Here is a 228,394-nt window from a genome sequence, read left to right as displayed (position 1 = left end):
TGTCTGATTGGTTTGATTTTTATATAAATTCGACTTTTAGAGCGTGTGATTCATTAAGATAAATTGTATGGAGGTAGGGGGATGTCAAAATTTAGAAGTGATATTAATGGATTGAGGGCCTGGGCTGTAGCGTCCGTTATTCTTTATCATTTTGGTATCTGGGGTTTTTCGGGGGGGTTTGTTGGTGTTGATGTTTTTTTTGTTATTTCCGGTTTTTTGATGACTGGGATAATTTTTGAAAAAACAATTAATAATAATTTTTCGCTATTCGATTTTTATATTTCTCGGTGTATTCGTATAATTCCAGCTTTGCTGGTAGTGTGTTTGGTATTAATTGCTTGCGGATTCTTTTTTCTGCCTCCCTCTGAATTTCTCCAGCTTGGACGGCATATTTCGGGTGCGTTAGGGTTTTTTTCTAATTTCCTTTTCTATAAAGAAGTTAGCTACTTCGATGTTTCTTCTCATGATAAATGGCTTTTGCATACGTGGTCACTGTCGGTGGAGTGGCAGTTTTATCTTTTGCTTCCTTTGGGGTTAATGCTGCTGTGGAAGCTCAAGCCAAAAAAGAAATATATTGTTTGGGGATTTTTTGTATCCTTTATGATTTCTTTATTTTTATCATCTCTGATTTCAATAAAAAATCCAAGTGGTGCCTTTTATCTCCTTCCAACTCGAATGTGGGAGATGTTGGCTGGAGGATTGGTATATTTTTCTAGTCATCAAAAAAATGCATTTCAGAAAAATGGAAGAATTATTGAAATTTTTGGCTTTGGGTTGATTATTTTTTCTATTGGATATTTTTCGGTAGAATCAATTTGGCCTAGCTGGCGAGCATTGCTGCCCGTTCTTGGTGCGGTCTGTGTATTAAGTTCTATGCAATTTGATTCATTGTTGACTGCCTCGCGGATTGCTCAATGGTTAGGCAGTCGCTCTTATTCTTTATATTTGTGGCACTGGCCAATTGTTGTTTTGCTGGGTTATTTGAATAAGCAGCATGATTTAATTTATATTGGCTGTGCGTTATTGTTTACTGGCCTTTTGGGGCATCTTTCATTTACTTTTGTTGAGGGTCCGGCTGGATCGTATTTGAGAAAAATTAGTTCATATCGGAAATTTTTCGCTTTGGTAATTCCTGTTGGCTTGTCTATTTCGTTGGCTGTATTTGTGACGGTCAACGAGGGCTTGCCAAATCGCATGAGTGATGCGTATGAAAAATTGACCAAGGATATAACCATGCCCCTTGTGAGCAATGGCTGGTGTTTTTATAGCGTTGACACCATAAAAGCATTGCCGATAGGCGATGCTGGACTTAAATGCTCGATTGGGGATAAGGCATCCAAGATAAAAGGCTTACTTTTTGGGGATTCATTTGCTGGCCAAAATGAACCATTTTGGAATAAAATTGGAATAAATGAGAGTCGTAGGATTGATTCAGTTACTACAAACTGGTGCTATCCTAGTTTGGGTGATGATTTCACTGGGCCGATTGCTAGTCGTGCATATGCCCAATGTAAAATAAATAGAAATTATCTTTTTGAAAATGTCGAAAGATATGATTTCGTTGTTCTCGCTGGATCTTGGTCTGATGTCGTTTTGCAAAATAAGATAAAAAACTTTGAGGCTGCGTTGTCTGAGGTTTCCTCTAGGACAAAGATGGTTTTTATAATGCCATCGCCTGTAAGTTATGATGCAAATATCGGGCTGGCTTATGAGCGAAGTTTGATTCGCGGTGTGAATTTCGATTTACTGCATTACACTAGAAATAGTGATGTTCAAACAAAAAATGCAAATGAAATTATTAAGTCCCTGTCGAAGAATTATAAAAATGTTTTTTATATTGATAGGGATTATATTTTTCCTGAAGCAGGGGTTTTCCCAGGCTCGGCAGGGGGCGAGGTCCCATTTAGTTTTGATGGAAAGCATATTAGTACTTTGGGGGCAGAGTCGGCTGCAGTATTTTTTGAAAAATCTGAATATTATAAATTATTCAAAAATAATATTCACGGCAATGAAAATCCCTCGCTTGTTAATTGACTTTGATGTATGAAGATTGCAATTTCTATTTTCGGCATCCCGCGTGGGGCAGGTCTTACATTCTCACCTTTTGTTGAGAAAATAATAGAACCTGCCCGAGCTCTTGGCGAGGTCAGACTTTTTGGGCACTTTTTTAATGTCGGGCAGGTCGTCAATGCACGATCTGGTGAAGGTGGTGCCCTGGGCAAAGAGAACTACGACCTCTACCGTGATTTCAATTTGATAATTGAGGAGCCAGAGCAATGCTTAGCCAAATATGACTTGGAAGCCATTAAGGGCTTTGGTGATTACTATGGCGATGCATTTAAATCTGTAGGAAATTTATTACATCAGTTGCATTCACTTAAAACTGTTACGAATAGTGTGGAGCAATACCAACCAGACGTAGTGATTTATGCGCGGCCAGACTTGCTCTATCACGACAAAATACCCTCGTGGGTGATTCAGAATGCGGGCGCACATGCAGGTCGTTGTTTCTTGCCCCACTGGCAATGGTGGGGCGGCTATAACGATCGATTTGCAGTGTGTGGAAGCAATGCCTATCTGCACTACGGCAACCGTATCGACAATATTTTGAATTACTGCCGCAGCGCGAACCATCCACTCCATGCCGAGCGGTTGTTAAGGCAAACCTTACGGTCCAACGGCGTGGCGTTGCGGCAGTTGGACGTGCGTGCCAGCCGTGTTCGCATCGGTGATATTGTCAAAGAAGAGAGCTTTGACGCCCGCAGCACGATAGGGCCGCGCCGGTTGCTACCAGAAATGTGGTTGAGCAGTTGCTTGGCGCGGATGCATTTTTGATGCGTACCTGACGGAGCGGGCTAATTGAGCAACGAAGAGGTCAGTGGTTGAATCCACGTCTGCGTTTGTGGCGAATAAATGCCGAAGTCTGAGGCCAACTCCCAATATGTCCAGTTGATGCCATAAGACTCGGCTGTGTCTCTCGCCAAGCGCGTGTATGTAGCCCTGGATGCCATGTCGCCTATCTTGTACGAGCCAAATTCGCCCAGGTGCAGCGGCACCCCTTTATCTGCATTCCACTTGGCGGCCTGCGCAAAGACATCCTGCATGGTCTTTGTTTGCTGGGGCGTGCAGCATGTCGTGCCCGCTGGGAATTGCGGCATCCAAGACAAACCCTGGTGGGTGAAGGGATAGGGGTCGTATGTATGTATGGCAACAATCAAATTGGGATCGGCGGGCAGGCTGAGGTTGACGAGCTGCTTTGGATGGTTCCAGGAGATGGGCCCGATCAACACGGCCCTGGTGGGGTTGGTGACCCGCACGGTTGCCAGCAGCTTGGCAGACAAGGTATTCCAAGCGTCGCTGCTCAACTTGCCATGGGGCTCATTCAGTAGCTCAAACAAAAGCTTGGGCGAGCGGTCCTTGTACCGCTGGGCCAGTTGGGTCCAGATATTGATGAGCCGTGTCTCTAGCACCGTGGGGTCTACCGCAAACTCGTTGGGCGCGAGCGCATCGCCAAAGATTTGGTTGTAATGGTGCAGGTCCAGAATCACATACATACCTTTGGCCAAGATGGCATCAATGGCTGTGTCTACCCGTGCGGCAAAAACTGGGTCTAGTGTGGCGCTCGCATCCGCACTTGCATGGTTGGTCCAACGTACTGGCAGCCGTATGGTTTTGAATTGCTGTGCCGCCAAGTCAATATATGCTGGCTCTAGCTTTACACCCCAATCGCCTTCACGTGGCGCCTCCAGCATGTTGCCCATGTTGATGCCGCGCCCCAGGGATTTGGCGATAGTGCAAGTGGCAGCAGAAACAGCGCTGCAACTTTGCTCTGCCGCTGGTGTAGCCAAGGGCAAAACACCCAGTAGCAAAGGGAGCAGCAAGGATTTGATGGAGCTTGTTTGTTTAGTCATGGTATTGCGACGATGAGACCGCCCTCTGTTGTATCATGAGTTTATGCTGCGTTGCAGCAAAAAACAAATAATTAAATTCATTGTGAATTGACCCAGGGGCTATGGTTTTTGCCGATCCCTCTTTTTTGTAAATCAAGGTTACATACGTAATGAGTCTTGCCAAACAGGGCGTAAAAGCCGTTAAATGGAGCGCGATTGCAACCCTTGCGCGCTTTGTAATGCAGTTTGCGGCCCAGGTTTTATTGGCCCGTATATTGGGGCCTGAAAACTACGGTATTTTTGGCATGGGCATGGTTGTATTAACCTTGACCAATGTTTTTTCAAATTTTGGCTTTGGCTGGAGCCTGCTGCATCGCAAAACAGTCACACAGGAAGATGTGCGCTTTGCCTTTACTTGGCAAATGATTGTAGGTAGCGCGGCCACATTGGGGCTTTTTCTGCTGGCGCCTATGCTGGCTAGCTTTTTCCACGAACCCCGTGTTGAGCCTGTTATCCGTTGGCTAGCATTGGCTTGTGTGATCAGCGCCGTATCCTCCCCAGCTGGGAATCTGATGCACCGTGACTTGAATTTCAAGGCAGCGGGGTTGATACAAATTGGAGGCTATGTCGCTGGTTACCTGCTGGTTGGCATACCCCTTGCGTTGCTGGGTTATGGCGTGGATGCACTTGTAGCAGCCTGGCTCGTGCAGGTTTCGTTCATAGCCATCGGTAGTTTTTGGGCTCACCCGCACTCGATCAAGCCGTTATTCCATTACGAAGGTGCTTCTACCGCAATGAAGACTGGCGGAACCGTTTTTATCACCAACATCATCAATTGGTGCCTTAGCAGCATGGACCGCTTCTTATTGAGCAAGTTTTCCAATGCGCACGCAGTTGGCGTTTATTCTGTGGGCTATAACCTGGCCACGATGCCTTCTACCCTGCTCATGGGTTCTCTGCAACCAGCGTTTACCGCTGCCAGTTCCAAAATGCAGGATGATCCTGGTCGCATGCGTGCGGCTTATATGCAAATATTCGCCACAGTGTGGGTGCTGATACTGCCGATATTTGTTTTTCTATCAGTCATTTCTTTTGACTTGGTAAAGTTTCTATATGGAAGTAAATGGTTGGATACGGGCTGGGTTTTGGCTTTGCTTTTTCTAAGCGTCCCCGCCTTTGTTTGCCTTGGGCTCTCTACTCCGGTACTGTGGAGTGCCGGACGTAAGCAGCACGAGTCCTTACTCCAATTGCCCGTGCTTGCTGTTGGAGCTGTGGGCTTCTATTACTCTATGCCTTTTGGAATAAACGCTTTTGCCTGCGTAGCTGTAGCGCTAATTTTAATAAGAACACTCGTGGTGTGTGGGGCAGTATTCTTTTTTCTTGAAATAAATTTTGCCAATGCGGGCCCTCACCTTTTTCGTGGTGTAAGTCTTAGTTTAGTTGTAGCCATCGTAGCCTTGTCGGGGGTGAAGTCTGTAGGTGATTTTGGATTCCCTATTATAAATCTAATGGTAAGTGGCGGGTTGGTTTTAATTGTTTTTGTTATTGCTATTTTTAATGGAAATAAAATTCTAGGAAATGAAGTTATTCAGATGTTGATTAGATTTTTCCCTGCGTTGAAAAAAATATATTTTTAATTGTGTAAAAAATGTTTAATCATAACTTTTTTGGCAGGCAATGTTTAATTTAATTTTGTATTCTGTTTTGTCTCTTCTGGCTTTTGGAGGGGCGGTAGGGCTTGCTGTTGCTGTGGTCGCATCATTGAATGCCGTTACCCGATATTCGAGAGATGGATTTGTTCATTTTTTCTTTTACTCTATTTTGTTAAAGCAAATGTCGAGTGTTTTGTTTTCGAATCGAACCGTCTCGCTAGATGCCTCCCTGAATAGTATCGAATCTCTAAGCTTGTCTCAGATATGGTTTAATAAATTTTTGAGTTTGTGTATGGTTATCGTTGCGTTGGAGCGAATATTATTTTGGTTTTTTCGTGAAAAAAGAAAATATGGCAAATCAGTTTCTTTTTTAGCAGCTATTTTTATTTTCTATTGGATTTCTAATGTTTTCTCTCCTGCGCTATTTGGTGCGCATGGGAATATTTCGAATGAATATATATATCCGCTTTTGTTCGGTCTGGCTGCAATTTTTGTTAGCTATGATGGAAGCTTGAGGGCTATAGATGTTTTTAGAAATTTGGCTTGTGGTTTTTTGCTGCTTGGATACATTTTTATATTTATCCGCCCAGGGCTTGTAATGGATGTGAATTATACGCAGGGATATATTCCTGGATTGCCTCGATTGGCTGGGTTGGCGCCACATGCAAACTCTTTAGGGATACTGGCTCAGTTGTTTTTAATGTGCCTTTGGGTACGGCCATTTAGCAAAATTTCCATCAATAGGATGGCTTGGCTGTTAGGAATAGGAACAATATTTTTGGCCCAATCTAAGACCGTGTGGCTATCTTTCCTGGTGTGCGTGATTTATATGTTTTTGGTAAATAATTGGTATCGATTAAGAAATATATTCAAGGTTAACGGGAATTCATTTTCGGCAGTTTCGCTTGTTGTGGGGGCTGTTGTTCTTCTCTTATCCGTCGGAATGATTTCATTGTTTGGAGGGGCCGCAGAAAGGCTTGATAATTTTTTTAGTAGTGCCGAAGGAGCCCAGATTACTTCATTCACAGGTAGAGATCGAATTTGGACGATAGCCTTTGGTGAGTGGCGTAATAGTCCATTTTTTGGATATGGTCCAACTTTGTTTGATGCTGAATATCAGAGTTCGGTCGGAATCGATGGTACTCCACATGCGCACAATCAGTTTGTCGATACCCTTGCGCGTGCGGGTGGGGTTGGTGAATTTGGTTTGATTGTTTATTTTTTATTTCTATTATTCTTGTCAATAAAATTCTCGAAAAAAAGTGGAGGTTTAACTTTTGCACTTTTTATTGCGTTGTCATTTCGCTCGGTGAGCGAAGTGCCATTAATGATTACTACTTTGAATTTTGAATTTGTTGGACACGTATTGCTGTTAATTGTGTTGGGTGGAGTCGTTAAAATTGTTCGAAATAATGATTGAAAATAATAACATGCGCAAAAATCTTCAGTTAAATAGAATTGAGGAAGTCGATGTTGCCAAAGGAATTGCTATTTTTTTGGTTGTGGTTGGTCATGTTGTTGCTAGGGAGATGCCTGTTGGGAATGATTGGTATGCATATTTAAAGGCTGCAATATATTCTTTTCACATGGCTTTTTTTATGTTTCTTAGTGGTGTTGTTTTTTTCTTGAAATTTAAAAATTCTATTTCTATTTTTGATGATGTTTTAATATTGAAGGGTAGGTTTTTTAGATTAATGCCTGCTTATTTATTATTTGCATTCATAGTTTTTTGCGGTAAGTTCATTTTTGAGAAATTTGTCCATGTAGACAATCCAGTTTCTGGTTTTGGTGATTTGTTGAATATTTTATTTTTCCCGATGTTGAGCGTTTCCTCTTTTCTTTGGTATGTCTATGCTCTTTTTGTGATTACTGCTGTCGTTGTTTTTAGTTTGAGACTTTTAAATGGTCGTATTGATATTCTTCTTTTGATTTCGTTTGCGGCGGTGTTTTTTCCGTATATTCAATTTCTTGGTGTTGGTCAAATAACAAAGTATCTGTTTTTCTTTGTTTTGGGGGGGGCTGTTCTTTCTCGATGGGCGGTGTTTTTTTCCTTTGTGGATAGATTTTCAGTGCTTTTTTTGTTGTCTTTTTTGATTTTTTTGGGGGGTGGTTTTTATGCTAATGGTGGATGGTTTTTTTCATCGTTGATTTCAATTCCTGCATTAATGGGATTATGTCGATTTTTGAGATTTGGACGTGATTTTTTCCTCCTGTTGGGTAGAATGAGTTTTTCCATATACCTTATGAATACGATGGCTATGGGATTCGTTAAAGCCGTAATGTTTAAGTTTTTGAGCTGGAATGGCCTGGGATTTTTTTTGTTTTTTCCTGTGTTGTTGTGCGCTGGGGTCTTTTTGCCAATATTAATTAAGAATATATTTTTTTCTAGGGTGGTGTGGTTGAATAGAATTACTTCATGAGGCGGGGGTGGGTTTTGGCTGGTGTTGTTATTTAGGGTGTGATTTTGATTGAATTTAGCATTATTGTTCCGCTTTATAATAAGTCTTCTTATATTGAATATACATTGCAATCAGTATTGGCCCAGACTTGGGCGAACTTTGATTTGTTAGTCGTTGATGACGGTTCCAGCGACTGCGGTCCTCAGATCGTCGAGAAACTGGCACAAAATGATCCGCGTATCCGTTTGGTGCGTCAGTCCAATTCAGGGGTTTCGGCTGCGAGGAACCGGGGTATTGCGGAGGCAAGAGGCGAATGGGTGGCGTTTCTAGATGCTGATGATTGGTGGCACCCCGGGTATTTGGAGGCGCAGCAACGTGCCATTGAGGCCCACCCGCAAGTGGACATGGTGGCGACTATGCTGCGCAAAATTCCTGACGCTGCAGATTGGACTCCTTGGCCGTGGCCTGAAATGTCTCCGCAGCCTGCCACGGATCTCATAGAAGATTTACCCGCCCGCTGGATGCAGGGTATACCGTTTTTTACCTCGTCGGTTGCAGTGCGCAGAACGCGCTTGGTCCAGATGCAGCCTTGCTTTAAGGTGGGCGAGTCGCATGGGGAGGATCTGGACCTGTGGTTCCGTGTGGCCGAGGGTTCGGCTATTGCCCATTCTCATAGCGTGCTGGTTGCCTACCGTACGGCGGCGGTGGGGAGCCTGACCAGCCGGCATGCAGCATTGGTATTAGCTCCATTCTTGCTAAGGATGCAGGATCGGGCGCACTCGGGGCTAATGCCAGCCGATAAGCAGTGGTCAGCATTGCATTTTGTGGCTCAGCAAAAGGTGACTTTTGCCCGGCAGGCGTTGGTGATGGGGCGTCGGCTGGAAGGGCTGCGTTGGTTGTGGCGTGCGCGGCATGCGATGCGGTCTAAGCGCTGGCTGATGTCGCTTGCGATGGTTGTTGCGTTGCCTGGGGTAGTGGTGCAGCGCTGGGAGCGTTGGCGCAATGCGCGTACAGCTACCGATTAGTGTTTACAAGGGTCAAATGAATGGCTTTTTTTGAAGATTTACGCGTAGCACAAGAGGGTGTTTTGTCTCTTGGCTTTTGGGCTTTGCAGGTTTACAGGCTTGGGCATTTGCGTTACAGGTTTCAATCCAAGCTGGTGCGTTATCCACTGGCAATATTGCATGTGGTGCTGTCCAAGCTGGCGGAAATGCTATGTGGTGTGACGATCGGGGTGTCCGCCAAAATTGGGCGTAGGCTGGTGATTGAACATTCTGGAGCTATCGTGGTGCATGGCAATGCATTTATTGGTGACGACTGCGTTATCAGGCAGGGAGTGACGATCGGTAATAAGCGGATGGACCAGCCCTTTGACGCGCCGCGTATTGGGCACCGGGTGAACATTGGCGCGGGAGCGAAGATCTTGGGCGCAGTGCAGGTAGGGGACGATGCTGATATTGGCGCTAATGCGGTGGTGATTTGCGACGTGCCTGCTGGCGCGCTTGCGGTGGGTGTGCCGGCCAAAATTATTTTGCGAACCAAAGACCATGCAAACTCTTGAGTTTCCTGATGCGCCCTGCAGGGTGAGTATCGTTATCAAAGCTTTGAATGAAGAGAAGCGCATTGTCGTCGCCGTCGAGAGTGCACTGGCGGCGGTCCAGGTGGTGGGGGGCGAGGTGGTGCTGGCGGATTCTTGTTCAACAGATGACACGGTGGCACTGGCGTCGGCATACCCTATCCGCGTGGTGCAATTGGTGCATGCGCAGGAGCGATGCTGCGGCGTGGGGCCGCAACTGGGCTTTCAGCATTCGCTAGGCGAGTTTGTCTACATTCTGGACGGCGACATGGAAATGCTGCCTGGATTTTTACCCAAAGCTTTGGAGTACATGCAGGCGCACCCGGATGTGGCAGGCGTAGGTGGGCAGGTGGTAGAGATGAACACCACTAGCCTGGAATACGTGGCCCGGGTGGAGCGCGGCCTGGGGCATATGCAGTCCGGTGAGGTGGACCGCTTGGACATGGGTGGGCTGTACCGCCGAGCCGCAGTGCAGCAGGCAGGCTATTTTTCCAACCGTAATCTACACAGTTACGAGGAGTTTGACCTAGCAGTGCGTTTGCGTGCCAACGGATGGAAGCTGCAGCGCATTGCTATCGATGCAGTGCGACACCATGGGCATGATGCGCCGCCATACCAACTATTGGTGCGCCGCTGGCGCAGCAGATACATCTGCGGCCTGGGCGAAATGCTACGTGCAGCATGGGGGCAACCGCACCTGGCCTTGGTGCTGAAGGGAATGCGGGAGCTGCGCCTGTACGGGGCTGTGCTGGCGTGGTGGCTGGTGCTGCTATCAATATTGTTGCTGTCTGCGCAGTGGCCACGGGCGCTAGCGGCCTTTTTTATTGTTCTCGCCACGCCGTTTGCGTTGATGGCATGGCGTAAACGCAGCTTATCCAAGGCTTTGTTTTCTGTGGTGTCGTGGTGCTTTAACGCTGCAGGTTTGCTGCGGGGCCTGTTGGCGCCGCAGCGGGAAGCCCGTGCAGTAGTGGATAGCGTGTTGGTCAAAAATATTTAGTAACCCTTATTCTTTATGCAAGCCCATTTCAACTTTCTGCGCCGCAAGCTTATTTTTCGGGTCAGAAACAAGCTCCACACTATTACCTCGCTGCGAGATACACCTAAAACAGCCAATGTGCTGCTGGTCACGGTTCGGCATGAGTTGGCGGAAACGCAGTTGTACCCATTCCACTTCTACCGTTCAACTTTGCGACAGAAGTATGGAGTGCGCTGCACGCAGGTGCATGTGGACGCGCTGGTGGGCGCGGATGCAGATAGGCTGCATGCCGGTGCAAAGCATGCGCATATCAAGCGTATATTTTTCCAACCTGCATTTGAAATGCCGCCGCAACTGGTGGTGCAGGCTTTGGAGCGTTTGGCTGCGGCATATCCTATGGCCAAAATTGCTTTTATGGACTGGTATGCCCCATTGCATATAAGACCTGCAGCCTATGTGGATCCTTATATTGATGTTTATATAAAAAAGCAAACCTATGCGGATTTCGCAAACTACAGTGTGCCTACGCTAGGTGATACTAATTTAAATGATTACTACGCGCGTCGGCATAATTTGCCGGATGCGCAGCAGCAGTTTATACCTCCTGCAGGAATAGAGAACAAAATACGTTTGGGAAGCAACTTCGGCTTGTCACCTTTGATTGTTGATTTGTTTCTAGGAAAGCCGCCACAGGTAGATTCTCGTGATATTGATGTACATGCCCGTATTGCCGTTAAAGGAGTCCCCTGGTATCAGGTGATGCGGCAAGAGGCGAAAGATGCAGTAAAAAAACTATCGGCAAATGGTGCGATACATATCGTGTCAGAAGGGCGCGTGCGTAGGCATAAGTTCTTTGAAGAGATGATGAAGAGCAAAATTTGCTTTAGCCCATTTGGATATGGTGAAATTTGCTGGCGTGATTATGAGGCATATGCCACCGGCGCTTTGTTGCTTAAGCCCGATATGGCGCATTTGCAGGTATTGCCAAATGTGTTTGTACCCAATGAAACCTATGTGCCGCTGCAATGGGATTTGAGTGATTTTGAAGAGAAGGTGGAAGAATTTCTCAAAAATAAAGAAGAGCGAACAAGAATTACTAAGCAAGCGTTTGAAGCTATGCGTAGCTGGATCGCAAGTGAAGAGTATGTCGCTGAAATTGCGGCACTATGCTAATGCCCTCTAAAGGACGGCGCCTTGAGGCGTTGCAGGTACTTCGGGCTATCGCTGCTGGTATGGTTGTGTATGTGCATGCGCTAGCAACATATAAAGCCAAGGTGGATGTATTTGATGCAGTGTTAGTGAACTACGGGTTTGGAGAGTTGGGCGTAAAGCTTTTTTTCTGTATTAGTGGTTTCATCATATTTTCTTCAAGTCAATCTTTAATTCATGGGCCGAAGTCGGTATGGTATTTTCTTCGGCGTAGGGTCATTCGAATTGCGCCGATGTATTGGTGCGCTACGTTAGTTTACGCAGTTAAGCTGGCTTTCCAGGGGGCCACCCCCGGCTTAGATGCGATGTTGTATTCGGTCTTCTTTATTCCTTTTGCTGATAGTGAGGGCTTAATGCGGCCCGTATTAGGTGCGGGGTGGACGCTGAACTACGAGATGTTTTTTTACATTATTCTTGGTGCTGCACTTTTTTTATCTGGTTTTTGGCGTTTGATATTGGTGAGCTTGGTTATGTTGGCTCTGACCGGGGCCCGGCATGTAGGGGTTGTCTCTGAAAGTTCTGACTTTGCACAGAACGCGCTGTTTTTAATGTCAGATACGTATTTGCTATTTTTTGTTATCGGCGCGTGGGTTGGGCCGCTGAGTCGCCAAAATTGGGTTGCGACGTTTCCAAGATATTCCTGGCAGAAAACCTGTTTTTTTGTGATGTGCGTCTTGGCAATGCTGGTGTTCGTAAGTTTAAGGTATTCCATGCCAGTTGGTGTTCTGCTGGCATTGGAGCTGTTTGTTTGCGGTTTTTGTGTTTTTCTGTGCGTCACTGCACGGGATGGAAAAAATGCCGATACAGCGCAATGGTTTGAGAAAAAGCTGGTATGGGCAGGAGATGGCTCATTCAGCACTTACTTGACACATGGATTTGTAATGGGACCGGCTGCTCGAATTTTTAGCTTGCTGTCGGTTCATATTTCTCCGGTCATATTTGCACTCACTATGGTGTTGGTGTGCAGCGTAGTTGGAATGATTTTATTTAGATATTTTGAAAATCCTGTTCTAAGCATCATGAATGCCAAGTGGGGGAGGTCGCATTCAATATGATGGAAAAGGCAATATTTATTGCCTGTCCTTGGAGCGTCAATGACGGCGGCACGTTCAAGGTGGGCAACTATTTGATTCAGTGTCAGCATGCTGTGGTCAAAGGTAGCGCCGAAGAGCATGTTGCTCTTTGTGCGCTGGATACGCGCGGCGACGGTAGCCCTCTAGCTTGGATGGGGATGCTGATGCTGGCGCGAATAGCGAAAAAACCGTATTTCAGGGCAGTTAAAGGGCGTGCACGTGAATATGGCCGAGCGCTTGAGCTTGTTCCGTAACGCGGTTGTTGTAGTGTTTTCGCGTGCGATGGGTTTACGGGTTGTCTTGCACTTGCATGCGGCCCAGTTGCATCATTTTTATAAAGACTTACCGGCGCCACTGCGTTGGACGTTCTCACGGGCCGACAAAGTGGTGGTGTTGGGTAGCTCTGCACCGAGATTGGTGGTGAAAGAGTTGTTGGTGCCCAAGGAGCGTGTCTGCATCGGGATCAACGACGCATCGCAGGAGCCGATGCAGCGCGCTCCGCAGCAGGAAGCTGGAAGGACTATGCGTTTGCTGTTCTTGGCGAGTTTAAGTGAGCGCCAGGTGGGTCAGACTTAGTTCACGCGCTGGGTATGAGCGCGGTAGCGAACGCGCTCCCTTGGGGTGCATCTTTGCGGCCAAGGGTGATATGAAGGGTTATCAGGCTGAAGCCGATGTAATTGGCGTAGGCCATATCGTGTAGTTTGTCGGCTGGGCTGGTTAGCTAGGAAGAAGCTGGGGCACTAATGGCTGGTCCGCCTATTGCAATACAGCCTAGGCAATGTGAAAGGAATATAGAAAATGCAAAAAGTTTTGCACATCGTAAATGGTGAGTTTTATGCTGGTGCTGAGCGAGTGCAAGACTTGTTGGCGTTGTGCTTGCCCGAGTTCGGTTACGAGTGTGCCTTCGTCTGCCTGAAGGATGGCGTTTTTGCGAAACACAGGAGTTCGACCAACCGCTTGGAAGTAATTCCTATGCGTTCGCGTTTTGATTTATCTATTGTTAAACGGATCGCTGATATGGCACGGTCTGGCGGTTACAGAGTCATTCATACTCACACCCCCCGAAGTGCACTTATTGGTCGTCTCGTCGCTCGCAAACTGGGCTTACCTCTGGTGCACCATGTGCACAGCCCAACACAGCGTGATACTGAAAGCCGTTTTCGCAATTTCGCGAATTCTTTTCTAGAAAACTACCTGGTGCTACCCAGTGCCAGCCAGTTGGTGGCCGTGTCTTCTAGCCTCAAAGGTTATCTCTTGAAGCATCGTGTGGCAGAGACGCGAATCACCGTCGTGCCGAATGGGGTTCCGATTGTTCGTGCCGCTCCTGCATGGCAGCCGCCAGAGGCCGAATGGACCATCGGCACAGTGGCACTATTTCGGCCACGCAAGGGCATCGAAGTTCTTTTGAGGTCGATGCGAGAACTGCTAGATCTGGGGCTGAATGTGCGGCTGAAGGCAGTGGGAACTTTTGAAACTGCTGTCTATGAGCAAGCTATCAAAGGTTTGACCCGTCAATTGGGCCTTGTTGACAAAGTGGAGTGGACGGGGTTTAGCAACAATGTGCACCGTGAAATGGAGAGCATGCACGTGTTTGTGTTGCCCAGCTTGTTCGGTGAGGGGCTGCCAATGGTGGTAATTGAGGCCATGTCGGTGGGCGTTCCGGTCGTTGCATCGCGAGTGGAGGGCATACCAGAGGTAATTGGCGTGCAGGGTGCCGGTGTGGTGGTGGAGCCAGACGATGTGGCAAGCCTTACGCACGGTATTCAAGCTTTGGTGTCGGGTGAAATCTCTGCAAGGTCTATGGCGATGGCAGCACATGCTCGACAAGCTGCCTACTATTCGGATCATGCCATGGCCAAAGCGGTTGCTGGAGTTTATCAGCGTGTTGTTAAGGCCCAGATATGAGTGAGTATTTAAGTGGAAAAAGACCGGCGCAAACTGCGTTGGTCAATATTCAGTACCTGCGGGGGATCGCGGCCATGATGGTGGTGTGGGTACACGCCCGGGAGCAGTTTCACGCGTTGAAGTTGTTGTTTCCTTCTGGAGTTGGCGGCAACGGGGTTGACCTTTTTTTCGTCATTAGTGGCTTCATAATGGTTTACACCACGTATGGAAAGCCTCTAACTCCCTCAGCGTTCATCCAACGGCGGTTCGCGCGTGTTGTACCTCTGTATTGGTTGGCCACTATCGGTATTCTGGTGGTCGGGCTCGTTGCACCCGGCATCCTGAAAAGTACAGTTATCTATATGCCCCATGTGCTGGCGAGCTTTGCATTCTGGCCAATGTCTTCGCCTAAATTCCCAGACGAAATGTGGCCTTTATTGATACCGGGCTGGACCTTAAATTATGAAATGGCCTTTTATCTTCTTTTCGGGTTGACACTTTTTGTGCCCCAAGCGTGGCGCCTATTGTTGCTGTGTTCCACTTTGATATTCTCTGTTGTATTCGGTTTTCTATTTAATTTTTTTGGAGTATTAGGCTTTTATACGGATGCAATTGTGCTAACTTTTGGGGCTGGCGCATTGCTGGGGTATTTTAATTGTCTTGGGCGAATTCCAAAAAATAGGCTCTTGGGTTGGATATTAATAGCGATTGGAGTCGCGTTATGGTGGGGTTTGCAGTCGGTGCAAACGGGGCATCGAGTAATCGGTGCAGGTATTCCTGCTGTCATAGTTGTCGCTGGCGCCTGTGCTTTGCCTAGTATCAAGGGGGTATGGATACATTGGTTGCATAAACTTGGCGATGCATCTTATTCTATTTATATTGGCCACGTATTTTTATTGGCGGCAATGAGGTTTGGCTGGATGTACATTATTTATCCTGTGAATTCCGTGCTTGATGGATATTTGTTTATGATAAGTGCGATGTTGTTTTGCAGTGTGGGTGGTATTGGTATCTATAATTTTATAGAAAAGCCACTTAACACATGGATTTTGAATAATTTGATGTTCGGGCGCTCTGGGTTAGCTAAAAGTGCTCAGCAAGACGCTTGATATTGCCAAAGGGTTTTGTTGCATAAATCCGCCCGTCTGAGCGGATAAGCTCTCAGGATGGATGAAGAGATGAAGAGATGAAGAGACCGGATAGTGCCTAACGACGAACTGGTTGGTGTGCAAAGCGGCATTGAAGGCCAGAGGGTCATCGACCGTCTGGCTGGCCCTCCCGCGTCAGAATAATTGTCGCCTCCATAAATCCAGGAACCCGGGGGGCGATGAAGAAAGACAGTGCCGCGATACGGACAAGCATTTGAAGACAAGGCTGTAGCGAGGTTGCTGCTGCCATAGAGCGCCGCGCTGGAAGTGGTGGCGCGAGAAGTGGGCAATAGAGCGTGGACCCTGGATCGCTGGCGCGAGAATGCGAAGTCCAAGCCCATCCGAGGGCAGTCTTGGACTTCGGGCGCCCGGCTTGAGGCTGTCATCAGCACCGAGGCGATGAGCGAGGCAGGAAAGAGTGCGTGGTGCTTCGAGGACGGCGTGTACTCGGCCGAGCTGGACCAATGGCGGATGGGTTGCACCGCACCGAGGACGCACGAGCCAGCCCGCAGGCCACACGATCCGACCGTAAACGCATCAAGGATGCTTGAAGGCGACCTGCTGCCCAAGGCGCGAGCGCTGGCGGAGATAGCGGCCCTCTTGGTGCTGTCAAAAAAAGTCGCGGCGATCTTCGACAACGGCGAGGGCGAACGATCGGCCTCGAAGATCGCCAAGCACTGGCCCGAGACATAGCTGCCGCACACGCGCCGGACCTTTTAGCGTCAGGTGGTCCAGTTGCATATTTGTGTCGCGCTGCTGAATTGGTTTACGCAGCTGTGCTGCTCGATGACGGTCTCCGTAGCATGACTGCGTTTGGGGTCAAGGATGTTGCGCTTGAAGCGTGGGGGTGGGCACAAAGCCGATTAATTCTACTAATGGAATCTCTTGTGAGTACCGGACTAATAAGATTGAAATCAGGTTGATGAGCCGCTTTTGGAGGTAATATATTTTTTATGTGTTTTTAGGGCATGCGCGCGCAGTATGAATAAGGGATTTCCAAGCACATAGCGTTTGAAAAGCCTTCTGGGCTCAAGCGCGAGACGATACAACCACTCAATCCCGATTTGGCGCATCCAACGTGGGGCCCGGCTAACCCTATTCCCTAAAAAGTCGATAATTGCTCCGCCACATACAATTATGCAGTTGCCAATTATGTGCTTGCGCAATTCGGCTGCAACTTCCTCCTGCTTGGGCATTCCCATGCCCAAGACGATGAGCCTGGGCTGGTGTGATTGTGCGAGCTCAATGTAATTTTCGATGGATAGAAATCCATTGGCAGTTTGTAGTTCGCTAAGAGGGGCGATGCTTGCGTGCACGGTGGACCTGCATTGCGCAAGGTAGGGCTCTTCCGTTCCATATAAGGCAATAGGCTGTCCATTAAAGCAGCGAATAATTTGCGGAATAAGGTCTGTTCCATTCAGATTAAGGCCAGGCTGCAAGCCCATCATTTTGAACAGAGTTGCCATGCCGCTCCCATCCCGAAGCAAAGTGTCTGCGCTGGTGAGTGCTCTATAAAACTGTTCAGAGGTTGCTGCTGAATTCATGGCGTGGGCATTCACAAACGCCAGCACGTGTGGTGAAACCGCCGTGTTGAGTTGTTGCAGATATTCTTGCAACTGAGCAGGCGTCTGCATGCGGGTTATCTTTTCCAGCAGTGTGTGCCAGCGTGTTTGCCAAGTGTGGGGTGCCATGAAATTAGAAGTATGAGGGACAGGCAATGCAAGTTCTGAATTTTTACGTCCATAGGTGGCTAAGCCTGGAACATGTTGATGTCCTAATTTCAATGCCTTTATGGGAGCTTCCATCTCAAAATAGATGGAAATCTATTTGACTGAAGTAGAGCGTTTCCAACGATTGCATTGAATTTTTTATTTTTTGCATCTTTTTTGAAGATGGTTTGCCCAATCAGTATTTTGTAATTCACGATTGAAATAACGTGTCCTTACTCGTGCTGATTGGGCATAACTTCAGGTTTAGACGTCGTTCAATATTGAGCCAACGACAGTAACCCCGCTGTCCTGTAGGCGGCGGGTCAGTAACGTGGTTTGCGGAAGCAAGCTTTGATTTTTGCGGGCGAGCATCACTGCGGCCCCAGCGCGCGCCGCAATTAATTCGGCATCTGCAAAGGCGCTCCCTGCAGGGGTGTCTACGATAATTACGTCAAATTTTTGAGCTGCTATCTGAAGCAAATAGTCAAAAGTGTTTCTGCCCAAAAGCTCCTGAGGATTGGGAGGCACGGCGCCCGACGGCAGTACGGTCAGGCCGGGTAGGCTAGGGACTGGCAATGCTGCATCCAGCTCAGCGCGACCAGCAAGCACGCCTGACAGGCCAGCATTCTTGCCCAGCTTAAATAGCTTTTGTTGACGTCCTGTTCGCAGATCGGCATCTATCAGAAGGGTGCGTTCACCTTGCTGGGCAAACACAATTGCCAGGTTGGCTGCAATGAAGCTGCGACCTTCACCGACTCCTGGACTCACCACCGTCAAAACTTTGTGGTTGTTATCGGTGTTAAACCATCGCAACATCAGTTGGCTGCGAACGGCTCGCAGGTTTTCTCCCACTCCACTGAATGGCTTGTAGGCGGCTACCAATTCGTTGCTAAGGCTAGTGTCGCGGTCCGACAAATAGGTGTAGTCAAACTGCTGTGAAAGAGCGAAGTCGACATCGTCTTTGGTGAGCAGATTGAGCGCGATGGCAGCATCGCCAAATTTGGTGTTGTCACTGAGTTGGCGCTGAACTATGCGCACAGCATCTTCTAGTGTGAGCCGACCTGTCGAAACCAGAATGTCTCCTATAGAGCGGGCTTTACTGGTTGACGGCACAGAGGCTGGCAAGTTAATGGTATTCATACCTTGGCTCCTTTTTCAGGAGCATTTTGTTTGAACATGATTGCGGCAGAGCTGATTGCACCGAGTACTGGTAAACCTAGCGCCTCCAACATATCTTCGGTGGAGCGCACGCGACGGTTGGCTAGTTCAAGGATCAGTGCCATGCCTATACCTAGCAGAGTGCCCAAAAAGATAGAAACCAGCACATTCACCATGACCTTGGGTTTGGATGGCGTTGCAGGCGGCGTGGCCTGGTTTAATACGGAGATATTGGTTTGGTTGCTTTGGCTTTCAATATTCGTTTGGGAGGCGCGTTGACTCACCAACTCAAATGCATGTTGGGCAGATTCAATATCACGGCGCAGCACATTCAGCTCATCACGTTGCTTGTTCAGCATGAGCACCCGAGATTTTTGAGCAGCTAGGGCGCCTTGCAGTTGTTGTTCCCGTTGCTTGCTAACTTGAAATGTTGTCTCAATAGAACTGGTGATTTTGCGAGTTTCGGCTTCGAGCTGCCCTCGCAGAGTGGCCAGCTCGGCCTCTGTCCGTTGGGTTTGTGGGTGATTCTTGCCGAGGTTGATATTGCTTTCTTGCAGCTTGGCATCAAGTCGAGCAATGTCTGCCTTCAGGTTGCTTATGACGGGACTTTGCATTACTTCTGCAACTGTGTCTGCTTTGGCATTACCCCGCTTGCTTTGGCTGTCGGTGGTTTGGCCTTGCACACTTGTAAGTTGGCTGGAGGTCTCGTTCAGCTTGGCCATTTCAAAGTCGAGGCGCTCGTCTGCGGAAGTAATACCATTTTTCTGCTGGTACTCTGAAAGAGCTTTTTGTGCTTGTTCGAGTTTGTCACGCGCAGTCTTTGTTTGCTCTTCAAAAAAGGCGGCATATTGCCTGGCAGGTGCCACGCGCAGATCCAGATTCACATCCATATAGGCCTGTGCGAACGCATTGGCTGCAGCAGCCACAAAGTTTGGGTCAGTGCCGGTGTAGTTGATGTTTATAACGTTGCTTTCGCGTGATGGTTTTACGTCTAGCTTTTGTTGAAGCTTTGCTGTTAGCCAGTCAGTTAATTGCCCTTTCCCTTGTGTGGCTGTTTGCCACTGTTCACGCACAGCCGCACTTTCTTCCATGTGCAAAAGTTTTACGGCACTTTTGGCGACGCGGTCGCTGTTGATGATGTCAACCTGCGTAGCCATATACCCGGGCGCAACCATGCCTTGCAGTACAACACCGCTTACCGGGTCGGGGGATTTCACATCCACCACCATTGCTGCGGTTGCCGTGTACTGCTTAGGTAGCACCAAGCTGACTGCCGTGACGGCGGCAACGGTGACTAGCAGTACGGCTAAGGCTACCTTGTAACGGGCTCGGAGAATGAGTAGGAATTGCTGGATAGTCATGCTGGAGTGTTCCGATTAAAACAAGCTCTCTTTAACGTAAATCACGTCATCTGCTTGAAGTTTGTCAGTAAGTTTAGGTTCCAGCTGCTGAACGCTGCCGTCTGCTGCTTTTCTATCCAGTCGCAAACGCTTTTCTGTGCCTCTCGCAGTTATGCCACCACCGAGAGCCAGCCCCTGCATAACTGTCATGTTTCTGTCTATGCGGTAAGCACCTGGATGCTGGGCTTCACCGTAGATGTAGAACACAGGTGCGCGATGCACATAGATGCTGTCGCCGCCCTGCAAAACGACATCGTTTTGCGCTCTATCCGTTAGAAAAATAGATGGAATGTCGACCTGCTGGCGAAATGGTTTGCCATTGCGCAGACCCGTAACGATGGCGACGTCGTCACCTATAGGTGTAGCTCCACCTGCCATTGCCAGCATGTCACTGAGTCGGGTGTTGGCAGTTTCCAGTGGGAAGCGCCCTGGCCGCGTGACTTGTCCTAGAACGGCTACTTGGTTGCCACGTATTTGCAAAAGCACAATATTGACTTGAGGATTTTTAATAAACCCCCCCTTCTGTAGCGAGTCTGCAATCTTTTTTTCTGCAGTTGCTATGGGCAAGCCACCAAGTTCCACTAAGCCGATTAATGGATAGTTGACTACTCCATTTTCTGAAACTCGTGTTTCTACTGTGAGATCTGGGTTTTGAAATACTTGAATGCGTATGGAGTCTCCTGCCCCCAAAGGATAATCTGGTTGTACTTGGGCTTGCGCACCAAGACTGGCTGTGACGGTGACTGTAGTCAGTATTTTGAGTGTCAGGTTAAGTAAATACTTAAACATAAATGAGAGCCTATTTATTGGTTGCGCGGTTTTGCTAGTAACTATATTGAGCAGAGAAGGTGGCCATATTGCTGTCAAAATCTAAGTTGGTTTGATTCGATGTTCTTTTGGAGTTCTTTAATGATGTACTTAAAGTCAATGATTGGTACGGCTGCCAATCAAGTGAGACGCTCATGTCTTTTAGCGTATCACTGCGTTGATCGGAAACCACACCCGATGGATTGCCTAGGTAGTCGCGAAAAGCTATTTCGTATTTGACGCCAACTGAAACTTTGGCAGTGGGCTGCCACACTGGGCCGAAAGATAGTCGGTCAGTTTTGGCATAGTTTGATGTGTCTGTTTGATAGCTTGTTAGCTCGCGGGTCCAGCCTGCAGTAAGGGCAGATTTTCCAGATATGGCCCAATTGAGGTTGGCACTTGTATTGATGCCGCTGTAGTTTCTCTGAGAGTAATGAGGATGGGCTCTACTGATATAGGCGGCAGTTAAATTGACGGTACTCTTACCTGTTAGGACCCAACGCAGTTTGAGTTCGTTGTCCTGCTGATGAAATGTATCGTCCAGCAAAGCGGCTTGTTGTAAAGCTCTGTCGGTATATTTACCGTCAGTCTTCCTATATGTGTATGTCAGACTGGTATCAGAAGGCCATACATATCGCAAACCTGCTTCTACATACGTGTTATCCGTGTTGCCTTCGGCTGCGGTGGGCAATACATTGACTTGTTTGATGGACATTAATGTCCCAATTACACGCCATGGGCCGCTAACTCCGTATTCGCCGTCTGCACGGACTATGGTATCTGTACGTTCATTTCGTACATTCAGGGTGGAGTTATCTGCGAAATCGTTGAGACTTTGCATGTGCTTGTAGAGCAAGTTGCCTTGCAACTCAGGGCTGGCGCTCCAGTGCCACGCTGCTTTTGCGTTGTGCGCTACAAAACTGAGGTAGCTGTTATTTTTATATTGGGAATCGACGAGGCTTGCGTCAAGGGTAACTTGCTGAAGGCTGTATGCCTTGTTGAAGTTGAGCCCTAGGGTAGTGAGTCCAATCACCTCAGACGTGTTAGATCTGCTGGGCAGCGTACTTGCGGGTAGTCGGAATAGATTGCTGTCTGTTTGCAGTGCGTAGCTTGCGTTCAGCTTGAATGCGTCGTCACCTTCGGCCCAAGCGACGGGTAGGCTGGAAAAAAGCAAGCAGACAGCTGCGAGACCCGATCTGTAGTTTGGAAACATGCGTGTTGCTGGTGGTTGCTTCAGGAGAGGGGCCGCTGCGTCGGAACTAGGCACAGATCACGCGCCTTCGAGGGCAACGTAACCTTGGTGCAGGGCTGGCAGTTGTTCACTAGCGGGCTTTCCTTGAGGAGCAGGTGGCAGAACAAAGGGTTTAACCTGATTGCGCGCAATTATGCATTTTCCGAAGGGTGTAAAAGCAACTAACAGGCCATCCTTTGCGGTTCAATTTTTATTTGTACGTGCATTCAATGCGAGACGCCGTGATAAAAGTGGATATGCATTGCTCCGATTGTTTCAATTTGAAACAGTCAATCTCGCCTTTGTATATATCTGCAATCGATACGCGAAATACGGTCAGTAATTGAAATTCTCGTGCAATATTTTGGCCGCCTTGCACGAGCGGGTAATTTGCGATTGCTTTACCAGCTGATGTTGAAGCCTATGCAGTCACGCTCTTAACGGATGGACTTTGGTTCTGGCTGTTTTTCGCTGCAGCAAGTCGTTAATTTTGAGCTACGGGAGCTGTTTTTATTGCGGTGCAGCAAAATTTTTCACAAACCTACACTCAGTTGCCAGTTGCCAGTTGCCAGTTGCCGTTTGGAGATTCTTGAGGGACGGTACTTGTGTGAGACCTCGGTCGTGGGTAAACATACCGGTTTTTTCGTTCCTTGGGGTTTTACAACACCGCGTACCGCCCAGGCCGGTGGTTCACCCAGATAAACAGGTTCATGACCACCGCTGCCAGTACCGAGTAGGCCACGCGGGCGGGTTCTATGGCGGTGAGGGCTAGCAGGACGATGGCGCAATCTATGCCCATTTGCACCTTGCCGGCGCGCCAGCCGTAGGTTTTTTGCAGGTACAGGGTGACGATGGTGGCGCCGCCCAGGCTGGCACGATGGCGGGCCAGGAACAGGCAGCCGGAACCAAGCAGCAAGCCGCCCAGCACTGCGGCGTAGGCCGGATGCAGCCTGTCGATCGCGAACAGGCTGGGCGACCATTCCACCATGGCCGACAGCAGGCTGATGGCGATGAAGGTCTTGAAGGTAAATTCGCGGCCCATGCGCGTCCAGGCAAACCAGTAGAACGGCAGGTTGATCAGAAAGAACAGCTTGCCCAAGGTGACGCCAGTGGCATAGTGCAGCAAAAAGGCCGCGCCGGCTGTGCCGCCGGTGAGCAGCCCGACCTGGGCAAACAATATCAATGCCAGCGACACAAACAGGGTGCCGGTGAAGATGGCTTGCGCATCTTCAAACGGCGTGTGGATGTGAACCGGTAGGACAGGGGTGTTCATGCCCTTACCCTCAGCAGGATCTGTGCCGCGCATGCCTTCGCGGGATTCAGGCGTAGTCCGCCACCGGCACGCAGCTGCAGAACAGGTTGCGGTCACCAAAGACGTTGTCCACCCGGCCCACAGGTGGCCAGTATTTGGCCTGCTTAAGGCTGGCCAGCGGGAAGGCGCCGGTTTCACGCGCGTAAGGACGGTCCCACTCGGCGGCCAGCAGGCTGGCGGCGGTGTGGGGGGCGTGCACCAAGGGGTTGTTGTCACGCGGCCAGGTGCCGGCTTCGACCTGGCGGATTTCCTCGCGGATGGCGACCATGGCGAAGATGAAGCGGTCCAGCTCGGCCAAGGTTTCGCTTTCGGTCGGCTCCACCATCAGCGTGCCGGGCACGGGGAAGCTGAGCGTGGGGGCGTGGAAGCCGTAGTCGGCCAGGCGTTTGGCTACGTCTTCGGCGGTGATGCCGCAGCTGTCCTTGATGGGGCGCAGGTCCAGGATGCATTCGTGCGCCACGTGACCGTTGGCGCTGGCGTACAGGGTGGGGTAGTGCGCTTGCAGCTTGGTGCTGACGTAGTTGGCTGCCAGGATGGCGGCCTCGGTAGCGTGCTGCAGGCCTTCGGCGCCCATCATGCGGCAGTACATCCAGCTGATCGGCAGCACGGATGCATTGCCCAAGGGTGCTGCGCTGATGGCGCCGATGCCATGGTTGTTGTCGCCCGCCGTGGCGTGGCCTGGTAGATAAGGAATCAGGTCCTCGACCACGCAAACCGGGCCGACGCCGGGGCCGCCACCGCCGTGTGGGATGCAGAAGGTCTTGTGCAAATTGAGGTGGCTGACGTCGCCGCCGAATTCACCGGGTGCGGCCACGCCGACCAGGGCGTTCATATTCGCGCCATCCACATAGACGCGGCCGCCATGGCTGTGCACCAGGGCGCAGAGTTCCTTGACCTGGGTCTCGAACACGCCGTGGGTGCTGGGGTAGGTGATCATCACTGCCGCCAGGTGGCTGCTGTGCTGCTCGCACTTGGCCTGCAGGTCGGCCATGTCCACGTTGCCATTCGCATCGCATGCGGTGACGACCACGGTCAGGCCGGCCATCTGGGCGCTGGCGGGGTTGGTGCCGTGGGCGCTGGACGGGATCAGGCAGATATTGCGCTGGCTTTGGCCGTGCGCATCGAAATAGGCCTTGATGGCCAGCAGGCCGGCGTATTCGCCCTGGCTACCGGCATTTGGTTGCAGGCTGATGCCCGCATAGCCGGTGGCCTGGCTGAGCCAGGCGCAGAGCTGGCTGTTCAGCTCGGCATAACCCAGGCGCTGCTCTGGCGGGGCAAAGGGGTGGATGTTGGCGAACTCGGGCCAGGTCACGGGCATCATTTCGCTGGTCGCGTTGAGCTTCATGGTGCAGCTGCCCAGGGGGATCATGCTGCGGTCCAGGGCCAGGTCCTTGTCGCTGAGTGCGCGGATGTAGCGCAGCATGCCGGTTTCACTGTGGTGGGTGTTGAACACCGGGTGCGTCAGGAAGGCGCTGCTGCGGCGCAGTGCTGCGGGGATCATCACTTCCACGCTGTTTTCCAGCTCGCTCAGGCGCGGCATGGGTTCGCCGGGCTTGACGAAGAAGGACCACAGCATTTCGATGTCGCCACGGGTGGTGGTTTCGTCCAGCGAGATGCCCAAATGGGTTTTCAAGCGAAAACGCAGGTTGGCGCAGGATTGCTGTGCGCGGGTAGCTATTAAATTAGTAGCATCACCGGTTTTGACGGTGATGGAGTCAAACGCGTATTCGTTGGTCACCGCATAGCCCATTTGCTCCAGGCCGCGCGCCAGGATGGCGGTCAAGCGGGCCACGCGCTCGGCGATGCGGGTCAGGCCCTGTGGGCCGTGGTAGACGGCGTACATGCTGGCCAGCACGGCGGGCAGCACCTGCGCGGTGCAGATGTTGGAAGTGGCTTTTTCGCGGCGGATGTGTTGCTCACGGGTTTGCAGCGCCAGGCGGTAGGCCGGGTTGCCGTGCGCGTCCACACTCACACCCACCAGGCGGCCGGGTAGCGAGCGTTTGAAAGCATCGCGGCAAGCCATGTAGGCGGCGTGGGGGCCGCCGTTGCCCATGGCCACGCCGAAGCGCTGGGTGCTGCCGATGACGATGTCGGCGTCCCACTCGCCGGGGGGCACCAGCAGGGTCAGGGCCAGCAGGTCGGCCGCTACGCAGACGGCTGCGCCGCTGGCATGGGCCACGCCCACCAGGGGCCGCAGGTCGTGCACCATGCCGTTGGTGGCGGGGTACTGGGCCAGCACGCCGAAGAAGTCACCGCTGGCCATCAACTGGGGCAGGGTGATGACGGCGGTGCTGATCTTGACTTCGATACCCAGCGGCTTGGCGCGGGTCTGGATGACTTCAATGGTTTGTGGATGGCAGTCGCCCGCCACGATGAACACATTGCTCTTGCTTTTGGCGCTGCGCTTGGCCAGGGTCATGGCTTCGGCTGCGGCAGTGGCTTCGTCCAGCATGGATGCATTGGCAATCGGCATGCCGGTCAGGTCGCAGACCATGGTCTGGAAGTTGACCAGCGCCTCCATGCGGCCTTGCGAAATCTCGGCCTGGTAGGGCGTGTAGGCGGTGTACCAGGCGGGGTTCTCCAGGATGTTGCGCTGGATCACACCCGGCGTGTGGGTGCCGTAGTAGCCCTGGCCGATGAAGCTTTTGAAGACTTGGTTCTTGGCGGCAATCGCCTTCAGCTCGGCCAGCGCTGCTGCCTCGGTCACGGGCGCGGGCAGGTCCATAGGCGCGCTGCGCGCGATGGAACGCGGCACGATGCCGTCAATCAGGTCCCGGCGCGAACTGGAGCCAATCACTTCCAGCATCAGGGTTTCATCGGCAGCGTCGATGCCGATGTGGCGGGCGATGAATTCGCTGGCGTTTTCTAGTTCGTGCAGGGAGGTCGTCATGGGGTATCCGGGGGTATCGGTGAGGTAACTACGCAGATGCGTACTTTGCGCGTTCGTCCTGGGCCTGGCGGGTATGGCTAGCAGCCCTTCGACAGGCTCAGGGCGAACGGCGGGGGTTAGGCGTTTTGACTAAAGGCGTTGTAGGCGGTTTCGTCCAGCAGGGCGGCGACTTGGGATGCGTCCGACAGCTTGACCTTGAAGAACCAGCCGGCGCCGAGTGGGTCGGTGTTGGCCAGGGCGGGGTCGGCGCGCAGGGCTTCGTTGACCTCGGTGATCTCGCCAGAGACGGGCATGTACACATCGGCAGCGGCCTTCACGGACTCGACCACGCCGGCCACGTCTTTTTGCGCGAAGCTGGTGCCGACGGCGGGCAGGTCGACGAACACTACGTCACCCAATGCGTCTTGCGCGTGGTGCGTGATGCCGACGGTGGCGGTGTCGCCCTCGATGTTCAGCCATTCGTGGTCTTCGGTGTACTTGATGCTCATGGGGGTGCTCCTGTCAATGGTTGAATTAACCGCGGAAATAGCGGTTGGGTGTGAAAGGCATGGTGACGACTTCCATCGGCACGATTTTGCCTCGCACGATGGCGTGGATACGGGTGCCGATGGCGGCAAATTCGGGCGCTACATAGGCCATCGCAATCGGCTTGTCCACCGTGGGGCCGAGCAGGCCGCTGGTGACTTCGCCAATCGCGTTGCCGGCGGTGTCCTGCAAGGCGGTGTGTTCGCGCACCGGAATGCGTTCCAGGGCGACAAGGCCTACACGTTTCTTGGCTGTGGCGCCCGGAGTACCTGCGAGCTGCGCTAGTATTTTGCTAGCGCCTGGGAAGCCGCCTTCACGCGCACCACCCGCGCGACGCACTTTTTGCAAGGCCCAGTTCAGGCCGGCTTCGACGGGGGTGGTGCTGGTGTCCAGGTCGTTGCCATACAGGCACAGGCCGGCTTCCAGGCGCAGCGAGTTGCGTGCGCCCAGGCCTATGGGTTGGACCTCGGGCTGGGCCAGCAGGGCGCGGGCCAAAGCCTCGGCCTGGTCTTGGTGTACAGAAATTTCAAAGCCGTCTTCGCCGGTGTAGCCGCTGCGGGTCAGGAAGCAGGGGATGCCGGCTACCTCGAAGCTGCCGCCGGTCATGAACACCAGCTTTTCCACACCGGGTGCCAGGCGCGACAGTGCGTCGACGGCCTTGGGGCCCTGCAGCGCCAGCAGCGCCATTTCCGGCATGGGGATGACTTCGCAGCGCTGGCCGATTTGGGCCTGGATGTGGGCGATGTCGCCCACTTTGCAGGCGCCGTTGACGATGACGAAGATGTCGGCCTCGCGCTTGAAGAACATCAGGTCGTCGATGATGCCTCCGTCTTCGTTGAGCAGCAGGCCGTAGCGCTGCTTGCCCACGGGCAGGTCGATCACGTCCACCGGCACCAGGGTTTCAAAGGCCGCAGCGGCGTCAGGCCCGACCAGGCGTAACTGGCCCATGTGAGATACGTCGAACAGGCCGGCGGCGTTACGCGTGTGGTGGTGCTCGGCCATCAAACCGGCGGGGTATTGCACCGGCATGCTGTAGCCGGCGAAGGGCACCATGCGGGCGCCTAGCTCCAGATGCAGGGCGTTGAGAGGGGTCAGCAACAGGTCGGACATGGCGGTTCTTTCGGGGGCACATTGGAATCACGACTCCTAAAAACGTAAACACGTTCTCAGAATCATGTGTGGCCCCCGCTGTCCGCTTTACCTGAGCGATTCGCCGGGTAGGCCTTGCGGTGGTGCAGGCCGACTGCGGGTTGCGCCTTCGGTGAGCCCGCTCGGGGCGGGCTTCTCTCCAGGGGGAGACGCTTGTAAAAGCGTTTGTCAGTCCTTTTGCCTGAGCGTTCAGGCCCACGTAGCGGGGCCCTGCGCCTTCGGCGGTTTTCGGTTGAAAACTCTCTCCTGACGGGCAGGATTCTACCGAAGCCCAAGCCGTCGTCGGCATAATTCCGTGGATTAAGGGGGCACGATGCAACTGGCAGACATAGACCGAGAACTGGAAACCGCCAAGGCCAAGGGGGCCGTGCGGGACATCGTGATACCGCCATGCCCCCAGCTCTTACTGGAGCTGCAGGACGAAGTGCGGGGCGGCGACCCCGACCCCGCCGTGATCGCCCGCATTGCCAGCCAGGACGTGGCCATGGCGGCGGCACTGATACGTTATTCCAACAGCCCCTTGTTTGCCCGCTCCCGCCCGGCCCGCACCGTGGGCGAGGCGATTGCCATGCTGGGGGTGAAGCAGACCGTGGGCGTGCTGACAGGGTTTTTTACCAGGCATGCGATCCGCGTCAATGCGGACTTGCTGGAGCACTTCTGGGAAACCTCTACCCGCCGTTCCCTGGCCATGGCCTACATTGCCCGCCACTTGTACGGTGTGGATGTGGAGGTGGCGCAAACCTGCGGCCTGTTTTGCCACGTGGGCATACCGGTGATGCTGCAGGGCGTGAAGGGCTATGCTGGCACGTTGGCCGAGGCCCTGGCCCGGCAAGACCGCAGCTTTACCCAGACCGAGAATGCAGCCCACAAGACCGACCACGCCGTGGTGGGCGCGCTGGTGGCCAAGACCTGGAAGCTCCCGCCCCTGGTGACGGCCGCCGTGCGGCTGCACCATGACTTCACCATCCTGCCATCTGCCAGCATCCCTGCCGAGGTGCGTTATCTGGTGGCGATGCTCCTGGTGGCGGAACACCTGGTGGCTTTGCACGAGGGCACCCGCGAGTCGGACGAATGGGCTCGTTTTGGCCCGGCCTGTATGGAGCACCTGCATATCGACCAGGCAGAGCTGCAGCACTGGGCGGACGATCTGCACCCGGTGTTTGAGAACCTGGCCTAGTTTGCTATCAAGTTAATAGCTTCTGGCGCAGGTAATGCCTGCGCCAGCGGCCTGTTTGACTTAAATTTCGGAGCGCAGCATCCAGTCGGTTTGGCCGGGCCGGCCGGGCAGGTGCAGGCGGGCGGTGGTAGCCGGTGTTTGGGCCAGCAACTGGCCCCGGCGGTAGACCTGCAGGCGGGTGGCGCGCAGGCGAATCGCCTCGATCGGGTCTTGCGCCTGCAGCAGCACAAAGTCGGCGTTGCAGCCGGCCTCCAGGCCATAGCCTTCCAATTGCAGAATCTTCGCCGGGTTGGCTGTGACGGCCTGGAAGCACTGTCGCATGGCGGCCTGGCTGGTCATCTGCGCGACGTGCAGGCCCATGCTGGCGACTTCCAGCATGTCGCCGCTGCCCAGGCTGTACCAAGGGTCCATGGCGCAGTCCTGGCCGAAGGCTACGGTCAGGCCCTGGGCCAGCATCTCGGGCACACGGGTCATGCCACGGCGTTTGGGGTAGGTGTCGTGCCGGCCTTGCAGGGTGATGTTGATCAGCGGGTTGCTGATGACGTTCATCTGCGCCTCGGCCATCAGCGGCAGCAGCTTGCTCACGTAGTAGTTGTCCATGCTGTGCATGGAGGTCAGGTGCGAGCCGGTGACGCGGCCGTGCAGGCCCAGGCGGTTGGTCTCGAAGGTCAGGGTTTCGATGTGGCGCGACAGCGGGTCGTCTGACTCGTCGCAGTGCATGTCCACCAGCTTGCCTTGCTCGGCAGCCAGCTCGCACAGCAGCTTCACGCTCAATGCGCCATCGGCCATGGTGCGCTCGAAGTGGGGGATTCCGCCGACCACGTCCACGCCCATCTGCAGCGCGCGTTTGAGCTTGTCCATGCCGTTCGGGTCGCGCAGCACACCGTCTTGCGGGAAGGCCACCAGTTGCAGGTCCAGGTAGGGAGCGACGCGGCGTTTCACCTCCAGCAGGGCTTCCACGGCCAGCAGGCGCGGGTCGCAGATGTCCACATGGCTGCGGATGGCCAGCAGGCCGTGGCCCACGGCCCAGTCGCAGTAGGCCATGGCGCGGTCCACCAATGCCTCTTGTGTGAGGTGGGGTTTGAGCTCGCCCCACAGGGCGATGCCCTCCAGCAGCGTGCCGCTCTGGTTGACGCGGGGTTGGCCGTAGCTCAGGGTGGCGTCCATGTGGAAATGCGCGTCCACAAACGGCGGGCTGACCAACAAGCCCTGGGCGTCCACGGTCTGGTGCGCGGGGGCTTGCAGCCCAGGGCTGACTTCCACAATCTTGCCGCCCTGTACCGCGATGGACATGCCGCTGCGGCCGTCGGGCAGGGTGGCGTGGGTGACGAGTAAATCCAGCATGCACATTCCTTTCAAAACACGGGCCATGCAGCTTTCACGCCAAGGCGGGCGCAGTGGACTGCATGGAAGTTCAAGCTGGATGCTATCAAATTAGAAGCTGGTGGCGCAGGTCTAGTCTGCGCTGGAGGCCAATAATTTATCCAAGGCCTGGATAGGAAGCGGGCGGCTGAACAGATAGCCCTGGTAGGCCGCGCAGCCGTGCAGCGCCAGGAAGTCGCGCTGGGCCGTGGTTTCGACCCCCTCGGCAATCACCGCCAGGCCCAGGCTTTGGCCCAGGGCGATGATGGTGCGCACGATGGATGCGTCGTTCACGTCTTCGGCAATGTCGCGCACGAAGGACTGGTCGATCTTCAGCTGGCCCAGCGGCAGGCGCTTGAGATAGGACAGCGACGAATAGCCGGTGCCGAAGTCGTCCAGCGAAAAGCCCAGGCCCAGGGCCTGCAGTGCGGTCATCTTGGCAATCGTCAGGTCCAGGTCGTTGACCAGCAGGCTTTCGGTGAGCTCCAGCTTGAGCAGGCGGGCATCTACGCCACTGGCCAGCACGGTCTGGATGGTCTGCTCCACGAAATCGGGATGGTGGAATTGCCGCGCACTGACGTTGACGGCCATGCTGATGTGCGCGGTATGCGCCTGACCATGCCATCTTTTGAGATGCTGGCAGGCGCTGCGGAGCACCCATTGGCCCAGCGGGATGATGATGCCGGTGTCTTCCGCGACAGGGATGAATTCAGCGGGCGAGATCAGGCCGCGCTGCGGGTGCAGCCAGCGCAACAGGGCTTCCACGCCGATGATCTGGCCCTCGGCATTGAACTGGGGTTGGTAGTGCAGCAAGTATTCCTGTTGCGCCAGGGCCTGGCGCATTTCCAGCTCCAGTTGCGCCCGGGCGTTGACGATGGCCTGCATGCTCGGGTTGAAGAAGCGGATGGCGTTGCGCCCGGCGGTCTTGGCCTGGTACATGGCCAGGTCGACCTGCTTGAGGAGTTCGCCCGTGCCCAGGCTTTCCTGGCCGAAGGGCGCTACGCCTATGCTGGAGGTGGTGTTGTGTTCCACGCCGCCCAGCACATAGGGTACGGCCAGGGCGGCCAACATTTTCTCGCCCATGCTGCGGGCGATCAGGGCGGCTTCGGCGCTGTTGTCGCTCAGGTCTTCCAGCATCACCACAAACTCGTCGCCGCCGAAGCGCGATACCGTATCGACCCCGCGTACGCAGCCGCTCAGGCGGGCGGCCACCTGTTGCAGCAGCAGGTCGCCGCTTTCGTGGCCCAGGGTGTCGTTGAGGGTTTTGAAGTTGTCCAGATCGATGAACAGCAGTGCCCCGTAGTGGCCGTGGCGCGCGCTGCCGGTCAATGCCTGCTGCAGCCGGTCCATCAGCAGCAGGCGGTTGGGCAGCTGGGTGAGCTGGTCGTAGAAGGCCAGTTGCTGGATTTCTCGCTCGGCGGCTTTGCGCTGAGTGATGTCGGTGTTGATGGACAGTACCGAGCGGGGCAGGCCTAGTTCGTCGTGCACCAGAGTCCGGTGCGATTCCACGGCCACCATCCGGCCGTCCTTGCGCAGGTGCTGCACCTCGCCTTGCCAAGTGCCAGTCTGCATCAGCTGGTGCATGCCTTGCGCGAATGCGGTGTGGTCAACGAAGATGCGTTTGTACATGGGCTGGCCCATTGCCTCTTCGGCGGTCCAGCCGGTCAGGCGCTCGGCGCCGTGGTTCCAGAAGATCACGTTGCCGGCCAGGTCGTATTGCACGATCGCGTCCTGGGCTTTGTCGAGCAGGGCAGCCTGGTCGCGGAGTTGGGCGTCGGCCTTCAGCCTTTGCATTTCGGCTGCCACCCGAGCGGCAAAGATCTGCAGCGTGGACTGTATGAAGGCGTAGTCCACGAGCGGCGCGCAGTAGAGCACGAAGATCTGTCCAATCGGCTGGCCATGGGCATCTTCCAGCCGCTGGCCCACATAGGCCTGGGCGCCCATCTGGGCCAGCTCTTGGGCCTGTGGGAAGCGGATGGTGACGTCGTGTGTCTCCGCCCAGTGGTTGTTGCGGAACAGGTTTTCGCACGGTGTACCCAGGATGGCGTAGTCAAAGTCGTCCAGGCGCTGGCCGTTCAGTACGGCAGCCAGGGTGCGGCCGCGTGGTGGTTCGCCCGGCAGCAGGCGGGTCACAAAGGCAGCTTGCGCGCCCAGTGCTTCACACATATGGCGCGCCATTTCGACGAAGAACTCCAGCCCGGAGCTGGCCGACACGGCCGCCGCGACCGTGAGCACGGCGTTTTGCAGCCGGCGCTGCTCGGTCTGCGCCCGCAGATTACCAATGCCAAACGCCAGGTCGTTGGCCAGTTCCTGCAGCAGCTGTAGCTCTTCCTGGCTGACGTGCAGGGCCTCTTTGGTGCACAGAACCAGCACGCCGAAGGTGCGTTGCAGGTCCCTCAGTGGCAGGCACACCAGGCCGCGGATGCCACTGGCCAGGATGGTGCTGTGGCTCGGGGCCAGAGCTGGGTCGATGTCGCCGTGGTCGCTAATGATGACGGCTTGGCCGCTGCGGATAGTGCGCCCGGCTGGGCCTTTGCCCCGTGGGTCGTCGGCTGCCCAGGAGATTTGGGATACCTCTGTGTTTGGTGACACCGTGCCTGCGTAGGCCACGCGCTCCAGCGACTTGGCTGCATCATCGAGCGCGAAGCCAACCCAGGCGCCCAGGTAGCCGCCGATATCCACCGTGATGCGGCAGATGTCCGCCAGCAGCGCTGCTTCGGAGCTGGCGCGTATCAGTGCTTCGTTGCAGGTGCTTAGCATCTGCTGTGCCCGGCTGACCTGGGCCAGTTCGCGCTCGGCACGCAGGCGCTGGGTGATGTCGGTGCCCATGACCAGGCGGGCGGGGGCGCCGTTGAAGATGATGCTGTTGGTGATGACCTCTACATCGATGGTCTTGCCATTCTTGGTACGGTGCTGGTGCAGCAGGCGCAAGCGGCTTTGTTCACGCAGGTGCTCGCGCACCAGGCCTTGCCCTCGCTCGACATCGTTGGCCCAGAGTTCGCTAAGGTGCATGCTCAGTAGCTCCTGGCGGCTGTAGCCATAGTTCTCAACCATGGCCTGGTTGACCGCCAGTAAGTGCATGTCCTGGCCCACCACCCACATGGGCTGGGGGTTGCTGTCGAACAGCATGCGGTACTGGTTTTCCGAGGTGCGCAGCTGTTCGGACAGGCGGTGGCGCTGCAGCGTGGCGCCCAGCGTTTCCACCAGGATCTGCAAATTGGCGACATCGCGCGGGGTAAACGCCTGGGGTTGCCGCCAGGCGATCTTGAAAACGCCAGCTACCGCGCCCTGTACCAGAAGGGGCAAGATGACCAGCGAGCGCACGTTCATGCTACGAGTGGCTTCGCGGTCCACGCGTGGGTCGGTTTCGGTGTCGGTGCTGGACTGTGTGGTGCCTGTGCGTGCGGCCAGGGCGGCCAGGCTGTTGCCGTTCAACGACCACTGGCTGGATGGCGCCCGACCATGGTGGGCGGCGGTGTGCAGCAGTTCGCCGTCCAGCAAGTCAATCGAGCTGCCGTCTGCCGTGGTCAGCCCGCAGGCCCGCCGGGTAATGGTTTGCATGGCTCTAGGCAGGTCGTGGCCCAGCCCGGCAATCTGCTGCTGGATGTCCAGGATCTCGGCGCGGGTTTGCACATCGCGCCGCGACTCTTGTTGCGCGCGCAGGCTACCTATGCCGAAGGCCAGGTCGTTGGCCAGCTCTTCCAGCAGCTGGATTTCGTCGTGGCTGGCGTCAATGGTTTCGTGCGCATACAGCAGTAGTACGCCAAATGTGCGTGTGCCATCGCGCAGCGGCAGGCAGACCACGCCGCGCACGCCCGCAGCCTGCAGTAGGTGGCCCCAGGGGCGAAGGCCCGCCGTGTCCGCTACGTCATGCAGGATGGTGGTTTTGCCGCTGCGCACCGTGTGACCCGCAGCGCCCATGCCTTCGGGTACGGCGTCCGACCACGATGGTCTGTACTGTGGTGGGTAGGCCGGTGTGACGCCCGCAAATGCCACGCGCTCTATGGTCTTGGCCTCGTCGGTGCAGGTAAAGCCTACCCAGGCGCCCCAATAGCCGCCGATGTCCACGGTGATGCGGCAAATTTCTTGCAACAAGCTGTCTTCCAGCGTGGCCCGGATCAGGGCCATATTGCAGCTGCTGAGCATCTGGTGGGCGCGGTGCAGGCGGGCCCATTCGCGCTCGGCATGTGCGCGCTGGGTGATGTCCAGCACCAGCCAGTGGTGGGCCGCCACGCCTTGGAACTGCAGGGCGTCGGCGGTGATTTCCACCTCTATCAGCGTGCCGTCGCGGTGGTGGTGGCGGCAGGTGACTGCGGCTTGGCCGGGCTGGGGCGCCCGGTTGCGTATCTGTGCCATGTCGCCATCGGGTGGCTGCGGCCACAAATCCCACACCTGCATTGTCAGGAATTTCGCTTCACCATAGCCGTAGTGCCGCAGCATGGCCGGGTTTGCGGCCAGCACCCGTCCCGAGTCGGCGGCCAGTATGCACATGGCGCGCCGGCTGCGCTGGAACAGCTGCCAAAGTTGGGCATCGGTAGCGCCAGAAGGTTCGGGCGGCTTGGTTGTCATGCGCAGCCCACGCGGTATAGACGGGGCGCACAGCACCACTCCCGGGTCATTGCGGAGGGCGTGGCAGTTTGTGCAACAGCTGTTTTAGGAGGCATCCACACTCCAGGTTCGAGAAGCGTTGGCCCGCTGTGGGGTGTAACGCGAACACCGGCCCACAGCATCGTACCCACCATTGCCGGTTTTTCAACTAGGGCAATGCGCGCATAGCAAGATGCACGGTTCAGGCGTATCGTGCACCTGGCGCAGGGATTTGCGGGCGGGCTGTGAAAGCATGCGAGCAAGGCCGGATTGCAGCCCAGAGAGGCGCGAAAAGCAGTTTCGGCTGCTCGCTGCGGCGACAATAAGCATACATTTCGTTTTTCTGATTTACTTACTTTATGACCGAAACAACTTCTTCCGCTATTTCTGTTTTATTGGTGGATGACAGTCGTGTGTCGCGCATGATGATCCGCACGTTGCTGCAGGCCAAGCGCCCGGGTTGGACCCTCGTGGAGGCCTCCAATGGCGCCGAGGCGCTGGCTTTGGCCGCCGCACAGCCTTTCCAGTTCTGCACCATGGACATCAATATGCCGGGCATGTTGGGCACCGACGCCGCCGAGTTGCTGTTGCGTGATTTCCCTGGCATGCGGCTGGCGCTGTTCTCCGCCAACATCCAGGAAACCCAGCGCACCCGCGCGGCCGAGCTGGGCGCGAAGTTTGTCGCCAAGCCGGTGAGTGAGAAAAGCATTACCGAGGCCCTGGCGTTTTTCGAGGCCGCACCATGATTGCCCTGAGCGAGCTGCAGCTGGATGCGCTCACCGAGGTGTTCAACGTGGGTGCCGGCAAGGCCGCCGCCAGTCTGAGTGAAATCGTGGGCGACCAGGTCTTGCTGGCCGTGCCCCGTATCAGCTTCTACCACCACTCCGAGGTGACTGCCGATGTGCTGTCGCTGGACGGCGCGCGCCAGGGGGCGGTGCGGCAGAGTTTTGGCGGGCCTTTCAGCCTGGATGCCACGCTGCTGTTCCGCGAAGAGCGGGTGCTGGAGATCGTGCAGGAGATGCTGGGCACGCAGGTCAGCGTGGAAGAGATGGTGGACTTCGAGCAGGAGGCCATGTGCGAGCTGGGCAACATCATCTTGAATGCCTGCCTGTCGGCTATCTCCGACATGCTGAACGTGGCGCTGGAGGGTACCCTGCCTGAATACTCGGTGGACGCGACCGATGTGTTGCTCGGCAAAATCCTATCGGACCCCGACCAGCCGGTGGTGTTGGTGCTGCATATCAATTTGACCATTGAAAAACGCCAGACCCATGGCAACTTGGTGTTTTTGCTGAGCTCGGGCTCTCTGGAGGGCTTGGTGGCCGCGCTGGATAAGTTGATCGCTGGAATTTGAGCCATGCACCCTGCTATGGATGGCACGGCGTTACCGTGGAAGCCGATGTTGGACGCCTTGGGCACAGGCGTGATTTTGCTGAATGCGCGCGGAGAAGTGGTCTACTGGAACGCCTGGATGGCCCGCTACAGCGGCCTGGCGGCCGAGGGGGTGCTGGGCCGTGATCTGGAAAGCATTTTCCCAGGCGGTTTGTCCGGCCCGTTTCTCGGTGCTGTGAAGCGGCTATTGGCCTACAGGCTGCCCGTGGTTTTGTCGAATGTGCTACACCGTGCGCCTTTGCCCTTGTTCCATAAGCTGGACGCCTCCGAGCTGGAACCGCCACAGCGCATGCCCCAGGCGCTGACCCTGGTATCGGTGGGTGACGTGCACAGCGGTAGTTTTTGCCTGATCCAGGTCACCGACACCAGCATGTTCGTCAAACGGGAACGGGTGCTGCAGTCCCAGTCAGAGCGCCTGTCGCTGGAGGCCGTGACCGACGGCCTGACCGGCGTCTACAACCGCAAATATTTTGACCAGTGCTTGTCGGCCGAGTTGCGCCGGCACCAGCGCAGCAAAACCGTGCTGTCGCTGCTGATGCTGGACGTGGACTATTTCAAGAATTACAACGACAGCTATGGTCACCCCGCCGGGGACCGCGTGCTCAAGGCCCTGGTGTCGTCGGTCAAGTCCCAGCTGCTGCGCCCGAACGACGTGCTGGCACGCTATGGGGGTGAGGAGTTTGTCGTCATTCTGCCGTCGGTAGACCAGGCTGGGGCCATGCTGCTGGCGGCCAAGGTGCGTGCGGCGGTTGCAGCGCTGGACATTGCACACGCGGATTCGCAGGTCGCCAGCCACGTGACCGTCAGCGTGGGCGCTACGACCTCGGTGGCCGGTCACTGTGACATGTCGGCCCTGGTCGAGGCGGCGGACCAGGCCCTATATGCCGCCAAGTCTGCCGGTCGCAACACGGTGCACTGGCAGCCATGCCAGGGGCCAATGCCCGCCTAGCGGATGTTTTTTGCTATTGATTAAATAGCTGCTAGCGCAGGTATTTCTTGCACTACAGGCCTATTTCGTGCCGAAGATGCGGTCGCCCGCATCACCCAGACCGGGCAGGATGTAGCCGTGGTCGCTGAGCTGGCGGTCGATAGCGGCGGTGTAGATGTCCACATCCGGGTGGGCGGCTTGCAGCGCGGCTACGCCCTCGGGGCAGGTCAGCAGGCAGACGAACTTGATGGACTTTGGGTTCAGCTCCTTCAGGCGCTCCACGGCTGCGATGGCCGAGTTGCCGGTGGCCAGCATAGGGTCCACGATGACGATGTCGCGCTCGTGCATCTCGCTGGGCATCTTGAAGTAGTACTCCACCGCCGTCAGCGTCTTCGGGTCGCGGTACAGGCCGACGTGGCCCACGCGCGCGCCCGGCACCACGCTCAGCATGCCTTCCAGAATGCCGTTGCCGGCGCGCAGGATGGACACGAACACCAGCTTCTTGCCGTCGATGACCTTGGCGGTCATTTTCTCCAGCGGGGTTTCGATCTCGATGTCCTGCATCGCCATGTCGCGCGTGACCTCGTAGGCCATCAGGCTGGAGAGTTCGTTCAGCAGGCGGCGGAAGGTGTTGGTGCTGGCGTCCTTGCGGCGCATCAGCGTCAGCTTGTGTTGCACCAGGGGGTGGTTGATCAGGTGTACGGTGCTCATAGGGTTCTTTGTCTAAGGTTAAAAAACGGTGCCATCGCTGGCGATGTTGAGTGGGGGCGTGCCGCCGCGCAGGCGCTGAGCCAGCACGCGGCCGGCCGCCCAGGTGCCGCCTTCTAGCACGCAGGCCAGGGGCATTTGCTCGGCCGTCAGGCCCAGCTCTGCGCGCACCAATGGTGCCAGCTCGTCCAGCAGGGCCACGGTCAGCGCGCGCCATTCGACGATGCATTCATCGCCTGCGGTATGCGTCTGGCTGGCCAGGGCGGGGTCTTTCCAGCCCAGCACGCCGCCGTCCAGCAGCAGGCCGCCGTTGCGGTATTCGGGCAGGCCGGTCAGGGCGTCCAGGCCGGTGACGGTTATGTCGGCCCATTCCAGCGGCTCCAGCAGGGAGTAGCTGAGCCACTGCGACAGCTTGTGGAATGGCATCCAGCCGGCGCTCGCGCCCTCGCCGGGCACGGCGCTGTGGCGCCAGCAGTCGCCCAGCGCAATCTCGCTGCCATCGTCAATTTTGATAGCATTCTGCGCAGGCCAGATGGGCGATAGCGTGGTTAAAAGTGCTACCAGAATGGCGTGGGCCGAGACGGTGGGTGTGTCGGTATTCACGGGCACCAGGTAGTCGAACAGGCGGCCCGGGCGGCACAGGCCACCGGCACCACCAAACACCTCGGGCTGGGCCGCAATCACCGTGCCCAGGCGGCGTAGCAACGCGGCGCGGCCTTCCAGCCCGACCAGCGGGTTTTCCACCCCGACCTGGAAGGCATCGCCCAGCTGGCGCGCGGTAATGCCCTGCAGGCCATCGGCGTCGGCCTGGCAGGGCTGCATGGGTTTGCTGGAAAACAGGCCCTTGGTAAACGCGTTGTAGCTGGCCACGCCCAGGCCTTCAGAGCGGCTATAGGTTTTGCCGGTGCGCGGGTCGTTGTAGTGCCAGTCGGCTCCGGCACCGGCATCCAGCAGCACACTGACGATGGCCAGGTCGATTTGCGAGCGGGCGCGCTTGGCGACCGATACTTTGCCCAGCTCTTCGTTGAGCAGGTCCACGCGCTTCACGCCACCGGCCTCGAAATGGCGCCAGCGGCTGTGGTACGGGATGTCCAGCGTGGGGTAGCGCTCACGCGTGACCTGGGCCACCAGGGCAGCGGTGGGTTGCAGGGCGGCATCTGCCACGGTGAAGTAGGCGGAGTTGCCGGCACGGGCCCGCGCCAGCAGGCCCTGGGCCCGTTCGCGTACCGCTTGTGTAGAGCGCAACAGGGCGCTAGCGCTTGCAGCGTCTGCGCGGGCAGCTATCAAATCCATAGTCATTCAGTGAGTCCACGGCCTTTGGCCTTTTTCAGTTCTTCGGCGTCCGGCACAGCGCCGGGGGTGAAGTAACCGGCCGCCATTTTCGCGTCCATTTCGACCTGGGCGTCGGCAGGGATCATGTGTTCGGGAATATTGATGCGTTTCACCACCTCGATGCCGGCGCGGGTGATGGCGTCGTATTTCATATTGCTCATGGACACCAGGCGGTGAATCTTGCGTATGCCCAGCCAGTTCAGCACGTCGGGCATGAGTTCCTGGAAGCGCATGTCCTGTACGCCGGCCACGCATTCGGTGCGGTTGAAGTACTGGTCGGCCGTGTCGCCGCCCACCTGGCGCTTGCGTGCGTTGTAGACCAGGAATTTGGTGACCTCGCCCAGGGCCCGGCCTTCCTTGCGGAAGTACGACACCAGGCCCACGCCGCCGCGCTGTGCGCCCTGTATGCATTCCTCGATGGCGTGCGTCAGGTAGGGGCGGCAGGTGCAGATGTCGGAGCCGAACACGTCCGAGCCATTGCATTCGTCGTGCACGCGGGCGGTGAGCTCGACCTCGGGGTTGGCCAGGTCGCGCGGGTTGCCGAAGATGTAGGCAGTCAGCCCGCCGATGGGCGGCAGAAACACCTCCAGATCGCTGCGCGTCACCAGCTCGGGGTACATGCCGCCGGTTTCCTCGAACAGCACGCGGCGCAACTCGGCCTCGGTGCAGTTGAAGCGCTTGGCCACTTCGGGCAGGTACCACACTGGCTCCACCGCGACCTTGGTGACCATGGCGGCGCCGCTGGCGGTGAGGAATTTGCCGTCGGCCTGCAGGCGACCGGACTGCAGCGCCTCGATCACCTCCGGCAGGATCACATGCGCCTGGGTCACCGCGATGGTGGGGCGGATGTCGTAGCCCGCCTCCAGCTCGGCTGCAAATTCGGTGGCAATGGTGGCACCCCAGGGGTCCATGGCGACGATGCGACCCGGCTCGCTCCACTGCGGGTAGGGGCCGATCACGTCGGTCGGCATGGTGTTGGTCAGGTCCGCCTTGTGTTTGGGTGACAGGCCGCCGGAGGCCACGGCCAGCGCGCGGTAGATGCTGTAGCTGCCGCTGTGCGTGCCGATCACATTGCGGTGGCTGCGCTTGGTGGTGGTGCCGACCACCGGGCCGCGCTCGGCGGCGGTGGCTGCGGCCCAGCGTATCGGCAGGGCGCCGTAGCCGCTGGCGTGCGAGGTCAGGCGGATGTGGCTGGGGCCCGCCAGCGCAGCGGGAGTGGCGGGAGTGGCTGGGGTGGGGGAACCGGTGGCTACGTCAGCAGGCATGGAACGTCCTCAAAAAATCCAATGTAGCGATGGGCTGGCCTTCTGGCAAGCAGGTTACATGCTATGCATTTTGTGTGCCGCAGGCCGGGTTTTCAGGCCGCTGGCCATGCTGGGGCGCGCAGCAGTGGGTGGTCTTGCAGGGCCTCGGCGATGAAGTCCACAAACACCCGCACCGACCCAGGCAGGTGCCGGCGGTCGCGGAAGCAGACGAAGTATTCCAGCGGCTCGGGGTCGGCCTGCACCGTGCCGCCGGCATCCAGCTGCAGCGGCTCCAGCAGGCCGGCGGCGATCAAGGGGTTGGCGATAAAGCTGCCGAGCCGGGTAATGCCGGCGCCGGCCACGGCCAGGCTGGCCAGGGTGTCGATGTCGTTGCAGACCGCAGCGGTCTGGATGCTGGGTGCGAAGGTGCTTCCGTCGCGCATGAAGGGCCATTGCATCAGCCGTCCATCCAGCGGCATGCGGAAGGCCAGGCAGGGGTGGTTGGCCAGGTCTTCGGGCGTGTTGGGGCGCCCATGCTGCTGCAGGTAGGCGGGTGCGGCGCAGAACACCATGGGCGCGGTGGCAATGCGCCGTGCCACCAGGCCGGGCTCCAGCACCTGGCGGAAGCGGATGCTGGCGTCCACGTCCTCCTTCAGGTGGTCCACGTTGCGGTCCACCATCAGCATCTCCAGGTGCACCTGCGGGTAGCGGGCCATGAAGGCCGGCATTAGCGGTGCCACTACGTGCCGGCCAAAGGCGACCGAGCAGGACAGCTTGAGCCGGCCCTGCACGGCATCTTGCAGCGCCAACAGTTCGGACTGGGCGTGGGCCAAGCCGTCGAGCAGGGGGCTGACCTGGGCGAAGTAGACCTCGCCCGCCGCCGTCAGCGCCTGCGAGCGGGTGGTGCGCGTCAACAGCCGCGTGCCGAGTTCTTTCTCCAGCCGGGCCAAATTCTGGCTGGCTGCGGCGGCAGTAATGCCCAGCTGGCGGGCTGCTGCGGCGATGCTGCCGCCTTCCACCGCTTTGACGAAGGTTTCTATGCCGCGCAGGTTGGACATGGGTGGGCTTTGTAATGACTGTATTAATTCATAAGTTTAGCTTGGTAGTGTCCATGCCTGCAGGGTTCTAGTCTGCGCGGCGCTAGCGCCTTAAAGTCCAGCCACTTCAATAACTTATGCGTGATACAGCCGTATGTCCAAGTCTCCACCCTCCGTTGCCCGCAGTTCCTGGAAACTGCCCAAGCCCCTTATGCCTTATGTGTTTGCCTTTTACATGGCCGCCATCATGGCGCTGCTGATGTGCGCGGTAATCGTCGCCGCCAACAGCGGCATAGGCCCCCGCTACCTGGCCCAGGTGCTGGAGGCCTATACGCTGGCCATGCCGCTGGCCTTTGTCTGCGTGATTATTGTGCGCCCGCTGGTGGCCCGCCTGGTGCACCATACCGTGCAGACCTGAGTCTGTGTGCTATGGAATAAATAGCTGCTTGCGCAGGTAATTCATGCGCTGCAGGCCAATTTCTTATAAATCTACAGCAGGGTGTATTTAGCGTTTGCCGCCGAAGATGCCGCCCAACACGCCGCGCAAAATCTCCTGGCCCACCTTGGTGCCCATGGTGCGTACGGCGGACTTCATCATGGTCTGCGCCAGGCCGTCATGCCGGCCGCCGCGCGGGCCGGTGCTGCCAAACAGGATGTCGTTCAACCCGCCCATCACGCCGCCCAATGCGCTGTTGCCCGTTGCCGCTGGTGCGGCCTGGCCGGGCAGGGGAAGGCTGCCGCTAGGGGCGCTGCTGGGGGAGGCGGGCGCAGAGGCATTCGCCGCCGTGGTTTCGGTGCGCCCTTTGAGCTTTTCGTAGGCCGATTCGCGGTCGACCAGTTTCTCGTAGACGCCGGCCACCAGCGAGCCCTGCAGCAGCGACTGGCGCTGGTCGGTGCTGATCGGGCCGAGCTGGCTGCCGGGTGGCAGCACAAACACGCGCTCGGTGATGCTGGGCCGGCCTTTTTCGTCCAGCAGGCTGACGAGGGCCTCGCCCACGGCCAGCTCGGTGATGGCCGCTTCGATGTCCAGGCCGGGCTTTTGGCGCATGGTCTGGGCCGTGGCCTTGACGGCCTTCTGGTCGCGCGGGGTGAAGGCGCGCAGCGCGTGCTGCACGCGGTTGCCCAGTTGGGCCAGCACCGAGTCAGGGATGTCCAGCGGGTTTTGCGTCACAAAGTACACGCCCACGCCCTTGGAGCGCACTAGGCGCACCACCAGCTCGATGCGTTCCACCAGGGCCTTGGGCGCTTCGTTGAACAGCAAGTGGGCTTCGTCAAAGAAGAACACCAGCTTCGGGATTTCGGGGTCGCCGATTTCGGGCAGCTGCTCGAACAGCTCGGACAGCATCCACAGCAGAAAGGTGGCATACAGGCGCGGCGAATTCATTAGCTTGTCGGCGGCCAGGATGTTGACCACGCCCTGGCCATCCACTGTTTGCATGAAATCGCTGATGTTCAGCATGGGCTCGCCAAAGAACTTGTCGCCGCCCTGGGATTCGATCTGCAGCAGGCCGCGCTGGATGGCGCCCACGCTGGCGGCGGACACATTGCCGTACTGGGTGGTGAATTCGCTGCTGTTATCGCCCACGTACTGCAGCATGGCACGCAGGTCTTTCAGGTCGAGCAGCAGCAGGCCGTGGTCGTCGGCGATCTTGAACACCATGTTCAGCACGCCACCCTGGGTGTCGTTCAGGTTCAGCATGCGGCCCAGCAGCAGCGGGCCCATGTCGGACACGGTGGCGCGTACCGGGTGGCCTTGTTCGCCAAACACGTCCCACAGCGTGGCGGGGCAGGCCAGCGATTCCGGCTGGTCTAGATCGCGTTCCTTCAGAATGCCTGCCAGCTTGTCGCCGATGCGGCCCGCCTGGCTGATACCGGTCAGGTCGCCCTTGACGTCGGCCATGAATACCGGCACGCCGATCTTGGAGAAGTTTTCGGCCAGGGTTTGCAGGGTAACGGTCTTGCCGGTGCCAGTGGCGCCGGTGATCAGTCCGTGGCGATTCGCAAGGGCAGGCAGCAGCTCGCAGGTGGTGGTGGCGTTTTTGGCAAGAAGAATAGCGTCGGCCATGGGGGTGCGTCCTGGACAGGAATGTGGGCGGTGGGAAAGTAAAATCGCGCCAGTAGATTAAATCAAACTAGAAGGACTTTACGTGGCTGGTCACAGTAAATGGGCGAATATTCAGCACCGCAAAGGTCGCCAGGATGAGAAACGCGGCAAGATCTGGACGCGCGTGATCCGTGAAATCATGGTGGCAGCCCGTTTGGGCGGTGGCGACCTGAGCATCAACCCGCGCCTGCGTCTGGCGGTGGAAAAAGCCAAGGCCGCCAACCTGGCTGCGGACACCGTCAAGCGCAACATCGAAAAAGCCACTGGCACGCTGGAAGGCGTGAGCTACGAGGAAATCCGCTACGAAGGCTACGGCATCGGCGGCGCCGCCATCATCGTAGACACCATGACCGACAACCGTGTGCGTACCGTGGCCGAAGTGCGCCACGCATTCAGCAAGCATGGCGGTAACATGGGCACCGAAGGCTCGGTGTCGTTCCAGTTCAAGCATTGCGGGCAATTTGTGTTTGCCCCAGGCACGGACGAAGACAAGGTGATGGAAGTCGCGCTGGAAGCCGGCGCCGAAGACGTGATCACCGACGAAGACGGCGCCATCGAAGTGCTGACCGCATTCCCTGATTTTGAAAAAGTCAAGTTGGCTCTGGACGCGGCCGGGCTCAAACCCGATGTGGCCGAAGTCACCATGCGGGCCGAAAACACCATAGAACTGGATGGCGAAGACGCCGAAAAAATGCAAAAACTACTGGATGTGCTCGAAGACCTGGACGATGTCCAAGAAGTCTTTCACAACGCTGCCCTATGAAAGTTCTCGTAATTGGCGGCGGTGGCCGTGAACATGCGCTGGCCTGGAAGCTCAATGGCTGCGAACGCGTGTCGCAGGTGTTTGTGGCGCCGGGCAATGGCGGTACTGCGCTGGACAGCCAACTGATCAACGTGCCCATTAACGACGTGCAGGCCTTGCGCAAGTGGGCGCAGACCGAGGGCGTGGCCCTGACCGTGGTCGGCCCTGAAGGCCCGCTGGCGGCGGGTGTGGTGGACGAGTTCCGCGCCCACGGCATGCGCATCTTTGGCCCGACCAAGGCCGCAGCGCAGCTGGAAAGCTCCAAGGCCTTCTCCAAGGCTTTCATGCAGCGCCATGCGATCCCCACGGCCGAGTTCGAAACCTTCTCCGACCCCGTGGCAGCCCACGCCTATGTAGACAAGATGGGCGCGCCCATCGTGGTCAAGGCCGATGGCCTGGCCGCCGGCAAGGGCGTGGTCGTGGCGCAAACACTGGCTGAGGCCCATGAGGCGGTGGACTTCATGCTGGTGGACAACACCCTGGGCGTGAGCCACAACGAGGGTGGCGCGCGGGTGGTGATCGAAGAGTTCCTGGTCGGCGAAGAGGCTAGCTTCATCGTCATGTGCGATGGCAAGAATGTGCTGCCACTGGCCACCAGTCAGGACCACAAGCGCCTGCTGGACGGCGATGAAGGCCCGAACACCGGCGGCATGGGCGCGTATTCGCCCGCGCCAGTGGTAACCGCCGATGTGCACGCCCGTGCCATGCGCGAAATCATCTTGCCCACCATCAAGGGCATGGAAAAAGATGGCATCACCTTCACCGGCTTTTTGTACGCTGGCCTGATGATCGATGCCAAGGGCAAACCAAAGACGCTGGAGTTCAATTGCCGCCTGGGCGACCCTGAAACCCAGCCGCTGATGATGCGCCTGAAGTCCGATTTGTTCGAAGTGCTGTGGGCCGCGACCGAACCCGGCCCGCACGGCAAGCTGGACCAGATCAGCCTGGACTGGGACCGCCGCATTGCGCTGGGCGTGGTGCTGGCCGCACATGGCTACCCGCTGAATCCACGCAAGGGCGACGCCATCACTGGCCTGCCCAAGAACAGCGACGACACCGTGGTGTTCCACGCGGGCACCACCAAGCAGGGCGATGTGGTGTCCACCTCGGGCGGCCGCGTGTTGTGTGTGACTGTGCTGGCCGACAACGTCAAGCTGGCGCAGCAGCAGGCGTATGAAGCCACGCGTGGCATCCACTTTGACGGCATGCAATACCGCCGGGACATCGGCCACCGCGCCGCACGCACTTGAGCTCCGGCCCGGACCTGGCCGTCGCCATGCGCGACTATCTGCTGGGCTTGCAGTCCAGCATCACCCGCCGCATGGCCGAGCTGGACGGCGGCAGCTTTCTGTCCGATGCGTGGGAGAAGCCGGCTGGCGAAACGTTGCAGGGCCGGGGCATCACCCAGATCCTGGAAAACGGCGCCGTGCTGGAGCGCGCAGGTTGTGGCTTCTCGCATGTGCGTGGCCCCAAGTTGCCGCCCTCCGCCACGCAGCACCGGCCGCAACTGGCCGGCGCGCCTTTCGAGGCCATGGGCGTGTCCCTGGTGTTCCACCCGCGCAACCCCTATGCACCCACCGTGCACATGAATGTGCGCATGATCGTGGCCTCGCCCGCCGATGCGGCCCCGGTGTGCTGGTTTGGTGGCGGTATGGACCTGACGCCTATCTACGGTTTTGAAGAAGACGCAGTGCACTTCCACCGCAGCTGCCAGGCGGCTCTGGCGCCCTTTGGTGAGGACAAATATCCGCGCTTTAAAAAGTGGTGCGACGAGTATTTTTACCTCAAGCACCGGCAAGAGGCACGCGGCATCGGCGGCGTGTTTTTTGACGATTTTTCCGAGCTGGGGCAAGACCAGAGTATGGCGATGACGCAGGCGGTGGGTTCGGCGTTTCTGGATGCCTATGTGCCCATCTTGCAGCGCCGCAAGGACACGCCCTATGGCGAGCGCGAGCGGGCCTTTCAGCTGTACCGGCGCGGCCGCTACGTTGAGTTCAACCTGGTGTGGGACCGCGGCACGCATTTCGGCCTGCAGTCGGGCGGGCGCACCGAGTCCATTCTGTTGTCCATGCCGCCGCTGGCCAGCTGGTCCTACCAGCACCAGCCGGAAGAGGGCTCTGCCGAAGACGCCTTGGCCCGCCAGTTTCTGCCACCGCGAGACTGGGTGTGAGCGCTGCTTTGCGAAGGATAGGTGTGTTTGGCGGTGCGTTCGATCCGCCGCACAATATGCATCTGGCGCTGGCGCGTGCGGCGTTGCAGCAGTTGCAGCTGGATGCCTTGTATGTGTTTCCCACCGGCCACGCCTGGCACAAGTCGCGCACGCTGAGTCCGGCCGTGCACCGGCTGGCCATGGCCCAATTGGCCTTTGGCGACATCCCCAAGGTGGTGGTGGACCCGCGTGAAATTCAGCGTGAAGGGCCCACCTACACCATAGACACTCTGAACGAATTGCGTGCCGAGCAACCCCAGACAGAGCTGTTCCTGCTTATGGGCGAAGACCAGGCTGCGCGCCTGCCCAGTTGGCATGGTTGGCGGGATATTGTCCAGGCTGCTATAATTTCGGTAGCTTTGCGCGCAGACAGCACAAGCGCAAGCAGTCCATTTACGCCTGAATCTGTACCTGAGCTTGTCACCGAAAGTCTGCCGCACGGGCGCTTTCAGGCACTGCACCTGCCGCCCATGGCGCTGAGTGCCACCGACATTCGACACCGCGTAGCAACATCTCAGGGGATAGCCCATCTGGTCCCCGAAGGCGTGGCGCGCTATATTGACCAACACCATCTCTACCAAGCAAATCGATGACCACCTCTGCCCAATCGGAAACTGTCGCCAAAAAAGACACCCAAAAACTCCAACGCGCCATCGTCGATGGTCTGGAGGATGTCAAAGCGGTAGACATTGTGGTGTTTGACACCGAAGGTTTGTCCGCGCTGTTTGAGCGCGTGATCATCGCCTCAGGTACCTCGAACCGCCAGACCAAGGCCCTGGCCTCCAGCGTGCGCGATGCCGTGCGCGATGCAGGCTTTGCCAAGCCGCGCACCGAAGGCGAGGCCAATGGCGAATGGATCATTGTCGATTGCGGCCGCGCCGTGGTGCACATCATGCAACCCGCGATCCGCCAGTACTACCACCTGGAAGAGCTGTGGGGCGAAAAGCCGGTGCGCCTGAAGCTGGGCTCGGCCAAGCCGCTGCCCAAGGCCGAAGAAGTTAAGGCCCCGGTCAAAGCCCCAGCCAAGAAGACGCCAGCCAAAAAGCTGTCCCCCGCAGCTGCCAAACGCGCCAGCAAGATCGCCGCACGCGAACATGCCGAAAGCCTGCTGGCGCCCGAGCGTCCAGTGCTGGATGCTCCTAAAAAAGCAGCAAAGAAAACGGTGGCAGCACCTGCAGCCGCAAAGGCCGTGCCAGCGAAAAAGGCCGTAGCCGCCAAGGCACCGGCTAAAACTGCAGCCAAGACAGCGGCCAAAACGTCGGCGAAGACGCCGGCCAAGACGGCCGTGAAAACGGCAGTTAAGACCATCGTCATCAAGGCGCCGATCGAAACCGTGAAGAAGGCCGCTGCCGCCAAGCGCGCTGCGCCCAAGACCCCCAAGGCCCCGGCCAAACGGGCTCCTGGCCGCAAGTAAATGAAGCTGGTGATTGTGGCCGTAGGCCAGCGCATGCCCGACTGGGCACAAACCGCCTACGACGACTACGCCAAACGCTTCCCGCCTGAGCTCAAGCTGGAGCTCAAGGCGGTCAAGACCGAGCCCCGGGGCTCCAAGACCCTGGAGACGATTTATGCGGCCGAGCGTGAGCGCATAGAAGCAGCCATCATGTCCAGCATCGGGCGCAATGCCCGCATTGTTGCCCTGGATGAACGTGGCACCACACTGACGACTTTGGCATTGGCGGGTAAGCTCAAGACTTGGCAGCTGGAAAGTGATGACGTGGCGCTGGTGATTGGCGGCCCAGACGGGCTGGACCCGGCGTTTCGCCAGGCGGCGCATGAGCGCATCCGGCTGTCGGATTTGACCCTGCCCCATGCATTTGCGCGGGTGCTGCTGGTAGAACAGCTCTACCGGGCCTGGTCAGTCAACGCAAACCACCCCTATCACCGCGAATAAATACGATGCTGAAATGGTTTGAAAGCCTGGTGCACCCCTACCCGGATGACACCCCCCAGCCGCCACCGAGCGGCTTTTTTCATTTTGTCTGGGTGTGCAGCAAGGGTGCACGCAAATACATCCTGGCCATGACCTTGCTCACGGCCTGTGTGGGGGTGTTCGAGGCCCTGCTGTTCGCCATGATGGGGCGCGTGGTGGACTGGCTGGGCTCGGTGCCGCCGGCCTTGCTGTGGACCCAGGAGCGTACGCATCTCCTGCTGCTGTGCGGGCTGCTGTTGGGGAGTCCGCTATTGATTGCATTGCAGACGCTGTTCAAGCATCAGACCCTGGCGGCCAACTTCCCAATGATGCTGCGCTGGAAGTTCCACCGCCTGATGCTGGGCCAGAGCATGGGCTTTTACCAGGACGAGTTTGCAGGGCGCGTGGCCACCAAGGTGATGCAGACCGCGTTGGCGGTGCGCGATGTGTGCATGATCCTGGGCGATATTCTGGTGTTCGTGACCATCTACTTCGTCACCATGGTGGCGGTGGTGGGGAGCTTTGACGCCTGGCTTCTGCTTCCATTCTTGGGCTGGGTGGTGTTGTACGCGGTGGCGATTCGTTACTTTGTGCCGCGCCTGTCGGGTGTGGCCAAAAAGCAGGCCGATGCGCGTTCGCTGATGACTGGTCGCATTACCGACGCCTACACCAATATCGCTACCGTCAAGCTGTTCTCTCATGCGGGGCGTGAGGCTGGCTATGCGCGTTCGGCGATGCAGGATTTTCTGCAGACTGTGCACCGCCAGATGCGTTTGGTCAGCGGCTTTGAGGTTGTGAACCACGTGCTGGGCATGCTGCTGATTCTGGCAACCGCCGGGGTGGCGCTGTGGCTTTGGACGCAGGGCCAGGTCGGCGTGGGTGCAGTGGCCGCGGCCACGGCCATGTCGCTGCGCCTGAACGGCATTTCGCACTGGGTAATGTGGGAGATGGCGTCCTTGTTTGAGCATGTGGGTACGGTGCAGGACGGCTTGAATACCTTGTCGCGCGTGCAGGCCGTGCAGGACGCTCCCCAGGCCCAGCCGCTGCGTGTTACCAAGGGCGAGGTGCGGTTTGAAAACGTGGACTTTGCCTACGGAGACAAGAGCCCCGGCGCACGCAAGGTGATAGACCATATGTCGCTGCACATCCGCCCCGGCGAGAAGATCGGCCTGGTGGGCCGCTCTGGTGCGGGCAAGTCCACCATCGTCAACTTGTTGTTGCGTTTCTACGACCTGGAGCACGGCCGTATTCTGGTGGATGGCCAGGACATATCGCAGGTGACCCAGGAAAGCCTGCGCGCGCAGATCGGCATGGTGACGCAGGACACATCGCTGCTGCACCGCTCGGTGCGCGACAACATTCTGTACGGACGCCCGGACGCGACCGATGAGCCCATGGAGGCGGCGGCGCGCCGTGCCGAGGCTTTTGATTTCATCCACACCTTGAGCGACCCGAGCGGCCGCAAGGGCTTTGATGCCCATGTGGGCGAGCGCGGCGTGAAGCTGTCCGGTGGCCAGCGCCAGCGGATTGCGATCGCACGGGTGATGCTGAAGGATGCGCCGATTCTGCTGCTTGATGAGGCAACCAGTGCCCTGGATTCCGAGGTTGAGGCGGCCATCCAGTCCAGCCTGTACCGTCTGATGGAGGGCAAGACCGTGGTCGCGATTGCCCACCGCTTGTCCACCATTGCGGCCATGGATCGCCTGGTGGTGCTGGATAAGGGGCGCATCGTGGAAGTCGGTGACCACCGCAGTCTGCTGGAGGCAGGTGGCCTGTACGCGAGACTGTGGGCGCACCAGAGCGGTGGCTTCCTGGGCGAGGACGACGAGGATGGTGTGCCCACATCTGACGTTGGCGAGCCTCGGTCGGTCGTGCCTGCGCAGTAGTTGCAGGGTGGCATGATTCAGAAATTTCGAATCATTCCAACAAATTGAGTGAACTTTTCGCCACGAACGGTTCCTAAAATGAACTTTACATTTTAAGAACCGGGCGCTTGAACCGCTCGGGTTTCACCACGATGCCCGTTTCTTCCGTACCCATTGCCAAGGCCAAGCAGGCCTCTACCTACACCGGCGTGGCAATTGCCCTGCATTGGATTCTGGCTCTAGCCTTGGCGGGCATTTTTGTCGTTGGCACCTATATGGTGGGCCTGCCTTTCTCACCCGCGCGGCTCAAGCTGTACAACTGGCACAAGTGGGCCGGCATCACGATTTTGACCTTGTCCGCCCTGCGACTGTTGTGGCGCGCCACGCACCGCCCCCCGGCCTTGCCCGAAGCCATGGTCCGCGGCATGCCCACATGGCAGCAGTGGGCGCACCACGCTACGCACGGCCTGATGTATGCGCTGTTTTTTGCGGTGCCGCTGCTGGGCTGGGCCTATAGCTCGGCTACTGGTTTCCAGATCGTGGTCTTCGGGCAGATTCCGTTGCCGGACTTGGTACCCGCCAGTAAGGAGTTGGCCGAGTTCCTGAAGCCTCTGCACCGTTTGTCGGCATGGGCGCTGTGTGCCTTGGTGGTGGTGCACGTAGCCGCCGCGCTGAAGCACCAGTTTGTGGACCGTGATGGCCTGATTTCCCGCATGTGGCCTGGCAAATCCTGATCTATCTTGATCTATCCGTCTGAGCATCGCTTTTTCTCATTTCGAAAGGTATCCATGTCCCGTCTCCTGAATTTGTCGCTTGCTGCCCTGGCCTTGGGCTCCAGCCTGGGGGCTTATGCCGACCAGAAGCTGCTGCCTGCCGGAAGCGAAATCGTGTTCGTCAGCAAGCAGATGGGTGTGCCAGTCGAGGGCCGCTTCAAGAAATTTGACGGACAGGTCAGCTTCGACCCGGCCAAGCTGGATGCCAGCAAGATCAGCTTTACCGTGGACATGGCCAGCGCCACCTTGGGCGTGCCAGAGACCGATGCCGAGCTGCCCAAGCCGACCTGGTTCAACCTGGGCAAGTTTCCCCAGGCCAGCTTTGTCTCCAGTGGCGTCAAGGCGCTGGGCGGCGGCAAGTACGACGTTGCCGGCAAGCTGACCATCAAGGGCCAGGCCCGTGATGTCGTGGTGCCGGTGACCATGGTACAGACGGGTGCCAACACCGTGGCATCGGGCGTGCTGCCGATCAAGCGTCTGACCTTCAAGATTGGCGAAGGCGAGTGGGCCGATACCTCTATGGTGGCCGACGACGTACAAGTCAAATTCAAATTCAATCTGACGGGTGTTGGCAAGCTCTAGACCCGGCTTTTTCCCTGTTTCCTGTTTCCCTAAACCACTCTTGAAAGAGAACCCATGCGCCACACCTTGCTCGCTCTTGCCGCTATCGCCACCTTGTCTGCCGGGGCAGCCCAGGCTGAGTCCGCAACTTATGCGATTGACCCAAGCCACACTTATGTGACCTTTGAAATCGGCCACATGGGCACCTCGACCAACCGCGGTCGTTTCGACAAGAAAGAAGGCTCTGTCCAGCTCGACGTGGCTGGCAAGTCCGGCAAGGTGGATCTGACCATCGACGCTGCTTCGCTCTCTACCGGCTCGGCTGCATTCAACAAGCATCTGCAAAGCGCTGACTTCTTCAACGTGGAGCAATTCCCTACGATCAAGTTCAGCGCCGACAAGTTCGTCTTCACGGGCGACAAGGTGTCGGAAGTGGTGGGCAGCCTGACGCTGCTGGGCAAGACCAACCCTGTGACGCTGAAGGCCAGCAACTTCAACTGCTACCAAAACCCCATGCTCAAGCGTGAAGTGTGCGGTGGCGACTTCGACACCACCATCCAGCGCAGCCAATGGGGCATGACCTGGGGCGCCAACTACGGCTTCCCTGACGCCGTGCACCTGATCGTCCAAGTGGAAGCCGTGAAGCAGTAATTCACAGCACTCCCATGAACAGCCCGCCCGTCAACGAGATGGGCGGGCTGTTCTTTTTGGGGCAGGCCTGCCGTGATAATCGTGCCATGACCGATTTCATCTATCTTGCCTCGCAAAGCCCTCGCCGCAGCCAGCTGTTGGACCAACTGGGGGTACGCCATGAGCTGCTGCTGCCCGATCCGGACGAGGACAGCGAGGGACTTGAGGTTGCTATGAAAAACGAAGCGCCTGCCGCATATGTTCAGCGCGTGACAGGCCTAAAGCTTGATGCAGCCGTGGCTCGGTTGAAGCGCCGTGGCCTGCCTGTGGCGCCCATCCTGTGCTCGGACACCACGGTGGCGCTGGGCCGCAACATTCTGGGTAAGCCGGTCGATGCCCAGGATGCGGCGCGTATGTTGTCCGCTTTGGCCGGCACCAGGCACCGTGTGCTGACAGCGGTGGCGGTGCAGCAGCGCCGCAAGCGGGGGCAGGCCCTGAGCGCATCGCACGTCGATTTTGCCCCCATGTCTACGGCCCAGATCAAGGCCTATGTGGCCTCAGGTGAGCCCATGGGCAAGGCGGGGGCCTATGCGGTGCAGGGGCGGGCGGCAGGGTTTATCTCGCATATCCGTGGCAGCTATTCAGGCATCATGGGCCTGCCCATGTTCGAGACGGCCGAGTTGCTGCGCTCCCTGGGTTTCAAACTTTGACCAATCTGCCTATGCAACAAGACATTCTCATCAATTGGTCACCGCAGGAAACCCGTGTCGCGGTGGTGGAGCACGGCTCTGTGCAAGAGTTGCATGTGGAGCGCACGCTGGAGCGCGGCATGGTGGGCAATGTCTATCTGGGCAAGGTGGTGCGGGTGCTGCCCGGCATGCAGTCCACCTTTATCGATATCGGGCTGGAACGTGCGGCTTTCCTGCACGTGGCCGATCTGGCCAATGGTTTCGTGGGCCACAAGTCGGCCGAGCTGGATGCCAATGGTGTGGCCAAGCCGGCGGCGTCCGTGGTGCCTATCGAGCGCCAGGTGTTTGAAGGCCAGGCCTTGATGGTGCAGGTCATCAAGGACCCCATCGGTACCAAGGGTGCGCGCCTGTCGGCACAGATCAGCATTGCCGGGCGCCTGCTGGTGTTTCTGCCGCAGGACGACCATGTTGGTGTGTCGCAAAAGATCCCTCTGGCCCAGCGCGAAGATTTGCGCAAGCGCCTGCAGGCGCTGGTGGGTGATGCGTCCACGGGTGGCGGTGGTGGCTTCATTCTGCGTACCAATGGCGAAGACGCCACGGATGAAGAGCTAGCCGACGACATTGCCTACTTGCGCAAGACCTGGGCGCGTATCAAAAGTGCGTCCGTACGCTTGCCCCCCACGTCTTTGCTGCACCAGGACCTGAATCTGTTGCAGCGCGTGCTGCGTGATTTGGTGTGTGAGCAGACCCAGACGATTCGCCTGGACTCGCGCGAGCAGTTCGAGATGCTGCAGGCTTTTGGCAAGGAATTCATGCCGGCCGCAGTGGAGAAGCTGCAGCACTACAAGGGCGAGCGGCCGATTTTTGACCTGTTCTCCATCGACGAGGAAATCGCCAAGGCCCTGGGCCGGCGTGTGGAGCTGAAGTCGGGCGGTTACCTGATCGTGGACCAGACCGAGGCGTTGACCACGGTGGACGTGAATACCGGCGCGTTTGTGGGTGCGCGCAATTTCGACGATACGATCTTCAAGACCAATCTGGAAGCCACGCAGGCGATCGCCAGGCAATTGCGCCTGCGTAATCTGGGCGGCATAGTGATCGTGGACTTCATCGACATGGCGCGTGAAGAGCACCGTGATGCAGTGCTGGCCGAGTTTCGCAAGCAGCTGGCGCGTGACCGCGTGAAGACCACGGCCGGTAGCTTTTCGGCGCTGGGTTTGGTGGAAATGACACGCAAACGCACCCGTGAATCGCTGGCGCACATGTTGTGCGAACCCTGCGCCGTGTGCAGCGGCAAGGGCAGCGTGAAGACGGCGCGCAGCGTGACCTACGACATCCTGCGTGAAATTCTGCGCGAGGCGCGCCAGTTCAACCCGCGCGAGTTCCGCGTGGTGGCCTCGCCCAAAGTCATAGAGTTGTTTCTGGATGAAGAAAGCCAGCACCTGGCCGGCCTGAGCGACTTCATCGGCAAACCCATTTCCTTGCAAAGCGAGGCCGCTATGGGGCAGGAACAGTACGACATCGTCCTTTTGTAGACCCATGCCCAGCCAACGCACAGCTAACCAGCAGCCCATCCCCATCCTGATGTACCACCAGATCGACACGGCGCCGCCCAAGGGCGCGCCGTTTCGCAGCCTGGTGGTGTCACCGCAAAGCTTTGCACGCCAGATGGCGCTGCTGAAGCTGCTGGGTTACCAGGGCTTGTCCATGCAGGCTCTGCAGCCGTATCTGGCCGGCAGCAAGACCGGCCGGGTGGTGGGCATCACTTTTGACGACGGGTATTTGAACAATCTGCACTACGCCTTACCTGTGCTGCAGCGCTACGGCTTTTCGTCCACCTGCTATGTGGTCAGCCAGCGCCTGGGCCAGACCAATGCCTGGGACGCCGAGATCGGCATCGCCCAGACGCCGCTGATGGACATGGCGCAGCTGCGGGCCTGGGTTGCGGGCGGGCAGGACGTAGGTGCCCATACCCGCCACCATGTACGCATGCCCCAGCAAGATGCCGCCACCAGCCGCAGCGAGGTCATGCTCTGCAAATCGGAGCTGGAAGACGGCCTGGGTGTCACGGTCAACCACTTCTGCTATCCCTACGGGGAATACACGGCCGAGCATACGGAGCTGGTACATGAGGCTGGTTTTTGCACGGCTACCACCACCCAGCGCAGCCGTTGCCTGGCGGGCGAAGACATGCTGCAGCTGCCGCGCGCCCCGGTGGCACGCTCTACCAGCCTGCTAAATCTGTGGATGAAGCTGGGTACGGCCTACGAAGACCGCCGCCGCGCATGAGTATCCCCACCAAAGCCCAGCGTTTGGCGGATGCACGTTTGCGCATCGCTGTGTTCAATCGTATTTTTGAGCCTACCGGTGGTGGTGCGGAGCGCTATTCAATAGCGCTGGTGGAGCATTTGGCCCAGCAGCACGAAATCCATGTATTTGCCCAGGCAGTGGGGCACGTTATTCCTGGCGTGACTTTCCACCTCGTTCCCACGCTATTCAAGAAGCCGCGTTGGTTGAACCAGCTGTGGTATGCCACCGCGACTTGGTGGCTGACACGCCGGAATTTTGATGTTGTTCATTCTCATGAAAACACGTGGCATGGACAGCTGCAAACCTTGCACGTGCTACCTGTTAAGTACAACCTTTTCCATGGGCATGGCAACAGTCCGCTTAGCGGACTCAGATACGGGCTGCGCTGCTTGAAAGTGCTGACCAGTCCACGCTTGTTGACATACCTTGCGTTGGAGTCCACTCGGCTGAGGTTGCGGCCAGGGCGCAAGATTGTGGTTGCTTCGCCCAGTCTTGGAGCCATCGTTGCGAAGGCTTATCCGCGTAGCGCGCACATGTTGACAGTGATCACGCCGGGGGTTGTTGTGCCGACGTTACCCTCAAATGAGGAGGCTCGGCAGGTTCAGCAGCGGACAGCCCGCAGTCAATTGGGTCTGCCTGTGGACGGATTGGGTATTTTGCTAGTAGGCAATGATTACCGTAAGAAGGGTTTAGCTACCTTGCTAAAGGCTCTAGCGCAGATGGATCTGGTGTCGCAACCGGTCTGGCTGGCTGTGGTTGGAAGTCAGGTGCAGATTCCCCTGTGGCAGGCGGAGGCGGCCGTGCTGGGTATTGGTGGGCGAGTACATTTTTTAGGCCCTTTGCACAAGGTTGACTTGGCGTACCAGGCTGTTGATGTGCTAGCGCACCCTACGCTGGAGGACACGTTTGCCATGGTTGTTCTCGAAGCCATGTCATTTGGTTTGCCGGTCGTTGTCAGTGGCGAGCGTTGGTGCGGCATCAGCAGTCTGCTGACTGCTGGTGACCAAGCCTTGGTGCTTTCCGACCCCGAAGATGTGGTCGAGCTAAAGGCTGCTTTGATGCGCTTACTGGGTGATCCGGAACTGCGCCACCAACTGGGTACTGCAGCACGTGCATTTGCCCAGTTGCATGGTTGGACAAATAAAGCGCTTGAGCAAGAGTCTTTGTACCGGAGCGCTTTGGGTTGAAACTCAGAGCACGAGCTTGAAATGCTTGCGGCTGAAGTCTAGTCCGGTAAGCGTTTCTACTTGTCGCATGAGGTGGTATTTGTTTTCTTTGGGGGTTGGCTTGTAGTCTGGATCAATATGTAACTCTTGTTCTGCACCGGTGCGTAACCAGTCTTGTGCCGCAAGTGGATGTTTCCCCCTGAAGGGTGAGAGCGCGCGTGCGTCGAATTTGCTGTAGGTGACTTTGTTCGCTGTGGTGGCCCAATATTTACTGACTTGGTCCAGTTTTTTCTGCATGTCTTCGTTGCGTCGAATCCAGCCGTAGTGGTAGATGTGTGCGTTCGCTAGCGCGGCCTTTGGATTGCGTCCCCGCTTATGGTCCGTCGTAACAAGCCAATATTGGCCGTCTGGCGCGTACGATCGGATGGTGTTGCGGATCATTCGGCATTCTCTGCGATACCAGCCGGGACTAATGGAAATCCAGTCTGGACTACCGTAGAAGTGCAGGTAGTCAAATACTAAGGCCTCGACTGCAGGGTTGGCGTGGTGGCGGTCCACACTGGCCCGAATGGCTGTCAATTCATTTTCATGCACCACCTCATCTCCTTCGAGGTAAAAAGCCCAATCGCCGGTGCATGCGTATTGCGCAATCATCTTTTGCTGCGCATAGACGAATCCGCGGTCGGCCATGCGCTCGTTCCAGATTGTCTCGATGATGCGTATTTTGGGGTCGTCAATAGCTTGCACGCGTAACAAGGTATCGTCGTCGCTGCGTCCAACCGCCACTACAAACTCATCCACCAAGGGCAATAATGAGCGAATGGATGCTTCAAACGGGAAGCCAAGCTCTACCCCGTTGCGAATAAAGGTAAAGCCGCTGATGGAGGCGCGGGTCATAGAGGATTCTCGATTTCGTTGTTTGAAGAGGCGGTGCTGGTAATACTGTGCAATCGCGCATAAGAGCTCTGATTTGCAAGCAGTTCCTGGTGGGTACCGCTCTCAACAATACTGCCTTGGTCCATTACCACGATGCGGTCCGCATGCTCAATTGTGGACATCCTGTGTGCAATAACAAGCGTAGTGCGGCCTACCATCAGCCGGGCAAGGGCGCCCTTAACTGCTTGCTCAGATTCTGTATCTAGTGCTGATGTGGCCTCATCCAGAATGAGTATCGGGGCGTCTTTGTATATTGCCCTTGCGATAGCAAGCCGCTGTCTTTGACCGCCGGATAACTGCGTTGCATTGTGACCGACTAATGTATCGATTCCTTGTGGCAATGCATTGATGTGCGAATCCAGATTGGCCGCAACCAAGGCTTCCCGCACCCGTTGGCGGTCGATTTCGGCGCCCAACGCCACATTGGCCGCAATGGTGTCGTTAAACATGACCACATCTTGGCTCACGATAGAGAACTGCCGCCGCAACGCGTCCAATCTCCATTGTTCCAAGGGAATACCATCTAAAGTGATCTGGCCGGATGTCCAATCAATGAATCTCGGCAGCAGGTTGGCAAGCGTTGTCTTACCGGAGCCCGAGCGACCGACCAGCGCAACTGTTGTGCCAGACTCGATGGTCAAATCGATGCTGTCGAGAGCGGGATGCTGGCTGTCGGGATAGCGAACCGTGACGGATTTCAGCTGTATGCGGCCCTGGACTTTGTCTATGCTTTGTGAGCCACCGACCTCATTGAATGTGTTTTCAATCAGGTCCAAGCCACGCTCTATAGCGGAAACACCTCGTGTGAGAGGTCCTGCGACTTCCGATAAATGTTTGATGGGTGCGATCAGCATCAACATGGCGGTGACGAAAGCGGCAAAGCCCCCTACGGTCGCCCCGCTACTGGCGTTTTGCCACAGGGCAATACAGATCACCGCCGAGAGCGCCACGGCTGCAAGCATTTGGGTGAGTGGCGTCATGGCGGAGCCCGCAACCACTGACTTCATTGCCAAGCGACGCAGTTCATCATTGAATTTTTCAAAACGAGATGCTTGCGCCTCCTGCGCGTTATGTAGCCGAACCATGCGTTGGGCCAGCACATTTTCTTCCACTACGTAGGCCAATTCATCGGTTGCCTTCTGGCTGGCCTTGGAGATTTTGTCCAGTCTTCGAGACAAGACTTTCATGACCCAAGCCAGCGAGGGAAACATCACTAAAACGATGAGCGTCAGTTTCCAGTTGAGATATAGGAGGTAACCTAGCAATGCGACTAAGGTCAACGCATCGCGTGAAAGCGATAGCAACGTCGCAACTATGGTTGCGGCGCCGTTTTGTACTTCATAAACTACAGTGTTAGTGAGCGCACTCGCAGATTGGTTGCGAAACAGACTTTGGTGAGCGTGCAAGAGTTTATCGAACAGTAGGCCCCGAAGTTGGCGCATACCATGGTTGGTGACATGGGCCAAGGCATACGATGCGATGAAAGAGGTTGCTCCGCGAATTCCAAACAATGACAGCAGTGCAACTGGCACCATCCACAACTGTACATTCCCTTGCTGAAAACCTTTGTCCAAAAGCAGTCGCATCAGTGCCGGTATCGCAGGCTCGGTTGCCGCACCGATAAGCGTTGCCAAGACGGCGGCAACTACAGCGGAAGAATGCCCGCTGAAGTAGGGGGTAATCCGCTTCAGCCTTTGCAATAGTGATATTTGTGCAGACATGTTGGCTTTGGGGTCTTTGGGGTCACTGATGCAACTGTGGATTAAGAGTTTGTTCAAACGGTCGGCGAGGACTACTTGCACGAAGACGGGAGTGTTTCAAGGTGCCCATGCGATATTTTCTCGCACTCTCTGCTGGACCATATAGGCTGGTATATCGTTGACCCTTGACGTTGTTGACTGTATCGCTGCCCCTATCCATTCCGAGGGCAGTCGCCATTGCGGATGGACGGTACTTTGAAACAAGGAAACTACAGGGGTGTTGGCCGCTACCGCCAAATGCATCAGGCCGCCATCTGCAGCGATGGCGAATTTGCTTTGAGATAGCAAAAAATGGCATTGGCGCAAGTTGGTTTGCCCGACCATGTTCAACATGTTGCTTGATTTCGGGCCGGATGCACAAATGGCTTCGGCGGCGGGCCTTCCGTTTGGGCTTCCCAGCAGCAGAAAATTTTTCCAGCCATCTTGTACTAGCAAGTTGACCACTTCAACCCACTGCTCGTATGTACGATACGCATCTACACCACCTAGTGCCAATGCCACTGTGCAGGGTTTTAGCAGGCTGGTGGCGTGTTCATTTGTCTCGTAGCGTATTTTCTGTTTTGCATGAAACGAAAAGGACGTTTCGTCGGTTTGAAGTCCGAAAAGGTCAACCAGTCTTTGGGTTGCAAAGCGTGCCCTATGAAATTCCGGACCAGTAAAACGTTCGTGCAACGATGTCCAACGGGATTGCGGGAGTAGTTTTGCCTTAGGTCCCAATGAACGGTTTTTGTAGCTAGGGACAATCACAAAGTCGTATGAGTTTTCGAGGGCCGCATGTTCGTTTGGTAAAACTTTGGAGAACCATGCATCGCCCTCGAATAGTTGTGCAAGTGGAGGCTCTACGAGCAAGTCTATTTCTACACCTAATTCACGAAAGATGCTTCTTGGTGCTAGGTCCATCAAGGCATCACCGATTTGTGGCACGCCAAAGTACATCCACAGCCCACGCTTGCTCTGGCGTGGAATTTTGTCAATTCGAAATTGATCTTGCTGGCTCCACCTGTACACCAATTCACGCCGGAAAGCGCGCCAGCCTAGCTTGTTTATGCCAATTTCTTCCAGGTATGCCTTGGTATTTCCGGCGACGGGGATGGAAACTGGCTGTTGAACGGAGCTAAGCCCCAACGCGCGTATGGGTGAAGGGAGGAAATTCATTGTTTCGAATGCATTCGCGACGCACAGGCTATGGCTGCCAGCATGACAAATGTCCAACCCTCCCAGTCGTTGTGTACCGATGCGTCGGTAATCGCGTTAAGGCACAGTAACAACACGCCAGCAGTTACGGAGCGTGATAGCCATGGATCCGAAATGCGTCTGCTTGTCTGGATGACCGTGACTAGGAGGCCCACTAAGAGTAGCAGGCCCGCAAGACCAAATTCCACGAGTTGAAGTAGATATTCGTTGTGAGGGTGGCGATGCCCGAGACTTGCTGCTGGGTCGTTGCTTTCTTCCAGCTTGTGTCTAAACGCACCCGCGCCATGGCCTAGTAAGGGCGCTTCCTTCCACATTTGCAAGCTAAGAGCCCAGTAGTGTAAGCGTTGCCCGGCAGACGTTTGGACGTCTCCTGTTTCAAAAAAAGTTGAGCTTTCGCTGTAGATCGTGTTGAGGCGGGTGGGAACTTGTGGGATCAGTAGATACGCTGAGGTGGCCATCGTCACTAGTGCCAGCATTCCTAGCGCGCGCTCGCGCGCTGAGGCAACATGCAAGGACAGAATGCACCCCATTGCCAGCAGTAAGCTGAACAATGCCATACGGCCGTAGATGAATAGGGAGATGTCAGCTATGCAAAGGACGCACAGCAGTGCCAGTTGCCATCGCCAACGTAGCCAGTGTAAGGCTGCATTGGCGGAGGCGACCAAAAGCACAGAAACATGGAACCCATGCACAATCTGATTGCGCCAGTACACCAAGTTTGGGGTACCCAAGCGATAAGGCTCGTAGGCTTGGTTGCGAAATTGTGTAAAGTTCCAGCCAGCAGCTTGAAGTAGGCCGCTGCCATCCATCAGAGTTGGCACCATTAAGACAAACACTCCGGCGCAATATGCTGCCAAAAACCTGCGTTGGTCATTCGATTCTTCGAATACTATGGCAAATATAGGTATGAGTAGCAGCTTGCGATAGTGTCCCAGGTCGTACATGGCCATTTCATGTGGTTGTCTGGCCAAACAAGCACTTGCGAAAATCAGTAAAAACAAGATGAGTGCAAGCTGGGCGATGGGCTCTCGCAGGCATTGCCGGGCGCGTTGTAGCAAGTTGCCACTGAAAGGGAGTGCGATAAGTACGCCAGTCAAGCCCACTCGAAAAAAAGCGTTAGACCAAGGTATACCAAAGGCACAGGCCAATCCCGCGCATCGGCTTAAGTTGCCGGCATGTTTCGTGAACGTAGGGGGCATGTATATTTTTATCTTGGACAGTGTTGCCTAGCTAGAGGCGGGCGAGCAATTATCCGTCCAATAAAATCAGGTTATGTCTTTGTCTGTCATCATCATCGCCCACAATGAATCATTCAATATTGTCGAGTGTCTCGCCAGCGTTGCTTTTGCGGACGAGTGCATAGTATTGGACGGAGGAAGTTCCGACGATACAGTCGAGCTAGCGCGCGCTGCTGGTGCGCGTGTTGTGGTGGCGTCGGACTGGCCAGGCTTCGGGGTGCAAAAAAATAGGGTGCTGGCACTTGCCACTTGTGACTGGGTGCTATCTCTGGATGCGGACGAGCGCGTTTCTTCTGTGCTTGCTCAGCAGATTCAGGCTGTCATAAGAAATGGGCCACTTTATGCTTATGAGGTGCCTCGTTTAACTCAGTTTTGCGGGCAGTGGATACGGCATTGCGGATGGACGCCTGACAGGGTGCTACGTTTGTTTTATCGTGGTTCAGCCCGGTTTAGTAACGATTTGGTGCACGAGCGCGTAGTGCTCAACCCAGGTGTCGCAGTGAAGCGTTTGACGGAACCTTTGTTGCATGACAGCTATCCTACCCCTTCGCACTACTGGCGCAAGCTGGAGTCTTACAGCCAGGCCTGGGCTAGACAGCGCCACGAGCAGGGGCAAACCACGACGATGTTACGGGCTGGCTTGTCAGGGCTTGTTGCATTTGTGCGCAGCTACTTTTTTAGAAGGGGTTTTCTAGACGGTGCAATGGGCTTTGCGGTGTGTACTATGCAGGCCCAAGCGGCGTTTGGAAAATACTTTGCTCTCTATTGTTTGAATCAAAAACACAATGAATCTAAGCCGAACTGAATCTATCAGCCGACGTTATTTGCTAGCTGTTTCGTTGTCTTTGGCGATGGTGCCTGTGTTCGCCCAGTTCCGTGTGGAAGTATCTGGCGTGGGCTTGACCCAATTACCTATCGCCATTGCCAGCTTCAAGGGCGACGACCAGTCTCCGCAAAAGATTGCAGCCATTGTGCAGGCGGATCTGGAGCGCAGCGGCCAATTTCGGGCGGTGGATGCGAGCGGAGCCAAACTGGATGAAACCACTCCGCCCGATGTGTCGGTATGGCGCCAGAAGGCTGCAGACTCCCTGGTGGCGGGCAGTGTGACCCGCTTGGCTGATGGTCGTTACGACGTGCGTGTCAGGTTGTGGGACGTGGTGCGAGGTAAGGATTTGGCGGCGGAAAACCGTACAGTTCCACAGGCAGACTTGCGTTTGGCGGCGCACCGTATTGCCGACTTGGTATATGAAAAGCTCACCGGTGATCGCGGTATTTTCTCGACTCGCATTGCCTACGTGACGCGGTCTGGTTCGCGTCACAAATTGTGGGTTGCCGACGCCGACGGTGAAAACAGTCAGTCGGCCTTGGACAGCCCTGAACCTATTATTTCTCCGGCTTGGTCGCCGAATGGTCTGCAACTGGCCTATGTGTCTTTCGAGGCACGCAAGCCGGTGATTTACGTGCATGACGTTGCCACCGGTAAGCGCCGGTTGATTGCCAATTTCAAGGGCTCGAACAGTGCGCCGGCCTGGTCTCCGGATGGCCGCTCTCTGGCTGTGACGCTTAGCAAGGATGGCGGCTCGCAGATTTATTCGATTGATGCGAACGGTGGCGAGCCTAGGCGGCTGACCCAATCCAGCGGCATTGACACCGAGCCCCGGTATTCGGCGGATGGCAAATACATCTATTTCGTTAGTGACCGTGGCGGTGCGCCGCAGATCTACCGTATGCCCAGCAGCGGGGGCAATGCTGAGCGCGTGACCTTCTCGGGCAGCTACAACATTTCGCCCAGCATCAGCCCGGATGGCCGTTGGCTGGCGTACATCTCTCGCATCAATGGTGCGTTCAAGCTGCAGGTGATGGAGCTCAGCAGTTCCACCGTCACCAGCATTACCGACACCAGCGCGGATGAAAGCCCCAGTTTTGCGCCCAACAGCCGATTGATCGTGTACGCAACCCAGCAGCAGGGGCGCGAGGCTTTGATGACCTCCACCCTGGACGGAAAAATCAAGGCGCGTCTCGCAGGCCAGGCGGGGGATATCCGTGAACCGGACTGGGCTCCATTCACGAAGCCCTGAGTGCAGTATTGACTTCATATTTAACGAGGAAATGGAAATGAAAAATTTGGTGTGGGCTCTTTCTTTGACGGCTGTGCTGGCCGGTTGCGCTTCGGGCGTCAAGCTGAACGATGTGCCTGTCGTGGACAAGAGTGGTGCCGGTGTCACGCAGGCCGGCAATACGGGCGCTCAGAGTAATGCTTCTGCTGCCGGCGCGAGCAGCGTTGCCTCTGTGGATTTGTCCAAATCGAACAACGATGCCATCGGCCCCAACGGCACCCGCATTGTGTATTTTGACTTTGACAGCTACGCCGTTTCCTCCAACGACCAGTCCGTCATTGAGTCCAATGCCCGTTATCTGAAGGCCGACAAAGCCCGCCACGCTGTGGTGGAAGGCCATACCGACGAGCGCGGCGGCCGCGAATACAACCTGGCACTGGGTCAGAAGCGCGCCGAATCCGTGCGCCGTGCGCTGGGGTTGCTGGGCGTGGCCGATACGCAGCTGGAAGCCGTGAGCTTCGGCAAGGAAAAGCCTGCGGTTATTGGCAGTGATGAAGCCGCCATGGCCAAGAACCGCCGCGCAGAGATTAGCTACCGATGACTCGCACTGCCAGACTTTCGACGGCCCCCGTGCGGCGTCTGGCCGTAGTGGCATGGGCTTGCTGCATGCTGTTTGCAGGTAGCACTCACGCCGGGGTGTTTGACGATGACGAGGCCCGCAAAGCCATTCTGGATTTGCGTCAGCGTGTGGAAGCGAACCGCCTTGGGGTCGAATCCACCAATAAGAAGTTGGCTGAAGATTTGCAGCGAGCCAACGAAGACAATGCGCAGCTGCGCCGCAGCCTGCTGGATTTGCAGAGCCAGATCGACTCGGTACGCGCTGATCTGGCTAAACAGCGTGGGCAGGATGAACAGCTGGCACGTGACGTGGCCGATGTGCAGCGCCGCATGAAGGACCAAACGCAGTCGGTGGATGAGCGCTTGCGCAAGTTCGAACCGACTAAGGTCACCGTGGACGGCAAGGAGTTCAACGCCGATCCTGCGGAAAGCCGCGACTTCGATGCCGCACTGGCCATATTCCGCAAAGGCGATTTCCCCGCCGCGCAAACCGCCTTCGTGGGCTTCAACAAGCGCTATCCGCAAAGTGGCTACGGTACCTCGGTGCTGTTCTGGCTGGGCAATGCCCAGTATGCGAACCGCGACTATAAGGAGGCTGTTGCCAACTTCCGCGCCTTGCTGGCGGCGGCACCCGACCATCCGCGCGCGCCCGAGGCTGCGTTGTCAATTGCGAACTGCCAGATGGAGCTGAAAGACGCGCGTTCGGCCCGCAAGACCCTAGAAGACCTGGTCAAGGTGTATCCCCAATCTGAAGCTGCTTCGGCGGCCAAGGACAGGCTAGCCAAGCTCAAGTAAATGGATGCTGTAGATCTGGCTCGGCGATTTGGTGGCCTGGAGCGCTTGTATGGCGTGCCAGGTGCGGCACGCATTCGTTCGGCCCACGTGATGGTGGTCGGCATTGGCGGCGTTGGCTCCTGGACCGTGGAGGCGCTTGCGCGCAGCGGGGTAGGGCGTCTGACCCTGGTGGATCTGGACCATGTGTCTGAATCCAATATCAACCGGCAAATCCATGCCTTGGAATCCACCGTTGGCCAAGCCAAGGTGCTGGCAATGCGCGACCGTATCGCCCAGATCAATCCTGACTGCACCGTACATTGCATCGAGGACTTTGTCGAACCTGAAACCTGGCTGCAATTGCTGCCCCAGGGTGTGGATGCGGTGGTGGACGCGTGTGACCAGGTCAAGGCCAAGACCCGCATGGCTGCTTGGGCACGCCAGACGCGCGCCTGCTTCATTAGCGTTGGCGCGGCAGGTGGTAAGCGCCATGCGCACAAGGTCGATATCGACGACTTGGCCTTCACCACCCATGACCCGCTGTTGGCACAACTGCGTTACCGGTTGCGCAAAGAGCACGCGGCTCCACGCGAGGGAAAGAAGATTGGGGTCACTTGTGTGTTCAGTCGTGAAGCGGTGATGCCGCCAGATGCATCCTGTGCCGTCGATGGTGACGGCAGCTTGAATTGCCACGGCTACGGGTCAGTGGTGAGCGTGACCGCAACCTTTGGCCAATGTGCTGCCGGTTGGGTTTTGGATCAATTGGCATCGACTATTGAAAAAACCGTAAAAACCACGCTATAATTTGAGGCTTCGCTACAAGGTGTAAATACCTTTAGCTGGGACGTTAGCTCAGTTGGTAGAGCAGCGGACTTTTAATCCGTTTGTCGTGGGTTCGACCCCCGCACGTCCCACCAGTATTTGTGAAAGCCCGCTATCCGAAAGGTAGCGGGCTTTTTGCATTCCACGCTGGCCGTGGAATGTTGCGCCTCAATGCGCCAGGGCCTTCAGCACATTCTCTGCGGTGGCCGGTGCTGCCAGTTGCACCACGGTGCCGTCGCCACGGGCTGTGGCAATCGCGTCCTTGAAGGCTTCAAACACGCTGATGGCCAGCATGAACGGCGGTTCGCCCACGGCTTTGCTGCCAAAGACGTTGTCTTCGAAGTTGGGTTGCTCCCATAGCGCCACTTTAAAGTGCGCCGGGATGTCGCCAGTGGCCGGTATCTTGTACGTGCTGGGCGCGTGGGTGCTCAGATAACCCTTGTCGTTCCATACCAGCTGCTCGGTGGTCAGCCAGCCCATGCCTTGCACAAAACCGCCCTCGACCTGGCCGATGTCGATGGCCGGGTTGATGCTGGTGCCTGCGTCGTACAACACATCCACCTTCAGCACCTTGCTTTCGCCGGTCAGCGTGTCGATGGCCACCTCGGTACAGGCCGCGCCGTAGGCAAAGTAGTAGAACGGGCGTCCGGTCAGCGTGGTCTTGTCGTAGTGGATCTTGGGTGTGCGGTAGAAGCCGTCGCTCCATAGTTGGATGCGGTTGGCATAGGCCTGTTGCACCACGCTGGCAAAAGGGCGGCTGCACACCGGAGTGCTGATTTCACCGCCCTTGAAGCGCACCGCGCCCGGGCCGCAGTTATCCAGCCCGGCCACAAACTGCGCCAGGTTGTCGCGCACATTGCGGGCGGCGTACTGGGCCGCACGTCCATTCAGATCGGTACCGCTGGAGGCGGCCGTGGCCGATGCATTCGGCACCTTGCTGGTATCGCTGGCGGTGGCCAGCACGTTTTCAAACGCAATGCCCAGCTCGTCGGCCACGATCTGCGCCACCTTGGTGTTCAGGCCCTGGCCCATCTCGGTGCCGCCGTGGTTTACCTGCACGCTGCCGTCGGTGTATACGTGCACCAGCGCACCGGCCTGGTTGAACAGGGTGGCGGTGAACGAGATACCGAACTTCACCGGCGTGATGCTGATACCGCGCTTGATCACCGTACTGCCCGCATTCCAGGTGGCAATCGCGGCCCGGCGTTGCTGGTAGTGGGATGTTTGCTCTATCTGCTCCAGCATGGGGTGCAGGATGTTGTCCTCCACCTTCATCTGGTAGTGGGTCGTATCGCGTGTTGGGTTGGGCGTATGCGCCGCGTCATACAGGTTGTGGCGGCGCACGGCCAGCGGGTCCAGTTGGAGCTGGCGGGCGATCTCGCTGAGGATTGTTTCGATGACGATCACACCCTGCGGCCCGCCAAAGCCACGGAAGGCGGTATGGCTCTGGGTATGGGTTTTCAGCCGGTAGGAGGCGATGTCCACATCGGCCAGAAAGTAGGCGTTGTCCACATGGAAGACGGCGCGGTCGGCCACCGGGCCGCTGAGGTCGGCGCTGAAGCCGCAGTTGGCCAGCATGGTGAGCTGCAGGCCGCAGATGAGGCCCTGGTCGTCATAGCCCACGGTGTAGTCGTAGGCAAACGGGTGGCGCTTGCCGGTGACCATGAAGTCGTCGTCCCGGTCCAGGCGCAGCTTGATGGGGCGGCCCAGCTTCTGTGCGGCCACGGCGGCCCACACGGCCAGATGCCCGGCCTGGGTCTCCTTGCCGCCAAAGCCGCCGCCCATGCGACGGCATTCGACCCGCACTGCGTGGTTGGCAATGCCCAGAGCGTGGGCCACCCAGTGCTGCACCTCGCCCGGGTGCTGGGTGCTGGAGTGCACCAGCCATTGGTTTTGTTCTTGCGGCAGCACATAGGCTACCTGGCCTTCCAGGTAGAAGTGTTCCTGGCCGCCCACTTCCAGCTGTCCGCTGAGCGTGTGCGGGGCCTGGGCCAGTGCGGCTGCGGCATCGCCCCGGCGCACAAATACCGGTGGCAGCACATAGCTTTTCGCGGCGTGGGCCTGGCGCACATCCAGCAGCGCGGGCAGGGGGCTGATATCGAGCTGGACGGCGCGTGCGGCGGCGCGCGCCTGCATGACAGAGTCGGCCACCACCAGGCCTATCACCTGGCCGATGTGGTGCACCGTGTCGATGGCGAAGATGGTTTCGTCGTGGGCGAACGCGGCCAGGATCGGGTCGCCAGGGATATCAGCGGCCAGCACTACACCCTGCACGCCGGGCATGGCTAGCGCGGCAGCCGTATCCACTTTGTGCAATGTGCCGTGGGCCACGTTAGACAGGATGGGCGCGGCGTGCAGCGTGCCGCGCACCTCGGGCAGGTCGTCCACATAATGGGCGGCACCGGCCACCTGGGCGCGGGCGCTTTCATGGGCCACGCTGCGGCCTGCGGCGGAGGGGGTTAGAGCAAGTTTTTCCGGGGCGTTCATACCAGGGCCTCCACGTCCAGGGTGGCCAGATTGATCTGGGTCTGGCCTTGGCTTTCCAGCCAGAAGCGTTGCAGCAAATTGCCCAGCACCTCGCTGCGGTAGGCGGCCGAGGCGCGCATGTCGGAGATGGGTTGGAACTCGGCGCGCAGCACGGCGGCGGCGGCCTGCACCGTGGCCTGGCTCCAGGGCTGGCCGACCAGGGCTGCCTGGGTTTTCAGTGCGCGTACCGGGGTGGCGGCCACGCCGCCCGCGCCGATGGAGGCGGTGTGCACGACACCATCTTTGAGCGTCAACTGCAGCGCCAGGCAAACGGCAGAAATGTCGTCGTCGAAGCGTTTGGAAATCTTGTAGACCTGCATCAGCTCGCCTTGCGGGCGGGGCACGTCGATCCAGGCCAGAACCTCGTCGGGCGCCATCACATTGCTGCGGTAGCCGGTGTACAGGTGCTCCAGCGGCAGGCTGCGCGTGCCGCGAAGGCTTGCCAGGCCCACGCTGGCGCCCAGGGCGATCAGCAGCGGCATGGAGTCGCCAATTGGCGAGCCATTGGCCACATTGCCGCCCAGCGTGCCCGAGTTGCGCACCGGTAGACCGGCGAAACGGCTGGCAAAGCTGTGCAGCTGCGGCCGGTCGGCCACCAGCGCGCTGAAGGCGTCTTGCAGGGTAACCGCCGCGCCGATGCGGATGCCACCGGCCTGCGGCTGGATCTGCCGCAGCTCAGCCACCTGGGTGACATCCAGCACGCTGTCGAAATGCTTGTGCATCTTGGTGACCCACAGACCCACGTCGGTGCAGCCGGCCACGACTTGGGCCTGCGGATGCGCTGCGCGGGCGGCGGTGAGCTCGGCCAGGGTGGTGGGCGACTTATAAGCAAAATCGGCCTGCAGCGCAGGTTTCGTCTGCGCAAGCAGCTCTAATTTTTGTAGCAAGGCGGGTTCGTCAATGTGGACCGGGGGCAGGCTAGCCATGTGCTGGGCCGCATCCAGAATCGGCCGGTAGCCGGTGCAGCGGCAGAGGTTGCCTGACAGTTCCTCCTGCGCCAGCTGGCGGCTGATGCCCTGGCCCCGGCATACATGGTTCTGGTACATGCCAAACAGGCTCATCACAAAGCCGGGGGTGCAAAAGCCGCACTGTGAGCCATGGCACTGCACCAAGGCCTCCTGGGCTGGATGCAGGTTGCCATTGGCTTGTGCCAGGTCTTCCACCGTCCACAAGGCCATACCGTCCACCGAGTGGGCCAGGCGGATGCAGCTGTTGATGGCACGAAAGCGCAGGTTTCCGTTCTCGGGTTCGGCCAGCACGACGGTACAGGCGCCGCAGTCGCCTTCGCCGCAGCCTTCCTTGGTGCCGATGGCGCCCAGGTCTTCGCGCAGCACCTGCAGCAGGGTGCGGTCGGGGGGCACGTGGTTCAGTGTCACGGTCTGGCCACGCCGGATGAAGCGCAGAGGGTGGGTTGTCATAAGGTGTGGTGTCCTAACGGAGCTGAAACGGGAAAAGTCAAAGTCAATGGATGCAGCATAAGTCGAACATTAGGCTCGGCCGCGCCGCTTTTCAACTGCTGAGCGGCAATACGGCAATACGGCAATACCCCTGCATTTCCTATGCCGGTGGCTGGTGGGTTGCCGCCATGTTGCCATGTGAGAAACAACGGGAAGGGCATCAGAACCTGTTCATACTTACGCACTTGCGAAGTGCAATACGTTCAGAGCCTAGTCTGGACACGCCCCACAATACATACGCCAAGATATATGACCTGCATCCGCGAGCCCCTATGAGAGACCAGACGCTTTTCGACAAGATCGACCTCCATCTCATCAGGGTCCTCCATACCGTGCTCACCGAAAGCAGTGTTTCCCGTGCCGCCATCCGCCTGGGCATGACCCAGCCTGCGGTCAGTGCCGCCTTGAAGCGCCTGCGTGATCTGGCCGATGACCCCATTTTGGTGCGCTCCGGCTCTGGCATGGTGCCCACCGACGCCGGTCTGCGCATGCTCCACCCCAGCGTCAGCATTCTGCGGGCGGCCGAAGTGCTGTTCAGCGATGTGCGTGGCTTCGAGCCCAAGACCGCCCAGAGCACCTTCCGCATTGCCGCCAGCGACTATTTGGACCCGCTATTTCTGCCCCAGCTGGTGGCGCGCCTGAAGGCCGAAGCCCCGCTGTGCACGGTGGAAATCCATAGCCTGTCGGGTCAACTCGACTACCACGCCCACTTGGCCCAGGGCGAGCTGGACGTGGTGGTGGGCAACTGGAGCAGCCCGCCGGACGACTTGCACATCGCCCGTCTGTTTGGCGACGAAGTGGTCAGCCTGGTCGGTGCCGACCACCCCGCCGTGCGCCGTGGCTGGGACCAGGCCACCTGGCTGGCTGCCGAGCATATTGCGCCCACGCCGGCGTACCCAGGGGCCAAAGGCGTCATCGACGAGCACCTGGACACCTTGGGCTTGCGGCGCAGTATTAACGCGCGCTGCGCGCATTTCGGGCTGATCCCGGCCATGGTGGCATCGAGCTTGCTGGTGCTGACCACGGGGCGCCAGTACTGCGAGCGCTATGTGGCGACGCTGCCGGTCAAAATATTGCCCTGTCCGGTGGCGTTCCCCCGCATGATGTATTACCAGCTGTGGCATGCCCGCACCCACACCTCTGCCTCGGGCAAGTGGTTGCGTGCCTTGACCAAGTCGGTGGCGGCATCGCTACGAAAAGCATAGCTACTCGTGTACGATTGCTCTGCGCTAGCGGCATTATTTTTATAAATCGAGATTCCCAAGGTATGGCCCCACCCAGACTGCAACTGACGAACATCACCAAGCGCTACCCGGCCGTGGTGGCCAATAGCGGCGTGTCGCTGGTGGTGCAACCGGGCGAGGCCCATGCCGTGCTGGGCGAGAACGGCGCGGGCAAATCCACGCTGATGAAGATCATCTACGGCTCGGTCAAGCCCGATGAAGGCACGGTGCTGTTCAATGGCCAGCCGGTGCACATCCGTAATCCGCAGGAAGCGCGGGCGCTGGGTATCAGCATGGTGTTCCAGCACTTCAGCCTGTTCGACACCCTGACCGTGGCCGAGAACGTGTGGCTGGGCCTGGACAAAAGCCTGGGCCTGGCCGAAGTCACCCAGCGCATCACCGCCAAGGCCAGCGCCTACGGCCTGGACATCGACCCCAGCCGCCCGGTGCACACCCTGAGCGTGGGCGAGATGCAGCGGGTGGAAATCATCCGTGCGCTGCTGACCAACCCGCAGCTGCTGATCCTGGACGAGCCGACTTCGGTGCTGACGCCGCAGGCGGTGGAAAAGCTGTTCGTGGTGCTCAAACAGCTGGTGTCTGAGGGCTGCAGCATTCTCTACATCAGCCACAAGCTGCATGAAATTCGTGAACTCTGCACCGCCTGCACCGTGCTGCGTGGCGGCAAGGTCACCGGTGTGTGCAACCCCACGCAGGAGAGCAACGCCTCGCTCAGCCGCCTGATGATTGGCGCCGAGCCACCCGCGCTGCAGCACCGCGATGTCAAAACCGGCCCCACCGTGCTGCGTGTGCGTGGGCTACAGCTGCCGCGTGAAGACCAGTTTGGCGTGGACCTGGAGGGCATCGACCTGGATGTGCGCGAGGGTGAGGTGGTCGGTATCGCCGGCGTCTCCGGCAACGGCCAGCGTGAGCTGCTGTACGCCTTGTCGGGTGAAGACGTGCGGGCCCGGCCCGACATGGTGCAGGTATTTGGCCGTGACGTAGGCCAGATGGGCCCCGGCCCGCGCCGCGCCATGGGCGTGCATTTTGTGCCCGAAGAACGACTTGGCCGTGGCGCCGTGCCCACCATGGGCCTGGCGCATAACCTGTTGCTGACGCGCATCGACGCGGTGGCCGGCAGCGGCTGGATCAAGCTGGGTGTGCTGCAGGCCCAGGCGCAAGCCATCATCGACCGCTTCAAGGTCAAGGCTGGTGGGCCGAATGCGGCGGCCAAGTCCTTGTCGGGCGGTAACCTGCAAAAGTTCATTGTGGGCCGTGAGATCGATGCCAAGCCCAAGCTGTTGATCGTGTCCCAGCCCACCTGGGGGGTCGACGTGGGGGCTGCGGCGCAGATCCGGGGCGAAATTTTGGCGCTGCGCGATGTTGGCTGCGCGGTGCTGGTGGTCAGCGAAGAGCTGGACGAATTGTTTGAAATATGCGATCGCCTGCACGTGGTGGCCAAGGGGCGTTTGTCGCCCTCCATCCCGCGCGCGCAGGCCACCGTGGCCCAGATTGGAGAGTGGATGAGCGGACTATGGAATACCCCGGCCGGCAGCGTGTCACACGCAGCCATGCCTGCAACGGCGGAGGCGGCCCATGTTCAAGCTTGAATCCCGGCCCCAGCCGTCCAAGTTTTGGGGCTTTGGCTCGCCCATCCTGGCACTGTTGATCACGGTGCTGATTGGGATTGCGCTATTTGTGGCGCTGGGCAAAGACCCGGTAAAAGGTTTGCAGGTGTTTTTTTGGGAACCTATCAAGACGCCATATGCGCTGGGCGAGCTGATGGTCAAGGCCACGCCGCTGCTGATCATCGCCCTGGGCCTGGCGGTCTGCTTCCGCTCTAATGTGTGGAACATCGGCGCCGAGGGCCAGTACCTTATAGGCGCTGTCTGCGCATCGGGCGTGGCCTTGATGGCCGACAATGGCAGCAGTGCCTGGATCGTGTTGCCGATTCTGCTGGCCGGCGTGCTGGGTGGCATGCTCTGGGGCGGCATTGCCGCGCTGCTGCGCGACAAGTTCAACGCCAGCGAGATTCTGGTCAGCCTGATGCTGGTCTATGTGGCCACCATGGTGCTGAGCTACATGGTCTACGGTCCCTGGAAAGACCCTATGGGCTACAACTTTCCGCAGACCAAGAATTTCGAGGCCGTGACCCAGATCCCGCGCCTGTGGAAGGGCTCGCGCGTCAGCATCGGCCTGTTGATCGCCTTGGCCGGTGTGGGCGTGCTGTGGGTGTTCCTGTTCCGTACGCGCGCTGGTTTTGCCCAGCAGGTGGGCGGGCTGGCGCCGGCGGCGGCGCGCTACGCGGGCTTTTCCTCGCGCAAGGCGCTGTGGCTGGCACTGCTGGCATCCGGTGGTGCCGCCGGCCTGGCCGGTGCGCTGGAAGTCGCCGGGCCAATTGGCCAGCTCACGCCCTATGTGCCGGCCGGCTACGGCTTTGCTGCCATCATCGTCGCCTATGTGGGGCGGCTGCACCCAGTCGGCATGGTGTTTTCATCGGTGCTGATGAGCATGTTCTATATCGGTGGCGAGCTGGCGCAGTCGCGCCTGGGCCTGCCCAAGTCCCTGACCGGCGTGTTCCAGGGCCTGCTGCTGTTCTCCTTGCTGGCCAGTGATACCTTGATTGCTTACCGCGTACGTTTCAGAAAGGCCGCGTGATGGATACGTATGCTTTGTTATTTGCGGCCACGCTGAGCGCGGGTACCGTGCTGGCCCTGGCCTCGCTGGGTCTGCTAGTCAACGAGAAGGCCGGCATCGTCAACCTGGGCGCCGAGGGCATGATGCTGTGCGCCGCCATTGCCGGCTACGCCACGGTGGTGAATACCGGCAGCGACTGGCTGGGTTTTGCCGCCGGTACCGCGGCGGGCGCGCTGTTGGCGGCGGTTTTTGGCGTGCTGGTGATCTGGCTGAATACCAACCAGTACGCCACCGGCTTGGCCCTGAGCCTGTTTGGTGCGGGCTTTTCGGCCTTTGCCGGCATCAACTATGTGCAGGCCAAGCTGCCCGAGCGCACGCAATTCTCCATCCCGGTGCTGGGCGACATTCCCCTGGTCGGGCCGGCACTGTTCCGCCAGCACCCGCTGGTGTACTTTGCAATGCTGTTGGCAGGCGGTCTGATCTGGTTTTTGTACCGCACACGCAGCGGCCTGGTGCTGCGCTCGGTCGGCGAGTCGCCCGAGTCGGCGCATGCGCTGGGCTACCCGGTGCGGCGTATCCGCCTGATGGCGGTGGTGGTGGGCGGCGCGCTGTGCGGCCTGGCGGGGGCTTATCTTTCGCTGTCGTACACGCCGCTGTGGGTGGAGGGCATGGTGGCCGGCAAGGGCTGGATCGCCCTGGCCCTGACTACTTTTGCCACCTGGCGGCCTACCCGCGTGCTGCTGGGTGCCTATCTGTTTGGTGGCGTGACCATGCTGCAGTTCCACCTGCAAAGCGTGGGCGTGGACGTGCCTAGTCAGTTGCTGAGCATGCTTCCCTACCTGGCCACCATCGTGGTGCTGGCGCTGATTTCGCGCAACCCGGCCTGGATTCGCATCAACATGCCGGCCTCGCTAGGGAAACCGTTTTATCCCGGTTCATAATCATTTTGTTACGTTCTAATTTCTCCTCGCAAACCCCCAGAAAGTGAAATCACATGACTGACCTGAAGAAACGCACTCTGATCCAACTCGCCGCCGCGTCCGCGGTGGCGGCGGCCCTGGCGGGCTGCGGCAAGAAGGAAGAGCCCGCACCTGCCCCGGCTGCTGCGCCTGCCTCGGCACCCGCTGCCGAAGCCGCACCGGCCAAGCCCGAGCCATTGAAGATTGCGTTTGCCTACGTCGGCCCGGTGGGCGACGGCGGCTGGAGCTTCGCCCACGACAACGGTCGCAAGGCGCTGGAAAAAGAACTGGGCGACAAGGTCGTCACCAGCTTCGTGGAAAGCGTGCCCGAGTCCGCTGACGCCGAGCGCGTGCTGCGCGATATGGCCAGCAATGGCAACAAGCTGGTGTTCGGCACCACCTTCGGCTACATGGAATCCATGCTCAAGGTCGCCGCCGACTTCAAGGACGTGAAGTTCGAACACGCCACCGGCTACAAGACCGCCGACAACATGTCCACCTACGACAGCCGCACCTACGAAGGCGCGTACATGGCGGGCGTGATCGCTGGCAAGATGACCAAGACCAACACCCTGGGTGTGGTGGGCTCGGTGCCAATTCCCGAAGTGATCCGCAACATCAACAGCTTCACCCTGGGCGCGCAAAGCGTGAACCCAAAGATCAAGACCAAAGTGGTCTGGGTGAATGAATGGTTCAGCCCACCGAAGGAAACCGAAGCAGCTACCTCGCTGATCAACGGCGGCGCCGACATCCTGTTCCAGAACACCGACTCTCCCGCTGTGCTGAAGACCGCCGAGAGCAAGGGCAAGCGCGCCTTCGGCTGGGATTCCGACATGACCGCCTACGGTCCCAAGGCCCACCTGGCCTCCAGCATCATCAACTGGGGTCCGTACTACATCAAGACCGCCAAGGACGCCCTGGACGGTAAGTGGGCCAGCGGCAAGAGCTGGTGGGGCGTGAAGGAAGGCGCGATTGACATCGTCTCCATCGCCGAAGACGTGCCTGCCGAAACCAAGACCAAGATCGACGAGATCAAGAAGGGCCTGACCGACGGCAGCTTCGCCATCTGGAAGGGCCCGATCGTGGACAACACCGGCAAGCAAGTGCTGGACAAGGACGCAGTCGCCGATGACGCCTTCCTGGGCGGCATCAACTTCTATGTCAAGGGCGTGGAAGGCAAGGTCCCTGGCGGGAAGTAAGCACACCCCCAGGCTACAGCGCAAGCGCTTTCCGCCAACCCCCTTGCAGGGGGCAACACCAGCAGACCGGCGTAGCCGGATCTGCGGTGTTTCTGGAAGGGGCTTTGCTTCGCTCGCCTTGGGGACGCACGTGATTCCTCTAAAAGCCGCTCTTTGGAGCGGCTTTTTTCGTTGGCGGCATAGTCTTTGCTGAATGGGTTGACCATGATCGAAAAAACGCTTTGGCATCCGGTGGCCGCGAGTGAGGCGGTGGCGCAGCAGCCGCTGGGCGCGACCCTGCTGGACCAGGCGCTGGTGCTGTGGCGCGATGCGGCGGGCGTGGTGCATGCCTGGGCCGACCAGTGCCCGCACCGGGGTGCGCGCTTCTCGCTGGGCCAGGTGCGCGATGACCGGCTGGAGTGCCCCTACCACGGCTGGCAGTTTGCGGCCTCGGGGCAGTGTGTGCGGGTGCCGGCACTGCCGGGCTATGTGCCGCCGGCGGGGCATACCGCCACCACCTATGCGGCTTGCGAACGCTATGGTTTGGTGTGGGTGCAGTTGCAGGCGCCAGCTTCGCCGCAGGAAGTCGTGCCTTTTGCTGCCGAGGGTGATGCGCGGCTGCGCAAACTGCTGTGCGGCCCGTACGACGTGGCCACCAGCGCGCCGCGCCTGGTCGAGAATTTTCTGGACATGTCGCACTTTGCCTTTGTGCACGAGGGCTGGCTGGGCACGCGCGAGGCATCGTCCATTGACGACTACCGCGTGGACAGCACGGCGCAGGGCCTGTGGGCCACGCAGTGCAAGGCCTGGCAGCCCCAGTCCAGCCTGCAGGCCACCGGCCCGGCCCAGGTGGAGTACACCTACGCGGTCGAAGCGCCTTATACGGCGGTGCTGACCAAGTTGCCCGACCCGGCGCAGATGGCGCTGCAGGACTACCGCGAGTCCATCGCCATGTTCATCTGCCCGCAGGGGCCCGAGCGCAGCCGGGTCTGGTTTAGACTGGCTTCCAATGACTGGACCAGCGCCATCGAAGCGATGCAGGCCTTCCAGCACACCATCTTTACGCAGGACCAGCCTGTGCTGGAGTCGCAGGCGCCTAAGCGCCTGCCGCTGGACTTGCGCGCCGAGCTGCACACGGCGGCGGACAAAGCCTCGTCCGCCTACCGCCGCTATTTGAAGAACCTGGGCATTACTTTTGGAGTCTGTTGATGCATACCTTTACCGTTCCCCCTATCGCCGCAGACCGTTTGCCCGCGCTGTTACGCGCCATGCCCAAGGCCGAGCTGCATATGCACATCGAAGGCTCGCTGGAGCCTGAGCTGATCTTCGCGCTGGCGCAGCGCAACCAGGTCGCCATTCCCTACGCCAGTGTGGAAGAGCTGCGCCGCGCCTACGCCTTCACCAATCTGCAGAGCTTTCTGGACATTTACTACGCCGGTGCCAGCGTGCTGCTGACCGAGCAAGACTTCTATGACATGGCGCATGCCTATCTGGCCCGCGCCGCCGCCGACAACGTGCTGCACACCGAGATGTTTTTCGACCCGCAGACCCACACCGCGCGCGGTGTGCCCATCGAGGTGGTGATCAACGGCCTGTACCGCGCCTGCCAGGACGCGCACAAGCAATGGGGGCTGAGCGCGGTGCTGATACTGTGCTTTCTGCGCCATCTCAGCGAGGCAGATGCTTTCGAGGTGCTGGAGCAGGCGCTGCCCTACCAAGACAAGTTCATCGGCGTGGGCCTGGACTCCAGCGAGCTGGGCCACCCGCCCGAGAAGTTCGCCCAGGTCTTCGCCAAGTGCCGCAGCCTGGGCTTGCGCCTGGTAGCCCACGCGGGCGAGGAGGGCCCACCTGCCTATATCTGGAGCGCGCTGGATGTACTGAAGGTCGAGCGTATCGACCACGGCGTGCAGTCCTTCCAGGACGCCCTGCTGATGCAGCGCCTGGCCAAGGACCGCATCCCACTCACCGTGTGCCCGCTGTCCAACCAGAAGCTCTGCGTGTTCCCCAACCTGGCCGACCATAACCTGGGCCGTCTGCTCGACGCGGGCCTGGTGGCCACGGTGAACTCAGACGACCCGGCCTACTTTGGCGGCTACATCAATGAGAACTTCACCCAGACCTTTGCCGCCACCGGCCTGGGTGCGCAGCAGGCCTACCAGCTGGCGGCCAATAGCTTCGAGGCCAGCTTCATCGACGCCAGCCAGAAGAAGGCCCTGACCGATCGCCTGCAAGCCTGCTTCGCCGGCTTTTAGCCTGGAGGGGAAATTTATAAGAAATAGGCCGCTCACGCAGATACTACCTGCGCAAGCAGCTACTTTTTTGATAGTGGAATAGTAGGCTGGGTTTCACATTCCTTAGCACATTCCGGGTTGTTCTTTGTCACCGTTGCTGGCTAGCAAACCTAGCTTCATAGCCAATAAACCAGCCAGGAACGCCATGGCGGGCCCACGAGACTCCACCGAAGATTCCGCAACTACCAGCCCCACGCCCGACCTCAAGCGCCGCCACTTTCTGGGCGGCATGGCCACCGCCGGCGTGGGCCTACGCTCACTGCCTGCGCGACCGACAGCATGCGTGGCTCCGGCGCCATGGAGGTCAGCGCGCTGGACAGCGCCTTGCAGAAAAAGCGTCAAAACCGTGGTCGTGATCTACGGCGAAAACCGCAGCTTCAACAACCTGTTTGCCAACTTCCCCGGTCTGGAAAAGCCTTTGTCGCCCCTGAAGCCCGCCGACTTTGCGCAGCGAGACCGCTCCGTCAAGCTGCTGCGCACCAGCCCGCAGTGGGACACCATGGTGGTTATCGTCACCGTGGACGAAAACGGCGGCTGGTGGGACCACGTGGCGCCACCCAAGGGCGACCGCTGGAGCCCGGGTACGCGCCTGCCAGCGCTGGTGATTTCGCCATTCGCCCGCCAGGGCACCGTGGACCACACCATTTACGACACCGGCTGCATACTGCGACTGAGCACCCGCGCGTTCGGCCTGGAGCAGCCGGACGGCCTGCAACAGCGCGACGCCGCCATGCGCGCTCGCGGCCAGCAGCCCATGGGCGACTGGACCGACGCCTTGCAATTCAAATATTGATGAAATGGGCAGCCAGCGCATGTGATACCTGCGCTGTATGCTATCAAAAGAGAAGCAATCAGCTGCCTTCGAACAGACCGCCTACGTTCAGGATGTCGTAGGCAATCTCGGGGTGCAGTTCCAGGCTGCGCTTGATGGCGGCCGGTATGGCCTGGCGCGTCTTGCGGCACAGGCCGGGCTGCTCGTGCACCAGGATCACGATGCCGCGCAGCGTGCGGACCTCGTTCGGGCTGCTGCTGATGCTCAGGCGTATGCCCACCTGCTGCTCCATCCGCTCTTCCATGCGCCGCAGGTCGCTTAGGCTGCTCAGGTTCTCCAGCCGCTGCACCAGGCGCTTTTCGTCCTCGCGCGTCAGGCGCAGCACGCGCAGGTCGCCGTCGGGGTTTTGCAGCAGCGCGTCGCGCCCGCAGTTGCAGGCACCGGGCGGGCATTCGGTACGGATGGGGAAGACGGGGTGCGCAACAGCCATGGTCTGCCGGGTGTGGCCAGGGTTCAGCGCCCGGCGTGCACTAGGAACAGCGTGCCAACGCGCTGGAATTCCGCATTGCCAGACTGCTGCAGCAGGGCGCCTGTCTTCTCCAGGTAGGCCTTGGTGGCGGTGAGCGGCACTTTGGCCAGCCACTCCAGGGCTTCGGCCAGGCGGCCGCGCTCGGCCAGCATGCTGGCGTAGTTGAACTGCCCACGGAAATCGCCGCCCTGCGCGCCTTCCTGGTAGCAGAAGAAGGCGGCGTCTCGGTCTTGCTCCACCACCACGCCGTCCTCGTAGTAGCGGCCGATCTTGGTCATGGACTTGGCATGGCCCTGGTCGGCGGCCTGGCGGTACAGCTGCAGAGCGGCGGCGTGGTCTTGCGGCACGCTGTGGCCTGCGGCCAGTTGGTTGGCCAGGTTGTACAGGCCCGCGTCCAGGCCCAGGCTGGAGGCTCTTTTGTACCAGGCCACGGCCGCAAACAGGTCAGGCTCGGTGCCCCAGCCGTTTTCCAGGCAGCGGCCAGCCATGTTCATGCCCATGGGGTGGCCCTGGGCGGCAGATTTCAGAAACCATTGCACGGCCTGCGCGGCGTCCTTGTCCATGCCGTAGCCGTCCAGCAGCCACTGGCCCAAGGCGGCCTGGGCCGAGGCGTGGCCCAGCGCGGCGGCAGCGCGTACCCAGGGTACGGCCTGGGCCGGTGGGCTGGCCAGCACGGCCTGCCATTGGTCCGGGGGTAGGGCGTTCAGTTCTTCCAGGCTTGTTGGCAGCGCATGGATAGAAGTCGATATCGGCATAGAGGAATACATCAAATGGCCTGAATTATGCGTAAGCTTGTCAGATATGAAAGCTTACCGCGCCGCTATTCTCCGTTTTGCCGACGACCAAACCGCCCTGTACGAGGAGGATGGCCTGCTCGTCGTGGGCCGAAATTCCCTGGGCACCTGGGTGGTGCAGGCCGTTGGCCCCTACCGTACGCTGGGCCCCAAGTACCCGGGTTTGACCGTGGAACACCTGCCTGGGCGCATCCTGGCGCCTGGTTTTGTGGACATGCATATCCACTATCCGCAGACTGACATCATCGGCGCCCCCGCCGATGGCCTGTTGCCCTGGCTGGAGAACTACACTTTTCCTGCAGAAAAACGCTTCTCGTCGCCCGCCTATGCTGCGGAGGTAGCTGCGTTTTTCATAGCGGAACTGCTGCGCAACGGGGTGACGACTGCGCTGGCGTTTGCCACTTCGCACCCCAGCTCTGTGAATGCGCTGTTCACCGAGGCGCAAAGCCACCGCATGCGCCTGATGACCGGCAAGGTGCTGCAGGACCGCAACTCACCCGACGGCGTGCGCGACGAAACCGAGCAAAGCCTGATCGACACCGAAGACCTTTTGCAGCGCTGGCACGGCGTGGACCGCCTGGGTTATGCCATCACCCCGCGCTTTGCACCCACCAGCTCGCCGGAGCAGCTGCGCGGCGCAGGCGAGCTGGCTGCGCGCTACCCAGATGTATGGGTGCAGTCGCATGTGGCCGAAAACCTGGGCGAGATCGCCTGGGTCAAGGAGCTGTTCCCGCACGCGCGCAGCTACCTGGAGGTCTACCAGGACTTCGGCTTGCTGCGCCCACGCGCCGTGTATGCGCACTGCATCCACTTCGACGCAACTGACAGGGCGCTGATGCGCGACAGCGGCACGGTGGCCGCCATCAGTCCGACCAGCAACCTGTTCCTGGGCAGTGGCTTTTTCGACTACGCCGAGGCGGACCGCGCGGGCTTCCGTTACGGCCTGGCCAGCGACGTGGGTGGCGGCACCAGCTTCAGCCCCTTCCACACCATGCGCGCTGCTTACTACGTGGGTCGAGAGGGGCAGACCAAGGCCGGCCTGTCCCTGGGCCCGCAGCAGCTCTGGTGGCAACACACGGCCGGCGCAGCTGCGGCGCTGGGTCTGGGCGGGGTGGTCGGCAATCTGGCGGTGGGCTGCGAGGCCGACTTCCTGGTGTTGAACCCGCAGGCCACGCCGCTGTTGGCGCGCAAGACATCGCGGGCGCGCAGCCTGGACGAGCTGCTGTTTGGCTGCATCATTCTGGGCGACGACCGCCTGGTGGAGCGTACGGTGATTTCGCAGGCACTGTAGATTGCTTATGTCTATATAGCTATTAAGTTGATAGCATTCAAGGGCGCTGAGCGCTACAATCGCCGTTCACCGAAAGACATCTTTATGACAATCAAAAGCGACAAATGGATTCGCCGTATGGCCGAGCAACACGGCATGATCGAACCCTTTGAGCCCGGCCAGGTTCGCGAGCGCGAAGGCGGCAAGATCATTAGCTACGGCACCAGCAGCTACGGTTACGACATCCGTTGCGCGCCCGAATTCAAGGTCTTCACCAATATCCACAGCACCGTGGTGGACCCGAAGAACTTCGACGAAAAGAGTTTTGTCGATTTCTCCGGCGACAGCTGCATCATCCCGCCCAATAGCTTCGCACTGGCCCGCACGGTCGAGTACTTCCGCATTCCGCGCAATGTGCTGACCATCTGCCTGGGTAAATCCACTTACGCGCGCTGCGGCATCATCGTGAATGTGACGCCGTTCGAACCCGAGTGGGAAGGCTATGTGACGCTGGAATTCAGCAACACCACGCCGCTGCCGGCCAAGATTTACGCTGGCGAAGGCTGCGCCCAGGTGCTGTTCTTCGAGAGCGACGAAGTCTGCGAAGTCAGCTACAAAGACCGTGGCGGCAAGTACCAAGGCCAGGTCGGAGTGACCCTGCCACGGGCCTGATTTTTGCTGGGCTGAAATAGACACATTGGAAACACAATGCCAACCAATCAGCTTTCAGTCCAATTGCATCCCGGACTGTCCGTGAGAACCCATGGAACCGGCTTTGCCGGGCCATCGGGTTCGCCCCCTGTAGGGGGGTGGCGAGAGCGACACGTAGTGCGCGAAGCCTGGGGGGGAATCTAAATGTGCCAAATGCTCGCCATGAACTGCAACAGCAGCGCCAGCATCAACTTCTCGTTCACCGGCTTCTCCGCGCGGGGCGGGCAAACTGGTGAGCATGCAGATGGCTGGGGTATCGCCTTCTACGAGCGCACCGGTTGCCGCTTGTTCATAGACGACGGCCGCGCCAGCGACTCGCCGCTGGCCGACTTTGTGCGCAGCTACCCGATCAAATCCAAGTCCGTGCTGGCGCATATCCGCAAAGCCACGCAGGGCCAGATCACTCTTTCCAACTGCCACCCGTTCCAGCGCGAATGGCTGGGGCAGCATTGGGTTTTTTGCCATAACGGCGACCTGAAGAACTTTCACCCCGGGCTGGTCGGTAATTACCTGCCCGTGGGGACCACGGATAGCGAAAAAGCTTTCTGCTGGATGCTGCAAGAGCTGCGTACGGTGTTCTCGGGCGCCTGCCCTCCCGGTTGGAAGCAGATCGCGCCGGTTTTGGCCGGTTTGTCGCGCCGTATTTCAGACCACGGCGTGTTCAATTTCCTGCTGTCTAACGGCGAGGCCATGTACGCCCATTGCTCGACCAAGCTCAGCTGGGTGTCCCGCCAGCACCCGTTCCAGACTGCCCGCCTGGTGGACTGCGATATGACGCTGGATTTGCGCGAGGTGAATAGCGAAAGCGATCGCATGGTGCTGGTTGCCACCGAACCGCTGACCACCGACGAGCCCTGGTCCAGCTTCGAGCCGGGCGAGCTCAAGGTGTTTGTCGAAGGCGCGCAAGTCTGGAGCAGCCTGCAGGAGGCGGCTGACAACACGGTCCGCCAGCTGCGCGGAGTGGCTGCGTGAGCTTGCAAGTAGCGCAGCCGCGCCATGTGTTGGATGTACGCCATTTAGGCGTGCGGTTTGAAACAAAGGAACGGGTTGTTGACGCAGTGCGCGACCTGTCTTTCCATGTCAATGCCGGTGAAACCCTGGCCATTGTGGGAGAGTCGGGTTCTGGCAAGTCGGTATCTTCGCTGGCGTTGATGCGCCTGGTGGAAAACGGCGGCGGGCGCATCGTCAGTGGCCAAATGGATTTCCACCGCCGCGACGGCTCCGTACTGGACCTGGCCCAGGCCAGCCCGGCCACCATGCGGCGCATCCGCGGCGCCGAGATGGCCATGGTGTTCCAGGAGCCCATGACCTCGCTGAACCCGGTGTTCCCGGTTGGCGAGCAAATCGCCGAGTCGATCCGCCTGCACCAGGGCATGGCCCGTGCGGCAGCCCGTGCCGAGGCCTTGCGCATGCTGGACCTGGTGCGCATCCCTGAAGCCAAGAATGTGCTGGACCGTTTCCCGCACCAGCTGTCAGGTGGCATGCGCCAGCGCGTGATGATTGCCATGGCCTTGTCGTGCAAACCCAACCTGCTGATTGCCGATGAACCCACCACGGCGCTGGACGTGACCATCCAGGCCCAGGTGCTGGCCATCATCCGCATGCTGCAGGACGAGATGCAGATGGGCGTGGTCTTCATCACCCACGATATGGGCGTGGTGGCCGAGATGGCTGACCGGGTCCTAGTCATGTACCGGGGCGATACGGTGGAGGAGGGCGACTGCGCTTCTTTGTTTGCCGCCCCGCGCCAGCCCTATACCCGCGCGTTGCTGGCTGCCGTTCCTACGCTGGGCGCCATGCGCGGCACCGATACGCCGGCCAAGTTTCCGCTGCTGGATGCCGACGCCGCTGCGGTGCAGGATCAGCCATTGCCCGATACGGTGCAGCACCAGGCACCGCCGGTGCTGCGGGTGCAGGCGTTGACCACGCGCTTCCCTGTGCGCACTGGTGTGCTGGGCCGTGTCACGCGCCAGGTCTGCGCGGTGGAGCAGGTCAGTTTCAGCCTGCAGCCGGGTGAAACCCTTGCGCTGGTGGGTGAGTCGGGCTGCGGCAAGTCCACCACCGGGCGTTCGTTGGCGCGGCTGGTGGAGTTTGATGCCGGTAGTGTGGACGTGGCCGGGCGCGCGATTGCGCCCTTACAGGGCCGTGCGCTGCAGGCCTTGCGGCGCGACGTGCAGTTTATTTTTCAGGACCCATTCGCCTCGCTGGACCCGCGACTGACCGTGGGTTTTGCCATCATGGAGCCGCTGCTGGTGCACGGCGTGGCCCAGGGTACGCAGGCCGAGCAGCGCGTGACCGAGCTGCTGGAGCGTGTGGGCCTGCCCGCCAACGCGGCCCAGCGCTATCCGCACGAGTTTTCTGGAGGGCAGCGCCAGCGCATCGCGATTGCCCGGGCCTTGGCGCTCAACCCAAAGGTGGTGATTGCCGACGAGGCTGTGTCGGCGCTGGACGTGTCGATACGCGCGCAGATCGTGAACCTGATGCTGGACCTGCAGCGCGAGTTCGGCATCGCCTTTTTGTTTATCTCGCACGACATGGCGGTGGTGGAGCGCATCAGCCACCGTGTGGCCGTGATGTACCTGGGCCAGATCGTCGAGATCGGCCCGCGCCGCGCCGTGTTTGAGAGCCCGCAGCATGCCTACACCCGCCGCCTGATGTCTGCCGTGCCGGTGGCCGATCCGGCGCGCCGGCATGGCAAGCGAGACTTACTGGTGGGAGACATCCCCAGTCCCATACGTGCGCTGGACGATTTGCCGCATGTAGAGCCTCTGCAAGAGGTTGGGCCAGGCCATTTTGTGGCGCGGCACAGTGTAGGTGGTGTGTATTGATTCGATTTTTTGGTGTCCGGCAACGGGCTTATTGAGTAACTTGGAGTTTTTGTATGAAGCATGTTTTGACCCGATTGAGCGCCGCGCTGGCGCTGTCTGCTGCCTTGGTGCCATACGCTTTCGCCGCCAAGAACGTGGTGGTCGCGGTGGACTCTACGTTTACGACATTGGACCCGTACGATGCCAATGACACTTTGTCGCAGGCCGTGGCCAAATCGTTCTACCAGGGTTTGCTGGGCTTCGACAAGAGCATGAAGATGGTGCCGGTGCTGGCAGAAAGCTATACCGCCAGCAAGGATGGTTTGAGCTACACCTTCAAGCTGAAGAAGGGCGTCAAGTTCCAAGATGGCACCGATTTCAACGCGGAAGCCGTCAAGGCCAACTTTGACCGTGTAACCAACCCTGACAACAAGCTCAAGCGCTATACGCTCTACAAGAACATCGCCAAAACCGAGGTGTTGGACCCGAACACAGTGCGTTTCACGTTGAAGGAGCCGTTCTCGCCCTTCATTAATTCGTTGGCGCACCCGTCCGCAGTGATCATTTCGCCCGCCGCCATCCAGAAATACGGCAAAGAGATTGGCCAGCACCCCGTTGGGACTGGTCCTTTCAAGTTCGTGGAGTGGAAGCAGACCGATTTCGTGAAGGGTGAAAAATTTGCCGAGTACTGGCGCAAGGGCTATCCCAAAGTGGATAGCATCACCTGGCGTCCTGTGGTGGACAACAACTCGCGCAGCGCGATCATTCAGACGGGCGAGGCGAACTTCACCTACCCTGTACCACCCGAACAGGTCGAGTTGTTGAAGGCCAAGCCCGAGCTCGAAATCACGGTTGCGCCGTCCATCGTGCACCGCTATGTATCGCTGAACACGCTGCAAAAGCCGTTTGACAACCCCAAGGTGCGTGAAGCACTGAACTACGCGATCAACAAGGAAGCGTTGGTCAAGGTCGTTTATGGCGGCTATGCCATTCCCGCCGAAGGTGTGATTCCCAAGGACGTGCAGTTTTCCACCAAACTTGGCCCCTGGCCTTACAACCCAGTGAAGGCCCGCGAACTGCTGAAAGAAGCGGGTTATCCGAATGGGTTTGAGAGCACGCTGTGGGCGGCTTTCACAGACTCGACGACGCAAAAGGCCATCCAGTTCATCCAGCAGCAGCTCCGCGTGGTGGGCGTGAATGTGCAGTTGCTGGCGTTGGAGGCGGGCCAGCGGGCGGAGCGTGTGGAGAGCGCACCTGATGCGGCAACCGCTCCGGTGCGCATGTATTACTCGGGTTGGTCCGCATCGACGGGTGAGGCGGACTGGGCGATCCGCCCCCTGTTCGCTACAGAATCCTTCCCTCCGAAATCGTTCAACACCGCGTACTACAAGAACGATGCGGTAGATGCCGGTATTGCCAAGGCCTTGGTAACCACGGACCCTGCGGTCAAGGCCCAGATCTACGCAGACGTGCAGCAGCGCATCTGGAAAGATGCGCCTTGGATCAACCTGGCTACATTGCAGCTGGTGTCTGTGCGTTCCAAGAACCTTAGCGGTTTCTATGTCATGCCAGACCGCTCTTTCAACTTTGATGAAGTTGAACTGAAGTAAGCGGCTTTTTCCGCCACGCTATGCTGAATTTCATCCTCAAACGCTTGCTGGGCCTGCTGCCAACCCTGTTGATTGTGGCGGCCCTTGTGTTCCTGTTCGTCCATCTGTTGCCGGGTGATCCGGCCCGGCTGGCGGCAGGGCCGGAGGCGGGCGAGGAAGTGGTGAAGATGATTCGCAAAGACTTGGGTCTGGACTTGCCTTTGCACCAGCAGTTTGTGCGTTTTATCGGCAATGCGGTGCAGGGCGATTTTGGTATATCGCTGCGTAGCAAGCGTCCGGTGTCTACCGAAATCGCAGATCGCTTCGCACCAACCTTCTGGCTGACCGTTGCTGCCATGGGCTGGTCGGTGCTGCTCGGGTTGGTGATTGGCGTGTTGTCGGCCGTTTGGCGTAACCGCTGGCCGGACCGGCTGGGCATGACGCTGGCTATCACCGGTATTTCGTTCCCGTCTTTTGCACTGGGCATGTTGCTGATGCAAGTGTTCTCCGTGCAGCTGGGTTGGCTGCCCACGGTGGGGGCGGATTCCTGGCGGCACTACATCCTGCCGTCGCTCACTTTGGGTGCCGGTGTGGCGGCGGTCATGGCGCGCTTTACGCGTTCGTCCTTTATCGACATCCTGAAAGAGGACTACGTCCGCACCGCCCGGGCCAAGGGGTTGAACGAGTTCGTGGTGGTGGTGAAGCACAGCCTGCGCAACGCGCTGATTCCCGTGGTCACCATGATGGGCCTGCAGTTTGGCTTTTTACTCGGTGGCTCCATCGTGGTGGAGAAGGTTTTCAACTGGCCGGGCATGGGGCGTCTGCTGGTGGATTCGGTCGAGATGCGTGACTTCCCGGTGATCCAGGCCGAGGTGCTTTTGTTCTCGTTGGAGTTCATTTTGATCAACCTGGTGGTGGACGTGCTGTACGCCGTGATCAATCCCGCGATTCGCTACAAATAATATAGCTACTTGTGATGATTCCATCTGCGCCAGAGCCCCAAAAGACCCAAGAACGGGTACGCACCCCATGGACCGAGTTCTGGCGCAAATTTAAGGGCCAACGTCTAGCCCTGGTGGCCGGGGGCTTTGTGCTGGCGCTGGTGCTGGTCGCCGTGCTGGCGCCTTGGCTGGTGCCCTATGACGCCGAGAATTATTTTGACTACGATGCCCTGAACGCTAGGCCATCGGCTGCGCACTGGTTCGGTGTAGACCCGCTGGGCCGCGATATCTTCAGCCGCATTCTGATGGGCGCGCGCATCTCCCTTGCGGCAGGCTTTATCTCGGTGGCAGTGGGTGCCATTGTTGGCACTGCGCTGGGCTTGCTGGCTGGCTACTATGAGGGCTGGTGGGACCGCATCGTGATGCGTATATCGGATGTGCTGTTTGCCTTTCCCGGTATCTTGCTTGCGATTGGCATCATCGCGATCCTGGGTGACGGGATGGTGAATGTGATCTTTGCCGTGGCGGTGTTCAGTGTGCCGGCCTTTGCGCGACTGGTGCGTGGCAATACCTTGTCTTTGAAAAATTTGACATATATCGAGGCGGTGCGCTCGATTGGCGCGTCCGATTGGACCATCATCACCCGCCACATCTTTCCAGGGACTATCTCGTCGGTGGTGGTGTACTTCACCATGCGCATTGGCACGTCCATCATCACGGCAGCCAGCCTGTCATTTTTGGGCCTGGGTGCACAGCCGCCCACACCTGAGTGGGGAGCCATGCTGAACGAGGCACGCGCCGACATGATGAGCTCGCCGCATATTGCGTTATTCCCCAGTCTGGCGATCTTTTTCACCGTGCTGGCGTTCAACCTGCTGGGCGACGGCCTACGCGACGCTTTGGACCCTAAGCTGGATACCTAAGGTGCTGGAAGCGCCTCGTATCGGTAGCTCGCTTAGTGGGCTATCAGACAGCAGTGCCGGCGTGGCCGGCGTGCAGGTCGGGCGCTGCCCCTTGGCCTAGGGCGGTGCGCCAACCTGCGTGCCCGCGCTGCTGGCCAATGGTGATGACGTGTTCAAGACCGACACCGAGCCATTGTTTCCAGGCGCACGTTTCATGGTGGCGAAAACTTCCCAGGCCATGCGAGCGGTGTGTCCTTGTCGCCCTCGGTGGCCAGCGGGGCCAATGAGGCGGCGGCGCGCTGCTGTTTGCGGCCCCCTGGGCCCAGGTCTGGCCGATCTGTTCGCGGTTTTGCCCGGGATCGAGCAGGAGGATGGTGTGATCTTGCGGTTCGCTGGTTCTAGCGCGCAGCTGGTGGTGTGTACGTTGAACAGCTTGTCGGCCGTGCTGCGCTAGGCGGGCGTGGCGAGGGGTAACTGGCGGATGCTGTCGATGGCGTTCTGCAGGTCTTGTATGGCACGCCCGCGGCTGTCTGCGTCGAGCTTTTCGAGGTCCACGGCCAGGCGCAGCCCGGGATAGCGTTGGTGCAGTGCGTCAGCTGCGCTTTGTGCTGGCGCTATGCCACGCAGCACAAAGCAGCGTATGTCATGCGAAATGCCCTTGGCTGCGATCGGCTCGCGCTCTTCGGCATCGAATTCGTCTTTTACCAGCGCATAGGTTTCGTACGACAGCATGACGTTGTCCGGCTCGCCGTTTTGCTCCAGGCGGGCGGCGAGGTTGACCTCATTGCCTATGACGGTGTAGTCCATGCGCTGTTCGCTGCCGAAGTTGCCCACGTGGCAAAAGCCGGTGTTGATGCCAATGCGCATCTGGAACGGGTGGCTATAGCCCTTGTCGCGCCAGATGTCGCGCAGCCCATGCATGCGTCGCTGCATGGCAACCGCCATGCGCACGCACTGCAAGGCGTCTTCCTGTACACCACGGGTCTCGGGGTCGCCGAAAAAGATCAGCATCGCGTCACCCACGAATTTGTCGATGGTGGCGCCATGCTCCAGCGCAATCTTCGACATTTCCGAGAAATAGCTGTTTAAAAAGTAGGTCAGGTCCTCGGGCTGCATGCCTTCAGCGGTCTTGGTGAAGTCCTTGATGTCCGAGAAAAAGATGGTCAACTTCTTGCGCACCGCCTGGATGGAGACGTCTTGCGCACCTTCAAAAATCGATTTGTAGACCTGGGGCGACAAATAGCGAGACAGCTTCTGCGACAGTGACTGCAGCATGGCTGTCCGTACGTTCAGCGCAATATGGTTGTGTACCCGAGCCAGCAGAATGGCTGGACAGATGGGCTTGGTGATGTAGTCCACTGCGCCCAGCTCAAAGCCTTTTTCTTCGGCCTCGTCATCCGACTTGGCCGTAAGAAATATCACCGGTATGTTGCGCGTGGCCGGATTGGCCTTGAGCCTGCGGCACACTTCGTAGCCGTCGATCTGGGGCATCATGATGTCCAGTAGTACCAGGTCGGGTGGCGTGGTTGAAGCGGCGATGGCCAGGCCTTTTTCACCGTGGTTCACCACCTTCACCCGGTAGCTGTCTTTTAGCAGCGCAGCCATCAAGGTGAGGTTGTCTGCAGTGTCGTCGATGACCAGCACGGTTGGCTTTTCGGTGAATCCCAATATGTTCATGAAGTGTTTTCCAAAGACCCACTGCCCGTGGGGCCGGCTGCATCAATATGGACGTGCGCGGGAATCGTACACCGCCACGGTACCATCGCCCCTTGAAACATGGAGATTCCGTATGAAATGGGAAGGCAACCGCGAATCCGATAACGTAGAAGACCGCCGCGACGCTGGCGATGGCGGTTCCGGCGGTGGCATGCTGGGTGGCCGTAGCATTGGTATTGGCACGATTGTGATTGCCTTGCTGGGAGGCTGGGTGCTGGGCGTGAATCCCTTGACTATTCTGGGCCTGCTCAGTGGCGGTGGTGCGCCGTCTGGGCAGGTGCAGCAAGTGCCGGCCCACCGTCCGCCCAAGGACGACCAGATGGCCAAGTTCGTATCCGTAGTGCTGGCCGATACCGAGGACGTTTGGACCGAGGTCTTTAGCAAGAATGGCAATCACTACATTGCGCCCAAGCTGGTGCTGTTCCGCAATGCGACGCCTACGGCCTGTGGCAAGGGGCAGACGGCCATGGGGCCGTTTTACTGCCCGGGCGACCAAAAGGTGTACATCGATCTGGCTTTCTATGAAACACTGCGCACCCGCCTGGGCGCCCCAGGGGAGTTCGCTCAGGCCTATGTGATCGCCCACGAGGTGGGTCACCACGTGCAGAACCTCCTGGGCATTAGCGAAAAGATGGACCAGGCGCGTGGAAAGGTCAGCCAGGTCCAATACAACGCCTTGAGCGTGCGGCTGGAATTGCAGGCCGACTGTTTTGCCGGCGTATGGGCCCACCACGCGCGCGATGCCCGCAAAATGCTGGAAGACGGAGATATCGAGTCGGCGATGAATGCTGCGTCCAAGATCGGTGACGACGCGTTGCAGCGCGCCAACGGGGGCGAAGTGGTGCCCGACAGCTTTACCCATGGCACCAGTGCCCAGCGCCAACGCTGGTTCAGTACGGGTTTGCAGACTGGTGCCGTGAAGTCCTGCGATACCTTCAGCGTCCGCCAGTTGTGATGTTTGGTGGCCCTTGGAATCTCCGGCGCAGGCCGGTTGGGTGTTACGCGCTATAATTTAAAGGCTTTGCATCCTGCAAGGCGCACGTTGGCTGAAATTCCATCTACCAACGCAAGTTAAACACAACGGATAAGTAAATGATCGCATCCTCTATCAAGGCCGAAGTTGTCAAGGCCAATGCACGTAGCGCAACGGACACCGGTAGCCCAGAAGTGCAAGTTGCACTGCTGACCGCTCGCATCAACGAACTGACCCCTCACTTCAAGACCCACGCCAAGGACCACCATGGTCGCCGCGGTCTGTTGCGTATGGTGAGCCGTCGCCGCAAGCTGTTGGATTACCTGAACGCCAAGGACCACGACCGTTACGTCGCTTTGATCGCTAAGCTCGGCCTGCGTAAGTAAGTCGGATACCCAATGCATAAGCGCCTGAGTTAGTTCACTAGCTCAGGCGTTTTTGTTTGTTTTCCCCCAGAGTCCAACCGCAGAGTACGCGCTGTGTCATTCCATAAAAGCCATCTAGCTGGTTGTTATGGAATGGCATCGTATAGCTGAGGTTCTCTGGCCTATCCAACCCGGGTTGGGTTGTTGTCACAAGCCGGCCTTGCAAAAGGCCGCGATCCAAGGATAGACCCTCTCGGGTTCTGTTTTTCTTTTAGGAGACCAAAGATGACCATGTTCAAAAAAGTAACTAAGACCTTCCAATGGGGCAGCCATACCGTCACCATGGAAACCGGCGAAATCGCTCGCCAATCCAGCGGCGCCGTTCTGCTGGATATGGACGGCACTGTGGTGCTGGCCACGGTGGTCGCTAAAACCGAAGGCAAGGCTGGCCAAGACTTCTTCCCGCTGACGGTGGATTACCTGGAAAAGACCTACGCTGCTGGCAAGATCCCCGGTAGCTTCTTCAAGCGCGAAGGCCGCCCCAGTGAATTCGAAACCCTGACCAGCCGCCTGATTGACCGTCCGATCCGCCCGCTGTTCCCTGAAGGTTTCTTCAACGAAGTGCATGTGGTCGTGCACACCTTGTCGCTGAATCCTGAGGTGGATGCCGATATTGCTGCTTTGATCGCTACCAGCGCGGCCTTGTCCGTCAGCGGTGTGCCATTTAGCGGCCCGATTGGTGCAGCCCGCGTGGGTTATGTCAATGGCGAATACGTGCTGAACCCGGGTCAGACGGCCCGTAAAGACTCCATCATGGATCTGGTCGTGGCGGGTACCGAAGCAGCTGTGTTGATGGTGGAATCCGAGGCCATGCAACTCAGCGAAGAAATCATGCTGGGCGCCGTGGTGTTTGGCCATGAGCAAGGCAATATTGCCATTAACGCTATCCACGAACTGGTGCGTGACGCTGGCAAGCCGGTGTGGGACTGGAAGGCTCCAGCCAAGGATGAAGTGCTGATCTCCAAGGTGGAGGCACTGGCTCAAGAGAAGCTGGCTGCGGCTTATCAAATCCGCAACAAGCAAGCCCGTACCCACGCCTGCCGCGAAGTTTATTCCTGGGTGAACAAGGGCTTGAAGGCTGAAGGCGTTGAATTCGACGCAGTGGCCGTTGAAGGTATGCTGTTCGACATCGAAGCCAAGATCGTGCGCAGCCAGATTCTGGCCGGCGAACCGCGTATCGACGGCCGCGACACGCGTACTGTGCGTGCCATTGAAATCCGTAACAGCGTGCTGCCACGCACCCATGGCTCGGCTCTGTTCACCCGTGGTGAAACCCAGGCTTTGGTCGTGACCACCTTGGGCACCGAGCGTGATGCACAGCGTATCGATGCTTTGGCTGGCGAATACGAAGACCGCTTCATGCTGCACTACAACATGCCTCCGTTCGCCACCGGCGAAACCGGTCGTGTGGGTACGCCAAAGCGCCGCGAAATTGGCCATGGCCGCTTGGCCAAGCGCGCACTGGTTGCCGTGCTGCCAAACAAGGAAGACTTCCCCTACACCATGCGCGTGGTGTCGGAAATCACCGAATCCAATGGCTCCTCGTCGATGGCATCGGTCTGCGGCGGATGCTTGTCGCTGATGGACGCCGGCGTGCCGATGAAGGCCCATGTGGCTGGTATCGCCATGGGCCTGATCAAGGATGGCAACCGTTTCGCAGTGCTGACCGACATTCTGGGTGATGAAGATCACTTGGGCGATATGGACTTCAAGGTCGCTGGTACCACCAACGGCATCACCGCGCTGCAGATGGACATCAAGATCCAAGGCATCACCAAGGAAATCATGCAGGTCGCGCTGGCGCAAGCCAAGGAAGCCCGTCTGCACATCCTGGGCAAGATGATGGACGCCATGTCCGAAGCCAAGACCGAGGTGTCTACCTTCGCGCCGCGCCTGTTCACCATGAAGATCAATCCGGAAAAAATCCGTGACGTGATCGGCAAGGGCGGTGCGGTGATTCGTGCGCTGACTGAAGAAACCGGCACCCAGATCAACATTGAAGAAGACGGCACCATCACCATCGCTTCCAGTGATCCAGCCAAGGCCGAAGAGGCCAAGCGTCGCATTGAGCAGATCACCGCCGAAGTCGAAATTGGCAAGGTTTATGAAGGCCCGATCACCAAGATCCTGGACTTCGGTGCGCTGGTCAATTTGCTGCCTGGCAAGGACGGTTTGCTGCACATCAGCCAGATCGCCCACGAGCGCGTGGAAAAGGTGTCCGACTATCTGACCGAAGGCCAAATCATCAAGGTCAAGGTTATGGAAACGGACGAAAAGGGCCGTATCAAGCTGTCCATGAAGGCTTTGCTGGACCGTCCGGCACCTGCTGCCTATAACCCAGAAGCCCAGCACTGATCTGGTGTTTGGTGGCCGCATTTCAATGCGGCCGCCTGCCAGAAGTGGGGTATTCCCTGTCTTCACTCCGTGATGAAAGCTATCGAGATCCAAGCCTATGGTTTGCCAGACGTTTTGCGTCTGGTGGATCGGCCTGTGCCCGTCCCCAAGGCGGGCGAGTTGCTGATTCGTGTGGCCGCCAGCGGCGTCAATCGACCAGATGTATTGCAGCGTACAGGCCATTACCCGGTGCCGGAAGGTGCTTCGGATATCCCGGGTCTGGAGGTTGCTGGTGTCGTGGAGGCGGGTGATGCCTTGGCTATGGCGGAGGCTGGCTTTGCAGTCGGTGATCGCGTTTGTGCGTTGGTTGCTGGTGGTGGCTATGCGGAGATGTGCGTAGCGCCCATTGCCCAGTGTCTGCCGATTCCTGCCGGATGGACTGATGCTGAAGCGGCCTCATTGCCCGAAACGTTTTTCACCGTTTGGAGCAATGTTTTCGACCGGGCGCGTTTGCAAAAAGGCGAGGTCTTGCTGGTGCAGGGCGGTAGCAGTGGTATTGGTGTTACCGCCATCCAGTTGGCCAAGGCCATGGGTGCCACGGTTGTTGTGACGGCGGGGAGTGCTGAAAAATGCGCTGCTTGTCTGGCGCTGGGGGCCGACCATGCGATCAACTACAAGACCCATGATTTCGTAGAGGAGATCCGAAGGATATTCGGCGGTGCTGGCGTGGATGTGATTCTGGACATGGTTGCTGGGGGGTATGTGGCGCGCGAAATCCAATGCTTGGCCGAGGACGGCCGTTTGGTCATTATTGCTGTCCAGGGTGGTGTTAAGAGTGAGTTGAATGCAGGGCTGGTATTGCGTAGGCGTTTGACCATTACCGGTTCGACCTTGCGTCCCCGTTCCGTGGCCTTCAAGGCGGAAATTGCAGTCGCGTTGAAGAGTCGGGTGTGGCCACTGTTGGAGACCAGGGCGATCAAGCCGGTGATTCATAAAGTTTTTGCGGCTGCTGGCGACGATGCCGGATGGACTGGTGCGACTCAGGCGCATGCCTTGATGGAATCGAACCAGCATGTAGGGAAAATCATTTTGACTTGGTAGTTTTATGAAGAAAAAACTGATTGTTGGTAACTGGAAAATGAACGGTAGCCTGGCCGCCAACCAGGCATTGTTGGATGGATTGACTGCAGGTGTGGCTTCTGCTGCTTGTGGAGTTGTAGTTTGCATTCCTGCGCCATATTGGTCTCAGGCGCAGGCTTTGCTTGCATCTAGCGCTATTCTTTTGGGAGCGCAAGATGTTTCGCGGTATGCGTCAGGGGCCTATACCGGCGAGCTGTCTCCCAACATGCTCAAGGAGTTCGGTGTGCGTTACGCGATCGTTGGTCACTCGGAGCGCCGTCAATACCATGGTGAAACCGACGAGGTGGTTGCGGCAAAAGCCCAATCTGCATTGGCCAATGGCGTCACCCCTATTGTTTGCGTGGGCGAGACCTTGGCGGAGCGCGAAGCGGGTAAAACCGAAGAAGTTGTGAGGCGCCAACTTGCGGCAGTGATCCATGCCAATGGCCATTGCATCAGTGAAATCGTGTTGGCCTATGAGCCTGTGTGGGCTATCGGTACCGGCAAGACCGCTACGCCAGAACAGGCGCAGCAAGTGCATGCCTTGTTGCGCGCCCAGCTCCGGGCGGCCAGTAGCCATGCCGATCTTATTCCCATTCTGTATGGTGGCAGCATGAATGCTGCCAACGCCGCGAATTTGCTGTCCCAGGTGGATATCGATGGTGGATTGGTGGGTGGCGCCTCGCTCAAAGTTGCCGATTTCCTGGCTATCGTTGCAGCTGCTCAATAGTCAATCAATATTAATAGCTTAGATTTAGGAGTTCCACATGAATTTTTTATTGACCCTTTTGTTGGCGGTGCAGATGTTGGCGGCTGTTGGCATGATCGGCTTGATCTTGGTTCAGCACGGCAAGGGCGCGGACATGGGAGCGGCATTTGGTAGCGGCAGTTCTGGTAGCCTCTTTGGTGCTAGCGGGAGCGCCAATTTTCTGTCCCGGACCACGGGTATTTTGGCTGCAGTGTTCTTTGTGTGTACCTTGGCTCTGGCATATTTCAATGGTGCGCGTCCCGTGAGTTCGGGTAGTGTTTTGGATCGGCCTACTGCTGGTGCCGCGGCGCCTGACATGGCTGCTTCTAGTGTTGCCGCAGGAGCGAAAAATGAGCCAGCCGTGGCTGTCGTGCCGAGCTCCGGTGCCGGTCAGATTCCGACGAAATAATCTGCGTTGAATTTACCGAGCGCGCCCTGAAATAGGGGGCGTTTCGGGTAAACTCTATTGCTGTACTGAAAGCCATAAGCCGCAAGGCTCCTCATGCCATTGGTACAGAGAAACCGCCGTCGTGGTGAAATTGGTAGACACGCTATCTTGAGGGGGTAGTGGCGAAAGCTGTGCGAGTTCGAGTCTCGCCGACGGCACCAACAAAAAAAGGCCTGTCAAGCCTTATGGGTTTGACAGGTTTTAGCGGTATAGAAATTTCAAGATGAACCTCGACCAATACCTCCCAGTCCTTTTGTTCATCTTGGTCGGAGTAGGGGTCGGTGTAGCGCCCCAGGTGCTCGGTCATATCTTTGGGCCCAATCGTCCTGATGAGGCCAAGAACTCCCCTTACGAATGCGGCTTCGAAGCCTTTGAAGATGCGCGCATGAAGTTTGACGTGCGTTACTACCTCGTGGCCATTCTTTTCATACTGTTCGATTTGGAAATTGCCTTTCTGTTTCCCTGGGCGGTAGCGCTGAAGGAAGTTGGTGTGGTTGGTTTTTGGGCCGTCATAATTTTTCTGGGCATTCTGGTCGTTGGCTTTGTCTACGAGTGGAAAAAAGGCGCCCTGGATTGGGAGTAATAAGATGATTGAAGGTGTCATGAAAGAAGGGTTCGTCACCACGTCTTATGACTCGGTGGTGAATTGGGCTAAGACGGGCTCTTTGTGGCCTATGACTTTTGGTTTGGCCTGTTGTGCTGTTGAGATGATGCATGCTGGTGCGGCGCGCTACGACATTGATCGTTTTGGTATGTTGTTCCGCCCCAGTCCGCGTCAAAGCGATTTGATGATTGTTGCTGGTACGTTGTGCAACAAGATGGCACCTGCTCTGCGCAAGGTCTATGACCAGATGCCGGAACCTCGCTGGGTGCTTTCTATGGGCTCGTGTGCGAATGGCGGCGGCTACTACCACTACAGCTACTCGGTTGTCCGTGGTTGTGATCGCATTGTGCCTGTGGACGTCTACGTTCCTGGTTGCCCCCCTACTGCTGAGGCTTTGTTGTACGGTGTGATCCAGTTGCAGCAAAAAATCCGACGCACCAACACGATTGCGAGGGCTTGAGATGACTGCATACGCTGTTCAGCCCGAGGCGCTTAAAGAAATTGTTGTCAATGTGCTCGGCGACCGGGCTCGCCAGATTTCTATTGCATTGGGTGAGGTTGAGGTGGTTGTGGCGCCGGCGGACTATGCGGCTGTTGCATTGCTGTTGCGCGATGCGCCAGGTTGCAAGTTTGAACAACTGATGGACCTGTGTGGATTGGATTACTCCTCTTTCCGTGACGGCGAGTATGACGGACCACGTTATGGGGTTGTTTTGCAACTTCTGTCTGTTAGTCTGAACCAGCGTTTGCGACTGAAGGTGTTTTGCGCTGACGATGATTTCCCTATCGTGGATTCTGTGGATGCTATCTGGAATTCAGCAAACTGGTTTGAGCGTGAAGCATTTGATCTTTTTGGCATTCTCTTTGAAGGTCATAACGATTTACGTCGGATTCTTACGGACTATGGCTTTATCGGTCACCCTTTCCGTAAAGATTTTCCAACTTCGGGGCATGTCGAAATGCGCTACGACCCGGAGCAGAAACGTGTTGTCTATCAAACGGTTTCTATCGAGCCGCGCGAAATCACACCGCGCATCATCCGAGAAGACAATTACGGTGGCTTGCATTAAGCGCAGGATAGCTCATGGCTGAAATCAAGAATTACACGCTCAATTTTGGGCCCCAACATCCTGCCGCGCACGGTGTTTTGCGTTTGGTGCTGGAGTTGGACGGCGAAGTCATACAGCGTGCAGACCCCCATATTGGTTTGTTGCACCGTGCCACCGAAAAGTTGGCCGAATCCAAGACCTTTATCCAATCTCTTCCTTACATGGATCGTCTTGACTATGTGTCAATGATGGCGAATGAGCAGGCTTACTGCCTTGCTATCGAAAAGATGATGGGTATTGATGTGCCCCTGCGCGCGCAATATATCCGTGTGATGTTTGCGGAGATCACCCGTTTGCTGAACCATCTGTTGTGGCTGGGTGCGCACGGCCTGGACTGCGGCGCGATGAACGTCCTGATCTATTGCTTCCGCGAGCGTGAAGACCTGTTTGATATGTATGAGGCTGTGAGCGGCGCGCGTATGCATGCTGCTTACTTCCGTCCAGGCGGTGTGTACCGTGATTTGCCGGACACCATGCCGCAATACAAGGCCAGTCGCATTAAAAATGCGAAAACCATGGCAAAGCTGAATGAAAATCGACAGGGTAGCCTGCTCGATTTCATTGACGATTTTTGCGCCAGATTTCCCAAGTGTGTTGATGAATACGAAACCTTGCTGACGGAAAATCGTATTTGGAAGCAGCGCACCGTGGGCATTGCGGTTGTAACTCCCGAGCGTGCTTTGAATCTCGGTTTTTCGGGTGCAATGCTGAGAGGCTCGGGTGTTGCATGGGACTTGCGTAAAAAGCAACCTTACGATGCGTATGACAAGGTTGAGTTTGATATTCCTGTCGGCAAGACGGGAGACTGCTATGACCGCTACCTGGTTCGTGTCCAAGAAATGCGCGAATCAAACCGGATCATCAAGCAATGTGTAGATTGGCTGCGAGTGAATCCTGGTCCGGTTATTACTGATAACCACAAAGTTGCTGCGCCCGCACGTGAGTCGATGAAGGCGAATATGGAGGAGTTGATCCACCATTTCAAGCTTTTCACAGAAGGTTTCCACGTACCGATGGGCGAAGCATATGCCGCCGTGGAGCACCCCAAGGGTGAGTTTGGTATTTACTTGGTTAGCGATGGTGCCAATAAGCCTTATCGGCTGAAGATCCGTGCGCCTGGTTTTGCCCATTTGGCTGCAATGGATGAGTTGTCGCGCGGACACATGATTGCCGATGCTGTTGCTGTGATCGGCACGATGGACATTGTGTTCGGCGAAATTGACAGGTGATGCAAACATGATTTCTGAAGCAACAAAATCCCGTTTCGCCCGTGAAGTGGCCAAGTTTCCGTCCGATCAAAAGCAATCCGCTGTGATGGCTTGTCTTTCTATTGTTCAGCAAGAGCTTGGCTATGTAAGCGCTGAAAGCGAGAAGGTGGTGGCGGACTATCTGGATATGCCGCAGATTGCCGTGCATGAAGTGACTACCTTCTACAACATGTACAACCAAGCGCCCATAGGCCGCTTCAAGCTCAATGTGTGCACCAATTTGCCCTGCCAGTTGCGAGGCGGTGCCATGGCATTGAAGCATCTGGAGCACAAGTTGGGTATTGCCATGAATGAAACAACGGCTGATGGCTTGTTTACTCTGCAGCAAAGTGAATGTCTGGGCGCATGTGCAGATTCTCCAGTGATGTTGGTGAACGACCGCACCATGTGCAGTTTTATGAGCAATGAGAAGTTGGATCAGTTGGTGGATGGTTTACGTGCATCGAATGCACTGCCTGCGGAGGCGAAGTAATGTCTGCTGAAAAAATCCTTTCTCAGTTCAAGGCCACGGGTGTTCAAACCTGTTTCCATGATCGGCATATTAGTCCCCAGATTTTTGCAAATCTGGATGGCAGCAATTGGCGTCTGAAAGACTACGAAGCCCGCGGTGGATACCAGGCATTGCGTAAGATTTTGGGAAAAGACGGCGGTGAAGGTCTGACCCAGGATCAGGTCATCGCGACCGTCAAAGAGTCTGCGTTACGTGGCCGTGGCGGTGCAGGTTTTCCTACGGGCTTGAAGTGGAGCTTTATGCCCCGTCAATTCCCGGGGCAGAAGTACCTAGTGTGCAACTCAGACGAGGGTGAGCCTGGGACGTGTAAAGACCGCGACATCATGCAATACAACCCGCATATCGTGATCGAAGGTATGGCGATTGCTGCTTATGCCATGGGTATCTCTGTTGGGTACAACTATATCCACGGTGAAATTTTCGGGACTTACGAGCGCTTCGAAGAGGCGCTTGAAGAGGCGCGTAGTGCGGGGCTGCTCGGTAACGATATTTTGGGAAGCAACTACTCTTTCCAACTGCATGCTTCCCATGGCTTTGGTGCCTATATCTGCGGAGAAGAAACCGCGTTGCTGGAGTCCTTGGAGGGCAAGAAGGGACAGCCACGCTTCAAGCCGCCATTCCCTGCAAGCTTTGGGTTGTACGGAAAGCCTACGACCATCAATAATACGGAGACGTTCGCGGCGGTTCCTTGGATTATCCGCAACGGCGGTCAAGCCTATCTGGAGTGTGGCAAGCCCAATAATGGCGGCACCAAGATTTACTCGGTAAGCGGTGACGTAGAGCGTCCTGGCAATTACGAAATTCCTATGGGGACGCCTTTTTCCAAGTTGTTGGAACTGGCTGGTGGTGTGCGCAAAGGCCGCACGCTCAAAGCTGTAATTCCTGGTGGATCGTCAGCGCCTGTTTTGCCTGCAGACATCATCATGCAGTGCACCATGGACTATGACTCCATTGCTAAAGCGGGTTCGATGCTAGGCTCTGGTGCCGTGATTGTGATGGACGACTCTCGCAGCATGGTGGAAAGTCTACTGCGCTTGTCTTACTTCTATTCGCATGAGTCCTGCGGCCAGTGCACTCCATGCCGGGAAGGTACGGGATGGATGTGGCGTGTGATTGACCGCATATGGCGAGGAGAGGGCAAGGCGACCGATCTGGACTTGCTGAACTCTGTGGCCGATAACATCCAAGGTCGCACCATCTGTGCGTTAGGTGATGCTGCTGCCATGCCTGTGCGGGCCATGATTAAGCATTTCCGCCCAGAGTTCGAGGCGTTGATCCAAAACAAGAATCCACAGGCTGCGGCGCACGCCTGATCAAGGGAAAGTAAATGGTAGAAATCGAGCTCGACGGCAAAAAGGTGGAAATTGTCGAAGGCAGTATGGTTATGCATGCTGCTGAAAAGGCGGGGACCTACATCCCGCATTTTTGTTACCACAAGAAGTTAAGCATTGCGGCCAACTGCCGTATGTGCTTGGTAGATGTAGAAAAGGCACCTAAGCCTATGCCTGCATGTGCTACGCCAGTCACCCAAGGCATGATTGTCCGCACGAAAAGCGAGAAGGCAATTAAGGCCCAGCAATCTGTGATGGAGTTTCTGCTAATTAACCATCCTTTGGATTGCCCGATTTGCGATCAAGGTGGTGAATGCCAGTTGCAAGATTTGGCCGTGGGTTATGGAGGCTCTTCCTCACGCTATGAGGAAGAAAAGCGCGTTGTTTTCCACAAGGATGTGGGCCCTTTGATCTCCATGGAGGAGATGAGCCGCTGCATACATTGCACACGTTGCGTGCGTTTTGGCCAAGAAGTCGCAGGTGTGATGGAGCTGGGAATGATCCATCGGGGTGAACACTCCGAGATTACGACAGTGCTGGGCGAGACCGTGGATTCAGAGTTGTCGGGCAATATGATCGATATTTGTCCTGTCGGTGCTTTGACTAGCAAGCCTTTCCGGTATAGCGCTCGTACCTGGGAGTTGTCGCGCCGCAAGTCTGTGAGTCCACATGACTCCACCGGCGCAAATCTCGTTGTGCAAGTCAAAAACAATAAGGTAATGCGTGTTGTTCCGCTGGAAAACGAAGAGGTCAACGAATGCTGGATTGCGGATCGCGATCGTTTTTCTTATGAGGCTTTGAACAGTGCCGAGCGGCTCACTACCCCCATGCTGAAGCAAGGAGGGGCGTGGAAGTCGGTAGACTGGCAAACCGCTCTCGAGTATGTAGCCAATGGTCTTCAACAGATCAAGGAGCAGCACGGCGCAGAATCGATCGGCGCATTGGTGAGCCCGCACAGTACTTTGGAAGAATTGGTTCTTGCTAGTGCGTTGGTACGTGGTTTGGGTAGTGAGAATATCGACTACCGCATGCGTAACTCCGAGTTCGCTCAAAAAGAAGGCGTGCGTTATTTGGGCATGTCGATTGCAAGTTTGAGTCAGTTGCAGCGTGTGCTGGTAGTAGGGTCGAATTTGCGCAAAGATCACCCTCTATTCGCACAACGTATTCGCCAGGCAGCACGTAAGGGTTGTGCGGTGAGTGCTATCAATTCTGATGTTGAGTTGGCTCAGCCCGATGCGTGGGCCATGCCTTTGGCTAATTCTGCGCTCGTGCCTGTTGCGCAATGGGTCCAGGCATTGGCTGATGTGGCGGTTGCTATCGCAGCGGAAAAGGGTGTTGCTGCGCCCGCGAACGGTGAGGCAACTGTTGTCGCGGTTGCTATAGCCAAGTCTCTGCTGGGTGGTGATAGAAAAGCTGTTTTGCTGGGTAATGCCGCAGCACATCACGCCAAGGCATCCAGTCTTCTCTCTCTGGCGAATTGGATTGCCGATCAGACGGGGGGCTCAGTTGGTTATTTGACAGAAGCAGCCAATACGGTGGGCGCGCAATTGGTTAATGCTCTTCCCGGTCAAGGTGGATTGAATGCCAAGGCCATGCTTGATGGTGCTTTAAAAGCAGTTCTGCTTTTGAACACGGAGCCGGAATTTGATTCTGCTGCCAATGCCAATGCCAATGCTGCCTCGGCATTCGCTAGATCTGAAATGGTGGTAACACTCAGTCCTTTCAAGGCCAATCTGGCGTTCAGCGATGTGCTCCTGCCGATTGCCCCGTTCTCTGAGACAGCAGGTACTTTCGTGAATGCCGAGGGGCGAGTTCAAGGTTTCCACGCCGTAGTGCGTCCTTTGGCCGAGACCCGTCCAGGATGGAAGGTTTTGCGTGTATTGGCGAACTTATTAAAGGTACCTGGTTTTGATTTCGAGTCGTCTCAGGATGTATTGGCTACAACTGGTTTGCATGGGGTGACCATTGTTTCTGCAGATATGCTAAGCAATAAAACCCAGGCGAACGTTGATGTGAGCTCTGCAAATGTAGCTATTCCAACCGTCGCAAGCCTCTATCAATTGGACGGTATTGTGCGTCGCGCTACATCGTTGCAGCTCACGATGGATGCTCGTCGCGCTTCCAGTGTGAATGAGGTAGCGGCATGATCGATTCGATATTCAGTTTTGGTCTGGGCCTTATTGGCGCGAGTTGGTGGACAGCTGGTGTGTGGCCTGTCATTTGGACGCTTATCAAAATCGTCGTAGTATTGCTGCCTCTTATGGGTTGCGTGGCTTACTTGACTTTGTGGGAACGTAAGGCAATTGGTTGGACCCAAATTCGTATTGGCCCCAATCGCGTTGGTCCTTTGGGCTTGCTGCAGCCGATAGCAGATGCGCTGAAGCTGCTGACCAAGGAAATCATTCTTCCTACGGTAGCGAATAAGGGCCTGTTTTTCCTGGGGCCAATCATGACCATCATGCCTGCATTGGCTGCGTGGGCGGTGATTCCATTTGGGCCTGAAGTTGCTCTCTCCAATATCAATGCAGGCTTACTATTTTTGATGGCAATTACGTCGCTGGAGGTGTACGGCGTCATTATTGCTGGCTGGGCATCCAATTCCAAGTACGCGTTTTTAGGTGCCCTGCGTGCTTCAGCGCAGATGGTGAGCTATGAGATTGCCATGGGTTTCTGTTTCGTTATTGTGTTGATGGTGTCTGGCAGCTTGAACATGACCGACATTGTGTTGGGGCAGGCTAAGGGTATGTTTGCAGATAAGGGTCTGACATTCCTCTCCTGGAATTGGTTGCCTTTGTTGCCGGTATTTGTTGTCTATTTTATTTCTGGTTTGGCGGAGACTAATCGACACCCTTTCGACGTGGTGGAGGGCGAGTCCGAAATTGTTGCTGGTCATATGGTGGAGTATTCTGGGATGAGCTTTGCCATGTTTTTCTTGGCTGAATACGCCAACATGTGGCTGGTTTCTATTCTGACCGTCATCATGTTTTTGGGTGGTTGGCTATCTCCAGTCGATGGGGTTTTGTTTAATCTTATTCCTGGCTGGATTTGGTTGGGTCTGAAGACATTTGCGGTTGTCACCATGTTCCTATGGGTCCGCGCCAGCTTCCCTCGGTTCCGATATGACCAAATCATGCGCTTGGGTTGGAAGATTTTTATACCAATTACTTTGGTTTGGTTGGTTGTGGTGGGTGCATGGATGCAAACGCCGTTAAATATCTGGAAGTAAAGAGAGTCATTCATGTCTTCTACATTGGCTGCTCCTGCCTTTTCACTGAAAGATTTCCTGTCCAGTTTTATGCTGGTGGAGCTTTTTAAAGGTTTGGCCCTTACGGGAAAGCATGCGTTTAGGCGCAAGATCACGGTGCAATTTCCAGAGGAAAAGACGCCGATATCGCCACGCTTTCGCGGGCTGCATGCCCTGCGCCGTTATGAAAATGGTGAAGAGCGTTGCATCGCCTGCAAGTTGTGTGAGGCAGTGTGTCCCGCAATGGCTATCACGATTGAGTCGGATGTACGAGCTGATGGCTCGCGCCGTACCAGTCGTTATGACATTGACTTGACCAAGTGCATTTTTTGTGGCTTTTGTGAAGAGAGCTGCCCTGTGGATTCAATCGTTGAAACCCATGTTTTTGAGTATCACGGTGAGAAGCGTGGTGATCTGTATTTCACCAAAGATATGTTGCTGGCTGTTGGTGATCGGTATGAGAAAGAAATCGCAGCCGCCCGTGCTGCCGATGCTAAATACCGTTGATATCCACTGATCGCAATCCTTTTGATCCTATAAAACAAGAATCGATCCATGGACGTTAAGACCGGCCTTTTCTACTTTTTCTCGGCGGTGCTGTTGTTCGCTGGGTTTCGCGTCATTACGTCGCGTAACCCTGTGTACGCGGCGCTTTACCTCGTATTGGCATTTTTCCAGGCTGCGGCGATTTGGATTTTGCTCAAAGCTGAGTTTCTAGCCATAGCCTTGGTGTTGGTGTATGTCGGCGCTGTGATGGTGCTGTTTCTGTTTGTCGTGATGATGTTGGACATCAATATCGATTCCATGCGTCAAGGGTTTTGGAAACATTTTCCATTTGCCGCGGCTATTGGCGCTTTGATTGCGTTGGAGATGGCTGCGGTGCTGATGGGGGGATTCCGTTTAACGGAGGAGACTCGCAATTCTGCTGCGCTAGTGCCTGCATTACCTCAGTTTTCTAACACCAAAGAGTTGGGGAAGCTGTTATATACCGAGTACTTATATCCCTTAGAAATAGCTGCGGTTATTTTGCTGGTGGCGATAGTGGCTGCTATTGCACTGACCTTGCGCCAGCGCAAGGATAGTAAGCATGCTAGCCCATCTGATCAGGTTCGAGTGAAGGCGCGTGATCGCGTAGAAATTATCAAGATGAAGGTGACGCAGCCTATTCAAGTCGAGGCGGCGGCGGCCGTTGTTGCTGGCGTGGAGAAAAAATTATGACGTTAACGCTAGGCCACTTCTTGTCGCTCGGAGCAATTTTGTTCGCCCTGTCGGTTATCGGCATCTTTCTAAATCGAAAGAACCTTATCGTTTTGTTGATGGCAATTGAGCTAATGCTTTTGGCTGTCAACATGAACTTCGTGGCTTTTTCGTACTATCTGAATGATATGCGTGGGCAGATATTTGTGTTTTTTATCCTGACGGTGGCTGCTGCTGAATCGGCTATTGGTCTGGCTATTCTGGTGCTTCTTTTCCGTAACAAGTCCAATATCAATGTGGATGAACTCAATGCGCTCAAGGGTTAATAAGAAATGACTCAAACCCTTACCGCTTCTACTCTTCTTGCAGTTCCGCTGGCCCCACTCGCTGGAGCACTTCTGGCAGGTGTTTTTGGTACCGCATTTGGTGGTAATTTAATTGGTCGCCGCACTAGCCATAGTCTGACGATTTTGGGTGTATTTGTGGCCTTCATCTTGTCGGCTATGACGCTCAAAAGCGTTATTCTGGATGGAGCCCGGTTTAGTGAAACCCTCTACACATGGATGGTGGTTGGTGGGTTACGCATGGAGGTCGGGTTTCTCGTCGATGGGTTGACGGCCATGATGATGTGTGTCGTGACTTTTGTGTCTCTCATGGTCCACATTTATACCATCGGGTACATGGAGGAGGATGAGGGCTACAACCGGTTTTTTGCCTACATCTCATTGTTCACGTTCTCTATGTTGATGTTGGTGATGAGCAATAACATGCTTCAGCTCTTCTTTGGCTGGGAAGCTGTGGGCTTGGTGTCCTATTTGTTGATTGGTTTCTGGTTCAACCGGCCGACCGCTATTTTTGCCAATATGAAGGCATTTTTGGTGAATCGTGTTGGTGACTTCGGCTTCATCCTCGGCATTGGTTTGATTGCTGCTTACGCAGGTACTTTGAATTATGCCGAGGCTTTTGGGAAGGCTGAGGAGTTGAGTAAGTTAGTGTTCCCTGGTACCGAGTGGATGCTGGTTACCGTCATCTGCATTTGCTTGTTTATTGGTGCAATGGGTAAGTCTGCTCAGTTTCCTTTGCATGTTTGGTTGCCGGACTCGATGGAAGGCCCGACCCCGATTTCCGCGCTCATTCATGCGGCGACCATGGTTACGGCTGGTATTTTCATGGTTGCTCGTATGTCTCCATTGTTCGAGTTGAGCGATACCGCGCTGAACTTCATCATGGTGATTGGCGCTATCACAGCTCTGTTTATGGGGTTCCTTGGCATCATTCAGAACGACATCAAACGAGTTGTTGCCTATTCAACGTTGTCCCAGCTTGGCTATATGACTGTCGCCCTGGGCGCTTCGGCTTATTCTGTTGCCGTCTTCCATTTGATGACCCATGCTTTCTTCAAAGCGCTGCTGTTTTTGGCGGCTGGCTCGGTCATCATGGGGGTTCACCACAATCAGGATATTCGCTGGATGGGTGGCCTGCGTCGTTACATGCCAATTACCTGGATTACCTCTTTGCTGGGCTCCTTGGCTCTAATCGGAACACCATTATTTTCCGGCTTCTACTCCAAGGACAGCATCATTGAAGCTGTGCAAGAGAGCCATTTGCCCGCAGCAGGTTTCGCTTCGTTTGCTGTGTTGGCCGGAGTGTTTGTGACTGCGTTTTATTCTTTCCGTCTCTACTTCCTGGTCTTCCACGGTAAAGAACGTTTTGACCAAAACCCAGATGCACATCATGGACACCATGATGATCACGCTGACCACCACGGTCACCATGAGGTGCATACGCCCCATGAATCTCCTTGGGTTGTGACTCTGCCCTTGGTCCTGCTGGCAATTCCCTCGGTTATTTTGGGATGGATGACGATTGATCCGATGTTGTTCGGCGATTTCTTCAAAGGCGCAATTTTTGTGGACGCGGAGCGTCATTCCGCCATGGAGGAGTTGGCCAAAGGTTTCCATGGTCCTATGGCCATGGCCGTGCACGCGCTGACTTCCTTGCCTTTCATATTGGCATTGTCTGGTGTGGTAGTCGCTTATTACATGTATATGGTGAACCCTGCTGTGCCTGCAGCTATCAAGCGTGCTTGCCAGCCAGTTTATACATTGCTTGAAAACAAGTACTACCTGGATTGGTTTAATGAAAACGTATTGGCTCGTGGTGCACGTTTGTTAGGCTCATTGCTGTGGAAGGTTGGTGACCGCGTGATCATCGATGGGGCTGTTGTCAATGGTTCCTGGAAAATTGTGGGCTGGGTATCCGGGTTGGTACGTTGGGTACAAACTGGTTTTATTTACCACTATGCCTTTGCCATGATTGCCGGTGTGTTTGTACTGATGACATATTTCGTCTGGCACGATCAGTTTATGGCTTTGGTCCGGCTCGTCAAATAAGGGAAAAGAAAAATGGGACTGTTGAGCCTAGCTATTTGGATACCTATATTCTTTGGCGTTGTACTGTTGGCCTTGGGGCGTGATGAGCATGCTAGGGCGGTGCGCTGGATTGCACTGATTGGGGCCTTGTTGAGTTTTCTAGTGACATTGCCTATCTACCAAGGTTTTCAACTTGGTACTTCGGCGATGCAGTTCGTAGAGAAGGCAAGCTGGATTGAGCGTTTTAACGTCTTCTATCACCTGGGCGTAGATGGTATTTCGGTTTGGTTTGTTATCTTGACTGCGTTTATCAACGTGGTTGTGGTTATCGCCGGATGGGAAGTTATTACCCGACGCGTCAACCAGTACATGGGCGCCTTCATGATCCTTAGCGGATTGATGATCGGCGTGTTTTGTGCTCTCGACGGGATTTTGTTCTACGTCTTTTTTGAAGCTACTCTGATTCCGATGTACTTGATCATTGGCATCTGGGGTGGTCCCAACAAGATATATGCCGCCTTCAAGTTTTTCCTCTACACCTTGCTTGGCTCGTTGCTGATGCTCGTGGCGTTGATTTTCTTGTACGTCAAATCTGGCGGCAGCTTCGACATCGCTACGTGGCACCAGCTGCCTCTGGATAGCCATACGCAGACCCTGTTGTTCTTTGCTTTTCTCGCAGCATTTGCTGTCAAGGTTCCTATGTGGCCGGTGCATACCTGGTTGCCGGATGTGCACGTGGAAGCTCCTACCGGCGGTTCTGCCGTCCTGGCTGCAATCATGTTGAAGTTGGGTGCTTACGGGTTCTTGCGGTTTTCGCTTCCGATTGCTCCGGATGCGGCCCATGAATGGGCTTGGTTGCTGATTGCTTTGTCCTTGGTCGCCGTCATTTACGTGGGCTTGGTAGCGATGGTGCAGCAGGACATGAAGAAGCTTGTTGCTTATTCGTCCGTTGCCCACATGGGTTTTGTGACTTTGGGTTTCTTCATATTTAATGACTTGGGTATTTCTGGCGCTTTGGTGCAGATGATTGCGCACGGTTTCGTGTCTGCTGCAATGTTCTTATCCATTGGCGTGCTATACGACCGCGTGCATTCTCGTGAAATCGCCAGCTATGGCGGTGTGATCAACACCATGCCCAAGTTTGCTGCGTTTGCATTGTTGTTTGCGATGGCCAATTGCGGTTTACCGGGCACGGCAGGCTTTGTTGGCGAATGGATGGTGATTTTGGGTGCTATCAAGTTCAATTTCTGGATAGGTTTTGGTGCAGCTACCGCACTGATTTTTGGTGCTGCATATACCTTGTGGATGTTTAAGCGGGTGTACTTGGGGCCCGTGGCCAATGACGATGTCAAGGAGCTTACGGATATCAATGCCCGCGAGTTTTTGATGTTGGCTCTGTTGGCGATTGCTGTTCTCGCCATGGGTCTTTATCCCAAGCCGTTTACCGATGTGATGGACGCTTCGGTTGCGGATTTGATCAAGCATGTTGCGATTTCCAAGTTGTAAGCACCACTGAATTGAGAACGATAAGATGATTGACACAATCAGTTGGATTACGGTTTATCCAGAGATAATTTTGTTGGCGATGACCTGCGTTATTGCTTTGGTAGACCTGGGTGTAAAAAGCCCCCGGAGAACCGGAACCTATATCTTGACGATGGCCACGCTGGCATTCGTTGCGTTCCTGCAGGGTTCTTACGCTAGCGGCAATACCACGCTCTACGGTTTTGGCAATATGGTGGTCAGCGACCCCATGGGGAATTGGCTGAAGTGCTTTGCGACGGTGGCCGTCATGGTGACCTTGGTGTACGGTCGTCCTTATGCTGCGGACCGCGACATGCTGCGTGGTGGCGAAATGTTCACCCTGAGTCTGTTTGCGCTGTTGGGCATGTCGGTGATGATTTCCGGCAATAACTTCTTGGTCATTTATATGGGCCTGGAGCTGTTGACCTTGTCCAGTTATGCGCTGGTGGCCTTGCGCCGCGACAACGCAACGGCTAGCGAAGCCGCCATGAAGTACTTTGTGCTGGGCGCGCTGGCATCTGGCTTCTTACTGTACGGCTTGTCCATGATGTATGGCGCTACAGGAACATTGGAAGTGGGCCAGGCATTTAAGGTGATTGCTTCCGGGCAAGTCAAGCACCAGGTGCTGGTGTTTGGTCTGGTGTTTGTGGTGGCCGGTCTGGCATTCAAGCTAGGTGTTGTGCCTTTCCACATGTGGATTCCAGACGTTTACCAGGGGGCGCCTACGGCTGTGACCTTGATGGTCGGCGGTGCGCCCAAATTGGCTGCTTTCGGTATCGTGATCCGTTTGTTGGTAGAGGGCATGCTGCCTTTGGCTATTGATTGGCAGCAGATGCTGGTGGTGTTGTCTATTGGCTCTCTGCTGGTGGGTAACTTGGCTGCTGTGGCCCAGACTAATTTGAAGCGGATGTTGGCGTATTCCACCATCTCCCAAATGGGCTTTGTATTGCTGGGTTTGTTGTCCGGCGTGGTGAATGGCGACACCTTGTCTGCTGCGAATGCCTACAGCTCGTCGATGTTCTATGTAGTGAGCTACGTGTTGACCACCTTGGCTGGCTTCGGTGTGATCTTGTTGCTGGCCCGCGAAGGCTTTGAAAGCGAAGAGATCTCTGATTTGGCCGGCTTGAACGAGCGTAGCCCTCTGTATGCCGCCGTGATGGCCATCTGCCTGTTCTCTATGGCTGGTATTCCGCCTATGGTCGGCTTCTACGCCAAGCTGTCGGTGCTGCAAGCCCTTATCGCTTCTGGCTACACCGGCTATATCGCTTTGGCTATTTTTGCTGTGATCATGTCTTTGATTGGTGCGTTCTACTACTTGCGCGTGGTGAAGGTGATGTACTTTGATGCACCCATTACCGCCAGCACGGTATCCGCGCCGCTGGACGTACGTGCTGTACTGACTCTGAATGGTGCGTTGGTTCTGTTGCTTGGCCTAGCTCCCGGCGGTTTGATGGCTTTGTGCGCACGCTCCATCGTGTTGACACTGGGCACCTAAGTAGCTTGGACGCTTCCTATGCTGGTTGGATATTGAATTGACCCAAACGGTATCTGTTTGGCTGGTATTGTTGGCCGCACTGTGTGCGGCCAACTTGCCTTTTGTGAGCCAACGGTTGTTTGGTTTTATCTCCGCGCCCCAGGGTAAATCATTAGGTGTTCGCCTAGGCGAGCTATTCCTTCTCTATGTGCTGGTGGGCGGGTTGGGCTTGTTTTTGGAGAACCATTCCGGACAAGTTGCTCCCCAGGGCTGGGAGTTCTACGCCATCACTGGTACGCTATTTTTGACCCTGGCATTTCCGGGATTTGTCTACCGCTACCTGCTCAAACACAGTCGCTGAGCCACACTGTTATGACGGCTTGTTGCCTGCCGTAGCGCGTACTTGTTCTTCTCCTTTTCTGCCGCCCCCCCCTTATGCCATCCAACGACCAGCATTTGATCGAGCACAAGACCGACAGTGAGGAGTTGCTGCGCGGGCGTTTTTTGCACGCTTTCCGCGATACGGTTCGGCTGCCGGATGGCAGCAACGCAACGCGTGAATATGTGAAGCACCCGGGCGCTGTGATGGTGATCCCCATGCTGGATGATGGGCGGTTGGTGTTGGAGCGCCAGTACCGTTATCCCTTGCACCGGGTGATGGTGGAGTTTCCGGCGGGCAAGCTGGACGCAGGCGAATCCACGTTCAACTGTGCCCAGCGCGAGCTATTGGAAGAAACCGGCTACACGGCTACTGAGTGGGCCCATGCAGGTCAGTTACACCCGGTAATTGCCTATTCCACCGAGTTCATTGACATCTGGTTTGCGCGCGGGCTGAGCCTTGGTGAGCGCAAGCTGGACGCGGGCGAGTTTCTCGATGTTTTCACGGCGAGCTTGCCTGAGCTCTTGCAATGGTGCCGCGATGGTCTGGTCACAGACGGCAAAACGCTGACCGCTGCGCTGTGGCTGCAGAATGTTGCATCGGGTGCATGGTCTTTGGACTGGCAGACTGCCGATGCGTTGGTGGCTGCTGGCTGAGTTCGTATGAAGGTTCTGGATCTTCAGTGCGCGCATCGACACAGCTTTGAAGGCTGGTTTGGCTCAGAGGACGAATTCCAGAGCCAACTTGCGCGTGGCCTCGTGGAGTGCCCTATGTGCGGCGACACCCACATAACGAAGATGCTGAGTGCGCCTCGTTTGAATCTGGGCGCAACCCAAGCTCTGACGGCTGAGCAAGCCGAGCCAGCAAAGGCTGCGGGCACCGATGTGTCTGTTCCGGCGGCCTCCGAGCCCCAAGTCGCCTGGATGAAGCTGCTGCGTCACGTGCTGGACAGCACGGAAGATGTAGGCGCCCAGTTTGCCGAAGAAGCCCGCAAAATGCACTACGGTGAGAGCGAGGCTCGCAACATTCTTGGCCAGGCCACCCCAGAGGAAACAGAGGCATTGTTGGACGAGGGCATTGACGTATTGCCCTTGCCCATCCCTGCCGGCTTCAAAGGCCGTTTGCAGTAATACCCGTGGCAGGGGCCGTTGGCCCCCGCTCCGTCATCAGGGGTACAGGCCGCGCAATTCGCGGGTGTGCAGAATGCGTTTGCATGCCACGATGAAGGTGGCGGTACGCAAGCTGACCTTGTTGTCTTGCGCCACTTGCCATACGGCAGAGAACGCCTCCTTCATGATGCGCACCAGGCGGGCGTTGATTTCGTCTTCGTCCCAGAAGAAGCTGGAGAAATCCTGCACCCATTCGAAGTAGCTCACTGTCACGCCGCCGGCGTTGGCGATCACGTCGGGCAGCACCAAAATGTTGCGTTCATGCAGGATGTCGTCCGCTTCCGGGGTGGTCGGGCCGTTGGCGCCCTCGATCACCAGGCGGGCCTGGATGCGGCCGGCATTGGCGGCCGTGATTTGCTGCTCCAGTGCGGCCGGGATCAAGATGTCGCAAGGCACTTCCCAGAACTTGTCATTGCTGATGACTTCCGCGCCTTCAAAGCCGCCTACGCTGCCGGTGGCTTGCACATACTTGAGCAGGTTAGGCACGTCCAGGCCGGCTTCGCGGTAGATGGTGCCGCCATGGTCTTGCACGGCGACCACACGGGCACCGGCTTCGGCAAACAGTTTGCCCGCCACGCCACCCACGTTACCAAAGCCCTGCACGGCTACGCGCGCGGTGGATACCTCCAAGCCGATGTGCTTGGCCGCTTCTACGCCTACGGTAAACACGCCACGGCCCGTGGCTTCACGTCGGCCCAGTGAGCCACCCAAGTCCACCGGCTTGCCGGTTACCACGCCCGTTGCAGTGGAGCCCTGGTTCATGGAATAGGTATCCATCATCCAGGCCATGATCTGCTCGTTGGTGTTTACGTCCGGCGCGGGAATATCCTTGTTCGGGCCGATGATGATGCCGATCTCGCTGGTGTAGCGGCGTGTCATGCGCTCCAGCTCGCCGCGAGACAGGGTCTTGGGGTCTACGCGGATGCCGCCCTTGGCGCCGCCGTAGGGCACGTTCACGGCCGCGTTCTTGATCGACATCCAGGCCGACAGTGCCATCACTTCGGACAAGGTCACGTCCTGGTGGAAGCGCACGCCGCCCTTGCCTGGGCCGCGCGAGGTGTTGTGCTGCACGCGGTAGCCTTCAAAATGGCGCACCGTGCCGTCGTCCATATGGATCGGCACATCTACTACCAGAATACGCTTGGGGCGCTTCAGGGTTTCAACCCAGCGCGCCAGGTTGCCCAGATAGGGCTCCACCCTGTCAACCTGCTTGAGAAAGATGCCCCACGGGCCCAGATGGTCGGCGTTCAGGTAAGAGGGCAGCGAGTGCACGGTCGGCGCCGTGGTGGACGGTACTTGCAACATGAAATTCCTTGATGGACGTTGAAGCCGCGAGCTTAGAACCGCCGAGTTGCTTTGTCTAACGCCAGGTTCTATGCATGTTATGTGTTTAATGCATAAAGAGAACAAAGCCGTTACACGGCCGTCTTGCCATCCAGTTGCAGCAGCTGCTCAGCCTGCACGCGTAGCTGGGGCAGCAGCTGGTAAATCAGTGCCAGCTGGGTGTGCACAACACGTTGGGCTGGCGGCGCGTCATCGGGTGTGCGCTGCAGCATTTCCAGCAAGGCTGGCTCGGATACGTCCGCTGGCGCCTGCCGTTGGCTATTGGCCAGGCTGCTGGCCAGTTGCTCCAGCACGCGCTGCGCGTGGTCGGCCGCCTGCGCAGTGGGCGTGTCGCCGGTGGCTTCGGCCAGGGTTTCGCGGTGCGCACCCAAGGCTGACAGGTAGTTCAGCAGCGTGTGCGACAGCAGCAGAAAGCGCAGCCCGCTATCGCCCCGGCCCTGCAGAAAGCCTGGCTCCTGGAACAGATTTGACAGGGCTGTGGACAGCGCCGCATCGGCGTTGTGCGCGTTGCGCCGGGCCAGGCGGTAGGCCAGGTCGTCGCGCTTGCCGGTCTGGTACTGGGCCATGATTTCGCGCAGATAGGCGTGGCAGGTGCTGAGCGTGCGGGCGGCCACCACGTGCATGCGCCGGCCCTGCCAATCGGGCAAGACCAGAAACACCGCCAACCCGGCAATCAGGCTACCCAGCAGAGTGTCCACCATGCGCGGCACGATCAGCTGGTAGCCGTCGCCGAGCTGGTTGAAGCTCAGCAGCACCAGCAGCGTCATGGCGGCCGTGGCCAGCATATAGCGCCGGGTACGCGTGCTGAAGAACACCACGCCAGCCGCCACTGCGAACATGGACTGCAGCAACAGGCTGGGGAACAGCCGGAACAGCGCCCAGCCCGCCACCAGGCCCAGCAGGGTGCCGGTGATGCGCTGCGCCATGCGCTTGCGGGTAGCGCCAAAGCTTTGCTGGCAGACGAACACCGTGGTCAGCAGAATCCAGTAGCCCTGCCGGGCATGCACCCAGTGCAGCAGGCCGTAGCCCACGGCCAAGGCAATGCTCAGGCGCAGCGCGTGGCGGAACAGTGGGGCGGAGGGCGTGAGCTGCAGGCGTACGCGGTCCACGGCTTCGCGCAGCGACTGGGGCGAGCGGTCCAGCAGGCTATCGTCCTGCGGCTCGGCGTTGTCTTCAGGCTGGCTGGCGCGGGCCAGCCGGGCTTGCAGCGTGCCCAGGTTTTTCGCCAGTGCGCGCAGGGGCGCCAGCAGGCGTTGCCAGGCGGCGGTGTACGCCAGTTGGTGGCCTTCCAGATGCGTCAGGGAGTCTTGCAGATCCTGCAGGGCCTGGCTGCCCGCAGAGTCTTCGCGCACGGGCTGGCGCAGCAGGATGGCCCGGGCCAGGCGGTTGCAGCTATTGCCCTGCAGCGTCAACAGGCGCTGGCAGCGGAAAAGTACGTCGCTGTGGAAGAAAGTGTCGGTCAGCTCGCTGTACGGCGAGTGCGATGAGCTGGCGCGTTCGTGCACCTCCTGGGCGATGAAATACAGCCGCAGATAGTGCTGTAGCGGCCGGCTGGGCGCAGCCTCCAGGCGGTTCAGAATGCTTTCCTTGGCCGTATTCAGCGCGTTGACCACCGTGCCATTGCGTTGCGCCAGGGCCAGGCGTTTGACCTCCTGGTTGATGCCGCGCACGGGCTCGAACAGCGAGGCCTTCAGCCGCAGATAGTCGCCCAGCACGCGGTACAGCTGTGCCAGGTTTTGCTGCACCGGCTGGTGTGGAAAGCAGGCGCACCACAGTACCGACAGCAGTCCGTACCAGGCTGCGCCGCCCACCAGCAGCATGGGTTCCAGCCAGAACGCACTGGCCGAGCCGCCGCGCTGGTCCATGCCGATGGTGGTGTAGATCGACAAAATCAGCGTGCCATAGGCAATCGCCTGGTAGCGCGGGCTGATGGCGCCCAGCATGGTCAGGCAGAAGGTGGCCAGCACCAGCGCGCATGGGAACAGCCAGGGGTGCGGGAACAGGTACTGCACGGTAAAGGCTGCAAGCGTGAAGCACAGCAGGGTGACCAGCAGGGCGTGCAGGCGGCCGCGCCAGTTGTCGTCGGTCTCGGCCAGGGCCGAAGCGATGGTGCCCAGAAAAATGGGCATCACCAGCGCCATCTCGTCCAGTTCCCAACCCACGGCCATGGTGGTGCTTAGTGCGATGAAGATGCGCAGGCTATACGGAAAGGTGTCCAGCGCCCAGAGGCGGCGCAAGAACTGGGATAGCGGGAAGAAGGGCATAGGGCTTTACACAGATTGCTATCTAAAAAATAGCTGCCGGCGCAGATAAATACTGCGCTGGAGGCATATTTTATGCAAATAAACCGTGTCGCAAATGGCGTGCCAGAGCCCGTGCGTTGGTGGCCTTAGCTCGTGAATTGCAGGGCGGCCAATCGGGCGTAGACGCCGTCGGCGGCCACCAGCTCGGCGTGCGTGCCTTGCTCCACGATGTGCCCGTGGTCCAGCACCACGATGCGGTCGGCCTGCTGTACCGTGGCCAGCCGGTGGGCGATGACCAGGGTGGTGCGGCCCCGCATGGCGGATTCCAGTGCGGCCTGCACCATGCGTTCGCTCTCGGCGTCGAGCGCGCTGGTGGCTTCGTCCAGCAGCAGCAGCGGGGCGTTTTTCAGCATGGCGCGGGCAATCGCCACGCGCTGGCGCTGGCCGCCGCTCAGGCGCACGCCGCGTTCACCCAGGAAGGTGTTGTAGCCATCTGGCAGGGCGGTGATGAAGCCGTGGGCAAAGGCCGACTCGGCAGCCGCCATCACCTCGGCATCGGTCGCATCGGGCCGGCCGTAGCGGATGTTTTCCAGCGCGCTGGTGGAGAACATCACCGCGTCCTGCGGCACGATGCCTATGTGCTGGCGCAGGTCCTGCAGGTCCATGGCCCGCGTGTCCACGCCGTTGATGCGGATGCTGCCGGCCTGCGGGTCGTAAAAGCGTAGCAGCAGTTGCAGCACCGTGCTCTTGCCTGCGCCACTGGCGCCCACCAGGGCCACGGTTTCGCCGGGTGCCACATCCAGGTTGAACTGGCTCAGCGCTGGCTGCAGTGGCCGCGATGGGTAGCGAAACTCGATTGCTTCTAAATTGATAGCGCTTCCCGCAGATGTTGTCTGCGCTGGGGTCGCATTAGGTGCGGATTGAATGGGCGACTCGGTGGCCAGCAGCTCCATCAGCCGCTCGCTGGCGCCGGCGGCGCGCAGCACATCGCCATACACCTCGCCCAGCACGGCCGTGGCGCCGGCCAGGATGATCACGTACACCACGGTCTGGCCCAAGTGGCCCGCCGTGATGCTGCCCTGCAGCACCGCCTGCGTGCCCTGGTAGAGGCCCCACAGCAAAGCGCCAGAGGTGGCGGTGATGATGAAGGCCACCAGCACCGAGCGTGCCTTGCTGCGGCCCACGGCGGTCTGGAAGGCGGCGGCGGTGGAGTCGTTGAAGCGGCGGGATTCGCGGTCTTCGGCGGTAAAGGCCTGCACCACGGGAATGGCGTTCAGCACCTCGGCGGCGATGGCGCTGCTGTCGGCCACGCGGTCCTGGCTGGCGCGCGACAGTTTGCGCACGCGGCGGCCAAACCACACGCTGGGCAGCACGATCAGCAGCAGCACGCCAAACACCTGGGTCATCACCAGCGGGTTGGTCCAGACCAGTACGCCCAAAGCACCTATGCCCATTACCGCGTTGCGCAAGCCCATGCTCAGCGACGAGCCCACCACGGTCTGGACCAGGGTGGTGTCCACCGTCAGGCGCGACAGCACCTCGCCGGTTTGCGTGGTTTCAAAAAACTGCGGGCTTTGCTTCAGCACATGGGCGTAGACCGCGTTGCGGATGTCGGCCGTGACGCGCTCGCCCAGCCAGCTCACGGTATAGAAGCGCGCCGCCGAGAACAGGCCCAGCGCTGCGGCAACCGCGAACAGCTCGAAGAAATGGTTGCGCAGCGCCATGATTTGCGCCCCCCGGTCCACGCCGCCGTCTGCACCCTGCGTCACCAGGCCCTGGTCGATCAGCGAGCGCAGCGCCAGCGGAAAAGCCAGCGTGGCGCCCGCCGCCAGGATCAGGAACACGATGGCCAGCGCGATCCGCCCGCGGTACGGCCGCAGGAACGGCAGCAGACCGGACAGGGAACGTGGAGAGCCTTTGGCGGCTTGGGAGGAGGAGGGGGTGGTTGCCATACCAGGAGTGTAGCCATAGTTGATGATGCAACAAACAAAGACTTGACATTAATTGTCTAGTCAATTAATATCGCAACATGACTGCAAACAACTCTTCAGAAACTATGAAGCCGACCGGTGCCGCCGCTTTCCCGCCGCCTGCCGACTTCTACCAGCCTGACAGCTATGTCGCCGGAGGTGACAGCGTGGGCCATCTGATGCACCGCGTGGTGACTGCCTTCACCCAAGAGATGGAGCGCCAGTTCGAGCCCAGCGGCTTGACCAATGCGCAGTGGAAGCCGCTTTTCAAGCTGGCCTATTCCAATACCGCCACAGTGGCCGAACTGGCCCGTCTGTGCACCCTGGATGCAGGCGGCATGACGCGCCTCCTGGACCGCCTGGAAGCCAAGGGCCTGTGCCGGCGCGAACGCTCCGAGCAGGACCGCCGCGTGGTCAACCTGGCGCTGACCGATGCCGGCCGCGAAGCCGTGAAGGACGTGCCAGTGGTGCTCAGCAATGTGCACAACGCCTACCTGGCCGGTTTTAGCCATGAGGAATGGCAAACCCTGAAGAGCTTTTTGCAACGCATTCTGGATAACGTCGCCGCCGTACAGGCGCAAGCAAACAACCCCGTCGGAGAAAAAGATGCCTCGTAAATCCCTTAGCCGCGTGCCACGCTTTGCGCTGGCCGCCACCTTGCTGGCGGGCCTGGCCGCATGCGCCAACTATTCCGGCATTCAACCTGGAGCGCAATTGCGCACGCCCCAGTCCCTGGGGCTGGACGCCACCGCCCAAGCGTCCACTGTGGACGCCCAATGGTGGCTCGGCTTTCAGGATGCCCAGTTGAACACCCTGATCGACCAGGCCCTGCAGACCAGCCCCAGCCTGCAGCTCGCACAGGCCCGCGTGCGCCGCGCCCAGGCCGGCACCGACGTGGCCCGCTCGGCGCTGCTGCCCAAGGTGAATGCCGGGGTGGAGGCCACGCACCAGCTCTACACCGCCAACGGCCTGTATCCCGCGCCGCTGGGCGGCAATATTTATGACGCCGGCACCGCCCAGCTCGAAGCCAGCTGGGAGCTGGACTTCTTCGGCAAGAACCGCGCTGCGCTGGACGCCGCCGTGGGCCAGGCCAAGGCCGCCCAGGCCGACGCCCAGGCCGCCCGCGTGCTGCTGGCCAGCCAGGTGGCACGCAACTACTTTCAGTTGCTGCGCCTGAACGCCCAGCTGGGCCTGGCGAACCGCACCCTGTCCCAACGCACCGAGCTGCTGAACCTGGTGCGTGATCGCGTCAGCGCCGGCCTGGACACCCGCCTGGAGCTGCGCCAAAGCGAGGGCGGCCTGCCCGAGGCGCGCCAGCAGGTTGAGGCGGTGCAAGAGCAGATCGCCCTGACGCGCAACGCCCTGGCCGCGCTGGTAGGTCAGCCAAATATAGCCCTGGCGCAGAATTTACCTGCGCTGGATGCTATTAATAACATAGCAACTGCATCGGCTGTACCGGCCGACCTGCTGGGCCGCCGCGCCGACATTACCGCCGCCCGCTGGCGCGTGGAGGCGGCCAGCTCTGACGTCGCCAGCGCCAAAGCCCAGTTCTACCCGAATATCAACCTGGTGGGCTTTGCCGGCTTCTCCAGCATTGGCCTGGACAAACTGCTGGAATCCGGCAGCCGGCAGTGGGGCATAGGCCCGGCCATCCATCTGCCTATATTCGACGCAGGCCATTTGCGTGCCGGCCTGAAGGGCAAGACGGCCGACCTGGACGCTGCGGTGGAAAGCTATAACGCCGCCCTGATCGACGCCGTGCGCGATGTGGCCGACCAGGTCGCCTCCCAGCAGTCCATCACCCGTCAGCAGGTCGAGCAGCGCGCCGCCCAGCAGGCGGCCGAGTCGGCGTATGAGATTGCCGTGCAGCGCTATGGCGCCGGCCTGGGCAACTACCTGAACGTGCTGAGCGCCGAAACCGCCGTGCTGAACCAGCGCCGCACCCAGGTAGACCTGGCCGCGCGTGCGCTGGACACCCAGGTCACCCTGGTCCGCGCACTCGGCGGTGGCTACTCAGAAGTGCAGCCAGATGCTACAAAAAACGCAGCTGCCAGCGCAGATGGCCAGTACGCCAGCGCCCCATCAGATGCAAAAAACAACGGGCTCGTCCGCTGAGCCCCGTCCCTCTTTATTCGTCCCCCATTCGTACCCCATTCGTACCTTATTGAACGCAGGTGAACACCATGACCGATTCCGCAAACACCCCCGCTGCCTCCGCAACCGCCCCAGCCGGCAATCCCCAGCGCAAGAAGGCGCTAATCACCATCGCCAGCGTGGTGGTACTGGCCGGCCTGGGCTGGGCGGCCTATGACGCATTCGTAGCCAGCCACTACGAGAACACCGACAACGCCTACGTGCAAGGCAACATCATCCAGATCACGCCCCAGGTCAGCGGCAACGTGATGACCATCATGGCCGACGACACCGACTTCGTGAAGGCTGGCCAGCCCCTGGTGCAGTTCGACCCTGCCGATGCCAAGCTGGCACTCGACCAGGCCGAAGCCAACCTGGCCCAGACCGTGCGCCAGGTACGCACCTTGTACGCAAACAACTCTGCGTTGTCGGCCCAGGTGGCCCAGCGCACCGCCGACGTGGCGCGCAGCCAGACCGACATCGCCCGTGCCCAGAGCGAGGTGGAGCGTGCCGCCGACGACCTGCGCCGTCGCCAGACCCTGAGCGGTAACGGCGCCGTGTCCAAGGAAGAACTCAGCCACGCCCAGACCCAGCTGGCCAACGCCAAGGCGGGCCTGTCTACCGTGCAGGCCAGTGTGGCCTCGGCCCAGGCCGGCGTGGCCGCTGCCCAAGAGCAACTGGCCAGCAACCAGGCCATGACCGAAGGCACCAGCGTCGAACAGCACCCGAACGTGCTGGCCGCTGCCGCCCGCGTGCGTGAGGCCTACCTGGCATCCCAGCGCGCCGCCGTGGTGGCGCCGGTGGACGGCTATGTCGCCAAGCGCACGGTGCAACTCGGCCAGCGCATCGCCGCCGGCACGCCCATGATGTCCATCATCCCGTTGAACCAGGTCTGGGTAGACGCCAACTTCAAGGAAGTGCAGCTGCGCAATATCCGTATCGGCCAACCCGTGAAGCTGACCGCCGATCTGTACGGCAAGAAGATGGAATACACCGGCAAGGTCGAAGGCCTGGGCGTGGGCACCGGTGCAGCATTTGCCCTGCTGCCGGCGCAGAACGCCACCGGCAACTGGATCAAGGTGGTGCAGCGCGTGCCGGTGCGTATCGCCCTGGACGCCAAGCAACTGGTGGACAACCCGCTGCGCGTGGGCCTGTCCATGGACGCGACCATCGACGTCACCCAGCAGGACGGCAAGATGCTGGCCGATGCACCACGCGCCGCCTCGTTGGCCACGCTGACAGCGCCTACCGATAAGGGCGCCGAGCTGGAGGTGCAGCGCGTGATCGCTGCCAACTTGGGCGGCCGTGCGGTGGTGGCTCGCAATGATGCGGCCAAGGCTTCCAAGGCGGTTGAAGCGCCTGCGGCCCTGGCAGCAGTGTCCGTTCCTGCGCAGGTTCAATAAACCGGCTGCGGCCGGTATTACGGGTCTGAAGCCATGTCCTCCAACCTCAACTATGTTCCGCCCCCGCCGCTAGAGGGCTCGGCCCGCATGTGGGGCACGATCGCCTTGTCCACCGCCACGTTCATGAACGTGCTGGACACCTCGATCGCCAATGTGTCCCTGTCTGCCATCGCCGGTGACCTGGGTGTCAGCCCCAACCAGGGCACCTGGGTGATTACCAGCTTTGCCGTGGCCAATGCCATCTCGGTGCCGTTGACCGGCTGGCTGTCGCAGCGTTTCGGCCAGGTGCGCCTATTCACGCTCAGCATCATCATGTTCGTGCTGGCCTCATGGCTGTGCGGACTGGCGCCAAACATGGGCATGCTGATCGCGTTTCGGGTGCTGCAAGGCTTTGTGGCCGGACCGATGATTCCCTTGTCGCAGGCACTGCTGCTGTCCAGCTACCCCAAGGCGCTGGCGGGCACCGCCATGGCGATGTGGGCCATGACCACCCTGGTGGCGCCGGTGATGGGGCCGCTGCTGGGCGGCTGGATCACCGACAACATCTCCTGGCCCTGGATTTTCTATATCAACATCCCGGTGGGTATCCTGGCTGCCGGTGCGGCCTGGACGCTGTACCACAAGCGCGAGTCGCAGACCAAGAAGCTGCCGATCGACGGCGTGGGTCTGGGCCTGCTGGTGGTCTGGGTGGGTGCGCTGCAGATCATGCTGGACAAGGGCAAAGAGCTGGACTGGTTCCACTCCACCGAGGTGCAGATCCTGGCGGCCGTGGCACTGGTGGGCTTCCTGTTCTTCCTGGCCTGGGAGCTGACCGACAAGCACCCGGTGACGGACCTGCGCCTTTTCGCCCGGCGTAACTTCTGGGCCGGCACGCTGGCGACATCGGTGGGTTACGGCCTGTTCTTCGGCAACGTGGTCTTGCTGCCGCTGTGGCTGCAGCAGTACATGGGCTATACCGCCACCCAGGCCGGCTTCATTCTGGCACCGGTGGGCTTGTTCGCCATCGTGCTGTCGCCCATCGTGGGCAAGAACGTGGGCAAGATGGACCCGCGCATGTTTGCCTCGTTCGCGTTCATCGTGTTTGGCTTGGTGCTGTGGATGCGCTCGAAGTTCAACGTGCAGGCCGATGAGGCTACGCTGATGGTGCCGACCCTGGTGCAGGGCGTGGCTATGGCTTTCTTCTTCATCCCATTGAGTATCTTGACGCTCAGCGGCCTGCCGCCAGACCGCATTCCTGCGGCCTCCGGCTTGACCAACTTTGTGCGTATCACGGCCGGTGCCATGGGCACGTCCCTGGTCACCACGGTATGGGAAAACCGCACGGCCTTGCACCATGCGCAGCTGGTGGAGTACATCAACCAGGGGCGGCAGGTGGCGACCGGTACCTTGTCAGGCCTGGGCAATGCTGGCCTAGACCCGCAGCAGGCTTTGGAGCAGGTCAACCGCCTGGTGGGCCAGCAGGCCGCGACGCTGGCGGCGAACGATGTGTTCTTCGCCTCGTCCATGCTGTTCCTGATGCTGATACCGCTGGTGTGGATCACCCGCCGGCCGCAGGCCATGGGTGCGGCTGCCTCGGAGGCAGCTGCCGGCGCACACTAAAAAGTCCGCCGCGCAAGTGCAAAAAAGGGGCTGGTTCCAAATGGAACCAGCCCCTTTTTTATGGGCCACTCAAGGCCCGTTGTTCGCTTAGCCTATGCGCACGGGCACGAAGATCTTGTCGCCGTCACGCAGGATCAGCAGGGCGATCGACTTGTCGGCCTTGGCCACCACGGCGCGGATCTGTTCCACGTTCTTCGCCGGCGTGCCATTGATGGCCAGCAGTACGTCACCGCTCTGCACGCCTGCGTTGGCGGCGGCACCGCCCGCGTTTTCGATCAGCAGGCCGTTTTCCACGCCGGCGGAGCGCAGCTCATCCGGTTGCAACTGGCGCAGCGCCAGACCCAGGCGGCCTTGCGATGCGGGTTCCTTGTTGCTGGCGACTTGCTCGGGCTTGTCGTTGGCGCTGCCTAGCTTGACCTCGATGGTCTGGGCCGAGCCCTTGCGCCATACGTCCAGCTGCACTTTCTCCCCCGGGGTGGACAGGCTGATAGCCGCCGGCAGGTCACCCGAGGACACGATGGTGTGGCCGTCCACCTTGCGGATCACGTCACCCGGCTCCAGTCCGGCCTTGGCGGCGGGGCCGGATTTGTCCACGCTGGAAACCAGCGCACCTTCGGGCTTGTCGAGGTGGAAGGAGTCCGCCAGCGTCTGGTTGACCTCTTGCACCGCCACGCCCAGGCGCGCATGTTCCACCTTGCCGTGGGCCACTATCTGGTCCTTGATCTTGCCGGCCAGGTCCATCGGGATGGCGAAGGACACGCCCTGGTAGCCGCCGGTGCGGCTGTAGATCTGCGAGTTGATGCCGATCACTTCACCGCGGGTGTTGAACAGCGGCCCGCCAGAGTTGCCGGGGTTTACCGCAGCATCGGTCTGGATGAAGGACACCGCGCCGTCGTCGGGCAGGGTGCGGCCCTTGGCGCTGACCACGCCGGCGGTGACGGTGTTTTCAAAGCCAAACGGCGAGCCTATGGCCAGCACCCATTCGCCCACGCGCAGGTCGCTGGTCTTGCCGATGGTGGCCACGGGCAGGTTCTTGGCGTCGATCTTCAGTACGGCCACGTCGGTCTTGGGGTCAGAGCCCAGCACCTTGGCGATGAATTCGCGCCGGTCGGTGAGCTTCACTGTGACTTCCTTGGCGTCCTGCACCACATGGGCGTTGGTCATGATGATGCCGTCGGCGCTCACGATGAAGCCCGAGCCCTGGCTATGCGTGGGGACGGCTTTCGGCGCCTGGCCACCCTGGCCTTGTTGGAAGCGGCGGAATAGCTCAAACAGCGGGTCGTTGCCGAACGGGTCCTCGCGACCCTGGCGCTGCGCGGTTTCGCCGTCGTCATTCGAGGCCTTGGCGCCGCCGACCACGCTGATGTTGACCACGGACGGGCCATTTTGGGCGGTGATCTGCGCGAAGTCGGGCAATGCCATGGGGGCGTTGCTGGCGCTGCTGACCACTGGCGGGGCCGCGTGGGCCTGGTCCATGTTGTGGACCAGTGAGCCACCGATGCCACCGATCGCACCTGCGGCGACCAGTGCCAATACCAGTTTGGTGTTGTGAAGCGATTGCGTTTTCATGGAAGCATCCTTTGGAAGAGCATTGCGATGGCTCGACTATGGGGATGCTGGCTTAGGCCAGTCTTAAACAGCCAGGGGCTGTGAACGGCTACTCAATGGCGGAATTCCTTCAGGTCCAGGCGCAGCACGTAGCGCGGCTGGCTGCCCACGTCTTCCAGGGTGATCAGTGCGTCGCAGCAGGTGGTCTGGCCGGCCCGGCCTTCATAGGCCAGGCGGCGCTGGAAGCGGGTGGCGTCGCCTTTGGACAAAAAGCCTACGCGCTGCCCGTGGACCCGCACTTCCACCGGTTTCCAGATGTCGGGGTTGTTGGCGCCGGTGTGCAGCGCAGCCAGCACCCGCGCACCTGCCGAGCCGATGGGGGTGCCGTCGGCGATGTCTTTCAGCGCGGCCTGGTGTTGGTCGCCGTCATTCAACGTGAAGCTGTACAGCCCCAGCGATGGCCATTTGTAGAGCTGCGCATCCAGCGCTTCGGCCTCCAAAGGCAGCTGCGAGGGAGACACGATCTGGTAGCCATGGTGGTGGCGTTGCGGGCGCATGGTTCGCCACAGCATGAAGGCTGCGCCAACAACAAACAGGGTGGTGAATAGCTCGCGCATCTGTGTCTCCGTGGGATAAACATTTGTAAACCTTGTGCATGTTTTTGCCGCATGTTTTTTTGTTGATATTGGGGAGGATGACGGCCACTGTCGCCTGGTTGTCGCCTGGGCGCGACGGGGCAGGGTGTTGCCAGCTGTTTGCGATACTCGGGGTATGCAGCTTCAAGACATTCTTTATTCGCAAGGTTTCGGCACGCGCCGCGTGTGCGCCGGCCTGGTACAGCAGGGCCTGGTCGAGGTCTATATGGACAACGCGGGCACCGCGCCCGTGGTGGTTACGGACTCAGCTATGGATTTTGAAGCGGAAGGCTTGCGCTTTCGGGTCCAGGGTGTGGACTGGTCGTACCACCGATTGGCCTATGTGTTGCTGTATAAGCCTGCGGGTACCGAGTGTTCGCAAAAACCCTCCACCTACCCTAGCATTTACACGCTGCTGCCGTCGCCATTGCGCTTGCGGCCGCAAAAGGGCGCGCTGCAGGGCGTACAGGCTGTGGGGCGGCTGGACCAGGATACGACCGGTTTGCTGTTGCTCAGTGACGACGGCCAGTTCATCCACCGCATGACCTCGCCAAAAAAACATGTGCCCAAGGTCTACGAGGTCACTACCAAGCACGCGCTGGACGAGAAGCAGGTGTCGCGTCTGCTGGAGGGCGTGGTGCTGGACGATGATCCCAAGCCGGTGCGTGCAGCGGCCTGTGAAGCCGTCAGCAGCCACCACCTGCGCCTGACGCTGACCGAGGGCAAGTACCACCAGGTCAAGCGTATGCTGGCGGCGGTGAGTAACCGGGTAGAGGGCCTGCACCGTTCGCAACAGGGCGGCTTTGTGCTGCCGGCAGATCTGCTGCCGGGCCAGTGGCGCTGGCTGAGCCCGGAAGACTTGGCGCTGCTGTCGGCCAAGGACCTGGCATAGTTCTCTGCGGGCTTGTTACGCCGGCGCGCAAAAGTTGCAGGCCCCGGCGGCTACACTTGGCGGTTGTCTTTTACCTGTGGTGTGCCGTGAAGTTGTTTGTCCGTTGTGTTGCCTCTTGGGGCCTTGTCTTCGCCGCCGCTGCGCCCTTGGCCGCCCAGGCCCAGTCCCAGTCCTCTCCAATCTTTGTGCTGAATTCGCTGGATGCCAGCGTCAGCGTGGTGGACCCCGCCACCTGGCTGGAGACCAAGCGGATTCCTACCGGCAAGGAACCCCACCATCTGTACCTGACGCCGGACGAAAAGTCGCTCATCATCGCCAATGCCCTGGCCGATACGCTGACCTTTGTCGATCCGAAAACGGCCGAGGTGCAGCGCGTGGTGCGCGACATACTCGACCCCTACCAGCTGCGCTTTTCGCCGGACATGAAGTGGTTTGTCACGGCCGCGAACCGGCTGAACCACATCGACATCTACCGCTGGGACGGCAAGGACATCACGCTGGCCAAGCGCATCTCCACCGGCAAAACCCCCAGCCACCTGTGGATAGACAGCAAGAGCACCACGATTTACTCCACCATGCAAGACAGCGACGAGCTGGTGGCGGTAGACCTGGCGACGCAAACCATCAAATGGCGCACGCCCACCGGGTCCATGCCGGCCGACGTGTTCGGCACCGCCGACGACAAGACCCTGCTGGTGGGCCTGACGGGCGGCGAGGGCGTGGAGGTCTATGACGTTTCCGGCAAGACCCCGGTGCGGACCAAGGTGATCACCACCGCCAAGGGCTCGCATGCCTTCCGCTCTGCGGGCGACAAACGCCATGTCTACGTCAGCAACCGCGTCAGCAACAGCATCAGCAAGATTGATCTGCAAACCCTGGAGTCGGTCGCCACCTATCCCGCGCCCGGCGGGCCGGACTGCATGGACGTCTCGGCCGACGGCAAGCTGTTGTATGTTGGTTCACGCTGGGCCCGCAAGCTTACCGTGGTGGATGTGGAATCTAAAAAAGTGGTGCGGCAAATCAATGTTGGAAGATCTCCCCATGGTGTTTGGACGCTGGACCACGCTCCCCGCTAAATTTGTTTTTGCTGCGGTATTGATAGCGGCTAGCGCAGGTTCTATCTGCGCTACAGCCGAAAAAGCTTGTGATAAATCGGTCTATCTGACCTTCGACACCGGCCACATGGGCGTGGCCCCGTTGATCGCCGATGTGCTGAACCGCCAGCAGGTCAAGGTCACTTTTTTTGGTGCCCACGAGCGCACGCAGGAAGGCGATGGCAGCCTGGGCGAGCACTGGGCACCCTGGTGGAAGGCCCGCGCCGCCGAAGGCCATGCATTCGCCTCGCACACCTTTGACCATGTGTACTGGCGCGGCGATATGGCCGGCAGCCCCGGCCAATTTCGCGTCAAGCCCTCGGCCGGGCCGGATGCCGACAAGGAATTCACCTGGACGTCAGCGCAGTATTGCGAGGAAATCCGCCGCTCCAACCAGCGCCTGCAGGCCATGACCGGCCAGGTACCGCTGCCCTTGTTTCGTGCGCCTGGCGGCAAGACTTCACCGGCCTTGCTGGCGGCCGCCAAGAGCTGTGGCTACGCCCACGTGGGCTGGGCGCCGGCCGGGTTTCTGGGCGATGAGCTGCCCAGCGAGCGCGCCAGCAACGCGCAATTGCTGGCCCAGTCGCTGCGCACTATCCGCAGCGGCGACATTCTGATGGCGCACCTGGGCATTTGGTCGCGCAAAGACCCGTGGGCGCCAGCCGTGCTGGAGCCGCTGATCGTGGGCCTGAAGGAGCGCGGGTTCTGCTTCCGCACGCTGCGTGAGCATCCCGACTACACCGCGTGGATTTCGGCCCATCCCCAATAATCTGCCCATGGATGTACTGAGTAATTTGTTTTCGGATGCGCAGCAATGGCTTTTTGAGGCCGTGGTGCAGCCCCTGGTGTTTGGCATAGGCCTGGGCGGCTTGGTGGAAGATGCATTCGATGCCACGGGCTGGCTGCTGGTCGGCCTGCTGCAGCTGGTAGTGCTGGTGGCGGTGCTGGGGCCCTTGCAGCGCTGGCGCCCGGTGGAGCCTATGCAGGATCGCGCGGCCATCCGTATCGACATGCTCTATACCCTGGTGCACCGCCTGGGGCTGTTTCGCCTGGCCTTGTTCTTCACCCTGGACCCGGTGATGGACGGAATTTTTGGCACCCTTCGGGTCGCCGGCATGGGCACCTGGCACCTGGATGCCCTGTGGCCCGGCGTGACCGATCTGCCGGTGGTCAGTTTTGCGCTGTACCTGGTGGCGTTCGACTTCTTGGGCTACTGGGTGCACCGTGGCCAGCACCAGTTTGAATGGTGGTGGGGCCTGCACTCGCTGCACCATTCACAGCGGCAAATGACCTTGTGGAGCGACAACCGCAACCATCTGCTGGACGATGTGATTGGCGACATCATCGTGGTGATGGTGGCCCAGCTGATTGGCGTGGCGCCGGGGCAGTTCATCGCCATCGTGGCCTTTACCCAGCTGAGCGAGAGCCTGCAGCACGCCAACGTGCGGCTCTGGTTTGGCCGTGTGGGCGAGCGCCTGTGGGTCAGCCCGCGCTTTCATCGCCGGCACCACAGCATAGGCATAGGCCACGAGTCGGCGGGTAAGAACACCCTGGGCGGTCACAACTTCGGCGTGCTGCTGCCCTGGTGGGACATGCTGTTCGGCACCGCGAATTTCGAGCTGCGCTACGACCCCACCGGTATCCGCGACCAGTTGGAGAGCGAGGGTGGACGCGATTACGGCCGAAGCTTCTGGCGCCAGCAGTGGCTGGGTTTGCGCCGCCTGTGGGCAAGTTTGGCGGTTACCAGGCCTTAACCGCATGCGGGTATGCTTGCCCCCATGAAGTTGCTACTTGATTCTTTCTGGCGCGCCGTAGCCTACTGCGTGCACCCCCGGGTAATTGCACTTTCGTTTTTGCCCCTTCTGTTGATGGTGGCCTTGTCACTGGGCCTGGGTTATTTTTACTGGGAACCGGCCTTGGACGCGGTGCGCGGCATGTTGGACGCGTCCGAGTGGGTGGGCCGCATGTGGGCCTGGCTGGAGACTGCAGGCGTGGGTCAGCTCAAGGTGGCGCTGGCGCCTTTGCTGGTGATCTTTGCCATTACCCCGCTGATCGTGGTGTTGTCCCTACTGGCGGTGGCCCTGATGATGACGCCGGCCCTGGTGTCTCTGGTGGCTGAGCGGCGATTTTCCCAATTGGAAAAGAAAAACGGCGGCACGCTGATTGGTGGCCTGTTCTGGGCGCTGGGTTCGGTGCTTCTGGCCGTCGTCGCCATGGTGGTTTCAATGCCTTTGTGGCTGGTGCCGCCCTTGATACTGGTGCTGCCGCCGCTGATCTGGGGTTGGCTGACTTACCGCGTCATGGCCTATGATGCACTGGCGGTACATGCCAGCAAGCAGGAGCGGCGAGAGATTTTCCGGCGTCACCGCGTCACCTTGCTGGGTATGGGGGTGCTGGCTGGCTACCTGGGCGCTGCGCCCAGCCTAGTATGGGCCTCGGGGGCTTTGTTTGCCGCCGCTTTTGTGGTGCTGGTGCCTGTGGCGATCTGGATCTACACCCTGGTGTTTGCGTTCTCCTCGCTGTGGTTTACCCACTATGTGCTGGCCGCCTTGCAGGCCTTGCGTGCCGAGGTGTCTGTGTCTGCCATGCCGGCCCGCGCCGCTGCGGGCCCGGTTGTTGATGTCGAACCCAAAACGGAATCTGTTGCCCATGAGCCTGCCAACCCCATCCTCCCAGCCCCATAAGTCGGCGCCGGTTTTCGGCTTGGTCATCGTCGGCGACGAGATCATGTCTGGCAAGCGTGCCGATAAGCATCTGCCCAAGGTCATCGAACTGCTGGGCGCGCGCGGCCTGCAACTGGGCTATGCCGAGTACGTGGGCGACGATCCTGTGCGCATCACCAGCACCTTGAGCCGCGCGTTTGCCTCGGGCGACGTGGTGTTCTCTACCGGCGGCATAGGTGCCACCCCCGACGACCATACGCGCCAGTGCGCAGCACGGGCACTGGACCTGCCACTAGCCTTGCACCCGCAAGCCGAGGTTCTGATACGTGAGCGTATGCAGGACACTGCGCGCGAACAAGGCACGCTGTACGAGCCAAACCGTCCAGATAACATCCACCGGCTGAACATGGGCGTATTTCCACAAGGCGCCCGCATCATTCCCAACCCGTACAACAAGATTCCGGGCTTTTCCGTGGAGCATGTGCACTTTGTGCCCGGCTTCCCGGTGATGGCCTGGCCTATGGTGGAATGGGTGTTGGACCAGTACTACCACCCGTGGTTCCGGCAGGAAGCCTGGGTGGAGAAATCGGTCATCGTGTATGGCAGCATGGAGGCCACGTTGACCCCGCTGATGGAAGCACTGGAGCAGCGTTTCGAGGGCGTCAAGGTGTTCAGCCTGCCCAGCGTGGACCACGCTGAACATGGTCGCCACATTGAGTTGGGCGTGAAGGGTTTGCCCAGCCTGGTAGACCTGGCCTATCCGGCCATGTTGGCGGGTCTGCACAATTTTGATGTGCAATTGGGCCCCGAATTGGTGCGTTCTTAATTGCACAAATTTGGTGCAAAAACCAAAATCCAATTTGGTGCATTGACGCGGTATTTGTTTCTCGGACGGGCCGTATTCCCGCTGAAGGCCGCCGCGGCCAAGGCAAAATACAAGGGTGGATGTGTTCACAAATGGCCTCGGCTGGTGGCATAGAAACTGCATTCCCTTCTCAGTGATTTATTTTTGCTCAACCTAACCAGGAGATTCTTGATGGCAAAGACCGTCGCAGACGTGATGAAGATGGTGAAAGAAAGCGAAGTCAAGTTTGTTGACTTCCGTTTCACCGATACCCGCGGCAAGGAACAGCACGTGACCGTGCCTGTGTCGCACTTCGACGAAGACAAGTTCACGTCGGGCCATGCTTTTGACGGCTCCTCGATCGCTGGTTGGAAGGGCATTGAAGCTTCGGACATGCAACTGATGCCCGATGCCAACACCGCCAACATCGATCCGTTCTTCGAAGAAACGACGATGATCCTGACCTGCGACGTGGTCGATCCAGCCGACGGCAAGCCGTACGAGCGCGATCCCCGTTCGCTGGCCAAGCGCGCAGAAGCCTACATGAAGGCCTCCGGCCTGGGCGACACCGCCTACTTCGGACCAGAACCCGAATTCTTCGTGTTTGACAGCGTGCGCTGGCAAAACGACATGTCCGGCTGCTACTCCAAGATCGATTCGGAAGAAGCGGCCTGGAACACCGGCAAGGAATACGAGCACGGCAATACGGGCCACCGTCCTGCAGTCAAGGGCGGCTACTTCCCCGTGCCTCCAGTTGACAGCTTCCAGGACATGCGTTCGGAAATGTGCCTGGTGCTGGAATCCCTGGGCATTCCCGTCGAAGTGCACCACCACGAAGTGGCCAACGCAGGCCAAATGGAATTGGGTACCAAGTTCAGCACGCTGATCCAGCGCGCTGACTGGGTCCAACTGCAAAAGTACGTGATCCAGAACGTGGCCCACGCCTACGGCAAGACCGCGACTTTCATGCCCAAGCCCATCGTTGGCGATAACGGTTCCGGCATGCACGTGCACCAGTCCGTGTGGAAAGACGGCAAGAACCTGTTTGCTGGCGACGGCTATGCAGGTCTGTCGGAATACGCGTTGTTCTACATCGGCGGCATCATCAAGCACGCCCGTGCACTGAACGCCATCACCAACCCTGGCACCAACAGCTACAAGCGCCTGGTTCCTGGTTATGAAGCGCCTGTGAAGCTGGCTTACTCGGCCAAGAACCGCTCGGCTTCGATCCGTATTCCTTTCGTGGCAAACCCCAAGGGTCGCCGGGTGGAAGCACGTTTCCCCGATCCACTGATGAACCCCTACCTGGGCTTCTCGGCTCTGCTGATGGCAGGTCTGGACGGCGTGGAAAACAAGATCCATCCTGGCGAAGCCGCTACGAAGGATCTGTACCATCTGCCACCCGAAGAAGACAAGCTGATCCCCACCGTCTGCCACAGCCTGGACCAAGCGCTCGAATGCCTGGACAAAGACCGTGCGTTCCTGACCAAGGGTGGCGTGTTCACCGATGCCTACATCGATGCGTACATCGACCTGAAGATGCAGGAAGTCACGCGCTTGCGCATGGCCACCCACCCGGTGGAATTCGACATGTACTACTCGCTGTAATCAGCGGTACCAGCCTGGGAACGCACGCAACGCGCAACCAGGCTTCCCATAAGGACGGCGCAAGCCGTCCTTTTTGCGTTTTGGCTTGGGAAAGCAATAGAAACAGAGTACCGTTGCGGCAACCCATTCTGATAAGGCCCAGTCGGCATATTCCATGAGCATGAAACCCTATTGGCTACTGATTTTGGCGGCTGCCTCGGCACCGCTTTTTGCGCAGGACAACGCGGTCTACCGCTGCGGCAATGAGTACACCAACTCCATCAAAGACCCCAAGGCCGCTGCAGCCCGTGGCTGCAAATTGGTAGAAGGTGGCAATGTCAGCGTGATCCAGGGCCCACGGCCAGATGCGAACCCAGCAGCCGTGCGAGCGCCTGCCGCCAACAATGGCGGTGGCGCCGAGCAGCGTGCGCGCGACAGCGACGCCCGGATGATCCTGGAGGCCGAGCTCAAAAAGGCCGAGGCCCGGCAGGCCGACTTGCTCAAAGAGTACAACCAGGGCGAGCCTGAAAAGCAGGGCGGAGAAGCCCGCAACTACCAGAAGTACATAGACCGTGTAGCCGATCTCAAGGCCGCCATTGCCCGCAACGAGAGCGATATCGCTGGGCTGAAGCGCGAGCTAGCCCGTCTTCCACCTTCTAAAACCACTCCCTGAATACCTTGAACACCCCGACCAACCCCCATATTGCGCGCTTTCAGGCGTTTGATTTGCTGGCCACGCTGGTGGCGGTGCTGCGTAGCGACGGCGCGGTGATGTTTGCCAATGCGGCGTTGGAAGACGCTCTGGGCACTTCGCGCCGCACCATCGAAGGCTCGCACTTCCCGGACTGTTTCACCGAGCCGCATATCTTGCAGAACGCATTGGAGGGTGCTGGCAGCAATGAGTTTGCGGCCCTGCGCTACGACGCGTGGCTCAAGCGCCTGAACCATGAGCCGGTGCCGGTACACGTGATCCTGGCGCAGACCGAGCGTCCGGGCGAGGTCATCATCGAGCTGCTGCCGCAGGAGCAGCAAGCCAAGCAAGACCGCGAGGAGCGTTTGATCGACCAGGCCCAGGCCAACAAGGAGCTCATCCGCAACCTGGCCCACGAGATCAAGAACCCCCTGGGCGGCATACGCGGAGCTGCGCAGTTGCTAGAGATGGAGATCGAGTCGCGCGAGCTAATCGAGTACACCCAGGTCATCATCCATGAAGCCGACCGGCTCCAAAGCCTGGTCGATAGGTTGCTGGCGCCGCACCGTCGTCCGCATGTGGTCAGCGACGTGAATATTCACGAAATCTGCGAACGCGTGCGTTCCCTGATCCTGGCTGAATTTCCGCGCGGACTGAAGATAGAGCGTGAATACGATGTGTCGATTCCGGAGTTCCGCGGCGACCGTGAACAGCTCATCCAAGCAGTGCTGAATGTGGCCCATAACGCCACCCAGGCCTTGAGCGAACGTATCGCCGAAGGGGACGCGCAGATCACTTTTCTGTCCCGAATTGCACGCCAGGTAACGTTTGGGAAACAACGTTATCGATTGGCACTGGAATTGCATGTCATCGACAACGGCCCGGGTGTACCGGAGTCGATCAAGGACCGTATTTTTTACCCGCTGGTGTCGGGGCGAGATGGTGGATCCGGGCTGGGGCTGACGTTGGCGCAAACCTTCGTCCAGCAACACCATGGCTTGATCGAATGTGACAGTGTTCCGGGCCGAACGGACTTTAAATTATTAATACCGCTGCCTTAGCAATTGAGGGGCAGCTTGACCCGAGGTGCAACCTGTTATGAAGCCGATCTGGATAGTAGACGACGACCAATCCATACGCTTCGTTCTCGAAAAAGCGCTGCTGCGTGAAGACCTGCCTACACGCAGCTTTACCAACCCGCGCGATGTATTGCTGGCGCTGGAAGAAAACGGCGAAGAGGACGGCCCCCAAATTCTGGTGAGCGACATCCGCATGCCAGGCGGCTCCGGCCTCGACCTGCTGGAAAAGGTCAAAGCCAAGCACCCTGGTCTGCCGGTCATCATCATGACCGCGTTTTCCGATCTGGACAGCGCCGTTTCGGCCTTCCAGGGCGGGGCTTTCGAATACCTGCCCAAGCCTTTTGACCTACCCAAGGCGGTGGAGCTGATCCGTCGTGCGGTGGAAGAAAGCCAGCGCGAGGAAGTGGCTGAAGAACGCATGGCAGATACCCCCGAGATGCTGGGCCAGGCGCCCGCCATGCAGGACGTGTTTCGCGCCATTGGCCGCCTCAGCCAAAGCAATGTGACGGTGATGATCACCGGTGAATCCGGCTCTGGCAAGGAGCTGGTGGCGCGTGCGCTGCACAAGCATTCTCCGCGTGCCAACGGCCCGTTTGTGGCCATCAACACTGCAGCCATCCCTAAGGATCTGCTGGAGTCTGAACTCTTTGGCCACGAGCGCGGCGCCTTCACCGGCGCCCAAACCATGCGCCGGGGTCGCTTCGAGCAAGCCGACGGAGGCACTTTGTTCCTGGACGAAATCGGCGACATGCCGTTCGACCTGCAAACCCGCTTGCTGCGCGTGCTGAGCGACGGCCATTTTTACCGTGTCGGCGGCCACAACGCCGTCAAGGCGCAGGTCCGCGTCATCGCCGCGACCCACCAGGATTTGGAGCAGCGCGTGCGCGACGGCGTGTTCCGCGAGGATTTGTTCCACCGCCTGAATGTGATCCGCCTGCGCCTGCCGGCGCTGCGCGAGCGCATTGAAGACGTGCCCATGCTGACCCGGCATTTCCTCCAGCAAAGCGCCAAGCAGTTGGGCGTGGAGCCCAAGCGCATATCCGATGCGGCCTTGGCACAGATCGGCCTGTTTCCGTTTCCCGGCAACGTCCGCCAGCTGGAGAATCTGTGCCACTGGCTAACCGTGATGGCGCCGGCCCAGGTGATTGAGCCCAAGGATTTACCGCCTGAAATCACCGGTGCGGTGGTGGCACCTTCCAGCGGTCTGGGCCATGCGCTGCCGCGCATGGTGGTGAGCACGCCGGTCGTGCATGCAGAAACCGATCTCTCGGCGCTGGACGATATTGCCGGCGTGCAGGCCATGCCGCTGGACAGCGATGCCGCCATCGTCACGTTGCCGCCGGCCAGTACGGCCCCGGTCAGCGCCTGGGAGCTGGGCCTGGAGGCCGAGGCCCAGGAGCTGCTGGCCAATGACCGCCACGACGTGTGGGACGTGCTGACGCGCCGTTTCGAGTCCAAGCTGATCCTGACCGCGCTGCACAACACCCGGGGCCGTCGCATCGAGGCGGCCCAGAAGCTGGGCATTGGCCGCAACACCATCACCCGCAAAATCCAGGAGCTGGGTTTGGAGTGAAAGAGGGCGCTAGCGTAGATAGTACCTGCGCTAGCTGCTATCTATTTTGATAATACAGACAATCCCCCGGGGCCTGTGCACCAGGGGCATTGTTCTTATGGATGACGTTTTAGTTCTCAGCCCCAGTAAACGGCACTAAAGTAGGCGCAGCCTGTGCCCCGGATATATCTCCGGGGACTGCCGATCGACCCCTGCGCTGGAGGCTGTGCATGGTTCTTCATTTGGTCCAGGGTGTTGCCTGGATCTTTGTTCTGGGTGTGCTGCAGGGGCTGCACCTGCGCGCCAGGAAGCCCCGCAGCGTGCTTCGTCAACTGGTGACCGGGCTGCTGTTTGGCGGTATCTGCGTGCTAGGCATGGTGATGCCGTCGGCCACCATGCCGGGGCTGGTGGTGGATGCGCGCTGCGTGGTGCTGGGCGCGGTGGGCCTGTTCGGCGGGCTGCTGGCTGCGCTGGTAGCCGCCGCCATACCCGTGGCTTATAGCCTATTGTCTGAACAGGCTGACAACGCCATAGGTCTGCCTTTGCTCGTCGCCAGCGCTGGCTTGGGCCTGCTTTACCGATACGCCGTGGCCCGGGGCTGGGCCCGTGTGAACGTATGGCAACTGCTGGTATTTGGTCTGCTGCAACAACTGCTGGCTTGGGGCTCCATGTGGCTGCTGCCGGCCCATCCGCCAGGGGATGCGTTGCTCGTCTTGGGGCTGGCTCTGGTTGCCGTGATGACGCCGGCCATGGTGTTCCTGGGCCTGCTGATCCAGGAAGGGCTGGCTCGCGAGGCCCGTGAACAGGCGCTGCGCGACTCCGAGAACCGCTTGCGCAGCCTGTTGATGGACATCCCCTCGGTTTCAGTCCAGGCCTATGCGGCCGATGGCACAACGCGCTACTGGAACAAGGCCTCCGAGCAGCTCTATGGCTACGCGGCCGGCGAAGTGCTGGGCCGCAACCTCACCGAGCTCATCATTCCGCCCGAAATGCGCGACGGCGTGCGCCAGGCTATGCAGCAGATGTTTGCCACCCAGCAGGCGATTCCGGCGGGTGAGCTGTCGCTGATGCGCAAGGACGGCAGCCGCGTACCCGTGTTTTCCAGCCACGCCTATGTGCAGACACCGGGCCAGCCGGCCGAGATGTTTTGCATCGATATCGACCTGTCCGACCGGGTGCGGGCCGAATCCGAGTTGCGCATCGCCGCTGTGGCTTTCGAGGCCCAGGTGGGTGTGGTGGTGACCAACGCCAAACAGGTGATACAGCGGGTGAACAAGGCCTTCACCCAGAGCATGGGCTATAGCGAGGCGGAGTGTTTGGGCCAAACCTTGGCCTTTCTGAATGCCGACGCCAGTGGCGAAGCCTATTTTGGCGGCATCCAGCAGGATTTGGCGCGCAAGGGCCAGTGGGTGGGGGAAATCTGGAGCCGGCGCCAAAACGGCGAGCGCTTTCCGCAGTGGGTCAGCATCAGCGCGGTGCTGGATGGCATAGGCGGCCTGGGGCATTACGTCGCTACTGTGGTGGACATTACCCAGCGCAAGATAGCCGAGGACAAGATTCGTCAACTGGCCTTCTTCGACCCGCTGACCAACCTGCCCAACCGTCGCCTGTTCATGGACCGCCTGCACCGCGCGCTGGCCGCCAGCGAGCGCAGCAAGCGCACCGGCGCCTTGCTCTACATCGACCTGGACAATTTCAAAACCCTGAACGACACCCGGGGCCATGAAAAAGGTGACGTGTTGCTGCAGCAAGTGGCGCAGCGGCTGGTGCATTGCGTGCGCGACAGCGACACCGTGGCCCGGCTGGGCGGCGATGAATTCCTGGTCATGCTGGAAGACCTGGAGTCCAGCTCGGAAATGGCGGCAGCTGTCGCCAAGTCTGTAGCGGAAAAAATCGTCACCGTGCTGAACCGGCCCTTCAGCCTGGGCGACCTGGACTTCAACAGCACGGCCAGCTTGGGCGTGGCTTTGTTCCACGGCCAGACCCTGCCCATGGACGAGCTGCTCAAACAGGCCGACATGGCCATGTACCAGGCCAAGGCCCAGGGCCGCAATGCATTGCGGTTTTTCGATCCGGCCATGCAGGCGGCGGTGAATGCCCGCGCCGAGCTGGAGGGCGACTTGCGCCAGGCCTTGGTGCTGGGGCAGTTTTTGCTCTTCTACCAGCCCCAGTTGGACGCGCACGGACAGGTCACCGGCGCCGAGGCTCTGCTGCGCTGGCCGCATCCGCAGCGCGGCCGGGTCTCGCCCGCCGACTTCATCCCCTTGGCGGAGGAGACCGGCCACATCCTGACCCTGGGCCGCTGGGTGTTGGAGACCGCCTGCGCACAACTGGTGGCATGGGCCCCGCATCCCCTGCTGGGTAGCCTGGTGTTGGCGGTGAACGTCAGCGCCCGGCAGTTCCGCGAGCCCGAGTTCGCCCAGGACCTGCTGGACCTGCTGAGCGCCACCGGGGCCAACCCCAAACGCCTGAAGCTGGAGCTGACGGAGAGCATGCTGGTCGATAACCTCGAAGACCTGGTGCGCAAAATGGCCATGCTGCGTGCGCGCGGCATTGGCTTTTCGCTGGACGACTTTGGTACCGGCTATTCCTCGCTGTCCTACCTCAAGCGGCTACCGCTGCACCAGCTGAAGATCGACCAGTCTTTTGTGCGCGATGTGTTGATAGACCCCAGCGACGCGGCGATTGCGCGTACTGTGGTGGCCCTGGCGCAAAACCTGGGGCTGGAGGTGATGGCCGAAGGGGTGGAGACGCTGGCCCAGAAAGACTGGCTGGCCCGCTATGGCTGCCATGCTTACCAGGGTTATCTGTTCAGCCCGGCTTTGCCGGCGCAAGACTTTGAGCGCTACGTGCAGCGCACGGCCGCCGCGCTCACTTGAACTGCTTGTGCGTTGCCGCGTGGGCGGCCCATCACGTAGCAATCCAAAAAACCTCTAGCCCGACACTGTAAGGGCGGCATTACATCTGTTGCATACCGGGCGGTGATAGCTGCACGGTCTGCAGGGCGATGGCACTATAGTCGTCCATAAGGTCGCGCGGAGGGCCACAATTTACCCAAACATGGCCTCGACAAAATAGGCGTTGGCAGCCAGCCTGGCGCCGCCGGGAGAACAACAAAAATGCTGAAACCACACCCTCCCGCGCCATCCTCCGGCACGCCATGGCGCCAACTGCTGGGTGCCGTGCTCCTGCCTTGGCTGGCTATCCTGGCGGTGGACAAGGCAGGCGCTGCCGAACCTGCATCTATCTATGCCGAGGCGGGGCAAAACTTGCGAAGTGGCACCAGCACCCGTGCAGTCACCCTGGGCTGGCGCTGGCCCATGCAAAGCAGTTTTTGGGATGGGCGCATCACCGGCGCCTGGGATGTGTATGTGAGCCAGTGGAATGCCGATGCCACGACCGGCCAGGAGCAGCATTACGCCCAGGTGGGCCTGGTGCCCATGTTCCGCTACCGCTTCGACGGCGGGCAATCGCCCTGGTTTGTGGAGGCCGGCGTGGGGCTGTCGTATCTGGACAAAACCTACTACACGCCATCTGGCCACTTCAGCACGCAGTGGAACTTCAGCGACCACCTGGGCCTGGGGCGCAACTTTGGCGACCAGCAGCGCCACAGCCTGGGTGTGTACGTGAAGCATGTGTCCAACGCCGGCCTGCGCCAGCCCAACCCGGGCGAGACCTTTGTGCAGCTGCGGTATAGCGTGGGGTTCTGATTATTTGCTATTTATTTTGTAGCTGCTGGTGCAGGCAAATAGTGCGCAAACGGTGAAGTAGTGGCGTGGCTTTGGGGTAATAGTCTGGGCGTTTCTGCAATATTTTTCCGTCCACTCCAGTGCTCAGACCATGCCCCCAGGTTCCAGCGACGCGCCCAAGCTGCGTGGCATCGTTTTCGCTTTTTCCAAGATCGGTTGACCAGCTTTGGCGGTGGCCTGGTGTTCTGGCTGGGAATGCTTTAGCGGTGGGCGGCAAGTTTTAACGTGGGCATCAGCTTGCGTTGGGAGGGGCAGTACACCCGTACGTATTTGGCATCGTAAAGCGATGTGCCCGTAGCGGGTTGCACCGGCCTGTCTGCTATATATTCAGTAGCTTCTGGCGCAGTAGATTCAAGCGCCAGAGCCATTTTTTATCCACATGCATCGCCGGGCAGTGCGCGGCGGCATAGCCCAAATTTTTGAAGGAGCACGCCATGAAGCGATCGTTGTTGGGCCTGCTGGCCACCGTAGGGGTCAGCGGTGCTGTGCTGTTGGCGTCCTGGGTGCCGGCTGCGCATTCGCAGATCCGCGCCAATCCCAGCTATGTGCCCATGGGCACTTCGGCCGCTGGTGCGGCCAGCGTGGCCTGGTTCCATGACCCGTCGTCGGGCCGGGCGATTGCCTGCCAGACTGTCGGCAGCGCCAGCGCTGGCTTGACCGGCATCCAGTGCGTGGCCGCCAAGCTGCCACTGCCAGACGCGCCTTAACGAAGCCTCAGGCCTTGCGGCCCTCGGCATGCAGGGCCAGGATGCCGTGCACCAGCGCATTCGCGGGTGTAGGCACGCCCAGCTCGGCGCCGCGCCGGGCCACATCGCCGCTGAGCCAGCGCACCTCCAGCGGGTTGCCGCGTTCCAGGTCGTGCGCCATGGAGGAGGTCATGGCCGCCGGCAGCTGGTCGCAAAAGCGCAGCCGGTCGGCCGCGAAGTCGGGTGCCAGGGGCACACCCTGCGCCAGGCCTACCGCCACCACTTCTTCCATGATCTGCTGCAGCAAGCGGCGCGATTGCGGGTGGCTGCGCACCCGGCCTATGGGTAGGCGGGTGGCGGCGGTAGTGGCCGACAAGCCCACCAGCATGACGAACTTCTCCCAGATCGACTTGCGGATATCGGCGCTGATTTCAGCCTCGATGCCGGCGCTTTGGCAGGCTTGCAGAAACGCCTCCAGCCGGGCTGAGCGGCTGCCGTCGTATTCGCCAAAAACCAGCTTTTGCAACATGCCCGTGTGCGCGATCACTCCTGGCGCGGCAATCGTGGCGGCGATGTAGCAGACCCCGCCGGCCACCGCCTGCGGGCCCAGCACGCCGCGCAAGATATCGTCCTTGACCACGCCGTTCTGGAACGAGATGACCACCGTGTGCGGCCCGACCAGCGGGCGTATGGCCTCGGCGGCGGCTTCGGTGTCCCATAGCTTCACGCCGAACAGCACCACGTCCGCCACGCCCACGCCCTGGGGCGTTTCGGTGACCTGCAGATTCTTCAGATGCAGATCACCCAGGGCGCTGCTGATCTGCAGGCCCTGGCTGCGCAGGGCGGCACCGTGGGCGCCACGGGCGATGAAATGCACGTCGCAGCCGCTGTGCGCCAGCCGCGCCCCGAAATAGCCACCCACGCCGCCCGCACCCATGATTGCTACTTTCATACCGCTCCTTTGCTGCTGCGCCCGGACCCGGAGCACAAGTGAGATCTATGTTAGGTTGAAATTGGCGCGTCCGTCGTACCTTGAACGGGTTCTCAGACCAGCCAGCGCGCCTTCGCCGAAAAGCTCACAAAGGCCACGGCGGTGGTCACCAGGATGATGCGGACGATGCGGCCTTGTAGGATGAAATTCTGCAATCCGTGCTGCGTAGCTTGCCCGCGCCCCGGGTTCGCAGATTACTATTGTTTTTATAGCTGCTTGCGCAAGTAATACCTGCGCTAGAGGACTAAAAAGCCAATTTTTCTAAACGGCCTCATCCCCACCAGCCAAAGACCAACGGCATCAGCACCGAGGACAAAATCGCCTGCATGCCCAGCGCAATGCCAGCGTAGGCACCTGCGTCGGGGTGGACTTGTAAGGCCCGGGCGGCACCTATGCCGTGCGACGCCGTGCCCAGCGCCAGGCCGCGCACGGCCCAGCTGGTGATGCCCAGCAGATTGAACAGGTACTTGCCCGACAAGGCGCCGACCAGGCCGGTCAGCACCGCAAACACGGCGGACAGTGCGGGTACGCCGCCAATGCGTTCGGCAATCCCCATGGCCACGGGGGCAGTGACCGACTTGGGCGCTAGCGAGCGCACTACGTCGTCCGGCATGCCCAGGGCCCAGGCCATGGCCACGGCACTGGCGGCCGCCGCCACGCCGCCGGCCACTACCGCCAGGGTCAGTGCCACGCCGCGTTGGCGTACCTCATGGCGGCGCAGCCACAGCGGCCAAGCCAGCGCCACTACAGCTGGGCCCAGCAGCACGTGGATGAACTGGGCGCCGGCAAAGTAGCTGGGGTAGGGCGTGTGCGTGGCGACGAGCACGCAGCCCAGCACCACCACCGACCACAGCACCGGGTTGGCCCAGGGCGCGCGGCCCATGCGTTCGTAAAACGCCTGCGCGGCCACATAGGTCAGCAGAGTGGCCGTCAGGCCAAACAGCGGCGTGGTGGCCAGGTAGACCCACAGTTGGACGAAATCAGCCATGGCTGTCTTCCTGTGCGGGCTTTTCTTGCGTGGGCTCTTCCCGCAGCAACTGGCGCAGCACCAGGGCCGTCACCGCCAGGCCGATCCATGTGGATAGCACGATCACCACCAGCAGCTGCGCACCGTATTGCGACACCAGCTGCAAATGGGTGATGACACCCACGCCCACCGGCACAAACAGCAGCGACAGATGGCCCAGCAGCAGCTCGGCCATGGCTGCGACGGGTTCGCGCACCCAGGCCCAGCCCAGGGCCGGCAGCAAAATCACCAGCCCCACCACCGGGCCCGGGAAGGGCAGGCCCAGGCCGTGGGTGATGCCCTCGCCCAGGGCTTGCACCAGCAGCAAAAAGGCCAGTCCGCGCAATGCTTGCATAGGTTTTCTCCTTCAGATGGGGCGTATGCGACCCCGGTCCGTGACGCTGCGTGTGCAGATGCTGCATCGTAGACGGGTTCTTGGGCGGGCGGCTTCAGGAGCGTTGGTAGGGGTTTTGATAGTACATAAAACGTCAAAATTTAAAGAAATTTCGCATTAAAACTGCGTGTGCTTTGCGGAATGATCAGGCCATCTGTTTAATTAGGAGACATGCTGTGGCTGACCTTTTCGACAACCCGATGGGTTTGATGGGCTTTGAGTTTGTGGAATTCGCTTCGCCCACGCCTGGCCTGCTGGAGTCGGTGTTCGAGCACATGGGCTTCACGCTGGTGGCGACCCACCGCTCCAAAGACGTGCTGCTGTACCGCCAGGGCGACATCAATTTCATCGTCAACCGCGAACCCAAGAGCGTGGCCGGCTACTTCGCAGCGGAGCATGGCCCCAGCGCCTGCGGCATGGCGTTTCGGGTGAAAGATTCGCACCATGCCTACCGCCGGGCATTGGAGCTGGGTGCGCAGCCGATTGAAATCCCCACCGGCCCCATGGAGCTGAACCTGCCCGCCATCAAGGGCATAGGCGGCGCACCGCTGTATCTGATAGACCGCTATGAAGACGGCAAGTCCATCTACGACATCGACTTCAATTTCGTCGACGGCGTGGACCGCCACCCGGTGGGCCACGGCCTGAAGTTGATCGATCATCTGACACACAACGTCTACCGTGGCCGCATGGCTTTCTGGGCTGATTTTTACGAGCGTCTGTTCAACTTCCGCGAGATCCGCTTCTTCGACATCAAGGGCGAATACACCGGCTTGACCAGCAAGGCCCTGACTGCGCCAGACGGCAAGATCCGTATCCCGCTGAATGAAGAGTCGCGCCAGGGCGGCGGGCAGATTGAAGAGTATTTGATGAAGTTCAACGGCGAAGGCATACAGCACATCGCCTTGATCTGCGACGACCTGCTGGCGGCCGTGGACAAACTGGCCTTGGCCGGCGTACCGCTGATGACCGCACCCAACGAGGTGTACTACGAGATGCTTGACAGCCGGCTGCCTGGCCACGGCCTGGATGTGGGCGCCTTGCAAACCCGGGGCATTCTGGTGGATGGCAGCACCGAGGGCGGCACGCCCCGTCTGCTCCTGCAGATCTTTTCGCAGACCCAACTGGGGCCGGTGTTTTTTGAGTTCATCCAACGCCGAGGCGACGAGGGCTTTGGTGAGGGCAACTTCAAGGCCCTGTTCGAGTCGCTAGAGCGCGACCAGATTCGCCGCGGCGCGCTGGAAACCGCCTGAGCTGGCAGGCGGAAGAGATCAGGCGCCGACGGCGTCGGCCCACGCCAGGGCCTGCAGATGGGCCCAGTTGACCTGTTTGTTTGACAGATGCAGGGCTTCGGCATTGCGCGCAAACTGCGTGTCGTCACCGTTTTCACAGGCCTCGGTCAGCGCCAGAAAGGGGGCGAAAACCCCGGTGCGGTACAGCAAGGCGTCGAGCACCGGCTGGGGCAGGGCGACCGACTCCAGCGCTTTGGCAAGCGGCATGCCCAGCATCACGTCGGCCAACGAGAAAACGCCCACCACGAAGGCGTTGTCGCATTCTTCGGGGGTCAGCATTTCGGCTGCCAGCAACTCCATCAGCCGGCCACGCACCACGGCGGTTTGGCCTACGGCGGGAGGGGCACCCCCTTCGCCACGTGATGTGGTCAGCAGCAGCGAGGCCCAGCGGTAAAGCTTCGTCATGCCCAGAATCATCACCGCGTGGCGGAAGGAGGTGACCTCACAACTCAGGCCGAAACCGGACGAGTTGATGAAGCGCAGCAGATTGAAGGACAGGGTAGGGTCGCGCTTGAGCAACACCTCAATGTCGTTGATCTCGCCTTGTTTGCGCACCAGGTTGATCAGCTGCAGTATGGTGGCCTGCGAGGGCCGCACGGTTTGCGCCGCCACCAGGGCGGGTTTGGAGAACCAGTAGCCCTGGAATAGCTTGATGCCGTAGCCGGCCAAGGTCTTGTGCTGGGCTGCGGTTTCCACCTTTTCGGCGACCAGCATGGCCTTGGTGTTCTTGTTGGCAAACTGCACGAAAGGCTCGACCATCTCGGGCTTGAGCGCCGTCATGTCCAGCTTGACGTACGACGCCAGCTGGCGCCAGGATGCGTAACCCTTGGTAAGGACCGTGTGGTTGAAGGCGAAACGAAAGCCGCGTTTGTGCAGATCCTGTAACACCAAGGCGTGGCGTTCGATGTCTTCCACCACGTTGCCGGGTACGGGCGGAACTTCCAGCACAACTTTGTCGGGGTGGACCAGCTCCAGATGACCGCCTGTCAAACTCTGCAGCGTGCAGTTGATAAAGACCAGTTTTTTGCCCACCAGGGCTTCGGTATCGGTGAACGACAGGGCGTTGACCAGCAGGGCCGCATCGGAATCTGCCGAATAGCCTTCGGCGGGCTGGGAGCGGTCAAACAGCTCGTAGCCGAAGACCACGCGGTTTTCGTCCACGATGGCTTGGCGTGCAATACGTACCCGGTTTTCCAGCGCTTCGTCTTGGGACTGCGTGAGGCTGTGGAGTTGGTCGGGAATGGTGGACATGGCAGCTGAAGAAACACTCAAAAGTAAGAAATGCGGGTGTGCGATCGATTTTAAGGAGGCTTGAGATCGAAAGGGGGCTTTGTATCAGGATGTGAGCTAGGTCGTGAGCCCGTCGGCCCAGACCATGGCCTCCATATGCGCCATGTTGATGTGGTGGTTTGTGAATTGCAAGGAATGTGCCGCTGCGTTGAAAGCGTCGTCGTCATTGTTTTCACAGGCCTTGGTCAGCGCCAGCATGGAGCCATAAATGCCACTGCCGCTGCGTAAGGCCTCGTTCACGGCCGGTGGCAGGGACAACAGGTCCAGCGCCTGTTCCATGGGGATGCCCAGCATCACATCGAGCAGCGAGAAAATGCCCACCACGAAGGCTCCATCGCACTCCTCCGGCGTCAGGGTGCCGGTGGCCAGCAGCTCCATCATCCGTCCGCGCACCACCGCAGTGGTGCCCACGGCAGCGGCAGCGCCATCGGCGCGGGCAGCAGTCAGCAACAGGGCGGCCCAGCGGAACAGCTTTTTCAGGCCCATCAACATCACCGCCTGGCGGAAGGAGGTGATCTCGTTGTTCAGGCCAAAGCTGGCGGAATTGATCAGGCGCATCAAGTTGAAGCCCAGGATGGCGTCGGCCTTCAGGACCTTCTCAATCTCGTCGGTCGTGGCCTGGTTGCGCACCAGATTGATTAGCTGCAGCACATGGGCCTGGGCGGGCGTGACGACCTTGGTCTTGATGACGTCGGGCCGGGCAAACCAGTAGCCCTGGAACAGGGTCGCGCCATAGCTGGCCATGGTGGCGAACTGGGCTTCGGTTTCAATCTTTTCGGCCACGATGGCGGCTTTGGTGCGGGTCTTTACCGCCTGTGCGATGACTTGCAGCTGCTCTGGCTTGAGCGCGCGCAGGTCCAGCTTGACGAAATCGGCCAGCGGCTGCCATCCGGCATAAACCGGTGCCAGCACCGTGTGGTTGAAGGCCAGGCGGAAACCACGTTTGCGCAACTCTTGCAGCGTGTGCTGGCGCGCCGCGATTTCATCCGGCGCATGGCCGGGTACCGGGCCGACTTCCAGCACCACCTTGTCGGGCTGTACCAAGTCCAGGTGGCCGCCGGCCAGGCTTTCGTAGGTGCAGTTGACAAAGATGGTGACCTTGCCGATGAGCGAGTCCATGCCGGTGTGGGTCATGGCGTTGAAGATCAGCGCGACATCGCTGGCGGCGTTGTGGTGCGCAGTGGAGCGGTCGAACAGTTCGTAGGCCGTCACGGCGCGCTGGGCGTCCATGATGGGCTGGCGCGCAATTGCGATGGCGCCGCTGGTATCAGGAGTAGCTGGTGCGGAAGGGGTGTCGGATGGGGGCATGTCTTGGGGGCGGGTAGATGCAGTCTCGTCCTATCGTAACTTGCTTGCGATGGACAGAGGGGAATCAGCGTACATCCAATGGATTAGATGTGCAATTACTGTAGCAACGCAGCCAGTTCGGCATCCGTAAAGCCGGCTTGCCGTCGGGCATCGGTGTTGAACGGTGGCTTGGGCTGCGGGGCGTCAAAGCGGTCTAGCAGCACGCGGTAATGGGCAACGGGGTCCAGACTGTCGCGCTCGCACAGCCATCGGTACCAGCGGTTGCCTACGGCGACATGGCCAATTTCGTCGCGCAAGATGGTGTCCAGTATTTCCACGGCCCGCCGTGCTGCGGGTGTGTTGACGCAGCGCAGCTTGGCCTGGATCAGCGGTGTGGCGTCCAGCCCGCGCGCCTCCAGCGTACGCGGCACCAGGGCCATGCGGGCCACCACATCCACCGCCGTGGCGGCGCAGACCGTCCACAGGCCGTCGTGGGCCGGGAAGTCGCCGTAGTCCCAGCGCTGCTCGCCGTCCGTCAGCTCTTGCAACAGTCCGCGCAGCAGCTGGAAGTGCAGGGCTTCCTCGCTGGCCACGCGCACCCAGTCGCGGTAGTACGCGTCGGGCATACCGTCAAAGCGCCAGGCCGCGTCCAGGGCTAGATTGATAGCGTTGAATTCGATATGCGCCACGGTGTGCAGCAAGGTGGCCAGGCCATCGGTGGTGAAGGGCGAGCGCTGGGGCTTGGTCACGCGCTCCACCAGCAGCGGGCGGCCCGGGCGCCCGGGTACCGGGGCGCTGGGGGCTTGCGCATGTTTTGCTATTGAAAGCGTAGCTGCTTGCGCTTGTAATAGCTGCGCTGCAGCCACTTTTTCCTGTGGGTCGGCGAGGCACAGAGCCTGCAGTGCGCGTTGTCGAAGTTCCATACCTACAATTATGCGTATACCCCCAGGCTCCACGCTTCGCGTTTCCGCCAACCCCTTTGCAGGGGGCGATACCTACAGCCCGGCAGAGCCGGTTCTGTGGTATCTCTGGTGTTGGAGCGTTCAGCCCATTGCCTGGGCTTGCTTCGGTGCAAGTCGTCGCCATATCTAGAAATGCAATTGTTAGGGAAACACAGTGTCTGAACTCCATAAATTCTTATTCGACGGCCTGCCCGTACGCGGTTGCATCGTGCGCCTCACCGACGCCTGGCAGGAAATCCTGCAGCGCCGTGCCTCCAACAGCAACTCGGGGCCGTATGCCCCGCCAGTGGCCGAGCTGCTGGGCGAGATGACGGCGGCCGGCGTGCTGATGCAGTCCAACATCAAGTTCAACGGCGCCGTGGTGCTGCAGATTTTTGGCGACGGCCCGGTCAAGGTGGCCGTGGTCGAGGTGCAGCCGGACCTGAGCTTGCGCACCACCGCCAGTGTGATGGGCGAGGTACCGGTGGGCGCCAGCCTGAGCCAGATGGTCAACGTCAACAACGAAGGGCGCTGCGCCATCACGCTGGACCCGAAGGACAAGTTCCCCGGCCAGCAGCCCTACCAGGGCGTGGTACCGCTGTTTGGCGACAGACATGAAAAGCTGGAAAAGCTCAGCGACGTGCTCCAGCACTACATGCTGCAAAGTGAACAGCTGGACACGCTGATGGTGCTGGCGGCCGACGAGAAAGTGGCCGCTGGCCTGCTGATCCAGCGCCTGCCGGTCAAGGGTGAGAAGAATTTGGCCGGCAGCCTGGTGAGCCAGGAGAACGAGGACGAAATCGGCCAGAGCGAGCACTACAACCGTATCGCCCATCTGGCTTCGACCTTGAAGCGCGAGGAGCTGCTGACGCTGGACGTGGACACCATTTTGCGCCGCCTGTTCTGGGAAGAGCAGGTGCTGATGTTCAGTCCGCACATGGGGCCGACAGCGCCCAAGTTTGCCTGCACCTGCAGCCGTGAGCGCGTGGGTGCGATGATCCGTAGCCTGGGCACGGACGAGGTGGAGAGCATCCTGGCCGAGAGCGGGCAGGTGGAAGTGGCTTGCGAGTTCTGCGGCAAGCAGTACCGGTTTGACCCGGTAGATGCAGCCCAGCTGTTCACCACGCCTGACGCCACGCTGCCGGGGCCGTCAGCGGTTCAGTAAGCCGCTGAACAGGCGGTGTTCGCAGACCGGGTCGCTGCATTTTTCGCAGTTCCAGGCCCAGGGCTTTTGTGCAGAAAATAGGCCGGTGGCGCAGGTTTTATCTGCGCCACCAGCTATTGAATCAATAGCATGTAAGGCGTGGGCGCTGCGCGCGATGCCCCGGCCATAGACCACCTGGTAGGCAATCCCGCCGCCCGCCAGGGCCGCACGCAGCCGGGTATCTACGGGTTCGCGCATGTGCTGGCCGTCGCGCTGCAGGCCATCGGCCACCCAGGGCAGGTCCAGCCCGGTGACCAGCGTCATGTCAAAGCCGCGTTGCAGTTCCCAAGCCAGAGGGTAAAGCGCGTCATCGCCAAACAGCAGATCACTGTAGACGGCGGTCATCAGGGGTGTGGTGTCGGCCAACAGATATTCGGTGGCGGCGGGCACTTGCGCGATGTGTGCGGCTTGTGTGCGTGCGATGTCCAGTTGTTCATCGGCGCGGGGCGTGCGTCCGGCTTGGTCGCACCAGGTGCGCAACCATTCAGGTACCAGGGCGACGTTGTGTCCGCGGGCACGTAAGCTATCTGCCAGGGCTTGGGCCAGCTGGGTTTTGCCCGTGCTTTCTGCGCCCAATAAGGCGATTTTCAACACTCTGGGGCCGCGATCAGCGGGGCATGCGCGGTGCGGTGATGTGCACGAAGATTTCGTTGGCCTTGACCATGCCCAGCTCGAAGCGGGCACGTTCTTCCACCATTTCCAGGCCTTCTTTGAGGTCGCGCACCTCGGCACTCAGCTGGTCGTTGGCCGTCTGGGCAGCCGCGTTGTGCTCGCGCAGCGACTCCAGCTTTTGCTGCAGGCGGTTTACTTCGGGCAGGCTGCCGCGTCCCAGCCAGAGCTGCGCATGCAGCATGCCCAGCAAAGCCAGCAGAATCACAGGGACGACGCGTGAGCCCATATTTGTTGCGCCTAAAACGCAGCCATGCCGGCGTGACGCCCCACCAGCCCTTTGAGCAGGGCTGGCATATGGGCGTCTAGCCGGCAGGCCAGCATTACTTCAGGTTGTAAAAGGCTTTACGGCCAGGGTAGGTGGCCACGTCGCCCAGGTCTTCTTCTATGCGCAGCAGTTGGTTGTACTTGGCCATGCGGTCGGAACGGCTCAGCGAACCGGTCTTGATCTGGCCAGCGTTGGTACCCACAGCGATGTCGGCAATGGTCGAGTCTTCGGTTTCGCCCGAGCGGTGCGAGATCACGGCGGTGTAGCCGGCGCGCTTGGCCATTTCGATGGCGGCGAAGGTTTCGGTCAGGGTGCCGATCTGGTTGATCTTGATCAGGATCGAGTTGGCGATGCCCTTGTCGATGCCTTCTTGCAGGATCTTGGTGTTGGTGACGAAGAGGTCGTCGCCCACGATCTGCACTTTCTTGCCCAGGCGGTCGGTCAGCAGTTTCCAGCCGTCCCAGTCGCCTTCGGCCATGCCGTCTTCGATGCTGATGATGGGGTACTTGTCGCACCAGGTGGCCAGCATGTCGGTCCATTGTGCGGCCGACAGCTTGATGCCGCCTTCGCCTTCCAGCACGTACTGACCGTCTTTGTAGAACTCGCTGGCAGCGCAGTCCAGGCCCAGCACAATGTCTTCACCAGCGGTGTAGCCGGCCTGGGAGATGGCTTCCAGGATCAGCTGGATCGCGGCTTCGTGGTTTTCCACGGAAGGCGCAAAGCCACCTTCATCGCCCACGGCGGTGCTGATGTGCTTGTCGTGCAGGATCTTTTTCAGCGCATGGAACACTTCGGCGCCGTAGCGCAGTGCTTCGCGGAAGCTGGGTGCGCCCACCGGGATGATCATGAACTCTTGCAGGTCCAGGCTGTTGTTGGCGTGCGCGCCGCCGTTGATGACGTTCATCATCGGCACAGGCAATTGCATGCCGCCCATGCCGCCGAAGTAGCGGTACAGGGGCAGGCCGGACTCTTCAGCCGCAGCGCGTGCCACGGCCATGGAGACGGCCAACATGGCGTTGGCGCCCAGGCGGGATTTGTTTTCGGTACCGTCCAGGTCGATCAGCGTCTTGTCCAGGAAGGCTTGTTCGGCAGCGTCCAGGCCCAGCACGGCTTCGGCGATTTCGGTGTTGATGTTTTCAACGGCCTTGAGCACGCCCTTGCCCAGGTAGCGCTTCTTGTCGCCATCGCGCAGCTCAATGGCTTCGCGCGAACCGGTGGATGCGCCGGATGGCACAGCCGCGCGGCCCATGGTGCCGGATTCCAGCAGTACATCACATTCCACGGTAGGGTTACCGCGTGAATCCAGGATTTCACGGGCGACGATGTCAACAATTGCACTCATTTTTTGTCTTCCTAGTTAAATAAAAATCGGGCGTGGCTTAGGGCGCACTAGTCTGTACAGCGGATTTTTGCACGGCTTTTGTGTTGCAGATGCGGCGAGGTGTTGAATGTTTAGGGCTTGTAACTATTCATACGTGTCGCGTAGGCCCAACGCGCGCCTTCCAAAACACCGCAGAATTGGCTTTGCCAGGCTGCCGGTGTTGCCCCCTGCAAGGGGGTTGGCGAAAAGTGCACAGCACTGGAGCCTGGGGGTGAGTCATTACACGGAAAAGCTGTTTTCCAGGTAGCCGTTTTTCTTGGTCACGCGGTCCAATGCCAGCAGCGTTTCCAGCAGGGCGCGCATATGCTTTAGCGGCACGGCGTTCGGGCCGTCGCTCATGGCCTTGCTCGGGTCCGGGTGGGTTTCCATGAACACGCCGGCTACGCCCACGGCGACAGCGGCGCGTGCCAGCACGGGCACCATTTCGCGCTGCCCGCCACTGCTGGTGCCCTGTCCGCCAGGCAACTGCACCGAGTGGGTGGCGTCGAACACCACGGGGGCGTGGGTTTCGCGCATGATGGCCAGGCTGCGCATATCGCTGACCAGGTTGTTGTAGCCAAAGCTGGCACCGCGTTCGCAGGCCATGAAGTTGTCTTCATTCAGGCCAACTTCCTTGGCTGCCGCGCGGGCCTTGTCGATCACGTTCTTCATGTCGCCGGGGGCCAGGAACTGGCCCTTCTTGATGTTCACCGGCTTGCCGCTTTGGGCGACGGCGCGGATGAAATCGGTTTGGCGGCACAGGAAGGCCGGGGTTTGCAGCACGTCAACCACGCTGGCAACCTGGGCGATCTGCGATTCGTCATGGATGTCGGTCAGCACCGGCAGTCCCAGTTCGCGCTTCACCTTGGCCAGTATTTCCAGGCCTTTGTCGATGCCCGGGCCTCGGAAGGTGTTGCCGCTGCTGCGGTTGGCCTTGTCGAAGCTGCTCTTGAAGATGAAGGGAATGCCCAGCTCGGTGGTGATTTCCTTTAGCGTGCCGGCGGTGTCCATCTGCAGCTGCTCAGACTCGATCACGCAGGGGCCTGCGATCAGGAAGAAGGGCTTGTCCAGGCCAATGTCAAATCCGCAGAGTTTCATTTGCTGGTTCCTTGGTGGTCCAGGGATGCCTTCACGAAGGCGTTGAACAGCGGGTGGCCGTTCCAGGGGGTGGACTTGAACTCGGGATGGAACTGCACGCCCACAAACCAGGGGTGGGTGCTTTGCGGCAGCTCGACCATTTCAGTCAGTTGTTCGCGTTGCGTCAAGGCCGAGATCACCAGGCCGGATTCGCGCAGGCGGTCCAGGTAGTTGACATTGGCTTCGTAACGGTGGCGGTGGCGTTCAGTCACGACATCGCCGTAGATGCTATGGGCGACCGTACCAGGCGCCACGTCAGAGCTTTGCGCTCCCAGGCGCATGGTGCCACCCAGATCGGAGTTCTCGTCACGTATCTTGATCGTGCCGTCGGCGTCTTTCCACTCGTTGATCAGCGCGATCACGGGGTGGGGCGTTTCGGGTTCGAACTCGGTGCTGTTGGCGTCAAGCAGGCCAGCCACATGGCGGGCGAATTCGATGGTAGCGACCTGCATGCCGAGGCAGATGCCCAGGTAAGGCACCTTGTGCTCACGGGCGTAACGGGCCGCGCAGATCTTGCCTTCGATGCCGCGCTTGCCGAAGCCGCCGGGCACCAGCACCGCATCGAAGCCACCCAGGCGGGACACGGTGGCCGGGGTGATGGTTTCGGAGTCGATGTAGTTGATCTTCACGCGCACATGGTTCTTCATGCCGGCGTGGCGCAGGGCTTCGTTCAGCGACTTGTAGCTGTCGCTCAGGTCCACGTATTTGCCGACCATGGCGATGTTGACTTCGCCCTTGGGGTGCTCGGTTTCATACACCAGGTCGTCCCAGCGCTTGAGGTTGGCGGGCGGGGTGTTCAGGCGTAGCTTGTCGCAGATCAGGCCGTCCAGGCCTTGTTCGTGCAGCATGCGCGGCACTTTGTAGATGGTGTCCACGTCCCACATGGAGATCACACCCCATTCGGCGACGTTGGAGAACAGCGATATCTTGGAGCGCTCTTCCTGCGGAATCGGGCGGTCGGCGCGGCACAGCAGCACGTCGGCCTGGATGCCGATTTCGCGCAGTTGCTTGGCGGTGTGCTGGGTGGGCTTGGTCTTCAACTCGCCAGCGGCCGCGATCCAGGGCAGGTAGCTCAGGTGCACGAAGGCGGTGTTGTTCGGGCCGAGCTTCAGGCTCATCTGGCGCACGGCTTCCAGGAAGGGCAGGGACTCGATGTCACCCACGGTGCCGCCAACTTCCACGATGGCCACGTCTACTGCGTCGTCTTCGCCGAAGCGGGCGCCGCGCTTGATGAATTCCTGGATTTCATTGGTGACGTGCGGGATGACCTGCACGGTCTTGCCCAGGTAGTCGCCACGGCGCTCTTTGTCGAGCACGCTTTGGTAGATCTGGCCGGTGGTGAAGTTGTTGGACTTGCGCATGCGCGTTTCAACGAAACGCTCGTAATGGCCCAAGTCGAGATCGGTTTCTGCGCCGTCGTCTGTCACAAACACTTCGCCATGTTGCAGGGGCGACATGGTGCCGGGGTCTACGTTGAGGTAGGGGTCCAGCTTGATGAGGGTGACTTTGAGGCCACGGGATTCGAGGAGGGCTGCAAGAGAGGCTGAAGCGATTCCCTTGCCGAGGGAAGACACGACACCGCCGGTGACGAAGACAAATTTGGTCATCTCAAAGTCGGGACGTAATCCCGAGGAGGTGGAAATGGTGATTATAAGGGCGTGATAAGGGTGGGTATGGGGCTGTTGTGCTCTGCTACATTGCCCGCCATGAATCCCAACACACTTCATTCGGCGGATGGCGACCTGGCCGGCAAGCACATCGTGCTGGGCCTCACCGGCGGCATCGCCTGCTACAAATCGGCAGAGCTGTGCCGGCTGCTGATCAAGCAGGGCGCCACGGTACAGGTGGTGATGACCGAGGCGGCGGAGCAATTCATGACGCCCACCACCATGCAGGCGCTCAGCGGGCGGCCGGTGTACACATCCCAGTGGGACGCGCGCGAGCCCAACACCATGCCGCACATCAACCTGAGCCGCGAGGCCGATGCCATCCTGATCGCGCCTTGCAGCGCCGACTTCATGGCGCGGCTGGTGCAGGGCCGGTCGGACGAATTGCTGAGCCTGCTGTGCCTGGCCCGGCCGATCGCCAAGGTGCCCTTGCTGATTGCCCCGGCGATGAACCGCGAAATGTGGGTGCACCCCGCCACCCAGCGCAATATGGCCCAGCTGGCCGAAGACGGCGCGCATCTGCTGGGCGTGGGCAACGGCCCGCAGGCCTGTGGCGAAACCGGCGACGGCCGCATGCTGGAGCCAGCCGAAATGCTGGAGGAGGTAGTTGCTTTCTTCGCGCCCAAACCGCTGGCCGGCCAGCGCCTGCTGGTCACGGCCGGGCCGACCTACGAGGCCATCGACCCAGTGCGTGGCATTACCAATCTGAGCAGCGGCAAGATGGGTTTTGCCATCGCCCGTGCGGCGCGCGAAGCCGGTGCCGAGGTGACCTTGGTCGCCGGACCGGTGGCTTTGGCTGCGCCGCGCGGCGTGAAACGCATCGATGTGAAATCTGCACAAAACATGCTTGCGGCGGTGGTGGAATCTGCGCAGGCAGCTACTATTTTCGTAGCAACTGCAGCGGTGGCCGACTGGCGACCGGCCCAGGCCGCCGAGCAGAAAATTAAGAAAGACGGCTCGGGCGCCACGCCCCAGCTGCAGTTTGTAGAGAACACCGACATCCTCGCCACCGTGGCCCAATCCGCCCGCGCTTTGAGCGGCGCCTTGTTCTGCGTGGGGTTCGCGGCCGAGAGCCAGGACCTGCTGGCTAACGCCCAGGCCAAACGCAAGCGCAAGGGCGTGCCCCTGCTGGTGGGCAATATCGGCCCGGCCACCTTTGGCAAGGACGACAATGCCCTGCTGTTGGTGGACGCGCACGGCGCCACCGAACTACCCCATGCTTCCAAATTGAGCTTGGCGCGCCGCCTGGTCGCCGAGATCGCTACCCGCATTTCTCCTGTACATCCCTCATGAAAATCGACGTTCGTATTCTTGACCCCCGTATGGCAGACCAGCTGCCTGCCTATGCCACCCCCGGCAGTGCCGGCCTGGACCTGCGCGCCTGCCTGGACGAGCCGCTGACCCTGGCTGCCAACGCCTGGAAGCTGGTGCCCACCGGCATTGCCATTCACCTGGCCGACCCTGGCTTTGCGGCGCTGATACTGCCGCGCTCCGGCCTGGGCCACAAGCACGGCATCGTGCTAGGCAACCTGGTGGGCTTGATAGACAGCGACTACCAGGGTCAGCTGATGGTCAGCGCCTGGAACCGCAGCACGGTGCCCTTCACCATCGACCCCATGGAGCGCCTGGCGCAGCTGGTGATCGTGCCGGTGGTGCAGGCGCAGTTCAATATCGTGGATGAATTCCCCACCGCGTCCGAGCGGGGTGAGGGCGGTTACGGTTCTACCGGCAAGGCCTGATCGGGGCTGGCCGAGAAACTTGCAATAAAGGCCGGCTCGGTAGTGAAGCCCAGCCAGCGCTGGGCGGCGGCCTGCAGCACCGCCGGGTCGCCCGTGGTGGTGAGCTGGACCCGGCCCGGGCCGGTGGTGGCCAGAGTCTGCGCGGCCTCAAGCAGGCGGCGTGTCTGCCGTGCTACCGGTTCGCCGGTGGACAAGATTTGCACCTGCGGGCCCACCAAAGCCGCCAGCTGGTCTTGCACGAACACATAGTGGGTGCAGCCCAGCACCAGGGTGTCGATCTGACCGGCCTGTGTGCCAAATTGGCCCATGGCGCTGATGTAATCTGCGCAGAGTGCTATTGTTTTTGAATTATCGGATGACGCCACGCTGCGGCTGATGGCGTCCGCCAGGCCGTCGCAGGGCTGCACGATGTACTCTGCCTGGCTCTGCAGGCTGCGCCGCAGGGCGTCGAACTTGGCGCTAGTGACGGTGCCGCGCGTGCCAATTACGCCCACGCGCTTGGTTTTACTTGCAGCCGCTGCGGGCTTCAGGCCAGGCTCCACGCCGATGATGGGCAGGTCTGGATGCTCGGCGCGCAGCAGGGCTACCGCGGCCATGGTGGCCGTGTTGCAGGCAATCACCAGGGCCTTGATGCCGTAGCGGCTGCGCAGATGCTGTGTGACCGCCCGGCTGCGGGCGATCACATAGGCGTCGCCACGCTCGCCGTACGGCGCGTGCCCCCCGTCGTCCAGGTAGACGAAGTGCTCCAGCGGCAGCTCGGCGTGCAGCGCCTGCAAGACGCTGAGGCCGCCGATGCTGCTGTCGAAGACCCCGACCGAGGCCGTGTTTAGACTCAAGCTGCAGCCACCCCGATGCCCTTGAATTCGCCGGTGGCGATCTTCTTTTGCCATTCGGCTGGGCCGGTGATGTGGGCGCTGGTGCCACCGGCGTCCACGGCCACGGTAACGGGCATGTCCACCACGTCGAATTCGTAGATGGCTTCCATGCCCATGTCGGCAAAGCCCACCACCTTGGCGGTCTTGATGGCCTTGCTCACCAGGTAGGCGGCGCCGCCCACGGCCATCAGGTAGGCGCTTTGGTGCTTCTTGATGGCTTCGATGGCGACCGGGCCGCGCTCGGCTTTGCCGATCATGGCGATCAGGCCAGTTTCGGCCAGCATCATTTCGGTGAAGCCGTCCATGCGGGTGGCGGTGGTGGGGCCGGCGGGGCCTACGGCCTCGTCACGTACAGGGTCCACCGGGCCGACGTAGTAGATGACGCGGTTGGTGAAGTCCACGGGCAGCGGCTCGCCCTTGGCCAGCATGCCCTGGATGCGCTTGTGGGCGGCGTCCCGGCCGGTCAGCATCTTGCCGGACAAAAGCAGGGTGTCGCCGGGCTTCCAGCTGGCGACTTCGGCCTTGGTCAGATTGTTCAGGTCCACCTTTTTGCTGGTTTTGTAGTCGGGCGTCCAGTTCACGTTGGGCCACAGGTCCAGCGATGGTGGGTCCAGGTAGACCGGGCCGCTGCCATCCATCACAAAGTGGGCGTGGCGGGTGGCGGCACAGTTGGGGATCATGGCCACGGGCTTGCTGGCGGCGTGGGTGGGGTACATCTTGATCTTCACGTCCAGCACGGTGGTCAGGCCACCCAGACCTTGTGCGCCAATGCCCAGGGCGTTGACCTTTTCCATCAGCTCGATGCGCAGGGCCTCGACCTTGGTCAGCTCGGCACCGGACGCCCTCTTGGCTTGCAGCTCGTACATGTCCAGGTCGTCCATCAGGCTTTCCTTGGCCATCAGCACGGCTTTTTCGGCGGTGCCGCCGATGCCTATGCCCAGCATGCCGGGCGGGCACCAGCCAGCGCCCATGGTGGGCACGGTCTTCAGCACCCAGTCGACGATGCTGTCGCCGGGGTTGAGCATGACCATCTTGCTTTTGTTTTCGCTGCCGCCGCCCTTGGCTGCGACCGTGACTTCCACGGTGTTGCCAGGCACGATCTCGGTGAAGATCACGGCGGGGGTGTTGTCCTTGGTGTTCTTGCGGTCGAAGTGGGGGTCGGCCACCACGCTGGCGCGCAGGGTGTTGTCGGGGTGGTTGTAGCCACGGCGCACGCCTTCGTTGATGGCGTCGTCCAGGCTGCCGGTGAAGCCTTCCCAGCTCACGTCCATGCCCACTTTCAGGAACACGTTGACGATGCCGGTGTCCTGGCAGATCGGGCGCTGGCCGGTGGCGCTCATCTTGCTGTTGGTCAGGATTTGCGCAATCGCGTCCTTGGCCGCCGGGCTTTGTTCGCGCTCATAGGCGCGGGCCAGATGGGCGATGTAGTCAGCGGGGTGGTAGTAGCTGATGTACTGCAGCGCGGCAGCTACGGATTCGATCAAGTCGGCTTGGCGGATGGACGTGCTCATGGTGGGGTCAGTAGTTGTGGGGAAACCCTAGGATTATCTCTGTTGCGATGGGTTAACGTTCTTGGCATCCAAGCGCGGGCTGGTACTTTGTTTTAATTTTCAGAATCGAGGGCTCATGCAAATCTTTAACCACATGAAAGTCATGACCCGGTTGAATCTGGTGTTTGGCTTGGTGCTGGCGTTACTGGCGCTGGTCATCGCGGTGGCTTGGGTGCGCCTGGGCGACCTGGGGCAGATCAACCAGCGCATGGTGGACGAGGGTTTTGTCAAAACAGCGGCGGCTGCCCGCATCAACGTGGCGACCCGGACCATTGCGCGGCGTACCGTAGAGCTGTTCTTTGCAGTGGACAAGGCGCAGGAAGACAAGACGGTGGCAGACATCGAAGGCGAAAAGAAGCAGATCGCCGATGCTTTGCAAACCCTGGCGCGGCTGGAGGGCTCGACTGAAGGCGGCGCCATGGTGGCGGCAATCGAAGCCAACCGCAAGAAGCATGCGGACTCGTTTGCCAAGCTGCTGCATTCCATTGCGGAAGAAGAGCTGCCCGATGCGCGCAAAGAATCCAAGGAGCAGACCCTGCCCACCCTGGATGCCATGCAAGCCCAGGTAGAAGCGCTGGTGGGTAAGCAGAAAGAGCAGGCCGATGCCGATGCGGCGTACGTGCTGCAGCGTATCCGCACCACCCGCAGTTTGCTATTGGGCCTGGGGCTGGCGGCCTTGCTGCTGGGCAGCGGCGCTGCGTTTGCGATGGGGCGCAGCATTGTGCGGCCGCTGAACCAGGCTGTCCTGCTTTCAGAGGCCATCGCCACAGGTGACTTCAGCCAGAAGTTTGAGGTGCAAGACGGTGGTGAGTTTGGCCGCTTGCTCGGCTCCATGGGCGATATGGAGGCCAAGCTCAGCGATCTGGTGTCGCGCATCAAGGACGCGGCGGGCTTGATTACTGTGGCCTCTCACGAGATCGCGCAGGGCAATGCCGATCTATCGCAGCGCACAGAGTCCCAGGCGTCTTCGCTGCAGAAAACATCTTCCAGCATGCAGCAGTTCACCGCTACGGTGCGTGAAAACGCGCAGCGGGCCCAGAGTGCGAACGGACTGGCGGGCAATGCGTCACAGATCGCGTTGCGCGGCGGCGCCGTGGTGGGCGAGGTGGTGGAAACCATGGACGCGATCAGCGCCAGCTCCAAGAAAATTGTGGACATCATCGGTGCGATCGAAGGCATCGCCTTCCAGACCAACATCCTGGCCCTGAATGCGGCGGTAGAAGCGGCGCGCGCGGGTGAGCAGGGGCGGGGTTTTGCGGTGGTGGCCAGTGAGGTGCGCAACCTGGCCCAGCGCAGCGCCGAAGCCGCCAAAGAGATCCGGGGGCTGATCGGCAATTCCGTCGCCCAGGTAGAAAGTGGCTCTCTGCGCGTCGGGCAGGCAGGCCGCACCATGCAGGAAATTGTGCAGGCCGTTCAGCAGGTCACCGGTGTGTTGGCTGAAATGACGGACGCGTCGGTGCAGCAAAGCGATGGTATTGAGCACGTCAACCAGGCCGTGATGGAGCTGGAGCTGGTGACGCAGCAAAACGCGTCGCTGGTCGATGAAACCGCCTCGGCGGCCACGGCCATGGCGGAGCAGGTGGACCGTTTGCAAACGGCTGTGGATGCCTTCAAGGTTTAGCCATCAGTCTTGGTGAATGCTATATAAAGAATAGCTGCAATCGTAGGTTTTGCTTGCGCTAGCGGCCTATTTTTTATAAACCGGTTGGTTCAGCCTGGGTTGTGACAGTCAAAAAACTGACACATGCGCTTCCTATGATTCCGGTTACATGTGTTGCACGCCTGCTGCTGCAACGCTGCCGAATCTCATAAACCCACGGAAGTCTCCATGTCTGAATTGAACCTTGCTTCGCGCCGCAGTGCCCTGAAATTCCTGGTCACCGCGCCCATGTTGCCCTTGGGCGCTTTCGCCACCACGTCGTTGCTGTCGGGCTGCGCCACCACGGCGCCGAGCACGGCAGGCTTTGCGTCTGCCAGCTTCACCGGCATGGCCGCACCCACGCTGGCCAACCCGGCCGCCATGGCGACCATGGCCGTGGGCTCGACCCTGAACATCACTTACAAAGACAACACCACGCAAAGCTACAAGCTGGCCTACCAGCCTTTCTTTGTGACCGGCGACATGGTGCCGGACGGCAAGGGCGGCAAGGTGCTGGCCGGTGGCTATTTCGACATCCGCAACCAGCCGATTCTGGACAAGTCGGTGGCCGGCAAGGAACGCCATTTCTACTCGGACTGCCCGGATGGCTCCTCGATGCTGAGCCTGCCCAATGCGAATGTTCCCGGCATCCAGGGCAAGGCCGTGTTTGCTGTGGTGCAGTTTGAATACACCACCCGCGACCAGGCCGGTGCCGATGCCTACGGCACGCTGCCGTCGCCCATCGCCGTGCTGACCCTGGACCAGGACCAAAAGACCGGCAAGCTCAGCCTGGTGAAGTACCACAACGTGGACACCTCCAGCGCCCACGGCCTGTGGATCACCTGCGGCGCCAGCCTGTCGCCCTGGAACACCCATTTGTCCAGCGAAGAATACGAGCCCAACGCGCCCTTCATCGACGAAGTCAAGCACTTCAAGACCTTCAGCAAGAACCTGTTTGGCGACGAAAACAAGGCCAACCCCTACCACTACGGCCACCTGCCGGAAGTGACCGTCAACCCCGACGGCACCGGCTCCATCAAAAAGCATTACTGCCTGGGCCGTATTTCGCACGAGCTGATCCAGGTCATGCCCGACAACCGCACGGCGCTGATGGGCGATGACTTCACCAACGGCGGCCTGTTCATGTTCGTGGCCGACAAGGAAAAAGACCTGTCCGCCGGCACGCTGTACGTGGCCAGCCTGGATTCCGGCTTCTCGGTGGACCCGGCCGCTGCCGGTGCCAGCGTGTACTGGATCAAGCTGGGCCATGCCACCAGCGCCGAGATCGAGCAAATGGCCAACACCCTGAAGCCCGCCGACATCATGGACGTGCGCAAGGCCGACCCCAAGGACGCCAGCTTCACCCAGGTCTTCATCGACGGCGTGGCCAACTGGGTCAAGGTCAAGCCCGGCATGGAAAAAGCCGCAGCCTTCCTGGAAACCCACCGCTACGCCGGTGTGATGGGCGGCACCATGGCCTTCACCAAGATGGAAGGCACCACCGTCAACATCAAGGACAAGGTGGCTTACTCTGCGCTGTCCTACATCCAGAACTCCATGGTCAAGGGCGGCAAGGGCTGGACGGCTGGCAGCGGCATCGCCGTCAGCAAGGCCCTGGTGGCCGGCGCCGTGGTCGAGCACAAGCTGGCCGGCGGCCAAAAAGACATCCTGGGCGCCGCCATCCAGAGCGAATGGGTGCCTACCGCCACCAAGACCCTGCTGGCCGGTGAGGACATTGCCGCCGACTCTATGGGCAACCTGGCCCACATCGACAAGATCGCCAACCCCGACAACCTGAAGTTCTCGGAAAAGCTGCGCACCCTGTTCATCGGCGAAGACACCAGCTTGCACGTCAACAACTACCTGTGGGCCTACAACGTGGACACCAAGGCGCTGAGCCGCGTGCTGTCCACCCCCGCCGGCGCTGAATCCACCGGCCTGCACGCGGTGGACGAGATCAACGGCTGGACCTATGTGATGAGCAACTTCCAGCACGCCGGCGACTGGCTGCCCCCGCTGCACGGCAAGGTGCAAGCCGTGCTGGACCCGCTGGTGCGCGCCAACTACAAGGACCGCTTCGGCGCTGCTGTGGGCTACCTGACGGCCGACCCGGTGGCTATCAAGCTGGGTTAAGCGCCCGCACAGCCCCTGTTTGTGGGGGCTTGGTTGCTATATAAATAGGAGCTTCTGGCGCAGGTGGTTACTGCGCTAGAAGCTTTTTTTATGGCTCAAATGCTGATCCCGCGTTTTCGCCAGGCAGCCGCACCCGCTCCGTGGTTATGCGGGTCATTGCTACTATTTGCGACCTTCCACACCTGCGGCATTGGCCCGCCCCGCCCCCCATGCACACCCCCACCCGTTCCGAGCGCGATACCTTCGGCCCCATAGCTGTGCCGGCCGACAAACTGTGGGGCGCGCAGACCCAGCGTTCGCTGCAGAACTTCGACATTTCGGGCGAGCAGCAGCCGCGTGAAATCATCCGCGCGCTGGCCCAGGTCAAGCGGGCCTCTGCGGTGGTGAACCACGCGCTGGGCCTGCAGGATGCGCAGAAAACCCAGGCCATCGTGGCGGCCGCCGACGAGGTGATTGCCGGCCGGCATCCGCACGAATTCCCGCTGGTGGTGTGGCAGACCGGCTCGGGCACGCAGACGAATATGAACGTCAACGAGGTGTTGGCGAACCGCGCCAGTGAGCTGCTGGGCGGCGAGCGCGGCGAGGGCCGGCTGGTGCACCCCAATGACGACGTGAACCGCAGCCAGTCCAGCAACGACGTATTCCCCACCGCCATGCACGTGGCGGCGGTGGACGCATTGACCCACAAGCTGCTGCCAGCGATTGAAAAGCTGCGCGCCACGCTGGCCCAGAAGTCCGCCGACTTTGCTGACATCGTGAAGATCGGCCGCACCCATCTGCAGGACGCCACGCCACTGACCTTGGGCCAGGAATTCTCGGGCTACGTGGCCCAGCTGGAACATGGCGCGCGCCATGTACAGGCGGCCTTGCCGCACCTGTGTGAACTGGCGCTGGGCGGCACAGCGGTGGGCACCGGGCTGAATGCGCCCAAGGGCTATGCCGAGCAGGCCGCCGCCGAGCTGGCGCGCCTGACCGGCCTGCCGTTTGTGACGGCACCCAACAAGTTCGAAGCCCTGGCCAGCTGCGACGCGCTGGTGCATGCCCATGGCGCGCTCAAAACCCTGGCTGCCAGCCTGGTGAAGATAGCCAACGATGTGCGTTGGCTCGCCAGCGGCCCGCGCAGCGGCATCGGCGAGCTGAGCATCCCGGAGAACGAACCCGGCTCCAGCATCATGCCGGGCAAGGTCAACCCCACACAGAGCGAGGCCCTGACCATGCTGGCGGCCCAGGTGTTCGGCAACGACGTGGCCATCAACTTCGGCGGTGCGTCCGGCAACTTCGAGCTGAACGTGTTTCGCCCGATGGTGGCGCACAACTTCTTGCAGAGCGTGCGCCTGTTGGCCGACGGCATGGTCAGCTTCAACGACCACTGCGCCGTGGGCATAGAGCCAAACCGCGAGCGCATCACCGCGCTGGTGAACAGCTCACTGATGCTGGTGACGGCGCTGAACACCCACATCGGCTACGACAAGGCCGCCTTCATCGCCAAAAAAGCGCACAAGGAGGGCAGCAGCCTGCGCGAGGCGGCTGTGGCGTCTGGCCATGTGACGGGCGAGCAGTTTGACCAGTGGGTGGTGCCCGGCAACATGGTGGGGCGCTGATCTGCGGTTGCGCGTGATGCTACTGAATTGATAGCCGCTTGCGCAGGTACATACTGCGCTGTAGGCCTAAAACGCTGGTGGTGTGAAGATGGGCTCAGGCGGAGACTTGCTCCGGGCGCACACCCAGCAGCTGGACGGTATGGCTTGCAATCATCCATTCCTCGTCGGTGGGAATGACCCAGGCCGCGCGGGCGCTGCCCGCAGCAGAGATGCAGGGCCCCCCAGCACCATTGGCCTGGCTATCCAGGCTGAAGCCCAGCCAGGCCAGGCCTTCGACGACGCGGCGGCGTATCTCGGCCGCGTTCTCGCCAATGCCGCCGGTGAAGACAATGCCATCCACGCCCCCCAGTGCGGCCGCCAGGGAGCCGATCTCGCGCAGGATGCGGTAGACGAACAGATCCACAGCCAGCTGCGCCCGGGGCGCATCACTGGCCAGCAGCACACGCATGTCGCTGGAAATACCCGATACGCCCAGCAGGCCCGATGCGCGGTAGAGCATGGATTCCACCTGCTCGGCGTCCATGGCCTTGGCTTGCAGCAGGTAGAGCAGCACGCCGGGGTCCACCGCGCCGCAGCGGGTGCCCATGGGCAGGCCATCCAGCGCGGTGAAGCCCATGGTGCTGTCCACGCTGCGCCCGCCTTCCAGGGCGCACAGGCTGGCGCCGTTGCCCAGGTGCAGCGCGATGACCTTGCCCTGCGCAAGTGCAGGGGCTACCTGGGGCAGGCGCGAGGCAATGTATTCATAGGACAGGCCATGGAAGCCATAGCGGCGCACGCCGGATTCGTGCAGGGCGTAGGGCAGGGCGTACATCTGCGCGACTTCGGCATGGGCGCGGTGGAATGCGGTGTCAAAGCAGGCGACTTGCGGCACGCCCGGTAGCGCGTCAAAGGCCAGGCGTATCGGCGACAGATTGTGCGGCTGGTGCAGCGGCGCCAGGGGCGACAGGGCTTGCAAATCTTCCAGCACGGCCGGCGTGACCTGCACGGGTTGCGCGTGCGTCAGGCCGCCGTGCACCACCCGGTGGCCGATACCGCGCAGCTGGATGTCCGGCACCAGATCGCGTACGAATTCGATGACGTGGTGCAGTGCGGCGTCGTGGCCCAGTGCTGCGCCAGGGTCCAGCGCGCGTTCACCCAGGATGCTGCCGCTGGGGCTTTTGGCGACGAAGTGCGGTGCCGTGCCCAGGCCTTCGACCAGGCCGCGCATCAGCAGCGTGAGCGCGTTGCCTTCATGCCATTCATAGAGCGAAAACTTCAGGCTGGAGGAGCCGGCGTTGGCTACCGCGATGAGATCGCTGTGGGTCGTGAGCGCCATGGGATGTGTGTCACTAAGGGGTGGGTGTATGGCAGTACCATGATTGGCAGCCCATGCCTGTGAGCTTCCTGTTCTTCATTTCAATTATGCCCATGCCTGATTCCTCCACTGCCACCGCTGCTGCCCCCAGTTCCCACCCCCACTACGACAGGCTGATCGCCGCTGCCCGCCAGCGGCCCCCGCTGCGGGTGGCCGTGGTGCACCCAGCCAACGATGTGTCTTTGCAGTCGGTGCTGGAATCGAGCCGCCTGGGTTTGATCACGCCGCTGCTGGTGGGGCCGCGCGCCAGGCTGGAGGCGATTGCGCAGCAGGCGCAGCTGGACCTGAGCGGCTTGCAGATGGTGGACGCACCCCATAGCCATGCAGCGGCCGACGTGGCAGTGGCCATGGCTCTGCGCGGTGAGGTGGACGCGCTGATGAAGGGCAGCCTGCATACCGACGAGTTGATGGCGGCTGTGGTCAAGCACGAAGGGGGGCTGCGCACGTCGCGTCGCATCAGCCATTGTTTTGTGATGGACGTGCCCGGCCACCCCCGGCCGCTGATCATTTCGGATGCGGCCATCAACATTGCGCCGGGTTTGGACGAGAAAGTGGACATCGTGCAAAACGCCATCGACCTGGCCCATGCGCTGCATGTGTCGCCGGTGCGCGTGGCCGTGCTGTCGGCGATGGAAACCGTCAGCTCCAAAGTGCCGTCCACCATCGATGCGGCGGCCCTGTGCAAGATGGCCGAGCGCGGCCAGATCACCGGTGCCCAGCTGGACGGCCCCCTGGCCATGGACAACGCGATTGACATGGACGCCGCGCGCATCAAGGGCATCACCTCGCCCGTGGCCGGCCAGGCCGACGTGTTGATCGTGCCCGACCTGGATGCCGGCAATATGCTGGCCAAAAGCCTGACCTTTCTCGCCGGGACCTATGCCGCAGGCATTGTGCTGGGGGCCAAGGTGCCCATCATCCTGACCAGCCGGGCGGACTCGGAGCCGGCCCGGCTGGCGTCCTGTGCGGTGGCGTCCATGCTGGTGCAGGCCGGGCGTGACGGCTTGATCAAGGCCGTGGGCTAGCCCCAGCTGCTGCACCCGCGCGGGTGCTTGTTTCTGCAGGTAACGAGGACGATTTCGACGCCGCTGTTGCGCAGCGGGATGGTGGTGTTTTGCGCCATAGGTTCGCCTTGCTGTCCAGGCGGACTTCTCCTCGATAACGGCGGTTAAGGCCTGCGATGCCATCCCATGGATGCCTATGGAAAACCATGATGCTTGGGGGTTATCGCGCCCCTGAACGCGGCATCTTCTGCGGCGCGCGTCGGCTGCGTACAGTGCCCCTTCATGTCATTGACTCGAAGCAAAGAAGGCCACGCGCCAGGCCACTCAGCCCCAGGTTTGCAAGAGTTTCAGAGGCGGCGCAGCACCCACGCGTTGTCTTCCATGACGACAAAGGCCAGCCAACCGCTGACCTGCGACCCCAACATGAGCACAAGAGCGGCTAGAGCCGGCACGTCGGACCCTGAAGAGCCCACGTTCAATCACTTCATTAAAGAGACAAGCATGCACACACAATTCAAACGGCGCGCACTTGCGGCCTCCATCGCCGCGATATCGGTTACGGGCCTGATAACGGCCTGCGGCGGCGGCAGCGCTGCGTCCACTACCGCTGGCCCCGGTGTATATGACAGCCAGCTGGCTTTCGATAAGACAAAGTACACGACGATTACGGTCACTCTCGACGGCGTGAGCACGCCGGTACGCTGGTACCGCGAAGTTTGCTATGTGGGCAAGCCCATGCAACTGGCGGCGACACAATCCGCCGGTGCGGTGGATAACCAGAGCTGCGGCTACCAGAATATGAACATTTTTGTGCGTGAGGTCGACGCGGCCAAGCAAGACAACGCCATTTTGCTCAACGTCAACAACGCCGGCTGGCTGGCCAGCTACCAGGGGGGCAAGGGCGGCTGGAACGGCACGGACCCCATCACCAACAGCAATTACGCCGGGGCCGACATCGTCAACGGCGGCACGTATGTCAGCAATAGCGACACCGACAAGAAGGGCGCGGCGCTGGCCCGTGGTTTCGTCTATATCAACATGGCCTCGCGCAGCCGTGGCGCGGTGGCCCCCGCTGGCGTCTACGACGACGGCATCTACCAGGGCAAGGCGCCAGCCGCCATCGTCGACGCCAAAGCCGCCGTGCGCTATTTGCGCCTGAATGACAGCCTCATGCCGGGCAGCGCCAGCCGCATCGTGGTGAACGGCACCAGCGGTGGTGGCGCGCAGAGCACGCAACTCGGCGCCACGGGCGACAGCGTGGACTATCTGCCCTACCTGAAGGCCGTTGGCGCGGCCGGTGTCGACACCAGCGGCAAGAGTTCGATCAGTGACAAGGTATACGCCGTCGTGGCCTACTGTCCCATCCAGGACATGGGCAGTGCCGACCTGGCTTACGAATGGATGTTCAATGTGCTGGATACACGCACGCTGGTTTCGACGGATCAGAAAGCGGGGTTGATCGTCGATGCAAGCGGTAATGAGCTTGTCCGTGCCTCGAACCCGGACCCCGCCGGCAGCACCGCTTTGATGAACAAGTTCGTGACATACCAAGCCGGCCTGGGTTTGAAAAACGACGACGGTACGGTACTGACCACCGACAACATGCTGGCCGCCCTGCAGACAGAGATCAAGAATGCAGCCAGCACTTATGTCAAGGCGGGCAAGACATTCGTTGCCTACAACGCGTACGGCAGTGCTGCAGCCAATGGTGTGGCCGGTGGAAGCGGAACGCTGTACTACAAGAACGATTTCATCAACGTGGATTCGAGCGGTACGGTTATTAACTTCAATATGTCGAACTATTTGAAGTTCGTGGCCAAGCAGTCCCGGCTCAAGGCCGTGCCGGCTTTTGACCAGGTCGGTCAAACCGCCGCACTCGCAGCTACCGCGACAGCCGACACCACGCACGCGGGCACCACCGTCTATGGCAACTACAGCGGTGGTGAATCCAATTTGTTCGGCACCGCTGCCCAGGTGTATTCCAACTTCACCGAGTACGCGTGGAACAACAACAACGGCGGGGACGCAGTTAATGCCGCGCAAAGCGATGTGGGCTTGGCGAATACCGGCTACACCTGGGCGGCCAATCCCCAGCAGGCATATCTGCTGAATCAGTACAAGATGATTAATGCGCTGGCCTATGTAGGCAAGACCGATGGCATTACGACACACTGGCGCGTCCGCGTTGGCGCGCGGGACCGCGATACGTCCTTCACCGTGGCCTACAACATCAGCCGCGCCCTGAAGGCGGACACCAAGGTCAAGGACGTCGACTTTGCCCTACATTGGGACCAGGGGCACGCCGGCAACTACGACGTGCTGAACGCCTTCACCTGGATCGACCAGCGCCTGGCCGCTGGCAACTAGGACGGGTTTTTCAGCATCGCCAAGCTACGGCGAAACGGGTGGGCCTGACTTGGCCCAACCGGGCTCAGGCCTTCACATAGCGCAGCACCATTTCGACGATGCTGTTGCGCCGCAGGGCCATGGCCTGGGGGCTGTCCAGTGTGTGCTGGAAGATCAGGGTAAAAGTGTGGTTGTTGGCCACGTTGAAAAAGCTCAGACCGCTGATGGACATGTGCAGGTCCACCGGGTCCAGGCCGCTGCGGAATACGCCTGCTGCGACGCCACGCTGGTACACGGCGGTGATGGCTTCGATGGCCGGTTCGTTGCGCTGCTGGATGGATGTGCTTTGCGCCAGGAATTCGCCGCGCTGCATGTTCTCGCTCATCACCAGGCGCACGAATGCGGGGTTGGCATAGTGGTAGTCCACGCTGAAGGCCACCAGGGTGCGCAGGGCCTGCTCGGGCTCCAGGTCTTCCAGGTGCAGCTCTGATTCGATCTGCCGGATGCGGCTGTAGGCGGCCTCCAGCACGGCGATGTACAAGCCTTCCTTGCTACCGAAGTAGTAGTAGATCATGCGCTTGCTGGTGTGCGTGGTGTCGGCGATGACGTCCACGCGGGCGCCGGCCAGGCCTTTTTCAGAGAACTCGCGGGTGGCGACCTCGATGATGTTTTCGCGCGTGCGGTCTGGGTTGTTGGTGCGCGACGTGGTGCGTGCGTCCTTGGCCTTGCTGCGCGAATGGTCGGGTTCGTTCATTCGCCCAGTATAGGAGGCAGCAGCTGCAGCAGAACGCTGTGGAAGGCCTCTGCGCGCTCGTACTGCACCCAGTGTCCGGCATGGTCTATCCACACAAATTGCTGAAACTGCGGCAGGGCTTGCAGGCTGGCTTGCAGCAGGTCTTGGTGGCCGACGTACAGCGCGTCCTCGCGGCCATAGATGGCCGACACCGGGCATGCCACGCGCAGCAGGTTTTGCTTCAGCACATCGGTGTTGGACAGCCGGCGCGCGGGCAGGCGGTCGCGCTGCACATTGGCCTTGTGCAGGGCCAGGGTATCCGCGTCTATGGCTTCGGGCTGGTGCAGCATGAGGGCGGCCAGGTTGAAGCGGTGGATGGCGTCGCGTGCGTCCTCGGTCTGCAGATGCCGCCAGCCTTTGAGCCGCACGGTGCTGCGCGGCACCAGGCCCAGGCCGACGGCGCCGACCACCACCAGGCGTGCCACCCGCGCCGGGTAGTCGGCGGCCAGAAAGCTGCCCACCATGCCGCCGAATGAAAATCCCACCACGTCTACCGGCTGCGTGCCCAGTAGCTGCTGCAGGCCAGCTTCCAGTGGCGCCGCGATCACGTCGGCATCCATGCCGCCCGGGGGCAGGGCGGAGTCGCCAAAGCCGGGCAGGTCGGGCACCCATACCTGGTGGCCCGCGTCTACCAGGGCGTCGATGTTGCGCACCCAGTGCGTCCAGCTGCCGCTGCCGCCATGCAAGAGCAGCAGCGGGCGCTGGTCGCCATTGCTGGCTCCCCATTGGTGCCAGACGGTGTGGCCGTCGCCGCAGGGCGTGAGATGTCGGGTGGCGCAGCTGCGCAGCGCGGCGATGGCGGGTGTGGGCACTGGAGTTGGGGAAGTAGAGCGTGCGCAGTATATGGGTAAGTTCTGCTATGCAAAAAGGAGCGGCTGGCGCAGATGCTATCTGCGCCAGCCGCTGTTTGGGCTCTGAACCAGAGGCCTCAGCTGCGTTGCTTCAGCCGCATGTCGTTGGGCAGCGGCGTGGAGCGGCGCAGCACGTCTTCGCTCAGCCATAGTGCGCTCTTGCGGGCGCGGGCGGCCACCATGGGCAGGGGCATGTTGACGTAGTCGTCGTTGAAGACTTCGAAGCTGTAGTCGCCCCGGTAGCCGAGCTTGTCCAGGCGCAGCACCAAGTCCACCAGTTGCTCGCTGTGCACGCCCTCGCCGGGGAACACGCGGAAGGTGCGGGCGGTGGTCATGCGCTCTTCAAAGGTGCGGGTCTCTTGCCACATGAAGTCGGCCAGCTGCACCAGGAAGATTTTGGACGGGTCCAGGTAGTCGATCTCGTCCAGCGGGGTCTTGGCGGCGAGGATGTGGTACGAGTCAATGCCTATGCCCAGGTTGGGGCAGTCGGCGCGGCAGACCACGTCCCAGGCGGTGGTGAACTCGTTGATGGTGCGGCCCCAGGATAGGCCTTCGAACGCGATGCGGATGCCGTAGGGCACGGCCAGCATGGCCAGCTTGCGCAGGTCTTTGGCGATGTGGTCCAGGTCCTGGGTGGCGTGGGCCGAGGTGGACGAGCAGGCCAGCAGCACTTTGCAGTCCAGCGCCGCGCACATCTGCAGCATGGCCTTGGCGATGTCGATCTTGTATTCGTGCAGGTGGCCGCTTAGGCCCTCAAAGTCGCGCAGCACCTGGAAGCCGGTGCCGCGCAGGCCACTGGCCTTGACCTCGGCCACGGCGGCTTCCATGCCGTCGGGGTGGCCGACGATGTCGTTGGCCTTCAGCATCACCTGGGTGAAGCCGGCATCCACCATGGCCTTGAGCTTGGCTTTCAACGGCCCGGCCAGGGTGATGGTGTCCATGCCGAAGCCTTGGATGGCGTGGGCCTTCATAGTGCTTTCTCGCTATGGACCAATTCAAACACCACGGAACCCAGATAGGTTTTGGTGATGGCGCCACGGCTCTCGGTGTGGGTGGCCTGGGTTTCGACAAATTCCACACCCAGCTTGCGCAACTCGGCCACGGCAGCCAGCACGTCGGGCACGCCCAGGCCGATGCGCTGCAGGCGTTCATTCACGTCGATCACATTCACCTCAGGCTCGATCAGCTGCAGCATGAAGCTGCTGCCTTCGGAGAGCGCGGGGCTGCGCAGCAGCTTGCCCTTGGGCATGATGCCGAAGCGTTGCTCGTCAGGGATCAGCTCCAGGCCAAACAGCGCGTTGTAGAACTCGATCCAGTCGTAGCTGCGCTCGGGGCCGATGTACTGCACCACGCCGAAGAAGTGCAGGCCGGCGGTGGCTGCAGGGTGCTGGTCCACCGAAGGAATTGGGATGAAGTCCACGTCGTAGATAGAGAACTCGTTGTAGCGGTCCACAAAGTAGATGCGGCTGCCGCCCGCGCCGTGGATGGCGGGGATGTTCAGCTCCATCACCTCGGCGTGGGTGGGCACCTCCCAGGCGCCGCGCTCCAACACATAGTGGTAGGCGGCACGGGCATCGCGCACGCGCAGCGCGATGGCCGAGATGGTGGGCGATTCGCTGCCATGGCCGGCGCCCTGGGCATCGCTGGGGTGGCCGTTGACCACGATGTTCAGCCCGCCCTGGCGGTACAGCTGAATCTCGCGCGAGCGGTGCCGCGCCACGGGCTTGAAGCCCATCATTTCCAGCACCTGGCCCAGGGCCTGGGGCTTGGGTGTGGAGTATTCGACGAACTCGATTCCGTCCAGCCCCAAGGGGTTGGCTGCATCGCTGAACGATGCCTGCAGTGGCTCGCGGCTGTCGTTGACGAGTAAGTCACTCATAGCTAGGTTGCTCCTGATTAAATAGCGGCTGGTGCAGGCGCTGCGTGCGCCCCACCCAAAAATAGTCGTTCAATGTTCGGATCGGCAAGCAATTCGGATGCCGGTTTTTGCAGCACCAGGCGGCCCGATTCCAGTGCAATCGCTTCGTCAGAGATTTTGAGAGCGCTTTTCACGTTTTGTTCCACCATCAGCACGGTGGTGCCCTGGTCGGCCAGCTTGCGCAGAAGTTTGAACACATCGCCCACCACCATGGGAGATAGGCCGATGCTGGGCTCGTCAATCAAAATCACCTTGGGGCGCAGCAGCAGGGCGCGGCCGATTTCCAGCTGCTTTTGCTCGCCACCTGATAGGGCCGAGGCCATGCTGTTCATGCGCTGCTTGACGCGGGGGAAGAACTCCAGCACCTCGGGGATGCGCGCGTGCGTCAGCTCCTTGCCGATGGTGATGCCACCCAGCTCCAGGTTCTGCCACACCGTCAGTTGGCCGAACAGATTGCGGCCCTGTGGCACAAAGGCGATGCCCTTGGCCAGCAGTTCCTTTTGCGTGGCGCCGCCGATGCTTTCGCCGTGCAGCTTGATGGTGCCCTGGCGCGGCTTGAGCAGGCCGAACAGGGTCTTCAGCACCGTGGACTTGCCGGCGCCGTTGGGGCCCAGCAGCAGGGTGATGGAGCCGGTCTTGGCCTTGAAGCTCAGGTTGTTCAGGATCATGAAGTCCTTGTACCCGGCCACCACGTCGTCAAATTCAATGCAAATATCGCTCATTTTTATGCTCCGAGGTAGGCGTCCAGCACCTGCTTGTTGCCACGGATTTCGGCCGGTGTACCGATGGCCATGACCTTGCCTTCAACCATCACCATGATGCGGTGGCACAGGTCCATCACGAAGTCCATGTTGTGCTCGATGACCACGAAGCTGCTCTTCTTGCCGCTGGCAGGATTCCGGTTCAGGTCCTTCAGCAGGGTGGAGATGCCGCCCACCAGGCTGGGGTTCACGCCGGCGCAGGGTTCGTCCAGCAGCACCAGGTCGGGCTCGCTCATAAAGGCCATGGCAATGTCCACCAGTTTTTGCTGGCCGTAGCTGAGTTCGCCCGCTTTTTTGTCGGCTACATGCGCGATGCGGAAGCGCTTGATGAGCTCGTCGGCCTTGGCGCCCAGGCCGGAGTCGCTAGGGGCGAACATGCGGCTGAACATGCTGCCGTGGTGCTCCTGGGCGGCCACGATCAGGTTGTCGCGCACGCTCATCTTGCCAAACACCTGCAGCGTCTGGAAGGTACGGCCCACGCCCTTGCGGTTCAGCTCCAGCGGGCCGCAATGGGTCACGTCTTCGCCGTTGAGTTCGATCTTGCCGGTGTCGGGTGTGATCTGGCCCAGCATGCTGTTGAACAGGGTGGTCTTGCCGGAGCCGTTCGGGCCAATCACCCCGAAGATTTCGCCCGGTTGGACTTGGAAGCTGACGCCGCCCACGGCCTGGATCGCGCCGTAGGCCTTCTTCAGGTCGGTGACTTTTAACAGGGACTGGCTCATGGTTTGGCTCCTGCGGCAGCGCGGGCAGCGCTGGCTTCTTTGGATTGTCTTTTCGCCTTCATACGGTCGGGCAGGCTCAGCAGCCCATCGGGCAGCCAGACCATCAGCAGCACCACGGCGGCGCCGAACAGCGGCAAATACCAGTCGGACACGCCGGGCACGTCACGCAGCCACTCGGGTACGACCACACCCACGGCCGCGCCGACGATGGGGCCGAGGAAGTAGCCGGGGCCACCCACCACCACCATCAGGTACATCATGATGGATGCACCTACCGCGAACGGAGCGGGCTCGATGAACTGCACCAGCGAGGCAAACAGCGCGCCGGCAATGCCTGCGTAGGCCGCGCCGATGGCAAACGACAGCAGGGTGTAGCGGCGGATGTTGATACCCAGGCTTTCCGCGCGGATCGGGTTGTCGCGCAGCGCGGTGAAGGCCTTGCCCCAGGGCGAGCGCAGCAGGCCCCACAGCAGCAGCGCCAGCACTACGGCAAAGCCCAGCACCAGGTAGTAGTAGTTCAGGTTGGCGTTGGCGAATTCGGGGCGGGCGATGTCGTTGATACCGAAGGTACCGCCGGTCAGCCATTCCTCGTTGCGCATCACCAGCCAGACAGCGGTGTTAAAGCCCAGGGTGGCAAACGCCAGGTAGATGGTCTGCACGCGCAGCGCCGGGAAGCCCAGCACCAGGCCGACAGCAAAGCACAGTGCCGCTGCCGCCGGAATGCCCAGCCACCAGCTGAAGCCGGCCTTGAGCACCAGCGCCATGGTGTAGGCGCCGATGCCAAAGAAGGCGGCGTGGCCCAGCGACTTTTGGCCGGCGTAACCCACGGTCAGGTTCAGGCCCATGGTGGCCATCACGAAGATCAGCCAGGTGGTCAGCAGGTAAATGCCGTAATTTTTAAGAAAAAGCGGTGTGGCGCACAGAAATACTGCGGCTACTGCTATGGAAATGAGAGTGGTCTTTTTCATACTTTTCTCTCTTCTTTTTTGCCCAGCAGACCTTGGGGTTTGAACAGGATCACCACCATGAAAATCACCAGCGCCACGGCGTCCTTGTAGGCCGGCGAGATATAAGCGGCGGCCAGGTTTTCGCAGACGCCCACAATCAGCCCGCCCAACAGCGCGCCGCGCGAATTGTTGAAGCCGCCGATGATGGCCGCGAAGAAGGCCTTGTTGCCCAGGCTTTCACCCATGTCGAACTTGGCCAGGTAGGTCGGCGTGATCAGCACGGCGGCTGCACAGGCCAGGATGGCGTTGATGGCGAATGTGTAGAAGATCATGCGCGGCACATTGATGCCCAGCACGCTGGCGCTCTCGGTGTTTTGCGCCACTGCCTGCATGGCGCGGCCGGTGATGGTCTTGTTCAGAAAGGCCTGGGTGCCGAACACCAGTAGCAAGGCCAGCACCAGGGTGCCGACGTCGGCCATGGTGATGGTGACGCCGGCAATGTTGAACAGCTTGTCGGCAAACAGGCTGGGGAAGGGGTGGGCTTCGGCGCTGTAGCCGGCGCGCATGCCGTTGCGCATGGCAATCGACAGGCCGATGGTGGCCACCACGATGGGCATCATGCCGAACTTGAACAGCGGGTCCACGATGCCGCGTTTGAAGGCCCAGCCGAGTACGGCGGTAGCCAATATGCAGGTGAGCAGGAAGCTGACCAGGAAGGGCGCTCCCATGTTGATGAAGGCCAGCATCATGAAGGCGGGCAGCATGACGAACTCGCCCTGGGCGAAGTTGATGGTGCCGGCGGCTTGCCATAGCAGCGTGAAGCCGAGTGCGGCCAGCGCATAGATGCCCCCGGTGGCCAGGCCACTGAAGAAGAGTTGGAGGAAGTCGGTCACGGGAGGGTCTCCTGGAGATGTTGTACGCACCCACAGCCGTGGGTGGGGCACTTTTTTTCTGCCCTCTCCCGCGCGGGAGAGGGTGGGGCAGTGTCTGACCGGGGTTTACTTCTTCGCCGCAGGGGTCTTGACGTTGACGTTGGAGGCGTTCAGCGGCGGCACGATGGCGATCACGTCCTGCTTGTTGTTCTTCACCTGGACGATGAAGCTTTCGCGGTCCAGGTCACCGTTCTTGTCGAACTCGACATTCATCAGTACGCCTGGGTATTTGTCGGTGGTGACCTTCAGGCCGTGCAGTGCAGCAGCCACGGCCTTGCGGTCCAGCTTGCCGACCTTTTCAATCGCAGCCTTCAGCACATACACGCCGCTGTAGCCCTTCATGCCGTTGTGGTCCGACACATAGCCGTAGGCCTTTTCGAACTTGGCGCTGAAGGCGCGGATCGACGGAATAGGCGCATCCACGGTCAGGCCCACGTGGGCGATGGCGCCGTTGGCGGATTCGCCGGCCAGGTCGATCACTTTTTGGCCGGTCAGGGTGGTTTCGCCGATGATGGGCTTGCTCCAGCCCTGCTTCTTCAGCTCGCGCAGGGCACGGGCGGATTCTTCTTCGTTGGTGTAGACGAACAGGGCGTCTGCGTCGGCCTGCTTGGCTTTCAGCACAGGTGCGGTGAAGTCCACCTGGCCGCTGTCGGAAGAGATTTCGGCGACGATCTTGGTGTCGGTACCGGCCAGGGCCTTCTTGATGGAGTCCAGGCCACCCTTGCCGAAGTCGTTGTTCACGAAGATCACCGCCAGGGTCTTGGCCTTGACGGTTTGGTTGATGTAGCGCGCCACCTTGGGCATAGCCGTCTCTTGCGTGAAGCTGGTGCGGAAAACGTAAGGGTTGCCTTGCTTGGTGATGGCAGCCGCTTCACCGCCGGTGAAGTTGGGCACCTCGGCACGGCGGCTTTCGGCCATGCTCACCATGATGGAGCCGGAGAACACCGGGCCGAAGATCGCGAACACATCGTTGTCGATGGCTTTTTGGGTCAAGCCCTTGGCCACGCCGGGGTTGCTTTGCGTGTCGGTGGTGATGGTTTCGAACTTCTTGCCCAGCACGCCACCGTCGGCGTTGATTTCTTTGACGGCCAGCTCCACGCCGTTCTTGAAGTTGGTGCCTGCCGTGGCGCCGCCACCGGACAGCTCAACGATATTCGCCAGCTTGATAGTTGCTTGGGCGAATGCGCCGCTAGCGCTTGCTGCGATTGCGCAGGCTGCTATGAGTTTAAGAGCAAATCGTTTTTGGAACTGGGATTGCATGCACTGTCTCCTGGAGGGGGGTTGCGGGAACGGGTTGGGCTGAAAGCTTACGGTAATTTAGCGGCGTATTTCATCCAACAACTCGCTTGGATAGATAAGTTCGCGCAAAAAATTGGCATCCTGGCGTACGTGCTGCGCTGCAGCATGGAAGCCGAAGAAGTCCAGATAGCAATGGGTTTGCTGGATCATCATTTCAAAGCCGGGTTCGGCCACCAGGCCACGGGCGCGCACGGCACGCACTGCTGGCGTGGGCTGGTTCTTCATCAGGATGTCTACCAGCGCCGCTTGCGGCTCCATGCGGGCTACGTCGAAGGGCATCGGGTCGCTGGCCTGCATGCCCAGCGGTGTAGCGTTGATGACCAGGTCGTAGCTTGCGGGGTCGTTGCTGGCCGCAGCCACCAAGGGCACGGGTGACAGGGCTGCCATGCGCTGTGCGGCACTGGCTGCGCGGCCCGGGGCGGGGTCGAAGAAAGCAATTTCTGCCGGGGCCGACGCACCGGCCAGGGCCAGCGATGCGGCAATGGCCGCCGCCGCGCCGCCCGCACCCAGCATCAGCACGCGGCGTGCCTGGTAGCGGATCTGGAAGTAGTCCAGGCTGGCTACAAAACCTTCGCCATCGAACAGGCCGCCTTCCAGGCTGCCATCGGCGTTGCGGCGCACTGCGTTGACGGCACCGGCCATCTTCGCCAGGTCGCTGCAACTGTCCAGCCAGGACAGCATGGGCGCCTTGTGCGGAATGGTGACCCACACGCCCTTGATATTCGGCGCCTTGAAGGCCGAGGCTACAAAGCTCTGCAGGTCCGCCGGCGCAATGTGTACCGGCACCAGCACCGCGTTGATGCCCAGCAGGCTGAAGATGCGGTTGAAGGTGGTGGGCGCCTGCACCTGCTGCACCGGATCGCCAACGATGAAATACACATCGGTGTGGCCGTTGATGGTCGGCATGGCGGTGCGGATATCGGCGTTGGGCATGGTCAGGTCGGCGCGGGCATGAATGGGGTGTTGATGGGGGTGGAATGTAGGGTAGCCGCCGGTGCAGCGGATTTTTTGCAAAGCTTAAATGCGCGATTAATGGACACATGGGTGCGATAATTAAACGTAACTAGGGTTAACACATGCCAACAGAAACCGACAATGCAACCCCGCTGGCCCGCCGCGACTGGATCGCCGGCCTGGACAAAGGGCTGGGCCTGATGGAGTCGTTTGACGATGCCCATCCGCGCATGACCGCCACCCAGGTCGGGCAGCGCTGCGGGCTGACGCGCACGGCGGCACGGCGCTATTTGCTAACGCTGTCGCACCTGGGCTATCTGGCAACCGATGGCAAGCTGTTTTGGCTGACGCCACGGGTGTTAAGGCTGGGGCAGAGCTATCTGGAGTCGGCCCGCCTGCCGCGCATCGTGCAGCCGTTTTTGCAGCGCATCACGGCCGGCACCATGGAGGTGGCCTACCTCAGCGTGCTGGACGGCGACGACATCGTCTACATCGCCCGCAACGGCCCCACGCGGGCCATGAACACCGGCTATGTGCTGGGTGGCCGGGTGCAGGCCGAGATCACGGCCGCCGGCATGCAGATGCTGGCCCTGCGCACGCCTGCGCAGCTGGAGGAATGGCTGGCCGGCCATGAGCTGAAGACCTACACCACCCACACCATCACCGACAAGGGCATGTTGCTAACGACCCTGGCGCAAATACGCCAGCAGGGCTGGGCCTTGTCGGAGCAGCAGTTGGAGCTGAAGTACCGGGGGGTCGCTGTGGCGCTACGCGACCGCAACGGCGATGCCGTGGGCGCCCTCAGCGTCACCATGCCCATGGGCCACGAGTCGGGCGCGGATGCCGTGGCCCGGGTGCTGCCGGTGCTGCGTGAAACTGCCCAGGCCATGCGCAACCTGATTTAATGGTTTGCTATTGAATTGGTAGCTGCTTGCGCAGAAGATATATGCGCTAGAGGCTATTTTGATGCTTGGTCCAGAACCAGGCCCAGGCGCTCCCAGCGCACGCCTTGGCTGTCCCTGGAGAACCATACCTGCCGGGCGCGGCCCAGGATGTCCTGCATGGGCACGGTTCCAAAGCTGCGCGAATCGGTGCTGGCCAGCCGGTTGTCGCCGAGTACGAAGACCTGGCCGTCGGGCACGGTGAGGTCGGCGCTGGTCTGCGGGGCGTGCGGGGCACGGTTCGGGTCGGGCTGCGAGCTTGTTTGCGTGGCTGGCGCCTGCCACTGCACCTGCCATTGGCGCGGGCCTATGGATTCGGTCACCGTCGTGCTGCCGGGCGCGGGTGGCGCGTGCCGCAGGGCCTGGCCGTTGACCCAGATCTGCTGGCCGTCGATCTGGATGTGGTCGCCGGGCAGGCCGATTACGCGCTTGATGTAGCGCACGCTGCGGTCGTTGGGGTAGGCGAACACCGCGATGTCGCCACGGTGCACTCCCTGCTGGCAGCCGGGGCAGTTGTAGCGTTTGTCGGCCCAAATGAGGTCGCCCCTGCGCACGCTGGGTTCCATGCTGCTGGAGGGGATGTAGAAGGGCTCCACCTGGTGCTGGCGCACGTACAGGCTGAGCAGGGGCAGGGCCAGCAGATCGCACAGTACGAACACCAGCGCGTACACCCCGCTTTGCTGCCAGGCCAGGGCCGGGCCACCGGGGTGGCGCTGCGCGCCGCGCCAGGCATCCCACACGCTGTAGGCCCAGACGGCCAGGGTCAGGCCCAGGCCTAGCAGCAGCGTGGGCAGCATCAGCCTGCTGGGCAGGTACAGCGCGACCAGGGCCACGCCGGGAATGCACAGCAGCGCAAACACCAGGAACAGCCAGATGCCACGGTTCAGCGCGCCGTTGTAGAGCTGGCCAAAGCCGGGCAATACCAGCGAGGCCAGCGCCGCCACCAGTGGGCGGCGTGGGGTCATGGAGATAGAGGGCATGGGGACTCCTTCAACAGGTTTACAAGGCTGCGGCACCGAGCCACAGGCCCAAGACAAAGCCGCCGGCCTGGCTCAGGCCCAGCACGCCACCACCCAGCAGTCCGGTGGCAGCCAGCAGCCAGCGCAGGCGCGACCACAGCGTGGGCTGCCTGGCTGGCGCAACAGGTATAGGCTGGCGCGGCAGTTGCCGCAGCACGCGCTGCGCAAAGTCGGGTGGTGGCTGTAGCAACTCGCGCTGCAGCAGGGTGTCCAGATCGGTATCAGTCATGGGATCGGTCAGGGGATCTGTCATGGGAATAGTCATAGGGCTTCTCCGTGTCATTGGCCAGCAAGGCGCGCAGCCGTTGTTTGGCCCGGTGCAGGCGGGTCTTGATGGCGGCCAGGCTGTCGCCTTCTATACGGGCCACATCGGCCAGGGCCAGGTCCTGCACATACACCAGGGCCAGCGCGCTGCGGTCGGCAATGGGCAGCTGGCGCAGCGCGGCCTGCAGGCGGGCGCTTTGCTGCAGCTGGTCCAGCGTGTGTTCGGGGTTGGGTTGCGTGCAGGCCACCTCGGGCAGGGCCTCGCCAGGGGTTTCATGCCGCTGCGCCGCACTCTGCAGTGCGTTGCAGGCCAGGTTGCGGGCAATCGTGAACAGCCAGGTGTTGAACTGGGCCCGATCGGGCTGGTAGCGGGGCAGCTGCGTCCAGGCGCGCAGGAAGGTTTCTTGCGCCAGGTCTTCCGCTTGTGCCTGCAGACAGCCCATGCGGCCCAGAAAGCCGAACAGCGGGCCTTGGTGCATCTCCACCAGTGCGGCAAAGGCCCGCGTATCGCCGGCGGCAATGCGTTGCAACAGTGCGGGGGTCAAGGGCGAGACTGTGGACGCGGACTACTGGACGGTGCGGGCTATGCGGTCCAGGCGGGGCTGCCAGTGGTCCAGGATATTGGCCGACACCAGGATGTGGTGGGCCTTGCCAATCAGCAGCTTGCGCGGCACGGTGCCGATGTAGCGTGAATCGGCGCTGTTATCGCGGTTGTCGCCCAGCATGAAGTACTGGTCGCGTGGCACGGCGACCGGGCCAAAATTGCGCAGCGCAGGTGTGTCGGGCAAAAGCTGCAGCGGGTGGTAGGCGCCGTTCAGGCTTTCGCTGGTGTGCAGTGGGTCGTACTGGGCTGCCATGCCGTTGATGTAGAGCACTTCATCACGCATCTCCACCACGTCGCCGGGCAGGCCGACGATGCGTTTGATCAGACGCACGCCATCGGTTGGCGAGCTGAAGGTGACTACGTCAAAGCGCTGGGGTTGGCCAGTAGGGGCCAGGCTGGTGTCGCTCAGGGGCAGCTTCACGTCGTAGGCCAGGCGGTTGACCAGGACCACGTCGCCTTCTAGCAAAGTGGGGCGCATGGAGCCCGAAGGGATGGGGTTCCAGTCGGCCATGACCGTGCGGAACAGGCCCAGGCACAGTACAAATGCCAGGAAGCCACGGTTATTTTTGAGCCAGCGTTTCATAGTTGCCTCGTTGTCGATATGGCTCTTATACCGGCCAGGCCGGAAAAGGTTACACCACCCCAAGCCGATCCGCACCACCACATCCTCGCCAGAGTCATGCAGAGAATCCCTGGCACAAACAAAAAAAGCCGCATTGCTGCGGCTTTTTGTAATGGCCGTGGGCCGATTACTTCAGGTGCTTGCCGATCAGGCCAGCCATTTCGAACATCGTGACTTCGTCCTTGCCGAACACAGCCTTGAGCTTGGCGTCGGACTTGATGTTGCGCTTGTTGGCTTCGTTTTGCAGCTTGTGCTTCTTGATGTAGACCCACAGTTGCTTGACCACTTCGGTACGTGGCAGCGGTGCTGCACCGACCACGGCAGCCAGAGCGGCGCTGGGGGTCAGGGCTTTCATGAAAGCGGCGTTGACAGCGCGCTTGGGAGCGGCTTCAGCGACCTTCTTGGCAGGCGCTGCCTTGGCGGCTACTTTGGCCGGAGCGGCTTTGGCTGCAGGTGCAGCTTTCTTTGCAGGAGCGGCGGCTTTAGCCGGGGTTTTTTTCGCAGTTGCCATGACGGACGGTCCTTCTTGGAGTTGAATATTCACCAGCGAAAAACAGCTTCTCCACCGGTAGGCCGTGATGCTACTGGAGAAAAAACGGGTTTCCTAGGCAGAACGCATATTTTTACCTCTGAAGCGCCGTGTTTTTCCGTGTAAAGCTGCCCAGCGGATGAGGTTTTCAGTGTTTGGGGGATTTTTGGCCCGCCACGAGGATAAAAACCACACCCAGCAGGATGATGCCGCAGGCCAGCCATTCCTTGGCCATGACCACCTCACCGGCCAGCACAACCCCGAGAAACAGCGCAATCAAGGGGTTCACGAATGCATAGCTGGTGGCCACGGCAGAACTGGCATGGGCCAGCAGGTACATGTAGGCGCTGAAGGCCACCAGCGAGCCGGCCAGCACCAGGTACAGCCAGGCAGCGCTGGCTTCCAGCGTGGGCGGCCACACCATGTGTTCGCCCAGCGCCAGGGACACCAGCAGCAGGGCGGCGCCGCCGCACAGCATCTGGCTGGCAAAGCCCATCGGCCCTTTGGCCAGGGGCAGGCGGGTGGTGGACAGTACCGAGCCCAGCGACCAGGTCAGCGTGGCGCCGATGATGCACAGCAGGCCCACGGGCGCCGCAGAAAAGCTGGCACCCTGTACCAGCACGCACACGCCGACCAGGCCGGTCAGCATGCCTGCCAGCTCCAGCCGCGACGGGCGCTGTCCGAACAACAGGCCCCAGCCACTGGTCATCATGGGCACGATGGCAATAAAGGTGGCGATCAGGCCTGAGCCTATGTGCACCGAGGCCTGGGCTGTCAGCCCCATGCCGCCGCCCAGCATCAAAATGCCGACCAGCACGGCGTTGCGCCATTCGGTGCGTGTGGGCCGCGCATGGCCGCGCAGGCACAGCCATGCCATCAGCAGGCCGCCTGCGGCCAGAAAGCGTGTTGCCATCTGGAAGAACGGCGGAAAGCTGGGCAAGGCCATGTGGATGGCAAGGTAGGTCGAGCCCCAGATGACATAACAGGCCAGCAGTGCGGGCAGTACGAGGCGGTTCTTGGCAGGGTTGTGGCGCGGGTTTTGCATGCCATGATGTTAGACAGTCAAACCCGGCTGTGCCATGCAATATTCTTGGTATTAACGGGTATTGGCCTCAATTTTCTTGCTGGAGCACTATGCTGACCGAAGTTTCTGAATTTGACGCTTGCGACGATCGCATCCTGGCGGAGCTGCAGCGCGACGCGCGCATCACGATGGCCGAGTTGGGGCGGCGCGTACACCTGAGCCAGCCGGCAGTGACCGAGCGGGTGCGCAAGCTGGAGACCAGTGGCGTCATCAAGGGCTATCGCGCCGAAGTGGACCTGGCCCGACTGGGCTACGGTATCCGCGCCATCATCCGCGTGGCACGGGCCGAGTACGCACGGGTGGTGAAGCTGATTGGCCAGACGCCGGAGGTGCTGAATGCCTACAACGTGACCGGTGAAGACAGCTGGGTGCTGGAGATCGCCGTCATCGACGTGCAGCACCTGGATGCGGTGGTCAGCAAGTTCTGCCTGCTGAGCACCACCTCGACCTCGATCGTGTTGAACGCCCCGCGTGAAAACGCCCAGGTGTTGCCCGCGCGGCGTGAGAACATTAAGCCTTCTGCCCAGAAAGTGAGCCCTCCATGACGACTGTGTTTGCGACCTGCGACCTGTGCGATGTGCACAAGAATGACGTCTCTGGCGCCTTCCGCGTATTGCCACCGGTGTTCCGTGACTTTGGCGGCACGCGCACCTTCAGCGGCCCGGTGTGGACCGTGCAATGCTTTGAAGACAACTCCCTGGTCAAGGCTGCGCTGGACATGCCTGGGCAAGGGCGGGTGCTGGTGGTGGATGGCGGCGGCTCCTTGCGCCGTGCCCTGCTGGGCGGCAACCTGGGGGCGGCTGCCCACCGCAATGGTTGGGCTGGCGTGGTCATTGACGGCTGCGTGCGGGATGTGGCCGAGCTGGCCGCCTTGCCGGTGGGCATTCGCGCGCTGGCGTCCATGCCCCTGCCCACCGAAAAGCGCAACCAGGGCCAGAGCAATGTGGCGGTGCACGTGCAAGGCGTGTGGGTCATGCCCGGCGACTGGCTGTACGCCGACGAGGATGGCATCGTGCTGGGAACGGCCAAGCTGGTTTAGGAGCCTTGGTCAGCTGGATTGGCAAAGCCTTTCAATTCCTCACGCATCCAGTCCACCAGCACCCGCGTCCGGGTGGGAAGCAAGCGTGCGTGTGGGTAGACCACACTCAGCGGGCGGGGGGGCGATTCGAAGCTCTCTAGCACCACCTGCAGCTGCTTCTGCGCCAGGTAGGGCGCCACCTGGTAAGACAGAAACATGCCGAAGCCCAGACCTGCCACACAGGCTTGCACCGTGGGTGCGATCTGGTTGAACTCCAGGTTGCCGCTGACGGCAATGCTGAAGGACCGGCCTTTGTCGATGAAGGGTCCCCAGCTTGGATTGTTGCCGGTGTTGCGTATGCAGTTGGACTGCAGTAGGTCCTTGGGGTGGTGGGGGCGCCCTACGCGCTCCAGGTAGCCGGGGCTGGCAACCACCACGCGGCGGATATGGCCTATGGTTTGCGCCACCAGAGAAGAGTCCTCCAAAGGGCCTATGCGTATGCCCAGGTCTATGCCTTCCTCCAGCAAATTCACCACCCGGTCGTACAGCAGCACGCTGCAGCGCATCTGCGGATAACGCAGCACAAAACGGGTGATGGCCGGGGCTACATGGAGCTGGCCAAACTGCACTGGCGCGGTGATGGTGAGGTGGCCTACGGGCTCGCTGGATTCGGCCTTCAGGGCCGCCTCGGCCTCCTGCAATGTGGCCAGTACCTGGCGACAGCTGTCCAAGTGGCGGCGGCCCTCGTCGGTCAGCGAAATACGGCGTGTGGTGCGGTTGAACAGGCGCACGCCGAGTTCGGCCTCGAACGCCGCCAGCGTGCGCACCACCGCAGGCAATGACGAGTCCATCGCCTGGGCGGCGGCGGTCAGGCTGCCCTGGTCGGCAATCTGCACAAAGGTGTGCATGGCTTTGAGTTTGTCCATGTGGGCATATTAAACCGGTATATGGAGTAGTTAAATGCGTATGTCGCCATTTATCTTGCTGAGTGGATTAAACACAATGCAGGCTTCTTTCACTTCTTCCCCATGAGGCACACCATGCAGACATCCACACCCATCCGTCCCGCCCAACCCATCAGGCTGTACCGCCACGCCATCTCGGGCCACGCCCACCGCGTGCAGCTGATGCTGTCGCTGCTGGATCTTCCATTCGATCTGGTGGATGTGGACCTGCTCGCCAAGGCACAAAAAACGCCAGAATTTTTGGCGCTGAATGCCTTTGGCCAGGTGCCTGTAATCCAGGATGGCAATGTCACTCTGGCCGACTCCAACGCCATCCTGGTGTATCTGGCGACGCGCTATGCCGCGCCTGGCGTCTGGCTGCCTACCGATGCGCTGGGGGCGGCCCAGGTGCAGCGCTGGTTGTCGATAGCCGCTGGGCAGATCGCCTTTGGCCCGGCGGTGGCGCGGCTGATCCAGCTGTTCAAGTTGCCCACCGACCCCAAAGATGCGATCCAGCGGGCGAACCAGCTGTTCCAGGTGATGGACGCGCACCTGCAGCAGTCCGACTACCTGGTTGGCAGCACGCCGACCATTGCCGATATTGCCAACTACAGCTACATCGCCCATGCACCCGAGGGCAATGTAGCGCTGGAGCCGTATCCGCATCTGCGTGCCTGGCTGGCCCGCATCGAGGCACTACCCGGCTTTGTGGCCATGGTGCGCAGCCGTATTGGGTTGGCCGCATGACTGCCACCTTCCATGCCGGTGAGCGCGCGGTGCAGCAGCGCGCCGGCGTGGCCGAGCGTATGGCCGAGATCGGGCCGCGCGTGATCCGCGACTACATGCCCGACCAGCACCGTGACTTTTTCGCCCAGCTGCCTTTTGTGGTGCTGGGCAGCGTGGACGCGCTGGGCCAGCCCTGGGCCTCGGTGCTGGCGCAGCCGCCGGGCTTCATCCGCTCGCCGGATGCCACGCTGTTGCGCTTGCAGGCCCTGCCGGATGTGGCTGACCCGCTGGCGCAAACACTGCAGCCGGGCGCGTCTATTGGCCTGCTAGGCATAGAACCGCATACCCGGCGGCGCAACCGCGCCAACGGCCGGGTGATGGCGCTGGATGGCAGTGGCTTTGGCTTGCGGATAGAGCAGAGCTTTGGCAACTGCCCCAAGTACATCCAGGCGCGTGAGCCGGTGTATGTTGCTTCGGCCACGGCCACGGCCACGGCGCCGGCAGCAGCGATTGCCAGTAGCCATCTCGACGCAGCTGCGCTGCGGCTGGTGCGTGGAGCGGACACCTTCTTCATCGCCACCGCGCACTCGCAGGCCTTGCAGCCCGAGGGCCGCGCCGATGGCGTGGACGTATCGCACCGTGGCGGCAAGCCGGGTTTTGTGCGGGTCGAGGTGGATGCCAACAGCCAGCAGTGGCTGACGGCGCCAGACTTTTTGGGTAACTTTTTTTTCAACACCCTGGGCAATCTGGCGGTGCACCCGCAGGCGGGGTTACTGTTCATCGACTACAGCACGGGCGACTTGCTGCATGTGGCGGTGCGCGCCGAGATTCTGTGGGACGGCCCGGATCTGGCCGGCTTTGCCGGCGCCCAGCGTTTGCTGCGTATGCAGGTGCTGGGTGCACTGCGACGGCCGGGTGCCTTGGCCTTGCGCTGGGGCGAGGCCCAGCTGTCGCCGGTGCTGGAGGCGACCGGCGTCTGGGCCTGAAGCACTTCAGGTGGCTGCGTATGCGCGTTGCGCCAGGGTTTTTGCCAGCGCCAGCGGAATTTCGGTGCAGCTCAGGATCAGTGGCGCTCGGCCAGGGCCTGGGCCACCTCGCCAAAACAGCGCTGCGCCATTTCGTTGGCGATATGCAGCACGCCAACCGGTTCGCCCCTGGTGGGGCGGCACGCGCATGGGGGCTCCTTGTTCAGGGCAGTGTTGCCAGCACCACGCCGAGCAGAGCCACGCCGAAGGCCAGTATTTGCACCAAGCTCAAAGTTTCGCCCAGCACCAGCACGCCGGTCAGCGCAGTGGCGATGGGCAGTAGCACGGTGTACACGCCGGCCTGCGCCGCTGGCACCACGCGCAGGCCCGTCATCCACAGCCACACCGTGCCCACGCTGGCGGCCATGGCATAGAACACCAGCAGTAGCCAAGTGCCAGGGTGGACTTCGCCAAAGTTGAAAGACGTGGCCATGTACAGGCCGGCGGGTGTCATCAGCACCAGACCCCACAGGTTGATGAGGGCGCTGATGCGCTTGGGGCCGATGCTGCCCGTGAGCTTTTTGCCGATCACTGCATACGCGGCCTCGCACAGCACGGCCCCAAACACCAGCAGATTGCCCCACAGGTGGTTTGAAGCCAAATCGGCCTCTGGCGCAGAAGATACCTGCGCAAGGTGCTCTGATTTTGATAGTGCGAGCAGGCCGATGCCGAGCACGCCGCAAGCGACTGCAGCCCACACCCGCGGGCCGATGCGTTCGCGCAGGATCAGCCAACTCAGCAGCGCGACCGTGGCCGGGATGGCTGCCAGGATCACCCCGGCTGACACAGCGCTGGACATGCTCACGCCATACAGCATGCAGATCGAGAACAGGAAGTTGCCGAGAAAGGACTCCAGAAACACCAGCCACCGTATGCGGGTGGACATGGGCCCTTCGGACGCCGGTTTTTTTAGCCACGGGAGCATGGCTATGGCCGCGATACCGAAGCGCAGCCAGGCCAACAGGAATACGGGCAGGGCGGCGACCAACGGCTTCGACATGGCGATATACACGCCCACTAGGGCCATGCCAGAGGCTAGGCAGAGGCGCGCGGTCAAAGGGCCAAGGGGGGCAGAGTTCATACAGGCGACGGAGTCTGGAGTCAGGCGCGTGGGCCCGTTTTCGTTTTTGATGGAGGGTGCAGTGTAGGGTGGGGCGCAGTGTAGACACCTTCTTAGTGGCCCCCTGCAGCTGCGCCAAAGTGGCACCGGGCAAGGTGCCAATTTGGCCTATCGTGCGGTCTTTGCATGAAGGCATTGAAATCTATGGGACTCGGAAATTTTGCATACGCCAACAACAGCAACCATTTTTTAGCCACCCAGGCGCTTGCCGCGCAGCCGTTTGCACTGGCCGGCGTGCCGTTTGACGGCGCCGTGACGAATCGCCCCGGCGCGCGCTTTGGTCCGCAGGAGATTCGCCGCGCCAGCTTGATGTTGTGTGACGGCCTCCACCCGTATTTCGGCGTGTCGCCTTTAGATTACCTGGGCGACGCGCTGGATATGCGCCTGCCCAATGCATCGCCGTTGAGCGAAGTACGTGCACATATCCAGCAACAGGCGGCGGAGCTGATGGCCCGCCACCACTGCGTGTTTTTGGGCGGCGACCATTCCGTCACGCTGGCGCTGCTGCGGGCTGCCCACGCCCAGCATGGTCCGTTGGCGCTGGTGCATTTCGACGCGCATTGCGATACCTGGGTAGACCATTTTGGCGAGCCGTCCGGCCACGGCACCTGGACCTACGAGGCATTGCAGGAAGGCCTGGTCAGCCCCGCGCATTGCGTGCAGATTGGTTTGCGCTCCAGTGGCGAGCGGGCTGCACGCGAGTATGTGCAAGACCAGGGCGGTTTGATATTCACCGCGCGCCAACTGCGTGGGTTAGACGGCGCAGGCCTGAACCCGGTGCTGGACACCATACGCCAGCGCCTGGGCGACCGGCCCTGCTACTTGACCTTGGACATTGACTGCCTGGACCCGGCATTTGCACCCGGCACCGGCACGCCCGAGCCTGCCGGCTTGACCAGCTCGCAGCTGATGACGTTTTTGGAGCAGCTTGCAGGCTTGAACATGGTGGGCATGGACTGCGTGGAGGTGGCACCCGCGTACGACCACGCCGAGCTGACCACCTTGGCGGCAGCCACCTGTGTATGGACCTATTTGAGCGGGCAGGTTGCCAAGCTGCAAGGAGCGCCGCATGCTGCGTAAATCTTTGGTGGCGTCCGACGCCCAGCTGAACCAGGGCAGCTATTACGAAGCCAGCGTCCAACGTGGTGCGCCCGACCCTGTGTTGCGCGGTGCCGAGACGGCTGATGTGGTGGTGGTGGGCGCAGGGTTTTCTGGACTGTCTGCCGCTATCGAGTTGGCGCAGCGCGGCATGCGGGTGGTGGTGCTGGAGGCCGACGTGGTTTGCGGCGGTGCCTCTGGGCGCAATGGCGGCCAGACCATCGTGGGCTTTGCCGGTGGCCAAGACGTCTTTGAAAGTCAGCTGGGTGCTAAGGATGCCCACCGTGCTTGGCAGATGTCGCTGGAGGCGATTGAGCTGGTGGACAAGCGCATTGCACAGTTCAACATCGATTGCGAGCGGGTCAACGGCTATTTGTATGTGGCCGATTCACCACGCAAGGCGCGTGCGCTGGAGGCGGAAATCCGCAGAGCCCAGTCGCAGTATGGGCTGCAGGTAGACCTTGTTGAAGGCAGCGCGGTGCAGCAGCATATCGCCAGCCCGCGCTACTGCGCGGCAGCGTATGAGCGGCTGTCCGGCCACTTGCATCCACTGAAATTCGGCCTGGGCCTGGCGGCGGCGGCGCGTGCACTGGGCGTGCGCATCTACACCGGGTCCGCAGTCACGCAGCTGGACCGTGGTGCCAAGGTGTGTGCGCATACCGCGCAGGGCCAGGTGCGGGCGGACTATGCGGTGCTGGCTGGCAACTACAAGCTGCCCGAATACGGCGCAGCAGTGGCCCCTGAGATCACACCGCGCATCATGCCGGTGGGCACCTATGTGGTGGCCACGCCGCCGCTGGGCGAGGCAATGTGCCGCCAGCTCATTCCCAGCAACGCCGCAGCATGCGACAACAATTTTGCCTTGGACTATTTCCGCTTCAGCCAGGACCACCGTTTGCTTTTTGGTGGCCGTGTGAGCTACAGCACCTCTACGCCTGCCAATCTGGCGCAGCGCATGCAGGCCCGTATTGCCAAGGTATTCCCCGAGCTACAGGGTGTGCCGTTGGACTATGTGTGGGGCGGCTTTGTAGACATCAGCATGAACAGGGCGCCAGACTTTGGCCGGCTGGGGTCGAATGTGTACTATCTGCAGGGTTTTAGTGGCCACGGCGTGGCCTTGACGGGGCTGGCTGGACAGCTGGTGGCCGAGTCGATTTCAGGCCAAGCCGAGCGCTTTGATGTGTTTGCCCGTCTGCGGCACCAGAACTTTCCTGGCGGAGCCTTGCTGCGCACGCCCACACTGGTGCTGGGCATGCTGTACCACCGTTTGCGCGACCTGCTTTAGTGGCGGGCGCGCCAAGCGTGCTTAAGCAGCTTTGCGGCCCGCCTTTTTGGCTACGGGCGTTGCCGTGGCGCTGGCCACCATGTCGGCTATACGTTTGCCGCTGGCGGCAATGTCGGCCTGTACCGTGTAGCCGTAGCCAATCACCAGACCGCGTATGTCGCGTCGGGCGAGGCAGTAGGCAGATAGCGGGCGCACGGTCAGACCGAAGCCGCCCAGCGCCTTGGCGAGCGCGGCGTCGTCCACCTGTGGCGGCAACTTGAGGCAAAGGTGCAGCCCTTGCTCGGCGCCAGTGATGCAGGCGTGTTCGCCCAGGCAGGGCGCCAGGGCTTCCAGCAGGCACTGGCGGCGTTGCGCGTGGCTTTGCTTGGCACGGCGCAAGGTGCTGGCAAAGTGCCCCATTTCAATGAATTCGGCCAGGGCCGCCTGCAGGTGCATCTGGCCTGGTCGGTTCAGGTCGTAATGGGCTTGCTTGAAGGAAGTGATCAGGGCTTTGGGCACCACCAGGTAGCCCAGCTTGAGGCCCGGGTACATCACTTTCGAAAAGCTGCCCATGTAGAGCACCCGGCCGTCCTGGTCCAAGCCCTCCAGCGAGGACAGCGGGTGGCCGGTGAAGCGAAACTCGCTGTCGTAGTCGTCTTCCAGTATCCAGGCGTCGTGCTTGCGTGCGGCGGCCAGCAGCAAATGCCGCCGTGCAAGTGACATCACGGCGCCAGTGGGGTACTGGTGTGACGGCGTAACGTAGACCAGGCGCGGCGCGTGGGCGTTGTCGGCCGCGTCGGGCGCAATGCCTTCCTGGTCCACGGAAATGGGGTGCAGCTTCAGCCCGGTGGCCATAAAGGCTTTAGCGGCGCCCCAGTAGGCGGGGTCCTCCAGCCACACGGTGTCGCCATGGTCGGCCAGCAACTGCGCGCACAACTCCAATGACTGCTGGGTTCCGCTGGTGATCAGGACCTGGCTGGGGTCCAGGATGACGCTGCGGAACATACGCAAATGGTTGGCAATGGCACGGCGCAGTGGGGCGTAGCCGCCCGAGCTGCTGTAGTCCAGCATGTCGGGGTAGGTCATCCGCCAGTATTTGTTCTGCAACCGTTGCCACAGCTGCACTGGAAAAGCGCTGAAGTCGGCAATGCCCGGAGTGAAGGGCTGCACCTCCAGTTCGCTGGCGCAGAAGGTTTCGGCCAGCGCCCGGCCACGTTTGGACAGCTGGGTGCAATGCCCAGGCTCAGTGCGCGCGGTTTGCTTGCGCGCAAGGCTGACTTTGCTCAGGTTGTCGCTAACAAAGGTTCCACTGCCCACATGGCTGACGAGATAGCCCTCTACCGTGAGCTGGTTGATAGCTGCCACCACGGTGTTGCGCGATACGTCCAGGTCTTGAGATAGCTTGCGGCTGGAGGGCAGGCGGTCGCCCGCGGTGATCTTGCCGCCCAGGATGGCCCGGCGTAGCGACTCATACAGCAGGCGGTGCAGGGGCAGCGCATCTTGGGCGCCCACTTTGTTGATTTCAGTAACGAGGAATTCGCTCAGCATGTGGACTCCGGGGCTAGAGTGGATGCAAAGTGGCACCATTGACCTTTGCAAACTGGATCTATTATTAAACCAATAGCCCGGCACAATTGTCAGCAATATGCAATTATTTATTCACATATAAGCCATGCAAAAAGCACACACCGCTTGCCTTGTATGGTTGCCAGCAGACCACCGTGGTCGCGACAGTGGCTCTGCCGATCTGCCCTATTTGATGCTCGGCGAGAAGTACGCTACAGCCTGCAAGTTTGGTGCCCATGCCCAACCCGTGATCTTCCCCCTGGTGCAAAGCAGCCAGATCGCCAGCTTGCTGGAGTGGGTGGACGGCGTGATGCTGACCGGCTCGCCCTCCAACGTGCACCCCTCGCATTTCGATGAAACCGTCTTGGACCCCAGCTTGCCATTGGATGTAGAGCGCGACAGCCTGACGCTGCCCTTGATCCAGGCCTGTATCCAGCAAGGCGTGCCTTTGTTGGGCATCTGCAGAGGCTTTCAGGAAATCAATGTGGCGCTGGGTGGCTCACTGCACCAAAAGGTGCACGGCGTGGAGGGGCTGATGGACCATACCGAGCCCGAGGAAGATCCGCTGGACCTGCAGTACGCGCCCAGGCATGCGGTGCGTTTTGCACCCGGCAGCGCCTTTGCCCAATGGGCCGGCGGAGACACTGCCATGGTGAATTCCTTGCACGGCCAGGGTATCCACAAGTTGGCACCAGGTTTGGAGCCGCTGGGCTGGGCTGACGATGGGCTGGTGGAGGCATTTGGCGTGCAAGCTGCGTCGGCTTTCGCCTATGCCGTGCAGTGGCACCCTGAGTGGAAGTTTGCCGAGAACCCGTTTTACACCGCCATATTGAATGCATTCGGTGAGGCCTGTCAGGCCCGCCATACCGCGCGCTTGGCTGGCGCGTCGAACTAAAAGAGGAGATAGATATGGACCAACGCAAAGCAATGAGTTTCAACGACCTGGAGTTGTGGCTGAACGAGCGCAGAGTCACCGAGGTGGAGTGCCTGGTACCCGACTTGACCGGGGTCGCCCGTGGCAAGATTTTGCCCCGTGAGAAGTTCACCGAAGACCGCGGCATGCGCATTCCCCAGGCCATTGTGGCCATGGGCGTGACCGGCGAATTTCCTGAGCAAGGCCCGTACTACGACGTGATTGACCCCACGGACCGGGACATGCATCTGCAACCCGACGAAGCCACGGTGCGCATCGTGCCCTGGGCCACGGACCCCACAGCGCAAGTCATCCATGACTGCTATGACCGTGATGGCAAGCTGGTGCCGTTTGCGCCGCGCAGTGTGTTGCGCCGTATTTGCGACCTGTATGCCGCCGACGGGCTGGACCCGGTGGTGGCGCCCGAGCTGGAGTTTTATCTGGTGGCCCGCAATACGGACCCAAACACCGTTTTGCGCCCACCGATTGGTCGCAGTGGCCGAGCAGAAACCTCCCGCCAGTCCTACAGCATCGATGCGGTGAACGAGTTCGATCCGCTGTTCGAAGAGATGTACGACTACTGCGAAAAGATGGAGCTCAATGTGGACACGCTGATCCACGAGGCGGGTGCTGGGCAGATGGAGATAAATTTCTTCCACGCCCACCCGCTGGGTTTGGCCGACGAGGTTTTCTTCTTCAAGCGCATGGCCCGCGAGGTAGCCTTGCGCCACGATATGTACTGCACCTTCATGGCCAAACCTATCGCCGGTGAGCCGGGCAGTGCCATGCATGTGCACCAAAGTATTCTCAACATTGCCACGGGCAAGAATATCTTCAGTAACGAAGACGGTACGCCGTCGGAGGCATTCTTTCACTACATCGGTGGCTTGCAGCGCTACATACCTGCAGCCATGGCCCTGGTGGCCCCCTATGTGAACAGCTACCGTCGCCTGTCGCGCAATACGGCCGCGCCCATCAATATTGAGTGGGGTTTCGACAACCGTACGGTGGGCATTCGCTCCCCCATTTCGACACCGGCTGCACGGCGTGTGGAAAACCGTGTGATCGGTGTGGATGCGAATCCGTATGTGGCCATGGCCATGACTCTGGCCTGCGGCTACCTGGGCATGAAGAAAAAGATCAAACCTAAGGCTGAGATGAAGGGCGACGCGTATCTGGCGCCGTATTCATTGCCCCGCAGCCTGGGCGAGGCCCTGGACTTGCTGCGCAACGAGCCAGACTTGCACGAGGTGCTGGGCAAGGATTTCATCACCGTCTACACCGAGATCAAAGACCTGGAGTTCGAAGAGTTCATGAAAGTGATTTCACCCTGGGAGCGGGAGCACCTGCTGCTGCACGTTTGAAGTACATGACCTGTACGGATGTACCTGGTTAACGCATTGATTTGATTTGGAGCTTCGCAAATGAATTCACCCCTGAACTTAATGTCCCCACCTGCCATTGTTCGCCGCGAAAGCGTACTGGATACGAAGGCTATCCAGGCATTGGATAGCGCGCACTACATGCATCCGTTTACCGACCATCAGGATCTGGCAACCCGGGGCTCACGCGTGATCACCAAGGCCGACGGCATTTATGTGTGGGACTCCGAAGGCAACAAGATACTGGACGCCATGAGCGGTCTGTGGTGCGTGAGCGCCGGCTATGGACGCACCGAGTTGGCCCAGGCTGCCTACCAGCAGATGATGGAGCTGCCGTTCTACAACAGCTTTTTTCAGACCACCAATGTCCCGGCTACCCAGCTGGCCGCAAAGTTGTCTACCCTGGCCAAGCCTGTCGGTGACCGGCGGTTTGAGCACGTGTTTTTCTCCAGCAGCGGCAGTGAGAGCAATGACACCAACGTGCGCATGGTGCGGCGCTACTGGGATCTGCTGGACCAGCCGCAGCGCAAGGTGATCATCAGCCGCAAGAATGCCTACCACGGCAGCACCATGGCGGGGGCGTCGCTGGGCGGCATGTCTGGCATGCACGCGCAAGGTGACTTGCCTATTCCGAACATCACCCACATAGAACAGCCGTACTTTTTCGAGAATGCACTGCCAGGTGAAACTGAGCAGGCATTTGGCGTGCGTGCTGCCGGCTGGCTGGAGGAGAAGATATTGGAGGTAGGGCCAGAAAAGGTGGCGGCCTTTATTGGCGAGCCGGTGCAGGGTGCCGGTGGCGTCATCATTCCGCCAGACAGCTACTGGCCTGAAATCCAGCGCATTGTCGATAAGTACGGAATTTTGTTGATCAGCGACGAGGTGATCTGCGCTTTTGGCCGTCTAGGCTACTGGTTTGCCTACGAGAAGTTTGGCTACAAACCTGACTTGGTCACTTTTGCAAAAGCGGTTACCAGCGGCTACATCCCGCTGGGCGGTGTGATGGTGGGCAACCGTGTCGCCAAGGTGCTGATTGAAAAGGGCGGCGAGTTCAACCATGGCTATACCTACAGCGGCCATCCTGTGGCCTGTGCTGTGGCGTTGGCCAATATTGCACTCATGGAACGCGAAAACCTGGTGGGCCGGGTGAGGACCGATGTTGGCCCGTATCTTGCAGAAAAGTTTAAGACTTTGGCAGGGCATCCGCTGGTCGGTGTGGCAGAAACCTGCGGCTTCACAGCTGGATTGGTTTTGGTGAAAAACAAGGCAACGCAAGAGCTGTTCGCGGAAGACCTGGGGGTAGGCATGGTTTGCCGCCGCCACTGTTTTGCCAACGGATTGATCATGCGGGCGGTCGGCGACCGGATGATCATCGCGCCCCCGCTAACCATGACCCACGCCCAGATTGACGAGATGGTGGCATTGATTACGCGGTGCTTGGACTTGACCTACGCGGAGTTGAAGGACAAAGAGCTATTGGGCTAGCGTGCGGTAGGCCTGCTGCTTTCGTTGAGGCGCTGTTACTGTTGCGTAAAGTTTCTCGTTTTCTTGCCAGTGTCATTCATCATCATGATTTGTTTCATGCTTTTACATTGTTCTTTTGTCATCAGGAGATAGATATGCAATTGGGTTTGAAAAAACGGGGGCTTAGCCGACTCATGTCTGGTCTGTTGGCGTTGGGGGCGTTGGCGGGCACTGCCGCAAACGTACAGGCAGCCGATGAAAAAGTGCTGAACATCTACAACTGGTCTGACTACATTGGCGAGGACACCATCGCCAATTTTGAAAAGGAGACCGGTATCAAGGTGCGCTACGACACCTTTGACAGCAACGAAACCCTGCACGCCAAGATGGTGGCTGGAAAGACTGGCTACGACATCGTGGTGCCTTCGTCCCACTGGGCCAAGATACAGGCCCAGGGCGGGCTGCTCACAAAGCTCGATAAGAGCAAGATCACGACCTACGCCAATCTGGATCCGTACGTCATGAAGCAGCTATCGGAAATGGATCCCGGTAACCAGTTCACCGCCCCGTGGGCCTGGGGTATCACAACGATAGGCGTCAACGAAACCAAACTCAAAGCGGCGCTCGGTAACCTGCCATGGCCGGACAATGCCTGGGACCTGCTTTTCAAGCCTGAATACGCAGCAAAGGCCAAGTCGTGCGGTGTGTCCGTGCTGGATTCTGGCGACGAATTGTTCCCTGCCGCATTGCACTATCTAGGCAAACCACCCTTCAGCAAGAACTCAGCGGACTACCAGGAAGCGGCTGAGCTGTTGAAGAAAATCCGGCCCAGCATCACGCTGTTCTCTTCTTCGGGCTATATCAATGATCTGGCTGGCGGCTCTTTGTGCCTGGTGATGGGTTGGAACGGCGACATCAGCATCGCCCAGGCCCGTGCGAATGAAGCTAAAAACGGCAACGTCATCAAGTCCCTGGTACCCAAGTCTGGCGCTGTTCTTTTCTTTGACACCATGGCTATACCAGCCGATGCACCCCATGTCGAGAATGCCTACAAATGGATCAGCTATATCTACCGCCCCGAAGTCAATGCCGGCATTGTCAACAAGGTGTTGTATGCCAACCCAGTGCCCGGCGCACTCAAGTTTGTGAAGCCTGAGGTGGCCAATAACAAGGCAGTCTTCATGGCGCAGGAAGACTTGGCCCGCATGGTGCCACCTGACGCAGTCAACAGCGATATACGTAGACTACGCACGCGCTTGTACACCTCCGTAAAAACCGGGCTGTAGGCGTGAGCGAAGACCATCGGAGCACGCCAGCTCCAATGGTTTAAAACAATAATTGACAGAGGCTTTCATATGTTGAATCCAGAGTTGGGTGCCGTTGGCGCAGCCCAAGATAAGAGTTTTTTGCGCATCGATCGCTTGACCAAGCGCTTTGATGAAGCGACTGCCGTAGACAACGTTTCGCTGGACATCGAGAAGGGCGAAATCTTTGCCTTGCTGGGTTCATCGGGTTGTGGCAAGTCCACGCTGTTACGCATGCTGGCAGGGTTTGAGACGCCTACTTCTGGGCATATCTTGTTGGCGGGCTCCGACATCGTCTCTATGCCGGCGTATGAGCGGCCTATCAACATGATGTTCCAGTCCTATGCCCTGTTTCCCCACTTGACGGTGTGGGAGAACATTGCCTTTGGCTTGAAGCGTGATGGCTTGCCCAAGAGCGAAATCAATGCGCGCGTGGATGACATGCTCACTATCGTCAAGCTCAAGCCCTACGCCAAACGCAAGCCGCACCAGCTTTCAGGTGGTCAGCAGCAGCGGGTGGCATTGGCACGCTGCCTGGCCAAGAGCCCCAAGCTGCTGCTGCTGGACGAACCCTTGGGGGCCTTGGATCGCAAGCTGCGTGAGCAAACCCAGTTTGAGCTGCACAGCATCATCAAGCGCGTGGGCGTGACTTGCGTGCTGGTCACGCACGACCAAGAAGAGGCCATGACCATGGCGGACCGCATTGCCGTGATGAGCGAGGGCCAGTTCAAGCAAGTGGGCCGGCCCAATGAAATTTATGAAACCCCCAGCTGCCGCTTCGTTGCCGACTTCATCGGTAACGTGAACTTGTTCGATGGCAAGCTGGAGATCGATGAGCCAGACCATTGCGTGGTGGGCTCCGAGCATGGCAGCTTCTATGTAAACCATGGCGTGACCGGGACGTTGGGCATGCCCGCCACTGTGGCGGTGCGGCCGGAAAAGGTCAGCCTGCAGCGCGACCCGCCTGCCGATGCGCAACACAACTGTTTGCGCGGTGAAATTGCCGATAACGGGTATTTCGGTAGCTTCTCGCTTTACCGTATGAACCTGGCTGGCGGCAAAAAGTTGCAAATCCAGATAACCCACGGGCAGCGTCACGGCGAATTGTTCCAGCGCGGCGAGACGGTGTACGCGACGTTCGCGCCAGATGCACTTGTGGTGCTGACAAGCTAAGCCAGGCGGATCCCACCATGAGCAGCCTATCCAACAACCGTTACCTGCGCGCCTTGTCGCAGGGCTGGGGCAAGCGCAGTGTGATTGGCGTGCCTTACAGCTTCTTGATACTGTTTTTCACCGTTCCATTCTTTGTGGTGTTGAAGATCAGTGTCTCTGACTCTGACGGCGTGCACTACGCGGATTTGACGAGCTATGTGGATGGGATGTTGACGCTGCGTATCAAGCTGTCGAACTATGTTTTTTTGACGACGGACTCGCTCTACGTTCAGACCTATCTTTCATCGATACGGTTTGCGCTGATCAACACCTTCTGGTGCTTGCTGGTGGGATACCCGTTTGCTTATTTCATGGTGCGCTCGCCGGTGGGCATGCGGCCTGCGTTGCTGATGCTGGTGTCGCTGCCGTTTTGGACGTCCTACTTGCTGCGGGTGTACGCCTGGAAGGGCCTTCTGGACGACCACGGTGTCTTCAACAACATACTGCTTGCCATACACGTGATCGACGAGCCGATCAAGATGATGCACACCGGTTTTTCCATGACGATCGGCATGGTCTACACCTACTTGCCGTTCATGATTCTTCCGCTGTATGCAAGCCTCGTGAAGATGGATCTGCGCTTGCTGGAAGCTGCCAAAGATCTGGGGGCAACACCCTGGAAGGCGTTCTGGCTGATCACCGTGCCTTTGTCCAAGAACGGCATCATTGCTGGCGCCATGTTGGTATTCATTCCGAGTGTGGGCGAATACGTGATCCCGGAATTGCTGGGCGGTCCCTCGACATTGATGATTGGGCGCGTCTTGTGGGACGAGTTCTTCAGCAACAACGACTGGGCTATGGCTTCTGCGGTGGCCGTGACCATGGTGGTGCTGATCCTGATTCCACTCGCAATTCTCAATAAATACCAAGCCGATTCCGGCGGTGTGAGAGGAAACTGAATATGGACTCGCGCATTGGAAGATTCTGGCTGGCCACAGGGTATGTTTTTCTGTACCTACCTATCGTCACTCTGATCGTTTTCTCGTTTAACGATTCGAAGATGGTCACCCTTTGGGGCGGCTTTACCTTCAAGTGGTACGGCGTGATCATGCACGATACCGAGGTCATTGACGGCTTCTTGCTATCGCTCAAGATCGGACTTTTGACCGCTACGGCATCGGTGGTGTTCGGCACCTTGGCAGCGTTCACCATGGTGCGTTACCGGTCGTTTTTTGGCCGCACGGCTTTCAATGCCCATATTAACGCGCCGCTGGTGGTACCAGAAGTCATCACCGGCTTGTCGCTGCTGCTGTTTTTTGTGATGTGCGAGCGCATGTTTGGAATGCCAGAGCGAGGCATCTTCACCATCTGGGTAGGCCATACCGCGATTGGCTTGTCCTACGCGGCAGTGATGATCCAGTCACGCCTGCTGGAAATGGATATGTCTTTGGAAGAAGCCGCCGTGGATCTTGGCTGCAAGCCTTTCCAGGTGTTTTACCTGATTACCTTGCCCGCGATTGCTCCGTCGCTAATGTCCGCCTGGCTGTTGACTTTCACTATCTCTCTGGACGACGTGGTGTCCACCGCCTTCTTGTCTGGACCGGGTTCGACCACCTTGCCCATCGTGATTTTGTCTCGGGCGCGTCTGGGCCTTAATCCCACTGTGAATGCGATCGCCACCATCACCGTTGCCGTGGTGTCTGTTGGCGTGCTGGCCGGTAGTTTGTGGATGAGCCGTAAAGAGCGACAACGTGCTGCAGAGCAAGCTGCGGCGTACCGGGAAGGCCTGACCGTTGCTGCCTGAGGATTGATTGTTTGATGTAACCCATGGAGATGGAGATCCGATGATGAAACTGAAACAAACCGCGTTAGCTGTATCTTTGGTTTTCCCGATATTGGCCAGCGCCCAGTCGAATGCCGATCTGCAGCGCCAAATTGATGCACTGCAAGTGCAGATTAAGCAACTCACCGAAGCATTGAAAGGCGCGGCGCCTGCTCCCGTGCAAGCTGCGCAGGTACCTACGGTAGATCCGGATGACTTCAACCGCATCAAGACCAAGGTAGAGGCCATGGAAGACCAGTCCGAAATAGCTGGTTTCAAGGGATTGCGCATCAGCGGCGGGATTGATCCCACCTATGTCTACAACCGCAACAAGCGGTCCAGCTCGTTTGGGTTCTTGAATAACTTTGGGAACGTCAATGGCAGTGGTGAGGTTTATTCGTACGACAACTCTTACTTCGGTTTGGCCTATCTCGATATCCAAAAAGAAATTGACGATGGCGGTACGCGTTTTCGGCTGACTCTCGCCCCCAGTAAATCTGCTGGATCTGGTTTTAACTTCGGCAATATTGCCCATGAAGCTTCAGCATCCATACCAATCGATGGTCCGTCAACGCGCTTGCTGGTAGGGCAAATGCCGGACGTGTCGGGTTACCAGCCGTTTTTCAACAGTTTTGTGGGCGCCAACAGCGTTACTTCTAATTTGCTGTACCCGGGATTTTCCGAGTATTTCGTAACCAAGAATCTGCTGTTTGATTTCACCGCGGCAACGGCATACACCGGCGTGGGTCTGGATTTGGCACGGGGGGCGTGGGATACCAAGCTGTTTTTGGCCAACATGAACTCGGCGCGCAATGACATAAGCGGCAATAACACTGCTTCTACCCGCAGCCCTTCGTTCATTTATAACGCCACTTATGCCAAGGAAGAGTTCTGGGGTGTGGAATTCACGGGTTATGAGGGTAAGGTCCTTAACCCCAATGCGTCTTTGACCAGCACGCCTTCTGCGACCCGCTTGGACCAGTTTGAAATCGATGGATGGTGGACACGCGGCGACATCAATACCAATCTGCAACTAACCTTGGGCCGGCAGCAGCAGGCCGCCTTCAACGGGGGGGATTCCCAGTGGTACGGCATGTCGTATGTGTTGTCCAAGAAGGTGGGTCCTGCATGGACGTTTGCAGGTCGGTTTGACTACTTGAACAACCAGAAGAATGGCGGCGGCACGTTCAATGTGTTCGGTGGTAACGATCCCGCAGGCGTCGCCACTGGCGATGTCTACAACGGTTTTGGCCCTGGCGATCCGAACGACCCCAACTACGACCCGAACAAGGGTGCGAACCGGTTTTCTGTGACGGGCGCTGCAACCTACCGGCTGACGCGTAACGTGGCTTTCCGTGGCGAGCTGCGGTTTGACCGCGCCACAACGCCTTCGTTCTACCAATGGTCTGACGGAACCTACCGTAAGAGCAACACCACGATCGGCTTGCAGACTATCGTGAACTTCTGACCTGCCCTTGGGGCGGTGTAAAGCTTTGATCCGGATTTGATCGAATACGGGAATCGCTCATGGCTTGAGAACTTTTGATTCCCGTATTTTTCAGTTCAGGAAATGAGGCTATGCAGACTTTGACCCGACCCGCCTTTGATGGCCGTGCACTTATCAACGGCCAGCGTGTGGCCTCGCGCAGCGGCGCTACCTTTACCTGCATCTCACCGGTGGATGGCGCGGTGCTGACCGAGGTGGCGCGCTGCGAGGCAGCCGACATTGACGCGGCCGTGGCGGCAGCACGCGCTGCATTCGAGGACCGCCGCTGGTCCGGCATGGCACCGGCCAAGCGCAAGAAGGTGATGACGCGCTTCGCCGACCTGGTACTGGCCAATGCCCAGGAGCTGGCACTGACCGAGACCCTGGACATGGGCAAGCCGTTGCGCTATGCCCAGGCCGTGGACGTTAACAGCGCTGCCAACTGCCTGCGCTGGTATGGCGAAGCCGTGGATAAGGTGTACGACGAAATCGCCCCCACAGCCGACACGGCGCTGGCCCTCATTACGCGTGAGCCTGTGGGCGTAGTAGGGGTCATCGTGCCCTGGAATTACCCCATGATCATGGCCGCCTGGAAGATCGCTCCGGCCTTGGCGGCTGGCAACTCGGTGGTGCTCAAGCCGAGCGAGAAGTCGCCTTTGACCGCGTTGCGCCTGGGTGACCTGGCGCTGGAAGCCGGCATACCCGCTGGCGTGTTCAACGTGGTGCCGGGCTACGGACCGGAAGCCGGCTCGCCGCTGGCCCTGCACATGGACGTGGACTGCATTGCCTTCACCGGCTCCACCGCTGTGGGCAAGAAGATCCACGTGATGGCTGGTCAAAGCAATCTGAAGCGCGCCTGGACCGAGCTGGGCGGCAAGTCCCCCAATATCGTGTTCGCCGATTGCCCCAATCTGGACCGGGCGGTGGAGGCGGCAGTGGGCAGCATCTTCTTTAACCAGGGCCAGAGCTGCAACGCACCTTCGCGCTTGTTTGTCGAAGCCAGTATCAAGGACGCCTTTCTGGAAAAGGCTCTGGCCCTGTTGCCCCAGTACATGCCCCGCAACCCGCTGGAGCCCGACACCATCATGGGTGCACTGGTGGACACCGTGCAGATGAACAATGTGCTGCGGTATATCGAGCTGGGCAAGTCCGAAGGTGCCAAGCTGCTGGCCGGTGGCGAGCAGGCCTTGGCTGAGACCGGTGGTTGCTACGTGCAGGCCACTGTGTTCGACGGCGTGCGCAACGACATGACGATTGCACGCGAAGAGATTTTCGGCCCAGTGCTGTCAGTGCTGTCTTTTTCTGACACCGCCGAAGTCGTGCGCCAGGCCAACCAGACCATCTACGGCCTTCAGGCCGGCGTGTGGACCAGTGACCTGAACAAGGCCCACGGCGTGGCACGCGCTCTGCGCGCCGGCACGGTGCATGTCAACCAGTATGACGAGGACGACATCACCGTGCCGTTTGGTGGCTTCAAGCAGAGCGGGGTGGGTCGAGACAAGTCGTTGCACGCCTTCGACAAATACACCGAATGCAAGACCACCTGGATCCGCATCGATAGCCCCGTCTGATGGCATGAGCGATACGAGCGCGACGGTGGAAGAGCTGCAGAAGTCGCTGCAGGCGCAGGGCATCCATAGCATCATGGTGCAGTTTGCCGACATCCATGGTGTAGCCAAGGGCAAGCTGGTGCCGGTGGAACATCTGCGGCAGTGGGTAGGCGTAGGGGCTGGCTTTGCAGGCCCCAGCATCTGGGGCACGGGCTTGCCGCGCCTGGGACCACGCAGCGAGTACTACGCACGCATGGGGCTGGAGCATGTACGGGCCCTGCCTTTTATGCCCGGCGTGGCCCATGCTGTGGCCGATGGTTTTGCAGGCGGCGAGCTGCTGGACACCTGCTCCCGCCAGCTGCTGAAGCGGCAGCTGGCACGTTTGCAAGAGCGTGGCTGGACGCTGTGGGTGGGCATAGAGCCCGAGTTCTTCTTGCTGCGCAAGGACGCGCACGGCACATGGTGTGTGGGCGATACGCTCGACACCCTGGACAAGCCCTCGTACGACCTGAAGGCGCTGCAACGTAACCACGCCTATCTGGACGATATGCGCCAGACCTTGGTGGCACTGGGTTTCCAGCTGGAGCAGATTGACCATGAGGACGCGACCGGGCAGTACGAGATCAATTACCGCTTCGATGACGCCCTGGCCGCTGCAGACCGCTACATGCTGTTCAAGCTGGCGGCCCATGCGGTGGCGCAAAAGCACGGCCTGCATTTCAGCTGCATGCCCAAGCCGCTGGCGCACGCACCCGGCAGCGGCCTGCACATGCACCTCAGCATCACCGATGCCCAGGGCCGGCCGGTGTTTGCCCACAGCGCCGACCCGCTGGGGCTGAGCGCCAGCGGCTACAGCTTCATCGCCGGTCTGCTACACCATGCGGACGCGCTGGCGGCCCTGTGCGCGCCCACCGTGAACAGCTACAAGCGGTTGGCGGCTAGCCATAGTGCATCGGGCACGACCTGGGCGCCGGTGTGGAAGGCCTACGGCGAAAACAACCGTACCTGCCTGGCGCGTACCGTGGCCGGGCGTATTGAGTGGCGCTTGCCAGACCCGTCCTGCAATGTGTATGCGGCCATGGCCGCAACTTTGGCGGCTGGCCTGGATGGCTTGGACCAGCAGATGCCGGCGCCCGAGCCTTGTTCTGTCGATCTGTATGCCCTACAGGCCCAACATCCAGACGCCATGCCTGCCCGTTTGCCGCGCGACCTGTGGTCGGCCTTGGCCGCGCTGGAGGCCGATACGGCGCTGCGCCACAGCCTGGGCGACGCGTTCTGCCAGCAGTTTCTGGCACTCAAAACCGCTGAATGGGACGCGTATGCCGGCCACGTCAGCACCTGGGAGCTGGAGCGCTACGCGGACGGATTCTGATCTACAGGGTTTTGAATAAAAAGAGCTTCTAGCGCAGGGAATGCCTGCGCTAGAAGCTCTTTTTTTGATAGCAAATCAGTCGGCGTTCAGGTCACGTAAAAAAGCGTCAAACACGTCCAGCAAGCGTTGTACGTCGGCTTGCGTGGTGGCCGGCGACACCAGCAGCATATTGTGGAACGGCGTCAGCAGCACGCCCCGATTCAGCATGTACAGGTGCAACAGGGCCTCCAGTGCGGGCTGGCTGGCTTGCAGCACCTCCTGTGCGTTGCGTGGCGCCGTGCTGCCGTACTGCAGTTCCATGCGCGCACCCAGTTGCGTCACGCACCAGTCGAGCTTGTGTGCCTGTATGCGTTCGCGTAGCCCCTGGGCCAGGCGGTCGGCCAGCGCCAGCATGTGGGCGTAGTTGCCAGGCGTGTGCAAGCGGGTGAGGGCGGCCTGCAATGCGGCCAAGGTCAGCGCGTTGCCGGCCAGCGTCGTGCCTATGCCACTATGGCCTTCGGGCGCGGCCTGCTTGGCCTGTCGCATGCGCTCGGCCAGTGCGTCGGTAAAACCATAAACAGCGCACGGCAGACCACCAGCCACCGCCTTGCCCATGATGAGCAGGTCGGGGGCCAGGCCGTGCACGCGGGCGTATCCGCCGCATCCGGTGGACAGGGTATGGGTTTCGTCCAACGCCAGCAGCGTGCCATAGCGCTGGCACAGGGCCTGGGCGGCAGGCCAGAAGCCTGGCTCTGGCAGCACCAGGCCGCAATTGGTCAGCGCCGGCTCGGCCAGCAGGCAAGCTACCTGCCCATCGGACAAGGCAGCTTCCAGCGCGGCCAGATCGTTGAACGGCACGATGCGGGTAAATGCCGCATGGTTGTGCACCTGGCCCAGCACCGACGGCCTGGCGACCACCTGGCCGTCTTGCAGGTCCGCCAGGGTGTCGTCCACCGCGCCGTGGTAGCAGCCCTCAAACACCAGCAGTTGCGGCCGCTGGGTGACTGCGCGGGCCCAGCGCAGCACAAAGCGGTTGGCATCGCTGGCGGTCAGGGCCATCTGCCATTGCGGCAGGCCAAAGGTGGCGGCCAGCAGGCGGCCGACTTCGGCTGTGCGGGTGGACGGCAGCATGCAGGTCAGGCCCTGTGTGGCCTGTTGGACAATAGCCTGGGCTACGGGCGTCGGACTGTGGCCAAACATGGCACCGGTATCGCCCAGGCAAAAGTCGCTGTAGGCAAGACCGTCCGCACATATCAAGTGCGCGCCCTGGGCTGACTGCATGAACAGGCAGGCCGGGCTGGGCCAGTCGCGCATCCAGTGCAAGGGCACGCCGTATAAAAAGTGCTGTGTGGCGTCCCGTCCCAGCGCCAGCGAACGCGGATGAAGGTCCAAGAAGCGCTGGCGTTCCGACGCAAACAGGGAAGGGGCGGCGAAAGAGGGGGCAGGCTGGTTGGCGGTCATGGTCTGGCATTTTCGCCGTTGGCCCAAAGAATGCATACTCGATACGCTTTGTTTCAACTTGAACTATCTTTTACTGGAAAAGCCCATGCCTTTGCGATCCTCTGTTCGATACACCCGTGGCTTGTACTTAGCCGTGTTGGGCGCTTGCGTGGCGCTGCTTCACGGCTGTGACAGCCCGCCGTCGACCATCAAAATTGGTGTAGCCCAGCCCTTGACCGGCAATTTGGCGCCGCTGGGACAGGACATGCTCAATGGGGTCACTTTGGCGGTGGAGGAGCTCAACAAGCAGGGGTTCAAGGTCAACGGCAAGCCCGTGACCTTGGAGGTGGTCGCTGTGGATGACCGCGCGGATGCCAAGACAGGCGTGGAGGTGGCCCATCAACTGGTGGATGCGGGCGTAGTGGCCGTCATTGGCGATTTGAACTCCGGCGTCAGCATCGCGGCGGCGCCCGTCTATGCCGAAAAGAGCATCGCGCAGCTGGCTATTTCCACCAACCCCAAATTTACCCAGCTGGGCCTCAACACCACCTTCAGGCTGGTCGCCAATGACACGCTGCAGGCCAAAGCCATGGGTAGCTTTGCTGCATCACAAATCAAGGGCAGCAAATACGCGCTGCTGGACGATGGCACGCCTTATGGAAAGGGGCTGGCTGCGGGCGCCGGAGCGCAGCTCAAGGTAGCTCAAAAGAACATCGTTTTGGTGCAGTCGTTTGACGATAGAACGACGGCGTTCGACGAGTTGGCCCAAAAGATGAAGGCCGGGGGCGTGGAAGTGATCGTTTCCACGCTGAACGACTTCCAGGTGCTGGCCTTATTTGAGGCACTGAAGAAAGTGGACCACACCGATGTGACCCTGCTCGGCGGCGACACCATCAAGACGACGTTGATGCGCAAGGGTGTCTCTGCTGGGCAGCGCGTATTCGCCACATCGCCAAGTTTGGATGTGGGGGAGTTTCCGGCCGGTCAGGCCTTTCTGGAAAAATACCGCGCCAAGTTCAAGATCGACCCCGCTTATGCAGGGCATTACAGCTACGACGCCACCTATGTGCTAGCTGCAGCCATGGGTCGCACGCCTTCGGCCAAGCCTGCGGCCATCGTGGAGGCGCTGCGCAAGCTGGATGGCTACGCGCCTGTGACCGGCTCCATGAAGTGGGATGCCAAGGGTGAACAACGCTATGGCGTGATTGGTGTTTACCGCGTGCGTGAAGGAGCATGGGAATCCCAGGTGCGCTCCGACGTCTGGTAGGCACGCGGCTTTCGCGCGGGTTGCGGAGCTTTACAAGCGCTATATCTTGTGCTGGGTTTTCCCTCAAAAAGGTGGAAGACGTGGGTGACGTAGCCCCTGCGCGCGCCTATCGTTCAGGGGTCGCCCAATTGGGTGAATGCTGTAACGCTTGACCCGCTGTTGCGCTCCCGTAGCTGCAGCCGGTCAGGCTGCAGATCTACTTGAGGAAAGCCCATGATGAACTGTCGCAATGCCCGCTTTAGCCTTGTCTGCATCAGCCTGCCCAAGGCCTGCGGCCGGCCTGTGTTCGTGCGGGGTGCATGTTATGAATGATGTGGTCCTGGTGCTGGCCCATGCGGCCGATACGGGTGCCGCGTCGGTTGCGGCATCCTTGCATTCCATGCTGCGCGAAGATTGCACATGCGCTTTTGTGGAGGTCTGGACCGTACGGCCCGCCATGCTCAGCCAGGCCATGTGGTCACACCATGTGGACGACCACGGCCACGCTGAAACGCAGCTCACACTGCCCGGCCGGCCCGCGTTGCTCAGCAGCCAGGTGCGCGCTGTTTTCAACCGTATCCAGCACCTGCCCATGCCCAGCTTTTTGCACGGCAGCGCCCAGGACCGAGATTACGCGGCGGCCGAGTTCCATGCCTTGATGCAAAGCTGGTTGGCATCCTTGGGTGACCGTGTGTTGCATTCACTGCGCAACCAGCCCTTGTTGTCGCCGCAGCTGCCCATGCTGCGCTGGGCCCAAGCCGCAGCCCAGTGTGGGCTACCCGTGGCGCCGCGCGACGCCGGCATGCCTGCACTGGAATGGGATGCTACCGTGCTGGTGGCGGGCGCGCAGACTACCGGCGTGCTGGCCGGCCGCTTTGGCCGGGCCTGCGTGGCTGCGAGCCAGGCCCTGGGGTTCTCTGTGCTGGAGTTCCGCTTTGTGCGCAGAAACCAGGTGTTCGCGCTGGTCGGCGTCAGCCCGTACCCGGCCCTGACGGACCTGGAAGACATAGACGCCGTGGCTGCCTGTATCTGCGATCTGGTGCACAGCCAGGCCGCTGACGAACTGGAGCGCGACGGCGTCGCATGATTCTCGTCTACGGCCAGGCGGACGACCCACCCATCAGCTGCCTGGTGCAGGCCTTACAGGCCGTAGACGCAGCCTATTTGCATCTGGACACGGCCGCGCTGGACCAGGCTTGGCTAGACATCTCGGTCGGCCCGCCAGGCGTATCGGGCGAACTGGTGGTGGCCAGGCAGGCACTGCCCCTGCAAGACATCCGTGCTGTTTTCACGCGCCCATCGCCACCCTTGCAACTGGATGGCGCCCCAGTGGCCAATGTGCATGCGCAAACCCTGCACCAGCAGCTGCTGGACTGGTTTGATATTGCCCCTGTACGGGTGGTCAGCCGACCCACTGCCGTACAAGCCAATGCTTCCAAACCACTGCAGACCCAGCGCATGGGCGAGGCGGGCTTTCTGGTGCCGGCCACCCTGGTCAGCTCCGACCCCGAGGCGGTGCGCAGCTTTCGCAACCAGCATGGCCGCGTGACGTTCAGCTCCATCAGCGACGCGGACGTGGGCATGACTGAGCTGGACGACGCTGGCCTGTTGCGCATGCACCGCCTGGCGCAACTGCCCACCCAGTTCCAGGCCTATGTGTCCGGGGTGGATATCTGCGTTCATGTGGTGGGCGAGCAGGTGTTTGCCGCCGAGGCCTACAGCGACATGGGTTGGAGCGCCACCAGCCTGCCAGCTGCCGTAGCCGCCCAGTGCGTGTGCCTGTTGCAGGCCATGGACCTACCGTTGGCCAGCATAGACCTGCGTTTGCGCCCGGATGGCACCTATGTCTGCTTTGAGGTCCACCCCATGCCCGCCTACAGCGTGTTCGAGGCGCAAAGCGGCCTGCCCCTGGCGGCCGCGCTGGCCGATTTTCTACATGCGGCCTGATACCCGGCTGGCGCAGGTAAATACTGCGCAGGGTGCTATCAAAAATATAGTTTTCGCATAGCTTTCTGGGTTGGTCGATGGCGTCTAGACCTGGATGCACCGCATGTGTGCGCGGGCACCATCTGAGTGCCGGTATAGGCCCCGATGGGCGTTTTGCCGATGTGAAGTTTTGGCTTGTGCCCGCGTGTGTACAGAGGTGGATGTACTGCGATGCGCAGCAGATTTCTCGTTGGCATCGAACTTGCGTGCTTGGTAGGCGCGGGGCGGCCACTCTGGATCGCTTCTTCAAATGACAGCTAGGGTTCCGACTGCTTGACCATCAAGCGGTGTCTGGTCCGAGAGCAGTCGGCCAGCAGCGGCCCATACCGCTGCAGGCTCCACGGCGGGACAAAAGCCCGGGAGGTTCACTTCGTTGTCGAGGTGGTCTCCCGCATTTGTTCTTCAACCTGGAGCTGTTATGTCTTTCCATTTTTCTCCGATTTCTCTTGCGTTCAAACGTTGTGCCGTCAGCGTCTGTATGGTGCTGGTCGGCCTGGGTGCGGTCAGCCTGCCCCGGCCGGCTGCCGCCGAGGTGAAGGTTGGCCTGTCTGACTGGCCGGGCTGGGTCGCCTGGTACGTTGCCGAGCAAAAAGGCTTCTTCAAGAAGCACGGTGCCGACGTCAAATTGGTCTGGTTCGCCAACTACACCGACTCCATCGGCGCGCTCTCGTCCGGGCAGCTGGATGCCAACTCCCAAACCTGGTCCGACACCCTGGGCCCACTGGCCAAAGGCCTGCCACTGAAAGCCATTCTGGTGAACGACAACTCGGCGGGTAACGACGCGCTGATGGTCGGCCCCAAGATCACATCTTTTGCCCAACTGAAAGGCAAGAAGGTGGCGCTGGAGCAGTACAGCATCTCGCACTTCGTGCTGGCTACCGCGTTGGCCAAGAACGGCATGAAGCTGGGCGACGTGAAGATCGTCAACCTCTCTGCCGGTGACGCTGCTGCCGCTTTCATCAGCGGCAAGGTCGATGCCGCCGTGCTGTGGAACCCCTGGGTGCACCAGATCGAGAGCAGCGGCAAAGGTAAGTCGCTGTTCACCTCCAAGGACATGCCCGGCCTGGTGCCCGACCTGCTGGTGGCGCAAGACAAGGCCATCCAGACCAAGCGTAAGGAGCTGGTCGGCATGATCAAGGCCTGGTTCGATACCGAGAAGTTCATCCGCGAACAGCCCGCCGAAGCCGCCAAGATCATGTCCAAGGTGGTCAGCATGTCGCCCGAGGAATACGCCGTGTTCCTGCCCGGCACCAAGTTCTTTGATGCCGCCGCCAACACCCAGGCGTTTGACGCCAAGAACGCCTTGTCGCTGTCTAACACTGCACCGACCATTGCCGCCTTTTTGACGCAGTACAAGCTGATCGACGGTAAGCCAGACGCTGCCAAGGGCATAGACGGCACGCTGGTCCAAGACGCGCTGAAGTAAGGCCCACGCCATGTGGTCAAGTCTTTGGTCTATCAGACTTGCGATCTCGCGTCGCAGTTACGGTTTGCTCGCGCTTGTCGGCCTGGTGGTTCCGCTGCTGGGCTGGGCGCTGCTGAGTGCGTTTGCCGGCGTCAGCCCGGTGTTTCTGCCGGGGCCGCAGAAGGTGGTGGCGCGCATCATCACCTGGGCCATGGAAGACGATTTGATGGGTGACGCCGCCATCAGCACCTTGCGTGTGGTCACCGGCTGGGCGCTGTCGGCGCTGCTGGCATTACCGCTGGGCCTGCTGATTGGCAGCTGGCGCGCAGTGCAGGCGCTGCTGGAGCCACTGACCGACTTCATCCGCTACATGCCGGCCGTGGCCTTCATTCCGCTGGTGATGCTGTGGGTGGGCATAGACGAGGGCGCCAAGGTGGCCATCATCTTTATCGGCACCTTCTTCCAGATGGTGCTGATGGTGGCCGAGGACGTGCGCCGTGTGCCCATGGCGCAGATTGAGGCCGCGCAGACCATGGGCGCGACCCGGCGCGAGGTGCTGGAGAAGGTGATCCTGCCGTCGGCCAAACCGGCGCTGCTGGACACCTTGCGCATCACCATGGGCTGGGCTTGGACCTATCTGGTCGTGGCCGAGCTGGTGGCCGCCAACTCGGGCCTGGGCTTTGCGATTTTGAAGGCCCAGCGCTTTTTGCAGACCGACAAGATCTTTGCCGGGATATTGTTGATTGGCTGCATCGGCCTGGCCATCGACCAGCTGTTCCGCCTGCTGCACCGCAAGGCATTTCCATGGATGCACGGACGTTAAAGCTATGAAAATTGAATGCAAAAACGTCTGGAAGTACTTCGGCCAGACGACCGCGTTGAACGACGTGAACCTGGGGATCGCCGACAACGAGTTTGTCACCCTGGTCGGTGCCTCCGGCTGCGGTAAGTCAACCTTGCTGCGGACTCTGGCCGGGCTGGAAACGCATAGCAAGGGTGACGTGCTGGTGGACGGCAAGGCCATTACCGGCCCAGGGCAGGACCGCGCCATGGTGTTTCAGCATTACAGCCTCTACCCCTGGCTGCGCGTGTCGGAAAACATCCGCTTCTGCCGGCAGTTGAGCGCCCAGACCCGCAACCGCAGCAGTGCCGATGTAGAGGCCGCTTCGGGCCGCGCCGACGCACTGCTGCAGCTGATGGGTTTGACGGCCTCGGCCAACGCATATCCAAACCAGCTCTCGGGCGGCATGCAGCAGCGCGTAGCGATTGCCCGTGCCCTCATGGGCAAGCCGCAGATCCTGCTGATGGACGAGCCCTTTGGCGCGCTGGACGCGCAGACCCGCGAGGTGATGCACGACCTGATCCTGCACGTGCACCGCCTGGAGCGCACCACCATCGTCTTCGTGACCCACGATGTGGAAGAGGCCATCTACCTCGGCCACCGCGTGGTGCTGATGGCGCCGCGCCCCGGCCGCATCGACTCGATCTATGACGTGCCCCTGCCTGCCAAGCGCGAACAGGACATGAAGCTCGCCCCCGAGTTTCTGCGCCTGAAACGCCAACTGCTGGACCGCATCCGCGAAACCTCTGGCATGAAAACCGATTTAGACCAATTGCAACGGCTTACCCAAGCAGCCGATGAGAGGACATCCGCATGAATCCCATCCCCGCCAACAAACTGCTGTGGGAGGAACACCTCCCTGGCGGCAACCACTGGTCCGGCCGGCTGCGCCGTGGCACCGCCTTGCGCCTGACCGACCTGCAAGGCGGCGCCAACGTGTCCGCGCTGTTCTATAACGCCGAGCAGCCGCTGGAACGCTACAACATGCCCGACACCCTGAAGTCGCAGCACACCGCCTTCTTGACCGCAGGCTATGTCTGCCAGTCCGACATGGGCCGCGTGCTGTGCTCCATCACGGCAGACAGCCTGGGCTGGCACGACACCTGGTGCGGCGTCAGCGACGCGGCCATGGTGCTCGCCCAGTACGGCGAAAAGCGCTACCAGCAGCACCGCAACGCCATGCACCGCAATGGCCGCGACAACCTGCTGATCGAGCTGGCCAAGTGGGGACTCGGCGCGCGCGACCTGGTGCCCAGCGTCAACTTTTTCAGCAAAGTAGTGCCCGATGCCGATGGCGCGCTGAGCCATGTGCCCGGCCACAGCGCAGCCGGCAGCTGTGTGGATCTACGCTTCGAGATGGACACCCTGGTGGTCCTCAGCAGCGCGCCGCATTCGCTGGATGCGAACCCCATTTACGCGCCCGCCGATGTGCAGCTCAGTGCCTTCCGAGCCGACCCGGTCGCTGCCGATGACGCCTGCCGCACCCAGTGCGCGCAGAACGGCCGCGCCTTCACCAATACCGAACGCTATTGCGGAGTCGCAGCATGAGCAAACTACTTGAAAGCCAACTGAACCCTGCCGACGCAGTGCTCGACCAGACCTGCCTGGCCGGCGATCCGTGGATGGCCACCGTGCGCGCGGGCCAGACCTTCCGCATCCTCGACCTGGAAGGCAACCAGGCGGTGGACACGCTGTTCTACAGCGCCGCCAACGCCGAGGAGCGCTACAGCGCAGCCGACACCATCGCCCGTAACGGCCAGCTCTACCTGGGCCTGGGCTCCAAGCTGTACTCCAGCGAGGGCCGTGTCATGCTGACCATCACCGCAGACACCTGCGGCCGCCACGACACCCTGGGCGGCGCCTGCTCCAGCGAGAGCAACACGGTCCGCTACGCGCTGGACAAGCGCCCCATGCACAGCTGCCGCGACAGCTTCATGCATGCCATCTGCAGCTGCCGTGAAGCGGGCGTGCTGGGTTTGGGCAAGCGCGACATCGCGCCCAACATCAACTTCTTTATGAACGTGCCGGTCACGCCCGAAGGCCACCTCAGCTTTGCCGACGGCATCTCCGGCGCCGGCAAGTACGTGGAACTGAAGGCCGAGATGGATGTGGTGGTACTGATCTCGAACTGCCCGCAGCTGAACAACCCCTGCAATGGCTACAACCCCACGCCTATCCGGCTGCTCATATGGGATTGATTCGCTATTGAATTCGTAGCTGCTTGCGCAGGTAATACATGCGCTAGAGGGCGATTTTCTTTAAATGATCTTGCCGCTGCACCCCTAAACACCGTTCGCCCTGAGCTTGTCGAAGGGCTTCGACGGGCTCAGCCCGAACGGAGGGAAGAGCTGGCAACCACTCCAACAGACACGGGACGACTCGTGCCTTTGCACCATCCGGCGGGACGACCCGCCCCATGAGGGACCACCCCATGTTCGATACCGTTTTGATCGCCAACCGTGGCGCCATCGCCTGCCGCGTGATCCGCAGCCTCAAAGCCTTGGGCCTGCGCTCGGTGGCCGTGTACTCCGAGGCCGATGCCGATTCGCTGCATGTGGCCATGGCCGATGCTAGCGTCTGCATCGGCCCGGCACCCGCAGCGCAGAGCTACCTGGACCCGCGGCGCATCCTGGACGCAGCGCGGGCTACCGGCGCCGGCGCCATCCACCCCGGCTACGGCTTTTTGTCGGAGAACCCGGACTTCGCCCAGGCCTGTGAAGATGCTGGCATCGCCTTCATCGGCCCCACGCCCGCGCAGATGCGCGCCTTCGGCCTGAAGCACACGGCCCGCGCGCTGGCCGAGGCCCAGGGCGTGCCCTTGCTGCCCGGCAGCGGTTTGCTGAATGACCTGGCGCAGGCGCAGACCGAGGCCGCGCGTATTGGTTACCCGGTGATGCTGAAAAGCACGGCCGGCGGCGGCGGCATCGGCATGCGGCTGATCCGCAGCGATGCCGAAATGGGCCCAGCCTTTGAAGCCGTCCAGCGCCTGGCGCAGGCCAACTTCAAGGACGCCGGCCTGTTCCTGGAAAAGTTTGTCGAACGCGCCCGCCACATCGAGGTGCAGCTGTTCGGCGATGGCAAAGGCCAGGTGGTGGCGCTGGGCGAGCGCGACTGCTCGGCCCAGCGGCGCAACCAAAAGGTGATCGAAGAAACTCCGGCACCCGGCCTGTCGGACGCCACCCGCGCCGCCCTGCAGCAAACCGCCGTGCGCCTGGCCGAAGCTGTGCATTACCGCAGCGCCGGCACGGTGGAATACGTGCTGGACGCCGACACCGGTGCCTTCTATTTTCTGGAGGTCAACACCCGCCTGCAGGTGGAGCACGGCGTGACCGAGCAGGTGACCGGCGTGGACCTGGTGGCCTGGATGCTGAAGCTGGCGCGGGGCGACAACTTCGCGCTGACCGTGCCCGTACCCACTGGCGCATCGATCCAGGTGCGGCTCTATGCAGAAGACCCGGCGCGCAACTTCCAGCCCTGCGCGGGCGGTTTGACCGAGGTGGTCTTCCCGACAGACGCGCGCATCGAAACCTGGGTCGCCACCGGCAGCGAGGTGCCACCCAACTACGACCCGATGATCGCCAAGCTGATCGTCACCGGCAGCGACCGTGCCGATGCGGTGGCCAAGCTGCAGGCTGCGCTGGCCTCCACCCGGCTGGCGGGCATAGAAACCAATTTGCGCTACCTGCGCACCGTTGCCGCCGACCCGGTGTTTGTGGATGGCTTAATGGTCACCCGCAGCCTGGCCGACCTGCACTACCAGCCGCAGGCGCTGGAGGTGCTGGACGCCGGCGTGCAGACCACCGTGCAAGACCACCCAGGCCGCGTAGGCTATTGGGCCGTGGGCGTGCCCCCCAGTGGTCCGATGGATGACCTGGCGATGCGCCTGGCGAACCGTCTGGTGGGCAACGCAGTGGATGCAGCGGCGCTGGAATGCACCCTCAGCGGCCCCAGCCTACGCTTCCATAACGACACCGTGGTCGCCGTGTGCGGCGCGGCTATGGCTGTCACTGTGGACGGCGTGGCGCTGCCGCTGTGGCAGTCGCACACGGTCAAAGCTGGCAGCGTGCTCAAGCTCGGCGCGGTGCAGGGCGCTGGCGCACGCACCTACCTGGCACTGCGTGGCGGGCTGGATGTGCCGCTGTACCTGGGCAGCCGCTCCACCTTCACGCTGGGCCAGTTCGGCGGCCATGCGGGCCGCACCCTGCGGGTGGGTGACATGCTGCACATCGGCGCAGATGCGGTCGCTGCACCGCTGGCGGTATTGCCCGCTGATGTCGTGCCTGCCTACCAAAACCATTGGGACATCGCGGTGCTCTACGGTCCACACGGCGCGCCGGATTTCTTCACCGATGGCGATGTGCAGATGTTCTTCGGCACCGACTGGCAGGTGCACTACAACTCCAGCCGCACCGGCGTGCGCCTGATCGGCCCCAAACCCGAGTGGGCGCGGCGCGACGGCGGCGAGGCCGGGCTGCACCCGTCCAACATCCACGACAACGCGTATGCGATTGGCGCCATCGACTTCACCGGCGACATGCCGGTGATCCTCGGCCCCGATGGCCCCAGCTTGGGCGGCTTTGTCTGCCCGGCAGTCGTGCTGGCCAGTGAGCGCTGGAAGATGGGCCAGCTGCGCCCCGGCGACAGCGTGCGCTTCCGGTGTGTGACGGCCGACGAGGCCCTGGCCCTGCACGCCGCGCAAGAGCGCCGCATTGCCGACCTGGCCTGGGTACCGCCCGCGATTCCGCTACGGACCGAGGCCGTGGGCTCACCCATCCTGGCCGACCGCGCGGCCCAGGGCGACCGGCCCGCGCTGGTGCTGCGCCAGGCCGGTGACCGCTATGTGCTGGTGGAGCTGGGCGACGCGGTGCTGGACATCGCGCTGCGCATGCGCGTGCACGCCTTGATGCAAGCGCTGCAGGCGCAGGGCCTGCCGGGCATCGTAGACCTGACGCCGGGCATCCGCTCGCTTCAAATACATTTTGAGCCGCTGGCGCTTGATTTACCTGCGCTGATAGCTGCGATTTTTGTAGCAGACGACGCGCTGGGCAATACCGCCGACATCGTGGTTCCCTCACGCACCGTGTACCTGCCGCTGAGCTGGGACGACAGTGCCACCCGCTTGGCGATTGAAAAGTACATGCAATCGGTGCGGCCCGACGCGCCCTGGTGCCCCAGCAATATCGAGTTCATCCGCCGCATCAACGGGCTGCAAAGCATCGAGGAAGTGCAGCGCATCGTGTTCGACGCCCGCTACCTGGTGATGGGCCTGGGCGATGTGTACCTGGGCGCGCCGGTGGCCACGCCGCTGGACCCACGCCACCGCCTGGTCACCACCAAGTACAACCCGGCCCGCACCTGGACGCCGGAGAACGCGGTGGGCATTGGCGGCGCCTACATGTGCGTTTACGGCATGGAAGGCCCGGGCGGCTACCAGTTTGTGGGCCGCACGCTGCAGATGTGGAACCGCTGGCGCGATGCGGCCAGTGGTGCGCTGGCGTTTGAGGCCGGCAAACCCTGGCTGCTACGCTTCTTCGACCAGATACGCTTCTACCCGGTGGGCGAAGAGGAGCTGCTGCAGATCCGCCGCGACTTCCCCGCCGGCCGCTACCCGCTGCGGGTGGAGGAGGGCACCTTCAGCCTGCACGACTACAGAGGCTTTCTGGCTGACAACGCCAACGACATCGCCGCCTTCCGTTCCTTGCAAGGCCAGGCATTTGAAGAAGAGCGCGAGCGCTGGCGCCTGGCCGGCCAAGCCGAATACGTGGGCGAACCGGAGGCGCTGGACGCCGCAGTTTCGCAAGATGACCTGCCCCCCGGCGCGCGCAGTGTCGCCAGTGCCGTGCCCGGCAGCGTGTGGAAGCTGCTGGTGGCCGAAGGGGACGCGGTGGTGGAGGGCCAGCCGCTGCTGGTCATCGAATCGATGAAGATGGAATTCACCGTGGCCGCGCCCTGCGCCGGCACGGTGTGGCGCATGGCCTGCCGCGAAGGCGGGGCCGTGGCGGCCGGACAAGACGTGGTGGTGATTCAAGGAGAGCAAGCATGACAACAAACCCTATTTCCCTCAGCCTGGGCGCGCTGCAGCAGGCCTACCGCAACGGCAGCCTGACACCGCTGCAGGTGGTGGAGCACGTGGTGACCGCCATTGGCGACGACCCGCACACCGCATGGATACACCGCATTGACGCCGCCAGCTTGCGTGTCCGCGCCCAAGCCCTGATGGACCGTGGCCCCGAGGGCCTGCCGCTGTGGGGCATACCGTTTGCCATCAAGGACAACATCGACCTGGCCGGCGTACCCACCACCGCCGCCTGCCCCGACTACGCCTACACACCCGAGCGCGGCGCCTTTGTGGTGCAGCGCCTGCTGGACGCGGGTGCCATCGCCATCGGCAAGACCAACCTGGACCAGTTCGCCACCGGCCTGAACGGCACGCGCTCGCCGTATGGCGCCTGCCACAACGCCTTTAACCCGGACTATGTGTCGGGCGGCTCCAGCGCCGGCTCGGCGGTCTCGGTGGCCCTGGGCCATGTGAGCTTTTCATTGGGCACAGACACCGCCGGTTCGGGCCGCGTGCCGGCCGGTTTCAACAATCTGGTGGGCTTGAAACCCAGCCTGGGCTTGCTGTCCACTAGCGGTGTGGTGCCGGCTTGCCGCTCGCTGGATGTGGTGTCCATCTTTGCGTTGACGGCGGACGACGCGCAGCAGGTCTTCGCCGTCGCCCATGGCTTTGATGCACAAGACGCCTTTTCGCGCCCGGCGCAGCCGCATGGCTTCGACTTTGGCCGCGCCGCCCACTGGCGGGTTGGCGTGCCGCGTGCCGACCAATTGCAGTTTTTCGGCGACAGCGCGTATGCCCAGTGCTATGCCGACGCCTGCGCCCACGCCCAGGCGCTGGGGGCGGAGCTGGTGGAAATCGACTTTGCCCCCTTCCAGGAAACCGCCCGCCTGCTATACGAAGGCCCCTGGGTGGCCGAGCGTTACCAGGCCATCCGCACTTTTATCGACGCGCAGCCCGAGTCCGTGTTCCCGGTCACGCGGGAGATCACGCTGGGTGGTGCCAAGCCGTTGGCCGCCGATGCCTTTGCCGCGCAGTACCGCCTGCGAGCCCTGGCGCAGCGCTGTGCCGCCGTGTGGTCCAGCATGGACTGCATGCTGTTGCCCACCTCGCCCACCATCCACAGCATCGCCACCATGCTGGCCGAGCCCATCGCCCGCAATAGCGACTTTGGCTACTACACCAACTTCGTCAACCTGCTGGACTATGCCGCCATCGCGGTGCCCATCGGCTTTCGCCCGGACGGTCTGCCCTGCGGTGTCACCTTTGTGGCGCAGGCGCACCAGGACCAGCCCTTGCTGCACCTGGCCCAGCGCTGGCAACAGGCGCTGCAGGGCAGGGCTTCAACGCTGGGCGCCACCGGTCTGGCGGCCGTGCCCTTTGAGGCCGCCAATGCAGTGCCTTCTGGCCAGGTGCGTGTGGCCGTGTGCGGCGCCCACCTGCAGGGCCAGCCATTGAACCCGCAGCTCACCAGCCGGGGCGCCCGCCTGGTGCAGCGCACCACCACCGCAGCCGTGTACCGCCTGTACGCCTTGCCCGATGGCAAACGCCCCGGCCTGGTTCGCGTGGCCGAAGGTGAAGAGGGTGGTGCGGCTATCGAGGTGGAAGTGTGGGACTTGCCTGGCGCGCAGTTTGGCAGCTTTGTCGATGGCATCCCGGCACCTCTGGGGATTGGCCGTACGTTGTTGGCAGATGGCTCGTCTGTCGCGGGCTTTATCTGCGAGCCTTCCGGTTTGGTCGGTGCACGGGACATCACGGCTTTTGGCGGCTGGCGGGCCTACAAGGCACAGGGATAAGATTTAAGTCAAACAGGCCGCTAGCGCAGATTCCACCTGCGCCAGCTGCTATTAAATTTGTATCAAGGTGTGCATCGGCGTGAGCGGCTATGCTGCAGCCATGGCATCCACCCCTGACCACCGCCGCCAGTCGCTGCGCCGCATGCAGTGGTTTGCGATTGCCTTGTTGCTGGCCTCGCTGTGCGGCTTGCTGGCCAGCCACTGGATGGGCGGGCAGGGCGGCTGGGGCTGGCTGCGGGCGTTCTGCGAGGCCTCGGCCGTAGGCGCGCTGGCCGACTGGTTTGCGGTGGTGGCGCTGTTTCGCCACCCGCTGGGGATTCCGCTGCCGCACACGGCCATCATTCCGCAGAGCAAGGAGCGCATTGCCGACAGCCTGGCCGACTTTGTGCGCGACCATTTTCTGGACCCGCAAACGCTATTGGCCAAGCTGGCGGTGTTGGACCCGGCGCAGCGCCTGGGCGAGTGGCTGCGCGACCCGGCGCGGGTCGGCTTTTGGGTGACTGAGGCGCGCGGCTGGGCGCTAGCGACCTTGAACATGTTTGACGACGAGCGCATGCAGCGCGCCACGCTGGAGCTGTTGGTAGCGCAGGCGCGGCGCTGGGATGCGGCGGCCACCGCCGGCGAGGTGCTGGGCCTGTTGACGCAGGGCGGGCGTCACCACGCACTGCTGGATGCGGGGCTGGTCAAGGTCGGTAAATACCTGGCCCAGGATGAAGTCAAGGCCACGGTGGCGCAGCTGCTGCTCAAGCATGTGCGCAAAGAGTGGCCGAAGGTGGTGGGCATGGTGGACGCGGTGGCTTCTACGTCCAAACTGGCGGACAGCATGGCCGAGAAACTCAGCGCCTCGGCGTTGGAAGAGTTGCGCGAAGTGCTGGCCCAGCCTGAACACCCTATGCGCCTGCGCTATGAAGCCTGGTTGACCGAATACATCCAACGCTTGCGCGACGAACCGGCCCTGCGCCAGGCCTGCGACGACCTGAAGGAGCGCGCGCTGACCGACCCAGTGCTGCGCAGCTTTGTGGCTACGCTGTGGACCGACATCAAGCGGCGCTTGCAAGACGATCTGGCCGACCCGCAGTCCGCCATTGGCCGCAATCTAGAGGGCGCGCTCAATACGGTGGGGGAGCGGCTGGCCAGTGACCCCAGCCTGCGCGATGCCATCAACGAGCATGTGATGTCTGCTGCGGGCGCGCTGGCGGGCAGCTTGCGCACCGGGGTCACCAGCCACATTGCGCAGACCATCAAGGCCTGGGACGACCGGCAACTGGTGCAGGAGCTGGAGCTCAGCGTAGGGCGCGACCTGCAGTTCATACGCATCAGCGGGACCCTGGTGGGCGGCTTGGCCGGCGTGGTCTTGCATGCGCTGGTGCTGTGGCTGGTGTGAAGCTGCGGCCACTGGCTGGGCTGGTGGGGCATTTCTTGGCTGTGAAACGGCCCACCAGGGCGCCGCTATTTCCCTTTGCCTTTTCCGCCCGAACCGCCCGAACTGCCGGACCCGCCTGAGCTACCCGAGCTTCCAGAGCTTCCAGAGCTTCCAGAGCTGCCTGAGCTACCTGAGCTACCAGAGCTGCCTGAGCTGCCTGAGCTACCAGAGCTACCAGAGCTACCAGAGCTACCTGAGCTACCAGAGCTACCAGAGCTACCTGAGCTACCAGAGCTACCTGAGCTACCTGAGCTGCCGCTGTTGCTGCTTTTGCTGTCATCGCCAGACTCCGACTTGCCCGAGCTTTGCGAGCTGGAGCTGCCGCTTGAGTCGTCAGAGCTAGTGCTGCTTGTGCTGCTGCTACTTTCACTCTTGCCGCTCCCAGAGTTGCGGCGCTTGGCTTCGCTGTGCCGCACCTCAATGTGCTGCACGGTGACACGGTCATTGCTATCGCGCAGGGCGGTAATGCGTACCCGCTGTTCCCGATCGCCGCTCAGTGCAGCACGCTCTGCGCCGGGCAAGGCCTGGGCCAGAGCCATGCGTCCTTGGCCAATGTCCACGCTGTCGCGCGAGGCAGATTTGACATAGCCTTCCATCACCACGCGTTCCACCGGCCCCAGGGTGTTGTGCGTAGGCTGCGTTTGGAGTGCGGTGGCAAGCAGCTCGCGCCCGTTCCAGGTACCCATGACCTGGACTTCCTGGCCTTGGCTTGCGGCACGCCATGCACGCAGCCCGTCCAGGAAGCCCAGCCTCTCCGTGTGCACGGTGGTGCCACCGATGCGGACATTGCCGTGGGCGGCAGATACGGCCAGGCCTGTGAGCATGGCTTGCGCTTGCGCAGGCACGGCCTGCAGGTGCGACATCTCGATGCTGCCGTCGCTGAGCCTGTAGCCGCTGACGCGCACCCATTGCCCCGTTTGCAGGCCCAGCAGGCTGGAGGTGGCGTCGCCGACACGTACGCTTTGCCCCAGCACCGTCAGCTCGCCTTGGGCCGGGTTGACGGACTCTACCGGGCCGATGACCAGGTGCTGCAGAGCAATCTGCCGGGCTTGCAATTCGTCTCCCTGGCCGGTTGCGGTTACCACCACCACCTGGCCTACGGACAGCGCGCTGGCCGGCGCGGGTAGGCCGTTGTCGTTGATGGGGGTGGTGGCGTCGTAATGCACCTCCATGCCGTTGACGCAGATGCTGGCAAAGCCGGTGATGACACCCACAATGCCCGTGCCGCCAATGCCGCCGTTGTCATGCAGCTCGGCGCTGTCGATACCCGTGCCACCGATGCCGGGTCTGGTGGCTACATTGCCGGTGCCGCCTATGCCCGGGCGCAGCGCGGTGTCGCCGGTGCCGCCTATTCCTGGCGCCGCAGCTGCGGGGTTGGTGGGCGAGTCGCTCTTACCACACACGTTGGAGGCAAGGGCATGCGGCGCGCTGAGCAGTGCTGCCAGCAGCGTCGCGGCAGGAAGGCGGAGCCATTTGGGTTTCATGGTGTTCCCCCCGGTATTGGGGGCGGCGCGGTATCTGCAGGAACCGGCTCGGAGTAGAAGTACACGCCAAAGGTCATGCGATGCCGTGCAGTAGCAGCGGGGGCATCTGCCTGCTCCAGGGCTAGCGCATTCTTGTTGACGGCCAGCAGGGCTTTCATGGCGACGTCTCCGCTTTGCTTGGCCAGCAGGGCGATGGAGGCTTCGCTGAGCGCGTCGTATTGCACGCTGCGCTCCAGAAACGGCGGTTTGCCACCCAACAGGTTGCTGGCGGCCGCAGCAGCATGGTCGTGCAGGTTGTGGCCAAAGTAATAGGCTTTTTCGTCAAAGCCTTCACTGGGTACAAAGGCTTCGGCATTCAGGCACACACGGTTGCTGGCGTCGATATGCACCACGCCCAGGCGTAGCCACTCGTCCAGCACCACGCGGGAGCGGATGTCGCTGTTGACCCCCGCCACCAGGCTTTCGAATGATTGCTCACCGCCTTCGCTGGCAAAGCGCGCCAAGGGAAGGGGGCTGCCGTCTTCATGCAGGTAGCGCGGCGACCCCAGCCACACGGCCACCAGCTCGGCACCCAGGGATACGACGTCGGGCACCGCATCGGAGGTTTGCTGCAATTCGGCCCGCAGGCGGCTGACGTCTTTGCGGTGCACGCCCGTCATCAGGCTGATTCGGCTGTCTGTGGGCGGCTTGTTGTCAAGGCGGAATTCGCTTGCGGCGACGTCCACAAACAAATTCTTCAACAGCTCGGCGACGTAAGGGAAGGTGATGCCTTGCGACAACATGACCCGCACAACTGGGCGTAGAACTTTGCGCAGCGCGCGGACCAGGGACGGTGGTGGCCCCGCTGGGGAGGTGGTAGAGCTATCCATGCCGTAAATGTATCGCGGTTGTGGGAAAAAATTACACAATAATCTTGCAGTGGGAAAAATTCCCGCATATAGTCGAATTGTGTGCGGGAAAAAATCACACACATTTGATCCATAAACCACTTCTAAGGAACCACACCATGAACACCCTTCGCACCGCCTTTGTGGCTACGACGGCCTCCTTGTTGCTTGCGCTGGCCAGTACTTCGGCCATTGCCCACAAGGGAGGTTCCTCTGGTTCCTCTGGCTCATCTGGTTCCTCTGGTTCTCGCGGCTCCTCCTCTTCCGGATCGTCCTCTTCCGGATCCTCCGGATCGTCCTCATCCGGCTCCTCCTCTTCCGGATCGGCCTCTTCCGGCTCTTCGTCGTCCTCCTCGGGTAGTTCTTCCGGCACCTCCTCGACGGGCTCCTCGTCGTCGCGCTCGGCTACCAGTGACGATTCAGGTGGTAGCCGTGCCGGCCGAGGCACTGACGATGCGGCAGGACATGTGCGTCAAGCGCGTGGTGCGGACGACGCGCCTGGCCATGTTCGCCATGAACGCGGGGCCGATGACACGGCATCTACCGGCACTACCACCACATCAAGCTCCGTGACGCCCTGAGCATTAGCCGCAGCCCTTCACGCGGTGGATTGATTGCGTCGGTTGGGGGGGGGGGGCGCAACTTGCAAGTCGGCGCAACACAAGCGTGTAGGTCGCTTGCCTAGTCCCCATAGATACCCAAACAGCACTAAAATACTGTATTTAAATACAGTTATTTATGTGCTGCCCCGGTGCTTCTATTTTTATAGCTTCTCGCGCTTGCCTGATGTGCGTTAGGGCGCTTGGGGCTGTGTGTACGTGGGACTACCGTAGGCGTACGGGGTGAGCCATGGCCGAGGTCCATATCCCCCTACAGTCCATCAAAGGCCGTGGCACGGCCACACACCTGGCGCACCGCTTCGCGTCGGTAGACCGGGCCGCGTTCGACGATGGCTGGGGCACCCTGGAGGGCGCTGAGCCTGCAGCGCCGTTGGCCACCCAGGTCATTTTTGAAGACGCCCGCAGTGCCATCACGCATAACGACTCGCCCGATATTTATTTTGAATACGGGCTCAACCCCTACCGTGGCTGTGAGCACGGTTGTATCTACTGTTATGCCCGTCCCACACACAGCTACCTGAATTTGTCTCCCGGGCTGGACTTTGAAACCAAGATCATCGCCAAGCGCAACCTGGCCGAAGTGCTGGCGCGTGAGCTGGCGGCAAAAAGCTACGTGCCGCGCATGATTGCCCTGGGCACGGTGACCGACGGCTACCAGCCGATTGAGCGCGAGCTGCGCCTGACGCGCAGCGCCATTGCCGTAGCCCATAGCTGCCACCACCCTTTCGCCTTGGTAACAAAAGGCAGCGGTGTGGAGCGCGACCTGGACCTATTGGCCCCCATGGCCGAGCGCAAGCTGGCCGCCGTCTACATCACCCTCACCACGCTGGACGGCGCCCTGGCCCGCACGCTGGAGCCCCGCGCCGCCGCGCCGCACCGGCGCTTGCGCACCATCCGTGCACTCGCCGAGGCGGGCGTGCCGGTGGGTGTGAGCGTGGGGCCGCAGATTCCGTTCATCAACGACGATATGGAGCAGGTGCTGGCTGCCGCCTATGAGGCGGGCGCGCGCACCGCCTTCTACACCGTGTTGCGCCTGCCCTGGGAGGTGCAGCCTTTGTTCCGTGAATGGCTGGCGCTGCACTACCCGCAGCGCGCAGATAGGGTGATGGCCCGCATCCAGGAAATGCGCGGCGGCAAGGATTACGACGCCGACTTCGCCACCCGCATGAAGGGCAGCGGCCTGTGGGCCGACTTGATACGCCAGCGCTTTCACAAAACCTGCGCCAAGCTGGGCCTGAACCGCGAGCGGGTGGAGCTGGATATTGGCCAGTTTCGGCCGGGGCTGCTGTCGGGGCAGGGGAGTTTGTTTTAGCGGGTGCTACGTTTTGTGTAGCGCTACGTGCAGACAGAAAATGGGCGTACGAAGTGTTGGGCTTGCAGTTTCTAGCTTTTTTTGGTTGAGACCTGCGCCAGGTCTTGTATTGTTTTTGGATGACGATTGGTGGGCTTGGGGCGCAAGAGCGGTGTTAACCCTGTTGCATGGTCTATATCCGCTGCGCAGTAATACGTTACACAAGCTTTATGTGCGGTTACATCTTAAATACCCGTTCCCGAGAATGGTAGACACCCATGACAGTCACATCTCCATCTAGAAATACGGGTGCCGCCGCGCGCGCACTATTGGGTGACCAGGCCTTGCTTGCTGCTGTGTGTTTGGCGGCTGCAGCCAGCATTTTTTTGGGCATACAGTTTGTGGATTCCGGTATGGCATGGGTCGCGACGGCAGTGCTGTTGGCGATTGGCTGTGGCGGGTATTACATCGCAAGCGGTACGCGCGCCAGCCGCTATGTGCTGACGTTTGTGCTGGTGTCTTTTGTTGCCCTGCATATCCAGTTGGCGCGGGGCATGCTGGAATTGCACTTTGGCGTATTCGTGGTGTTGGCCTTTTTGTTGGTGTATTTGGACTGGCGCGTGATTGTTTTCGCGGCACTTCTGTTCGCTGTGCACCACATAGTTTTTGATCGCATGCAGGCTGCCAGCTGGGGGTTTTATTGCACTACCGAGCCGAGTTTTTCACGCATCTTGCTGCACGCACTGTATGTGTTGATCCAGTCTGCGGTGGAAGTAGTGGTGGCTTTGAAAATGAGTGCTGCGGCGCGCGAGGGTGATGAACTGGGGCAGGTGGTGGATGTGGTCAACCAGCCCGACGGCATTGCACTGAACGTGGAAGCGGTGAAGGTGCGTACTACGGGTGGCAACGCGTTGAAAAGTACTCTTTCGCGTCTGGACGTGGCTGAGGCGCGTGTACGCGCCTCAGCGCACAGCATCGATGAAGCATGTGCCGATATCGCCGGCGGCAACCGTGACTTAAGCCTGCGTACTGAGCAGACGGCTGGCAATCTGCAGCGCGCCTCCGGCAGCATGGCGCATCTGACGGAGGCGCTGCGTGAATCTGCCGAAAGTGCCCGGCAAGCCAATCAGCTGGCAGCGAGCGCTAGTGCAGTTGCAGCAAAGGGGGGCGACGTGGTGGCCCAGGTGGTGCACACCATGGACGGCATTAACGAGTCCTCTGTGAAGATTTCGAACATCATCGGGGTGATCAATGGGATCGCTTTTCAAACCAATATCCTTGCGCTGAACGCTGCAGTAGAAGCCGCACGGGCTGGTGACCAGGGCCGTGGTTTTGCCGTGGTTGCTTCCGAGGTGCGGTCTCTGGCAGGGCGTTCGGCCCAGGCTGCCAAGGAGATAGAGCTTTTAATTGGTGCCAGCGTGGAACGGGTAGGTCATGGAAGCGCGCTGGTGGGCCAGGCTGGTGCCACCATGGCGGAAGTTGTGCGCAGCATCCAGGCATTGACCGATATCGTAGGCAAAATTAGTGGCGCCAGTTCGGCACAGGCCGCTGACGTGGCGCAGGTGAGTGAGATGGTGGCGCAAATGGACGAAGCCACGCAGCAGAATGCCGCCGCAGTGGAAGAGGTTGCAGCAGCAGCCAGTAGCTTGAATGCGCAATCTGAGGAACTGGTGCACGCTGTAGCCATATTCAAGGTGGCCGGCGGCGGTCTAGCCCCGACCGTCAGGGCTTTGCAGCTGGGTTGACACAAGGCGCGAATATGTCCAGCTCGTGCTGGTACAGGCTGGTTTTCACGTTCAGCAGGCCGAGCACCGAGTGGAAGTAGTTGTCGTGGGTGACGCGCTCGTCCTTGCGTTTTTGCAGGCACTCGGTGCTGACATGCGTGCGCTTCTCGTAGGCGGGCGACAGCCAGGTCACCCAGGGCACGTGCTTTTGCAGGTCGGGGGCGATGTCGTAGGGTAGGCCGTGCAGGTAGATGTTGTTTTCACCCAGCGACTCGCCGTGGTCAGCGACGTAGACCATGGCGGTGGTGTTGGTGGATTCCTTGGTCTTCAGCCACTGGATGGCGGTGGCCAGCACGTGGTCGGTGTACAGAATGGTGTTGTCGTAGGAGTTGACCAGCTGCGCCTGGCTGCATTCTTGTAGATTGTTGCTGGTGCATTCCGGCTGGAATTTTTTAAAGGCCGCAGGCACACGCTTGAAGTAGGCGGGGCCGTGGCTGCCCATCTGGTGCAGCACGATGACCACGCCCTTGGCGCGGCGCTCGGCGGGCAGTTCGTCGATGCGGGCCTGGGCCTTGCGCAACATGATTTCGTCAAAGCATTCGCCGCCCACGCACAGCTCCGGGTCGGTCAGCTGGGTGGTGTCTGTGTTGGGGACGCGGTCGCACACGCCTTTGCAGCCGGACTGGTTGTCTATCCACACCACGCCCAGGCCGCTGCGCTGCAGTATGTCCAGCAGGCCTTCGTAGTTGGCGTCGCGGCTTTCATAGGCCTTCTTGCCCAGGTGCGAAAACATGCAGGGCACCGAGGCTGCGGTGTTGGTGCCGCAGGACCAGGCGTTCTGGTAGGTGGCTATGTGTTCCTTGGCCAGCTCGGGCGTGGTGGCGCGGGCATACCCGTTGATGCCAAAGTTACCCATGCGCCCGGTTTCGCCCACCACCAGCATCAACAGCGGTGGCTTGCCGGCGGGGCTGGGCGGGGTGGCCAGTTGGGCGTCCTGGCCTACCGGCAGAATCTTGCTCTCGTCGCGCTGGAAGGGTTTGGCGGCTATGTCGCCCAGTGCGTAGAACGAGTTCAGCGGGTTGATCAGGTAGCGGATGTCGGTGCGGTTGCGCATCAACGATGAAAAGTCCTGGAACACCAGGAACAGCGTGGCCACCAGCACAGCGCAAGACACGATGACGCCCAGCAGGTTGCCGCCGATCTGGCGCAGCACGCTGCGCCGCCGCAAGCGTTGGCGCCACAGCCAGAGGCAGGGCAGCACGGCCATGCCCAGCACCGTCAGCAGCATGCGTATATTCATCAGGTCACGGGTTTCGCGCATATCGGTCTGCAGCGCATTCACCAGCATGGTGGTGTCTATCACCACGCCATAGGACAGCATGAAATGCGCGCCAAAGGCTGCTGCAAACAGGCTCAACGTGATGGCGGGAATCAGCACCCAGCGCCAGGCCAGCAGGCTGAGCAGCAGCGCCATGGTGGCCGCGATGATGACGCCAAAGCCTGCGGCAAAGGCCAGACCACGCAGGCTGTGCAGCTCGGGCAGGCGGTGCAGCTCACGCCACAGTGGCACATTGCAGACCGTGGCTATCCACAGGCTGGAGATGAGAATGAGCCAGGCGGGATGTTTGCCGGCGTGCGAAGTCCCGTTGTTGAAAAGCTGCATGGATGCGGTGGTGTCAGGCCTGTGCGGTCAGGGGGGCGTGCAATGCCTTGCTATGGTGGGCCATGTGGTCGGCCATGAAGGTCGAGATGAAGTAGTAGCCGTGGTCATAGCCCATCTGGCGGCGTAGCAGCAGCGGCTGGCCCACGGCTTTGCAGGCGGCCTCGAAGATATGCGGATTCAGCTGCTCGGCCAGGAATTTATCGGCCATGCCCTGGTCGATCAAGATCCCGTCCGGGTAGGGCGGCGTGGCCTGTTCAGCCATCAGGAACACGGCATCGTGCGCGGGCCAGCTGCTGTTGTCTGCACCCAGGTAGCCACTGAAGGCTTTTTGCCCCCAGGCGCATTGCGTGGGCGCGCAGATCGGCGCGAAGGCCGATACCGAGCGGAACAGTCCCGGGTGCTTCAGCGCCAATGTCAGCGCGCCGTGCCCACCCATGGAGTGGCCGAAGATGCCGAGGCGCTCTGGGTCTATCGGCAGGTTGCGCACCGCGATGTGCAGCAACTCATCGACGATATAGCTTTCCATTCGGTAGTGCTTGGACCAGGGTTCTTCGGTTGCGTCGATGTAGAAGCTGGCCGCCAGGCCGAAGTCCCAGCTGTCGGTTTCGCCCGGCACGTTCGCACCGCGCGGGCTGGTGTCGGGCGCAATGAGCGCCATGCCGTGCTGGGCCGCGTACTGCTGCGCTCCCGCCTTGGTCATGAAGGTTTCGTCTGTGCAGGTCAGGCCCGCCAGATACACCAGTGCCGGCACCCGGCCCAGCGTGGCCTGCGGTGGCAGAAACACCGAGAACTTCATAGGCAAACCGATTTCCACCGAGTCGTGCTGGTAGAAGGTTTGCACACCGCCAAAGCAGCCGTGCTCGGAAAGGGTTTTCAGGGAATCAGTCATACAGCCTTAGAAGAAGTTACAACAAATGAGAACACGCTAAGAGACAAGCCTGCCTTC

201 protein-coding genes, 2 tRNA genes, 2 pseudogenes and 3 riboswitches are annotated in these 228,394 nt (G+C 60.0%); of the genes and pseudogenes, 135 read left to right on the top strand and 70 right to left on the bottom strand.

The window, feature by feature from the left end; genetic code table 11:
* Window positions 1-81: 81 nt before the first annotated feature.
* Window positions 82-2,034, top strand: a complete 1,953-nt coding sequence (locus tag AC4BBN_RS01980) for an acyltransferase family protein (protein ID WP_490590272.1) — start codon at window positions 82-84, stop codon at window positions 2,032-2,034.
* A gap of 9 nt (window positions 2,035-2,043) precedes the next feature.
* On the top strand, window positions 2,044-2,835 hold the full coding sequence (locus AC4BBN_RS01975) for a hypothetical protein (protein WP_490590271.1): 792 nt from the start codon (window positions 2,044-2,046) through the stop codon (window positions 2,833-2,835).
* 20 nt (window positions 2,836-2,855) lie between these two features.
* On the opposite strand, the gene AC4BBN_RS01970 is transcribed toward AC4BBN_RS01975, so the two are convergent.
* Window positions 2,856-3,761: a glycoside hydrolase family 5 protein gene (locus tag AC4BBN_RS01970; RefSeq protein ID WP_490590270.1), complete on the bottom strand. Its 906-nt coding sequence runs from the start codon at window positions 3,759-3,761 to the stop codon at window positions 2,856-2,858.
* Window positions 3,762-4,060: 299 nt separating this feature from the next.
* On the opposite strand from AC4BBN_RS01970, the gene AC4BBN_RS01965 reads away from it, so the two are divergent.
* The 13 genes and pseudogenes from AC4BBN_RS01965 to AC4BBN_RS01905 form a co-directional block, all read left to right on the top strand.
* Complete coding sequence (locus AC4BBN_RS01965; RefSeq protein WP_490590269.1) at window positions 4,061-5,527, top strand: lipopolysaccharide biosynthesis protein; 1,467 nt, start codon at window positions 4,061-4,063, stop codon at window positions 5,525-5,527.
* 67 nt (window positions 5,528-5,594) lie between these two features.
* A complete protein-coding gene (locus AC4BBN_RS01960; RefSeq protein ID WP_490590268.1) occupies window positions 5,595-6,962 on the top strand; it encodes an O-antigen ligase family protein in 1,368 nt (455 codons plus the stop codon).
* Window positions 6,963-6,972: 10 nt separating this feature from the next.
* Window positions 6,973-7,962 carry an acyltransferase family protein gene (locus tag AC4BBN_RS01955; RefSeq protein ID WP_490590267.1) on the top strand — a complete coding sequence of 330 codons (990 nt, stop codon included), beginning with the start codon at window positions 6,973-6,975 and terminating at the stop codon, window positions 7,960-7,962.
* Between the two features lie 44 nt (window positions 7,963-8,006).
* Window positions 8,007-8,966: a glycosyltransferase family 2 protein gene (locus AC4BBN_RS01950; RefSeq protein WP_490590266.1), complete on the top strand. Its 960-nt coding sequence runs from the start codon at window positions 8,007-8,009 to the stop codon at window positions 8,964-8,966.
* Between the two features lie 20 nt (window positions 8,967-8,986).
* Window positions 8,987-9,502, top strand: coding sequence for a serine O-acetyltransferase (locus AC4BBN_RS01945; protein WP_490590265.1), 516 nt, complete (start codon window positions 8,987-8,989; stop codon window positions 9,500-9,502).
* A complete protein-coding gene (locus AC4BBN_RS01940; RefSeq protein ID WP_490590264.1) occupies window positions 9,489-10,514 on the top strand; it encodes a glycosyltransferase family 2 protein in 1,026 nt (341 codons plus the stop codon). Before AC4BBN_RS01945 ends, AC4BBN_RS01940 begins: the two co-directional genes overlap by 14 nt.
* 15 nt (window positions 10,515-10,529) lie before the next feature.
* Window positions 10,530-11,666 (top strand): glycosyltransferase, encoded by a 1,137-nt coding sequence (locus AC4BBN_RS01935; protein WP_490590263.1) that lies wholly within the window; start codon window positions 10,530-10,532, stop codon window positions 11,664-11,666.
* The gene (locus AC4BBN_RS01930) at window positions 11,666-12,757 is read left to right on the top strand and encodes an acyltransferase family protein (protein WP_490590262.1); all 1,092 of its coding nucleotides are present in this window, start codon (window positions 11,666-11,668) and stop codon (window positions 12,755-12,757) included. The genes AC4BBN_RS01935 and AC4BBN_RS01930 overlap by 1 nt, the downstream gene beginning before the upstream one ends.
* Window positions 12,754-13,029, top strand: coding sequence for a hypothetical protein (locus tag AC4BBN_RS01925; protein WP_490590261.1), 276 nt, complete (start codon window positions 12,754-12,756; stop codon window positions 13,027-13,029). The genes AC4BBN_RS01930 and AC4BBN_RS01925 overlap by 4 nt, the downstream gene beginning before the upstream one ends.
* Window positions 13,001-13,351, top strand: a complete 351-nt coding sequence (locus AC4BBN_RS01920) for a hypothetical protein (protein WP_490590260.1) — start codon at window positions 13,001-13,003, stop codon at window positions 13,349-13,351. The genes AC4BBN_RS01925 and AC4BBN_RS01920 overlap by 29 nt, the downstream gene beginning before the upstream one ends.
* A 222-nt stretch (window positions 13,352-13,573) precedes the next feature.
* Window positions 13,574-14,680: a glycosyltransferase family 4 protein gene (locus AC4BBN_RS01915; RefSeq protein WP_490590259.1), complete on the top strand. Its 1,107-nt coding sequence runs from the start codon at window positions 13,574-13,576 to the stop codon at window positions 14,678-14,680.
* Window positions 14,677-15,768 (top strand): acyltransferase family protein, encoded by a 1,092-nt coding sequence (locus tag AC4BBN_RS01910; RefSeq protein WP_490590258.1) that lies wholly within the window; start codon window positions 14,677-14,679, stop codon window positions 15,766-15,768. The genes AC4BBN_RS01915 and AC4BBN_RS01910 overlap by 4 nt, the downstream gene beginning before the upstream one ends.
* A gap of 231 nt (window positions 15,769-15,999) precedes the next feature.
* Window positions 16,000-16,514, top strand: a pseudogene (locus tag AC4BBN_RS01905) (IS3-like element ISAzo10 family transposase); the annotation flags it as partial.
* Between the two features lie 207 nt (window positions 16,515-16,721).
* On the opposite strand, the gene AC4BBN_RS01900 reads toward AC4BBN_RS01905, so the two are convergent.
* From AC4BBN_RS01900 to gcvT, 9 genes are all read right to left on the bottom strand, one after another.
* Entirely contained in the window at window positions 16,722-17,612 is an 891-nt protein-coding gene (locus AC4BBN_RS01900; protein WP_490590257.1) for a WecB/TagA/CpsF family glycosyltransferase, read from the bottom strand.
* Between the two features lie 168 nt (window positions 17,613-17,780).
* Window positions 17,781-18,656 (bottom strand): chain length determinant protein tyrosine kinase EpsG, encoded by an 876-nt coding sequence (epsG, locus tag AC4BBN_RS01895; RefSeq protein WP_490590256.1) that lies wholly within the window; start codon window positions 18,654-18,656, stop codon window positions 17,781-17,783.
* Window positions 18,653-20,035 (bottom strand): chain length determinant protein EpsF, encoded by a 1,383-nt coding sequence (gene epsF / locus AC4BBN_RS01890; RefSeq protein WP_490590255.1) that lies wholly within the window; start codon window positions 20,033-20,035, stop codon window positions 18,653-18,655. Before epsF ends, epsG begins: the two co-directional genes overlap by 4 nt.
* Window positions 20,036-20,050: 15 nt before the next feature.
* Window positions 20,051-20,863, bottom strand: a complete 813-nt coding sequence (epsE, locus tag AC4BBN_RS01885) for a polysaccharide export protein EpsE (protein ID WP_490590254.1) — start codon at window positions 20,861-20,863, stop codon at window positions 20,051-20,053.
* Between the two features lie 34 nt (window positions 20,864-20,897).
* Window positions 20,898-22,094, bottom strand: coding sequence for an XrtB/PEP-CTERM-associated polysaccharide biosynthesis outer membrane protein EpsL (gene epsL / locus AC4BBN_RS01880; RefSeq protein ID WP_490590253.1), 1,197 nt, complete (start codon window positions 22,092-22,094; stop codon window positions 20,898-20,900).
* 676 nt (window positions 22,095-22,770) lie between these two features.
* The gene (locus AC4BBN_RS01875; protein ID WP_490590252.1) at window positions 22,771-23,385 is read right to left on the bottom strand and encodes a YitT family protein; all 615 of its coding nucleotides are present in this window, start codon (window positions 23,383-23,385) and stop codon (window positions 22,771-22,773) included.
* 46 nt (window positions 23,386-23,431) lie between these two features.
* Entirely contained in the window at window positions 23,432-26,314 is a 2,883-nt protein-coding gene (gene gcvP, locus AC4BBN_RS01870; RefSeq protein WP_490590251.1) for an aminomethyl-transferring glycine dehydrogenase, read from the bottom strand.
* A gap of 116 nt (window positions 26,315-26,430) precedes the next feature.
* The gene (gene gcvH / locus AC4BBN_RS01865) at window positions 26,431-26,802 is read right to left on the bottom strand and encodes a glycine cleavage system protein GcvH (protein WP_490590250.1); all 372 of its coding nucleotides are present in this window, start codon (window positions 26,800-26,802) and stop codon (window positions 26,431-26,433) included.
* A gap of 25 nt (window positions 26,803-26,827) precedes the next feature.
* Window positions 26,828-27,949: a glycine cleavage system aminomethyltransferase GcvT gene (gcvT, locus tag AC4BBN_RS01860; protein ID WP_490590249.1), complete on the bottom strand. Its 1,122-nt coding sequence runs from the start codon at window positions 27,947-27,949 to the stop codon at window positions 26,828-26,830.
* A 68-nt stretch (window positions 27,950-28,017) separates the two neighbouring features.
* Window positions 28,018-28,141: riboswitch (glycine riboswitch) on the bottom strand.
* A gap of 6 nt (window positions 28,142-28,147) precedes the next feature.
* Window positions 28,148-28,247, bottom strand: a riboswitch (glycine riboswitch).
* 54 nt (window positions 28,248-28,301) lie between these two features.
* Between gcvT and AC4BBN_RS01855 the strand changes: the two genes are divergently transcribed.
* Entirely contained in the window at window positions 28,302-29,165 is an 864-nt protein-coding gene (locus AC4BBN_RS01855; RefSeq protein WP_490590248.1) for an HDOD domain-containing protein, read from the top strand.
* A 60-nt stretch (window positions 29,166-29,225) separates the two neighbouring features.
* Here the strand turns inward: AC4BBN_RS01855 and AC4BBN_RS01850 are convergent, their stop codons facing one another.
* Together AC4BBN_RS01850 and AC4BBN_RS01845 are read right to left on the bottom strand one after the other, a co-directional pair.
* The gene (locus AC4BBN_RS01850; RefSeq protein WP_490590247.1) at window positions 29,226-30,509 is read right to left on the bottom strand and encodes an amidohydrolase family protein; all 1,284 of its coding nucleotides are present in this window, start codon (window positions 30,507-30,509) and stop codon (window positions 29,226-29,228) included.
* Window positions 30,510-30,620: 111 nt separating this feature from the next.
* Window positions 30,621-35,096, bottom strand: coding sequence for an EAL domain-containing protein (locus AC4BBN_RS01845; RefSeq protein ID WP_490590246.1), 4,476 nt, complete (start codon window positions 35,094-35,096; stop codon window positions 30,621-30,623).
* Window positions 35,097-35,473: 377 nt separating this feature from the next.
* Here AC4BBN_RS01845 and AC4BBN_RS01840 point away from each other — a divergent pair, with 377 nt between their 5' ends.
* Genes AC4BBN_RS01840 through AC4BBN_RS01830 form a run of 3 tightly spaced genes read left to right on the top strand, consistent with a single transcriptional unit; the run spans window position 35,474 to window position 37,455 of the window.
* Complete coding sequence (locus AC4BBN_RS01840; RefSeq protein ID WP_490590245.1) at window positions 35,474-35,860, top strand: response regulator; 387 nt, start codon at window positions 35,474-35,476, stop codon at window positions 35,858-35,860.
* On the top strand, window positions 35,857-36,468 hold the full coding sequence (locus tag AC4BBN_RS01835) for a chemotaxis protein CheC (protein WP_490590244.1): 612 nt from the start codon (window positions 35,857-35,859) through the stop codon (window positions 36,466-36,468). Before AC4BBN_RS01840 ends, AC4BBN_RS01835 begins: the two co-directional genes overlap by 4 nt.
* A 3-nt stretch (window positions 36,469-36,471) precedes the next feature.
* Window positions 36,472-37,455 carry a GGDEF domain-containing protein gene (locus tag AC4BBN_RS01830; protein ID WP_490590243.1) on the top strand — a complete coding sequence of 328 codons (984 nt, stop codon included), beginning with the start codon at window positions 36,472-36,474 and terminating at the stop codon, window positions 37,453-37,455.
* Window positions 37,456-37,515: 60 nt separating this feature from the next.
* On the opposite strand, the gene upp is transcribed toward AC4BBN_RS01830, so the two are convergent.
* The 4 genes from upp to AC4BBN_RS01810 all read right to left on the bottom strand — a co-directional run bounded on the left by upp (window position 37,516) and on the right by AC4BBN_RS01810 (window position 41,776).
* Window positions 37,516-38,145, bottom strand: coding sequence for a uracil phosphoribosyltransferase (gene upp, locus AC4BBN_RS01825; RefSeq protein ID WP_490590242.1), 630 nt, complete (start codon window positions 38,143-38,145; stop codon window positions 37,516-37,518).
* Window positions 38,146-38,163: 18 nt separating this feature from the next.
* Window positions 38,164-39,441, bottom strand: coding sequence for a URC4/urg3 family protein (locus tag AC4BBN_RS01820; RefSeq protein ID WP_490590241.1), 1,278 nt, complete (start codon window positions 39,439-39,441; stop codon window positions 38,164-38,166).
* Complete coding sequence (locus AC4BBN_RS01815; RefSeq protein WP_490590240.1) at window positions 39,438-40,739, bottom strand: GTP cyclohydrolase II; 1,302 nt, start codon at window positions 40,737-40,739, stop codon at window positions 39,438-39,440. Before AC4BBN_RS01815 ends, AC4BBN_RS01820 begins: the two co-directional genes overlap by 4 nt.
* 92 nt (window positions 40,740-40,831) lie before the next feature.
* Window positions 40,832-41,776: a LysR family transcriptional regulator gene (locus AC4BBN_RS01810; protein ID WP_490590239.1), complete on the bottom strand. Its 945-nt coding sequence runs from the start codon at window positions 41,774-41,776 to the stop codon at window positions 40,832-40,834.
* 190 nt (window positions 41,777-41,966) lie between these two features.
* On the opposite strand from AC4BBN_RS01810, the gene AC4BBN_RS01805 reads away from it, so the two are divergent.
* On the top strand, window positions 41,967-42,173 hold the full coding sequence (locus AC4BBN_RS01805) for a DUF2798 domain-containing protein (protein WP_490590238.1): 207 nt from the start codon (window positions 41,967-41,969) through the stop codon (window positions 42,171-42,173).
* An 87-nt stretch (window positions 42,174-42,260) separates the two neighbouring features.
* Here AC4BBN_RS01805 and AC4BBN_RS01800 read toward each other — a convergent pair whose 3' ends face one another.
* Window positions 42,261-43,820 (bottom strand): helicase HerA-like domain-containing protein, encoded by a 1,560-nt coding sequence (locus AC4BBN_RS01800; protein ID WP_490590237.1) that lies wholly within the window; start codon window positions 43,818-43,820, stop codon window positions 42,261-42,263.
* 82 nt (window positions 43,821-43,902) lie between these two features.
* On the opposite strand from AC4BBN_RS01800, the gene AC4BBN_RS01795 reads away from it, so the two are divergent.
* The 14 genes from AC4BBN_RS01795 to AC4BBN_RS01730 all read left to right on the top strand — a co-directional run bounded on the left by AC4BBN_RS01795 (window position 43,903) and on the right by AC4BBN_RS01730 (window position 56,797).
* Window positions 43,903-44,622, top strand: coding sequence for a YebC/PmpR family DNA-binding transcriptional regulator (locus AC4BBN_RS01795; RefSeq protein WP_490590236.1), 720 nt, complete (start codon window positions 43,903-43,905; stop codon window positions 44,620-44,622).
* Window positions 44,619-45,911: a phosphoribosylamine--glycine ligase gene (gene purD / locus AC4BBN_RS01790; RefSeq protein WP_490590235.1), complete on the top strand. Its 1,293-nt coding sequence runs from the start codon at window positions 44,619-44,621 to the stop codon at window positions 45,909-45,911. The genes AC4BBN_RS01795 and purD overlap by 4 nt, the downstream gene beginning before the upstream one ends.
* Before the next feature lie 26 nt (window positions 45,912-45,937).
* Window positions 45,938-46,831, top strand: coding sequence for an oxygen-dependent coproporphyrinogen oxidase (gene hemF / locus AC4BBN_RS01785; RefSeq protein WP_490591371.1), 894 nt, complete (start codon window positions 45,938-45,940; stop codon window positions 46,829-46,831).
* Window positions 46,822-47,463, top strand: a complete 642-nt coding sequence (nadD, locus tag AC4BBN_RS01780; RefSeq protein WP_490591370.1) for a nicotinate (nicotinamide) nucleotide adenylyltransferase — start codon at window positions 46,822-46,824, stop codon at window positions 47,461-47,463. The genes hemF and nadD overlap by 10 nt, the downstream gene beginning before the upstream one ends.
* Window positions 47,460-48,284, top strand: coding sequence for a ribosome silencing factor (gene rsfS, locus AC4BBN_RS01775; protein WP_490590234.1), 825 nt, complete (start codon window positions 47,460-47,462; stop codon window positions 48,282-48,284). Before nadD ends, rsfS begins: the two co-directional genes overlap by 4 nt.
* The gene (gene rlmH / locus AC4BBN_RS01770; protein WP_490590233.1) at window positions 48,285-48,764 is read left to right on the top strand and encodes a 23S rRNA (pseudouridine(1915)-N(3))-methyltransferase RlmH; all 480 of its coding nucleotides are present in this window, start codon (window positions 48,285-48,287) and stop codon (window positions 48,762-48,764) included.
* A 5-nt stretch (window positions 48,765-48,769) separates the two neighbouring features.
* Window positions 48,770-50,668 carry an ABC transporter ATP-binding protein gene (locus AC4BBN_RS01765; protein WP_490590232.1) on the top strand — a complete coding sequence of 633 codons (1,899 nt, stop codon included), beginning with the start codon at window positions 48,770-48,772 and terminating at the stop codon, window positions 50,666-50,668.
* Between the two features lie 131 nt (window positions 50,669-50,799).
* Window positions 50,800-51,381: a cytochrome b gene (locus AC4BBN_RS01760; protein ID WP_490590231.1), complete on the top strand. Its 582-nt coding sequence runs from the start codon at window positions 50,800-50,802 to the stop codon at window positions 51,379-51,381.
* A 54-nt stretch (window positions 51,382-51,435) separates the two neighbouring features.
* Complete coding sequence (locus tag AC4BBN_RS01755) at window positions 51,436-52,002, top strand: YceI family protein (RefSeq protein ID WP_490590230.1); 567 nt, start codon at window positions 51,436-51,438, stop codon at window positions 52,000-52,002.
* Window positions 52,003-52,056: 54 nt separating this feature from the next.
* Complete coding sequence (locus AC4BBN_RS01750; RefSeq protein ID WP_490590229.1) at window positions 52,057-52,632, top strand: YceI family protein; 576 nt, start codon at window positions 52,057-52,059, stop codon at window positions 52,630-52,632.
* Window positions 52,633-52,718: 86 nt separating this feature from the next.
* Window positions 52,719-53,321, top strand: coding sequence for a Maf family protein (locus tag AC4BBN_RS01745; protein WP_490591369.1), 603 nt, complete (start codon window positions 52,719-52,721; stop codon window positions 53,319-53,321).
* 11 nt (window positions 53,322-53,332) lie between these two features.
* Window positions 53,333-54,835, top strand: coding sequence for a ribonuclease G (gene rng / locus AC4BBN_RS01740; protein WP_490590228.1), 1,503 nt, complete (start codon window positions 53,333-53,335; stop codon window positions 54,833-54,835).
* Between the two features lie 4 nt (window positions 54,836-54,839).
* A complete protein-coding gene (locus AC4BBN_RS01735) occupies window positions 54,840-55,589 on the top strand; it encodes a polysaccharide deacetylase family protein (protein WP_490590227.1) in 750 nt (249 codons plus the stop codon).
* Window positions 55,586-56,797: a glycosyltransferase family 4 protein gene (locus tag AC4BBN_RS01730; RefSeq protein WP_490590226.1), complete on the top strand. Its 1,212-nt coding sequence runs from the start codon at window positions 55,586-55,588 to the stop codon at window positions 56,795-56,797. Before AC4BBN_RS01735 ends, AC4BBN_RS01730 begins: the two co-directional genes overlap by 4 nt.
* A 3-nt stretch (window positions 56,798-56,800) precedes the next feature.
* On the opposite strand, the gene AC4BBN_RS01725 is transcribed toward AC4BBN_RS01730, so the two are convergent.
* The 4 genes from AC4BBN_RS01725 to AC4BBN_RS01710 all read right to left on the bottom strand — a co-directional run bounded on the left by AC4BBN_RS01725 (window position 56,801) and on the right by AC4BBN_RS01710 (window position 61,610).
* Window positions 56,801-57,673, bottom strand: a complete 873-nt coding sequence (locus AC4BBN_RS01725; RefSeq protein WP_490590225.1) for a glycosyltransferase family protein — start codon at window positions 57,671-57,673, stop codon at window positions 56,801-56,803.
* On the bottom strand, window positions 57,670-59,433 hold the full coding sequence (gene msbA, locus AC4BBN_RS01720; protein ID WP_490590224.1) for a lipid A export permease/ATP-binding protein MsbA: 1,764 nt from the start codon (window positions 59,431-59,433) through the stop codon (window positions 57,670-57,672). Before msbA ends, AC4BBN_RS01725 begins: the two co-directional genes overlap by 4 nt.
* Window positions 59,434-59,529: 96 nt before the next feature.
* A complete protein-coding gene (locus tag AC4BBN_RS01715) occupies window positions 59,530-60,627 on the bottom strand; it encodes a glycosyltransferase family 9 protein (RefSeq protein ID WP_490590223.1) in 1,098 nt (365 codons plus the stop codon).
* The gene (locus tag AC4BBN_RS01710; protein ID WP_490590222.1) at window positions 60,624-61,610 is read right to left on the bottom strand and encodes an O-antigen ligase family protein; all 987 of its coding nucleotides are present in this window, start codon (window positions 61,608-61,610) and stop codon (window positions 60,624-60,626) included. The genes AC4BBN_RS01715 and AC4BBN_RS01710 overlap by 4 nt, the downstream gene beginning before the upstream one ends.
* Before the next feature lie 328 nt (window positions 61,611-61,938).
* Here AC4BBN_RS01710 and AC4BBN_RS01705 point away from each other — a divergent pair, with 328 nt between their 5' ends.
* The 6 genes from AC4BBN_RS01705 to AC4BBN_RS01680 all read left to right on the top strand — a co-directional run bounded on the left by AC4BBN_RS01705 (window position 61,939) and on the right by AC4BBN_RS01680 (window position 66,270).
* Window positions 61,939-62,709 carry a glycosyltransferase family 2 protein gene (locus AC4BBN_RS01705; protein ID WP_490590221.1) on the top strand — a complete coding sequence of 257 codons (771 nt, stop codon included), beginning with the start codon at window positions 61,939-61,941 and terminating at the stop codon, window positions 62,707-62,709.
* Between the two features lie 46 nt (window positions 62,710-62,755).
* Window positions 62,756-63,982 (top strand): Tol-Pal system beta propeller repeat protein TolB, encoded by a 1,227-nt coding sequence (tolB, locus tag AC4BBN_RS01700; RefSeq protein WP_490591368.1) that lies wholly within the window; start codon window positions 62,756-62,758, stop codon window positions 63,980-63,982.
* 37 nt (window positions 63,983-64,019) lie between these two features.
* The gene (gene pal / locus AC4BBN_RS01695; RefSeq protein WP_490590220.1) at window positions 64,020-64,562 is read left to right on the top strand and encodes a peptidoglycan-associated lipoprotein Pal; all 543 of its coding nucleotides are present in this window, start codon (window positions 64,020-64,022) and stop codon (window positions 64,560-64,562) included.
* 65 nt (window positions 64,563-64,627) lie between these two features.
* Window positions 64,628-65,374: a tol-pal system protein YbgF gene (gene ybgF / locus AC4BBN_RS01690; protein ID WP_490590219.1), complete on the top strand. Its 747-nt coding sequence runs from the start codon at window positions 64,628-64,630 to the stop codon at window positions 65,372-65,374.
* Window positions 65,375-66,157: a tRNA threonylcarbamoyladenosine dehydratase gene (locus AC4BBN_RS01685; protein WP_490590218.1), complete on the top strand. Its 783-nt coding sequence runs from the start codon at window positions 65,375-65,377 to the stop codon at window positions 66,155-66,157. It abuts the gene before it with no gap.
* Between the two features lie 37 nt (window positions 66,158-66,194).
* Window positions 66,195-66,270, top strand: a tRNA-Lys gene (locus AC4BBN_RS01680).
* Window positions 66,271-66,343: 73 nt separating this feature from the next.
* Here AC4BBN_RS01680 and xdhB read toward each other — a convergent pair.
* A complete protein-coding gene (xdhB, locus tag AC4BBN_RS01675) occupies window positions 66,344-68,662 on the bottom strand; it encodes a xanthine dehydrogenase molybdopterin binding subunit (RefSeq protein ID WP_490590217.1) in 2,319 nt (772 codons plus the stop codon).
* Window positions 68,659-70,119, bottom strand: a complete 1,461-nt coding sequence (gene xdhA, locus AC4BBN_RS01670) for a xanthine dehydrogenase small subunit (RefSeq protein WP_490590216.1) — start codon at window positions 70,117-70,119, stop codon at window positions 68,659-68,661. The genes xdhB and xdhA overlap by 4 nt, the downstream gene beginning before the upstream one ends.
* 311 nt (window positions 70,120-70,430) lie before the next feature.
* Between xdhA and AC4BBN_RS01665 the strand changes: the two genes are divergently transcribed.
* From AC4BBN_RS01665 to AC4BBN_RS01630, 8 genes and pseudogenes are all read left to right on the top strand, one after another.
* Window positions 70,431-71,363 (top strand): LysR family transcriptional regulator, encoded by a 933-nt coding sequence (locus AC4BBN_RS01665; protein WP_490590215.1) that lies wholly within the window; start codon window positions 70,431-70,433, stop codon window positions 71,361-71,363.
* Between the two features lie 62 nt (window positions 71,364-71,425).
* Window positions 71,426-72,988 carry an ABC transporter ATP-binding protein gene (locus AC4BBN_RS01660; RefSeq protein ID WP_490590214.1) on the top strand — a complete coding sequence of 521 codons (1,563 nt, stop codon included), beginning with the start codon at window positions 71,426-71,428 and terminating at the stop codon, window positions 72,986-72,988.
* Window positions 72,975-74,036, top strand: a complete 1,062-nt coding sequence (locus AC4BBN_RS01655) for an ABC transporter permease (RefSeq protein WP_490590213.1) — start codon at window positions 72,975-72,977, stop codon at window positions 74,034-74,036. Before AC4BBN_RS01660 ends, AC4BBN_RS01655 begins: the two co-directional genes overlap by 14 nt.
* Window positions 74,036-74,956 (top strand): ABC transporter permease, encoded by a 921-nt coding sequence (locus AC4BBN_RS01650; protein WP_490590212.1) that lies wholly within the window; start codon window positions 74,036-74,038, stop codon window positions 74,954-74,956. The genes AC4BBN_RS01655 and AC4BBN_RS01650 overlap by 1 nt, the downstream gene beginning before the upstream one ends.
* 53 nt (window positions 74,957-75,009) lie before the next feature.
* Window positions 75,010-76,173, top strand: coding sequence for a BMP family ABC transporter substrate-binding protein (locus AC4BBN_RS01645; protein WP_490590211.1), 1,164 nt, complete (start codon window positions 75,010-75,012; stop codon window positions 76,171-76,173).
* Between the two features lie 204 nt (window positions 76,174-76,377).
* Complete coding sequence (locus tag AC4BBN_RS01640) at window positions 76,378-77,361, top strand: aromatic ring-hydroxylating dioxygenase subunit alpha (RefSeq protein ID WP_490590210.1); 984 nt, start codon at window positions 76,378-76,380, stop codon at window positions 77,359-77,361.
* Entirely contained in the window at window positions 77,361-78,404 is a 1,044-nt protein-coding gene (locus tag AC4BBN_RS01635; RefSeq protein ID WP_490590209.1) for an adenosine deaminase, read from the top strand. Before AC4BBN_RS01640 ends, AC4BBN_RS01635 begins: the two co-directional genes overlap by 1 nt.
* A gap of 475 nt (window positions 78,405-78,879) precedes the next feature.
* Window positions 78,880-79,236 (top strand): annotated as a pseudogene (locus tag AC4BBN_RS01630) (alkaline phosphatase family protein); the annotation flags it as partial.
* A gap of 58 nt (window positions 79,237-79,294) precedes the next feature.
* Here the strand turns inward: AC4BBN_RS01630 and AC4BBN_RS01625 are convergent.
* Both AC4BBN_RS01625 and AC4BBN_RS01620 read right to left on the bottom strand, forming a co-directional pair.
* Window positions 79,295-79,705 (bottom strand): hypothetical protein, encoded by a 411-nt coding sequence (locus AC4BBN_RS01625; protein ID WP_490590208.1) that lies wholly within the window; start codon window positions 79,703-79,705, stop codon window positions 79,295-79,297.
* A 23-nt stretch (window positions 79,706-79,728) separates the two neighbouring features.
* Entirely contained in the window at window positions 79,729-80,499 is a 771-nt protein-coding gene (locus tag AC4BBN_RS01620; RefSeq protein WP_490590207.1) for a tetratricopeptide repeat protein, read from the bottom strand.
* A 46-nt stretch (window positions 80,500-80,545) separates the two neighbouring features.
* Here AC4BBN_RS01620 and guaD point away from each other — a divergent pair, with 46 nt between their 5' ends.
* The 7 genes from guaD to gsiD all read left to right on the top strand — a co-directional run bounded on the left by guaD (window position 80,546) and on the right by gsiD (window position 88,779).
* Complete coding sequence (gene guaD / locus AC4BBN_RS01615) at window positions 80,546-81,829, top strand: guanine deaminase (RefSeq protein ID WP_490590206.1); 1,284 nt, start codon at window positions 80,546-80,548, stop codon at window positions 81,827-81,829.
* Between the two features lie 84 nt (window positions 81,830-81,913).
* Window positions 81,914-82,480: a dCTP deaminase gene (dcd, locus tag AC4BBN_RS01610; RefSeq protein WP_490590205.1), complete on the top strand. Its 567-nt coding sequence runs from the start codon at window positions 81,914-81,916 to the stop codon at window positions 82,478-82,480.
* Between the two features lie 201 nt (window positions 82,481-82,681).
* Entirely contained in the window at window positions 82,682-83,491 is an 810-nt protein-coding gene (locus tag AC4BBN_RS01605; RefSeq protein WP_490590204.1) for a class II glutamine amidotransferase, read from the top strand.
* Window positions 83,488-85,347 (top strand): dipeptide ABC transporter ATP-binding protein, encoded by a 1,860-nt coding sequence (locus AC4BBN_RS01600; RefSeq protein WP_490590203.1) that lies wholly within the window; start codon window positions 83,488-83,490, stop codon window positions 85,345-85,347. Before AC4BBN_RS01605 ends, AC4BBN_RS01600 begins: the two co-directional genes overlap by 4 nt.
* A gap of 53 nt (window positions 85,348-85,400) precedes the next feature.
* A complete protein-coding gene (gene gsiB, locus AC4BBN_RS01595) occupies window positions 85,401-86,936 on the top strand; it encodes a glutathione ABC transporter substrate-binding protein GsiB (RefSeq protein ID WP_490590202.1) in 1,536 nt (511 codons plus the stop codon).
* A gap of 20 nt (window positions 86,937-86,956) precedes the next feature.
* Window positions 86,957-87,877: a glutathione ABC transporter permease GsiC gene (gene gsiC, locus AC4BBN_RS01590; RefSeq protein WP_490590201.1), complete on the top strand. Its 921-nt coding sequence runs from the start codon at window positions 86,957-86,959 to the stop codon at window positions 87,875-87,877.
* Between the two features lie 14 nt (window positions 87,878-87,891).
* Complete coding sequence (gene gsiD, locus AC4BBN_RS01585; RefSeq protein ID WP_490591367.1) at window positions 87,892-88,779, top strand: glutathione ABC transporter permease GsiD; 888 nt, start codon at window positions 87,892-87,894, stop codon at window positions 88,777-88,779.
* Window positions 88,780-89,208: 429 nt separating this feature from the next.
* Here gsiD and AC4BBN_RS01580 read toward each other — a convergent pair whose 3' ends face one another.
* Window positions 89,209-90,435, bottom strand: coding sequence for an adenylate/guanylate cyclase domain-containing protein (locus tag AC4BBN_RS01580; RefSeq protein ID WP_490590200.1), 1,227 nt, complete (start codon window positions 90,433-90,435; stop codon window positions 89,209-89,211).
* A 112-nt stretch (window positions 90,436-90,547) separates the two neighbouring features.
* On the opposite strand from AC4BBN_RS01580, the gene ypfJ reads away from it, so the two are divergent.
* From ypfJ to AC4BBN_RS01460, 24 genes are all read left to right on the top strand, one after another.
* A complete protein-coding gene (gene ypfJ, locus AC4BBN_RS01575; protein ID WP_490590199.1) occupies window positions 90,548-91,429 on the top strand; it encodes a KPN_02809 family neutral zinc metallopeptidase in 882 nt (293 codons plus the stop codon).
* Between the two features lie 137 nt (window positions 91,430-91,566).
* Complete coding sequence (rpsO, locus tag AC4BBN_RS01570; RefSeq protein ID WP_490590198.1) at window positions 91,567-91,833, top strand: 30S ribosomal protein S15; 267 nt, start codon at window positions 91,567-91,569, stop codon at window positions 91,831-91,833.
* Between the two features lie 264 nt (window positions 91,834-92,097).
* Window positions 92,098-94,227 (top strand): polyribonucleotide nucleotidyltransferase, encoded by a 2,130-nt coding sequence (gene pnp, locus AC4BBN_RS01565; protein WP_490590197.1) that lies wholly within the window; start codon window positions 92,098-92,100, stop codon window positions 94,225-94,227.
* A gap of 72 nt (window positions 94,228-94,299) precedes the next feature.
* Window positions 94,300-95,307, top strand: coding sequence for an NAD(P)H-quinone oxidoreductase (locus AC4BBN_RS01560; protein WP_490591366.1), 1,008 nt, complete (start codon window positions 94,300-94,302; stop codon window positions 95,305-95,307).
* A 4-nt stretch (window positions 95,308-95,311) separates the two neighbouring features.
* Window positions 95,312-96,055, top strand: a complete 744-nt coding sequence (gene tpiA, locus AC4BBN_RS01555) for a triose-phosphate isomerase (protein ID WP_490590196.1) — start codon at window positions 95,312-95,314, stop codon at window positions 96,053-96,055.
* Between the two features lie 37 nt (window positions 96,056-96,092).
* On the top strand, window positions 96,093-96,482 hold the full coding sequence (gene secG / locus AC4BBN_RS01550) for a preprotein translocase subunit SecG (RefSeq protein WP_490590195.1): 390 nt from the start codon (window positions 96,093-96,095) through the stop codon (window positions 96,480-96,482).
* Window positions 96,483-96,597: 115 nt separating this feature from the next.
* Window positions 96,598-96,682, top strand: a tRNA-Leu gene (locus AC4BBN_RS01545).
* A gap of 62 nt (window positions 96,683-96,744) precedes the next feature.
* A complete protein-coding gene (locus tag AC4BBN_RS01540; RefSeq protein ID WP_490590194.1) occupies window positions 96,745-97,104 on the top strand; it encodes an NADH-quinone oxidoreductase subunit A in 360 nt (119 codons plus the stop codon).
* 4 nt (window positions 97,105-97,108) lie between these two features.
* Window positions 97,109-97,585: a NuoB/complex I 20 kDa subunit family protein gene (locus AC4BBN_RS01535; protein WP_092758824.1), complete on the top strand. Its 477-nt coding sequence runs from the start codon at window positions 97,109-97,111 to the stop codon at window positions 97,583-97,585.
* 1 nt (window position 97,586) lies between these two features.
* Entirely contained in the window at window positions 97,587-98,195 is a 609-nt protein-coding gene (locus AC4BBN_RS01530) for an NADH-quinone oxidoreductase subunit C (RefSeq protein ID WP_490590193.1), read from the top strand.
* A gap of 14 nt (window positions 98,196-98,209) precedes the next feature.
* Complete coding sequence (locus AC4BBN_RS01525) at window positions 98,210-99,463, top strand: NADH-quinone oxidoreductase subunit D (RefSeq protein WP_490590192.1); 1,254 nt, start codon at window positions 98,210-98,212, stop codon at window positions 99,461-99,463.
* A gap of 7 nt (window positions 99,464-99,470) precedes the next feature.
* Entirely contained in the window at window positions 99,471-99,974 is a 504-nt protein-coding gene (nuoE, locus tag AC4BBN_RS01520) for an NADH-quinone oxidoreductase subunit NuoE (RefSeq protein WP_490590191.1), read from the top strand.
* Window positions 99,974-101,326 (top strand): NADH-quinone oxidoreductase subunit NuoF, encoded by a 1,353-nt coding sequence (gene nuoF, locus AC4BBN_RS01515; protein ID WP_490590190.1) that lies wholly within the window; start codon window positions 99,974-99,976, stop codon window positions 101,324-101,326. The genes nuoE and nuoF overlap by 1 nt, the downstream gene beginning before the upstream one ends.
* 14 nt (window positions 101,327-101,340) lie before the next feature.
* Entirely contained in the window at window positions 101,341-103,491 is a 2,151-nt protein-coding gene (gene nuoG, locus AC4BBN_RS01510; RefSeq protein WP_490590189.1) for an NADH-quinone oxidoreductase subunit NuoG, read from the top strand.
* The gene (nuoH, locus tag AC4BBN_RS01505) at window positions 103,488-104,570 is read left to right on the top strand and encodes an NADH-quinone oxidoreductase subunit NuoH (protein ID WP_490590188.1); all 1,083 of its coding nucleotides are present in this window, start codon (window positions 103,488-103,490) and stop codon (window positions 104,568-104,570) included. The genes nuoG and nuoH overlap by 4 nt, the downstream gene beginning before the upstream one ends.
* Before the next feature lie 12 nt (window positions 104,571-104,582).
* Window positions 104,583-105,095, top strand: coding sequence for an NADH-quinone oxidoreductase subunit NuoI (gene nuoI, locus AC4BBN_RS01500; RefSeq protein WP_490590187.1), 513 nt, complete (start codon window positions 104,583-104,585; stop codon window positions 105,093-105,095).
* 48 nt (window positions 105,096-105,143) lie between these two features.
* Window positions 105,144-105,806 carry an NADH-quinone oxidoreductase subunit J gene (locus AC4BBN_RS01495; RefSeq protein ID WP_490590186.1) on the top strand — a complete coding sequence of 221 codons (663 nt, stop codon included), beginning with the start codon at window positions 105,144-105,146 and terminating at the stop codon, window positions 105,804-105,806.
* Window positions 105,803-106,111, top strand: a complete 309-nt coding sequence (gene nuoK, locus AC4BBN_RS01490) for an NADH-quinone oxidoreductase subunit NuoK (protein WP_490590185.1) — start codon at window positions 105,803-105,805, stop codon at window positions 106,109-106,111. Before AC4BBN_RS01495 ends, nuoK begins: the two co-directional genes overlap by 4 nt.
* A gap of 6 nt (window positions 106,112-106,117) precedes the next feature.
* The gene (nuoL, locus tag AC4BBN_RS01485; RefSeq protein WP_490590184.1) at window positions 106,118-108,178 is read left to right on the top strand and encodes an NADH-quinone oxidoreductase subunit L; all 2,061 of its coding nucleotides are present in this window, start codon (window positions 106,118-106,120) and stop codon (window positions 108,176-108,178) included.
* 12 nt (window positions 108,179-108,190) lie between these two features.
* The gene (locus tag AC4BBN_RS01480) at window positions 108,191-109,663 is read left to right on the top strand and encodes an NADH-quinone oxidoreductase subunit M (protein WP_490590183.1); all 1,473 of its coding nucleotides are present in this window, start codon (window positions 108,191-108,193) and stop codon (window positions 109,661-109,663) included.
* Window positions 109,664-109,688: 25 nt separating this feature from the next.
* Entirely contained in the window at window positions 109,689-111,176 is a 1,488-nt protein-coding gene (gene nuoN, locus AC4BBN_RS01475) for an NADH-quinone oxidoreductase subunit NuoN (protein ID WP_490590182.1), read from the top strand.
* A 37-nt stretch (window positions 111,177-111,213) separates the two neighbouring features.
* The gene (locus AC4BBN_RS01470) at window positions 111,214-111,516 is read left to right on the top strand and encodes a DUF2818 family protein (RefSeq protein ID WP_490590181.1); all 303 of its coding nucleotides are present in this window, start codon (window positions 111,214-111,216) and stop codon (window positions 111,514-111,516) included.
* 74 nt (window positions 111,517-111,590) lie between these two features.
* The gene (locus AC4BBN_RS01465) at window positions 111,591-112,190 is read left to right on the top strand and encodes an NUDIX domain-containing protein (RefSeq protein ID WP_490590180.1); all 600 of its coding nucleotides are present in this window, start codon (window positions 111,591-111,593) and stop codon (window positions 112,188-112,190) included.
* A 6-nt stretch (window positions 112,191-112,196) separates the two neighbouring features.
* Entirely contained in the window at window positions 112,197-112,664 is a 468-nt protein-coding gene (locus AC4BBN_RS01460) for a DUF1178 family protein (protein WP_490590179.1), read from the top strand.
* A 36-nt stretch (window positions 112,665-112,700) separates the two neighbouring features.
* On the opposite strand, the gene AC4BBN_RS01455 is transcribed toward AC4BBN_RS01460, so the two are convergent.
* From AC4BBN_RS01455 to AC4BBN_RS01445, 3 genes are all read right to left on the bottom strand, one after another.
* Complete coding sequence (locus AC4BBN_RS01455; RefSeq protein ID WP_490590178.1) at window positions 112,701-114,008, bottom strand: Glu/Leu/Phe/Val family dehydrogenase; 1,308 nt, start codon at window positions 114,006-114,008, stop codon at window positions 112,701-112,703.
* 110 nt (window positions 114,009-114,118) lie between these two features.
* The gene (gene yccS, locus AC4BBN_RS01450; protein WP_490590177.1) at window positions 114,119-116,311 is read right to left on the bottom strand and encodes a YccS family putative transporter; all 2,193 of its coding nucleotides are present in this window, start codon (window positions 116,309-116,311) and stop codon (window positions 114,119-114,121) included.
* A gap of 125 nt (window positions 116,312-116,436) precedes the next feature.
* Entirely contained in the window at window positions 116,437-118,242 is a 1,806-nt protein-coding gene (locus AC4BBN_RS01445) for an ABC transporter transmembrane domain-containing protein (RefSeq protein WP_490590176.1), read from the bottom strand.
* Between the two features lie 77 nt (window positions 118,243-118,319).
* On the opposite strand from AC4BBN_RS01445, the gene AC4BBN_RS01440 reads away from it, so the two are divergent.
* The 4 genes from AC4BBN_RS01440 to AC4BBN_RS01425 all read left to right on the top strand — a co-directional run bounded on the left by AC4BBN_RS01440 (window position 118,320) and on the right by AC4BBN_RS01425 (window position 123,395).
* Window positions 118,320-118,877: a MarR family winged helix-turn-helix transcriptional regulator gene (locus AC4BBN_RS01440; RefSeq protein ID WP_490590175.1), complete on the top strand. Its 558-nt coding sequence runs from the start codon at window positions 118,320-118,322 to the stop codon at window positions 118,875-118,877.
* Complete coding sequence (locus AC4BBN_RS01435; protein ID WP_490590174.1) at window positions 118,867-120,375, top strand: efflux transporter outer membrane subunit; 1,509 nt, start codon at window positions 118,867-118,869, stop codon at window positions 120,373-120,375. Before AC4BBN_RS01440 ends, AC4BBN_RS01435 begins: the two co-directional genes overlap by 11 nt.
* 68 nt (window positions 120,376-120,443) lie before the next feature.
* Window positions 120,444-121,796 (top strand): EmrA/EmrK family multidrug efflux transporter periplasmic adaptor subunit, encoded by a 1,353-nt coding sequence (locus AC4BBN_RS01430; protein WP_490590173.1) that lies wholly within the window; start codon window positions 120,444-120,446, stop codon window positions 121,794-121,796.
* Between the two features lie 33 nt (window positions 121,797-121,829).
* Entirely contained in the window at window positions 121,830-123,395 is a 1,566-nt protein-coding gene (locus tag AC4BBN_RS01425) for a DHA2 family efflux MFS transporter permease subunit (protein ID WP_490590172.1), read from the top strand.
* An 87-nt stretch (window positions 123,396-123,482) separates the two neighbouring features.
* On the opposite strand, the gene AC4BBN_RS01420 is transcribed toward AC4BBN_RS01425, so the two are convergent.
* Window positions 123,483-124,964: a Do family serine endopeptidase gene (locus tag AC4BBN_RS01420; protein ID WP_490590171.1), complete on the bottom strand. Its 1,482-nt coding sequence runs from the start codon at window positions 124,962-124,964 to the stop codon at window positions 123,483-123,485.
* Window positions 124,965-125,056: 92 nt separating this feature from the next.
* The gene (locus AC4BBN_RS01415; protein WP_490590170.1) at window positions 125,057-125,560 is read right to left on the bottom strand and encodes a hypothetical protein; all 504 of its coding nucleotides are present in this window, start codon (window positions 125,558-125,560) and stop codon (window positions 125,057-125,059) included.
* A gap of 154 nt (window positions 125,561-125,714) precedes the next feature.
* On the opposite strand from AC4BBN_RS01415, the gene AC4BBN_RS01410 reads away from it, so the two are divergent.
* The 13 genes from AC4BBN_RS01410 to AC4BBN_RS01350 all read left to right on the top strand — a co-directional run bounded on the left by AC4BBN_RS01410 (window position 125,715) and on the right by AC4BBN_RS01350 (window position 140,436).
* Window positions 125,715-126,470: a 16S rRNA pseudouridine(516) synthase gene (locus tag AC4BBN_RS01410; protein ID WP_490590169.1), complete on the top strand. Its 756-nt coding sequence runs from the start codon at window positions 125,715-125,717 to the stop codon at window positions 126,468-126,470.
* Window positions 126,471-126,556: 86 nt separating this feature from the next.
* Window positions 126,557-127,546 carry a YVTN family beta-propeller repeat protein gene (locus AC4BBN_RS01405; RefSeq protein WP_490590168.1) on the top strand — a complete coding sequence of 330 codons (990 nt, stop codon included), beginning with the start codon at window positions 126,557-126,559 and terminating at the stop codon, window positions 127,544-127,546.
* Window positions 127,512-128,333 carry a polysaccharide deacetylase family protein gene (locus AC4BBN_RS01400; protein WP_490590167.1) on the top strand — a complete coding sequence of 274 codons (822 nt, stop codon included), beginning with the start codon at window positions 127,512-127,514 and terminating at the stop codon, window positions 128,331-128,333. The genes AC4BBN_RS01405 and AC4BBN_RS01400 overlap by 35 nt, the downstream gene beginning before the upstream one ends.
* A gap of 7 nt (window positions 128,334-128,340) precedes the next feature.
* The gene (locus tag AC4BBN_RS01395; RefSeq protein WP_490590166.1) at window positions 128,341-129,318 is read left to right on the top strand and encodes a sterol desaturase family protein; all 978 of its coding nucleotides are present in this window, start codon (window positions 128,341-128,343) and stop codon (window positions 129,316-129,318) included.
* 24 nt (window positions 129,319-129,342) lie between these two features.
* On the top strand, window positions 129,343-130,248 hold the full coding sequence (locus AC4BBN_RS01390; RefSeq protein WP_490590165.1) for an EI24 domain-containing protein: 906 nt from the start codon (window positions 129,343-129,345) through the stop codon (window positions 130,246-130,248).
* The gene (locus tag AC4BBN_RS01385; RefSeq protein ID WP_490590164.1) at window positions 130,214-131,053 is read left to right on the top strand and encodes a competence/damage-inducible protein A; all 840 of its coding nucleotides are present in this window, start codon (window positions 130,214-130,216) and stop codon (window positions 131,051-131,053) included. Before AC4BBN_RS01390 ends, AC4BBN_RS01385 begins: the two co-directional genes overlap by 35 nt.
* A 210-nt stretch (window positions 131,054-131,263) precedes the next feature.
* Window positions 131,264-132,679 (top strand): type I glutamate--ammonia ligase, encoded by a 1,416-nt coding sequence (gene glnA, locus AC4BBN_RS01380; protein WP_490590163.1) that lies wholly within the window; start codon window positions 131,264-131,266, stop codon window positions 132,677-132,679.
* Window positions 132,680-132,839: 160 nt separating this feature from the next.
* The gene (locus AC4BBN_RS01375) at window positions 132,840-133,331 is read left to right on the top strand and encodes a hypothetical protein (protein ID WP_490591365.1); all 492 of its coding nucleotides are present in this window, start codon (window positions 132,840-132,842) and stop codon (window positions 133,329-133,331) included.
* Window positions 133,328-134,410, top strand: coding sequence for a nitrogen regulation protein NR(II) (gene glnL, locus AC4BBN_RS01370; RefSeq protein WP_490591364.1), 1,083 nt, complete (start codon window positions 133,328-133,330; stop codon window positions 134,408-134,410). The genes AC4BBN_RS01375 and glnL overlap by 4 nt, the downstream gene beginning before the upstream one ends.
* Before the next feature lie 37 nt (window positions 134,411-134,447).
* Window positions 134,448-136,001, top strand: a complete 1,554-nt coding sequence (gene ntrC / locus AC4BBN_RS01365; protein ID WP_490590162.1) for a nitrogen regulation protein NR(I) — start codon at window positions 134,448-134,450, stop codon at window positions 135,999-136,001.
* 209 nt (window positions 136,002-136,210) lie between these two features.
* On the top strand, window positions 136,211-138,859 hold the full coding sequence (locus tag AC4BBN_RS01360; RefSeq protein ID WP_490590161.1) for an EAL domain-containing protein: 2,649 nt from the start codon (window positions 136,211-136,213) through the stop codon (window positions 138,857-138,859).
* Window positions 138,860-139,099: 240 nt separating this feature from the next.
* Window positions 139,100-139,690 carry an acyloxyacyl hydrolase gene (locus AC4BBN_RS01355; protein ID WP_490590160.1) on the top strand — a complete coding sequence of 197 codons (591 nt, stop codon included), beginning with the start codon at window positions 139,100-139,102 and terminating at the stop codon, window positions 139,688-139,690.
* Between the two features lie 473 nt (window positions 139,691-140,163).
* Window positions 140,164-140,436, top strand: coding sequence for a hypothetical protein (locus tag AC4BBN_RS01350; RefSeq protein WP_490590159.1), 273 nt, complete (start codon window positions 140,164-140,166; stop codon window positions 140,434-140,436).
* A 7-nt stretch (window positions 140,437-140,443) separates the two neighbouring features.
* Here the strand turns inward: AC4BBN_RS01350 and AC4BBN_RS01345 are convergent, their stop codons facing one another.
* The 3 genes from AC4BBN_RS01345 to AC4BBN_RS01335 all read right to left on the bottom strand — a co-directional run bounded on the left by AC4BBN_RS01345 (window position 140,444) and on the right by AC4BBN_RS01335 (window position 142,767).
* Window positions 140,444-141,367 carry a ketopantoate reductase family protein gene (locus tag AC4BBN_RS01345; RefSeq protein ID WP_490590158.1) on the bottom strand — a complete coding sequence of 308 codons (924 nt, stop codon included), beginning with the start codon at window positions 141,365-141,367 and terminating at the stop codon, window positions 140,444-140,446.
* 310 nt (window positions 141,368-141,677) lie between these two features.
* Window positions 141,678-142,394, bottom strand: a complete 717-nt coding sequence (locus tag AC4BBN_RS01340; RefSeq protein ID WP_490590157.1) for an LrgB family protein — start codon at window positions 142,392-142,394, stop codon at window positions 141,678-141,680.
* Window positions 142,387-142,767, bottom strand: a complete 381-nt coding sequence (locus AC4BBN_RS01335) for a CidA/LrgA family protein (protein ID WP_490590156.1) — start codon at window positions 142,765-142,767, stop codon at window positions 142,387-142,389. The genes AC4BBN_RS01340 and AC4BBN_RS01335 overlap by 8 nt, the downstream gene beginning before the upstream one ends.
* Before the next feature lie 215 nt (window positions 142,768-142,982).
* On the opposite strand from AC4BBN_RS01335, the gene hppD reads away from it, so the two are divergent.
* Window positions 142,983-144,059: a 4-hydroxyphenylpyruvate dioxygenase gene (gene hppD / locus AC4BBN_RS01330; protein WP_490590155.1), complete on the top strand. Its 1,077-nt coding sequence runs from the start codon at window positions 142,983-142,985 to the stop codon at window positions 144,057-144,059.
* A gap of 18 nt (window positions 144,060-144,077) precedes the next feature.
* Here hppD and AC4BBN_RS01325 read toward each other — a convergent pair whose 3' ends face one another.
* The 3 genes from AC4BBN_RS01325 to AC4BBN_RS01315 form a co-directional block, all read right to left on the bottom strand.
* Window positions 144,078-145,349 carry an EAL and HDOD domain-containing protein gene (locus AC4BBN_RS01325; protein WP_490590154.1) on the bottom strand — a complete coding sequence of 424 codons (1,272 nt, stop codon included), beginning with the start codon at window positions 145,347-145,349 and terminating at the stop codon, window positions 144,078-144,080.
* A gap of 96 nt (window positions 145,350-145,445) precedes the next feature.
* On the bottom strand, window positions 145,446-146,696 hold the full coding sequence (locus tag AC4BBN_RS01320; protein ID WP_490590153.1) for an EAL and HDOD domain-containing protein: 1,251 nt from the start codon (window positions 146,694-146,696) through the stop codon (window positions 145,446-145,448).
* 95 nt (window positions 146,697-146,791) lie between these two features.
* Window positions 146,792-147,598 carry a ferritin-like domain-containing protein gene (locus tag AC4BBN_RS01315; protein ID WP_490590152.1) on the bottom strand — a complete coding sequence of 269 codons (807 nt, stop codon included), beginning with the start codon at window positions 147,596-147,598 and terminating at the stop codon, window positions 146,792-146,794.
* A gap of 193 nt (window positions 147,599-147,791) precedes the next feature.
* Here AC4BBN_RS01315 and hslO point away from each other — a divergent pair, with 193 nt between their 5' ends.
* A complete protein-coding gene (hslO, locus tag AC4BBN_RS01310) occupies window positions 147,792-148,781 on the top strand; it encodes an Hsp33 family molecular chaperone HslO (protein ID WP_490590151.1) in 990 nt (329 codons plus the stop codon).
* Here hslO and AC4BBN_RS01305 read toward each other — a convergent pair.
* The 5 genes from AC4BBN_RS01305 to pyrG all read right to left on the bottom strand — a co-directional run bounded on the left by AC4BBN_RS01305 (window position 148,767) and on the right by pyrG (window position 153,861).
* On the bottom strand, window positions 148,767-149,414 hold the full coding sequence (locus tag AC4BBN_RS01305) for an AAA family ATPase (protein WP_490590150.1): 648 nt from the start codon (window positions 149,412-149,414) through the stop codon (window positions 148,767-148,769). The two genes, hslO and AC4BBN_RS01305, sit on opposite strands and share 15 nt — an antisense overlap.
* A gap of 13 nt (window positions 149,415-149,427) precedes the next feature.
* On the bottom strand, window positions 149,428-149,718 hold the full coding sequence (locus AC4BBN_RS01300; RefSeq protein ID WP_490590149.1) for a septum formation initiator family protein: 291 nt from the start codon (window positions 149,716-149,718) through the stop codon (window positions 149,428-149,430).
* Between the two features lie 94 nt (window positions 149,719-149,812).
* A complete protein-coding gene (eno, locus tag AC4BBN_RS01295) occupies window positions 149,813-151,099 on the bottom strand; it encodes a phosphopyruvate hydratase (RefSeq protein ID WP_490590148.1) in 1,287 nt (428 codons plus the stop codon).
* A 258-nt stretch (window positions 151,100-151,357) separates the two neighbouring features.
* On the bottom strand, window positions 151,358-152,215 hold the full coding sequence (gene kdsA / locus AC4BBN_RS01290) for a 3-deoxy-8-phosphooctulonate synthase (RefSeq protein WP_490590147.1): 858 nt from the start codon (window positions 152,213-152,215) through the stop codon (window positions 151,358-151,360).
* A complete protein-coding gene (gene pyrG / locus AC4BBN_RS01285) occupies window positions 152,212-153,861 on the bottom strand; it encodes a CTP synthase (protein ID WP_490590146.1) in 1,650 nt (549 codons plus the stop codon). The genes kdsA and pyrG overlap by 4 nt, the downstream gene beginning before the upstream one ends.
* 99 nt (window positions 153,862-153,960) lie before the next feature.
* On the opposite strand from pyrG, the gene coaBC reads away from it, so the two are divergent.
* A complete protein-coding gene (coaBC, locus tag AC4BBN_RS01280; protein WP_490590145.1) occupies window positions 153,961-155,214 on the top strand; it encodes a bifunctional phosphopantothenoylcysteine decarboxylase/phosphopantothenate--cysteine ligase CoaBC in 1,254 nt (417 codons plus the stop codon).
* Window positions 155,211-155,660, top strand: a complete 450-nt coding sequence (gene dut, locus AC4BBN_RS01275; RefSeq protein ID WP_490590144.1) for a dUTP diphosphatase — start codon at window positions 155,211-155,213, stop codon at window positions 155,658-155,660. Before coaBC ends, dut begins: the two co-directional genes overlap by 4 nt.
* On the opposite strand, the gene murI is transcribed toward dut, so the two are convergent.
* A complete protein-coding gene (gene murI / locus AC4BBN_RS01270; protein WP_490590143.1) occupies window positions 155,636-156,496 on the bottom strand; it encodes a glutamate racemase in 861 nt (286 codons plus the stop codon). The two genes, dut and murI, sit on opposite strands and share 25 nt — an antisense overlap.
* Entirely contained in the window at window positions 156,493-158,046 is a 1,554-nt protein-coding gene (locus tag AC4BBN_RS01265) for a fumarate hydratase (RefSeq protein WP_490590142.1), read from the bottom strand. Before AC4BBN_RS01265 ends, murI begins: the two co-directional genes overlap by 4 nt.
* 115 nt (window positions 158,047-158,161) lie before the next feature.
* Between AC4BBN_RS01265 and AC4BBN_RS01260 the strand changes: the two genes are divergently transcribed.
* The 3 genes from AC4BBN_RS01260 (at window position 158,162) to fumC (ending at window position 163,458) form a co-directional block, all read left to right on the top strand.
* Entirely contained in the window at window positions 158,162-159,706 is a 1,545-nt protein-coding gene (locus tag AC4BBN_RS01260; protein ID WP_490590141.1) for a methyl-accepting chemotaxis protein, read from the top strand.
* 207 nt (window positions 159,707-159,913) lie between these two features.
* Window positions 159,914-161,857: a PhoX family protein gene (locus tag AC4BBN_RS01255; protein WP_490590140.1), complete on the top strand. Its 1,944-nt coding sequence runs from the start codon at window positions 159,914-159,916 to the stop codon at window positions 161,855-161,857.
* A 209-nt stretch (window positions 161,858-162,066) separates the two neighbouring features.
* Window positions 162,067-163,458: a class II fumarate hydratase gene (fumC, locus tag AC4BBN_RS01250; RefSeq protein WP_490590139.1), complete on the top strand. Its 1,392-nt coding sequence runs from the start codon at window positions 162,067-162,069 to the stop codon at window positions 163,456-163,458.
* Between the two features lie 94 nt (window positions 163,459-163,552).
* On the opposite strand, the gene AC4BBN_RS01245 is transcribed toward fumC, so the two are convergent.
* Window positions 163,553-164,773: an acetate/propionate family kinase gene (locus tag AC4BBN_RS01245; protein ID WP_490590138.1), complete on the bottom strand. Its 1,221-nt coding sequence runs from the start codon at window positions 164,771-164,773 to the stop codon at window positions 163,553-163,555.
* 92 nt (window positions 164,774-164,865) lie between these two features.
* Here AC4BBN_RS01245 and AC4BBN_RS01240 point away from each other — a divergent pair, with 92 nt between their 5' ends.
* Together AC4BBN_RS01240 and AC4BBN_RS01235 are read left to right on the top strand one after the other, a co-directional pair.
* Entirely contained in the window at window positions 164,866-165,837 is a 972-nt protein-coding gene (locus tag AC4BBN_RS01240) for a bifunctional enoyl-CoA hydratase/phosphate acetyltransferase (RefSeq protein ID WP_490590137.1), read from the top strand.
* Between the two features lie 480 nt (window positions 165,838-166,317).
* Entirely contained in the window at window positions 166,318-168,183 is a 1,866-nt protein-coding gene (locus AC4BBN_RS01235) for a subtype B tannase (protein ID WP_490590136.1), read from the top strand.
* 64 nt (window positions 168,184-168,247) lie between these two features.
* On the opposite strand, the gene AC4BBN_RS01230 is transcribed toward AC4BBN_RS01235, so the two are convergent.
* The 10 genes from AC4BBN_RS01230 to AC4BBN_RS01185 all read right to left on the bottom strand — a co-directional run bounded on the left by AC4BBN_RS01230 (window position 168,248) and on the right by AC4BBN_RS01185 (window position 177,318).
* Window positions 168,248-168,916 (bottom strand): TetR/AcrR family transcriptional regulator, encoded by a 669-nt coding sequence (locus AC4BBN_RS01230; protein ID WP_490590135.1) that lies wholly within the window; start codon window positions 168,914-168,916, stop codon window positions 168,248-168,250.
* Complete coding sequence (locus AC4BBN_RS01225) at window positions 168,913-169,767, bottom strand: alpha/beta fold hydrolase (protein ID WP_490590134.1); 855 nt, start codon at window positions 169,765-169,767, stop codon at window positions 168,913-168,915. The genes AC4BBN_RS01230 and AC4BBN_RS01225 overlap by 4 nt, the downstream gene beginning before the upstream one ends.
* 116 nt (window positions 169,768-169,883) lie before the next feature.
* Window positions 169,884-170,777, bottom strand: coding sequence for a sugar phosphate isomerase/epimerase family protein (locus tag AC4BBN_RS01220; RefSeq protein ID WP_490590133.1), 894 nt, complete (start codon window positions 170,775-170,777; stop codon window positions 169,884-169,886).
* The gene (locus AC4BBN_RS01215) at window positions 170,774-171,685 is read right to left on the bottom strand and encodes a VOC family protein (RefSeq protein ID WP_490590132.1); all 912 of its coding nucleotides are present in this window, start codon (window positions 171,683-171,685) and stop codon (window positions 170,774-170,776) included. The genes AC4BBN_RS01220 and AC4BBN_RS01215 overlap by 4 nt, the downstream gene beginning before the upstream one ends.
* A gap of 17 nt (window positions 171,686-171,702) precedes the next feature.
* Complete coding sequence (locus tag AC4BBN_RS01210) at window positions 171,703-172,446, bottom strand: ABC transporter ATP-binding protein (protein ID WP_490590131.1); 744 nt, start codon at window positions 172,444-172,446, stop codon at window positions 171,703-171,705.
* A gap of 2 nt (window positions 172,447-172,448) precedes the next feature.
* On the bottom strand, window positions 172,449-173,207 hold the full coding sequence (locus AC4BBN_RS01205; RefSeq protein ID WP_490590130.1) for an ABC transporter ATP-binding protein: 759 nt from the start codon (window positions 173,205-173,207) through the stop codon (window positions 172,449-172,451).
* A complete protein-coding gene (locus tag AC4BBN_RS01200) occupies window positions 173,204-174,175 on the bottom strand; it encodes a branched-chain amino acid ABC transporter permease (protein WP_490590129.1) in 972 nt (323 codons plus the stop codon). Before AC4BBN_RS01200 ends, AC4BBN_RS01205 begins: the two co-directional genes overlap by 4 nt.
* Window positions 174,172-175,047 (bottom strand): branched-chain amino acid ABC transporter permease, encoded by an 876-nt coding sequence (locus tag AC4BBN_RS01195; protein ID WP_490590128.1) that lies wholly within the window; start codon window positions 175,045-175,047, stop codon window positions 174,172-174,174. Before AC4BBN_RS01195 ends, AC4BBN_RS01200 begins: the two co-directional genes overlap by 4 nt.
* 105 nt (window positions 175,048-175,152) lie before the next feature.
* Complete coding sequence (locus tag AC4BBN_RS01190; RefSeq protein ID WP_490590127.1) at window positions 175,153-176,346, bottom strand: ABC transporter substrate-binding protein; 1,194 nt, start codon at window positions 176,344-176,346, stop codon at window positions 175,153-175,155.
* 57 nt (window positions 176,347-176,403) lie between these two features.
* The gene (locus AC4BBN_RS01185) at window positions 176,404-177,318 is read right to left on the bottom strand and encodes a shikimate dehydrogenase family protein (protein ID WP_490590126.1); all 915 of its coding nucleotides are present in this window, start codon (window positions 177,316-177,318) and stop codon (window positions 176,404-176,406) included.
* Window positions 177,319-177,461: 143 nt separating this feature from the next.
* Here AC4BBN_RS01185 and AC4BBN_RS01180 point away from each other — a divergent pair, with 143 nt between their 5' ends.
* A complete protein-coding gene (locus tag AC4BBN_RS01180) occupies window positions 177,462-178,244 on the top strand; it encodes an IclR family transcriptional regulator domain-containing protein (RefSeq protein WP_490590125.1) in 783 nt (260 codons plus the stop codon).
* A 53-nt stretch (window positions 178,245-178,297) separates the two neighbouring features.
* Here the strand turns inward: AC4BBN_RS01180 and lepB (AC4BBN_RS01175) are convergent, their stop codons facing one another.
* From lepB (AC4BBN_RS01175) to yedA, 6 genes are all read right to left on the bottom strand, one after another.
* The gene (gene lepB, locus AC4BBN_RS01175; RefSeq protein WP_490590124.1) at window positions 178,298-179,260 is read right to left on the bottom strand and encodes a signal peptidase I; all 963 of its coding nucleotides are present in this window, start codon (window positions 179,258-179,260) and stop codon (window positions 178,298-178,300) included.
* A gap of 19 nt (window positions 179,261-179,279) precedes the next feature.
* Complete coding sequence (locus AC4BBN_RS01170; protein ID WP_490590123.1) at window positions 179,280-179,528, bottom strand: hypothetical protein; 249 nt, start codon at window positions 179,526-179,528, stop codon at window positions 179,280-179,282.
* Window positions 179,521-180,108 carry an RNA polymerase sigma factor gene (locus AC4BBN_RS01165; RefSeq protein WP_490590122.1) on the bottom strand — a complete coding sequence of 196 codons (588 nt, stop codon included), beginning with the start codon at window positions 180,106-180,108 and terminating at the stop codon, window positions 179,521-179,523. Before AC4BBN_RS01165 ends, AC4BBN_RS01170 begins: the two co-directional genes overlap by 8 nt.
* 21 nt (window positions 180,109-180,129) lie before the next feature.
* Complete coding sequence (gene lepB / locus AC4BBN_RS01160) at window positions 180,130-180,750, bottom strand: signal peptidase I (RefSeq protein WP_490590121.1); 621 nt, start codon at window positions 180,748-180,750, stop codon at window positions 180,130-180,132.
* Between the two features lie 166 nt (window positions 180,751-180,916).
* A complete protein-coding gene (locus AC4BBN_RS01155; RefSeq protein ID WP_490590120.1) occupies window positions 180,917-181,300 on the bottom strand; it encodes an SWIB/MDM2 domain-containing protein in 384 nt (127 codons plus the stop codon).
* A gap of 166 nt (window positions 181,301-181,466) precedes the next feature.
* Entirely contained in the window at window positions 181,467-182,363 is an 897-nt protein-coding gene (gene yedA, locus AC4BBN_RS01150) for a drug/metabolite exporter YedA (protein ID WP_490590119.1), read from the bottom strand.
* Between the two features lie 89 nt (window positions 182,364-182,452).
* Between yedA and AC4BBN_RS01145 the strand changes: the two genes are divergently transcribed.
* Window positions 182,453-182,947 (top strand): Lrp/AsnC family transcriptional regulator, encoded by a 495-nt coding sequence (locus AC4BBN_RS01145; RefSeq protein ID WP_490590118.1) that lies wholly within the window; start codon window positions 182,453-182,455, stop codon window positions 182,945-182,947.
* Window positions 182,944-183,441 (top strand): ribonuclease E activity regulator RraA, encoded by a 498-nt coding sequence (rraA, locus tag AC4BBN_RS01140; protein ID WP_490590117.1) that lies wholly within the window; start codon window positions 182,944-182,946, stop codon window positions 183,439-183,441. The genes AC4BBN_RS01145 and rraA overlap by 4 nt, the downstream gene beginning before the upstream one ends.
* On the opposite strand, the gene AC4BBN_RS01135 is transcribed toward rraA, so the two are convergent.
* Window positions 183,438-184,346: a LysR family transcriptional regulator gene (locus AC4BBN_RS01135; RefSeq protein WP_490590116.1), complete on the bottom strand. Its 909-nt coding sequence runs from the start codon at window positions 184,344-184,346 to the stop codon at window positions 183,438-183,440. The genes rraA and AC4BBN_RS01135 overlap by 4 nt on opposite strands.
* A gap of 114 nt (window positions 184,347-184,460) precedes the next feature.
* On the opposite strand from AC4BBN_RS01135, the gene AC4BBN_RS01130 reads away from it, so the two are divergent.
* Together AC4BBN_RS01130 and AC4BBN_RS01125 are read left to right on the top strand one after the other, a co-directional pair.
* Window positions 184,461-185,111, top strand: a complete 651-nt coding sequence (locus AC4BBN_RS01130; protein WP_490590115.1) for a glutathione S-transferase family protein — start codon at window positions 184,461-184,463, stop codon at window positions 185,109-185,111.
* Window positions 185,108-186,076 (top strand): flavin-nucleotide-binding protein, encoded by a 969-nt coding sequence (locus AC4BBN_RS01125; protein ID WP_490590114.1) that lies wholly within the window; start codon window positions 185,108-185,110, stop codon window positions 186,074-186,076. Before AC4BBN_RS01130 ends, AC4BBN_RS01125 begins: the two co-directional genes overlap by 4 nt.
* Before the next feature lie 202 nt (window positions 186,077-186,278).
* Here AC4BBN_RS01125 and AC4BBN_RS01120 read toward each other — a convergent pair whose 3' ends face one another.
* Window positions 186,279-187,196, bottom strand: a complete 918-nt coding sequence (locus AC4BBN_RS01120; RefSeq protein ID WP_490590113.1) for a DMT family transporter — start codon at window positions 187,194-187,196, stop codon at window positions 186,279-186,281.
* A 183-nt stretch (window positions 187,197-187,379) separates the two neighbouring features.
* On the opposite strand from AC4BBN_RS01120, the gene speB reads away from it, so the two are divergent.
* Together speB and AC4BBN_RS01110 are read left to right on the top strand one after the other, a co-directional pair.
* Window positions 187,380-188,315, top strand: a complete 936-nt coding sequence (speB, locus tag AC4BBN_RS01115; RefSeq protein WP_490590112.1) for an agmatinase — start codon at window positions 187,380-187,382, stop codon at window positions 188,313-188,315.
* The gene (locus AC4BBN_RS01110) at window positions 188,305-189,618 is read left to right on the top strand and encodes an NAD(P)/FAD-dependent oxidoreductase (protein WP_490590111.1); all 1,314 of its coding nucleotides are present in this window, start codon (window positions 188,305-188,307) and stop codon (window positions 189,616-189,618) included. Before speB ends, AC4BBN_RS01110 begins: the two co-directional genes overlap by 11 nt.
* A gap of 21 nt (window positions 189,619-189,639) precedes the next feature.
* Here the strand turns inward: AC4BBN_RS01110 and pdxR are convergent, their stop codons facing one another.
* Window positions 189,640-191,145 carry a MocR-like pyridoxine biosynthesis transcription factor PdxR gene (pdxR, locus tag AC4BBN_RS01105; protein ID WP_490590110.1) on the bottom strand — a complete coding sequence of 502 codons (1,506 nt, stop codon included), beginning with the start codon at window positions 191,143-191,145 and terminating at the stop codon, window positions 189,640-189,642.
* Between the two features lie 124 nt (window positions 191,146-191,269).
* Between pdxR and AC4BBN_RS01100 the strand changes: the two genes are divergently transcribed.
* The 10 genes from AC4BBN_RS01100 (at window position 191,270) to glnT (ending at window position 203,608) form a co-directional block, all read left to right on the top strand.
* Entirely contained in the window at window positions 191,270-192,058 is a 789-nt protein-coding gene (locus tag AC4BBN_RS01100; RefSeq protein ID WP_490590109.1) for a gamma-glutamyl-gamma-aminobutyrate hydrolase family protein, read from the top strand.
* A 14-nt stretch (window positions 192,059-192,072) separates the two neighbouring features.
* A complete protein-coding gene (locus tag AC4BBN_RS01095; RefSeq protein WP_490590108.1) occupies window positions 192,073-193,440 on the top strand; it encodes a glutamine synthetase family protein in 1,368 nt (455 codons plus the stop codon).
* 81 nt (window positions 193,441-193,521) lie between these two features.
* Entirely contained in the window at window positions 193,522-194,943 is a 1,422-nt protein-coding gene (locus tag AC4BBN_RS01090) for an aspartate aminotransferase family protein (RefSeq protein WP_490590107.1), read from the top strand.
* 134 nt (window positions 194,944-195,077) lie between these two features.
* Window positions 195,078-196,208, top strand: a complete 1,131-nt coding sequence (locus tag AC4BBN_RS01085) for a polyamine ABC transporter substrate-binding protein (protein ID WP_490590106.1) — start codon at window positions 195,078-195,080, stop codon at window positions 196,206-196,208.
* 69 nt (window positions 196,209-196,277) lie between these two features.
* Window positions 196,278-197,399, top strand: coding sequence for an ABC transporter ATP-binding protein (locus AC4BBN_RS01080; RefSeq protein WP_490590105.1), 1,122 nt, complete (start codon window positions 196,278-196,280; stop codon window positions 197,397-197,399).
* Window positions 197,400-197,416: 17 nt separating this feature from the next.
* Window positions 197,417-198,337, top strand: coding sequence for an ABC transporter permease subunit (locus tag AC4BBN_RS01075; RefSeq protein WP_490590104.1), 921 nt, complete (start codon window positions 197,417-197,419; stop codon window positions 198,335-198,337).
* A gap of 2 nt (window positions 198,338-198,339) precedes the next feature.
* On the top strand, window positions 198,340-199,182 hold the full coding sequence (locus AC4BBN_RS01070; protein ID WP_490590103.1) for an ABC transporter permease: 843 nt from the start codon (window positions 198,340-198,342) through the stop codon (window positions 199,180-199,182).
* Window positions 199,183-199,222: 40 nt separating this feature from the next.
* Complete coding sequence (locus AC4BBN_RS01065; RefSeq protein WP_490590102.1) at window positions 199,223-200,668, top strand: DUF3138 family protein; 1,446 nt, start codon at window positions 199,223-199,225, stop codon at window positions 200,666-200,668.
* Window positions 200,669-200,778: 110 nt separating this feature from the next.
* Entirely contained in the window at window positions 200,779-202,257 is a 1,479-nt protein-coding gene (locus tag AC4BBN_RS01060; protein WP_490590101.1) for an aldehyde dehydrogenase, read from the top strand.
* 4 nt (window positions 202,258-202,261) lie between these two features.
* Window positions 202,262-203,608, top strand: a complete 1,347-nt coding sequence (gene glnT / locus AC4BBN_RS01055) for a type III glutamate--ammonia ligase (RefSeq protein WP_490590100.1) — start codon at window positions 202,262-202,264, stop codon at window positions 203,606-203,608.
* Between the two features lie 75 nt (window positions 203,609-203,683).
* Here the strand turns inward: glnT and AC4BBN_RS01050 are convergent, their stop codons facing one another.
* Window positions 203,684-205,048: an aspartate aminotransferase family protein gene (locus AC4BBN_RS01050; protein ID WP_490590099.1), complete on the bottom strand. Its 1,365-nt coding sequence runs from the start codon at window positions 205,046-205,048 to the stop codon at window positions 203,684-203,686.
* A gap of 85 nt (window positions 205,049-205,133) precedes the next feature.
* Between AC4BBN_RS01050 and AC4BBN_RS01045 the strand changes: the two genes are divergently transcribed.
* From AC4BBN_RS01045 to AC4BBN_RS00995, 11 genes are all read left to right on the top strand, one after another.
* Window positions 205,134-206,294, top strand: a complete 1,161-nt coding sequence (locus AC4BBN_RS01045; RefSeq protein WP_490590098.1) for a branched-chain amino acid ABC transporter substrate-binding protein — start codon at window positions 205,134-205,136, stop codon at window positions 206,292-206,294.
* Between the two features lie 304 nt (window positions 206,295-206,598).
* A complete protein-coding gene (locus tag AC4BBN_RS01040; RefSeq protein ID WP_490590097.1) occupies window positions 206,599-207,360 on the top strand; it encodes a hypothetical protein in 762 nt (253 codons plus the stop codon).
* Window positions 207,357-208,220, top strand: coding sequence for an ATP-grasp domain-containing protein (locus tag AC4BBN_RS01035; RefSeq protein WP_490590096.1), 864 nt, complete (start codon window positions 207,357-207,359; stop codon window positions 208,218-208,220). The genes AC4BBN_RS01040 and AC4BBN_RS01035 overlap by 4 nt, the downstream gene beginning before the upstream one ends.
* Window positions 208,221-208,505: 285 nt before the next feature.
* A riboswitch (guanidine-I (ykkC/yxkD leader) is annotated at window positions 208,506-208,624 on the top strand.
* Window positions 208,625-208,677: 53 nt separating this feature from the next.
* Window positions 208,678-209,685 (top strand): ABC transporter substrate-binding protein, encoded by a 1,008-nt coding sequence (locus AC4BBN_RS01030; protein WP_490590095.1) that lies wholly within the window; start codon window positions 208,678-208,680, stop codon window positions 209,683-209,685.
* A 64-nt stretch (window positions 209,686-209,749) separates the two neighbouring features.
* Window positions 209,750-210,487 carry an ABC transporter permease gene (locus AC4BBN_RS01025; protein ID WP_490590094.1) on the top strand — a complete coding sequence of 246 codons (738 nt, stop codon included), beginning with the start codon at window positions 209,750-209,752 and terminating at the stop codon, window positions 210,485-210,487.
* A 4-nt stretch (window positions 210,488-210,491) separates the two neighbouring features.
* A complete protein-coding gene (locus AC4BBN_RS01020) occupies window positions 210,492-211,322 on the top strand; it encodes an ABC transporter ATP-binding protein (protein WP_490590093.1) in 831 nt (276 codons plus the stop codon).
* Complete coding sequence (locus AC4BBN_RS01015; RefSeq protein ID WP_490590092.1) at window positions 211,319-212,053, top strand: urea amidolyase associated protein UAAP1; 735 nt, start codon at window positions 211,319-211,321, stop codon at window positions 212,051-212,053. The genes AC4BBN_RS01020 and AC4BBN_RS01015 overlap by 4 nt, the downstream gene beginning before the upstream one ends.
* Window positions 212,050-212,703, top strand: coding sequence for an urea amidolyase associated protein UAAP2 (locus tag AC4BBN_RS01010; RefSeq protein WP_490590091.1), 654 nt, complete (start codon window positions 212,050-212,052; stop codon window positions 212,701-212,703). Before AC4BBN_RS01015 ends, AC4BBN_RS01010 begins: the two co-directional genes overlap by 4 nt.
* Window positions 212,704-212,936: 233 nt before the next feature.
* Window positions 212,937-216,548, top strand: a complete 3,612-nt coding sequence (uca, locus tag AC4BBN_RS01005; protein WP_490590090.1) for an urea carboxylase — start codon at window positions 212,937-212,939, stop codon at window positions 216,546-216,548.
* The gene (atzF, locus tag AC4BBN_RS01000; RefSeq protein WP_490590089.1) at window positions 216,545-218,356 is read left to right on the top strand and encodes an allophanate hydrolase; all 1,812 of its coding nucleotides are present in this window, start codon (window positions 216,545-216,547) and stop codon (window positions 218,354-218,356) included. Before uca ends, atzF begins: the two co-directional genes overlap by 4 nt.
* Before the next feature lie 100 nt (window positions 218,357-218,456).
* Entirely contained in the window at window positions 218,457-219,740 is a 1,284-nt protein-coding gene (locus AC4BBN_RS00995) for a DUF445 domain-containing protein (RefSeq protein ID WP_490590088.1), read from the top strand.
* 65 nt (window positions 219,741-219,805) lie between these two features.
* Here the strand turns inward: AC4BBN_RS00995 and AC4BBN_RS00990 are convergent, their stop codons facing one another.
* The 3 genes from AC4BBN_RS00990 to AC4BBN_RS00980 form a co-directional block, all read right to left on the bottom strand.
* On the bottom strand, window positions 219,806-221,263 hold the full coding sequence (locus tag AC4BBN_RS00990; RefSeq protein WP_490590087.1) for a DUF5666 domain-containing protein: 1,458 nt from the start codon (window positions 221,261-221,263) through the stop codon (window positions 219,806-219,808).
* Entirely contained in the window at window positions 221,260-222,132 is an 873-nt protein-coding gene (locus tag AC4BBN_RS00985; RefSeq protein ID WP_490590086.1) for a DUF6502 family protein, read from the bottom strand. The genes AC4BBN_RS00990 and AC4BBN_RS00985 overlap by 4 nt, the downstream gene beginning before the upstream one ends.
* Before the next feature lie 94 nt (window positions 222,133-222,226).
* Window positions 222,227-222,523 (bottom strand): hypothetical protein, encoded by a 297-nt coding sequence (locus AC4BBN_RS00980; protein WP_490590085.1) that lies wholly within the window; start codon window positions 222,521-222,523, stop codon window positions 222,227-222,229.
* Window positions 222,524-222,999: 476 nt separating this feature from the next.
* Here AC4BBN_RS00980 and AC4BBN_RS00975 point away from each other — a divergent pair, with 476 nt between their 5' ends.
* The gene (locus AC4BBN_RS00975; protein WP_490590084.1) at window positions 223,000-224,082 is read left to right on the top strand and encodes a PA0069 family radical SAM protein; all 1,083 of its coding nucleotides are present in this window, start codon (window positions 223,000-223,002) and stop codon (window positions 224,080-224,082) included.
* Window positions 224,083-224,339: 257 nt separating this feature from the next.
* A complete protein-coding gene (locus AC4BBN_RS00970) occupies window positions 224,340-225,806 on the top strand; it encodes a methyl-accepting chemotaxis protein (RefSeq protein WP_490590083.1) in 1,467 nt (488 codons plus the stop codon).
* Here AC4BBN_RS00970 and AC4BBN_RS00965 read toward each other — a convergent pair.
* Both AC4BBN_RS00965 and fghA read right to left on the bottom strand, forming a co-directional pair.
* Complete coding sequence (locus AC4BBN_RS00965; protein ID WP_490590082.1) at window positions 225,784-227,448, bottom strand: phosphoethanolamine transferase; 1,665 nt, start codon at window positions 227,446-227,448, stop codon at window positions 225,784-225,786. The two genes, AC4BBN_RS00970 and AC4BBN_RS00965, sit on opposite strands and share 23 nt — an antisense overlap.
* 13 nt (window positions 227,449-227,461) lie before the next feature.
* Window positions 227,462-228,337: an S-formylglutathione hydrolase gene (gene fghA / locus AC4BBN_RS00960; protein WP_490590081.1), complete on the bottom strand. Its 876-nt coding sequence runs from the start codon at window positions 228,335-228,337 to the stop codon at window positions 227,462-227,464.
* Window positions 228,338-228,394 lie beyond the last annotated feature (57 nt).

The sequence above is a fragment of the Rhodoferax sp. SPJ21 genome, assembly GCF_058216335.1.
Note: the sequence above shows the minus strand (reverse complement) of the source record. Positions and strands in the feature narration are given on the sequence as shown.

Coding starts and splice junctions, on each gene's coding strand:
- AC4BBN_RS01980 (WP_490590272.1), top strand. CDS start 82: ATGTCAAAATTTAGAAGTGATATTAATGGATTGAGGGCCTGGGCTGTA.
- AC4BBN_RS01975 (WP_490590271.1), top strand. CDS start 2,044: ATGAAGATTGCAATTTCTATTTTCGGCATCCCGCGTGGGGCAGGTCTT.
- AC4BBN_RS01970 (WP_490590270.1), bottom strand. CDS start 3,761: ATGGGCAACATGCTGGAGGCGCCACGTGAAGGCGATTGGGGTGTAAAG.
- AC4BBN_RS01965 (WP_490590269.1), top strand. CDS start 4,061: ATGAGTCTTGCCAAACAGGGCGTAAAAGCCGTTAAATGGAGCGCGATT.
- AC4BBN_RS01955 (WP_490590267.1), top strand. CDS start 6,973: ATGCGCAAAAATCTTCAGTTAAATAGAATTGAGGAAGTCGATGTTGCC.
- AC4BBN_RS01945 (WP_490590265.1), top strand. CDS start 8,987: ATGGCTTTTTTTGAAGATTTACGCGTAGCACAAGAGGGTGTTTTGTCT.
- AC4BBN_RS01940 (WP_490590264.1), top strand. CDS start 9,489: ATGCAAACTCTTGAGTTTCCTGATGCGCCCTGCAGGGTGAGTATCGTT.
- AC4BBN_RS01935 (WP_490590263.1), top strand. CDS start 10,530: ATGCAAGCCCATTTCAACTTTCTGCGCCGCAAGCTTATTTTTCGGGTC.
- AC4BBN_RS01930 (WP_490590262.1), top strand. CDS start 11,666: ATGCCCTCTAAAGGACGGCGCCTTGAGGCGTTGCAGGTACTTCGGGCT.
- AC4BBN_RS01925 (WP_490590261.1), top strand. CDS start 12,754: ATGATGGAAAAGGCAATATTTATTGCCTGTCCTTGGAGCGTCAATGAC.
- AC4BBN_RS01920 (WP_490590260.1), top strand. CDS start 13,001: ATGGCCGAGCGCTTGAGCTTGTTCCGTAACGCGGTTGTTGTAGTGTTT.
- AC4BBN_RS01915 (WP_490590259.1), top strand. CDS start 13,574: ATGCAAAAAGTTTTGCACATCGTAAATGGTGAGTTTTATGCTGGTGCT.
- AC4BBN_RS01910 (WP_490590258.1), top strand. CDS start 14,677: ATGAGTGAGTATTTAAGTGGAAAAAGACCGGCGCAAACTGCGTTGGTC.
- AC4BBN_RS01900 (WP_490590257.1), bottom strand. CDS start 17,612: ATGGAAGCTCCCATAAAGGCATTGAAATTAGGACATCAACATGTTCCA.
- epsG (WP_490590256.1), bottom strand. CDS start 18,656: ATGAATACCATTAACTTGCCAGCCTCTGTGCCGTCAACCAGTAAAGCC.
- epsF (WP_490590255.1), bottom strand. CDS start 20,035: ATGACTATCCAGCAATTCCTACTCATTCTCCGAGCCCGTTACAAGGTA.
- epsE (WP_490590254.1), bottom strand. CDS start 20,863: ATGTTTAAGTATTTACTTAACCTGACACTCAAAATACTGACTACAGTC.
- epsL (WP_490590253.1), bottom strand. CDS start 22,094: ATGTTTCCAAACTACAGATCGGGTCTCGCAGCTGTCTGCTTGCTTTTT.
- AC4BBN_RS01875 (WP_490590252.1), bottom strand. CDS start 23,385: ATGAACACCCCTGTCCTACCGGTTCACATCCACACGCCGTTTGAAGAT.
- gcvP (WP_490590251.1), bottom strand. CDS start 26,314: ATGACGACCTCCCTGCACGAACTAGAAAACGCCAGCGAATTCATCGCC.
- gcvH (WP_490590250.1), bottom strand. CDS start 26,802: ATGAGCATCAAGTACACCGAAGACCACGAATGGCTGAACATCGAGGGC.
- gcvT (WP_490590249.1), bottom strand. CDS start 27,949: ATGTCCGACCTGTTGCTGACCCCTCTCAACGCCCTGCATCTGGAGCTA.
- AC4BBN_RS01855 (WP_490590248.1), top strand. CDS start 28,302: ATGCAACTGGCAGACATAGACCGAGAACTGGAAACCGCCAAGGCCAAG.
- AC4BBN_RS01850 (WP_490590247.1), bottom strand. CDS start 30,509: ATGCTGGATTTACTCGTCACCCACGCCACCCTGCCCGACGGCCGCAGC.
- AC4BBN_RS01845 (WP_490590246.1), bottom strand. CDS start 35,096: ATGACAACCAAGCCGCCCGAACCTTCTGGCGCTACCGATGCCCAACTT.
- AC4BBN_RS01840 (WP_490590245.1), top strand. CDS start 35,474: ATGACCGAAACAACTTCTTCCGCTATTTCTGTTTTATTGGTGGATGAC.
- AC4BBN_RS01835 (WP_490590244.1), top strand. CDS start 35,857: ATGATTGCCCTGAGCGAGCTGCAGCTGGATGCGCTCACCGAGGTGTTC.
- AC4BBN_RS01830 (WP_490590243.1), top strand. CDS start 36,472: ATGCACCCTGCTATGGATGGCACGGCGTTACCGTGGAAGCCGATGTTG.
- upp (WP_490590242.1), bottom strand. CDS start 38,145: ATGAGCACCGTACACCTGATCAACCACCCCCTGGTGCAACACAAGCTG.
- AC4BBN_RS01820 (WP_490590241.1), bottom strand. CDS start 39,441: ATGACTATGGATTTGATAGCTGCCCGCGCAGACGCTGCAAGCGCTAGC.
- AC4BBN_RS01815 (WP_490590240.1), bottom strand. CDS start 40,739: ATGCCTGCTGACGTAGCCACCGGTTCCCCCACCCCAGCCACTCCCGCC.
- AC4BBN_RS01810 (WP_490590239.1), bottom strand. CDS start 41,776: ATGTCCAACCTGCGCGGCATAGAAACCTTCGTCAAAGCGGTGGAAGGC.
- AC4BBN_RS01805 (WP_490590238.1), top strand. CDS start 41,967: ATGCCTTATGTGTTTGCCTTTTACATGGCCGCCATCATGGCGCTGCTG.
- AC4BBN_RS01800 (WP_490590237.1), bottom strand. CDS start 43,820: ATGGCCGACGCTATTCTTCTTGCCAAAAACGCCACCACCACCTGCGAG.
- purD (WP_490590235.1), top strand. CDS start 44,619: ATGAAAGTTCTCGTAATTGGCGGCGGTGGCCGTGAACATGCGCTGGCC.
- hemF (WP_490591371.1), top strand. CDS start 45,938: ATGCGCGACTATCTGCTGGGCTTGCAGTCCAGCATCACCCGCCGCATG.
- rsfS (WP_490590234.1), top strand. CDS start 47,460: ATGACCACCTCTGCCCAATCGGAAACTGTCGCCAAAAAAGACACCCAA.
- rlmH (WP_490590233.1), top strand. CDS start 48,285: ATGAAGCTGGTGATTGTGGCCGTAGGCCAGCGCATGCCCGACTGGGCA.
- AC4BBN_RS01765 (WP_490590232.1), top strand. CDS start 48,770: ATGCTGAAATGGTTTGAAAGCCTGGTGCACCCCTACCCGGATGACACC.
- AC4BBN_RS01760 (WP_490590231.1), top strand. CDS start 50,800: ATGCCCGTTTCTTCCGTACCCATTGCCAAGGCCAAGCAGGCCTCTACC.
- AC4BBN_RS01755 (WP_490590230.1), top strand. CDS start 51,436: ATGTCCCGTCTCCTGAATTTGTCGCTTGCTGCCCTGGCCTTGGGCTCC.
- AC4BBN_RS01750 (WP_490590229.1), top strand. CDS start 52,057: ATGCGCCACACCTTGCTCGCTCTTGCCGCTATCGCCACCTTGTCTGCC.
- AC4BBN_RS01745 (WP_490591369.1), top strand. CDS start 52,719: ATGACCGATTTCATCTATCTTGCCTCGCAAAGCCCTCGCCGCAGCCAG.
- rng (WP_490590228.1), top strand. CDS start 53,333: ATGCAACAAGACATTCTCATCAATTGGTCACCGCAGGAAACCCGTGTC.
- AC4BBN_RS01735 (WP_490590227.1), top strand. CDS start 54,840: ATGCCCAGCCAACGCACAGCTAACCAGCAGCCCATCCCCATCCTGATG.
- AC4BBN_RS01730 (WP_490590226.1), top strand. CDS start 55,586: ATGAGTATCCCCACCAAAGCCCAGCGTTTGGCGGATGCACGTTTGCGC.
- AC4BBN_RS01725 (WP_490590225.1), bottom strand. CDS start 57,673: ATGACCCGCGCCTCCATCAGCGGCTTTACCTTTATTCGCAACGGGGTA.
- msbA (WP_490590224.1), bottom strand. CDS start 59,433: ATGTCTGCACAAATATCACTATTGCAAAGGCTGAAGCGGATTACCCCC.
- AC4BBN_RS01715 (WP_490590223.1), bottom strand. CDS start 60,627: ATGAATTTCCTCCCTTCACCCATACGCGCGTTGGGGCTTAGCTCCGTT.
- AC4BBN_RS01710 (WP_490590222.1), bottom strand. CDS start 61,610: ATGTACGACCTGGGACACTATCGCAAGCTGCTACTCATACCTATATTT.
- AC4BBN_RS01705 (WP_490590221.1), top strand. CDS start 61,939: ATGTCTTTGTCTGTCATCATCATCGCCCACAATGAATCATTCAATATT.
- tolB (WP_490591368.1), top strand. CDS start 62,756: ATGGTGCCTGTGTTCGCCCAGTTCCGTGTGGAAGTATCTGGCGTGGGC.
- pal (WP_490590220.1), top strand. CDS start 64,020: ATGAAAAATTTGGTGTGGGCTCTTTCTTTGACGGCTGTGCTGGCCGGT.
- ybgF (WP_490590219.1), top strand. CDS start 64,628: ATGCTGTTTGCAGGTAGCACTCACGCCGGGGTGTTTGACGATGACGAG.
- AC4BBN_RS01685 (WP_490590218.1), top strand. CDS start 65,375: ATGGATGCTGTAGATCTGGCTCGGCGATTTGGTGGCCTGGAGCGCTTG.
- xdhB (WP_490590217.1), bottom strand. CDS start 68,662: ATGAACGCCCCGGAAAAACTTGCTCTAACCCCCTCCGCCGCAGGCCGC.
- xdhA (WP_490590216.1), bottom strand. CDS start 70,119: ATGACAACCCACCCTCTGCGCTTCATCCGGCGTGGCCAGACCGTGACA.
- AC4BBN_RS01665 (WP_490590215.1), top strand. CDS start 70,431: ATGAGAGACCAGACGCTTTTCGACAAGATCGACCTCCATCTCATCAGG.
- AC4BBN_RS01660 (WP_490590214.1), top strand. CDS start 71,426: ATGGCCCCACCCAGACTGCAACTGACGAACATCACCAAGCGCTACCCG.
- AC4BBN_RS01655 (WP_490590213.1), top strand. CDS start 72,975: ATGTTCAAGCTTGAATCCCGGCCCCAGCCGTCCAAGTTTTGGGGCTTT.
- AC4BBN_RS01650 (WP_490590212.1), top strand. CDS start 74,036: ATGGATACGTATGCTTTGTTATTTGCGGCCACGCTGAGCGCGGGTACC.
- AC4BBN_RS01645 (WP_490590211.1), top strand. CDS start 75,010: ATGACTGACCTGAAGAAACGCACTCTGATCCAACTCGCCGCCGCGTCC.
- AC4BBN_RS01640 (WP_490590210.1), top strand. CDS start 76,378: ATGATCGAAAAAACGCTTTGGCATCCGGTGGCCGCGAGTGAGGCGGTG.
- AC4BBN_RS01635 (WP_490590209.1), top strand. CDS start 77,361: ATGCATACCTTTACCGTTCCCCCTATCGCCGCAGACCGTTTGCCCGCG.
- AC4BBN_RS01625 (WP_490590208.1), bottom strand. CDS start 79,705: ATGGCTGTTGCGCACCCCGTCTTCCCCATCCGTACCGAATGCCCGCCC.
- AC4BBN_RS01620 (WP_490590207.1), bottom strand. CDS start 80,499: ATGCCGATATCGACTTCTATCCATGCGCTGCCAACAAGCCTGGAAGAA.
- guaD (WP_490590206.1), top strand. CDS start 80,546: ATGAAAGCTTACCGCGCCGCTATTCTCCGTTTTGCCGACGACCAAACC.
- dcd (WP_490590205.1), top strand. CDS start 81,914: ATGACAATCAAAAGCGACAAATGGATTCGCCGTATGGCCGAGCAACAC.
- AC4BBN_RS01605 (WP_490590204.1), top strand. CDS start 82,682: ATGAACTGCAACAGCAGCGCCAGCATCAACTTCTCGTTCACCGGCTTC.
- gsiB (WP_490590202.1), top strand. CDS start 85,401: ATGAAGCATGTTTTGACCCGATTGAGCGCCGCGCTGGCGCTGTCTGCT.
- gsiC (WP_490590201.1), top strand. CDS start 86,957: ATGCTGAATTTCATCCTCAAACGCTTGCTGGGCCTGCTGCCAACCCTG.
- gsiD (WP_490591367.1), top strand. CDS start 87,892: ATGATTCCATCTGCGCCAGAGCCCCAAAAGACCCAAGAACGGGTACGC.
- AC4BBN_RS01580 (WP_490590200.1), bottom strand. CDS start 90,435: ATGAACATATTGGGATTCACCGAAAAGCCAACCGTGCTGGTCATCGAC.
- ypfJ (WP_490590199.1), top strand. CDS start 90,548: ATGAAATGGGAAGGCAACCGCGAATCCGATAACGTAGAAGACCGCCGC.
- rpsO (WP_490590198.1), top strand. CDS start 91,567: ATGATCGCATCCTCTATCAAGGCCGAAGTTGTCAAGGCCAATGCACGT.
- pnp (WP_490590197.1), top strand. CDS start 92,098: ATGACCATGTTCAAAAAAGTAACTAAGACCTTCCAATGGGGCAGCCAT.
- AC4BBN_RS01560 (WP_490591366.1), top strand. CDS start 94,300: ATGAAAGCTATCGAGATCCAAGCCTATGGTTTGCCAGACGTTTTGCGT.
- tpiA (WP_490590196.1), top strand. CDS start 95,312: ATGAAGAAAAAACTGATTGTTGGTAACTGGAAAATGAACGGTAGCCTG.
- secG (WP_490590195.1), top strand. CDS start 96,093: ATGAATTTTTTATTGACCCTTTTGTTGGCGGTGCAGATGTTGGCGGCT.
- AC4BBN_RS01540 (WP_490590194.1), top strand. CDS start 96,745: ATGAACCTCGACCAATACCTCCCAGTCCTTTTGTTCATCTTGGTCGGA.
- AC4BBN_RS01535 (WP_092758824.1), top strand. CDS start 97,109: ATGATTGAAGGTGTCATGAAAGAAGGGTTCGTCACCACGTCTTATGAC.
- AC4BBN_RS01530 (WP_490590193.1), top strand. CDS start 97,587: ATGACTGCATACGCTGTTCAGCCCGAGGCGCTTAAAGAAATTGTTGTC.
- AC4BBN_RS01525 (WP_490590192.1), top strand. CDS start 98,210: ATGGCTGAAATCAAGAATTACACGCTCAATTTTGGGCCCCAACATCCT.
- nuoE (WP_490590191.1), top strand. CDS start 99,471: ATGATTTCTGAAGCAACAAAATCCCGTTTCGCCCGTGAAGTGGCCAAG.
- nuoF (WP_490590190.1), top strand. CDS start 99,974: ATGTCTGCTGAAAAAATCCTTTCTCAGTTCAAGGCCACGGGTGTTCAA.
- nuoG (WP_490590189.1), top strand. CDS start 101,341: ATGGTAGAAATCGAGCTCGACGGCAAAAAGGTGGAAATTGTCGAAGGC.
- nuoH (WP_490590188.1), top strand. CDS start 103,488: ATGATCGATTCGATATTCAGTTTTGGTCTGGGCCTTATTGGCGCGAGT.
- nuoI (WP_490590187.1), top strand. CDS start 104,583: ATGTCTTCTACATTGGCTGCTCCTGCCTTTTCACTGAAAGATTTCCTG.
- AC4BBN_RS01495 (WP_490590186.1), top strand. CDS start 105,144: ATGGACGTTAAGACCGGCCTTTTCTACTTTTTCTCGGCGGTGCTGTTG.
- nuoK (WP_490590185.1), top strand. CDS start 105,803: ATGACGTTAACGCTAGGCCACTTCTTGTCGCTCGGAGCAATTTTGTTC.
- nuoL (WP_490590184.1), top strand. CDS start 106,118: ATGACTCAAACCCTTACCGCTTCTACTCTTCTTGCAGTTCCGCTGGCC.
- AC4BBN_RS01480 (WP_490590183.1), top strand. CDS start 108,191: ATGGGACTGTTGAGCCTAGCTATTTGGATACCTATATTCTTTGGCGTT.
- nuoN (WP_490590182.1), top strand. CDS start 109,689: ATGATTGACACAATCAGTTGGATTACGGTTTATCCAGAGATAATTTTG.
- AC4BBN_RS01465 (WP_490590180.1), top strand. CDS start 111,591: ATGCCATCCAACGACCAGCATTTGATCGAGCACAAGACCGACAGTGAG.
- AC4BBN_RS01460 (WP_490590179.1), top strand. CDS start 112,197: ATGAAGGTTCTGGATCTTCAGTGCGCGCATCGACACAGCTTTGAAGGC.
- AC4BBN_RS01455 (WP_490590178.1), bottom strand. CDS start 114,008: ATGTTGCAAGTACCGTCCACCACGGCGCCGACCGTGCACTCGCTGCCC.
- yccS (WP_490590177.1), bottom strand. CDS start 116,311: ATGCCCTTCTTCCCGCTATCCCAGTTCTTGCGCCGCCTCTGGGCGCTG.
- AC4BBN_RS01445 (WP_490590176.1), bottom strand. CDS start 118,242: ATGGCAACCACCCCCTCCTCCTCCCAAGCCGCCAAAGGCTCTCCACGT.
- AC4BBN_RS01440 (WP_490590175.1), top strand. CDS start 118,320: ATGACTGCAAACAACTCTTCAGAAACTATGAAGCCGACCGGTGCCGCC.
- AC4BBN_RS01435 (WP_490590174.1), top strand. CDS start 118,867: ATGCCTCGTAAATCCCTTAGCCGCGTGCCACGCTTTGCGCTGGCCGCC.
- AC4BBN_RS01430 (WP_490590173.1), top strand. CDS start 120,444: ATGACCGATTCCGCAAACACCCCCGCTGCCTCCGCAACCGCCCCAGCC.
- AC4BBN_RS01425 (WP_490590172.1), top strand. CDS start 121,830: ATGTCCTCCAACCTCAACTATGTTCCGCCCCCGCCGCTAGAGGGCTCG.
- AC4BBN_RS01420 (WP_490590171.1), bottom strand. CDS start 124,964: ATGAAAACGCAATCGCTTCACAACACCAAACTGGTATTGGCACTGGTC.
- AC4BBN_RS01415 (WP_490590170.1), bottom strand. CDS start 125,560: ATGCGCGAGCTATTCACCACCCTGTTTGTTGTTGGCGCAGCCTTCATG.
- AC4BBN_RS01410 (WP_490590169.1), top strand. CDS start 125,715: ATGCAGCTTCAAGACATTCTTTATTCGCAAGGTTTCGGCACGCGCCGC.
- AC4BBN_RS01400 (WP_490590167.1), top strand. CDS start 127,512: ATGGTGTTTGGACGCTGGACCACGCTCCCCGCTAAATTTGTTTTTGCT.
- AC4BBN_RS01395 (WP_490590166.1), top strand. CDS start 128,341: ATGGATGTACTGAGTAATTTGTTTTCGGATGCGCAGCAATGGCTTTTT.
- AC4BBN_RS01390 (WP_490590165.1), top strand. CDS start 129,343: ATGAAGTTGCTACTTGATTCTTTCTGGCGCGCCGTAGCCTACTGCGTG.
- AC4BBN_RS01385 (WP_490590164.1), top strand. CDS start 130,214: ATGAGCCTGCCAACCCCATCCTCCCAGCCCCATAAGTCGGCGCCGGTT.
- glnA (WP_490590163.1), top strand. CDS start 131,264: ATGGCAAAGACCGTCGCAGACGTGATGAAGATGGTGAAAGAAAGCGAA.
- AC4BBN_RS01375 (WP_490591365.1), top strand. CDS start 132,840: ATGAAACCCTATTGGCTACTGATTTTGGCGGCTGCCTCGGCACCGCTT.
- ntrC (WP_490590162.1), top strand. CDS start 134,448: ATGAAGCCGATCTGGATAGTAGACGACGACCAATCCATACGCTTCGTT.
- AC4BBN_RS01360 (WP_490590161.1), top strand. CDS start 136,211: ATGGTTCTTCATTTGGTCCAGGGTGTTGCCTGGATCTTTGTTCTGGGT.
- AC4BBN_RS01355 (WP_490590160.1), top strand. CDS start 139,100: ATGCTGAAACCACACCCTCCCGCGCCATCCTCCGGCACGCCATGGCGC.
- AC4BBN_RS01350 (WP_490590159.1), top strand. CDS start 140,164: ATGAAGCGATCGTTGTTGGGCCTGCTGGCCACCGTAGGGGTCAGCGGT.
- AC4BBN_RS01345 (WP_490590158.1), bottom strand. CDS start 141,367: ATGAAAGTAGCAATCATGGGTGCGGGCGGCGTGGGTGGCTATTTCGGG.
- AC4BBN_RS01340 (WP_490590157.1), bottom strand. CDS start 142,394: ATGGCTGATTTCGTCCAACTGTGGGTCTACCTGGCCACCACGCCGCTG.
- AC4BBN_RS01335 (WP_490590156.1), bottom strand. CDS start 142,767: ATGCAAGCATTGCGCGGACTGGCCTTTTTGCTGCTGGTGCAAGCCCTG.
- AC4BBN_RS01325 (WP_490590154.1), bottom strand. CDS start 145,349: ATGTCCACCATTCCCGACCAACTCCACAGCCTCACGCAGTCCCAAGAC.
- AC4BBN_RS01320 (WP_490590153.1), bottom strand. CDS start 146,696: ATGCCCCCATCCGACACCCCTTCCGCACCAGCTACTCCTGATACCAGC.
- AC4BBN_RS01315 (WP_490590152.1), bottom strand. CDS start 147,598: ATGGAACTTCGACAACGCGCACTGCAGGCTCTGTGCCTCGCCGACCCA.
- AC4BBN_RS01300 (WP_490590149.1), bottom strand. CDS start 149,718: ATGGGCTCACGCGTCGTCCCTGTGATTCTGCTGGCTTTGCTGGGCATG.
- eno (WP_490590148.1), bottom strand. CDS start 151,099: ATGAGTGCAATTGTTGACATCGTCGCCCGTGAAATCCTGGATTCACGC.
- kdsA (WP_490590147.1), bottom strand. CDS start 152,215: ATGAAACTCTGCGGATTTGACATTGGCCTGGACAAGCCCTTCTTCCTG.
- pyrG (WP_490590146.1), bottom strand. CDS start 153,861: ATGACCAAATTTGTCTTCGTCACCGGCGGTGTCGTGTCTTCCCTCGGC.
- coaBC (WP_490590145.1), top strand. CDS start 153,961: ATGAATCCCAACACACTTCATTCGGCGGATGGCGACCTGGCCGGCAAG.
- dut (WP_490590144.1), top strand. CDS start 155,211: ATGAAAATCGACGTTCGTATTCTTGACCCCCGTATGGCAGACCAGCTG.
- AC4BBN_RS01265 (WP_490590142.1), bottom strand. CDS start 158,046: ATGAGCACGTCCATCCGCCAAGCCGACTTGATCGAATCCGTAGCTGCC.
- AC4BBN_RS01260 (WP_490590141.1), top strand. CDS start 158,162: ATGCAAATCTTTAACCACATGAAAGTCATGACCCGGTTGAATCTGGTG.
- AC4BBN_RS01255 (WP_490590140.1), top strand. CDS start 159,914: ATGTCTGAATTGAACCTTGCTTCGCGCCGCAGTGCCCTGAAATTCCTG.
- fumC (WP_490590139.1), top strand. CDS start 162,067: ATGCACACCCCCACCCGTTCCGAGCGCGATACCTTCGGCCCCATAGCT.
- AC4BBN_RS01245 (WP_490590138.1), bottom strand. CDS start 164,773: ATGGCGCTCACGACCCACAGCGATCTCATCGCGGTAGCCAACGCCGGC.
- AC4BBN_RS01240 (WP_490590137.1), top strand. CDS start 164,866: ATGCCTGATTCCTCCACTGCCACCGCTGCTGCCCCCAGTTCCCACCCC.
- AC4BBN_RS01235 (WP_490590136.1), top strand. CDS start 166,318: ATGCACACACAATTCAAACGGCGCGCACTTGCGGCCTCCATCGCCGCG.
- AC4BBN_RS01230 (WP_490590135.1), bottom strand. CDS start 168,916: ATGAACGAACCCGACCATTCGCGCAGCAAGGCCAAGGACGCACGCACC.
- AC4BBN_RS01220 (WP_490590133.1), bottom strand. CDS start 170,777: ATGAAGGCCCACGCCATCCAAGGCTTCGGCATGGACACCATCACCCTG.
- AC4BBN_RS01215 (WP_490590132.1), bottom strand. CDS start 171,685: ATGAGTGACTTACTCGTCAACGACAGCCGCGAGCCACTGCAGGCATCG.
- AC4BBN_RS01210 (WP_490590131.1), bottom strand. CDS start 172,446: ATGAGCGATATTTGCATTGAATTTGACGACGTGGTGGCCGGGTACAAG.
- AC4BBN_RS01205 (WP_490590130.1), bottom strand. CDS start 173,207: ATGAGCCAGTCCCTGTTAAAAGTCACCGACCTGAAGAAGGCCTACGGC.
- AC4BBN_RS01200 (WP_490590129.1), bottom strand. CDS start 174,175: ATGAAAAAGACCACTCTCATTTCCATAGCAGTAGCCGCAGTATTTCTG.
- AC4BBN_RS01190 (WP_490590127.1), bottom strand. CDS start 176,346: ATGCAATCCCAGTTCCAAAAACGATTTGCTCTTAAACTCATAGCAGCC.
- AC4BBN_RS01185 (WP_490590126.1), bottom strand. CDS start 177,318: ATGCCCAACGCCGATATCCGCACCGCCATGCCGACCATCAACGGCCAC.
- AC4BBN_RS01180 (WP_490590125.1), top strand. CDS start 177,462: ATGCCAACAGAAACCGACAATGCAACCCCGCTGGCCCGCCGCGACTGG.
- lepB (WP_490590124.1), bottom strand. CDS start 179,260: ATGCCCTCTATCTCCATGACCCCACGCCGCCCACTGGTGGCGGCGCTG.
- AC4BBN_RS01170 (WP_490590123.1), bottom strand. CDS start 179,528: ATGACTGATACCGATCTGGACACCCTGCTGCAGCGCGAGTTGCTACAG.
- lepB (WP_490590121.1), bottom strand. CDS start 180,750: ATGAAACGCTGGCTCAAAAATAACCGTGGCTTCCTGGCATTTGTACTG.
- AC4BBN_RS01155 (WP_490590120.1), bottom strand. CDS start 181,300: ATGGCAACTGCGAAAAAAACCCCGGCTAAAGCCGCCGCTCCTGCAAAG.
- yedA (WP_490590119.1), bottom strand. CDS start 182,363: ATGCAAAACCCGCGCCACAACCCTGCCAAGAACCGCCTCGTACTGCCC.
- AC4BBN_RS01145 (WP_490590118.1), top strand. CDS start 182,453: ATGCTGACCGAAGTTTCTGAATTTGACGCTTGCGACGATCGCATCCTG.
- rraA (WP_490590117.1), top strand. CDS start 182,944: ATGACGACTGTGTTTGCGACCTGCGACCTGTGCGATGTGCACAAGAAT.
- AC4BBN_RS01135 (WP_490590116.1), bottom strand. CDS start 184,346: ATGGACAAACTCAAAGCCATGCACACCTTTGTGCAGATTGCCGACCAG.
- AC4BBN_RS01130 (WP_490590115.1), top strand. CDS start 184,461: ATGCAGACATCCACACCCATCCGTCCCGCCCAACCCATCAGGCTGTAC.
- AC4BBN_RS01125 (WP_490590114.1), top strand. CDS start 185,108: ATGACTGCCACCTTCCATGCCGGTGAGCGCGCGGTGCAGCAGCGCGCC.
- AC4BBN_RS01120 (WP_490590113.1), bottom strand. CDS start 187,196: ATGAACTCTGCCCCCCTTGGCCCTTTGACCGCGCGCCTCTGCCTAGCC.
- speB (WP_490590112.1), top strand. CDS start 187,380: ATGGGACTCGGAAATTTTGCATACGCCAACAACAGCAACCATTTTTTA.
- AC4BBN_RS01110 (WP_490590111.1), top strand. CDS start 188,305: ATGCTGCGTAAATCTTTGGTGGCGTCCGACGCCCAGCTGAACCAGGGC.
- pdxR (WP_490590110.1), bottom strand. CDS start 191,145: ATGCTGAGCGAATTCCTCGTTACTGAAATCAACAAAGTGGGCGCCCAA.
- AC4BBN_RS01100 (WP_490590109.1), top strand. CDS start 191,270: ATGCAAAAAGCACACACCGCTTGCCTTGTATGGTTGCCAGCAGACCAC.
- AC4BBN_RS01095 (WP_490590108.1), top strand. CDS start 192,073: ATGGACCAACGCAAAGCAATGAGTTTCAACGACCTGGAGTTGTGGCTG.
- AC4BBN_RS01090 (WP_490590107.1), top strand. CDS start 193,522: ATGTCCCCACCTGCCATTGTTCGCCGCGAAAGCGTACTGGATACGAAG.
- AC4BBN_RS01085 (WP_490590106.1), top strand. CDS start 195,078: ATGCAATTGGGTTTGAAAAAACGGGGGCTTAGCCGACTCATGTCTGGT.
- AC4BBN_RS01080 (WP_490590105.1), top strand. CDS start 196,278: ATGTTGAATCCAGAGTTGGGTGCCGTTGGCGCAGCCCAAGATAAGAGT.
- AC4BBN_RS01075 (WP_490590104.1), top strand. CDS start 197,417: ATGAGCAGCCTATCCAACAACCGTTACCTGCGCGCCTTGTCGCAGGGC.
- AC4BBN_RS01070 (WP_490590103.1), top strand. CDS start 198,340: ATGGACTCGCGCATTGGAAGATTCTGGCTGGCCACAGGGTATGTTTTT.
- AC4BBN_RS01065 (WP_490590102.1), top strand. CDS start 199,223: ATGATGAAACTGAAACAAACCGCGTTAGCTGTATCTTTGGTTTTCCCG.
- AC4BBN_RS01060 (WP_490590101.1), top strand. CDS start 200,779: ATGCAGACTTTGACCCGACCCGCCTTTGATGGCCGTGCACTTATCAAC.
- glnT (WP_490590100.1), top strand. CDS start 202,262: ATGAGCGATACGAGCGCGACGGTGGAAGAGCTGCAGAAGTCGCTGCAG.
- AC4BBN_RS01050 (WP_490590099.1), bottom strand. CDS start 205,048: ATGACCGCCAACCAGCCTGCCCCCTCTTTCGCCGCCCCTTCCCTGTTT.
- AC4BBN_RS01045 (WP_490590098.1), top strand. CDS start 205,134: ATGCCTTTGCGATCCTCTGTTCGATACACCCGTGGCTTGTACTTAGCC.
- AC4BBN_RS01040 (WP_490590097.1), top strand. CDS start 206,599: ATGAATGATGTGGTCCTGGTGCTGGCCCATGCGGCCGATACGGGTGCC.
- AC4BBN_RS01035 (WP_490590096.1), top strand. CDS start 207,357: ATGATTCTCGTCTACGGCCAGGCGGACGACCCACCCATCAGCTGCCTG.
- AC4BBN_RS01030 (WP_490590095.1), top strand. CDS start 208,678: ATGTCTTTCCATTTTTCTCCGATTTCTCTTGCGTTCAAACGTTGTGCC.
- AC4BBN_RS01020 (WP_490590093.1), top strand. CDS start 210,492: ATGAAAATTGAATGCAAAAACGTCTGGAAGTACTTCGGCCAGACGACC.
- AC4BBN_RS01015 (WP_490590092.1), top strand. CDS start 211,319: ATGAATCCCATCCCCGCCAACAAACTGCTGTGGGAGGAACACCTCCCT.
- AC4BBN_RS01010 (WP_490590091.1), top strand. CDS start 212,050: ATGAGCAAACTACTTGAAAGCCAACTGAACCCTGCCGACGCAGTGCTC.
- uca (WP_490590090.1), top strand. CDS start 212,937: ATGTTCGATACCGTTTTGATCGCCAACCGTGGCGCCATCGCCTGCCGC.
- atzF (WP_490590089.1), top strand. CDS start 216,545: ATGACAACAAACCCTATTTCCCTCAGCCTGGGCGCGCTGCAGCAGGCC.
- AC4BBN_RS00995 (WP_490590088.1), top strand. CDS start 218,457: ATGGCATCCACCCCTGACCACCGCCGCCAGTCGCTGCGCCGCATGCAG.
- AC4BBN_RS00990 (WP_490590087.1), bottom strand. CDS start 221,263: ATGAAACCCAAATGGCTCCGCCTTCCTGCCGCGACGCTGCTGGCAGCA.
- AC4BBN_RS00985 (WP_490590086.1), bottom strand. CDS start 222,132: ATGGATAGCTCTACCACCTCCCCAGCGGGGCCACCACCGTCCCTGGTC.
- AC4BBN_RS00975 (WP_490590084.1), top strand. CDS start 223,000: ATGGCCGAGGTCCATATCCCCCTACAGTCCATCAAAGGCCGTGGCACG.
- AC4BBN_RS00970 (WP_490590083.1), top strand. CDS start 224,340: ATGACAGTCACATCTCCATCTAGAAATACGGGTGCCGCCGCGCGCGCA.
- AC4BBN_RS00965 (WP_490590082.1), bottom strand. CDS start 227,448: ATGCAGCTTTTCAACAACGGGACTTCGCACGCCGGCAAACATCCCGCC.
- fghA (WP_490590081.1), bottom strand. CDS start 228,337: ATGACTGATTCCCTGAAAACCCTTTCCGAGCACGGCTGCTTTGGCGGT.